The 230686-nt window shown below is 67.7% G+C and carries 202 protein-coding genes, 6 tRNA genes, 1 rRNA gene, 1 other RNA gene and 1 pseudogene (1 of these 211 cut by a window edge); 118 read left to right on the forward strand and 93 right to left on the reverse strand.

Annotated features, from left to right (window positions below; all coding sequences use genetic code 11):
* Nucleotides 1-100, forward strand: a 5S ribosomal RNA gene (rrf, locus tag HQ314_RS15270); the annotation flags it as partial.
* 108 nt (nt 101-208) lie between these two features.
* On the opposite strand, the gene HQ314_RS15275 is transcribed toward rrf, so the two are convergent.
* The 3 genes from HQ314_RS15275 to HQ314_RS15285 all read right to left on the reverse strand — a co-directional run bounded on the left by HQ314_RS15275 (nt 209) and on the right by HQ314_RS15285 (nt 3911).
* Nucleotides 209-733, reverse strand: coding sequence for a gluconokinase (locus HQ314_RS15275; protein ID WP_373428237.1), 525 nt, complete (start codon nt 731-733; stop codon nt 209-211).
* Nucleotide 734: 1 nt separating this feature from the next.
* The gene (locus tag HQ314_RS15280) at nt 735-2117 is read right to left on the reverse strand and encodes a GntP family permease (RefSeq protein WP_222650530.1); all 1383 of its coding nucleotides are present in this window, start codon (nt 2115-2117) and stop codon (nt 735-737) included.
* Between the two features lie 111 nt (nt 2118-2228).
* Nucleotides 2229-3911 (reverse strand): ABC-F family ATP-binding cassette domain-containing protein, encoded by a 1683-nt coding sequence (locus tag HQ314_RS15285; RefSeq protein WP_222633246.1) that lies wholly within the window; start codon nt 3909-3911, stop codon nt 2229-2231.
* Between the two features lie 94 nt (nt 3912-4005).
* Between HQ314_RS15285 and HQ314_RS15290 the strand changes: the two genes are divergently transcribed.
* A complete protein-coding gene (locus HQ314_RS15290) occupies nt 4006-4857 on the forward strand; it encodes a Cof-type HAD-IIB family hydrolase (protein ID WP_027507268.1) in 852 nt (283 codons plus the stop codon).
* A 10-nt stretch (nt 4858-4867) separates the two neighbouring features.
* On the opposite strand, the gene HQ314_RS15295 is transcribed toward HQ314_RS15290, so the two are convergent.
* Nucleotides 4868-6958, reverse strand: coding sequence for an N-acetylmuramoyl-L-alanine amidase (locus HQ314_RS15295; protein ID WP_222650531.1), 2091 nt, complete (start codon nt 6956-6958; stop codon nt 4868-4870).
* Nucleotides 6959-7181: 223 nt separating this feature from the next.
* On the opposite strand from HQ314_RS15295, the gene glf reads away from it, so the two are divergent.
* From glf to HQ314_RS15365, 14 genes are all read left to right on the forward strand, one after another.
* Entirely contained in the window at nt 7182-8381 is a 1200-nt protein-coding gene (gene glf, locus HQ314_RS15300) for a UDP-galactopyranose mutase (protein ID WP_308119433.1), read from the forward strand.
* Nucleotides 8378-10270 (forward strand): glycosyltransferase, encoded by a 1893-nt coding sequence (locus HQ314_RS15305; RefSeq protein WP_027507271.1) that lies wholly within the window; start codon nt 8378-8380, stop codon nt 10268-10270. Before glf ends, HQ314_RS15305 begins: the two co-directional genes overlap by 4 nt.
* Before the next feature lie 19 nt (nt 10271-10289).
* Complete coding sequence (locus tag HQ314_RS15310) at nt 10290-10835, forward strand: phosphatase PAP2 family protein (RefSeq protein WP_051613706.1); 546 nt, start codon at nt 10290-10292, stop codon at nt 10833-10835.
* Nucleotides 10832-11737: a decaprenyl-phosphate phosphoribosyltransferase gene (locus tag HQ314_RS15315; protein WP_027507272.1), complete on the forward strand. Its 906-nt coding sequence runs from the start codon at nt 10832-10834 to the stop codon at nt 11735-11737. The genes HQ314_RS15310 and HQ314_RS15315 overlap by 4 nt, the downstream gene beginning before the upstream one ends.
* A gap of 49 nt (nt 11738-11786) precedes the next feature.
* Nucleotides 11787-13607 carry a flagellar motor control protein ZomB gene (gene zomB, locus HQ314_RS15320; protein ID WP_308119466.1) on the forward strand — a complete coding sequence of 607 codons (1821 nt, stop codon included), beginning with the start codon at nt 11787-11789 and terminating at the stop codon, nt 13605-13607.
* Between the two features lie 398 nt (nt 13608-14005).
* Entirely contained in the window at nt 14006-14962 is a 957-nt protein-coding gene (locus HQ314_RS15325) for an alpha/beta hydrolase family protein (RefSeq protein WP_261770348.1), read from the forward strand.
* Between the two features lie 231 nt (nt 14963-15193).
* Nucleotides 15194-17053, forward strand: a complete 1860-nt coding sequence (locus tag HQ314_RS15330; protein ID WP_222650532.1) for an alpha/beta hydrolase-fold protein — start codon at nt 15194-15196, stop codon at nt 17051-17053.
* 177 nt (nt 17054-17230) lie between these two features.
* Nucleotides 17231-17740, forward strand: coding sequence for a DUF732 domain-containing protein (locus HQ314_RS15335; RefSeq protein ID WP_197027875.1), 510 nt, complete (start codon nt 17231-17233; stop codon nt 17738-17740).
* Nucleotides 17741-17750: 10 nt separating this feature from the next.
* A complete protein-coding gene (locus HQ314_RS15340) occupies nt 17751-18740 on the forward strand; it encodes a cutinase family protein (RefSeq protein ID WP_081821493.1) in 990 nt (329 codons plus the stop codon).
* A 113-nt stretch (nt 18741-18853) separates the two neighbouring features.
* Nucleotides 18854-19858, forward strand: a complete 1005-nt coding sequence (locus tag HQ314_RS15345; protein ID WP_027507278.1) for an LLM class F420-dependent oxidoreductase — start codon at nt 18854-18856, stop codon at nt 19856-19858.
* A gap of 196 nt (nt 19859-20054) precedes the next feature.
* Nucleotides 20055-21950 carry a long-chain-fatty-acid--AMP ligase FadD32 gene (gene fadD32 / locus HQ314_RS15350; RefSeq protein WP_027507279.1) on the forward strand — a complete coding sequence of 632 codons (1896 nt, stop codon included), beginning with the start codon at nt 20055-20057 and terminating at the stop codon, nt 21948-21950.
* 29 nt (nt 21951-21979) lie between these two features.
* Nucleotides 21980-27148, forward strand: coding sequence for a polyketide synthase Pks13 (pks13, locus tag HQ314_RS15355; RefSeq protein WP_374197840.1), 5169 nt, complete (start codon nt 21980-21982; stop codon nt 27146-27148).
* A complete protein-coding gene (locus tag HQ314_RS15360; protein WP_027507281.1) occupies nt 27145-28686 on the forward strand; it encodes an acyl-CoA carboxylase subunit beta in 1542 nt (513 codons plus the stop codon). The genes pks13 and HQ314_RS15360 overlap by 4 nt, the downstream gene beginning before the upstream one ends.
* 24 nt (nt 28687-28710) lie before the next feature.
* Nucleotides 28711-29973, forward strand: a complete 1263-nt coding sequence (locus HQ314_RS15365; protein ID WP_222650533.1) for a lipase family protein — start codon at nt 28711-28713, stop codon at nt 29971-29973.
* Nucleotides 29974-29983: 10 nt separating this feature from the next.
* Here HQ314_RS15365 and HQ314_RS15370 read toward each other — a convergent pair whose 3' ends face one another.
* From HQ314_RS15370 to HQ314_RS15395, 6 genes are read right to left on the reverse strand one after another with little or no spacing between them, the layout of a single operon-like run.
* On the reverse strand, nt 29984-33295 hold the full coding sequence (locus HQ314_RS15370) for an arabinosyltransferase domain-containing protein (RefSeq protein WP_222650534.1): 3312 nt from the start codon (nt 33293-33295) through the stop codon (nt 29984-29986).
* A 50-nt stretch (nt 33296-33345) separates the two neighbouring features.
* Complete coding sequence (locus tag HQ314_RS15375) at nt 33346-36615, reverse strand: arabinosyltransferase domain-containing protein (RefSeq protein WP_374197841.1); 3270 nt, start codon at nt 36613-36615, stop codon at nt 33346-33348.
* Nucleotides 36616-36662: 47 nt separating this feature from the next.
* On the reverse strand, nt 36663-38378 hold the full coding sequence (locus HQ314_RS15380; protein ID WP_222650535.1) for a 6-pyruvoyl-tetrahydropterin synthase-related protein: 1716 nt from the start codon (nt 38376-38378) through the stop codon (nt 36663-36665).
* Nucleotides 38375-40264: a galactan 5-O-arabinofuranosyltransferase gene (locus HQ314_RS15385; RefSeq protein WP_261781755.1), complete on the reverse strand. Its 1890-nt coding sequence runs from the start codon at nt 40262-40264 to the stop codon at nt 38375-38377. Before HQ314_RS15385 ends, HQ314_RS15380 begins: the two co-directional genes overlap by 4 nt.
* 8 nt (nt 40265-40272) lie before the next feature.
* Nucleotides 40273-41037, reverse strand: a complete 765-nt coding sequence (locus HQ314_RS15390) for a decaprenylphospho-beta-D-erythro-pentofuranosid-2-ulose 2-reductase (protein ID WP_027507284.1) — start codon at nt 41035-41037, stop codon at nt 40273-40275.
* On the reverse strand, nt 41034-42440 hold the full coding sequence (locus HQ314_RS15395) for an FAD-binding oxidoreductase (RefSeq protein ID WP_056443121.1): 1407 nt from the start codon (nt 42438-42440) through the stop codon (nt 41034-41036). Before HQ314_RS15395 ends, HQ314_RS15390 begins: the two co-directional genes overlap by 4 nt.
* Before the next feature lie 47 nt (nt 42441-42487).
* On the opposite strand from HQ314_RS15395, the gene HQ314_RS15400 reads away from it, so the two are divergent.
* Nucleotides 42488-42949, forward strand: coding sequence for a GtrA family protein (locus HQ314_RS15400; protein ID WP_082544389.1), 462 nt, complete (start codon nt 42488-42490; stop codon nt 42947-42949).
* On the opposite strand, the gene HQ314_RS15405 is transcribed toward HQ314_RS15400, so the two are convergent.
* Complete coding sequence (locus tag HQ314_RS15405) at nt 42946-43503, reverse strand: dTDP-4-dehydrorhamnose 3,5-epimerase family protein (protein WP_222650536.1); 558 nt, start codon at nt 43501-43503, stop codon at nt 42946-42948. The genes HQ314_RS15400 and HQ314_RS15405 overlap by 4 nt on opposite strands.
* Nucleotides 43500-44375, reverse strand: coding sequence for a glucose-1-phosphate thymidylyltransferase RfbA (gene rfbA, locus HQ314_RS15410; RefSeq protein WP_222650537.1), 876 nt, complete (start codon nt 44373-44375; stop codon nt 43500-43502). The genes HQ314_RS15405 and rfbA overlap by 4 nt, the downstream gene beginning before the upstream one ends.
* Nucleotides 44376-44432: 57 nt before the next feature.
* Here rfbA and rfbB point away from each other — a divergent pair, with 57 nt between their 5' ends.
* A complete protein-coding gene (rfbB, locus tag HQ314_RS15415; RefSeq protein WP_222650538.1) occupies nt 44433-45437 on the forward strand; it encodes a dTDP-glucose 4,6-dehydratase in 1005 nt (334 codons plus the stop codon).
* Here the strand turns inward: rfbB and HQ314_RS15420 are convergent, their stop codons facing one another.
* The 5 genes from HQ314_RS15420 to HQ314_RS15440 are packed head-to-tail and all read right to left on the reverse strand — an operon-like array spanning nt 45438 to nt 51004.
* Nucleotides 45438-46286 (reverse strand): glycosyltransferase, encoded by an 849-nt coding sequence (locus tag HQ314_RS15420; RefSeq protein ID WP_222650539.1) that lies wholly within the window; start codon nt 46284-46286, stop codon nt 45438-45440.
* A gap of 1 nt (nt 46287) precedes the next feature.
* Entirely contained in the window at nt 46288-46761 is a 474-nt protein-coding gene (locus tag HQ314_RS15425) for a GtrA family protein (RefSeq protein WP_231476428.1), read from the reverse strand.
* A gap of 60 nt (nt 46762-46821) precedes the next feature.
* Nucleotides 46822-47763: an NAD(P)-dependent oxidoreductase gene (locus HQ314_RS15430; protein WP_056443141.1), complete on the reverse strand. Its 942-nt coding sequence runs from the start codon at nt 47761-47763 to the stop codon at nt 46822-46824.
* Nucleotides 47760-48785 carry a glycosyltransferase gene (locus HQ314_RS15435; protein ID WP_056444213.1) on the reverse strand — a complete coding sequence of 342 codons (1026 nt, stop codon included), beginning with the start codon at nt 48783-48785 and terminating at the stop codon, nt 47760-47762. Before HQ314_RS15435 ends, HQ314_RS15430 begins: the two co-directional genes overlap by 4 nt.
* Before the next feature lie 38 nt (nt 48786-48823).
* Entirely contained in the window at nt 48824-51004 is a 2181-nt protein-coding gene (locus HQ314_RS15440; protein WP_222650540.1) for a YfhO family protein, read from the reverse strand.
* Nucleotides 51005-51190: 186 nt separating this feature from the next.
* On the opposite strand from HQ314_RS15440, the gene HQ314_RS15445 reads away from it, so the two are divergent.
* Entirely contained in the window at nt 51191-53053 is a 1863-nt protein-coding gene (locus HQ314_RS15445; protein ID WP_222650541.1) for a glycosyltransferase, read from the forward strand.
* On the opposite strand, the gene HQ314_RS15450 is transcribed toward HQ314_RS15445, so the two are convergent.
* From HQ314_RS15450 to HQ314_RS15470, 5 genes are read right to left on the reverse strand one after another with little or no spacing between them, the layout of a single operon-like run.
* On the reverse strand, nt 53046-53852 hold the full coding sequence (locus tag HQ314_RS15450) for a class I SAM-dependent methyltransferase (RefSeq protein ID WP_027506557.1): 807 nt from the start codon (nt 53850-53852) through the stop codon (nt 53046-53048). The genes HQ314_RS15445 and HQ314_RS15450 overlap by 8 nt on opposite strands.
* 39 nt (nt 53853-53891) lie before the next feature.
* Nucleotides 53892-54779, reverse strand: coding sequence for a glycosyltransferase (locus HQ314_RS15455; protein ID WP_056444218.1), 888 nt, complete (start codon nt 54777-54779; stop codon nt 53892-53894).
* The gene (locus tag HQ314_RS15460; RefSeq protein ID WP_056443150.1) at nt 54772-55596 is read right to left on the reverse strand and encodes an ABC transporter ATP-binding protein; all 825 of its coding nucleotides are present in this window, start codon (nt 55594-55596) and stop codon (nt 54772-54774) included. The genes HQ314_RS15455 and HQ314_RS15460 overlap by 8 nt, the downstream gene beginning before the upstream one ends.
* Before the next feature lie 15 nt (nt 55597-55611).
* Nucleotides 55612-56487 carry an ABC transporter permease gene (locus HQ314_RS15465; RefSeq protein ID WP_027506560.1) on the reverse strand — a complete coding sequence of 292 codons (876 nt, stop codon included), beginning with the start codon at nt 56485-56487 and terminating at the stop codon, nt 55612-55614.
* A 27-nt stretch (nt 56488-56514) separates the two neighbouring features.
* Nucleotides 56515-57126, reverse strand: a complete 612-nt coding sequence (locus HQ314_RS15470) for a bacterial proteasome activator family protein (RefSeq protein ID WP_051613544.1) — start codon at nt 57124-57126, stop codon at nt 56515-56517.
* A gap of 94 nt (nt 57127-57220) precedes the next feature.
* Here HQ314_RS15470 and HQ314_RS15475 point away from each other — a divergent pair, with 94 nt between their 5' ends.
* Nucleotides 57221-58423, forward strand: a complete 1203-nt coding sequence (locus HQ314_RS15475; protein ID WP_222647512.1) for a cysteine desulfurase-like protein — start codon at nt 57221-57223, stop codon at nt 58421-58423.
* Between the two features lie 10 nt (nt 58424-58433).
* Here the strand turns inward: HQ314_RS15475 and HQ314_RS15480 are convergent, their stop codons facing one another.
* Nucleotides 58434-59423 carry an NAD(P)H-quinone oxidoreductase gene (locus HQ314_RS15480; protein WP_222650542.1) on the reverse strand — a complete coding sequence of 330 codons (990 nt, stop codon included), beginning with the start codon at nt 59421-59423 and terminating at the stop codon, nt 58434-58436.
* A 57-nt stretch (nt 59424-59480) separates the two neighbouring features.
* Between HQ314_RS15480 and HQ314_RS15485 the strand changes: the two genes are divergently transcribed.
* Nucleotides 59481-62729 carry a BTAD domain-containing putative transcriptional regulator gene (locus tag HQ314_RS15485; protein ID WP_222650543.1) on the forward strand — a complete coding sequence of 1083 codons (3249 nt, stop codon included), beginning with the start codon at nt 59481-59483 and terminating at the stop codon, nt 62727-62729.
* Here the strand turns inward: HQ314_RS15485 and HQ314_RS15490 are convergent.
* The 3 genes from HQ314_RS15490 to mgrA form a co-directional block, all read right to left on the reverse strand.
* Nucleotides 62711-63538, reverse strand: a complete 828-nt coding sequence (locus tag HQ314_RS15490; protein WP_222650544.1) for an ABC transporter permease — start codon at nt 63536-63538, stop codon at nt 62711-62713. The two genes, HQ314_RS15485 and HQ314_RS15490, sit on opposite strands and share 19 nt — an antisense overlap.
* Entirely contained in the window at nt 63535-64503 is a 969-nt protein-coding gene (locus HQ314_RS15495) for a daunorubicin resistance protein DrrA family ABC transporter ATP-binding protein (protein ID WP_037186508.1), read from the reverse strand. Before HQ314_RS15495 ends, HQ314_RS15490 begins: the two co-directional genes overlap by 4 nt.
* A 63-nt stretch (nt 64504-64566) precedes the next feature.
* Nucleotides 64567-65613 carry an L-glyceraldehyde 3-phosphate reductase gene (mgrA, locus tag HQ314_RS15500; RefSeq protein WP_222650545.1) on the reverse strand — a complete coding sequence of 349 codons (1047 nt, stop codon included), beginning with the start codon at nt 65611-65613 and terminating at the stop codon, nt 64567-64569.
* A gap of 79 nt (nt 65614-65692) precedes the next feature.
* Here mgrA and HQ314_RS15505 point away from each other — a divergent pair, with 79 nt between their 5' ends.
* The 3 genes from HQ314_RS15505 to HQ314_RS15515 all read left to right on the forward strand — a co-directional run bounded on the left by HQ314_RS15505 (nt 65693) and on the right by HQ314_RS15515 (nt 67522).
* A complete protein-coding gene (locus tag HQ314_RS15505) occupies nt 65693-66868 on the forward strand; it encodes an alpha-hydroxy-acid oxidizing protein (RefSeq protein ID WP_308119437.1) in 1176 nt (391 codons plus the stop codon).
* A gap of 50 nt (nt 66869-66918) precedes the next feature.
* The gene (locus HQ314_RS15510; RefSeq protein ID WP_051613546.1) at nt 66919-67425 is read left to right on the forward strand and encodes a MarR family winged helix-turn-helix transcriptional regulator; all 507 of its coding nucleotides are present in this window, start codon (nt 66919-66921) and stop codon (nt 67423-67425) included.
* Between the two features lie 10 nt (nt 67426-67435).
* Nucleotides 67436-67522: transfer RNA gene (locus HQ314_RS15515), tRNA-Ser, on the forward strand.
* A 38-nt stretch (nt 67523-67560) separates the two neighbouring features.
* Here HQ314_RS15515 and HQ314_RS15520 read toward each other — a convergent pair.
* Entirely contained in the window at nt 67561-68703 is a 1143-nt protein-coding gene (locus HQ314_RS15520) for a tyrosine-type recombinase/integrase (protein ID WP_222650810.1), read from the reverse strand.
* The gene (locus tag HQ314_RS15525) at nt 68687-69370 is read right to left on the reverse strand and encodes a helix-turn-helix domain-containing protein (RefSeq protein WP_222650546.1); all 684 of its coding nucleotides are present in this window, start codon (nt 69368-69370) and stop codon (nt 68687-68689) included. Before HQ314_RS15525 ends, HQ314_RS15520 begins: the two co-directional genes overlap by 17 nt.
* 677 nt (nt 69371-70047) lie before the next feature.
* On the opposite strand from HQ314_RS15525, the gene HQ314_RS21870 reads away from it, so the two are divergent.
* Together HQ314_RS21870 and HQ314_RS15535 are read left to right on the forward strand one after the other, a co-directional pair.
* Complete coding sequence (locus HQ314_RS21870) at nt 70048-70869, forward strand: bifunctional DNA primase/polymerase (protein WP_374197842.1); 822 nt, start codon at nt 70048-70050, stop codon at nt 70867-70869.
* Nucleotides 70866-72428 carry an ATP-binding protein gene (locus HQ314_RS15535; protein WP_222650548.1) on the forward strand — a complete coding sequence of 521 codons (1563 nt, stop codon included), beginning with the start codon at nt 70866-70868 and terminating at the stop codon, nt 72426-72428. The genes HQ314_RS21870 and HQ314_RS15535 overlap by 4 nt, the downstream gene beginning before the upstream one ends.
* Before the next feature lie 82 nt (nt 72429-72510).
* Here HQ314_RS15535 and HQ314_RS15540 read toward each other — a convergent pair whose 3' ends face one another.
* From HQ314_RS15540 to HQ314_RS21775, 6 genes are all read right to left on the reverse strand, one after another.
* Complete coding sequence (locus HQ314_RS15540) at nt 72511-77439, reverse strand: DEAD/DEAH box helicase (RefSeq protein ID WP_222650549.1); 4929 nt, start codon at nt 77437-77439, stop codon at nt 72511-72513.
* Between the two features lie 447 nt (nt 77440-77886).
* Nucleotides 77887-78471 carry a recombinase family protein gene (locus HQ314_RS15545; RefSeq protein WP_222650550.1) on the reverse strand — a complete coding sequence of 195 codons (585 nt, stop codon included), beginning with the start codon at nt 78469-78471 and terminating at the stop codon, nt 77887-77889.
* Nucleotides 78472-79277: 806 nt separating this feature from the next.
* Nucleotides 79278-80222, reverse strand: coding sequence for a hypothetical protein (locus tag HQ314_RS15550; protein WP_222650551.1), 945 nt, complete (start codon nt 80220-80222; stop codon nt 79278-79280).
* Nucleotides 80219-80995 (reverse strand): hypothetical protein, encoded by a 777-nt coding sequence (locus tag HQ314_RS15555; RefSeq protein WP_222650552.1) that lies wholly within the window; start codon nt 80993-80995, stop codon nt 80219-80221. Before HQ314_RS15555 ends, HQ314_RS15550 begins: the two co-directional genes overlap by 4 nt.
* Before the next feature lie 122 nt (nt 80996-81117).
* On the reverse strand, nt 81118-81501 hold the full coding sequence (locus HQ314_RS21875) for a Panacea domain-containing protein (protein WP_374197847.1): 384 nt from the start codon (nt 81499-81501) through the stop codon (nt 81118-81120).
* Between the two features lie 128 nt (nt 81502-81629).
* Nucleotides 81630-82667 (reverse strand): protein NO VEIN domain-containing protein, encoded by a 1038-nt coding sequence (locus HQ314_RS21775; RefSeq protein ID WP_222650554.1) that lies wholly within the window; start codon nt 82665-82667, stop codon nt 81630-81632.
* Nucleotides 82668-82969: 302 nt separating this feature from the next.
* Between HQ314_RS21775 and HQ314_RS15570 the strand changes: the two genes are divergently transcribed.
* Entirely contained in the window at nt 82970-84307 is a 1338-nt protein-coding gene (locus tag HQ314_RS15570; protein ID WP_222650555.1) for a hypothetical protein, read from the forward strand.
* Nucleotides 84308-84579: 272 nt separating this feature from the next.
* Here HQ314_RS15570 and HQ314_RS15575 read toward each other — a convergent pair whose 3' ends face one another.
* Entirely contained in the window at nt 84580-85749 is a 1170-nt protein-coding gene (locus HQ314_RS15575; protein WP_261770345.1) for a CdaR family transcriptional regulator, read from the reverse strand.
* Nucleotides 85750-86380: 631 nt separating this feature from the next.
* Between HQ314_RS15575 and HQ314_RS15580 the strand changes: the two genes are divergently transcribed.
* Entirely contained in the window at nt 86381-87397 is a 1017-nt protein-coding gene (locus tag HQ314_RS15580) for an alpha/beta hydrolase family protein (RefSeq protein ID WP_222650556.1), read from the forward strand.
* Between the two features lie 248 nt (nt 87398-87645).
* Here HQ314_RS15580 and hisC read toward each other — a convergent pair whose 3' ends face one another.
* Complete coding sequence (hisC, locus tag HQ314_RS15585; RefSeq protein WP_222650557.1) at nt 87646-88719, reverse strand: histidinol-phosphate transaminase; 1074 nt, start codon at nt 88717-88719, stop codon at nt 87646-87648.
* A 92-nt stretch (nt 88720-88811) separates the two neighbouring features.
* Here hisC and HQ314_RS15590 point away from each other — a divergent pair, with 92 nt between their 5' ends.
* The 7 genes and pseudogenes from HQ314_RS15590 (at nt 88812) to HQ314_RS15620 (ending at nt 93299) form a co-directional block, all read left to right on the forward strand.
* Complete coding sequence (locus HQ314_RS15590) at nt 88812-89525, forward strand: dienelactone hydrolase family protein (RefSeq protein ID WP_027506573.1); 714 nt, start codon at nt 88812-88814, stop codon at nt 89523-89525.
* Between the two features lie 94 nt (nt 89526-89619).
* Nucleotides 89620-89709 (forward strand) — tRNA-Ser (locus HQ314_RS15595).
* Nucleotides 89710-89752: 43 nt separating this feature from the next.
* Nucleotides 89753-89828, forward strand: a tRNA-Arg gene (locus HQ314_RS15600).
* Between the two features lie 139 nt (nt 89829-89967).
* A pseudogene (locus HQ314_RS15605) lies at nt 89968-90737 on the forward strand (crotonase/enoyl-CoA hydratase family protein).
* A gap of 61 nt (nt 90738-90798) precedes the next feature.
* Nucleotides 90799-91110 (forward strand): DUF2834 domain-containing protein, encoded by a 312-nt coding sequence (locus tag HQ314_RS15610; RefSeq protein ID WP_222650811.1) that lies wholly within the window; start codon nt 90799-90801, stop codon nt 91108-91110.
* Between the two features lie 34 nt (nt 91111-91144).
* Entirely contained in the window at nt 91145-91783 is a 639-nt protein-coding gene (locus tag HQ314_RS15615; RefSeq protein ID WP_308119438.1) for a TetR/AcrR family transcriptional regulator, read from the forward strand.
* 145 nt (nt 91784-91928) lie between these two features.
* Nucleotides 91929-93299 (forward strand): lipase family protein, encoded by a 1371-nt coding sequence (locus HQ314_RS15620; RefSeq protein ID WP_222650558.1) that lies wholly within the window; start codon nt 91929-91931, stop codon nt 93297-93299.
* Between the two features lie 31 nt (nt 93300-93330).
* On the opposite strand, the gene HQ314_RS15625 is transcribed toward HQ314_RS15620, so the two are convergent.
* The 3 genes from HQ314_RS15625 to HQ314_RS15635 form a co-directional block, all read right to left on the reverse strand.
* The gene (locus HQ314_RS15625) at nt 93331-93963 is read right to left on the reverse strand and encodes a dihydrofolate reductase family protein (protein ID WP_222650559.1); all 633 of its coding nucleotides are present in this window, start codon (nt 93961-93963) and stop codon (nt 93331-93333) included.
* Nucleotides 93964-94042: 79 nt separating this feature from the next.
* Nucleotides 94043-94897 (reverse strand): LLM class flavin-dependent oxidoreductase, encoded by an 855-nt coding sequence (locus tag HQ314_RS15630; protein ID WP_222650560.1) that lies wholly within the window; start codon nt 94895-94897, stop codon nt 94043-94045.
* Nucleotides 94894-95850, reverse strand: a complete 957-nt coding sequence (locus HQ314_RS15635) for a YafY family protein (RefSeq protein WP_222650561.1) — start codon at nt 95848-95850, stop codon at nt 94894-94896. Before HQ314_RS15635 ends, HQ314_RS15630 begins: the two co-directional genes overlap by 4 nt.
* Before the next feature lie 110 nt (nt 95851-95960).
* On the opposite strand from HQ314_RS15635, the gene HQ314_RS15640 reads away from it, so the two are divergent.
* Nucleotides 95961-96371: a VOC family protein gene (locus tag HQ314_RS15640; protein WP_222626241.1), complete on the forward strand. Its 411-nt coding sequence runs from the start codon at nt 95961-95963 to the stop codon at nt 96369-96371.
* Here HQ314_RS15640 and HQ314_RS15645 read toward each other — a convergent pair.
* A complete protein-coding gene (locus HQ314_RS15645) occupies nt 96349-97242 on the reverse strand; it encodes an amidohydrolase family protein (RefSeq protein WP_308119439.1) in 894 nt (297 codons plus the stop codon). The genes HQ314_RS15640 and HQ314_RS15645 overlap by 23 nt on opposite strands.
* Before the next feature lie 85 nt (nt 97243-97327).
* On the opposite strand from HQ314_RS15645, the gene HQ314_RS15650 reads away from it, so the two are divergent.
* Nucleotides 97328-98179, forward strand: a complete 852-nt coding sequence (locus HQ314_RS15650) for an SDR family oxidoreductase (RefSeq protein WP_222626243.1) — start codon at nt 97328-97330, stop codon at nt 98177-98179.
* On the opposite strand, the gene HQ314_RS15655 is transcribed toward HQ314_RS15650, so the two are convergent.
* Nucleotides 98176-98787, reverse strand: a complete 612-nt coding sequence (locus HQ314_RS15655; RefSeq protein WP_222626244.1) for a TetR/AcrR family transcriptional regulator — start codon at nt 98785-98787, stop codon at nt 98176-98178. The two genes, HQ314_RS15650 and HQ314_RS15655, sit on opposite strands and share 4 nt — an antisense overlap.
* A gap of 44 nt (nt 98788-98831) precedes the next feature.
* Here HQ314_RS15655 and HQ314_RS15660 point away from each other — a divergent pair, with 44 nt between their 5' ends.
* From HQ314_RS15660 to HQ314_RS15670, 3 genes are read left to right on the forward strand one after another with little or no spacing between them, the layout of a single operon-like run.
* Nucleotides 98832-100385, forward strand: a complete 1554-nt coding sequence (locus HQ314_RS15660) for an acetyl-CoA acetyltransferase (protein ID WP_222650563.1) — start codon at nt 98832-98834, stop codon at nt 100383-100385.
* Nucleotides 100382-101179, forward strand: a complete 798-nt coding sequence (locus tag HQ314_RS15665) for an enoyl-CoA hydratase-related protein (RefSeq protein ID WP_222650564.1) — start codon at nt 100382-100384, stop codon at nt 101177-101179. Before HQ314_RS15660 ends, HQ314_RS15665 begins: the two co-directional genes overlap by 4 nt.
* Nucleotides 101164-101739, forward strand: a complete 576-nt coding sequence (locus HQ314_RS15670; protein WP_222650565.1) for a DUF6518 family protein — start codon at nt 101164-101166, stop codon at nt 101737-101739. Before HQ314_RS15665 ends, HQ314_RS15670 begins: the two co-directional genes overlap by 16 nt.
* Before the next feature lie 6 nt (nt 101740-101745).
* Here the strand turns inward: HQ314_RS15670 and HQ314_RS15675 are convergent, their stop codons facing one another.
* From HQ314_RS15675 to HQ314_RS15690, 4 genes are all read right to left on the reverse strand, one after another.
* Nucleotides 101746-102498, reverse strand: coding sequence for an NADPH-dependent F420 reductase (locus tag HQ314_RS15675; protein ID WP_222650566.1), 753 nt, complete (start codon nt 102496-102498; stop codon nt 101746-101748).
* 10 nt (nt 102499-102508) lie between these two features.
* Nucleotides 102509-103267, reverse strand: coding sequence for a molybdate ABC transporter substrate-binding protein (modA, locus tag HQ314_RS15680; protein ID WP_222626248.1), 759 nt, complete (start codon nt 103265-103267; stop codon nt 102509-102511).
* A 66-nt stretch (nt 103268-103333) separates the two neighbouring features.
* Nucleotides 103334-103873, reverse strand: coding sequence for a thioesterase family protein (locus HQ314_RS15685; RefSeq protein WP_051613550.1), 540 nt, complete (start codon nt 103871-103873; stop codon nt 103334-103336).
* Between the two features lie 37 nt (nt 103874-103910).
* Nucleotides 103911-104351, reverse strand: a complete 441-nt coding sequence (locus HQ314_RS15690) for a MarR family winged helix-turn-helix transcriptional regulator (RefSeq protein WP_027506590.1) — start codon at nt 104349-104351, stop codon at nt 103911-103913.
* Nucleotides 104352-104428: 77 nt separating this feature from the next.
* Here HQ314_RS15690 and HQ314_RS15695 point away from each other — a divergent pair, with 77 nt between their 5' ends.
* The gene (locus HQ314_RS15695; RefSeq protein WP_222650567.1) at nt 104429-105676 is read left to right on the forward strand and encodes a multidrug effflux MFS transporter; all 1248 of its coding nucleotides are present in this window, start codon (nt 104429-104431) and stop codon (nt 105674-105676) included.
* Here HQ314_RS15695 and HQ314_RS15700 read toward each other — a convergent pair.
* Together HQ314_RS15700 and HQ314_RS21780 are read right to left on the reverse strand one after the other, a co-directional pair.
* The gene (locus tag HQ314_RS15700) at nt 105660-107036 is read right to left on the reverse strand and encodes an ATP-binding protein (protein ID WP_222650568.1); all 1377 of its coding nucleotides are present in this window, start codon (nt 107034-107036) and stop codon (nt 105660-105662) included. The genes HQ314_RS15695 and HQ314_RS15700 overlap by 17 nt on opposite strands.
* On the reverse strand, nt 107033-107737 hold the full coding sequence (locus tag HQ314_RS21780) for a response regulator transcription factor (protein ID WP_027506592.1): 705 nt from the start codon (nt 107735-107737) through the stop codon (nt 107033-107035). Before HQ314_RS21780 ends, HQ314_RS15700 begins: the two co-directional genes overlap by 4 nt.
* Before the next feature lie 158 nt (nt 107738-107895).
* Here HQ314_RS21780 and HQ314_RS15710 point away from each other — a divergent pair, with 158 nt between their 5' ends.
* The 8 genes from HQ314_RS15710 to HQ314_RS15745 all read left to right on the forward strand — a co-directional run bounded on the left by HQ314_RS15710 (nt 107896) and on the right by HQ314_RS15745 (nt 112161).
* On the forward strand, nt 107896-108576 hold the full coding sequence (locus HQ314_RS15710; protein ID WP_222650569.1) for a hypothetical protein: 681 nt from the start codon (nt 107896-107898) through the stop codon (nt 108574-108576).
* Between the two features lie 534 nt (nt 108577-109110).
* Complete coding sequence (locus tag HQ314_RS15715) at nt 109111-109581, forward strand: MarR family winged helix-turn-helix transcriptional regulator (RefSeq protein WP_222650570.1); 471 nt, start codon at nt 109111-109113, stop codon at nt 109579-109581.
* Nucleotides 109578-109955 carry a DUF5313 family protein gene (locus tag HQ314_RS15720; RefSeq protein WP_204869587.1) on the forward strand — a complete coding sequence of 126 codons (378 nt, stop codon included), beginning with the start codon at nt 109578-109580 and terminating at the stop codon, nt 109953-109955. The genes HQ314_RS15715 and HQ314_RS15720 overlap by 4 nt, the downstream gene beginning before the upstream one ends.
* Nucleotides 109956-110000: 45 nt before the next feature.
* Nucleotides 110001-110354, forward strand: coding sequence for a YidH family protein (locus HQ314_RS15725; protein WP_231476430.1), 354 nt, complete (start codon nt 110001-110003; stop codon nt 110352-110354).
* A complete protein-coding gene (locus HQ314_RS15730; RefSeq protein WP_027506596.1) occupies nt 110351-110650 on the forward strand; it encodes a DUF202 domain-containing protein in 300 nt (99 codons plus the stop codon). Before HQ314_RS15725 ends, HQ314_RS15730 begins: the two co-directional genes overlap by 4 nt.
* 67 nt (nt 110651-110717) lie before the next feature.
* A complete protein-coding gene (locus tag HQ314_RS15735) occupies nt 110718-111407 on the forward strand; it encodes a ZIP family metal transporter (RefSeq protein ID WP_222650571.1) in 690 nt (229 codons plus the stop codon).
* A gap of 108 nt (nt 111408-111515) precedes the next feature.
* Nucleotides 111516-111686, forward strand: a complete 171-nt coding sequence (locus HQ314_RS15740) for a CsbD family protein (RefSeq protein ID WP_027506598.1) — start codon at nt 111516-111518, stop codon at nt 111684-111686.
* Between the two features lie 211 nt (nt 111687-111897).
* A complete protein-coding gene (locus tag HQ314_RS15745; protein WP_056443214.1) occupies nt 111898-112161 on the forward strand; it encodes a lipopolysaccharide assembly protein LapA domain-containing protein in 264 nt (87 codons plus the stop codon).
* Nucleotides 112162-112165: 4 nt separating this feature from the next.
* Here the strand turns inward: HQ314_RS15745 and HQ314_RS15750 are convergent, their stop codons facing one another.
* From HQ314_RS15750 to HQ314_RS15760, 3 genes are all read right to left on the reverse strand, one after another.
* Nucleotides 112166-114361, reverse strand: coding sequence for an EAL domain-containing protein (locus tag HQ314_RS15750; protein WP_222650572.1), 2196 nt, complete (start codon nt 114359-114361; stop codon nt 112166-112168).
* Nucleotides 114362-114482: 121 nt separating this feature from the next.
* On the reverse strand, nt 114483-115898 hold the full coding sequence (locus HQ314_RS15755; RefSeq protein WP_222650573.1) for an acyl-CoA desaturase: 1416 nt from the start codon (nt 115896-115898) through the stop codon (nt 114483-114485).
* Between the two features lie 38 nt (nt 115899-115936).
* A complete protein-coding gene (locus HQ314_RS15760) occupies nt 115937-117034 on the reverse strand; it encodes a ferredoxin reductase (RefSeq protein WP_082544393.1) in 1098 nt (365 codons plus the stop codon).
* 178 nt (nt 117035-117212) lie between these two features.
* Here HQ314_RS15760 and corA point away from each other — a divergent pair, with 178 nt between their 5' ends.
* Entirely contained in the window at nt 117213-118229 is a 1017-nt protein-coding gene (corA, locus tag HQ314_RS15765; RefSeq protein WP_222650574.1) for a magnesium/cobalt transporter CorA, read from the forward strand.
* Nucleotides 118230-118240: 11 nt separating this feature from the next.
* Here corA and HQ314_RS15770 read toward each other — a convergent pair whose 3' ends face one another.
* Nucleotides 118241-119383, reverse strand: a complete 1143-nt coding sequence (locus tag HQ314_RS15770) for an FAD-binding oxidoreductase (protein ID WP_222650575.1) — start codon at nt 119381-119383, stop codon at nt 118241-118243.
* Nucleotides 119384-119478: 95 nt separating this feature from the next.
* On the opposite strand from HQ314_RS15770, the gene HQ314_RS15775 reads away from it, so the two are divergent.
* Complete coding sequence (locus tag HQ314_RS15775; protein ID WP_222641252.1) at nt 119479-120003, forward strand: hypothetical protein; 525 nt, start codon at nt 119479-119481, stop codon at nt 120001-120003.
* A gap of 2 nt (nt 120004-120005) precedes the next feature.
* Here HQ314_RS15775 and HQ314_RS15780 read toward each other — a convergent pair whose 3' ends face one another.
* From HQ314_RS15780 to HQ314_RS15790, 3 genes are read right to left on the reverse strand one after another with little or no spacing between them, the layout of a single operon-like run.
* A complete protein-coding gene (locus HQ314_RS15780; protein ID WP_027506605.1) occupies nt 120006-120434 on the reverse strand; it encodes a very short patch repair endonuclease in 429 nt (142 codons plus the stop codon).
* The gene (locus HQ314_RS15785; protein WP_056443224.1) at nt 120431-121240 is read right to left on the reverse strand and encodes a hypothetical protein; all 810 of its coding nucleotides are present in this window, start codon (nt 121238-121240) and stop codon (nt 120431-120433) included. Before HQ314_RS15785 ends, HQ314_RS15780 begins: the two co-directional genes overlap by 4 nt.
* On the reverse strand, nt 121240-122400 hold the full coding sequence (locus HQ314_RS15790; protein ID WP_051613573.1) for a DNA cytosine methyltransferase: 1161 nt from the start codon (nt 122398-122400) through the stop codon (nt 121240-121242). Before HQ314_RS15790 ends, HQ314_RS15785 begins: the two co-directional genes overlap by 1 nt.
* Before the next feature lie 313 nt (nt 122401-122713).
* On the opposite strand from HQ314_RS15790, the gene HQ314_RS15795 reads away from it, so the two are divergent.
* Nucleotides 122714-123322 (forward strand): putative glycolipid-binding domain-containing protein, encoded by a 609-nt coding sequence (locus HQ314_RS15795; protein WP_285189678.1) that lies wholly within the window; start codon nt 122714-122716, stop codon nt 123320-123322.
* Between the two features lie 11 nt (nt 123323-123333).
* Here the strand turns inward: HQ314_RS15795 and HQ314_RS15800 are convergent, their stop codons facing one another.
* Complete coding sequence (locus HQ314_RS15800) at nt 123334-124293, reverse strand: prephenate dehydrogenase (protein WP_222650576.1); 960 nt, start codon at nt 124291-124293, stop codon at nt 123334-123336.
* A 121-nt stretch (nt 124294-124414) separates the two neighbouring features.
* On the opposite strand from HQ314_RS15800, the gene HQ314_RS15805 reads away from it, so the two are divergent.
* From HQ314_RS15805 to HQ314_RS15830, 6 genes are all read left to right on the forward strand, one after another.
* Nucleotides 124415-124972: a tRNA adenosine deaminase-associated protein gene (locus HQ314_RS15805; protein WP_027506608.1), complete on the forward strand. Its 558-nt coding sequence runs from the start codon at nt 124415-124417 to the stop codon at nt 124970-124972.
* Between the two features lie 32 nt (nt 124973-125004).
* Nucleotides 125005-125442: a nucleoside deaminase gene (locus HQ314_RS15810; protein ID WP_027506609.1), complete on the forward strand. Its 438-nt coding sequence runs from the start codon at nt 125005-125007 to the stop codon at nt 125440-125442.
* Between the two features lie 117 nt (nt 125443-125559).
* A complete protein-coding gene (locus HQ314_RS15815) occupies nt 125560-125757 on the forward strand; it encodes a CsbD family protein (protein ID WP_222633433.1) in 198 nt (65 codons plus the stop codon).
* A gap of 69 nt (nt 125758-125826) precedes the next feature.
* Nucleotides 125827-125917: transfer RNA gene (locus HQ314_RS15820), tRNA-Ser, on the forward strand.
* A gap of 67 nt (nt 125918-125984) precedes the next feature.
* Entirely contained in the window at nt 125985-127001 is a 1017-nt protein-coding gene (locus tag HQ314_RS15825; protein ID WP_261781758.1) for an aldo/keto reductase, read from the forward strand.
* A gap of 73 nt (nt 127002-127074) precedes the next feature.
* Complete coding sequence (locus HQ314_RS15830; protein WP_222650577.1) at nt 127075-127758, forward strand: YceI family protein; 684 nt, start codon at nt 127075-127077, stop codon at nt 127756-127758.
* On the opposite strand, the gene HQ314_RS15835 is transcribed toward HQ314_RS15830, so the two are convergent.
* Both HQ314_RS15835 and HQ314_RS15840 read right to left on the reverse strand, forming a co-directional pair.
* On the reverse strand, nt 127671-128654 hold the full coding sequence (locus HQ314_RS15835; protein ID WP_156380585.1) for a sterol desaturase family protein: 984 nt from the start codon (nt 128652-128654) through the stop codon (nt 127671-127673). The two genes, HQ314_RS15830 and HQ314_RS15835, sit on opposite strands and share 88 nt — an antisense overlap.
* Before the next feature lie 35 nt (nt 128655-128689).
* Complete coding sequence (locus tag HQ314_RS15840) at nt 128690-129751, reverse strand: fatty acid desaturase (protein ID WP_374197843.1); 1062 nt, start codon at nt 129749-129751, stop codon at nt 128690-128692.
* 351 nt (nt 129752-130102) lie between these two features.
* Between HQ314_RS15840 and HQ314_RS15845 the strand changes: the two genes are divergently transcribed.
* The 7 genes from HQ314_RS15845 to tgt all read left to right on the forward strand — a co-directional run bounded on the left by HQ314_RS15845 (nt 130103) and on the right by tgt (nt 138905).
* Complete coding sequence (locus tag HQ314_RS15845; protein WP_155957101.1) at nt 130103-130240, forward strand: hypothetical protein; 138 nt, start codon at nt 130103-130105, stop codon at nt 130238-130240.
* Between the two features lie 19 nt (nt 130241-130259).
* Nucleotides 130260-130841, forward strand: coding sequence for an antibiotic biosynthesis monooxygenase (locus HQ314_RS15850; RefSeq protein WP_027506614.1), 582 nt, complete (start codon nt 130260-130262; stop codon nt 130839-130841).
* Nucleotides 130842-130934: 93 nt separating this feature from the next.
* The gene (locus HQ314_RS21470; protein WP_051613574.1) at nt 130935-131573 is read left to right on the forward strand and encodes a TetR/AcrR family transcriptional regulator; all 639 of its coding nucleotides are present in this window, start codon (nt 130935-130937) and stop codon (nt 131571-131573) included.
* A 56-nt stretch (nt 131574-131629) separates the two neighbouring features.
* The gene (locus tag HQ314_RS15860) at nt 131630-133960 is read left to right on the forward strand and encodes an MMPL family transporter (RefSeq protein WP_222633292.1); all 2331 of its coding nucleotides are present in this window, start codon (nt 131630-131632) and stop codon (nt 133958-133960) included.
* Between the two features lie 66 nt (nt 133961-134026).
* Complete coding sequence (locus HQ314_RS15865) at nt 134027-135760, forward strand: ABC transporter ATP-binding protein (RefSeq protein ID WP_222650578.1); 1734 nt, start codon at nt 134027-134029, stop codon at nt 135758-135760.
* Entirely contained in the window at nt 135757-137691 is a 1935-nt protein-coding gene (locus tag HQ314_RS15870; RefSeq protein ID WP_222650579.1) for an ABC transporter ATP-binding protein, read from the forward strand. Before HQ314_RS15865 ends, HQ314_RS15870 begins: the two co-directional genes overlap by 4 nt.
* On the forward strand, nt 137688-138905 hold the full coding sequence (tgt, locus tag HQ314_RS15875; RefSeq protein WP_027506617.1) for a tRNA guanosine(34) transglycosylase Tgt: 1218 nt from the start codon (nt 137688-137690) through the stop codon (nt 138903-138905). Before HQ314_RS15870 ends, tgt begins: the two co-directional genes overlap by 4 nt.
* 88 nt (nt 138906-138993) lie before the next feature.
* Here the strand turns inward: tgt and HQ314_RS15880 are convergent, their stop codons facing one another.
* The 4 genes from HQ314_RS15880 to HQ314_RS15895 form a co-directional block, all read right to left on the reverse strand.
* Nucleotides 138994-139737, reverse strand: a complete 744-nt coding sequence (locus HQ314_RS15880; protein WP_027506618.1) for a queuosine precursor transporter — start codon at nt 139735-139737, stop codon at nt 138994-138996.
* A gap of 78 nt (nt 139738-139815) precedes the next feature.
* Complete coding sequence (locus HQ314_RS21785) at nt 139816-140580, reverse strand: RDD family protein (protein WP_308119440.1); 765 nt, start codon at nt 140578-140580, stop codon at nt 139816-139818.
* 56 nt (nt 140581-140636) lie between these two features.
* Nucleotides 140637-141527: a tRNA glutamyl-Q(34) synthetase GluQRS gene (gene gluQRS / locus HQ314_RS15890; protein ID WP_222650580.1), complete on the reverse strand. Its 891-nt coding sequence runs from the start codon at nt 141525-141527 to the stop codon at nt 140637-140639.
* Nucleotides 141524-142477, reverse strand: a complete 954-nt coding sequence (locus tag HQ314_RS15895; protein ID WP_261781760.1) for a LysR family transcriptional regulator — start codon at nt 142475-142477, stop codon at nt 141524-141526. Before HQ314_RS15895 ends, gluQRS begins: the two co-directional genes overlap by 4 nt.
* 128 nt (nt 142478-142605) lie before the next feature.
* Between HQ314_RS15895 and HQ314_RS15900 the strand changes: the two genes are divergently transcribed.
* A complete protein-coding gene (locus tag HQ314_RS15900) occupies nt 142606-143991 on the forward strand; it encodes an MFS transporter (protein WP_222638985.1) in 1386 nt (461 codons plus the stop codon).
* 60 nt (nt 143992-144051) lie between these two features.
* Here HQ314_RS15900 and HQ314_RS15905 read toward each other — a convergent pair whose 3' ends face one another.
* On the reverse strand, nt 144052-144954 hold the full coding sequence (locus HQ314_RS15905; RefSeq protein ID WP_027506623.1) for an alpha/beta fold hydrolase: 903 nt from the start codon (nt 144952-144954) through the stop codon (nt 144052-144054).
* A gap of 140 nt (nt 144955-145094) precedes the next feature.
* Complete coding sequence (locus HQ314_RS15910) at nt 145095-145634, reverse strand: hypothetical protein (protein WP_222650581.1); 540 nt, start codon at nt 145632-145634, stop codon at nt 145095-145097.
* A gap of 33 nt (nt 145635-145667) precedes the next feature.
* Between HQ314_RS15910 and HQ314_RS15915 the strand changes: the two genes are divergently transcribed.
* Both HQ314_RS15915 and HQ314_RS21480 read left to right on the forward strand, forming a co-directional pair.
* On the forward strand, nt 145668-146576 hold the full coding sequence (locus HQ314_RS15915) for a DUF2797 domain-containing protein (RefSeq protein WP_261770338.1): 909 nt from the start codon (nt 145668-145670) through the stop codon (nt 146574-146576).
* Between the two features lie 50 nt (nt 146577-146626).
* Nucleotides 146627-146761 carry a hypothetical protein gene (locus tag HQ314_RS21480; protein ID WP_261770337.1) on the forward strand — a complete coding sequence of 45 codons (135 nt, stop codon included), beginning with the start codon at nt 146627-146629 and terminating at the stop codon, nt 146759-146761.
* Between the two features lie 43 nt (nt 146762-146804).
* On the opposite strand, the gene HQ314_RS15920 is transcribed toward HQ314_RS21480, so the two are convergent.
* Nucleotides 146805-146889 (reverse strand) — tRNA-Ser (locus tag HQ314_RS15920).
* A gap of 82 nt (nt 146890-146971) precedes the next feature.
* Between HQ314_RS15920 and ffs the strand changes: the two genes are divergently transcribed.
* The 7 genes from ffs to HQ314_RS15955 all read left to right on the forward strand — a co-directional run bounded on the left by ffs (nt 146972) and on the right by HQ314_RS15955 (nt 155855).
* Nucleotides 146972-147066, forward strand: an RNA gene (gene ffs / locus HQ314_RS15925) — signal recognition particle sRNA small type.
* Nucleotides 147067-147107: 41 nt separating this feature from the next.
* Nucleotides 147108-148394, forward strand: coding sequence for an aminotransferase class I/II-fold pyridoxal phosphate-dependent enzyme (locus HQ314_RS15930; protein WP_222650582.1), 1287 nt, complete (start codon nt 147108-147110; stop codon nt 148392-148394).
* Between the two features lie 133 nt (nt 148395-148527).
* Nucleotides 148528-149433, forward strand: a complete 906-nt coding sequence (locus tag HQ314_RS15935) for a type IV toxin-antitoxin system AbiEi family antitoxin domain-containing protein (protein ID WP_222650583.1) — start codon at nt 148528-148530, stop codon at nt 149431-149433.
* 12 nt (nt 149434-149445) lie between these two features.
* Nucleotides 149446-150030 (forward strand): HhH-GPD-type base excision DNA repair protein, encoded by a 585-nt coding sequence (locus tag HQ314_RS15940; protein WP_222650584.1) that lies wholly within the window; start codon nt 149446-149448, stop codon nt 150028-150030.
* A gap of 46 nt (nt 150031-150076) precedes the next feature.
* Nucleotides 150077-152308, forward strand: coding sequence for a DNA polymerase III subunit gamma and tau (locus HQ314_RS15945; protein WP_222650585.1), 2232 nt, complete (start codon nt 150077-150079; stop codon nt 152306-152308).
* 176 nt (nt 152309-152484) lie between these two features.
* Nucleotides 152485-153696 carry an acetyl-CoA C-acetyltransferase gene (locus HQ314_RS15950; RefSeq protein ID WP_027506628.1) on the forward strand — a complete coding sequence of 404 codons (1212 nt, stop codon included), beginning with the start codon at nt 152485-152487 and terminating at the stop codon, nt 153694-153696.
* 8 nt (nt 153697-153704) lie between these two features.
* Nucleotides 153705-155855 carry a 3-hydroxyacyl-CoA dehydrogenase NAD-binding domain-containing protein gene (locus tag HQ314_RS15955; protein WP_222650586.1) on the forward strand — a complete coding sequence of 717 codons (2151 nt, stop codon included), beginning with the start codon at nt 153705-153707 and terminating at the stop codon, nt 155853-155855.
* Between the two features lie 50 nt (nt 155856-155905).
* Here HQ314_RS15955 and HQ314_RS15960 read toward each other — a convergent pair whose 3' ends face one another.
* On the reverse strand, nt 155906-157045 hold the full coding sequence (locus HQ314_RS15960; RefSeq protein WP_222650587.1) for a lipase family protein: 1140 nt from the start codon (nt 157043-157045) through the stop codon (nt 155906-155908).
* Nucleotides 157046-157153: 108 nt separating this feature from the next.
* On the opposite strand from HQ314_RS15960, the gene HQ314_RS15965 reads away from it, so the two are divergent.
* The gene (locus HQ314_RS15965; protein WP_027506631.1) at nt 157154-157342 is read left to right on the forward strand and encodes a hypothetical protein; all 189 of its coding nucleotides are present in this window, start codon (nt 157154-157156) and stop codon (nt 157340-157342) included.
* On the opposite strand, the gene fadD5 is transcribed toward HQ314_RS15965, so the two are convergent.
* The 3 genes from fadD5 to HQ314_RS15980 all read right to left on the reverse strand — a co-directional run bounded on the left by fadD5 (nt 157339) and on the right by HQ314_RS15980 (nt 161690).
* Nucleotides 157339-158874 (reverse strand): fatty-acid--CoA ligase FadD5, encoded by a 1536-nt coding sequence (gene fadD5 / locus HQ314_RS15970; protein ID WP_222650588.1) that lies wholly within the window; start codon nt 158872-158874, stop codon nt 157339-157341. The two genes, HQ314_RS15965 and fadD5, sit on opposite strands and share 4 nt — an antisense overlap.
* Nucleotides 158875-158961: 87 nt before the next feature.
* Nucleotides 158962-160281, reverse strand: coding sequence for a class I SAM-dependent methyltransferase (locus HQ314_RS15975; RefSeq protein WP_027506633.1), 1320 nt, complete (start codon nt 160279-160281; stop codon nt 158962-158964).
* Nucleotides 160278-161690, reverse strand: coding sequence for an FAD-binding oxidoreductase (locus tag HQ314_RS15980; RefSeq protein ID WP_222650815.1), 1413 nt, complete (start codon nt 161688-161690; stop codon nt 160278-160280). Before HQ314_RS15980 ends, HQ314_RS15975 begins: the two co-directional genes overlap by 4 nt.
* A gap of 228 nt (nt 161691-161918) precedes the next feature.
* On the opposite strand from HQ314_RS15980, the gene HQ314_RS15985 reads away from it, so the two are divergent.
* From HQ314_RS15985 to recR, 3 genes are read left to right on the forward strand one after another with little or no spacing between them, the layout of a single operon-like run.
* Nucleotides 161919-162353, forward strand: coding sequence for an SRPBCC family protein (locus HQ314_RS15985; RefSeq protein ID WP_027506635.1), 435 nt, complete (start codon nt 161919-161921; stop codon nt 162351-162353).
* Between the two features lie 58 nt (nt 162354-162411).
* Complete coding sequence (locus HQ314_RS15990; protein ID WP_204869622.1) at nt 162412-162750, forward strand: YbaB/EbfC family nucleoid-associated protein; 339 nt, start codon at nt 162412-162414, stop codon at nt 162748-162750.
* Nucleotides 162751-162766: 16 nt separating this feature from the next.
* Nucleotides 162767-163378: a recombination mediator RecR gene (gene recR / locus HQ314_RS15995; RefSeq protein WP_027506637.1), complete on the forward strand. Its 612-nt coding sequence runs from the start codon at nt 162767-162769 to the stop codon at nt 163376-163378.
* Here recR and HQ314_RS16000 read toward each other — a convergent pair.
* Nucleotides 163375-164043, reverse strand: coding sequence for a response regulator (locus HQ314_RS16000; protein WP_056444251.1), 669 nt, complete (start codon nt 164041-164043; stop codon nt 163375-163377). The genes recR and HQ314_RS16000 overlap by 4 nt on opposite strands.
* Nucleotides 164040-165716 carry an ATP-binding protein gene (locus tag HQ314_RS16005; protein ID WP_308119441.1) on the reverse strand — a complete coding sequence of 559 codons (1677 nt, stop codon included), beginning with the start codon at nt 165714-165716 and terminating at the stop codon, nt 164040-164042. The genes HQ314_RS16000 and HQ314_RS16005 overlap by 4 nt, the downstream gene beginning before the upstream one ends.
* Before the next feature lie 136 nt (nt 165717-165852).
* Here HQ314_RS16005 and HQ314_RS16010 point away from each other — a divergent pair, with 136 nt between their 5' ends.
* The 4 genes from HQ314_RS16010 to HQ314_RS16025 all read left to right on the forward strand — a co-directional run bounded on the left by HQ314_RS16010 (nt 165853) and on the right by HQ314_RS16025 (nt 169864).
* Nucleotides 165853-166839 carry a tripartite tricarboxylate transporter substrate binding protein gene (locus HQ314_RS16010; protein WP_222650817.1) on the forward strand — a complete coding sequence of 329 codons (987 nt, stop codon included), beginning with the start codon at nt 165853-165855 and terminating at the stop codon, nt 166837-166839.
* A gap of 88 nt (nt 166840-166927) precedes the next feature.
* Nucleotides 166928-168334 (forward strand): CitMHS family transporter, encoded by a 1407-nt coding sequence (locus HQ314_RS16015; protein WP_027506641.1) that lies wholly within the window; start codon nt 166928-166930, stop codon nt 168332-168334.
* A 31-nt stretch (nt 168335-168365) separates the two neighbouring features.
* Nucleotides 168366-168767, forward strand: a complete 402-nt coding sequence (locus HQ314_RS16020) for a universal stress protein (protein WP_056443269.1) — start codon at nt 168366-168368, stop codon at nt 168765-168767.
* A 20-nt stretch (nt 168768-168787) separates the two neighbouring features.
* Nucleotides 168788-169864 carry an AbrB family transcriptional regulator gene (locus HQ314_RS16025; RefSeq protein ID WP_308115831.1) on the forward strand — a complete coding sequence of 359 codons (1077 nt, stop codon included), beginning with the start codon at nt 168788-168790 and terminating at the stop codon, nt 169862-169864.
* Here HQ314_RS16025 and HQ314_RS16030 read toward each other — a convergent pair.
* Genes HQ314_RS16030 through HQ314_RS16045 form a run of 4 tightly spaced genes read right to left on the reverse strand, consistent with a single transcriptional unit; the run spans nt 169861 to nt 173781 of the window.
* Nucleotides 169861-170562 carry a type 1 glutamine amidotransferase gene (locus tag HQ314_RS16030; RefSeq protein WP_222647549.1) on the reverse strand — a complete coding sequence of 234 codons (702 nt, stop codon included), beginning with the start codon at nt 170560-170562 and terminating at the stop codon, nt 169861-169863. The two genes, HQ314_RS16025 and HQ314_RS16030, sit on opposite strands and share 4 nt — an antisense overlap.
* Nucleotides 170555-171841: a MurT ligase domain-containing protein gene (locus HQ314_RS16035; RefSeq protein WP_222650589.1), complete on the reverse strand. Its 1287-nt coding sequence runs from the start codon at nt 171839-171841 to the stop codon at nt 170555-170557. Before HQ314_RS16035 ends, HQ314_RS16030 begins: the two co-directional genes overlap by 8 nt.
* 30 nt (nt 171842-171871) lie before the next feature.
* The gene (locus HQ314_RS16040; protein ID WP_027506646.1) at nt 171872-172783 is read right to left on the reverse strand and encodes an iron-siderophore ABC transporter substrate-binding protein; all 912 of its coding nucleotides are present in this window, start codon (nt 172781-172783) and stop codon (nt 171872-171874) included.
* 38 nt (nt 172784-172821) lie between these two features.
* Complete coding sequence (locus tag HQ314_RS16045) at nt 172822-173781, reverse strand: EamA family transporter (protein WP_222638973.1); 960 nt, start codon at nt 173779-173781, stop codon at nt 172822-172824.
* Between the two features lie 72 nt (nt 173782-173853).
* Here HQ314_RS16045 and HQ314_RS16050 point away from each other — a divergent pair, with 72 nt between their 5' ends.
* Nucleotides 173854-174747 carry a LysR family transcriptional regulator gene (locus tag HQ314_RS16050; protein ID WP_222633309.1) on the forward strand — a complete coding sequence of 298 codons (894 nt, stop codon included), beginning with the start codon at nt 173854-173856 and terminating at the stop codon, nt 174745-174747.
* A gap of 48 nt (nt 174748-174795) precedes the next feature.
* On the opposite strand, the gene leuA is transcribed toward HQ314_RS16050, so the two are convergent.
* A complete protein-coding gene (gene leuA, locus HQ314_RS16055; RefSeq protein WP_027506649.1) occupies nt 174796-176616 on the reverse strand; it encodes a 2-isopropylmalate synthase in 1821 nt (606 codons plus the stop codon).
* 168 nt (nt 176617-176784) lie between these two features.
* Complete coding sequence (locus HQ314_RS21790) at nt 176785-178461, reverse strand: FUSC family protein (protein WP_222650590.1); 1677 nt, start codon at nt 178459-178461, stop codon at nt 176785-176787.
* 128 nt (nt 178462-178589) lie between these two features.
* Between HQ314_RS21790 and HQ314_RS16065 the strand changes: the two genes are divergently transcribed.
* Both HQ314_RS16065 and HQ314_RS16070 read left to right on the forward strand, forming a co-directional pair.
* A complete protein-coding gene (locus HQ314_RS16065; RefSeq protein WP_027506651.1) occupies nt 178590-179855 on the forward strand; it encodes an aspartate kinase in 1266 nt (421 codons plus the stop codon).
* A 7-nt stretch (nt 179856-179862) separates the two neighbouring features.
* On the forward strand, nt 179863-180906 hold the full coding sequence (locus HQ314_RS16070; RefSeq protein WP_027506652.1) for an aspartate-semialdehyde dehydrogenase: 1044 nt from the start codon (nt 179863-179865) through the stop codon (nt 180904-180906).
* A gap of 107 nt (nt 180907-181013) precedes the next feature.
* Here the strand turns inward: HQ314_RS16070 and HQ314_RS16075 are convergent, their stop codons facing one another.
* Both HQ314_RS16075 and HQ314_RS16080 read right to left on the reverse strand, forming a co-directional pair.
* Entirely contained in the window at nt 181014-181703 is a 690-nt protein-coding gene (locus tag HQ314_RS16075; protein WP_056443289.1) for a hypothetical protein, read from the reverse strand.
* Between the two features lie 291 nt (nt 181704-181994).
* Entirely contained in the window at nt 181995-182192 is a 198-nt protein-coding gene (locus tag HQ314_RS16080) for a PspC domain-containing protein (RefSeq protein WP_027506653.1), read from the reverse strand.
* Between the two features lie 183 nt (nt 182193-182375).
* Between HQ314_RS16080 and HQ314_RS16085 the strand changes: the two genes are divergently transcribed.
* From HQ314_RS16085 to HQ314_RS16100, 4 genes are all read left to right on the forward strand, one after another.
* Nucleotides 182376-183458 (forward strand): glycosyltransferase, encoded by a 1083-nt coding sequence (locus tag HQ314_RS16085; RefSeq protein WP_222650591.1) that lies wholly within the window; start codon nt 182376-182378, stop codon nt 183456-183458.
* A 69-nt stretch (nt 183459-183527) separates the two neighbouring features.
* Complete coding sequence (locus HQ314_RS16090; protein ID WP_222650592.1) at nt 183528-184139, forward strand: TetR/AcrR family transcriptional regulator; 612 nt, start codon at nt 183528-183530, stop codon at nt 184137-184139.
* 56 nt (nt 184140-184195) lie between these two features.
* Nucleotides 184196-185671, forward strand: a complete 1476-nt coding sequence (locus HQ314_RS16095) for an NAD(P)/FAD-dependent oxidoreductase (RefSeq protein WP_222650818.1) — start codon at nt 184196-184198, stop codon at nt 185669-185671.
* Nucleotides 185668-187374, forward strand: coding sequence for a GMC oxidoreductase (locus tag HQ314_RS16100; protein ID WP_222633313.1), 1707 nt, complete (start codon nt 185668-185670; stop codon nt 187372-187374). Before HQ314_RS16095 ends, HQ314_RS16100 begins: the two co-directional genes overlap by 4 nt.
* A gap of 72 nt (nt 187375-187446) precedes the next feature.
* Here the strand turns inward: HQ314_RS16100 and HQ314_RS16105 are convergent, their stop codons facing one another.
* On the reverse strand, nt 187447-188595 hold the full coding sequence (locus HQ314_RS16105) for a hypothetical protein (protein ID WP_222650593.1): 1149 nt from the start codon (nt 188593-188595) through the stop codon (nt 187447-187449).
* 200 nt (nt 188596-188795) lie between these two features.
* Here HQ314_RS16105 and HQ314_RS16110 point away from each other — a divergent pair, with 200 nt between their 5' ends.
* The 10 genes from HQ314_RS16110 to HQ314_RS16155 all read left to right on the forward strand — a co-directional run bounded on the left by HQ314_RS16110 (nt 188796) and on the right by HQ314_RS16155 (nt 199637).
* A complete protein-coding gene (locus tag HQ314_RS16110) occupies nt 188796-189881 on the forward strand; it encodes an SMP-30/gluconolactonase/LRE family protein (RefSeq protein WP_222650594.1) in 1086 nt (361 codons plus the stop codon).
* Nucleotides 189882-190042: 161 nt separating this feature from the next.
* Nucleotides 190043-191566, forward strand: coding sequence for a catalase (locus HQ314_RS16115; protein ID WP_222650595.1), 1524 nt, complete (start codon nt 190043-190045; stop codon nt 191564-191566).
* 340 nt (nt 191567-191906) lie between these two features.
* Nucleotides 191907-192578 carry a SipW-dependent-type signal peptide-containing protein gene (locus tag HQ314_RS16120; protein ID WP_222650596.1) on the forward strand — a complete coding sequence of 224 codons (672 nt, stop codon included), beginning with the start codon at nt 191907-191909 and terminating at the stop codon, nt 192576-192578.
* Nucleotides 192579-192686: 108 nt separating this feature from the next.
* The gene (locus HQ314_RS16125; protein WP_222650597.1) at nt 192687-193274 is read left to right on the forward strand and encodes a hypothetical protein; all 588 of its coding nucleotides are present in this window, start codon (nt 192687-192689) and stop codon (nt 193272-193274) included.
* Between the two features lie 48 nt (nt 193275-193322).
* Nucleotides 193323-193853: a signal peptidase I gene (locus tag HQ314_RS16130; RefSeq protein ID WP_222650598.1), complete on the forward strand. Its 531-nt coding sequence runs from the start codon at nt 193323-193325 to the stop codon at nt 193851-193853.
* The gene (locus tag HQ314_RS16135) at nt 193850-195304 is read left to right on the forward strand and encodes a hypothetical protein (RefSeq protein WP_222650599.1); all 1455 of its coding nucleotides are present in this window, start codon (nt 193850-193852) and stop codon (nt 195302-195304) included. The genes HQ314_RS16130 and HQ314_RS16135 overlap by 4 nt, the downstream gene beginning before the upstream one ends.
* Before the next feature lie 50 nt (nt 195305-195354).
* Nucleotides 195355-196020: an HAD family hydrolase gene (locus tag HQ314_RS16140; protein WP_222650600.1), complete on the forward strand. Its 666-nt coding sequence runs from the start codon at nt 195355-195357 to the stop codon at nt 196018-196020.
* Nucleotides 196017-197825 carry a glycoside hydrolase family 15 protein gene (locus tag HQ314_RS16145; protein WP_222650601.1) on the forward strand — a complete coding sequence of 603 codons (1809 nt, stop codon included), beginning with the start codon at nt 196017-196019 and terminating at the stop codon, nt 197823-197825. Before HQ314_RS16140 ends, HQ314_RS16145 begins: the two co-directional genes overlap by 4 nt.
* A gap of 6 nt (nt 197826-197831) precedes the next feature.
* The gene (locus HQ314_RS16150; protein WP_027506665.1) at nt 197832-198632 is read left to right on the forward strand and encodes an SDR family NAD(P)-dependent oxidoreductase; all 801 of its coding nucleotides are present in this window, start codon (nt 197832-197834) and stop codon (nt 198630-198632) included.
* A gap of 15 nt (nt 198633-198647) precedes the next feature.
* Nucleotides 198648-199637, forward strand: a complete 990-nt coding sequence (locus HQ314_RS16155) for an LLM class F420-dependent oxidoreductase (RefSeq protein WP_222650602.1) — start codon at nt 198648-198650, stop codon at nt 199635-199637.
* Between the two features lie 12 nt (nt 199638-199649).
* Here the strand turns inward: HQ314_RS16155 and HQ314_RS16160 are convergent, their stop codons facing one another.
* From HQ314_RS16160 to HQ314_RS16170, 3 genes are all read right to left on the reverse strand, one after another.
* Complete coding sequence (locus HQ314_RS16160) at nt 199650-201041, reverse strand: nucleobase:cation symporter-2 family protein (protein WP_082544397.1); 1392 nt, start codon at nt 201039-201041, stop codon at nt 199650-199652.
* Between the two features lie 78 nt (nt 201042-201119).
* Nucleotides 201120-201398, reverse strand: coding sequence for a hypothetical protein (locus tag HQ314_RS16165; protein WP_027506667.1), 279 nt, complete (start codon nt 201396-201398; stop codon nt 201120-201122).
* A 13-nt stretch (nt 201399-201411) separates the two neighbouring features.
* Nucleotides 201412-202974: a TPM domain-containing protein gene (locus HQ314_RS16170; RefSeq protein WP_027506668.1), complete on the reverse strand. Its 1563-nt coding sequence runs from the start codon at nt 202972-202974 to the stop codon at nt 201412-201414.
* A gap of 122 nt (nt 202975-203096) precedes the next feature.
* On the opposite strand from HQ314_RS16170, the gene HQ314_RS16175 reads away from it, so the two are divergent.
* Nucleotides 203097-203462, forward strand: coding sequence for a DUF1330 domain-containing protein (locus HQ314_RS16175; protein WP_222650603.1), 366 nt, complete (start codon nt 203097-203099; stop codon nt 203460-203462).
* A 69-nt stretch (nt 203463-203531) separates the two neighbouring features.
* On the opposite strand, the gene HQ314_RS16180 is transcribed toward HQ314_RS16175, so the two are convergent.
* Together HQ314_RS16180 and HQ314_RS16185 are read right to left on the reverse strand one after the other, a co-directional pair.
* Nucleotides 203532-203605, reverse strand: a tRNA-Pro gene (locus tag HQ314_RS16180).
* Nucleotides 203606-203641: 36 nt separating this feature from the next.
* Nucleotides 203642-204607, reverse strand: a complete 966-nt coding sequence (locus HQ314_RS16185; protein ID WP_222650819.1) for a metallophosphoesterase — start codon at nt 204605-204607, stop codon at nt 203642-203644.
* A 75-nt stretch (nt 204608-204682) separates the two neighbouring features.
* Between HQ314_RS16185 and HQ314_RS16190 the strand changes: the two genes are divergently transcribed.
* Complete coding sequence (locus tag HQ314_RS16190; RefSeq protein WP_222650604.1) at nt 204683-205156, forward strand: GatB/YqeY domain-containing protein; 474 nt, start codon at nt 204683-204685, stop codon at nt 205154-205156.
* 30 nt (nt 205157-205186) lie between these two features.
* Here HQ314_RS16190 and HQ314_RS16195 read toward each other — a convergent pair whose 3' ends face one another.
* Entirely contained in the window at nt 205187-207556 is a 2370-nt protein-coding gene (locus HQ314_RS16195) for a transglycosylase domain-containing protein (protein ID WP_027506680.1), read from the reverse strand.
* 285 nt (nt 207557-207841) lie between these two features.
* Between HQ314_RS16195 and HQ314_RS16200 the strand changes: the two genes are divergently transcribed.
* The 3 genes from HQ314_RS16200 (at nt 207842) to HQ314_RS16210 (ending at nt 210078) form a co-directional block, all read left to right on the forward strand.
* Nucleotides 207842-208165: a WhiB family transcriptional regulator gene (locus HQ314_RS16200; RefSeq protein ID WP_027506681.1), complete on the forward strand. Its 324-nt coding sequence runs from the start codon at nt 207842-207844 to the stop codon at nt 208163-208165.
* Between the two features lie 576 nt (nt 208166-208741).
* On the forward strand, nt 208742-209410 hold the full coding sequence (locus tag HQ314_RS16205; protein WP_056443346.1) for a hypothetical protein: 669 nt from the start codon (nt 208742-208744) through the stop codon (nt 209408-209410).
* Nucleotides 209411-209418: 8 nt separating this feature from the next.
* Entirely contained in the window at nt 209419-210078 is a 660-nt protein-coding gene (locus HQ314_RS16210; protein WP_222647564.1) for a S1 family peptidase, read from the forward strand.
* Nucleotides 210079-210088: 10 nt separating this feature from the next.
* Here the strand turns inward: HQ314_RS16210 and HQ314_RS16215 are convergent, their stop codons facing one another.
* Together HQ314_RS16215 and HQ314_RS16220 are read right to left on the reverse strand one after the other, a co-directional pair.
* Complete coding sequence (locus HQ314_RS16215) at nt 210089-211213, reverse strand: ArsA family ATPase (protein ID WP_056443351.1); 1125 nt, start codon at nt 211211-211213, stop codon at nt 210089-210091.
* Entirely contained in the window at nt 211210-212256 is a 1047-nt protein-coding gene (locus tag HQ314_RS16220; protein ID WP_307109624.1) for an ArsA-related P-loop ATPase, read from the reverse strand. Before HQ314_RS16220 ends, HQ314_RS16215 begins: the two co-directional genes overlap by 4 nt.
* Before the next feature lie 41 nt (nt 212257-212297).
* Here HQ314_RS16220 and HQ314_RS16225 point away from each other — a divergent pair, with 41 nt between their 5' ends.
* Both HQ314_RS16225 and HQ314_RS16230 read left to right on the forward strand, forming a co-directional pair.
* A complete protein-coding gene (locus HQ314_RS16225) occupies nt 212298-212462 on the forward strand; it encodes a hypothetical protein (protein ID WP_197027831.1) in 165 nt (54 codons plus the stop codon).
* A 1-nt stretch (nt 212463) separates the two neighbouring features.
* On the forward strand, nt 212464-212925 hold the full coding sequence (locus HQ314_RS16230; RefSeq protein WP_222650605.1) for a RidA family protein: 462 nt from the start codon (nt 212464-212466) through the stop codon (nt 212923-212925).
* A gap of 10 nt (nt 212926-212935) precedes the next feature.
* On the opposite strand, the gene HQ314_RS16235 is transcribed toward HQ314_RS16230, so the two are convergent.
* On the reverse strand, nt 212936-213820 hold the full coding sequence (locus tag HQ314_RS16235) for a Gfo/Idh/MocA family protein (RefSeq protein WP_222650606.1): 885 nt from the start codon (nt 213818-213820) through the stop codon (nt 212936-212938).
* Nucleotides 213821-213882: 62 nt separating this feature from the next.
* Between HQ314_RS16235 and HQ314_RS16240 the strand changes: the two genes are divergently transcribed.
* On the forward strand, nt 213883-214683 hold the full coding sequence (locus tag HQ314_RS16240) for an MBL fold metallo-hydrolase (RefSeq protein ID WP_056443358.1): 801 nt from the start codon (nt 213883-213885) through the stop codon (nt 214681-214683).
* Here HQ314_RS16240 and HQ314_RS16245 read toward each other — a convergent pair.
* Nucleotides 214680-215354: a Crp/Fnr family transcriptional regulator gene (locus tag HQ314_RS16245; protein WP_027506688.1), complete on the reverse strand. Its 675-nt coding sequence runs from the start codon at nt 215352-215354 to the stop codon at nt 214680-214682. The genes HQ314_RS16240 and HQ314_RS16245 overlap by 4 nt on opposite strands.
* 150 nt (nt 215355-215504) lie before the next feature.
* Nucleotides 215505-215777 (reverse strand): hypothetical protein, encoded by a 273-nt coding sequence (locus HQ314_RS16250; RefSeq protein ID WP_027506689.1) that lies wholly within the window; start codon nt 215775-215777, stop codon nt 215505-215507.
* A 184-nt stretch (nt 215778-215961) separates the two neighbouring features.
* On the opposite strand from HQ314_RS16250, the gene nth reads away from it, so the two are divergent.
* The 6 genes from nth (at nt 215962) to HQ314_RS16280 (ending at nt 221610) form a co-directional block, all read left to right on the forward strand.
* Nucleotides 215962-216648 (forward strand): endonuclease III, encoded by a 687-nt coding sequence (nth, locus tag HQ314_RS16255; RefSeq protein ID WP_222650820.1) that lies wholly within the window; start codon nt 215962-215964, stop codon nt 216646-216648.
* Entirely contained in the window at nt 216645-217310 is a 666-nt protein-coding gene (locus HQ314_RS16260; protein WP_056443364.1) for a TlpA disulfide reductase family protein, read from the forward strand. Before nth ends, HQ314_RS16260 begins: the two co-directional genes overlap by 4 nt.
* Nucleotides 217307-218002, forward strand: a complete 696-nt coding sequence (locus HQ314_RS16265; RefSeq protein ID WP_374197844.1) for a CoA pyrophosphatase — start codon at nt 217307-217309, stop codon at nt 218000-218002. Before HQ314_RS16260 ends, HQ314_RS16265 begins: the two co-directional genes overlap by 4 nt.
* Entirely contained in the window at nt 217999-219189 is a 1191-nt protein-coding gene (locus HQ314_RS16270) for a MarP family serine protease (protein ID WP_056443370.1), read from the forward strand. The genes HQ314_RS16265 and HQ314_RS16270 overlap by 4 nt, the downstream gene beginning before the upstream one ends.
* Before the next feature lie 251 nt (nt 219190-219440).
* Nucleotides 219441-220568, forward strand: a complete 1128-nt coding sequence (locus tag HQ314_RS21795; RefSeq protein WP_222650607.1) for a GGDEF domain-containing protein — start codon at nt 219441-219443, stop codon at nt 220566-220568.
* A 16-nt stretch (nt 220569-220584) separates the two neighbouring features.
* Nucleotides 220585-221610: an Rv1355c family protein gene (locus HQ314_RS16280; RefSeq protein WP_222650608.1), complete on the forward strand. Its 1026-nt coding sequence runs from the start codon at nt 220585-220587 to the stop codon at nt 221608-221610.
* Here HQ314_RS16280 and HQ314_RS16285 read toward each other — a convergent pair.
* Nucleotides 221598-222572, reverse strand: coding sequence for an alpha/beta hydrolase (locus HQ314_RS16285; protein ID WP_222638941.1), 975 nt, complete (start codon nt 222570-222572; stop codon nt 221598-221600). The two genes, HQ314_RS16280 and HQ314_RS16285, sit on opposite strands and share 13 nt — an antisense overlap.
* Nucleotides 222573-222596: 24 nt before the next feature.
* Nucleotides 222597-223127 (reverse strand): phage holin family protein, encoded by a 531-nt coding sequence (locus HQ314_RS16290; RefSeq protein ID WP_056443376.1) that lies wholly within the window; start codon nt 223125-223127, stop codon nt 222597-222599.
* A gap of 356 nt (nt 223128-223483) precedes the next feature.
* Here HQ314_RS16290 and HQ314_RS16295 point away from each other — a divergent pair, with 356 nt between their 5' ends.
* A complete protein-coding gene (locus tag HQ314_RS16295) occupies nt 223484-224776 on the forward strand; it encodes an MFS transporter (RefSeq protein ID WP_222628740.1) in 1293 nt (430 codons plus the stop codon).
* Between the two features lie 69 nt (nt 224777-224845).
* On the opposite strand, the gene acs is transcribed toward HQ314_RS16295, so the two are convergent.
* Nucleotides 224846-226813 (reverse strand): acetate--CoA ligase, encoded by a 1968-nt coding sequence (gene acs, locus HQ314_RS16300; RefSeq protein ID WP_222633336.1) that lies wholly within the window; start codon nt 226811-226813, stop codon nt 224846-224848.
* Nucleotides 226814-227242: 429 nt separating this feature from the next.
* Here acs and HQ314_RS16305 point away from each other — a divergent pair, with 429 nt between their 5' ends.
* The 3 genes from HQ314_RS16305 to HQ314_RS16315 form a co-directional block, all read left to right on the forward strand.
* The gene (locus HQ314_RS16305; protein WP_222650821.1) at nt 227243-228859 is read left to right on the forward strand and encodes an ABC transporter substrate-binding protein; all 1617 of its coding nucleotides are present in this window, start codon (nt 227243-227245) and stop codon (nt 228857-228859) included.
* An 86-nt stretch (nt 228860-228945) separates the two neighbouring features.
* Nucleotides 228946-229869, forward strand: a complete 924-nt coding sequence (locus tag HQ314_RS16310) for an ABC transporter permease (RefSeq protein ID WP_222650609.1) — start codon at nt 228946-228948, stop codon at nt 229867-229869.
* Between the two features lie 5 nt (nt 229870-229874).
* A protein-coding gene (locus HQ314_RS16315; RefSeq protein WP_222650610.1) for an ABC transporter permease crosses the window boundary here: on the forward strand, nt 229875-230686 show its 5' portion. It continues 115 nt past the right edge of the window; only the first 812 of its 927 coding nucleotides appear in the window; the start codon lies at nt 229875-229877; its stop codon lies beyond the right edge, outside the window.

The raw sequence follows: 230686 nt of genomic DNA on the forward strand, positions 1-230686 counted from the left end.
AGGGGAAACGCCCGGACCCATTCCGAACCCGGAAGCTAAGCCCTCCAGCGCCGATGGTACTGCACCCGACAGGGTGTGGGAGAGTAGGACACCGCCGAACAACCCTTCCCAGAAAGCCCCCCGACCACCGGTCGGGGGGCTTTCTGCATTCACGGGTCATGCACCGGCAGAAGGACTTTCGCCGTGCCCCCCGCCGGCCGGCATGGTGCTACCGGGAGGCGCCCACTGCCTTCATGGCAGCTGCGACCACCTTCTCGACGCCGTCGACATCCGGCACTCCCGCGCCGTGCTCGTCCGCCTGGAGGTCCTCGAGGGTGTCGAACTGCGACTGCAGCAGAGACGGGGGCATGAAGTGCTTCCTGCGCGACATGCGGTCGAGAAGCGTGTCGTAGTCCGCTTGCAGATGGACGAAGAACAGATCCGGGTAGCCCCCGCGCAGCCAGTCCCGGTACCGCCGCGTCAGGGCGGAACAGGCCGCCACCGACGTTCCACCCTCGTCTGCCACTCGTTCGATCTCACCTGCCACCGCGGCGAGCCACGGTCGACGGTCGTCGTCGTTCAGCGGGTGGCCTGCAGACATCTTGTCGATGTTCGCCTTGGGATGAAAAGTGTCGCCCTCGATGAAGGTGCTCCCCAGTGTCGTCGCCAGTGCGCTGCCGACGGTGGTCTTCCCGGTCCCCGACACACCCATCACGACGATGTGTCTCGGAATGCCGTCGGCGTGGTCCGTCACGTCAGAACACCACCCAGAGCAGTGAGGCGAGCGCGAAGACCGCGAGTCCCAATGTCGTTTCCATGACCGTCCAAGTCTTCAGAGTCGTCTTCTCGTCCATGCCGAAGAATCGGCTGACGAGCCAGAAACCCGAGTCGTTCACGTGCGAGAGCACGGTGGCTCCCGCAGCGATCGCGAACACGAGCAGTGCGATGTCGAAGTTACCCAACCCGAGCTCGACCACCTGAGCCGAGACCAGGCCGGCAGTGGTCGTCAGCGCCACCGTCGCGCTGCCCTGCGCGACGCGGAGAGCCGCCGCGATGAGGAACGCCTGCACGATCAACGAGAACCCGAGATCCGACAGTGACTCCGTCAGAGACGCACCGATGCCGCTGGCGCGAAGGACTCCGCCGAACATTCCGCCGGCGCCCGTGATGAGGATGATCGCGCACACCGGGCCCAGGGCGTCGTCCATGAGCGACGTGGCCTTGGAGACGGAGAACCGTCCGGGTGCCAGGACCACGAGCGACAGGAGCACCGTCAGCAGCAGAGCGACGGGTGTCTGCCCCAGGAGAATGAGTGCGTCCGCCCACCCGGCGTCCTCCGAGACGATTCCGGCGGTCTGCAGCGTCGAGACACCGGTGTTCAGGCAGATGAGTATCAGCGGGAACAGGAGCAGTCCGAGGACGGCCAGGAAGCGCGGTGGCGCGACGGGCGGAGCGTCGGGGTCGTCGGCTGCATCCGCGAACAGCGCGGCCGGGCTGGTGACGAACCGGCGACCCAGGCGCGTACCGACCAGGTAGGAACCGAGGAACCACGCGATGATCGCGACCGGGAGCCCGACGACGAGAGTGACGCCGATGTCTCCGCCCATGAGGTCCGCCGCTGCCACGGGTCCCGGGTGCGGCGGCACGATCGCATGCATGGCCGCGAAGGCGCCGGCTGTCGGCAGCGCGTAGAGCAGGACGGATCCGCCGAAGCGCCGCGCCACCGAGAAGATGATCGGCAGGAAGATGACGAGACCGGCGTCGAAGAAGATCGGGAACCCGAAGATCAAGGCGGCGACGCCGAGCGCGAAGGGAGCGCGTTTCTCACCGAAGCGTGCGATGAGGGTGTCCGCGAGAACCTGGGCCCCACCGGTCTTCTCGAGGAGTCGGCCGAGCATCACGCCCAGCGCGACGAGCAACGCGACGTTGCCGAGTGTCCCTCCGAAGCCCGAGAGGAGCGTGTCGGGTACGTCCGCGAGCGGGATGCCTGCGGCGACCGCCGTCACCATGCTGACCAGAACGAGCGACAGGAAGGCGTGGAGCTTCACCTTCATGATGAGGAAGAGCAGGACGGCCACGGCGATGGCCGCGACCGACAGCAGGTAGGCCGTTCCGTGTACCGGTTCCATGATGTCCACGCCGAGTCACCCTTTCGCGTGCCGAGATGTGTCCCGACACTAACGGCGCGACTCGCACGCACGGCGTTGCACGCGCCTCACCGTGTCCGAATCGTCACGTCCGGCGGGGTGTCATCGAGCGCGTGCCACGCGGCCCTCGTCCCACACCGGTTCACCCGACTCGTACACCCGACCGTCCGCCCCGAAGACGAGGAACCGGTCGAAACTCCGAGCGAACCATCGGTCGTGCGTCACCGTGACCACGGTTCCGTCGAACGCGACGATCGCGTCCTGCAGGGAGTCGGCCGACTCGAGGTCGAGGTTGTCGGTGGGTTCGTCGAGGAGAAGCATCGTGGCGCCGGACAGCTCCAACAGCAGGATCTGCAACCGTGCCTGCTGACCACCGGAGAGGTCGTCGTACCTCTGCTCCGCCTGGCGGGAGAGCCCGTAGCGGTCCAGTGCGCGGGACGCGGCCTCCCGTCCCATCCCGTCACGGTGCGAGGTCCCGCGGTGCAGGATGTCCAGCAATGTGTTGCCCTCGAGGTCGGGACGGGTGTGGGTCTGAGCGAACAGTCCCGGGCGGACCCGCGCACCGAGAGTGGCTGTGCCCGTGTGCGGTACGGGTGCCAGGTCGAGTTCGCCGACGGGAAGGTGCTCGAGGTCGGGATCGGTTCCGCCGGCAGCGAGCAGCCGCAGGAAGTGCGATTTGCCGGACCCGTTGGAGCCCAGTACGGCCACGCGGTCGCCGTACCAGATCTCCGTGTCGAAGGGCTGCATGAGTCCGGTCAACTCGAGTGACGTGCACACGAGTGCACGCTTCGCGGTCCGTCCTCCCGTGAGCCGTACAGCGACGTTCTGGCGGAGCGGCACCGCCTCGGGTGGGCCCGCCTCCTCGAACTTCGCGAGCCTCGTCCGGGCCGCCTGATAGCGCGAGGCCACACCGTCGTTGAACTTCGCCTTCTCGCGCAGCCGCAGTACGAGCGCCTGCAGTTTCACCCGCTCCTCGTCCCACCGCGCCTTCAACTCGTCGAGTCGCGCGTTCCGCTTCTCGCGTGCCTCGGTGTAGGTGGAGAAGCCGCCGCCGTGCACCCACGCCGAGGCGCCGTTGATCCCTGGCTCCAGTGTCACGATGCGAGTTGCGGCCGTGGACAACAACTCTCGGTCGTGGCTGATGAACAGTACCGACTTGTCCGACGCGGCGATGGTGCGCTCGAGCCACCGCTTGCCCGGCACGTCGAGGTAGTTGTCGGGCTCGTCGAGCAGCAGCAGCTGATCGTTGCCCGCGAACAGTGCCTCGAGCACGAGCCTCTTCTGCTCGCCGCCACTGAGCGTGGACGCGGCCCGCCATTTCGCGCGTTCGAACGAGGTGCCCATCGCGGCCATGGTGACCTCGTCCCAGAACGGCTCGAGGTCGTACCCACCGATGTCGCCCCAGTCGGACAGCGCCTGTGCGTAGGCCATCTGGGTCGCTTCGTCGTCGTGCTCGATCATCGCGTTCTCGGAGTCGTCCAGTCGCCGGGCGGCCGTACGGACGGGCTCCGCACACACGGACAGCAGGAGGTCACGCACCGTCGACTCGTCGCGCACCTGGCCGACGAACTGCCGCATCACCCCGAGCGTTCCGGAGCGCGTCACGCTCCCCTCGTCCGGCGGCACGTCACCGGCGACGATGCGGGTGATGGTGGTCTTGCCGGTGCCGTTGGGTCCGATCAGTGCGGTCTTGGCGCCGTCACCGACCCGGAAGGACACGCCGTCCAGCAGTTGGCGGCCGTCGGGCAGGAAGTAGTCGACGTCGGACAGTTCGAGATGGGACACAGGACGTCAGACTACGGCCGGTCGATCGCGTCCTCCACGCCATATTCGTGCGTCGCTGGAGACGTCGCGGAACCCCGTCGGGCAAACTTGACCGATGCAGCCCACACAGCGACCCGTCACTCCCGGCGAGACCGGACGGCCGCGGCTCGTCGCATCGGACGTCGACGGAACGCTCATCGACCACCACGAGCGCGTGACGGCTCGAACGAAGGCCGCGGTGCACGCCGTCGTGGCGGCCGGGGACACCTTCGTGCTGTCGACGGGTCGACCGCCGAGGTGGATCGGGCCCATCGTCGAGCAGCTGGGTCACGCGCCCATGGCCGTGTGCGCCAACGGCGCCGTGATCTACGACAGCGAGAACGACGTGGTCGTGTCGGCGCGGACGTTGAGCGTGACCGATCTGGCCGAGCTGGCCGCTCTTGCGGAGTCCCTCATCGCCGGGTGCGGCCTCGCGGTGGAGCGGGTCGGCCGCAGCGCGCACGACGCGGCGACGCCGCAGTTCGTGAGCTCCCCCGGCTACGAGCACGCGTGGCTCAACCCCGACAACACCGAGACGTCCTCGGAGGAGGTGCTGTCCGCCCCCGCCGTGAAATTGTTGATCCGGCAGTCGTCGATGACGAGCGGGGACATGGCGGCCGCGCTGACGTCCCATGTGGAGCACCTCGCCGACGTGACCTTCTCGACCGACAACGGGCTGATCGAACTGAGTCCGCCCGGGGTGTCGAAGGCGTCGGGACTGCTGGAGATCGCGCGCACTCTCGGCATCGACGCGTCCGAGATGATCGCCTTCGGAGACATGCCGAACGACGTGCCGATGCTGACGATGGTCGGCCACGGCGTCGCGATGGGCAATGCGCACCCTGCTGCGATCGCCGCGGCCGACGAGGTCACCACGAGCAACGCGGACGACGGCGTCGCCCGCGTGCTCGAACGGTGGTGGAGCTAGAGGAGAACGATCAGCCGACGGGCGCTGCCTCGGGAGCCGGGGCAGCCTCGGGGGCCGGTGCGGGAGCGTCCACCGGCGCGCCGGCGTTCATCTCCGCGGTGTACGTGTCGGTGAAGGTCTTCACGACCGTCGTCACGATGCCCGTGATCTCGTCGAACGAGAGCGACCCGTTCTCGAAGTCGGACTGCCATCCGTTCGGGATGCGGTACTCGTCGGACGTCGGCAGTCCGAGGGATCCGGACTCCGAGCCCATGGCGACGAACTGCTTGAAGATCTGGCCGAGCACCGAGACCACCTGGCCGGTGGGCGTCGTGTAGATCGATCCGTTGGCGAAGTCCGCGCGGGTCTGTCCCTCGGGTGCGGGGAGCAGTCCGGTCAGGGCGGCGCCGAGTCGACCCGACTCACCGCCCTCTGCGACCCACTTCTGCACGATCGGGTTCTGAACGCCCATCGCGAGGAGTTCGGACACGAGCCCGGTCAGCGTGTTGCCGGGTGCCGGTGACGACGCGTCGACACTCGGGGGAGCGGCGACGGGCGGCGCCACCAGGCCCTCGTCGGTCGAGGTCCCGGTACCGGGCTCCGCCGGTGTCGGGGTGCCGGTCCCGTTCAGGTTGGCTGCCGCGATGGACCGGATGTCGTCCATACGTGCGTAGGCGGCGTCGCCCGGGCACTCGGTGTTGCCGACGTCGCGGTGCGCGAAGATCACCGGGAGATCGATCGAGCGGCCCTGCTGGACGAACGTGTACTGCGTGCCCTCGGACGTCATCGTGGTGGTCCCCTTCGGGTCCAGGCCGGCCTTGCCGAGACGCCACCCGAGGAACTTGCCGGCAGCGTCGAGCGACTCCTGCGTCGGCTGCTCCGAGCTGTAGTCGCCCATCAGCGCGATGCCCATGGTGTTCTCGTTGAAGCCGCCCGCGTGCGCGCCCTCGACGTTGCGATCGAGGCCACCTGCGCGGCCCTCGAACACCTGGCCGTACTTGTCCACCAGCACGTTGTAACCGATGTCGCACCAGCCCAGTGTCTGCGCGTGGTACGCGTAGATCGCCCGGACGATGCCCGCGGACTCGTCCTTGCTGTAGTTGTTGCTGCCCGCGGTGTGGTGCACCGTGGCGCCGCCGAGAGAGTCGTCGTACGTGGGCGAACCGCAGCGCTTCGACTCGTCCGCTCCCCACTGGGCGCGGGTGATCACGGCGGGGCCGGAGCCGTCGACGGGGGTCGCGATGTCACTCAGCGTGCTGTCGGCCGCCGAGGTGCCGGGCGTGATGAGCACGGCGGTCGCGTCCGCGAGGGCGTTCGCGATCGGCTGGGCCCGTAGCGGGCGGGACGACGACGCCGGGACGTAGCCGAGCTCGGGTGCCGGCGCGAAGGGATCGGCCGCGTCGGGAGCGGGAGCCGCCTCGGGTGCCGGTGCCGCCTCGGGAGCGGGTGCCGGCGGCTCGACCGGGAAGGCCGGGTCGGCGGGGTTCAGCACGGCGCCGGCCGGGACGGTGGGGCTCAGCAGGAACTGGACGCGCTTGGTCAGGCCCACGTAGATGGGCTCCGTGCCGTTGGCGACGGCGGGCACGTCCGAATCGGTGCGACCGGTGTCGATGGACTGCGTCTCGTTCCACGGACCCCAGGAACCGTCGTCGAGCTGGGCACGCACACGGGCCACCGCAGAGCCGAGCTGGTCGGCCGTCAGCGCGACCATGCTGAAGGGGGTGTCCTGGGACACCTCCTTGACCACGGCGCCGTCCTGCGAGCCGTCCACCTCGGACGGCGCGGGGGCAGCCGGATCGGTGGGCGACGCGGCGGGCACCTCGGGAACCGTGAGTCCGGGGATGGACGGGATCTCGAAAGAGTCGGGCAGCGACAGATCGCGCAGCGACCCCAGGTCGATGTCCGGCAGATCCAGCCCGGTGAGTTCCTTCACGGGGATGACGATGTCGGGTGCGTTCGCGAGCGCCAGCTTGGCGATCTGCGTGGGAACGACGGTGGTCGTGTCGTTGGCCGCGCGCACTCCGGTGGTGCTGTCCCCGACGGCGTAGACCACGACAGGACTCGTGACCGCGAGTGCGGCGACGACACCCAGAATCAGTGACGGCTTCGGTCGACGGTGCAAGACGATTTCTCCCCTGGTAGACGTTGCCCCGCGATCACCGTCACATGTGACGGATGTGACTCATGTGATAGATGATGCGCAACAAGCGCCACACTAACCACAGAAACACCAACCATCAACCTCAAGTAGAGGGTTCGGCCAGGTGTTCGAACGATTCGCCCGTCGGGAGGGTCGACGTGCGGGTTGCGGGACGACTACACAGCGTCGGATACCCTGGTCACCCGTGACTGATACTTCGCGAGGACGGTACGACCTGATCGTCGTGGGGTCCGGTTTCTACGGCCTCACGATCGCCGAGCGGAGTGCCGCGGAACTGGGAAAACGAGTGCTCGTGCTCGACCGGCGCTCCCACATCGGAGGCAATGCCTACTCCGAACCCGAGCCCGGTACCGGCATCGAGATCCACAAGTACGGCGCCCACCTCTTCCACACGTCGAACGAGAAGGTGTGGGAGTACGTCACTCGCTTCACCGAGTTCACGGGCTACCAGCACCGCGTGTTCGCCCTGCACAAGGGCCAGGCGTACCAGTTCCCGATGGGCCTGGGCCTGGTGTCCCAGTTCTTCGGCCGCTACTTCACTCCCGCCGAGGCGCGCGCGCTCATCGAGGAGCAGTCCAGCGAGATCTCGGTCGAGGACGCCGCGAACCTCGAGGAGAAGGCCATCGCGCTGATCGGCCGCCCGCTGTACGAGGCGTTCGTCCGCGACTACACCGCCAAGCAGTGGCAGACCGATCCCAAGGATCTGCCCGCGGGCAACATCGCGCGGCTCCCGGTCCGCTACACCTTCGACAACCGCTACTTCAACGACACCCACGAGGGTCTGCCCGTCGACGGCTACACCGCGTGGCTCGAGAACATGGCGAAGAGTGACCTCATCGAGGTCCGGCTGGACACGGACTGGTTCGACGTCCGTGACGAACTCCGGGCCGAGAGCCCGGACGCGCCGATCGTCTACACGGGACCGCTGGACCGGTACTTCGACTACTCCGAGGGCGAACTGGGTTGGCGCACACTCGACTTCGAGACCGAGGTGCTCGACACCGGTGACTTCCAGGGCACCCCGGTGATGAACTACAACGATGCGGACGTGCCCTACACGCGCATCCACGAGTTCCGGCACTTCCATCCCGAGCGCGACTACCCCGCGGACAAGACGGTCATCATGCGCGAGTACTCCCGGTTCGCGGAGTCGGGAGACGAGCCGTACTACCCCATCAACACTCCCGACGACCGCGCGAAGCTGGCGGCCTACCGGGCCCGCGCCAAGCAGGAGACGGCCGAGAACTCCGTCCTGTTCGGCGGCCGACTGGGCACCTACCAGTACCTCGACATGCACATGGCCATCGCCAGTGCGCTCACCACGTTCGAGAACACGTTGCGCGCGCACCTCGAATCCGGTGCCCCACTGGGTGATTCGGCGTGAGCGAGGACCAGTTGCTGGGGCGGTCGCTGCTCCAACGCATCCTGCTCCCGCGCGCCGGTGAGCCGCTCGACGTCCGCACCCTGTACACGGACGAGGCCCGCACCAACCCGCGCCGCGCGCATTCGCTCTCTCGCACCTCGGTGTCCATCGGATCCGAGTCGGAGGTCTCCTTCGGCACGTACTTCAACGCGTTCCCGGCGAGCTACTGGCGACGGTGGAGCACGCTGGATTCCGTCGTCCTGCGGGTCGAGCTGATCGGCCACTGCCGCGTCGACGTCTACCGCTCGAAGGCGGACGGGTCCCGGATCCACGTCCAGGGCGGCGACACCGACGACGCGACGACGGTCGACGGCGACGTCACGACTCTCGAGTTCGTCGTCGAGCTCGGTCCCTTCGAGGACGGCGGATGGATCTGGTTCGACGTCACCACGGACACCGACGTCGAGGTGCGGTCCGCCGGGTGGTTCGCACCCGTCGACGCGCCCGGACGCGCGTCCGTGGCCATCGGCATCCCCACGTTCAACCGGCCGACGGACTGCGTGAAGGCGCTGACGGCGATCGCGTCCGATCCACTGGTCATGGCCGTCGTCGACGCCGTCATCGTGCCCGACCAGGGCACCCGCAAGGTGCGCGACGAGCCCGGATTCGACGACGCCGCGGCCGCGTTCGGCGATCTCCTCAGCATCCACGACCAGGCCAACCTCGGTGGATCCGGCGGATACAGCCGGATCATGTACGAGGCGCTCGAGAACACCGACGCCGAGCACATCCTCTTCATGGACGACGACATCGAGATCGAGCCCGACTCGATCCTGCGGGCGCTCGCCATGGCCCGCTTCGCGAAGGTGCCGACACTCGTCGGTGGCCAGATGCTCAACCTGCAGGCACGAAGTCACCTGCACGTGATGGGCGAGAAGATCGACACCGGCATCTTCATGTGGGGTGGCGCCCAGAACGTCGAGTACGACCACGACTTCGCCGAGAAGCCGCTCCGCGAGTCGACACTGCTGCACCGCCGGATCGACGTCGACTACAACGGCTGGTGGATGTGCCTCATCCCGCGGGTGGTCGCCGAGACGATCGGTCAGCCGCTGCCGCTGTTCATCAAGTGGGACGACGCCGAGTACGGACTGCGAGCCCGCGAGGCCGGGTTCCCCACGGTGACTCTGCCGGGGGCCGCGATCTGGCACATGGCGTGGAGCGACAAGGACGACGCCATCGACTGGCAGGCGTACTTCCACCTGCGCAACCGCCTCGTGGTGGCGGCGTTGCACTCCCCGGGTTCCGCCCGCGGCCTCGTGGTGAACACCGTCAAGGCCACGATGAAGCATCTGCTGTGCCTCGAGTACTCCACGGTCGCGATCCAGAACATGGCGATCCGCGACTTCCTCGCCGGCCCCGAGCACATCATGGACATCCTGCCGACGGCGCTCGCCGAGGTGCACCGGGTACGCAGGCAGTACCCCGACGCCGTGGTCGTCCCGTCGTCGACGTTGCTCCCGCCGGCCAGCGGCGCGGACGTTCCCGCCGTCGCCGAGCCGGTCGGCGCCGTGGCCAAGGTGTCCCGGCTGGCGAAGGGCCTGATCCACAACGCCCGAGGTGCGCAGCGGCAGCACCACGACCGTCCCCAGCTCAACGTGCCGACGCTCGATGCGCGCTGGTACCTGCTCTCGCAGGTCGACGGTGTCACCGTCACCACCGCCGACGGACGCGGCGTCGTGTACCGCAAGCGGGATCCGAAGATCGCCTCCGCGCTGCTCGGAGAGGCGCTCTCGCTGCGCCGCGAGCTGGCGTCGCGCTTCCCCGAGCTGTCCGACCGGTACCGTCGCGCCGTGCCCGAACTCACCAGCAAGGAGCGTTGGGAACGTGTCTTCTCCTATCCGAACTGACAACCTGGTTCGAACCGACCTGCGGGTCCTCACCGCGGTGCAGGGCAGCGTCGGATCACTGCCGGGCGCCGTGCGTGTCGCTCGGGGGATGTCGCACTTCGGTGAGCACGCCCTCGGGTGGATCGCCATCGGCGGTGTCGGTGCCGTGGTCGACTCGGCGCGGCGCGAGCAGTGGGCGTCGGTCGCGGTCGGTGCCGTCGGTGCGCACGCGGCGTCGATCGTCGTCAAGCGCATCTCGCGGCGTCGGCGCCCGACCCATCCGTCCGTGCGCGTCGGCGTCTCCACGCCCAGCCGGTTCAGCTTCCCGTCGTCGCACGCGACGTCCACCACGGCCGCGGCGCTGCTGATCGGCCGCGCGAGCGGTCTGCCCGTGGCACCGGTGCTGGTGCCCGCGATGCTGGTGTCGCGCCTGGTGCTCGGTGTTCACTACCCTTCCGACGTACTCGTGGGCTCCGCGCTCGGCGCGCTGTCCGCGGCGGCGACGGTGCGAGCCGAGAAGAACGCGGCGGTCCGATTCGGCCTGACCGGCGGAGACGCAGCGGCCACGACAGCAGGAGCAGCATGAGCGAGGAACCCGCCGTCGTCGGCGCGCCCCCGAAGAACCTGGCCACGGGCATCGTAAAGGCGGTGCGCCCGCGCCAGTGGGTCAAGAACGTGCTGGTCCTGGCGGCGCCCCTGGCTGCCGGCTCGGTCACCGAGAGCTCGGTGCTCCTGCCGGTCGCGCTCGCGTTCCTCGTCTTCTGCATGGCCGCGTCGGGCATCTATCTGGTCAACGACGCGATGGACGTCGAGGCGGACCGGGCGCACCCCACCAAGCGATTCCGTCCCATCGCGGCGGGTGTCCTCCCGGTCAACCTGGCCTTCGCGATGGCGGTGGTGCTGCTCGGCGGCGCGATCGGGCTCTCGTTCCTGGCCAACTGGAACCTCGCCGTGGTCATGGGCGTCTACATCGCGGTCCAGCTCGCGTACTGCTTCGGCCTGAAGCACCAGGCGGTGCTCGACATCTGCATCGTCTCGTCCGGCTTCCTGCTGCGCGCGATCGCGGGCGGCGTGGCGGCCGACATCCCGCTGTCGCAGTGGTTCCTGCTGATCATGGCCTTCGGATCGCTGTTCATGGCAGCCGGCAAGCGGTACGCCGAACTGCAGCTCGCCGAACGCACCGGCGCCAAGATCCGCAAGTCGCTGGAGAACTACACCACCACCTACCTGCGGTTCGTGTGGACGCTCAGCGCCACGGCCGTCGTCATCTGCTACGGACTGTGGGCCTTCGACCAGGACGCGAAGAACGGCAGTTCCCTCTTCGCGATCTCGATGGTTCCCTTCACTGTCGCTATCCTGCGGTACGCAGTGGACGTGGACGGTGGCGAAGCGGGCGAGCCCGAGGAGATCGCACTCGGGGACCGGGTGCTCCAGATGCTCGCCATCGTGTGGATCGGAGTGGTGGGTGTCGCTGTCTACCTCGCATGAGGAACTGACAGAACGTACCGGCGACGAGCAGTCGCGGGCCGAGGACCGGGTGGGAGCGCCCGGGTGGGCCCGAGCGACCGGCGTCGCCGGTATCGCCGTGGTCGCGGTGCTGACCTTCTGGGGCGCCTGGGACCGCCGTTGGATCGCGGACGACGGACTGATCGTGCTGCGCACGGTACGCAACCTCCTGGCCGGCAACGGGCCGGTGTTCAACGCGGGCGAGCGCGTCGAGACCAACACGAGCGCCGCCTGGACCTACGTCGTGTACGCCTTCTCGTGGCTCAGCGGTGTCCGCCTCGAGTACGTGGTGCTGACCATCGCCCTCGTGCTGACGACGGCGGCCGTCACGGTCGCGATGATCGGCACGGCACGCCTGTACGCCGGGCGCGCGGTGCTCGTGCTCCCCGCAGGAGCGCTCGTCTACATCGCCGCACCGCCGGCACGCGACTTCGCGACGTCCGGCCTCGAGTCGTGCCTGGTCATCTTCTGGATCGCGGTCCTGTGGTGGCTGATGCTCCGGTGGGCGGACCGGCGGGTGGAGAACCCGTCGACGGCACTCGTGCTCGTCATCGCGTTCTGGGGCGGACTGTCGCCCCTCGTCCGCCCGGAACTCGTCATCGTCGGCGGCCTCGCGCTCCTCATGCTCGTCGTCGCGACGTCGGGATGGATCCGCCGCGGAGCCGTCGTCGTGGTCGCCGGTCTGCTCCCGGTGGGCTACCAGATCTGGCGCATGGGCTACTACGCGCTGCCGTACCCGAACACCGCGGTGTCGAAGGACGCCGGCGGCGCCAAGTGGGCGCAGGGTTCGACGTATCTGTGGAACCTCGTGGGGCCCTACGCCCTGTGGGTGCCCGCGGTGCTGGTCGTCGTGGCCGCGGCACTGGCCGCCACCCGGATCGGGCCCGGTGCGGCTCGCCGTGGCGAGGCGCCGAGCGGTCTCGCCGGACTGGTCTCGCGGATCCGGACGCCGAGCGCCGTGGTGGTCTTCGCGCTCGTGTCGGGTCTGATCTCCACGGTGTACGCCGTGCGCGTGGGCGGCGACTTCATGCACGGCCGCACTCTGCTCCCCGCGCTGTTCCTGCTGCTGCTCCCGGTCGCCGTCGTGCCGATCCCGCTGCGGCGCGGGATCGTGGCGCTGGTGTCGTGCGTCGCGCTGTGGCTCGGCGTGGTCGTCTGGGCGGTCTTCGCGGCCACCACCACCGGCATGCCGCAGGGCACGACGGTCGGGCGTAGCGGCATCGTCGACGAGCGGGCCTTCTACTCCGAGAACACCGGCCACCGCCATCCGATCCTGGCCAGCGACTACCTGGACTACCCGCGCATGCGGGCAATGGTGCAGACCATCGAGAACACGCCGGACGGCGGTCTGTTGCTGCCGTCCGCGCAGTTCACCTACTGGGACGTGGTGCCGCCGCCCCTGCCGATTCCCGAGGGCGGCGACGAGCACGTCGTCTACTTCCTCAACTTGGGAATGACCAGCATGAACGTGGGGCTCGACGTCCGGGTGCTGGATCAGATGGGCCTGGCGTATCCGTTGGCGGCGCACACGGAACGGCTCGACAACGGCCGCATCGGACACGACAAGAACCTGTACACGGACTGGGTGGTCGCGGACACCGGAATGGTGGACGTGCATCCCTTCCTGCCGTTCTATCTGGACGAGGAATGGGTGGAGCAGGCGCAGGTCGCGTTGACCTGTCCGGAGACGCAGGAACTGCTGACGTCCTACCGTTCGGAGCTCACGCGGGCCCGATTCGTGCAGAACTTCAAGCACTCGTTGGATCTCGCGGGGTACCGATTCGACCGGGTGCCGAAGTACGAAATACAACGGTGTAATTTGGAGATGCCCCCGGAGCGGCCCGCATCGTGACGATGTGCGGCAAGTGAGATCCGCGTCACAGTGAGATCACCGGGTCATGGCGTTTCGGTGTCGTGAGTATTCCGATTTCGACGTCCCGGCTGGATTCCGGCATCTCGTTTGTGTAACGCTGTCTCCGTCGGCGGAGATATGTGTAGATGATGTGCGTCGACGTGCAGGATCGCCCGCGGGGCGATCGTGCGCGGAAGACGAGACCGATGGTTCAGGTTCCGAGGTCTTCCTCGGAGCGTGACCGGATATCGATCGACGAAGCGGTGCGGCCGTCCGGCTGCACGGAACTGTGAGAGGCCGAATGTATGCGTGACGGGTCCGTTACCGATGTCGCTGGTGACGACAGCGCTCTGCCGCGTAAGGCTTCACGCCTGCGCACCCCCCGAGTGGGCCGACGTATGCGTCAGGCCCTCGTCTCCGTCGTGATGGCCGCCGCCATCCCCCTCGGCCTCGCGGTCGTGGGCACCGGAGCCACTGCCAACGCCGAGATCCGTGCCGGATTCGACGTCTGGTCCGACTCGTCCATGGGTCCGATCAAGAGTCGCGTCTGGCGCGCCGCCGACGGCAACACGTCGAAGGTCGTGTACCTCCTCGACGGTCTCCGCGCGACGCCGGACATCAGCGGCTGGGAGCACGAGACCAATGCGGGCTCGTTCCTCTCGGACAACAACATCAACGTCGTCCAGCCGGTCGGCGGTGAGTCCAGCTTCTACACCGACTGGTACGCACCGTCGAACTTCAACGGCCAGCAGATCACGTACAAGTGGGAGACGTTCCTGACGCAGGATCTCCCCAACCGTCTCGCAGCGGGTGACCTCGGCTTCTCGCGTCAGAACAACGGCATCGTCGGTCTGTCGATGGGCGGCAGCGCTGCGCTGACGCTCGCCGCGTACCACCCGAACCAGTTCAGCTACGCCGGCTCGCTGTCCGGCTACCTGAACATCTCGGCGCCCGGCATGCGCGAGGCCATCCGCGTCGCGATGCTCGACGCCGGTCGCTACAACGTCGACAGCATGTGGGGACCGCCCTGGAACCCGGCGTGGCTCCGCAACGACCCGTTCGTCTTCGCGCCGCGTCTGCGTGACAACGGCACGCGTGTCTGGGTCTCGGCCGCCAGCGGCCTCCCGGGCAACTACGACCGTCCGGGCTCGCTGCTCGACTACTACAACACCGCCAACGGCATGGGCCTCGAGGCTCTGGCGCTCGCCAACAGCCGCGCGTTCCAGGTCCGCATGGCCTCGATCGGCGCCAACAACGTCACCTACAGCTTCCCCGCGCAGGGAACGCACCGGTGGGGTTACTGGTTCGATCAGATCGTGCAGATGATGCCCGACCTGAAGGCCAACATCGGCTGAGTCAGCTCGGTAGTCGACTGCCCCGGCCCTCGCTTCGGCGACGGTGTCCGGGGCTGTCGCATGTTCTGAGGCGACTCCAGTAACATTTGCACCACCAGTCACAGCGAGTCTCCCCGAGACCGTCGTCGTGACCGTGTAGAACAAGATCGGCGGCACTCTCGACGGACCGGACCTCTCCGGCACGCCGACGGCCCCGCACAGTCTGACGTTTCGAGGAAGCGAGTCCCACACATGCGAGTTCCGAACGGCCGGAGAGCGCGGATCCTGTCCGCCCTGGCGGTCACGCTGGTTCTTCCGCTCGCAGGGGGCCAGGCCGCCACGGCGGTCGCGTCTCCGGTCCACGCGGCACCGGTCCAGTCAGCGCCGCTGCGCGCGCAGGCGGATGCCGGCGCCACCGTGTCCGCGGTCGATTGGATCACCGACCGCCGTGTCGCGGTGTGGGTGAACTCGCCGTCCATGGGAGTCCCGATCCAGGTGCAGCTGCTGCTCGCGCGCGACTGGAACAAGAACCCGCAGGCCACGTTCCCGTCGGTGTGGATGCTCGACGGCATGCGCGCGACCGACACCGAGAACGGCTGGACCGCCGAGACCGATGCCGAGTCCTGGTTCGCCGACAAGAACGTCAACGTCGTGCTGCCCGTCGGCGGTCAGTCGAGCTTCTACTCCGACTGGGCCGAGCAGAACAACGGCCGGAACTACAAGTGGGAGACGTTCCTGACCAAGGAGCTCCCGCCCATTCTCGAGCGTGACTGGCGCTCCAACCAGACGCGCGCGGTCGCCGGTCTCTCCATGGGCGGCACCGCCGCGATGACGCTCTCGGCGCGGAACCCGGGCTTCTTCCGATTCGCCGGATCGTTCTCCGGCATCCTCAGCACCACGACGCTCGGCATGCCGCAGGCCATCGGGTACGCCATGCAGGACGCGGGCGGCTTCGACGCCGGTGCCATGTGGGGCGTGCCGTCGAGCGAGCTGTGGGCTCAGCACGACCCGTACGTTCTCGCGGAGAAGCTGAAGGGCATGAGCCTGTACGTCTCGAGCGGCAGCGGTACCGCCGGACCGTACGACCAGCAGTCCGACATCCCCGGCATCAGCACCAACTACGCCGGCATGGGTCTCGAGATCCTGTCGCGGCTCACGTCGCAGACGTTCGCGACCAAGCTCAACAAGCTCGGCATCCCGGCCTCGATCAACTACCGGCCGTCCGGAACCCACTCGTGGCAGTACTGGCAGTTCGAGCTCCGCCAGGCATGGCCGCAGATCGCCACCGCCCTCGGTGTCGAGGTGGACAAGCCCGCGTGCAGCGTCGGCGGGAACATCGGCGGCACCGCGAGCGCCAACGGATGGCTCGGCGACTGCCTCACCTCCGAGTACGACGTCGCGGGTGGGCGCGCACAGGACTTCCGGTTCGGTCGCATCTTCTCCTCCGACGGGGGCACGAACGTGGTCGCCGGTGCGATCGGTGGCGCGTACGCGGCCAACGGTGGTCCGGCCGGCGCGCTGGGCATGCCGCTGTCGGGTGAGCTCGGAACCCCGGACGGCCGTGGACGCTACAACTCGTTCCGCAACGGAATGGTCTACTGGACCCCGCAGACCGGTGCGCACGCAGTGCGCGGCGCGATCCTCGACGAGTGGGCCCGCCAGGGCTACGAGGGTGGGCCGCTGGGCTACCCGCTGCGCGACGAGGTGCAGACCCCGAACAAGCCGGGTGCGGTCCAGGGCTTCGAGATCGGTGCGATGTACTTCTCGCCCGACACCGGCACACACGCCGTGATGGGCAAGATCATGGAGAAGTACGGCCAGCTCGGGTGGGAGAACGGGGCACTCGGCTTCGCGAAGACCAACGAGGTCCCGGTCCGTGACGGCGGTCGTTTCACCGAGTTCCAGGGCGGCAACATCTACTGGTCGCCCGCGACCGGCGCGTGGTCCATCCTCAACGGCCAGATATTCGACGCGTGGAAGAGCGCCGGTTACGAGAACGGTCGCCTGGGATACGTCACCAGCGATCAGTTCGACATTCCCGGCGGTGTCCAGCAGAACTTCCAGAACGGCTTCGTGACGGTGCGGGACGGCGTCGTCCAGATCGTTCCCTGACCCGACACCGGGCGGTGCCGACACGGTGGGACTTCGCCTCGGCGGCCGGCCTCCGGCCTTCCCGCACACAGAGTCCTCTCAGACCGTGCCGGTACCGTCCGCTGTCAGTTGCCGTGCCCCGATGACAGTAAGGACGTTTTCGTGACCTCGAGGTTCGCCACCACCGTCGCTCCCGTGATGCTGGCCGTCGCGGCCGGCGCTCTGCTCACCGCGTGCGGCGGCGACGACTCCTCGGCCAGCAGCACGCCGTCCCTCACGTCGAGCGCCACCGCCGCTGCGACCACGACGGAGGCGCCGACCTCCACGTCCGCGTCCGCCACGTCGACCTCGCCTGGCGCGACCACGAGTCCGGGCGCGGCGGCGACCGCTCCCGACGAGGCGGAGCCGGTGCCCAGTGGCTTCCCCGGCCCGACCGAGGTGCCGATCGACGCACGTGGAACCGCGTTCCTCGACGCTCTGAAGTCCCGCGGCGTCACGGTGGCCGGCAACGGCGACATCGCCATCGGCACGGCGAGCTACATCTGCGCCGCCCAGTCCGAGGGTGTGGCGGACGACCAGGTCCTCACCTTCGTCACCGCGAACGTCGGTGCCGAGGCGTCGGCGTCCGGTGCGACCATCAGCGCCGAGGACGCGTCGCGGACCGCACAGACGTACGTCGACGTCGCGCGCTCGACGTACTGCGGATAGGCGGCGCCTCGTGACACGATCCGGTCGGCCCGGGCCGCCGCGTCGGCGTTCGGTGGCGCGCACACTGCTCGTCCTGCTCGCGGTCGCGCTCGTCGTCGTCCTCGTCCTGCTGTTGCTCTGGTACCTGCTCGCGGGTCGACTGACGACACCCGGTCCCGGTGAGCCGCAGGTTCCCGGCGCCGAGCCGCCCACCTCGCAGCCGGCGTCGTGCCCCGACGTGTTCGTGCTCTCGGTGCCGGGCACGTGGGAGTCGAACGCGGCGGACGATCCCTACGCTCCCACCGCGAACCCGATCTCGTTGATGCTGAACGTGACTCAGCCGCTGCAGCAGCAGTTCGGCCCCGAGCGCGCCGAGGTCTACACGGTTCCGTACGTCGCGCAGTTCTCGAATCCCATCGCGTTCCCGCCCGACGGCCAGGCCTCGTACAACGTCAGCCGGTCGGAGGGCGCCGCGAAGGCGAACGAGATCCTGGCGCAGCGGTCCTCGGAGTGCCCGCTCACGTCCTACGTGCTCGCAGGGTTCTCGCAGGGAGCAGTCATCGTCGGCGATCTCGCCGCGTCGATCGGCGCAGGGGCGGGTCCGGTTCCGGCGGAGCGAGTCCTCGGCGTCACCGTAATCGCGGACGGCCGACGCGACGGCACCAGCGCGCAGCAGATCGGCCCGCCGGTGGACGGCGTGGGCGCGGAGGTGGCTCTCGGCGGTCTCGACGTACCCGGAATCACCATGACCGGTGCCCGCCAGGGTGGGTTCGGTGCGCTCGCCGATCGGACCTTCTCGATCTGCGCTCCCGGCGACCTCATCTGCGCGGCGCCGCCCGAGGCGATGTCGCTCCGGAACATCCCGTCGTCGCTGACCGCACTGGCCGGTGCGGCGGGTAATCCGGTGCACGGCAACTACGCTCGGTACGTCGTCGACGACGCCGGCACCACCGCCACACAGTGGACGGCGAACTGGGCGGCGGGGCTCGTCGCGTCGGCTCCGACGCCTGCTCACAGCTGACGGAAGGTGCTGCGCGGGGCAACTTTGGTCTCGAGCCGGTAACGGTTAGAGTGGCGAGTCGGCTTCGACTCCGGCCACCGCACCTTCCCTCGACGCTGCAGGAGAGAAAATTCATGAGTTCTGCCGACGCCGCGGCCACCACTGCGCCACTGCGCACGTTCCGCTTCGCGGCAGGTGGTGAGGGCAACCCGGACGAGGGCGGCGCACGGCGTTTCGTGAAGTTGGCGCAGAAGGCGGAGGAGCTGGGTTTCGACAGCTTCATGATTCCCGACCACCTGGGCAACCAGGTCGGCCCCATCGCCGCGCTCGGCGCGCTGGCCGTCGCCACCGACAAGATCCGCCTCGGGACCGCAGTCCTCGCGAACGGTTTCCGTCACCCGGCGGTGCTGGCGAAGGACGCGACGACCATCGACCAGATCTCCGGCGGACGGCTCGAGCTGGGCATCGGTGCGGGCTGGCTCAAGGAGGAGTACGACAAGGCGGGCATCGCCTACGAGAGCCCCGGTGTGCGCATCGAGAAGCTCGACGAGTCGCTCACCATTCTCGACACCCTGATGCGTGGGCAGGAGTGCCACTTCCAGGGCAAGCACTACCAGGTGAACGGGTTGCAGGGCAGCCCGCGGCCGCGCCAGGGCCCCCGGCCTCCCATCGCCGTGGGCGGCGGCGGCCCGAAGATGCTCGCGATGGCAGCCAAGCACGCCGACATCATCTCCCTGGTCCCCAGCACCACGCGCGAGGGCAAGCTCAAGCTGTCCGAGATCACCATGGAGAAGAGCATCGAGCGTGTCGAGCTCATCCGCGCCGCTGCGGGCGACCGGTTCGCCGACATCGAGCTGAACTGGACCATCACGACCATCCTGATCTCGGACGATCGGGAGCAGACGGCGGAGATGGTCATCGGTGCGCTCGACAACGGCTTCCCGCCCAACATGGAAGTCGACACCCGTCTGACCGTCGAGCAGATCCTGGAGTCGCCGTACATCGCGATCGGGAGCTTCGAGGAGATCGCGGACCAGATCCGGAACGTGCGGGCCCGGACGACGATGTCGTACGTCGGTGTATTCCCGACGCAGATGGACGCCTTCGCTCCGGTCATTCCGCTGCTGGCGGGAGAATGACGGTCGTCGCTCGGCGGGTCTGTACCATGCTTGTGGTTCTCGCTGTCACGATCGGTGAGCGGGACCGGTGAGACTTACCGGTGAGTAAGATGACGACGCTCGAGAACGAGCGCGTGCATCCAGCAGACCGCGCCCACATCAGAACTGGGCGGTGTCGTGTAGCCGGCGGTGTCGCACTGCTTCGGAGGAGAGAATGATGAGTAACTCGTTCGACGATTTCGTCGACGACACCGGCAACATCGTGATCCGCGAGGATCTGACGCTGGTCCGCCACGTCGAGCAGAACGTCGCGGACAACGGCGACGACCTGGCCTACCGCTACGTGGACTACTCGCGGGAGCGCGACGGTGAGGTGCACGAGCTCACCTGGTCGCAGTTCGGTGCCCGTCTGCGCGCCGTGGCCGCGCGCCTGCAGCAGGTGACGTCGCCCGGTGACCGCGTGGCGATCCTCGCTCCGCAGGGCCTCGACTACGTCGTGGCGTTCTTCGGTGCCGTGTACGCGGGCACCATCGCGGTACCGCTCTTCGATCCGGACGAGCCCGGACACAGCGACCGCCTGCACGCCGTGCTCGACGACTGCTCGCCGTCGGCGATCCTCACCGCGACCAACTCGGCCGCCGGTGTACGCCAGTTCTTCCGCGCTCTTCCCGCAGCGCAGCGCCCCCGCATCATCGCGGTCGACGCCATCCCGGACAGCGTCGGCGCCACCTGGACCGAGCCGCCCACCGACATCGACGCGATCGCGTACCTGCAGTACACGTCCGGATCGACCCGCGTGCCGGCCGGTGTGGAGATCACGCACCGCGCCGTCGGCGTCAACGCCCTGCAGATGGTCGACGCGATCGAGCTGAACCACGACTCGCGCGGCGTCACGTGGCTGCCGCTGTTCCACGACATGGGCCTGCTCACGGTGATCCTGCCGGCGCTGGGCGGCAAGTACATCACCATCATGAGCCCGCGTGCCTTCGTGCAGCGGCCGTGGCGATGGATCAAGGAACTCGCCGCCGTGTCCGACGGTGCCGGCACATTCGCGGCCGCACCGAACTTCGCGTTCGAGCACGCGGCACAGCGCGGCCTGCCGAAGAACGGCGAGTCGCTGGACCTGTCCAACGTCATCGGCCTGATCAACGGCAGCGAGCCGGTCACCACCACGTCGATGAAGAAGTTCAACGACGCGTTCATGCCGTACGGACTGCCGAAGACGGCCATCAAGCCGTCGTACGGCATGGCGGAGGCGACACTGTTCGTCTCCTCCACCAAGCACTCGGACGAGGCCAAGGTCATCCACGTCGACCGCACGGAGCTCAACTCCGGACGTGTCGTCCAGGTCGCCGAGGGAACGCCCAACTCCATTCCGCAGGTGTCGTGCGGCTATGTCGCACGCAGCCAGTGGGCCGCCATCGTCGACGCCGACTCCGCGTCCGAGGTTCCCGACGGGCACGTCGGTGAGATCTGGCTGCACGGCGAGAACATCGGCAAGGGTTACTGGGGTCGGGAGAAGGAGACCTCGGAGACCTTCCACAACAAGCTGGTCTCGCGCCAGACGGAGAACAGCCACGCCGACGGTGCGGCCGAGGGCGCGAACTGGATGCGCACCGGCGATTTCGGTGTCTACGTGGACGGCGAGCTCTACATCACCGGTCGTGTGAAGGACCTGGTCATCGTCGACGGCCGCAATCACTACCCGCAGGACCTCGAGGCATCCGCCCAGGACGCGAGCACGGCCCTGCGCCCCGGTTTCGTGGCGGCCTTCGCCGTGCCCGCGAACCAGCTTCCCGACTTCGTCTTCGAGCACGGCGGCGCCGGACTCACCCGAGACCCGGGTGACTCGTCGGAGCAGCTGGTCATCGTGGCCGAGCGGGCGCCGGGCGCCGGCAAGGCGGATCCGCAGCCCATCGCGGACACCGTGCGTGCGGCGATCTCGACTCGCCACGGCGTGACGGCACGCGACATCCTCCTGGTTCCCGCCGGTTCGATCCCGCGTACGTCCAGCGGCAAGATCGCGCGTCGGGCCTGCAAGGCGGCGTACATCGAGGGCACGCTGCGTGGTGGCTACCAGCAGACGGCGTTCCCCGACAATCCCGAAGACTGATCACCCGACGCGGGTAGTTTGGCGAGCTGATGGCTGAAGAAGAGACAACGACGTCCGCACCGGAGCCGACAGGTGACGCCGGGGCCCCGCAGGCGGGCGACATGACCGTCGCGCAGCTGAGGGACTGGCTCCGCGCCTGGGTCGCCGAGGCCACCGGCAAGGACGTCTCGGAGATCTCCGACGACCGTCCGATGGAGGAGTTCGGTCTCGCGTCCCGCGACGCCGTCGCGCTGAGCGGCGACATCGAGGATCTGGTCGGCGTCACGCTGACGGCCACGGTCGCGTACCAGCACCCCACGATCGCCTCGCTCGCGACACGCATCATCGACGGGGAGCCCGAGTCGGAGAGCGGCACCACCGACGACGCGTTCTACCTGTCCGGCACCACCGACGACAGTCACGACATCGCCGTCGTGGGCGTGTCCACCCGCTTCCCGGGTGCCGGCCACACGCCGGACGAGATGTGGGACATGCTGTCCGGCGGACGCGACGGCATCACCGATCTGCCCGAGGGCCGGTGGTCCGAGTTCCTCGGCGACCGTGCCATCGCCGAGGCGGTGGAGAAGACGGTGACCCGCGGCGGGTACCTCGACGACGTCAAGACGTTCGACGCGGAGTTCTTCGCCATGTCGCCGCGCGAGGCGGCCAACGTCGACCCGCAGCAGCGCCTCGCGCTGGAGCTCACGTGGGAAGCGCTGGAGGACGCGCGGATTCCGGCCAACGAACTCAAGGGCACGCAGGTCGGCGTCTTCATCGGCACGTCGACCAACGACTACCAGATGATCGCCGTCAGCGATCCCGACCCGCACCCCTATGCACTGACCGGCACGTCGACCGCCGTCGTCGCGGGGCGCGTGTCCTACTTCTACGACTTCCGCGGGCCGTCCGTCGCGCTGGACACCGCGTGCTCGTCGTCCCTCGTCGCCGTGCACCAGGCGGTGCGCAGCCTCCGCACCGGTGAGTCGAGCCTGGCCCTGGCCGGCGGCGTGAACATGCTGCTCTCGCCCGCCGCGACGCTCGGATTCGGGCAGACCGGCGTGCTCGCACCCGACGGCCGCATCAAGGCGTTCTCGTCGGACGCCGACGGCATGATCCGCTCGGAGGGCGGCGGCCTGGTGGTGCTCAAGCGTCTCGAGGACGCCGAGCGCGACGGGGACACCGTGCTCGCGGTCATCGCGGGCAGCGCGGTCAACCAGGACGGTCGCTCGAACGGGCTGGCCGCGCCCAACCCGGACGCCCAGGCCGACGTCCTGCGGACCGCCTACCGCGACGCCCGCATCGTGCCCACCACCGTCGACTACATCGAGGCGCACGGCACCGGCACCATCCTCGGCGACCCCATCGAGGCCGATGCACTGGGTCGCGTCGTCGGCCGCGGACGCGACGCGGACAAGCCCGCGCTGCTCGGTTCCGCGAAGACGAACTTCGGCCACCTCGAGAGTGCCGCGGGCGCCGCGGGGCTCATCAAGGTGATCCTCGCGATGCGCGAGAACCAGGTGCCGCCGTCCCTGAACTACGCCGGACCCAACCCCTACATTCCGTTCGACGCGGCCAGGCTCCGCGTCGTCGACACCGCGACGGACTGGCCCCGGTACTCAGGCACCGCCATCGCCGGTGTCTCCGGCTTCGGTTTCGGCGGCACCAACGCGCACGTCGTGGTCCGCGAGTACGTTCCCGCCGCGTCGGCGCCGAGCGTTGCCGGCGCACCCGAGTTCGATTCGCCGGAGTTCGATTCGACAGCGGTCGATCCGGAAGCGCTGATCGGGGAGCCCGTGGGCGTTCCCGAGGAGACGCCGGCGGACATCGAGCGGGTACTCGCGGGTGTGTCGGCGTCTCCGGCCGAGTCCGAGGAGGCGCCGGAGCCGGGACCCGTTCTCCTCGCCGTGTCGGCGAGCATGCCGTCGCGCCGTCGTCGTGCGGCATCGGATCTGGCCGACTGGATCGAGTCCGAGGTCGGCAGCACCACGGACCTCGAGGCTCTCGGTCGGTCCCTCGCCCGTCGTAATCACGGGCGCTCCCGCGCCGTCGTGCTCGCCACGACGCGTGCCGAGGCCGTCGCCGGACTGCGCGCCGTCGCCGACAACAAGCCGGGCCCCGGCGTGTTCTCCGCCGACGCGCCCGCGTCCAACGGCCCGGTGTGGGTGTTCTCCGGCTTCGGTGCGCAGCACCGCAAGATGGCGAAGGACTTCTACGCGTCCGAGCCGCTGTTCGCCGCGGCGCTCGATCGCGTCGACGCCCTCATCGAGGACGAGTCCGGGTACTCGATCCGGGCGATCGTCTCGGACGACTCGCTCACGTACGACTTCGAGAACTCGCAGGTCGGGATCTTCGCGATCCAGGTGGCGCTCGTCGAGACGCTGCGTGCGTACGGCGCCGCGCCGACCGCGGTGGTGGGCCACTCGATGGGTGAGGTCGCCGCCGCGTACGCCGCCGGTGGTCTGAACCTCGAGGACGCGGTGCGCATCATCGTGGCGCGTTCGCGACTGCTCGGCGAGGGCCAGGAAGGTCTCGGCGACGCCGAGGCCGGCGCGATGGCGCTGGTGGAGTTCTCCGCGCAGGAGGTCGCCGACCTCACCGACCGCTTCCCCGGGGTGGAGCCCAGCGTGTACGCAGCGCCGACGCACACGACCGTGGGCGGACCGGCCGAGCCGGTGCGACAGCTGGTCGAGTACGCCGAGTCGCTCGGCAAGATGGGCCGCATCCTCGACGTGAAGGGCGCCGGACACACCTCGGCCGTCGATCCGTTGCTGGGCGAGCTCGCGGCCGAACTGATGGGCATCGAGCCCACCCCACTCGCCGTGTCGGTGTTCTCGTCGGTGGACAGGGAAGCGTTCTACCGCGCGGGTCACGAGCCGATCCACGGTGTCGAGTACTGGACCAAGGGCATGCGCCATCCCGTCTGGTTCACCCAGGCGGTCAAGCTGGCCGTGGATGCCGGCTACACCACCTTCGTGGAGTTGTCGCCCAATCCGGTGGCGCTGATGTCCGTCGCCGCCACGGCCTGGGCGACGGGTGTTCCGGACGCGACGCTGATCGCGACGCTCAAGCGCAAGGAGAGCGAGCCCGCGACGTTCCTCGCCGCACTCGCCGACCTCTACGTGCACGGCCATGCCGTGACGCTGTCGAGTCTGTTCGGGCCCGGCGAGTACGCGGAACCGCCACGCACCGCCTTCGTGCGCAAACACCACTGGATCGACGCCGCGGTGCATCTGGGCAGCGGCAGCGCCGGGGGCGCGCGAGTCGCGTTGCCCGACGGCCGCGTCGTCTGGGAGACACCGGTGGCCGGTGTGTCCGCCATCGGAGATCTGGTGTCGACACTCGCCGGCGAGGTGCTGGGCGACGTGACGGTCGGCGCCGTGGTCACGCAGCGCCCCGTGCCCACCACCGGTTCGCTCACCACCACGCTCACCCCGCATCCGGGCGGTGCGTCCCTCCAGGTGCACTGGAACGACGGCACCCTCTTCGTGCCGGTCGCCGACGCCGTGGTCACCGCGGCGGGCAGTGTCGGATCGCTGGCTCCCGCAGGCGATTCCGCCGCGGCGGCTCCGTTCGTGGAGGAGGAACCCGAGGTCGTCGACGACTTCGGCGATCGCTGGATCCCGAACGGGACACAGACGATGGAGGATCGTCTCGCGATCATCGTCGCCGAGTCGATGGGGTACGCGCCGGAGGATCTGCCGGCCGAGATCCCGTTGATCGAACTGGGTCTCGACTCACTGATGGCCGTGCGCATCAAGAACCGCGTGGAGTTCGAGTTCGACATCCCCCAGGTGCAGTTGCAGGCCGTGCGCGACGCCAGCCTGCGTGAGGTGGAGAAGTACCTCCGCTACGCGCTGGACAATCGCGAGGAGGTCGCGGCGCTCGCCGAGCAGCAGGAACGCGAGCGCACGGCCGAGCAGGCCGCCGATCAGACGCCCGAGCAGGAACCCCCTGTCGCACAGCCCGATCCGGTGATCGCCGAGCCCGAGACGGTGGTCGACGAGACCGTACCGGGATCCGACAGCGGCCAGGCGGGCCCGACCACGGCGACGGCGTTCGAGGCGCCCGTCGCCGACGCGGTGACCGACGTGGGCGACGCACAGTCGTTCGCGGAGGCGACCGGGACGGACGTCGCACCGCGTGACGCCGCGGAGCGCCTCACCTTCGCGACGTGGGCCGTCGTGACGGGGCAGTCCGCCAGGGGCATCTTCAATCCCCTTCCTGTGCTGGACGATCCGACGGCCGAGAAGCTCGCGGAGCGTCTGAGCGAGCGGTCGAAGGGCGAGATCACGTTCGACGACATCCTCGACTCGGAGACGATCGAGCAGCTCGCCGACGTGGTGCGGCCGTTCCTCGAGTCGGGCGACGTCACCGGACTGGTGCGCACGCTGCGCGCTCGCCCGGAGGGCTCCACCGCGGTGCCGGTGTTCGTCTTCCATCCCGCGGGCAGTTCGTGCGTCGTGTACGAGCCGCTGCTCAAGCGACTCCCGGCGGACACGCCGATGTACGGCTTCGAGCGCACGGAGGGACCGATCGAGGATCGCGCCCGCGAGTATCTGCCCCTGCTCCGGGAGATCCAGGGCGACGGGCCGTACGTGCTGATGGGCTGGTCCCTCGGCGGTGTGCTCTCGTACGCCGTCGCGACGATGCTCCGCGAGGAGGGCGCCGACGTGCGCTACGTCGGGCTCATCGACACCGTCATGCCGTACGAGCCGATCCCGGACACCGCGGAGGAGATCGAGCTCCGCTGGAAGCGCTACGCGCAGGTGGGCAAGAAGCTCTACAACGTCGACTACCCGCTGCCGTACGAGAAGCTGGCACAGGCCGACGACGACGGCCAGATCAAGATCATCATGGACATGGTCAAGATGAGCAGCGCCAAGATCCCCAGCGGCATCATCGAGCACCAGCGCACGTCCTGGTTGGACAACCGCGCGATCCAGACCGCCCGGCCCCAGCACTACGACGGGGACGTCACGCTCTACATGGCGGACAAGTACCACGACGACGCCATCGCGCTCGAGCCTCGACTCGGCAAGCGGGAGCCGCACGGCGGCTGGGCGCCGTTCGCACCGAATCTGGACATCGTGCACATCGGCGGTGACCACCTCGCGGTGATCGACGAGCCGTACATCCGCGCGATCGCCGCGGATCTGACGGGCAAGATGCGAGACATTTCGGCGTCGATCACGCCGGAGGGAAGCGAGTCGCACACGTGAGCACCACTGCCGCCAAGCTGGCCGAACTGCGCGAGAAGTTGGAGGTGGCGCGGGAACCCGCAGGGGACGTCGCCATCGCCAAGCGCGCGAAGAAGGGCATTCCGAGTGCGCGCGAGCGCATCGACATGCTGCTCGATCCGGGTTCCTTCGTCGAGATCGGCGCCCTCGTCCGCGCGCCCGGCAACCAGGACTCGCTGTACGGCGACGGCGTGGTCACCGGCCACGGCACGGTCGACGGCCGACCGATCGCCGTGTTCTCGCACGACCAGACCGTGTTCGGCGGCACCGTCGGCGAGATGTTCGGCCGCAAGGTCGCGCTCATCATGGAGTTCGCGGCGGACGTCGGTTGCCCGTGCGTCGGTATCAACGACTCGGGCGGCGCGCGTGTGCAGGACGCCGTCACGTCGCTGGCCTGGTACGCGGAGCTCGGTCGTCGGCAGGAACCGTTGTCCGGCATGTGCCCGCAGATCTCGGTGATCCTGGGCAAGTGCGCCGGCGGCGCCGTGTACGCGCCGATCAACACCGACATCATCGTGGCCACCGAAGAGGCCTACATGTTCGTCACCGGCCCGGACGTCATCAAGTCCGTCACCGGCGAGGACGTCAGCCTCCACGATCTCGGGAGTGCCCGGAAGCAGGCCGAGTACGGCAACGTGCACCACGTGGCTCAGGACGAGAAGGCAGCGTTCGAGTGGGTGCGCAAGTACCTGTCGTATCTGCCGTCGAACTGCCACGAGCAGCCGCCGGTCATCAACCCCGGTCTCGAGCCGACCATCACGGACGACGATCGTTCGTTGGACACCTTCATGCCGGACTCGGACAACGCCGGGTACGACATGCACGAGATCCTGCTGCGGATCTTCGACGACGGTGACTTCCACGAACTCACCGCACAGACCGCGTCCAACATCATCGTCGGGTTCGCCCGCGTCGACGGTCGTCCGGTGGGAGTGGTGGCCAACCAGCCGATGCACCTCAGCGGCGCGTTGGACGCGGCGAGCAGCGACAAGGCGTCTCATTTCATCAACATCTGCAACGCCTTCGAGATCCCGCTCGTGTTGGTCACGGACACACCGGGATTCCTGCCGGGGCTCGAGCAGGAGAAGATCGGCGTCATCAAGCGCGGTGGCCGGTTCATCTTCTCGTACGTGTGCGCATCGGTCCCCAAGGTCACCATCGTGATCCGCAAGTCGTACGGCGGCGGATACGCGGTGATGGGGTCGAAGCAGCTCGGCGCCGACATCAACTTCGCCTGGCCCACAGCACGTATCGCGGTGATGGGCGCGGAGGGTGCGGTGTCGATCATGGCGCGCAAGCAGCTGGCCGAGGCGGGCGACAACGCCCCGGCTATCCGTCAGGGATTCATCGACTTCTACAACGAGCACGTGGCGACGCCGTGGGTGGCCGCCGAGCGCGGTTACATCGACGCCGTGATCGAGCCGTCCACCACGCGTCTCGAGATTCGCAAGGCCCTGCACATCCTGCGCGACAAGGCGAAGGAACCGCGACCGAGAAAGCAGCATCTGTTCCCGATCTAGTTCCGCCGGGGCTATCGTGCTGCCATGAGACGGACCGTGGTCGTCCTGGCCTGCGTCGGAGCGGTCGTGGTGCTGGTGGTGGCCGCGGTGGTGGCGGTGGTGATCACGCGGTCGTCCACGACGTCTCGCGACGATGCGCGGTTCCAGGAGTCGATCGCGTCGTTCTACGAGTCACCGGACACGCCTGCCGCGCCGGGCGAGCTGATCCGCATCGAGCCGATCGACGATCTGGACGTGCCCGGCGGCACGGCCTACCGGATGCTCTACGGCACCCAGCGTCCCGACGGGTCGCCCGCCGTCTCGTCCGGAATGCTCATCGTGCCGACGGCACCGGCGCCGCCGGGTGGGCGTCCGGTTCTGGCGTGGTCTCACGGCACGCTCGGCTTCGGAGACGAGTGCACCCCGTCGCGGCGGTACCACCCGACGATGGAGGACACCCTGGACTTCACGAACTGGTTGCCGTCCGTGATGGAGCGCGGGTGGGTCGTCGCGGCGACGGACTACACGGGCCTCGGCACCGCCGGTGACACGTACTATCTCATCGCCCGCAGCGAGGCGCAGGACGTTCTGAACTCGGTGCGGGCGGCGCGCGATCACGCTCCGGCGCAAGCGAGTTCGGTGTACGCCACCTTCGGGCACTCGCAGGGCGGTCACGCGGCGATCGGCACGGCGATGTTCGCCGACTACGCGCCCGAGCTCCGGTCGGTGGGCGCGGCGGCGGCAGCGCCCGCGGCGCTGCTGGGTCCGCTGTTCTCCGAACAGTGGAACACGTTCGTGGCGTGGGGGATCGGGCCCAGCGTCGCGGTCTCGTGGCCGGTCGTGTATCCCGACCTGCCGCTCGAGGGGGTGCTCGGCGACGCGGCGATGTCGCGCTACCGGTCGCTGGCCGACGGGTGCATCACGGACGAACTGCCCGAACTGCTGCTCGAGCGCGCCGAGGGGGAGCAGTTCTTCGACTCCGACCCCATGCAGAACCCGGACTGGGCTGCCGCCGCAGCGGATCAGGCAATCGACCTCTCGCGCGTCGACGTACCCCTCTTCGTCGTCCAGAGCCTCGCCGACACGGTCGTCCTCCCGAACACGACGGCGCTGCTGGCCCGGACGGCCTGCACCGCACCGTCTCCCGAGTCCGACGTCGCCTGGATCGGCCAGGTGGCACACCAGGACACGGCGAAGGTCGGCGGCCTGGTGGCGGTCGACTGGTTGCAGGACCGCTTCGACGGCGTCCCCGCGCCGAACTCGTGCTCACACCCGTCGCCGATCGCGCCGGCGGAGCCCACGGGGTGACGAACGCCGTCTAGTAGACCCGCAGCGTCCCCGGCGACCACAGCCCGCTCCGGGTCTGCTCGGTGACCTCGACGGTCGCTGCGGACGCGCTCGGATCGAACCTGTCGTAGCGCTCGAGCGAACCCCAGTCGCGTCCCCAGTCGTGGTTCAGGTACGTCGGGACGGTGGTGGGTGTCGCCAGCATCTCGGTGAAGCCCAGCGGGCCACCGTTCTCCGCGGCCTGCCACGTGTCGGTGGACGAGACCGCCAACCCGCGATCGGGCAGGATGCGGAAGTTCGGCACCTCGGCGACGCCGTCGAGATGGTCGAACGGACGCTGGCACGGGAACTGCAACCCCACGGCCCAGTCCAGCAGGACGGGCTGCGTCGTGCCGATCTCCTCCTGCAGCGGGACGACCACGGGCACGCGGGGCGGCGTGAAGGCCAACCACTGGTCACCGGTGAGGTTGGGATCGTTGGCGACCACACGCACGGCATCCGCATCGGGGGAGAGCTCGTCGAGCGGGATGCGCAGGTTGCGCCACGACGGTGCCGGGCCGATGTCCTTGGGGAGGTAGTCGCCCTGGACCTGCACCGAGCCGTCCGGCTGCCGGATGCCGTACTCGACGCGGAGCGACTGACCGTACGTGTTCTCGCCGGTCTCCTGGTTCTCGGACCAGATGCGGCCGGCCGCACTGACCACCACCAGGGGCGCGTCGTCACTGCGTGCGGGGAGGCCGTACCAGCTCGACGTCGCGTAGGCCGGTGTCTGCACCCCGGTCTGGTACGAGCCGAGGACGGGTGTCGTGGCGGGGTCGAGCCCGAAGGGCAGGCGCGCGGTGGAGCCGTTGACGCCGGCGGCGCCGACACCACCCGCGGTACCGGAGGACTGGCCCTCCTCGAAGGACGCGCCCACGGACTGCTGGTCGGTGTTGCCCTGTCCGGGCTTGACCTCCACGGCGTCGGCACTGAGGTCGGTGGGGATGCCGTTGGGTGTGAAGCCGACGGGCTCGGCGCCGCCCAGTGGGCCCGTGGCAGTGTCCACCGGTCCCGGAAGTGGCGACAGCACACCGGCGTTCGGGTCGGACTCCACGAGGACATCCCCGGCCAGTCCGCAGCTGTTGCCGGCCAACGCCTGCACGTTGGAGCGACCGAGCGAGTAGGCGGGGTACTGCGAGACGGCACCCTTGAGGAGCGAGAGGATCTCGAACAGGACGAGCAACCCGGCCACCACGGTGAGCGGCGCGGCCGCGAACTTGCGGATGCGCCGCCCGCGTTCGGTTCCGGGCTTCGGTTGCGGCGCAGCGAATCCCTCGCGGAGATAGTGCCATGCCGCGAGTCCGACGGCGGCGAAGAACAGGATCAGCAGCACGGTGTTGGACTGGATCCCCTTGACCGAGACCACCTTGTCGAACCACGGCACGCCGTAACTCGAGACGTACCAGTACCCGTTGATGCCCGAGAACGACAGTGCGAGAACGAAGGCGAGACCGACGACGAAGACGGTGCGGTTGCGCCGCGACCGCAGTGCACTGGCCGAGACCGCGACGGCGGTGAGCGCCGCGAGCGAACCGGCGATGCCGGCGTACACCCCGAAGTGGTGGGTCCACTTCGTCGGGTTGAACATCATGAAGAAGATGGTGCCGAAGACGACACCGATGAGACGCCACGCCGGACCGGACGGGACGCCCGGGATCCGCTTGCGCCGCAGCAGGACGAACACCGTGGTGAAGAGGCACAGCAGCATGGTCAGGAAGGCGAAGCGGCGGGCGACCGATCCGTCGACCGTCTGGACGAAGAGGTAGTAGTACCGCAGGAAGTCGTTGTACCAGGGCAGGTTCGGACCGATGAGCGTGCGCACACGCGTCGACTCCTGGACCGCCGCGAAGGTCTGGTCCCCGTAGACGACGATGAGGACCAGCACGCCGGCACTGGCGATGGGTGCCAGCAGCGGCAGCGTCCCGACCATGCGGTGCCGTTTGACGACGATGCGCACCAGCGGCCGGATGCCCGTCAGGATCGCGGCGACACACATGAGGCCGGTGGGTGCGGCGGCGAGGGTGAAGGCGCCGATCAGCGCTGCCATGGCGGCGGGGAGCAGCCGTCCGGTCGCGATGGCGCGCTCGACGGAGCACCACGTGAGCAGGGCGCCGAGGGCCACGACGGGCTCGGGACGCAGCCCGTTGTTGTACGGCAGCCAGAAGGCGAGGAAGACCAGTCCGCCGGTCCAGACGGCGACCGAGTTGACGCGCACCGCGCGCCCGAGGCGCGGGACCACCTCGCGGCTGATGACCAGCCAGCACAGGATGCCGGCGATCAGCGCGGGCAGGCGCATCCAGGGGCTCGCCGTCGAGATCTTGGCGAACGCGGCCAGCACGTCGTAGTACCAGCCGAAGGGCGCCTCGGGGACGCCGAACCAGCGGAAGTAGTTGGCCATGTAGCCGGCGTTCTCGGAGACGCGGGCCATGGTGAGCAGGTACCCGTCGTCCGCGGTGTTGGCGCCGAAGAAGTGCCAGCCGGCGAGTGCGCCGACCACCACCGCGTCGATACCGGTGACCTTCCACCAGTGCGCGGGGAAGAAGCGGCGGTGGGTGCGGCCGTCGACACCGTCGAGCCTGGCCAGCGCACTCAGTGCGAGCGCCGTGCAGGCGATGGCGGCGGCCATGGCGAGCAGCTTGAGCACGGTGGGCGACGACGAGAAACGGGAGTCGACGGCGATCGACACGTCGAGGCCCGGGTACTGCGCGGCGCTGCCGGCGAGGTCGGAGTAGACGCCGACCACCTGGGGCCGCAGGTCGCCGCCGAGCTGACCCGCGCGGGGATTGCCCTGTGCGTCCACGAGCCCGTCGAACGACGCGGACGTGGCATCGATGGTGGACGTGAAGGTGATCGCCCCGCACGCGGCCGACTGCACCTCGGAGCGCGGGGCGGAGGCGATCACGACGTTGCGGTCGAGGACGTCGACCGTGTTCTCGCCGACGCGGACGAACATCGCGTTCAGCGCGGCGCCCTCGCCCTGCGGCGGCGCGGTGGAGAGGAGGATGCCGCCCGCGTCCGGCACGTCCGCGACGGCGCTGCAGGGGATGGAGACCGACATCGAGACCGGCACCTGGGACATCAGGGGTGCATCGACACTGTCGACGGTGCCGTCCTGCGGCCACTGGACGACGGCGTCGTCCTGCGTGACCGGAAGGAACGGGGTCAGAATCGCGAAGAGAACACCGAGAACCCCCGCCACCATCGCCACGAGGCGGGTGGTGCGGTACTGCTGTCGGACGTCCACCGAGCGATCCGGGCCGGCAGGTGTCGGCGCGGTCGGCGAAGAGGTGAGGGCGTCGGGCACGGCTCCCGATGTTATGCGACCGTGATCCGGTTGCTGCACCCGCTGGTTACTTACTGGTACTTGATGTGTCCGGGCGACCAGATGCCCGAACGCGACGACGTGGTCACGTCGGGTTCGACGGCCACCGCGTCCGGGTCGAGGGGCAGATAGCGCTCGAGGGATCCCCAGTCGCGACGGAGGTCGTCCGCCAGGTAGGTCGGTACCGTCTCCGCGCGCAGGACCAGTCCGGTCCAGCCCAGAGGGCCGCCGCCGACGGAGTCCTGCCAGGCGTTGGTCGACTCGGCACCGTTGCGGTCGGGCAGGATGCGCCACTCCGGCAGTTCGGCGACTCCGTAGCGGTGGTCGAACGGCCGCTGGCACGGGAACGCGAGTCCGACGGACCAGTCCAGCAGCACCGGGTCGGTGGACCCGACGACGTCGTTGAGAACAGTGGTCCGCGGTGCGCGCGGCGGGGTGACGGCGAGCCACTGGTCGCCCGCCAGATCCTCGTCGGAGGCGACGAGTCGCACAGCGTTCGCGGTCGGCGGGACCTGGTCGAGGGGGACCCGCAGGTTGCGCCACGACGGTTGCGGGCCGATGTCGATGGGTGCGACGCGTCCGAGGATCTCCTCGGCACCGTCCGCCCCGACCGTGGCGTACTCCACCTCGAGGCTCTGCCCCGGGGTGACGATGCCGTCGGTGTCGACCGAGCGGATACGACCCGCGGCAGTGACGGACAGGAAGTCTCGCTGCGCGGCGTCGGGCAGCGCGTACCAGCCGGACGTGAGGCTCGCCGGTGCGGCGTCACCGGAGCCGAAGCTGCCGAGCACCGGCGTGGTCGCGGGGTCCAGCCCGAACGGCAGCGCGATCCGCGAGCCGTTGACGCCGGTGCCGGCGGTGGTGCCGCCCCCGGTGCCCGCGCTGTTCGCGGTGGCCTGCTGATCGGTGTCCGAGGGGTCGACCGAGTTGGCTCCGCCCGTTGCACCCGAGCTCTCGCGATCAGCGCTCAGATCGCCGGCGACGCCGTTCGGGGTGAAGCCGACGCTGTCGGTCCCGGCGAGCGGGTCGGCGCCCGGCTCCGGGTTCAGCGGCTGGAGCATCGAGGCGTTCGGATCGGTCTCCACCAGGACGTCGCGTGCCAGGCCACACGATTGACCGAGGATCGAGTTCACGTTGGACCGGGCCACCGAGTACGCGGGGTACTGCGACGCCGCCCCTTTGAGCAGGGACAACACCTCGAACAGCACCACGAGGCCGGCCACGACGGTGAGCGAGGCCCCGCTGAAACGCCGGGTCCGCGCCGGCTCGGCGCCGACGTAGGGAGCGCGGAAGTGTTGCCATGCGGCGTACGCGAGCGTCAGCACGGTGAGCCCGAGCAGCAGCGTCGCGAAGCCCTTGCCGGCGATGGACGGGGGCTTGTCGAACCACGGCACGCCGTAGCTCGAGACGTACCACCACCCGTTGGACCCGGTGAACGCCAGCGCGGTGAGGAACAGGACGGCGGCCGTGAACAGAGTCCGGTTGCGCGGTGAACGCTCCGTCGCCGACATCACGGCGATGGCGGCGAGCGCGGCGAGAGACCCTGCGAGCCCGGCGTAGACGCCGAAGTGGTGCGTCCACTTGGTCGGCGTGAACATCATGAGGGCGAGGGCTCCGGCGACGATGCCGAGGATGCGGCGGGACGGACCGGTCGACGTTCCCGGGATCCGGCCGCCGCGACGCAGCATCACGACGAGACAGGTCACGAGGCACAGCAGCATCGCGAAGACGGCGAAGCGGCGGGCGAGCGATCCGTCGGGCGAGATGTTGAGCAGAGCGTCCCAGCGGTACCGCTCGTCGAACCACTTCACGTTGGGTCCGACCGCGGATCGGACACGGGTGGCCTCGAGGACGGAGGCGACGGTCTGGTCGGCGAACACGGCGAACAGCACCACGGTGCCCGCCGCGAGGATCGGGGCCAGCAGCGCGGGCAGTCCGACGGCGTGGCGCCGACGGACGACGATCTGGATGACCGGGCGCGCGCCGGCCAGCAGCGCGGCGATCGCGATGAGGCCGGTGGGTCCGGCAGCGAGGGAGAAGGCGGCGATCACCACGGCCACGGCCGCGGGCAGCAGGCGCCCGGTGGAGACCGCGCGCTCGATGGAGCACCAGGTGAGCAGAGCGCCGAGCGCGATGATCGGCTCGGGACGCAGGCCGTTGTCGTAGGGCAGCCAGAAGGCCAGGAAGACCAGACCGGCCGTCCACACGGCCACCGGTCGGGTGCGCACCGCGCGACCGAGGCGCGGGATGACCTCCCGAGAGATGACGAGCCAGCACAGGACGGCCGCGATCAGCGCGGGCAGGCGCATCCACGGGCTGGCGGTCGACACCTTGGCCAGTGCGGCCAGCATGTCGTAGTACGGCATGCCGAAGGGCGCCTCGGGCACGCCGAACCACCGGTAGTAGTTGGCCATGTATCCCGAGTGCTCGGAGACCCGCGCCATGTTGAGCAGATATCCGTCGTCCGAGGTGTTGGCGCCGATGACGTGCCACAGCAGCAGCGTCCCCACGACCACGGCATCCACGCCGGTGACCCGGAGCCAGTGCCGGGGGAAGAACCGCCGTGCGCGCCGGCCGTCGGCGTCGTCGAGCCGGTGCAGTGCGACCAGCGACGCGATGACCAGGAGCGACCCCAGCACGATCGCGAGCAGTTTCAGCGTCGACGGTGAGGAGGAGAACCGAGAGTCCACGTCGATGCGTACCGACATGTCGGCCGGTGCGGATCCGGTCAGGTCGCTGAACACCCCGACGGTCTGGGGTCGCACGTCGCCCGGGGCCGTGCCGGTGAGATCGCCGACCGCCGCGGTGGTGCTCTCCGGCGTCGAGGTGAGAGTGAGCGCATCGCAGCCGGCCACGGTGTCCGCGGGCACCGAGAGCAGCAGTTGGTCGCGCAGCACGACGGTGACGTCGCCGGCGTCGGTCCGTGTGACCACGAGGCCCACGCGCCGGGCATCCGGTGACTGCGGCGCGACGGTGGACAGCACCAGGCTGCCCGGCGTGGCGTCGGCGAGAACGGAACACGGGACGGTGGCCGACAGCGAGAGCGGGTTGTACGAGACGAGGGGCGTCTCGACGCTGGTGAACGAGCCGTCCTGCGGCCAGGTCACGGACGCGGCGTCCTGCTCGACGGGTAGGAGCGGGGTGAGGATCGCCAGAAGTGTGCCGAGCAGACCCGTGACGATCGCGACAATGCGCGTGATGGCGAACTGTCCCGACCGGCCTCCGGCCTTCCCGAAGGCGAATCGACTCGGTCTCGACGCCGGGGCCGGTGGTTCGGTCGTCGTCTCGGCGGTTGTCGGCACGCCACGATGCTAAGCGACGAGACCCGCCCCGCCAGAATCCGCGACCGTCAGCGGACGTCCCACACGTACGTGCCGTCGATCTCGGTGGCGGTGCGACCCAGCAGATCGTCGACGGTGTCGCGCAGTGCCTCCTGGTTCTCGGTCGGGGGCAGCATCACCACGTCGGCGTCCCAGAACGCGAGGTCCTCTCGCGCCGTGCGTCGCTGATCGTCGTTCAGTGTCGGGACGATGCCGGTGCGTCCCGCGGTGCCGAGCAGCTTCGCGGTGGGTCGATCGATCGCGCCGTACTTCGCCTCCCCGTCCGGTTGTCCGCTCGGTCCGACGAAGTAGCCACCGGCGATGCGGTACTCGAGCCCGGTGTCCACCTGCCAGCGCAGCGCTGCGGCGGTGCCGGGATTCGGGACCGGCACGGTGACGATCGATCCCGGGTCGTCGGTGTCGACGTACTCGCGCCACGTCCCGTCCGCCAGGAACGACGGGGTCTCTCCCCGGTCGGCCGTCGGCAGCGGTGTCGGTGCGAGGGGGACGAGTGCGACGGCGAGAGCGCCCGTCCACACCACGGCGACGCGGCGCGACGCGGGTGCGGTCAGGACGTGATCGGTGACCATCGCGATCAGCAGCGCCATGGCCGGCACCGCGGCCAGTACGAACCGGGTCTCGAGGACGGACTGCAGGAGCGGGATCCGGTCGAGGTACTCGCCGGGCAGGGCGATGCCGGTCTCCGTCCCGTCGACCACGAGGGCGACGCCCAGTGAGGCGACGCCGAGGATCAGGATCGACACGAAGGCGGCCACCGCGATCGGACGGCGGCGCAGCACCACGGCGGAGACCACGACGAGAAGCAGCAGCGGGATGCCGAAGTACGCGTTCTGCTCGGTGGGGTTCAGGGCGACGTCGTCCATCGGAAACGCTGCACCCCAGAGCGACTGGGGCGGGAACCGGACGAGTGACACCAGATCGTTCCCGGGCAGATTGTGGTCGAGGTAGCTGTAGTGCTGTCGCCCGCGGAACTGCCACCACAGGGGTACCGCGACGAGCACCGCTGTCAGCAGTGCGGCACCCAGCACGGGCAGGGCCGCGTGCCGGATCATGGGGACGAACCGGCGCGGCCGGAACACCCAGTACAGCACCGTGATCAGGGCGACGGCGACCGCGAAGACGAGGAGCGGCTCTTCGCCGAGCATCACCTGCCACGCCACCAGGAGACCCAGGACGACGGCGTGACGGCGACGGCGAGTGTCCTCCGCGTCGGCCATTCGGACGAGCAGATACAGGATGAACGGCAGCACTCCGAGCACGACGAAGTTGGGGTGGGCGTTGGCGTGCGAGATCATGCCCGGCGCGAACCCGCAGAGGAGCCCGCCGAGACCCGCGGCCGCACGTGACCGGATCACGGTGCGAGAGAACAGGAAGTACCACCCGTAAGCGGTGGTCGCCAGCCCGAGCGTCAGGGCGAGGGTGAACGTGGCCGCCGGTCCGAAGGCCAGAGTGATCGGTGTCAGAGGTACCGACAGGCCGAGCATCGCGGTGTTGGCCATCATGTTCACGCCGTCGGGCGCGTTCTGCAGGTCGGAGAAGAACGGGTTGTCGAGATGGGTGACCGAGCGGGCGGTCACGGCGAAGAACCACTCCCACATGGTCTGGTCCTGGCCGCTGAAACGGAGGTACTGCGACTGCAGGTGCTGCCACTGGTTGTGCAGCACCAGCACGGACAGCAGCGTGTAGACGGTGGCAGCGAGGAGGTCCGCTCGGCGGGCGGTCACGTGCGCACGACGAGGACGAACGGACCGATCTCGCGGATCTCGAACCGAGGGTCGTCGAACAGCGACTCGGGGTAGGAGACGGTGTAGCGGCGCACGTTCGGATCGTTGGGGTACACGTCCTCCGCGAGACGCAACGTGTAACCGTCGGCGCCGCGACGGAAGAGGAACGCGTCGGGGGCGCGCCACGGCAGGGCATCGAGGGCGGCGATCAGTTCGTCGCTGCTGCGCAGATCGCTCCACGACTCGATGGCGTCGGCGCGGGCGGCGAACTCGGCGAGCGGGTTCGCGTAGTGCGACGTCAGCCCCTGGAACCCGAAATACGGGTGGTACGCGAGGAACGTCGTGTCCGAGGTGAGCAACACCGTGTCGGTCCGCGGACCGGGCCGCGCCTCCTGGAGTGCCGCGTCGACCTCGCCGTAGTACGACACGGCGCTCGGTGGTCTCTGATCGGCACGGACTCCGTCGCCGTCGGTGTCCGTGTACGCCACCGTGATCTCGTTCTGCAGGACGTGGGGGATGTCCTGGGCGAAGGCGACGGCGCCGACGATCCCGACCGCGACGGAGACGGTTCGGACCCGGGGCGACTCACTCGCCACCAGGTACAGCGCCCGAGCGCCCTCCACGAAGCCGAACACGCCCGCGGCGCCGAGGATCAGCACCAGCACCGCCTCGAGTCGGAAGCCGAGCAGGGTGGTACCCGCGACAGTGGCGAGCATCGACAGCAGGCACCACCCGTAGACGGCGACGACGCCGAGACCCAGGGCCTGCGCACGGCGAGAATCACGGACTCGCACCACGATCCACAGAGTGCCGACGAGGCACAGGGCGCCCGTGAGGGTGAACTGCGCCATCGGGAAGGGCAGCTCGGACCCGGACTCCGGCAGGTAGTGCAGAGCGGTTCCGCTCTCCGCCGTGCTGCCCGTCAGCGACGCGAGCAGGTACGGCGCCCAGACGGTGAGCGCGAGCAGCCCGGAGATGCCTGCGATGACGACGAGGCGAAGTGCCGGGTCGAGCAGCACTGCGAGGGAACGGTTCTCCCGATAGCGCAGCACCGCCGCGACCACCGCCATGAGCACGACGGTGAAGGCCGCGATACCGAGATAGAGGGTGTAGACCGTCGCGGCGACACCGAGGAACAGGCCGGTGCCGACGACGGCTCCCCATCCTGCGCCGCGCGTCGACCCCGGGCGATGGAGTGCACCCCACGCCAGGATCAGCACGGGCGGGATCATGACTGCGATCGTGGCGCCGTACGCCTCGGGCGAACCGTAGGCCAGCATCAGGGCCGTCACGCCGAGCGCGACCAGTACTGCCAGGTCCGCCCGAACGAGACTGCGCCACAGCACGAGCGAGACCACGGCGGCGACGGCGAGGGACGCGATGGCGTAAGGCTTGTATGCCTCCCACCCGGCAATACCGAGCGCGTCCGCGACCCGGCCACCGACCCAGAACCACCCCGCGGGGTAGTACGGCGGGAGGTCGGCGTAGGTCATGTCGGCCAGTGCCGGCGAGTCGGTGAGGCGAGTGAGGTACTCGGTGCGGAACTCCTGATCCACCGAGATGCCGAACAGGTACAGCTTCGTGGCGGCCAGCGGCATGCCGAGTGTGACGGTGACGAATCCGCAGAGGCCGATCCACGACAGCAGGGTCGCGACACGGGGGGAGCGGCGCAGCCGGAGCATCACCACCGACGCGGCCAGCACCGCGAGAGCAGCCACCTGCCCGACCGTCGCGACGGCGCGAGTCACGTTGGAGGAGTTGAACGCCGGCCACTGCACCAGGGAGAAGGCGTACAGACCGACGGCCGCCACCGCGGCCGCGACGACTGCCGCGGCGACGGCCTCTGCGCTGGTACTCAGAGCCGTCCGCATGACTCTGTTCGGCATGGCCCTGCTCAGATGGGGAGTTTGCGGAAGATCGGACGCGGGACGTGCCGCAGCGCCATCATGACGAAGCGGAAGGGCCCCGGAGCCCACACCAGATCCTTGCCCTTGCGGGACGCGGACACGGCCAGTTTGGCGATGTCCTCCTTGTCCACCGTCAGCGGTGCTTCCTTGACGTGCGCGCTGAACTTGGTGCGCACCATGCCCGGACGGATGACGGTGACGCGAGGTCCGAACTCGCGCAGGGCTTCCCCGAGGCCGAGGTAGAACCCGTCGAGTCCGGCCTTGGTGGAGCCGTAGACGAAGTTGGAGCGGCGCACGCGCTCGCCCGCGACGGAGGACATGACGATGATGCGGCCGAAGGCCTGCGCCTTCATCTTCTCGCCGAGGAGCACACCCACCGACACCGACGCGGTGTAGTTGATGTTGGCCGTGAGCACGGCCTTGTTCTGGTCCTGCCACAGCAGTTCCGGATCGAAGTCCACCGCGAACGCCACGATCGCGACGTCGACGTCGCCCTTCGACCAGGCCTCGTCGATGACCTTCGGGTGCGACGCTGTGTCGAGCGCGTCGAAGTCGATGACCTCGACGGACTTGGCGCCCTTGGCCGTCAGCTGAGCGACGGCCGCGTCACGCAGGGGATCGTTGGGCAGCGCCGCGAGAATCACGCGAGCCGACGACGTCGAGAGGTACTCCTCGGTGATCGCGAGGCCGATCTCGCTCGTGCCACCCAGTACGAGAATGGTCTGCGGGTCGCCCACAGCATCGATCGTCACAGCAGTTCCAACCTTCTGGCCATATCCGAGGCGAAGACGCCTGTGGGGTCGACGGACCGCCGAACGGCGATCCACTCGTCGATGCGCGGGTACATCGCGTGGAACGTGTCCGCGGACGTCCGGGAGTCCTTGGCTGTGTAGAGCCGTCCGCCGAACTCGAGCACCCGCCGGTCGAGGTCCGCGACGAACGCGCCGAGACCCTCCTTGATCGGGAAGTCGACGCAGACGTTCCAGCCCTCGATCGGAAAGCTCAATGGCGCTTGGTTTCCCGGCCCGAAGAGCTTGAAGACGTTGAGGAACGAGTAGTGCCCCGAGCGCTGGATGTCGTGAATGATCTTCTTGAACTCGCCGACGGCCTGCGGCGGCACCACGAACTGGTACTGCAGGAATCCGGCCGGGCCGTAGGCCCTGTTCCACTCCCCGAACATGTCGAGCGGGTGATAGAACTGCGTCAAGTTCTGCACCTTGCCGCGGTAGGTACCCGACTTGCGGTACCAGAGCTCGCCGATGGGTCCGAACGTGTACTTGTTCGCGAGGCCGTTGGGGAACACGTCGGGGAAGGTCAGCAGCGGCTTCGCGCTGAAGCGCAGCGGATCCTTCTGCAGCTTCGCCGGCAGCTGGTCCAGGGTCGCGAGCGATCCGCGCGACAGCGCCGCACGTCCCAGCTTCGGCGGACCCGAGATGGCGTCGAACCAGGCGCTCGAGTAGTCGTATCGGCTCTCGCTGCCGTCGCTGTGGATCGCGATGGTCTCGTCGAGGCTCGCCGTCACGTCGCCGTCGGCGATGAAGTACGCGGTCTCGGTCGGCGTCATCTCGATGGTCGCCCGCAGGATGATGCCGGTCAGGCCGTTTCCGCCCACCGTGGCCCAGAACAGCGGCGCGTCGTCGCCGTCGGGCGTGATGTGGCGGACTGTGCCGTCCGCGAGCAGTAGCTCCATCGAGCGCACGTGATTGCCGAAGCTGCCGGCGCTGTGATGGTTCTTGCCGTGGATGTCACACCCGATGGCGCCGCCGATGGTCACCTGACGAGTGCCGGGGAGCACGGGGACCCACAACCCGAACGGCAGTGCCGCACGCATCAGCTGGTCCAGGCTCACTCCACCGTCCACATCGACGATGTGCGTCTCCGCGTCCATCGAGTGGATGCGGTTCAGTGCGCTCATGTCGACGACGAGCCCGCCGCCGTTCTGCGCGTTGTCACCGTACGAACGGCCGAGTCCGCGGGCGATGACGCCGCGCCGCAGATGGGACGGCTTGCTCTCGTTCTGCTCCGCGACCCGGAGGACGGCGGCGGCCACGATCTCGGGATCGGACGTGGTCAGCACCTGCGCCGTGGTGGGCGAGGTACGTGCCCACCCGGTGAGGGTGCGCGCACTGGTGGGTGGCAATTCGGTGATGGACATCGTTCGTCAGGTTACAGGCAGTGAGAGGGCCAGTACGCTGACGCTCTGTGTCATCAGACGATCACCAGCGCCTTCCTCTGCCCGTCGAGATCCCCGTCACGGAGAACACCGCCGACGACGCGCTGGATCTGCGGACCCAGATCGTCCGGTTCCTCGTCACCGGGGTGCTGTCGGCCGTCGTCGACTTCTCCATCACCATCGCGCTGCAGTACGGCCTGGACGTGCAGCTCTCGCTGGCCAAGGCCGCGGGATTCGTCGTGGGCACCACCGTCGCGTACCTGATCAACCGGCGTTGGACGTTCGCGGCACCGCCGTCGCGGGCGCGGTTCGTGGCCGTCGTCGTCCTGTACGCGGCGACGTTCGGTGTCCAGAACGTGCTGTACACGCTGTTCGGGCACCTGTGGCCCGAGACGATCCTCTACAGCGCCGCGGCGTTCGTCATCGCGCAGGGCACCGCGACGGTGATCAACTTCGTGGTCCAGCGAGCGGTGATCTTCAAGCTGCGCTAGGCCCAGTCCTTGAAGGCGGGTGCCGCGGCGTCCTTGTCGGAGAGTTGGTAGGTCAGGGGTGTGCCGTCGCGGCCGTGGGTGGGCCAGTCGATGGCGAGGTCGGGGTCGAGCGGGTGGATGTCGCGGTCCGCTCCGGGGGTGTACTCGAGGCTGCACAGGTACATCACCGTGGAGTGGTCCTCGAGGGAGAGGATCGCGTGCCCGAGCCCGACGGGCAGGTACACCGCGCGGCGGTCGACGTCGTCGATGAGCACCGAGTCCCAGGTGCCGTACGTCGGTGAGTCCTTGCGGAGGTCGACCACGACGTCGAGGAACGCGCCGCGGGTGCAGGTGACGTACTTGGCCTGCCCGGGTGGGTCGACGGTGACGTGAATCCCGCGGAGCGCACCGGCGGCGGAGACCGAGCAGTTGGCCTGCAGCAGTTCCAGGGGGTGCCCGACGGCGGCGGTGAAGGCGGAGTCCTTGTGCCATTCGAAGAACACCCCGCGGTCGTCGCCGAACTGGCGGGGAGTGAATTCGAACGCCCCGGGGACGCGCAGTTCGCGGAAGCTCACGGTCGGTGTCCTCTCTCGAGCAGGTCCAGCAGGTATGCCCCGTATCCGGACTTGAGCAGTGTCTGCGCGCGGGCGCGCAGGTCGTCGTCGGTGATGAACCCGCGTCGCCACGCCACCTCCTCGGGGGCGCCGATCTTGAGGCCTTGGCGCTGTTCGATGGTGCGCACGTAGTTGGAGGCGTCGAGGAGCGATTCGAAGGTGCCGGTGTCGAGCCACGCGGTGCCGCGGGGCAGCACCTGCACCTGCAGGGTCCCCGCCTCGAGGTAGTGGCGGTTGACGTCGGTGATCTCGTACTCCCCGCGAGCGGAGGGGGCGAGGTCGCGGGCGATGGCGATGACGTCGTTGTCGTAGAAGTACAGCCCCGGTACCGCGTAGTTCGACCGCGGGTGCGTCGGCTTCTCCTCCAAGGACAGGGCGGTGCCGCTCTCGTCGAATTCGATGACCCCGTACGCGGTGGGGTCGGAGACCTCGTAGGCGAACACCGCGCCGCCGTCGATGTCCCCGAACCGGCTCAGCTGCGTTCCCAGGCCGGGGCCGTAGAAGATGTTGTCCCCCAGCACCAGTGCGGCGCCCTCGGTGCCGATGTGCTCGGCGCCCAGCACGAACGCCTGCGCGAGGCCGTTGGGTTCGTGTTGCACCTTGTAGGTCAGCGAGATGCCGAACTGGGAGCCGTCACCGAGCAGCCGCTGGAACTGCTCGGCATCCTGCGTGGTGGTGATGATCAGGATGTCGCGGATCCCGGCGAGCATGAGCGTGGTCAGCGGGTAGTAGATCATCGGTTTGTCGTAGACGGGCACCAACTGCTTGCTCACGCCCTGAGTGATCGGATGCAGCCGCGACCCCGTGCCACCGGCCAGAATGATTCCTCGCATGATGGTCGAGTCTTTCAGACTGCGCTTCGCGCCGCTCTCCCACGTAAAGTGCCGCCCATGAGAATGCTCGTGACCGGCGGCGCCGGGTTCATCGGCGCGAACTTCGTGCACCTGACCGCCCGCACCCGCCCCGACATCGAGATCACCGTCCTCGACGCCCTCACCTACGCCGGCAACAAAGCCTCCCTCCAGCCTGTCGCCGACCGCATCACCTTCGTCCACGGCGACATCACCGACACCGCCCTCGTGAACCGCCTCGTCGCCGACACCGACCTCGTCGTCCACTTCGCCGCCGAATCCCACAACGACAACTCCCTCGGCGACCCCTGGCCGTTCGTCCACACCAACATCGTCGGCACCACCACCCTCCTCCAAGCCGTCCGCACCCACGACGTCCGCTACCACCACATCAGCACCGACGAGGTCTACGGCGACCTCGAACTCGACGACCCCGCCCGGTTCACCGAGAACACCCCCTACAACCCCTCCTCGCCGTACTCCTCCACCAAAGCCTCCAGCGACCTGCTGGTGCGAGCCTGGACCCGCTCCTTCGGCGTCCGCGCCACCATCTCCAACTGCTCCAACAACTACGGGCCCTACCAGCACGTCGAGAAGTTCATCCCCCGCCAGATCACCGGCGTCCTCACCGGCATCCGCCCCAAGCTCTACGGCGCCGGACTCAACGTCCGCGACTGGATCCACGTCGAGGACCACAACACCGCCGTCTGGACCATCATCGACAAGGGCGCCCTCGGCCAGACCTACCTCATCGGCGCCGACGGCGAGGTCGACAACCGCACCGTCGTCGAGACCATCCTCGAACTCTGCGGCCACGACAAGAACGACTTCGACTTCGTCACCGACCGCCCCGGCCACGACCTGCGCTACGCCATCGACAGCACCCGCCTGCGCACCGAACTCGGCTGGACACCCCGCTACTCCGACTTCCGCAGCGGACTCGCCGCCACCATCGACTGGTACCGCGACAACGAATCCTGGTGGGCGCCGCAGAAAGCCGCGACCGAAGCGGCCTACGCATCGGCCGGCGAACGGACGCTCTGATCAGACGGGTTCCGGCGGCTGGTGCGTGATGCGTCGCCGCAGCAGCACGTACACCGCGCGGCGAAGGAACGACGTCACGAGCGCGCGAGCATTACCGATACGAACGTCGTTCTCGGACAGCAGGTCCGGGTAGGCCGCGCGCAGTTTCCGATGGAATCCCGCGGCCTGCCCCGCCTGTTCCCGCGCCAGGCGCACGCTCCACTGCCCGGCATTGATGCGGAACGCCGCGAGCGACGAGCGGATGGCCACCACGTCACCTGTGAGTGCGACCTCCGTGAAGGTCGCCTGATCGATGAGGAACGGGTGGTCGTTGTCCCACCAGCCGATGTCGGCGAGGGCGTCTCGTCGCATCAGGACGCATCCCGGCTCACCGAAGATGTTGGAGCCGGCGAGCACCGCGGTGCGTGCGGCCGTGCGTCCGTCGACGAGGCCGGACAACTTTCCCAGTCCACGCGTGGCGATGATGGTCTTGCCGGCGGCGTCGACGAGCGTGCGTTGCGACGCCACCAGGACGGCCGACGGGTGCGCGTCGAACGCGGCGACCTGGTCGGCGATCGACGTCTCGGTGATCGTGTCGTCGCCGCACACGAGTTTGATCAGTTCGCCCGTGGCCAGTCGACTCACTCTGTCCCAGTTGCGTTTCGCTCCGCCGCCGGCCTCGGTGTGCTCGACGCGGATGCGATCGTCGTCGTAGCGGGCGATGACGTCGAGGGTGGAGTCGGTCGACGCGTGATCGGCGATCACCAGCTCGAAGTCTCGGTAGGTCTGACTCAGGATCGACTCGATGGTCTCGCCGATGAAGTCGGCGTTGTTGTACGCCGGGACCACGATCGACACGCGGGGTGCCATGTCAGGAACCTTTCACCGAGGACGAGCGCTTGAACGAGAAGTCGCGGTAGCCGAAGAAGCTGATGCAGGCGGTGAGCAACGTGATGACCAGCTGGGACGGGATGGGTGCGAATCCGAGTACCGAGACGGCGACGGTCATCGCGGCGAGGTTCACCGCGAAGGCCCCGGAGTTGACCACCACGAAGCGCCAGAAGTCGCGAAGCACGTGTCCCCGCACCCGGAAGACGAGGTAGCGATTCGTGCAGAAGGCAGTCAGCACGTTGCACAGGTAGCCGAGCACGATCGCGGCGTGATAACCGAGCGTGTCACCGATCGCGAGCTGCCAGACGATGAACCAGACGGTGCCGAGCACCGTGTTGAAGCCGCCCACCAGGAGAAAGACGAGTCCTTGGTTGCCCATCAGGCGGAGGAGCGGGCCGACCGGCTGCGCGTCCACGACGACACGGTCGTCGTCGGCAGGTTGATCGGCGGTCACCACGGCAGTGTCTCAGCAGCGTTCACCGTGGCACAAACTCGCGGACCCGCTCCGGGTTCGTCACCCGCGGTGGCCGGCGAGGAGCGAGGACCGGATGGACTCCAGCGTCGAGGCGATGCCGGCGGGCAGCGTGCGGTGAGTCCTGCGATCGATCTCGGGCCAGACGGTGGATCGAAGACGCAGGTCACGGCCCTGGAGCGAGGACAACGGGGAGGCGGCCTGGACGACGAGCGGTCGCCGACGGAAGACGGACCTGCACGCGCCGAGAATGGCGCCGATGGTGACGGCATTCCCCGAGGCGAAGATCTTGGTGACGGGCTCCGTGCGCTCCCGCGCGGCGACGTCCAGGGCGTCCGCCACCATCTCTGCCGCATCGGAGATGTAGAGGTAGTCGCGCAGGGTGTCGATGGGCACGTAGATCGAGATGGGTGATGCCAGCAGGTACCCGCGGCACAGGTGGGAGATGAGGCCCTGCGGCTTCGACAGGTTCTGTCCCGGTCCGTACAGGTTGGCGAAGCGGCCGACCACCACCGACGCATCGGTGCGTCGACCGAAGTCCACCGCTCTCTGCTCGGCGCGTAGCTTCGCGTGGCCGTACTCGCCCAGCGGCGCGACCGCGCTCGACTCGTCGTGCGGTGCGTCGGGCGTGCCCGCGTAAACCCCACCGGCGGACGACGCATGAAAGACGGTGACAGGCTCCGGCCTCGGGACCGCATACGACTCGAGCTGTGCCAACGCGTGCGCGAACAGGTCGTTCTCCCGGTCGAAGGCCGCGCGCGGCGTGCCGTTGACGCCTGCGCCCGCACACCACACGACATTGACGCGGCGTGCGTCGGAGGTGGCCACCGCTCGCGCGCGAGAGGTGATCACGGTGCGCGCCGCGTCCTCGTCGAGCCACGGGATCGTCTCGGTCACCACCCGGTGCCCACGACGGGCGAGTTCGGCGGAGACGGCCGAGCCGAGAAGTCCACCACTCCCGACGACCCAGGACAACGTCGTCACGAGAGGTCGGGGTTCTCGGCGTCCCGGTTCTCGGCGTCCGGGCTCGGGGACACCCGGTCGGCCCGACCCAGTGGCCCGGCAGCCGGATCGCCCACGATCAGATAGGGAGGCTTTCCCATCGCGGTCTTCACGTTGACGCCGACGTACTCGGCGACGACGCCGAGAGAGAACAGGGTGGCCCCGAATCCGAACAGCAGGACGACCATGGTGGACGCCCAGCCGCGGACCTCGGTGTCCGGGTCGAAGAACGTGTACACGACGAGGAGATAGGCGACCAGGACGAGACCGAGAACGGCGAACACCACCCCCAGCACGCTGACCAGACGCAAACCCTTGGTGCCGCTGGAGAGAACCATGCGCCAGAAGTGGGACAGCAGGGTCCGCAGGTTGTAGCCGGAACGCCGTCCCTGTTCCTCGCGCAGCGTCACCGGGCTGGTGGTCACACTGCCGGCGATCCACCCGAGTGCGACGTCGAGGTACGCCTCGGATCCGGCGTAGGCGGCCACCGACCGTCCGACCTCGCCCACGACCATGCGGAAGCTGCTGTACTGCACGGTGTTCTCACCGGCCAACGCCTTGGCGATGAGCCACTTCGAACCCTTGCTCGTCGCGTTGCGCCACAGTCCGTGCGGGGCGGCGTTGGTACCGCGGGCGTAGACGACCGAGGCCTGCTCGTCGAGTGCGGTGTCGAGAAGTCCGCCGATGTCGGCGGGATCGTGCTGCCCGTCCTCGTCCATCGTGACGATCCACTCGCCGCCACTCGAGGCCATGCCCGCGAGCGTCGCGGGGTGCTGCCCGAAGTTGCGACTGAGCCAGATTCCGCGGACGAACGAGTGACGGTCCGCCAGGTCTCGGATGACGGCCGCGGATCCGTCCGGGCCGTGGTCGAACACCAACAGGACCTCCTCGACCACCGCGAGTCGGCGACCGGGGGTCAGAAAGGGCCGGGTGAGGGTCTCGAGCTCGTCGGTCAACGGGCCGAGGGTCCTCTCACCCTGGTAGACGGGAACGATGACCGAGATCCGGTGCGGAAGCTGATCGTCAGTCACGAGAGCCGACCCTATAACGCTCGACGGCGTCGGGCGTCGAGCACCACCAAGCCGGCCAGCACGACCAATCCGCCACCCATGGACGCGAGGCCCAGTTTGAAGCCGGGTGGGCGGAACTTGATGGCCAGCTCAGCGTCCGTCGTCCCCGGCGGCACATCGACGTACAGGAATGTGTCCCCGAGTCCCCTGGTCTGCAGCGGTTCGCCGTTCAACGTCGCGGTGTACCCCGGCCACGCGAGCCGGGCGAAAATCACGCTGCCTCCCGCCTGAGACGTCACACGGAGGCTTTCGTCCACCGCGCTGGATGCAGTCGGCTCGACGTCCGCGTTCACGGTGGCTGACACCGTGCCTGATTGCGTCGAAACGTATCCGCCGGTGCGCTCGAGCACAGCCACCTGATCAGACTGCGGACGCGGGACGTCGACCCACTTCCACCCGGCCGGAACCGGCATCTGGCGCCACATGGGGTACTGGGCCTTCTGGACGACGACGCGATCTACCAGCATCAGATCAGCAGTTGTCTTACCTGTGTAGACGTCGGGGCGGAAGGTGTTGCGGTACGCATCGTCACACGTGGAACCGTCGAACTTCATGCACAGCAGGTCGCCGAAAGCTTCGTTGCCGACCGGGGTGTAAGCGCTCACGTAATTCAGGTCGAGGACCTTGGCGAAGTTGCCGTACACCTGAGCGCTCCAACGTTCGGCCGCCTCCGCTCTGCTACGGCCGGTATAGCCTCGGTCACCCAGCTGCAGGGTGGTTCCGGTCCAGTCCGGAAAGTTAGCTCTCGCTTCGCTCTGCGACGTTGGAAACTTCCATTGCCACAATAATTTCGGATAGTTGTTGACCTGATACAGCGCGATCGGGATGACACTGACCATCAAGACCACCGCGGTCGGGCGCAGACCCCATTTGCGGGTTGCTCCGATCAGCAGGACGCCGGCCAGTCCGACGAGCAGTGCAGACAGAAGATGTCTGCCCGCGAGTTGGGGCCCTGAAGACATAGCGCGGATAAACAGGACTCCGACGAGTATCGATGCAGCGATGAGCCGGCCGCGGAGGCCACGGAAGGTACCGTGACGGCTCACGAGGACAGTGACGATCACCAGCAGCGTGCAAGCAACGAACGGGAGCAGGCGCGCCGGCCAGCGAATCGGGCCGATCTCACTCGGACCTGCGGTGAACAGCAGTAGTGCACCCAGAAGGATGAGAGGGCCGCTCATCTCACGCAGGGTCTGGGGAACGCGTCGCCAGTCAACGAATGCGAGGACAGGCACGAGAAACCATGCGATGTACGTGACCGGGGCCATCGTGGTCTCGGTCGCCCACGACTCCATGCTGGTCACAGCGGTGGGTAGGCTTGCGCTGAGGCTTTCCGACCACGGTGCGACCAAGAAGTTATCGTTCAGCGTTCCCTGGGCACCGGATCGCCAGGTCACTCCTGATGTGAGAACTCCAGGCAGAAACGTGATGGCACCGCACATGGCGGCGGCTACGGAAACGGCTGCCAGTTTCATTACGGGAACGAGAAGACGCGCCCGAAGATATTCGCCGATCATGACCGAGCCTGCGACGACGCCAGCCATCAGTGCAGCGTGGACGTAGCCGACGCTGATGGCGAGATACAGGAATGCAAAGACAGGTATGGGACCGGAATCCCCGCGTACGTACCGGACGGCACTGGCCCACGCTTGAATGACCCAGGCCATCCCGATCAGCGAGGTCACCCACGAAGGCTGGTCGAAGAACAAGGTGAAGCCGCTGAACGGAACGGCTGCTCCTGCCACCGCAGCCCACATCGGTCGTGCACCGTAGGCGAGCGCCACCCGGAAGACACCCAGCGCGAGCACGACAGCGAAGCCGATTTTCACCAGCGCTGCGTACAGGGCTAGGTCATCGAAGGACGGCGCGATGACGTTGATGATCATCTGGACGGGATTCCAGAGCCCGCCCTGGCCTTCGACTGGATAGTTGCCCGCCATCCACTGAGTGGTGACGAGGGGGAGGAGTTGCCCCTCGCGCATCAAGCGTCCGAGTGCCAACCAGTTTCCTACAGCTCCGGACTCGGTGTCATCAAGGTAGAAGTACCGGTGGTCACTGATCAGGATGGCGAAGAACCCAACAAGGACGGTGGCGGCCGTTCCGAGTCCCCATATGCTCGTCTCGCGGCGGGAATGGATAGGCGCGGTGATCACACGCTCCTCGCTTCCGCCTGCGACCCGTCGGTCCGATTGTCGCCCTGACACGGCGTGCACACGCGCGAAGGGGCCGTTCGGATTGTTATCGTAGGTCACAGACCGGTCTCGAAGAAACAATGGGGTGCCCCGGGCTAGCCGTCTCAAACCTCAGCACCACGTCATCTCTCAGGAGTTTTCCACTTCATGTCTTCGACGCCCCGCACGATCGCCACCGACGCACTGACCCTCCAGCGCGGTGTGTTCCTCGGTCCCTCCACCAGAGTGAATCCCGATCTGTACGCCGTGATCGAGAAGGGCAGCGGGGATCGCAGGCGCCACGACATGACGCTCGCGAAGAACTCCTTCGCTCACACCAACACGTACTTCGGGCGCTTCGCGGCGTCCTACTGGCAGCGGTGGACCACGGTCGGCGCGGTCACGGCGTCTCTGCGCATCGCGACGAGCGGCCGTGTCCGAGTGCGACTGCTGGCCTCGGACATCGCCGGTCACCGCCGCATCGTGTCGGTGCAGGAGACGCGGAGCGACGCCGTGCTGACATTCGAGGCTCCGCTCGACAAGTTCGTCGACGGGGGTGCCCTCTGGCTGGAGTTCGAGACGTTCGGCGAGTCCGCCGTCGTCGACGGCCTCGAGTGGACCCACGCCACCACGGTGCCGAGACGTCCGGTGGCCATTGCCATCTGCACGTTCAACCGCGCCACGGACTGTGCGCACACGGTAGCCGCACTCGCGTCCGACGACGTGGTGTTGTCGCTGATCGACACCGTGCACGTCGTGGATCAGGGCACGGACCTCGTGCAGGATCAGCCGGAGTTCGCCGATGCGCGGGCGCGGATGGGCGACACCCTGGTGTACCTCCGGCAGCCCAATCTCGGTGGTGCGGGCGGCTTCACACGCGGACTGTACGAGGTGACCGCGTCTCGGAGCGGTGTCGACGTCATCCTCATGGACGACGACATCCTGTGTGAGCCGGAGACGGTGCTGCGTCTGAGCGCCTTCGCCAACGTCACGGCGCAGCCGACCCTGGTCGGTGCGCAGATGCTGTTCCTGCTCAATCCCGACTACCTCAACGTCGGCGCGGAGGAGGTGGACTTCCTGCACCTGCAGCACGGCCGCACCGTCGGAAAGGCGTTGTCCAACAAGAGCATGATCAAGAAGAACCAGGAGCGCCGGGTCGACGCCGGCTACAACGCCTGGTGGACGTGCCTGATCCCGTCCGAGGTCGTCGAGGAGATCGGTCTCCCGCTTCCCATGTTCTTCCAGTGGGACGACGTGGAGTACGGCGTGCGCGCCGGCCGTGCGGGCTTCCCGACCGTCACGCTGCCCAACGCGGCGGTGTGGCACGCCGACTTCTACTGGAAGGACTTCGACGACTGGGCGCGGTACTTCAGTACGCGTAACTCGCTGATCGTCGGGTCTCTGCACAGCGACCTGAACACGACGGTGTTGTCGCGAATGTTCCTGCGCCACATCGCCGAGTACGTCGTCGGAATGCAGTACGGCCTCGCACACACCACCTTGAAGGGTATCGAGGACTGGCTGTCGGGGCCGGACCATCTGACCGACGGCGGCATGGCGGCGATGGCTCGTATCCGAGCCGACCGCAAGGAGTACCCGGAGACGATCATGCACCCGGCGGCCACCGCGCCGGTGCCCTCCGCGGAGGTGCGGGTCTCGCGGGCGGGCGGGCAGCCGAGCGCGATGCGAGCGGTGTTGGCCAAGCGCGGTGTCGACCAGTTCCTCGGACGTACGATCGGCGGTCTCGTCGGCGTCACGCGCGAGGACGCCCACTGGTGGCACATCGCCAGGTTCGACCACGTCGTGGTCACCGACGCATCGCAGGGCGGCGTTCGAATCCGCAAGCGGGACAAAGCACGTGGGGTCGCGCTGATGGTGCGTGCCGTCAAGGTGATGCGGCGTCTGCGGCGGGAGGCTCCTGCTCTGCAGGAGCAGTACCGTGCGGCCGGTGCCGATCTCATCGCACGCGAGAACTGGGCCCGGCTCTACGGGATCGACGCCGACGCTCCGACCACCGAATCGGTCAGGTGAGCCGGACCGCCACCTGCTCGTTGTTGGACGTGTAGGCGAGGTACTCGAACGTCACCCCGGTGCGGTGGACGAACTCGGTCCACGCCTTGTACTCGTGCAGGGCCCAGCCGGGGAAGTTGAAGAACTCGTCGAACACGATGACGGTGCCCGGCACCAGTCGTGACTCGAGACGACGCAGGACGAAGTCGGTCGACGAGTACAGGTCGGCGTCGAGGTGCAGGAACGCGACCGGGCCGCGGTTCTTCGACAGGAACGGCCCGAGGGTCTGCTGGAACATGCCCTTCACCAGGTGCGCTCCTGGAACGTCCGGTAGAGCGTCCTGAGCGAAGGTCCCGGCCTCGAAGCCGGTGCGCCAGTCCTCCGGCAGGCCCTCGAAGGTGTCGAAGCCGGCGATGACTCCGACGTTGGCGGCGCGGCGCCACTCGTCGACGATGATCGCCAGCGTGGTCCCGGTGGCGACCCCGAACTCGAGTGCCATGCCGTCGATGGACACCGCACCCAGGGCGTGCCGCAACGTGAGGTCGGGACGGGTGAACGACGGCGTCCGCGGGAGGTGGTCCTCCACGAAGTCGGCACTCGAGGCGGTGGCCTCGAGGTCCGAGGCGAACGGGATGTCGCGGCGCATCCGGAACTCCAGCGTGGTGATGGATTCCTGGAGGTCGGCGATCGTCTTAGCCTGACCCGTGATCAGGTCTATCAGCTCACTGTGACGACGGTCGGCCTCGGGTGCCACGGCGTCCTGGACTGCCTGCACGACCTTGCCCCGCGCCGAGGCTCTGACGCGTCGACTCCACCGCATCACCCGCACCGTCCACTCGTCATGGGGACATACCGTAGTTCAGGGTTTGCGGAAGTACTCATCCCGGCCGAGCTTGCGCAGACGCAACCACTCGCGCAGGCCGCGGAGGTCCCGTCGTGTGACCACGAAGTACCACCCGAAGCGCACCCATTCCTGCGGGAGAAGCTTGCGCATGCCGGGTTGAGCCATCAGGTATCCGCGGTTGCGGTATGTGAAATAGCGCTTGGTGGCGTCGTCCGGATACTGCGTGTGCATCCGGCCGCCGAGGATCGGCTTGAACTCGTCGGCGCCGTTCGGATGCAGGTACGCGGTCTGCAGGCACGTGCCGAAAGCCAGCCCCGAGCGTGTGAGGCGACGGTGGATCTCGACCTCGTCGCCGCGGACGAAGAGCCGGAGGTCGGGGACACCGACGGCGTCGATCGCAGCGGCCGAGAACAACGCACCGTTGAACAACGACGCGTAGGACGGCAACAACTCCTCGTCACCGAGTTCGGACCGCCACCGTCGCCACGCGGTGCCGCGTCGCAGCGGGAACGCGAGGTGATCGGGATCGTCGATGTCGCACACGACGGGGGAGACCTCGTCGAGGCCGTGGCGCACCGCGCAGTCGAGGAGCGTGGCGAGGACGTCCGGCCCCTCCGGCCTGCCGTCGTCGTCGGCTAGCCACACCCGCTCGGCACCGAGGGACAGCGCGTGCAGCATCCCCAGCGCGAAGCCGCCGGCCCCACCGAGGTTGTGCTTGCTCCCGAGGTAGGTGGTCGGCACGGCCGCGCTCTCGACGAGCTCGCGGACCGCTGTCTCGTTCGCGTTGTCCACCACGATCAGATGGTCGAGCGGACGGGTCTGCGACGTCAGGACGGCGAGGGACTGGGCCAGTAGCTCGCGGCGCCGGTGGGTGACCACCACGCCGACGATGAACTCAGGCATGCGGATCGTGATCGGCCTGGCCACGATCCGCGGCCTCCAGCTCACGAATGACGTGCGCGACGTGGTCTCCCGCGTCGTCGCCCTCGTACGACCGCACGACCTCCTCGATACCGCCCTGCTGCCGCACGTGGCCGTGATCGATCCACATCGCCGAATCGCAGAGCTGGGCGAGGAACTCGTTGGAGTGCGAGGCGAAGACGAGGATGCCCGAGCGCTGCACGAGCTTCTGCAGACGAGTGCGCGCCTTCTTCATGAACTCGGCGTCGACTGCGCCGATGCCCTCGTCGAGCAGCAGGATCTCGGGGTCGATGCTCGTGACGACGCCCATGGCGATGCGCACGCGCATGCCCGTCGAGTAGGTGCGCAGCGGCATGTCGAGGTACTCGCCGAGCTCGGTGAAGTCGGCGATCTCGTCGATCTTCGACATCATCTGCTTGCGTGTCTGGCCGAGGAACAGGCCGCGGATGATGATGTTCTCGTAGCCGGAGATCTCCGGGTCCATGCCGACGCCCAGGTCGAAGACCGGCGCGACGCGACCCCGCACGACGGCACTGCCGCGGGTGGGTTCGTAGATGCCCGCCAGCAGGCGCAGGAGCGTCGACTTGCCCGCACCGTTGTGGCCGACCAGTCCGACGCGGTCGCCCTCCTTCAGTGAGAGCGTGATGTCGCGCAGCGCCTCCACGACGACGACGTCACTGCTGTTGCGTCCGATGGTGCCGCCGGCCTTGCCGAGGAACGCCTTCTTCAGCGACCGGGTCTTGGCGTCGAAGATGGGGAAGTCGACGCACGCGCCGTGCGTCTCGATGCTGACTGTCATGTGTGTCTCGTCCGATCAGACCCAGTAGGGCACGCGGGCCCGGAACGTACGCATCGCCACCATGGTGACGGCCAGGCCGACCACGGTGAACGCCAGCACGATGTACCAGTGGTACGCCTGCTGGTCCTCGCCGATCAGGGGCGCGCGCAGGATGTCGAGGTAGTGGAACAGCGGATTGATCTCCACCAGGCGCGCGCGGTCCGCCGCGGCCCCGCCCATCTTCTGCAGATTCGCCGTGGTCCACACGATCGGCGTCATGAAGAACAGCAGCGTGACGACGCTGCCGAGGATCGGGGCCAGGTCGCGATAGCGGGTGGCGATGATGCCGAAGAGCAGTGACACCCACACCATGTTGACGACGATCAGACCGAACGCCGGGATCGCCATGACGATGGTCCAGTGCAGCTCGGGACGGAACACCGCGAGCATGATCAGGTAGATCAGCATGTTGTGGCCGAGGAGCAGCACCTGGCGCCACACGAGCCGATAGATGTGCACGCTCAGTGCCGACGGCAGCTGCTTGATCAGGCCCTCGTTGGCCACGAAGACGTCGGCGCCCTCGAGGATCGACGCGCTGATGAGGTTCCAGATGATGAGCCCGACGGTGACGTGGGGCAGGAACGACTTCAGGTCGATGTCGAGGAGGACCGAGTACAGCAGACCCATCGCGACGGCCTGCACACCCGTGGCGATGGTGATCCAGAACGGGCCGATGACGGAACGCCGGTACCGCTGCTTGATGTCCTGCCATCCGAGGCTCAGCCACAGCTCACGCTGGGCGTAGCCCTGCCGGAGATCGCGGACGGCCCGGCGGAACGTCTGCGAATCGGACGCGGGTGCATCCCCGGAGTTCGAGTCCCCGGTGTTCGAGTCGATCGCTGGTGCTGCCACGACCGACGACCCTACAGACGAGAACCGTCAGAGGTACTGGCCGGTGCCCTGCCCGTGCTGGCCCTGACCGCCGCCGCCGATGGACACACCGGGCGGAAGTGCACCCTGGCGCATCTGCTCGAGCTGGGCGCGCGCCGCCATCTGCTGAGCGAAGAGTGCAGTCTGGATGCCGTGGAACAGTCCCTCCAGCCAGCCCACCAGCTGTGCCTGGGCGATGCGGAGCTCGGCGTCGGACGGCACCGCGTCCTCGCCGAAGGGCAACGCCAGGCGCTGGAGCTCGTCGCGCAACTCCGGCGCGAGTCCCTGCTCGAGCTCACGGATGGAGGAGGTGTGGATCTCCTTGAGGCGGGTGCGGCTGGCGTCGTCCAGCGGTGCCGCGCGCACCTCCTCGAGGAGCTGCTTGATCATGGTGCCGATGCGCATGACCTTGGCGGGTTGCTCGACCATGTCCGCCAGCGATTCCTGATCGTCGCCGTCCGACGAGTCGCCGGCCCCGGTGACGTTCGCGCGGGCCGCGGCGGCCGCCGCCTCGCGGGGACTGAGCGCGATCGGCTGCCCGTCCGGACCGATGACGACGACGTGGTCGGCGCTGTCGTCCGCGCGGCCGCCGTCCGAGTTCTGCTCGTGTGAAGACGTCATGTCTCCATCTTGACCCGGGTCGCTCACCAGGGTGGGGTCCGGGGCGTGCCCGTGCGTGCCCGCCCTGTCGCCGTCGGCGCCTAGAGTGTGCGGCATGACCTACGACGTCGCCCGCGTACGAGGGCTGTTTCCCTCGCTCGGCGACGGCTGGATCCACCTCGATCCGCAGCTGGGCATGCAGATCCCCGACCGGGTGGCCACGGCCGTGTCCACCACCTTCCGCGGGACCGCATCGACGCACATCGGTCGGCACCCCTACGCGCAGCGCAGCGCGAAGGTCGCCGACGACGCTCGGCAGGCCGTCGCAGATCTGGTCGGTGGAACCCCCGAGGGCGTGGTCCTCGGTCCGGACCACGGCATCCTCCTGACCGCTCTCGCGGAAGCCCTCAGCACGCGTCTCGGCCTCGGTACGGGCATCGTCCTGTCCCGGCTGGACGACGAGGCGAACGTGGCACCGTGGCTGCGCATCGCCAATCGGTACGGCGCCCAGGTGCAGTGGGCCGAGGTGGACATCGAGACGTGCGAGCTCCCCAGTTGGCAGTTCGGGGAACTCATCGCGGCGAACACTCGGCTCGTCGCGCTGACCGCGGCGTCGACGGTGGTGGGGTCGGCCCCCGACGTCCGTGTCGCCGCCGACCTCGTGCACGACGCCGGCGGGCTGCTGGTCGTCGACGCGGTGGGTGCGGCCCCCTACGCGGTGCTCGACATCGAGGAACTCCGGGCGGACGTCGTCGCCGTCAACGCCGCGGCCTGGGGTGGGCCTCGCGTCGGAGCGCTGGTGTTCCGAGACCCCGAGCTGCTCGACCGGTTGCCGTCGCAGGCGCTCGACACCGATGCGAAGGGTCCGGCGCGGCTCGAGGTCGCCGGTCTGCACTACTCACTGCTCGCGGGGATGACCGCGTCCGTCGACTGTCTCGCCGCCCTCGACGAGAACGCGAGCGGGACACGTCGACAGCGTCTCGAGATGTCCATCGGCTCGCTGCAGGACTATCAGGATCGGCTCTTCGCGTACCTGCAGGAACGTGTGGCGGCACTGCCGCACGTCATGGCCATCGGTCAGGCGTCCAGCCGCATCCCGTGCCTGAGCATCAGCGTGGACGGCGTCGACTCCGACAAGGTGGCGGCGCGACTGGCGGACAACAGGATCGACGTGGTCGGTGGCCTGCACGGCGGCAGCCGCCTGCTCGAGTCGCTGGGTGTCGCCGATGCCGGTGGCGCGATCACGGTGGGGCTGGCGCCGTACACGACGCGGCACGAGATCGACCAGCTCGTCACGGTTCTCGAGACGCTGACCTGACCCGCGCCCGTCAGCGGACGCGCAGGATCACCTTGCCCACCGTGGCGTGGTCGTCCAGCATGCGATGAGCCTGCGGTGCGTCCGACACCGGCACCTCCGCGTGCACGACGGGCACGACGGCACCGTCGGCGATCATCGGCCACACGTGCTCGCGCACCTGGCGCACGATGTCGGCCTTGCCGCCCGGGCCGGTGAGGGGGCGCGCCCGCAACCCGGCGCAGTGCACACTGCCGCGCTTGGCCATCAGCGCGCCGAAGTCGAACTCGGCCACCCGGCCGCCCTGCATGCCGATCGTGACCAGGCGGCCGTCCATCGCGAGCGCAGAGATGTTGGGAGAGAGGTACTTCGCGCCCATGTTGTCGAGAATGACGTCGGCTCCGTGCCCGTCCGTCGCGGACCGTAACTCCTCGGTGAAGTCCGAGGTCTTGTAGTCGATGAGGATGTCCGCGCCGAACGATCGGCAGATCTCGAGCTTCTCCGCCGAGCCGGCGGTCACCGCGACGCGCGCGCCGAGGGCCTTCGCCACCTGGATGGCGTGCGTGCCGATGCCGCTGCCACCGCCGTGGATCAACAACGTGTCCCCGGCGGACAAGCCGGCGTACATGACGACGTTGGACCACACCGTGCACGCGACCTCGGGCAGCGATGCGGCCACGTGCAGGTCGAGCCCGTCGGGAACGGGCAGCACCTGTCCGGCCGGCACCACCACCTGCTCGGCGTAGCCACCGCCCGCGAGCAGCGCGCAGACCCGGTCGCCGACCTTCCACGAGGTGACGTCCGCACCGACGTCGGCGATCACACCGGAGCACTCGAGCCCGAGGATGTCGGTGGCGCCGGATGGCGGCGGGTAGTTGCCCTGCCGTTGCTGCAGATCGGCGCGGTTGACGGCGGACGCCGCGATGGAGATCAGGACTTCTCCCGGCCCCGGTACGGGATCGGGTACCTCGCTCCAGACCATGACATCGGGGTCGCCGTATTCGGTCAGTGTGATCGCATGCACAGGGTCGATGGTATGCCGCGGGGCGTGAGTTGCGACGAGGTCATACCATTCGACTCGGTGACCGGACGAGACGATGCGAACGACGTGCGGCCCGGCATCGGACAACCGGTGGTGGGCCTGCTGGGTGACGTCCGCATCCGCGTCGGTACGCAGTTCTCGGGTGTGCCGGGTCTGCGAGCGCGGACACTGCTGGCGCTTCTCGCGATGACTCCCGGCAAGTTCGTCTCGGTGTCGACGATCATCGACGAACTCTGGCCCGACGGCGGACCGGAGTCGCCGAAGTCCGCCGTGCAGACCCAGGTCTCGCGTCTGCGGTCGGTGGCACCGATGATCGAGACAGGACCGGCCGGGTACCGCCTCTCACTCGATTCGAACGACGTCGACCTGTGGCGAGCCCAGATGCTCGCCGCGTCGGCATCGTCCCTGAAACCTGCGGAAGCACTCGACACGGTTGCCGACGCGGTCGCGCTGTGGCGAGGCGAGCCCGGAGGTGATCTGGGCGACAGCACCGTGGCGGCCGACGTCGCGAAGGCTGCGGCAGACATCCGCGACACGCTGGACTCGATCGCCGTGGCTGCGTCGTCGGATGTCGGTGACCACGCGTCCGCGATCGAGATCGCACGCCGACGCTGGCACCGCGACCGTGCCGACGAGACCGCGGCGTCGTCGATGATGAGTGCGCTGCACGCCGCGGGTCGCACGGCCGATGCGATCGCCGTGTTCGCCGAACTCCGTGAGCTGCTGGCAGATCGGTGGGGCATAGATCCGTCGCCGGTCGTCGCGGCACTGCATGCCGATCTGCTCGGCGCGACAGTTCCGGTCGAGCCGGTCGCGCTGTCGGGCTACCCGGTGGTGGGAGTCCGTCACGCCTCCACCGAGCTCGTGGGCCGGACGGACGACATCGCGGCGGTGGAGAGCCTGCTGTCGAGGGCGCGACTGGTGACCGTCACCGGTCCCGGCGGAAGTGGCAAGACGCGCCTGGCTCACGAGATCGGTCGTCGTGCGACACAACGGGTTCCGGTTGTCGTCGTCGAGTTGGCACCTCTGCGGAGTGGAGACGACGTGGTCGCCGCCATCAGTGGAACCCTGGGACTGAACGAGGCGGACGTCGTGATGGGGTCCTTGCCCATCGGTCCTGTCCATTCCGCGCGTGACCGGCTTCGGGACGCGCTGGCATCGCGTCCTCTGCTGATGATCCTGGACAACTGCGAACACGTGTCGACCGATGTGGCCGGCGTGGTGGACGAAGTGATCGGGGCGAGCGATCTGGTGCGCATCCTGACGACGTCTCGAACGCCGCTGGGTGTCGCTGCCGAGTCGATCTACCCCCTTCCGCCGTTGGTCGTCGATGCGGGCGGTTCACCGGCCACCGATCTGTTCATCGCCCGTGCGCGGGCGGTACGACCGACCGTCGTGATCGACCCGGACAGGATCGCACGGTTGTGCACCCGTCTCGACGGTCTGCCGTTGGCCATCGAATTGGCCGCGGCGCGTGCTCGGTCGATGAGCATCGAGGAGATCGACAACGCGGTGGCCGATCGATTCTCGTTGTTGCGCAGCAAGGATCGGACTCGACCGGAGCGGCATCGGACGCTGCATGCCGTCATCGACTGGAGTTGGCAACTGCTCGACGACGGTCAGCGCCGTGCGCTCCGACGGTTGTGCCGCTTTCCTGCCGGCATCACCTCGCATGCTGCGCGGGCGGTAGCCGAGTTCGAGCCGGGTGACCGCATCGACGACGCGGTGGACGGTCTGGTGGAGCACTCGTTGCTCACGGTGGACGAGTCGGACGGGATGAGATTCCACATGCTCGAGACCGTCCGCGAATTCGGCGAGGAGCACCTGGCACGCGACCCCGCCGAGCGCGACGCGGTCACCGACGCGATGGTCGCGTGGGCCTCGTCCGTCGCACGGCAGGCCCTCGAACTGCATCGGAACGGCAACCGCAACGCGGTCGTTCCGGCGATCGACGCCGAGCACGACAATCTGCTGGCAGTGCTCCGTATCGCGGCGGTCGAACAGCGCTGGTCCGACGTCTTCACGATCTTCCCCGCTCTTGCCTACCTGTGGTCTGTGCGGGGTGCGCACTCGGAAGTCGTCAATTGGTCGGTGCGCCTTCTCGATGCGACCGATGTCGATCCCCGCGGTGTCCCCGACGACATCGTCGTGTTCGCCTACGTCTTCATGGCGTCGCACCTGGGATACGGAGGCTCGCCCCGGCAGGCGGCCCGCGCGCGCACCGCGTTGCGACGCGTTCTGCGGGCCAGACCGGGAACATCTCCGGCCCTGCGGTTCCCGGCGATGCTGCTCCTGCACCGCGCCGACGGCACAGGGCTGGCGAGGGTGCTCGCGGAGGCGGTCAGATCTGCAGACCCGGAGATTCGAGGTACCGCGCTGATGTTGCGCGGATCGCTGCGGGAGAACCGCGGTGACCTGTACGGCGCGGAACGCGATCTTCGCGCCGCGGCGTCCATCTCGCACGATGCCGACGATCTGTGGGGCATGGCTCAGGCTGCTCAGTCACTGGGGAGTATCCACGGGCAGACCGGGAGGCACGAGCAGGCCGCCGAGTTCTATCTCCACGGGGCGCAGTTGCTCTGGCGCCTCCACGCGTACGAGGAGAGTGTTCAGACGCGGACCTTCGCCGCTGCGTCTCTCGTCGCCGCGGACCGCGTCGGTGACGGGTTGGCTCTGCTGTCGGATTTCGGGCACGGCGATCGCATCACCACGGGGCTTGCGGTGGTCGCGTCCGACGAGGCGATGAGGCATCAGACGCGAGCCACGGTTTTCGGAACTCGGGCCGAGGCGATGCTGCGTGGAGGAGATGTGTCCACCGGTCTGGCGCTGTATCGGGACGCCGCCGAGCAGTGCCGGTCGGGGTGGGACGACATCGGAGATCCGTACGCCGTGATGTTGGCCTGCGCCTGCGTGGATGCGCATGTGCTGCACGGCGATCATGGCAGGGTGGAGGATCTGGTTCGGTGGATCCGCACCCGCGTCTGCGCTCCCCGCAGTGCTCTGGCGCGAGGGGATCTTCCTCAGCTCGGTGCCGTGGCCTGCGCCGTGGGGTCGTATCTGATCGCCTGCGGGCGATCGCACGAAGGACCGATTCTTCTGGCCGCTGCGACGTCCGTCGCGGCGCGACAGGACTTCCCGTCGATGACGATCGACCTGCATCTGGGTCTGGCGCGCCGAGTGCTCGGCATCGACGCGGTGGAGACGGCCCTGCTGCGGCGGCCCCGCACCCGGGCCGCCGCAGCGGAGTCGATCCTGGCCGCGCTGACGGATCAGGCCTTACGCATGTAGGTGCGCACGGTGAGTGGAGCGACGACCAGAACGATGATCGCCGCGCCCAGCAGCGACCACACCACATGGATTCCGGCGTGGCCGGTTCCGGCGAGTTCGCGCACCGCGGTGACCACCTGGGAAACCGGGTTCACGTTCACGAAGGCCTGAAGCCATCCGGGCATGGTGTCCACCGGGACGAAGGCGTTCGACAGGAAGGTCAACGGGAAGAGGATCAACATCGACACGCCCTGCACGGCGGACGCCTTGCTCATCAGGACACCCATCAAGGCGAAGATCCAGCTGATCGACCATGCGCACACGATCACCAGGCCGCCGGCGAGCGCAACTCCTACCGCAGCGCCCTCGGGTCGGTAGCCCATGGCGAAACCTGTGGAGAACGTGATGACGGTGGCGATGACGTACCGGACGACGTCGGCGAGCAGTGCGCCCGCCAGCGGTGAGATACGTGCGATCGGAAGGGCTTTGAACCGGTCGAAGACGCCCTTGTCCATGTCCTCACGGAGTTGCGTGCCGGTGACGATCGACGTGGTGATGACCGTCTGGACCAGGATTCCGGGAATGATGACCGGCAGGTAGCTCGCGATGTCGCCGGAGATGGCACCGCCGAAGATGTAGGTGAACATCAAGGTGAAGACGACCGGAACGAAGACGACGTCGAACAGTTGCTCCGGGTTGTGCTTCAGCTTGAGCAGACCTCGATACGCCATCGTGACGGTGTGGCGAGCGGACATCGAGACGGAGATCCGCTCGACCGGGGCGTCGACGAAGCTGGGCGCCGAGGTGGGGCTGGTCAGGGTGGTGGTCATGCGGCGTTCTCCTCGGATGTGGCGGCCGCGGAGTCGGGCCGACCGGTGATGGACATGAAGACCTCGTCGAGGCTGGGTTTGGCGACGGTGATCTCGGCGACGTCGATCCCGATGTCCCGCAACGAGATCAGAATGTCCGGTGTCGCCGAGGCATCCTTCATTGGCGCCGTGACGCGGCCCGATCCGGTGGCCGCGGACGCGTCGAGACCGAGGCGGGTGCTGACCAGGACACGTGCCTCCTCGGTGCGTCCGGGGTCGGCGATCACCAGAGTCATCGTGGACGTTCCCACCGACGCCTTCAGACTGTCGGCCGTGCCGTCGGCGATGACGCGTCCCCGGTCGATGACGGCGATGCGGTCGCACAGCTGATCGGCCTCGTCGAGGTACTGGGTGGTCAGCAGGACCGTCGTGCCCTCGGACACGAGTCGGCGGATGGTGTCCCACATCTGTACGCGCGTGCGAGGGTCGAGGCCGGTGGTGGGTTCGTCCAGGAACAGCAGCGGAGGTGTCGAGATGAGGCTCGCGGCCAGGTCGAGTCGCCGCCGCATTCCTCCGGAGAAATTCTTCAACGGCTTCGACGCGGCCTCGGTGAGGGCGAACTCCTCGAGAAGGTCGTTCGCACGTCGTCGGCTCTCGGCACGGCCGAGGCCGAGCAGTCGGGAGAACACGACGAGATTCTCCGTTGCGGTGAGGTCTTCGTCGACCGACGCGTACTGGCCCGTCACGCCGACCAGGGAACGCACGGCCGTGGGCTCCGCGACGACGTCGTGGCCGAACACCCGTGCGCTGCCGCCGTCCGGGCGCAGCAGGGTGGCGAGCATGCGGACCGTGGTGGTCTTTCCCGCTCCGTTGGGTCCGAGAACTCCGTAGACCGCGCCGCGGGGAACGGTCAGGCTGACGCCGTCCACCGCGCGCTGTCGGCCGAAGTTCTTGACGAGGTTGTCTGCTTCGATGGCTGGTTGCATGCGCTCAGCGTGCACCGCTCCGCTGTCACGGCACTGTCGTGCCGGTGTCGTGCCGGTGTCGGATCAGATCCGTGACGGCTCTTCCCACAGGTTGATGCCGGACTCCTTGGCGTGCTCGTCGATGCGGCTCAGTTCGTCGTCGTCGAATAGGAGTTGCGCGAGTGCACCCACGTTGTCGTCGAGCTGCTCGACGGACGAGGCGCCGATCAGCACCGTCGTGACCCGCGGGTCCCGCAGCGCCCACGCCAACGACATCTGGGCGAGCGACTGCCCCCGCGCCGCGGCGATGTCGTTCAGCGCGTTCAGATGCCCGCGCATGTCCTCGGTCAGCCACTCGGGATCGAACGACTTCCCCTGTGCCGCGCGCGACTCGTCGGGGATGCCGCCGAGGTACTTGTCGGTCAGCATGCCCTGCGCGAGAGGGGAGAACGCGATCACGCCGACTCCCAGCTCGTCGACGGCCGGCAGTAGATCGGACTCGATCCAGCGATTGAGCATCGAGTAACTCGGCTGGTGGATCAGCAGTGGCACTCCCGCATCGGACAGCAGTGCCGCCATCTGGCGGGTGCGCGCCGCCGAGTACGAGCTGATGCCCACGTAGCGCGCCTTGCCCTGCTCGACGGCACTGACCAGCGCGCCCGCGGTCTCCTCGACGGGTGTGTCCTTGTCGGGGCGGTGGCTGTAGAAGACGTCGACGCTGTCGAGCCCCATGCGCTCGAGTGAGCGGTCCAGTGAGCTCAGCAGGTACTTGCGCGACCCGCCGAAGCCGTACGGGCCCGGCCACATGTCCCACCCCGCCTTCGTCGAGATGACCAGCTCGTCGCGGTACGGCCCGAAGTCCTCCCGCAGGATACGGCCGAAGTTGATCTCCGCGCTGCCGTACGGCGGCCCGTAGTTGTTGGCGAGATCGAAGTGGGTGATGCCGAGGTCGAACGCGCGACGGAGCACGGCCCGCTGCGTGGCGAGCGGTACGTCGTCACCGAAGTTGTGCCACAGCCCCAGCGAGATGGCGGGCAGCTTCAGTCCGCTCTCACCGGTACGGCGGTAGGGCATCGCGGTCGGGCGGTCGGTGTCGTAGCGGTCGGGGGAGGCGACATAGGGATCCGGCATGGCGCCATCCTGCCGGACATGTGACGCTCACCAGCGTGAAATCGTGTTGCCGGGCGTGCGCGTTCGCTAGCGTTTGCGTGTGAGCACTTTCGGCAACTTCCAGAACGAGATCTACCTGACCGGGCTCGGCGGCACGACCCCCGACCTGCCGATGACGGCCGACGGTCTCGAGGAGCGGGCGCGCGAGACGCTGTCCGCGGCCGCCTTCGCGTACATCGCCGGGAGTGCCTCCACGGAACGCACGGCGCGTGGGAACGTCGACGCGTTCGGCTCCCGCAGGATCGTTCCCCGGATGTGGCGCGGGGCCAGCGCACCGGACGCCCGCGACCTGTCGGTGACCGTGCTGGGGACCACCCTCGCCGCACCGGTGCTCACCGCGCCCATCGGCGTCCTCGGCATGGTGCACCCCGCGGCGGAACCCGCCGTCGGGTCGGCCGCCGCCGAGCTGGGGATCGGCTCGGTGCTGTCCACCGCGTCGTCCACCCCACTCGAGGACGTCGCGGCGGAGTCCGGCGAGAACTGGTGGTACCAGCTGTACTGGCCGTCGGACGACGGCGTCGCGGAGTCACTGGTGCGTCGTGCCACCGCGGCGGGAGCGAAGGTCATCGTCGTCACGGCGGACACCCCCGGCATCGGGTGGCGTCCGCGCGATCTCACGCTCGGTCATCTGCCCTTCCTCCGCGCCGAGGGCATCGCGAACTACCTGTCCGATCCGGTCTTTCGCTCACGCCTGGCGTCGCCTCCCGAGGAGAGTGCCGAGGCGCTGCAGATCGCGGTGCTCACCTGGGTCGGCATGTTCGGCAACCACACGCTCCGCCCGTCCGACGTCGCGCGGGTGCGTGAGTGGACGCATCTGCCCGTCGTGGTCAAGGGGATCCTGCACCCCGACGACGCCCGTGCCGTCGTCGACGCGGGTGCCGACGGCGTCGTCGTCTCCAATCACGGTGGGCGACAGGTGGACAACTCGATCGCCGCGCTCGACGCGCTCGAACCCGTCGCCGCGGCCGTCGGGGATCACGCGACCGTGTTGCTCGATTCCGGTGTCCGCTCCGGCGCCGACGTGGTGGTCGCGCTGGCCCTCGGCGCCGACGCGGTGTTCTACGGGCGGCCGTGGGTGTACGGCCTGGGACTCGGGGGCCGGGAGGGTGTCGTCCATGCGCTGCGGTGCCTGCTGGGCGACCTCGACATCACCATGGGACTGGCCGGGCTGTCGTCGGTCACCGAGGTGGACGGGTCGATTCTGTACCGGTCCTGAAGATGCGCAGGTCGGCACGCGCGGGGGTCACCGCGGTCTAGCCTTCCGTCATGGTCGTTCACAGTGCGCGTCCCGAGGAGTCACAGACCGCGGCCCCGCCGGTGGCCTGGTTGAACGAGGCGGAGGCCCGCGCGTGGCGCGCGTTCATCGATGCCGACTACCGCCTCATGGACACCCTGAACCGCGACCTGCACACGCGAGAAGGCCTGACCCTGGCCGAGTACCGCATCCTGGTGCGACTGAGCGAGGCTCCCGACGGTTCGCTGCGGATGAGCCTGCTCGCCGACGGCGTGCTCTCGTCGAGGAGTCGGCTCACGCACCAGATCCGCCGAATGCAGGAGCAGGGCTTGGTGGTTCGAGATACCTGCGACGAGGACGGGCGCGGTGTCCTGGCCGTCATCACGGACGACGGACGTGCCCGCCTGGCCGCAGCGGCACCGTCGCACGTCGCCGCGGTACGGCGATGCCTGATCGATCTGCTCACGGCCGACGAACTCGCGACGATGGCCGAGGTGTTCGAGAAGGTCGATCGACGACTGCTCGCGGGAGACCACTAGTATCGATCGCGGAAGCGTGGCAGAGCGGCCCAATGCACTCGCCTTGAAAGCGAGAGACGTGTGAAAGCGTCCGGGGGTTCAAATCCCTCCGCTTCCGCAACGAGTATTTGCTCTGAACTCACCGAAAGGTGCAGTTCAGGGCATTTTCTCTATCGGGATTGTGACCGTCGGTCTGCCGTCTGCCCATTCTTTGCCCACACTCTGCGATAAGGCCGCGTGATCCAGCGCCACTCCAACGGCATCGAGATCGTCGTCGAACAGGTCCGCGTATACGTCGAGCGTCATCGCCGCAGACGCGTGCCCGAGCATCCGCTGCAGCGCCTTCACGTTGACACCCGCGCTGATAGCCAGACTCGCTGCAGTGTGGCGCAGATCGTGCGGGGTGAGCCGAGGAACCGCAGACTTGGCCACGGCCCGTGTGAACCATCCTGTCGACGACACCGAGCGCCGCAGATAGTCTCCTCCGCGGCCCGGAAACACCAGGTCGTGAAGTCCCTTGCCCTCGCAGAGACGCGCCAGCTCTTCGACGAGAAAGCCAGGTACCGGTACGGCGCGGGACTTGTGGGACTTCGGGGTTCCAACGTGGATCTGCTGTTCGACCTGAACGGCGTTTTCGACAATGTTGAGACGTCGCCGCGGCAGATCAAGGTGGCGCACGCGAAGCCCGATCGCCTCACCCCACCGCACGCCGCAGTATGCAAGCACGAGGACCAGGACGCGATGCTGGCCGGCTGCAGCGGCGAGCTCGGCAACCTCGGCGTGAGAGAGGTAGACGTGTGCCTTGGGCTGCTTTCGAGGCAGGTTCTCGACGCCGCGTGCCGGGTTCTTCGCGAGCCGCTTCGATTTCACCGCCGAGTCGAGCACTCCGGCCAAGACGCCGTAAGCGCGGATGACGACCGTCGCACCCTTGCCGGAGCGCGTGAGGTCCGCAATCCATCGCTCGACGGAATCGAGGTCGATGTCAGTCAGTCGGGTCGTTCCCCAGCGAGGCTCGACATGAACACGCCAGGCTGTCTCGATCGACTTGAAAGTCGACGGCTTTACGTCGGACTGCTTGCGGTAGAGCCATACGCTGCCGATCTCGCTGACTGAGACGACGCCGAGCTTGTACGGGACATATTCACCGCGCATTTTCTCGACTTCGACCGTAGCGAGGAAGGCTTGAGCATCGCGTTTGGTCTTGAAGCCCCTCTTGTCCGTTTGCTTTCGGTCGGGCGTCCGGTATCGCACGCGGTAGCGCTTTCCGCCGGCAGTTGTGTAACTACCTATCGTCGCCACGGTCGAGAATTTCTTGTAGTTCCGACTGGAGCTGGCGGGTGATGCTGCCCCGACGCTGTGCGTTGGCTCCGTCGCCAGCACGCGCATCACGCTCCTGAGAGAAGCTTCGCCCCCACGTCACAGCACAAACTTCTGCAAGACCTCGTTTGGACAGGCCGAGTTTTTTACGCGCCCGTTCCTCCGCGCTTCCCGAGGCGGCGAGAATGGTAGCTGCGGTGGAGAGCCGCTGGATCGAGGCCTCGCGTTGCACGGTCCTCAACTGCGTGTTCCCTGCCTTGTTGGTGACCGGAACCCTCAGATCGCGCCTCATTACTGCATCTGAGACGTGCTGAGGCTCGACTGGTTTCCCGGCAAGCCAAGCTGATAGCAAGGATCCATCAACCGTCAGACGGTCGTTGAGCTCGACTGGCTCATTTGTCGTCAAAAGCGCTGCCACGGTGACGTCGTAGCACCCGGCTTCGGCCAGTGCCATGCACACTGCAATAAGGGTGGGTATGGATGGAGCTGCTCGACCCGCTTCGAAGTCCGCAACTCGCGATTCGCTCCAAGGCAGCCCGTGTTGCCTTGCGAACACTGCGAACTCGTCCAAGGTGATCTTGGCGGTTAGCCGGAAGGTCTTCGCGTTCTGGCCGATCAGACGCGAGAGCGCCGACTGCTTACTGCTCATACACCCAACCTACGTCAGTCGACGTAGGTTGACAACTGCTGCCAGATGACGCATAGTCTCAAGCATCGTCGAACGACGAAGCCTGAGGAGAAGCCATGGAGAATCGCACGCGGCTGGCAACGCCGCTGGAAGTTGCCGAGTTCTTGGGGTCCACTGTTGCAGGAATTGCGCAGATGCGGCATAGAGGAAACGGGCCCGACTTCATAAGAACCGGCAGTCGAAAAGTCATGTACCGATGGGAAGACGTGACCGGCTGGGTTGAGCGGCAACGCTTCTGTCGAACCGACCGCCCGTCTGGCGGGGCAGGTGTGCGCTGACGGGCTGTAACCGGGATTTTGACGGCTGTGGTGAGCAAGGTGCTTGCCTCGAACGCCCCCGCGCTGCTGCGTCAACAGCAGGTATCCGCGAGGGCCAGATCACCATCCGAGAGGAAAGATCACCGTGGTCAATATTAGACCAGAACAATCAGAATACATTCGCGCCGGCATCGAGCGAATTCGTCGGCTGCCGAGAAACCATCGATTTGTGCTTGCGGAGCTTGCTGAGAACTTGCCCAAGCCTGAGCATGCCTACGAGTCGGCACGCTTGGTAGGCGAGGCGCGCAACACGGGCCTGATTGTGCGTGTTGGTTATGGTCCAGCAAGAAGGCCGAAAGCGCCGCTCGCGCCCGCGAACGTATGGTGTCGCACGGGCAAGAATCTGATCGCTCAGTTCTCGTGAACTTGCTGCGGTCTAGCGCAATCGCGTACGCGTCCGGCGGTTTGCGTGTCTTCCCGCTTGCCCCGCGGTCGAAAGTGCCACTTCTTTCGAGTAGGGAAGGCGGAGCGGGTTTCCTGGATGCGACCGTCGAAGTACCGAAAGTCAGCGAATGGTGGACGCAAGTTCCGAACGCGAACATCGGTCTTCGACCGCCTGTGCGACCAGACGGCTGCAAGATTGTGGTGATTGATGTTGATGTCCAAAACGCAGGCCTGGTCACATGGCGTCGATTCCTCGAAACATACGGCCCGACTCCACCCACGCTTACTGCGCGCACTGGACAAGGGGGAGCGCATTTATGGTTCTGGGTTGACGGGAGCTGCAGATCCACTCTTGGGCCCGGTATCGATTGCAAGACCGGCGTCAATGGGTATGTAGTGGCCCCGCCCTCAAGGCACCCGTCTGGCAGAACCTACACGTGGATCTCAAACAATGTTGTCGCCTGGGCCCCACCTTGGCTTAACCGCCAAGTTGAGAAGCCAGCCAAATCCACTCGGGCCCGAAAACTTGATACCAGCAACGGTAGCTTCGGCAACTACGGCTTGGTGCAAACTGTTTTGAACGCTCGTGAAGGAGAACGAAACAACCTCCTTTTTTGGGCCGCGTGTCGCGCCCTCGAGACTGGTATGAGTCTGGAGTACGAAACATCGCCACTCTGTGGAGCCGCGCTCGCGATCGGACTGGGAGAGTCTGAAATCCGATCCGTCTTTCAATCTGCACGAAAGCGGCACGACCAATGACCGAAGACCAGACGGTTGACAATCCCGCGGATCTTTCTTGGAACGACTTGATCGAACTGCCGCCCAGACGCCCCGACGACGATGGACAAACAAACGAATCCCCAAGTTTGCCCGCCGCTAACAGCGTTTCAATCGCAGCGCTATTAGTGGCCATGGCACTCGATCAGTACGAGCTCGGACGCACCCCTGCGGATAGCCCCTACGTACGGCCATTAGGCGGGCATGTAGTCCGGCAGATGAGGGGCGGCACCACCGGCTTGCGGTCGCATCTCGCGAAGGTCTACTTCCAACGTCAGCGGAAGATCGCACCCTCAGCGGCTCTGACCGATGCGATCGCTACTTTGGAGGGCCTGGCAGGGGACGCCCCTGTTCGAGAGGTCCATCTCAGGATCGCGGAGCACGATGAAGCGATCTACCTGGACGTGGGGGACGCCGACGAGTCCGTGATAGTCATCCAAGGCGGTACGTGGACACGCACAAGCGGAGATATCCCAGTCCTTTTCCGTCGGACCTCCCTGTCTGCCCCCTTCGTAGACCCTTGTGTTGGTGGTGAGTTAGACCTGCTCTGGGAGTCGGTTAACGTTGCGGTCGAAGATCGACCGCTGGTCATCGCTTTTCTAATCTCCGCACTGATTCAACCAGATGTCCCAAAGCCGATCCTTGCATTGTTCGCTGAACAAGGGTCAGGAAAGTCGACGGCGACGCGCAAGATTGTGGACCTGATCGACCCATCACCTGTCCCATTGAAGAAGACTCCGAGAGACGCCGAAACCTGGACACTGATGGCATCGGCCTCCTGGGTAGTAGCGCTGGATAATTTGTCGAAGGTGCCGGAGTGGCTATCGGACTCGCTGTGCCGAGCATCAACTGGCGACGGCGACGTGAAGCGCACGCTGTACACAGACGACGGGTTGTCCATCGTCAAGTTCAATCGCTGCGTTATTGCGAACGGTATTGATGTCGGGGCTCATCGAGGCGATCTCGCGGAGCGCCTCATAAATGCCGAGTTGCTTCGCATCCCCAGTTGTCAGAGACGAAGCGAAAAAGACTTGAACGACACTTGGGAGATCACGAAGCCCATTATCTTTGGTGCGCTTCTTGATCTCGCAGCCAAAGTCCACCTACATCTGCCCAGTGTTGCACTGGTCAGTCACCCCCGGATGGCTGACTTCGCTCAGGTACTTGCGGCTGTAGACAGCATCTGCGGAACGGAGGGTCTCGAAAGATATCTTGGCAAAGCCGCCCTGTCTGCCCAGGACACACTATCGGCGGATCCGTTCATTGAGCGGATCCTGTTGACGATCACGGCAACATTCAGCGGTGGTGCCACGGAGTTGCTGCGTCGCTGCCAGCCTGAAGAGATTTCGTGGCGGCAGCCGCTCGTTTGGCCGAAAAATTCGAGAGCGGTGACTGGCATCCTCAGGCGAAACGCGCCTGCAATGAGATCACTCGGTTGGGGTGTTGAAGACGATGGAGGAAAAAATCGCGACGGAATCGCCAAATGGACGCTCACGCCACCGGTTGAAGCTGAGCGAACGCCACCGATCCGCTCGAACTAAGTCAGTAGGTGTGCCCCGTGTGCCCCGTCCAAGATGTAACTGACCCTTACGCGGGGAACACGGGGCTCATATTCACACTTTGTCATGCGTCGAGCTCACCAACGATGCGAACCGTGTTCACTGCCACTGTTGTCACCCGTTTGATAAGTCCGACGATATAGGTGGGGTCATCGTGCTCATCGCACCAATCGTTGGGGTCGTTGACAATGCCCGACGCTCCGTCGGTCTTGACTTGGTAACGGTCGATGATCCACGCGAGAGCGGAGCGCGACCCGAGCATGTAGTCCTCCGCTTCAGCGGGGATGCCCGTGATGGTTACCTTTGGGTTGTAGACGATGGCAGTATGATCGGCCTTGCCGCGCCACTTCATCTTCTGCACGCGCCAAGTATCACGGTCGGAGGCGTCAACGCCGGCCTTTACCTCCACCGTCAAGGGGTACGGCTCGGCAGTCTCGTAATCTTTGTGGAGATTTGCGAGTCGGCGTCCGGCTTCGGCGAGCTTATTGAACCGCTCGACGGTGTCCGGGGTTGAAACATGCGGAAGCATCTTTTTTAGATCGCCAGCGTAGGTCTCCCGATAGCTTGGGACGTGGAGCTGGCCGTAGACAAATAAGAAGATTCGATCCTTGGTGACCGTGTGGCCAAGCTGGTTGCGATACAGGGTCAGGATTTCGTCGGTGATGTTGTCGACGCGTCGATACCCGTACTCGTCGACCTTGGCATCATCTTCTGATGAAGCGAATTCGAGTTCCTGGCCGTTGTCGGACTGAACCTGCTCATATGTCCAGCGTGGGAAGAACTGCCCTCCTTGACCGAAAAAATTTACATCGGGGATGGAGGTGAGCATGAGACCACAAAATGGTGATGCTGTGCCGCCGACGTTGAGCTGAATACCAATATTGGTGTGGTTGGCTGTCGGGAACACCGACGGTATCTGCGACCGCTCATGGTTCAGGTAGCGGTCGAAGTAACACCACTGTGAATTCATCGGTCGGTAACTGCCGACCCGGACACCTGTTGGATCGAACTCGACCCGTCTCCCCCTGGCGAGATGGGTCCGGAGACTGCGTGACCACTTTATGCGGGAACCATCAGCGGCGGATGACGTTTCGGCTAGCCAGTTGGTGACCGTAGCCTCCGTCGGGCGCATTATCGAACGCTCTGCGCAGTAGGTCTGGAACGGTGCTAGTTGGTCGTTGTAGTTCGCGATCAGACCTGTCGCGGAGTCGAGCAAGGTCTTGCGTGAGCTGTTGTACACCCAGGCGTCGCGAGAAGTCTCAAGGCCACGGGAGAACGCCCTGAAGATTCGTGGCTGGCTGGCGTTGCGGTCGCGTGAACCGATCACGGGCCACGACCCAAACTCTTCGTCTCGTTGACTCGTCCAGTCACCATGCTTGTTCGGTCTGATGTCCTGCCACTCGATATTGTCGATACGGACGCTGTCGACGATGCGAAGCTTTTCCTCGCGGCTGAGGTAGTCGCCAATGTCGCGGTAGTAAATCTCGCAAGGTCCGGTGCGGGTGGCGTCTTTGACACCCACCAGGATCGCCACGGTCGAGCGACTGCCCGCACCGAACACCTTCCCTCCTTCCCGCCGCGACAGTTCACCCGAGGTTCGTTGGTTGCCTCGAAGGTTGTAGACGTACAACTTTGCGTATTCGTCGGCGAAGGACAGCCTGACACCGGCGGCGGTGTTGCCGTCGATCCAGCCGCCGTTGGAGACGAAGGCGACGATGCCGCTATCACCGACTCGGTCAGTTGCCCAACGGAAGGCGCGGTAGTAAGAGTCATAGAGGCTGTTTTTGTTGGTGCCCTTCGAGCGGGCGACGTAGGTCTTCTCCAGGCGACTGTCAAGTGTGGGGTACTTGATGTTGGCGTTGAGGTCGTTAGCGCTGGTCTGCCCGACCGAGTAAGGCGGGTTGCCGACGATGACGTTGATCGGCATCGCCAGCTGCTTCTCGATGCGCGAGTTGTTCTGCGGAAACATGATGGCGTCCATCGTGTCGCCGTCTTCAGTGATCTGGAATGTGTCCGCCAGAATAATGCCCTCGAATGGGACGTACTGCCCCTCTACGCCATCAGGGGTCGTTAGCGCGTGGAACGTCGACTCGATGTTGACCGCCGCTATGTAATACGCGAGCAGCATGATCTCGTTGGCGTGCAGCTCACCGGCGTACTTGCGCACCAAATCGCCCGGCAGGATCAACCCGGACTGCATCAACCGGGTGATGAACGTGCCAGTGCCGGTGAACGGGTCGAGGATGTGAACGCCCTCGTCGGTGAGGCCGCGCCCGAAGCTCTCGTTCGATACATGGTCAGCGGTGCGGAGAATGAAGTCGACGATCTCCGTCGGGGTGTAGACGATGCCCAGCGCCTCGGACTGCTTCCGGAACGCGATCCGGAAGAATCGCTCGTACAGTTCGGCGATCACCTGTTGCTTGCCTTCGGCCGAGTTCACTTCGGAGGCACGTACTCGCACGGAGGCGTAGAACTTCTCCAAGCTCGACGCCTCAGCTTCAAGACCGGAATCATCGAGGGCATCGACCATCGACTGCATGACGATCGACACCGGGTTGTGGTCGGCGAAGTCGTGACCGGCGAACAGGGCGTCGAACACCGGTTTGGTGATCAGGTGCTGGCTGAGCATGCTGATGGCGTCGTCGCGGGAGATGGAGTCGTTCAGGTTGTCTCGCAACCCGGTGAGGAATTTCTCGAACTGCGCAGCGACGTCAGCCGAAGCGCCATCGAGTAATGCGTTGATGCGGGTGATCTGCGCGTTGGCAATCTCAGCGACGTCCCCTGCCCACTGCTCCCAATAGACGCGAGTGCCGACCTTGTCGACGATCTTCGCGACAATCGCTTCCTGCCACTCCGAGAGCGAGAACAGCGCCATCTGGGTCGCCATCTCACCGCTGGTTTTGTCAGCGTCACCAGTTGGCTGGTCGGCGGGGGTCGTGCCGTCCGAGATCGACTCGTCGCCATCGCGTGTGGGCCCGATGTGCCCGCCCAACAGCCGGTCGGTGCCTTTGCCAGTCTTTTTTGGGGCGTTGGCGTTGAGGGCGATGGAGTTGACCATGGCGTTGAAGCGGTCGTCGTGAGCACGTAAAGCGTTGAGGACCTGCCAGACGACCTTGAAGCGCTGATTGTTCGAGAGGGCCTCCGATGGGGAGACTCCGGCGGGGACGGCGACGGGCAGAATGATGTATCCGTAGTGCTTGCCCTCGGATTTGCGCATCACACGTCCGACTGACTGCACCACGTCCACGACGGAGTTGCGGGGGTTAAGGAACATCACCGCGTCCAGCGCGGGGACATCGACACCTTCGGAGAGGCACCGGGCGTTGCTGAGGATGCGGCATTCGCCTTCGGGGATCGGTGCCTTGAGCCAGGAAAGTTGTTCGTTGCGTTGCAGTGCGTTGAAGGTGCCGTCGACGTGATGGACCGTGCAGGTCAGCTCTCGGTTGGTGGAATCGATGTGCTCACCGTCGTTTTCGGTGTCGTCGAGCAGTTCGCGGTAGGCGTCGACGACGGCAGGAAAGACCTCGGCGATCTGCTTGGATGCTGCGATGTCTTTGGCGAACGCCACGGCGCGCTTCATCGGGAGCTCACCAGGAGTGAATCCGTCGCCGTCGGTGGTGCGTCCGGCGCGTTTGGCGAGACCGTTCCAGCAGCCGACGATCTTGGAGGCGTCGTCGAGTCGGAGTTCGCTGAAGTTTCCGGCGAGCTGTTTCTGCATCGGTGAGGCGATGAGTTCCTCGTCGACGGTGAGAACGATGACCTTGTAGTCGGTGAGCAGGCCGCGCTCGACGGCATCGCCAAAGGAAAGACGATGGAACTCGGGGCCGTACGTTCCTTCGTCGTCCATCGACGTCAGCTCAGCAGAGTGTTCCTCGGCCTTGTCGCGCACCTTCTCATCGAAGATGCGGGGTGTCGCGGTCATGTAGAGCCGGCGGTCGGCTTTGAGGAACTCGGCGTCGTGCACCTTGACGAAGTTCGAGTCGTCGTCGCCGAACAAGGTGACTCCGGTGGTGCGGTGTGCTTCGTCGCAGATCACCAGATCGAACGGGTCGACGCCTAGCCCCTGAGCTGCTGCAACCGCAGGCAGGGATTGGTAGGTGGTGAACACGACCGTCAGACCCTTGGCGCGCTTGCGGTGCGCCATCTCCGACGCGAGCGTGGCTGGATCGGTGGTGACAGGGATCGCCACGTCGTGAACGTTGAAGTCCTCGGCAGACCGAGAGACCTTGTTGTCCGAGCACACTGCGAAAGCTCGAAGGGGAAGTTGGGTCTGCGCGGTCCACTCCCGCAACGTCTGGGACAGCAGCGAGATAGAGGGGACCGCGAACAGGATGCGTGCGTGCCCGCCGGTTTCCGATGCAGTCTGTTCGGCGACCTTGAGGGCCGTGAATGTCTTGCCCGTCCCGCACGCCATGATCAACTTACCGCGGTCGTTGCCCGCGGAGTAGCCAGCGAATACAGCATCTATTGCGTCCTGCTGGTGCTGCCTGGGATCGTGGCGTTTCGCTTCACTGAGGTTGATCGTCAGATCGCCCTGTGGCCATGCGATGTCCCAGTCGATCGGTGACTCGGCGATTTCGGCTAGACCGATGCGTTGCACTGGGATTTGCTGGTTCTCTAGCGCCGCCTCTGCGTTCGTACCCCATCTGTCGGTGGTTGAGATGATCACACGATTCGTGAACGGCTTTTTCCCGGATGCAGTGAAGAATGAGTCGATGTCGCCCTTCGCGAGCATGTGGGTGGGTTCGTAAAACTTGCACTGCACGGCAGTTAGATCGCCGGTGTCGCGGTTGCGGGCAACGAGGTCGATGCCAGTGTCGGGCTTCCCGGCGCGGTCGGGCCAGTCCATCCACCGCCAAACCTGGTCGTACTCCTGGCTGAGCAGGGGATCGAGCTGGAAGTAACGAACCATCAGCCGCTCAAACTTGGTACCGCGCTCTGAATTTGAGGGGGCCGTTCTGAATGCATCGATGACCTCGTGCACTGAACCCACGTCGACTCCAATCCGTTAACGCTGACATCTGGTGGTGGCCATCCTGCCTCCAGCGGCGCGGGAGGAGGCCGGCGGCTACCGCCTTCCCTGATCGACTCATGGTGAGCGGCAGTTCGATCGTGCTGCAGAACTTATGCACCCCGGCCCCATCCTTCTCGGAGCCGAGGCGCAGCGACGCTGGTCGACGTACGCGAGATCGCCAAGCGTGCCCAGGTCGTTCGTAGCAGGGTGCCGCGTACGGGAGTTAAGGACGAACTCCAGGGCACCGTCTACGGGTACACCCGCGGGCCTGCCTGTGAGGCCCAGATAGCGCTGAAACGCCTGTTCGGTGGGCACGCCCATCCAGAAGCAACCCGACAAATGTTCGACAACTGCCCGACAAGAGCTTGTGACGATGCGCCTACGAAGGCCCGACTCGCCAATCTGTATTGGGACGCATCCTGGATGCTAAGTCGGGCGGAGTTGTTCGCCTGTCGTTTGGCCGGCTGCGAGATGCCTATACAGCGTGGTCCGGCTTACACCCACGACCCCCGCGATCTCCTTCAGGTCCAGTCCATCCGCACGCATTTTTTTCACTTGCTTCAGCTTGGCGGGCGTGAGCTTGGGTGGTCGCCCTCCAGTCCGCCCGCGTTCGCGAGCAGCTTTCAGCCCGATGTTGGTTCGTTCGCGGATGAGGTTGCGCTCGAACTCTGCGAGTGCACCGAAGATCGAGAAGATCAGTCTGCCGCCGGGGGTGGTCGTGTCTATTGACTCGGTGAGGGACCTAAAGCCCACACCTCGTTGCTCAAGGATGTCCACAGTTTCGAGTAGATGGGGAAGTGAGCGTCCTAAGCGGTCAAGCCGCCACACCGCAAGGGTGTCACCAGGGCGAAGAGCGTCGAGGAGGGCATCGAGCTGTGGGCGAGCGGTCGTTGCTCCGCTCGCGACGTCGGTCCACACGCGGTAACAACCAGCGTCACGCAGTGCGTCCTCTTGACCTGCAGTCGTTTGCTCGGATGTGGATACGCGTGCGTACCCGAGGGTCTCGGCCATGACTGCCATGTTACAGAACTCATCTCGTCCCAGTATTATGAAACGCGAGAAATGAACATGAGTTTTGGGACTTGGTCGCAGCAGGTGGGGAAAGCTTCCGCGGCCTGGCAGGCCGATGTACCGAAAACGGTCGTTTTTGAAACATCCGTTTGGATGCGAAACCCTTGGCCCGGCTTGCATCAGGAGTCGTCCAGGTGTCCATGTTTGCGCGGGTGGACGGCTGTGGTGGAGCAACTTAAGCCCCGCAAGCGGGTAAAATCTACTCAGCGAGGAACCGCGGCGCGGTGCGGTAACGCTTTATTTCGCCTGAGCTGGAGCGCACAGTGGTACGGACGTCCGGTCCGACATCTTCGGCTTACCGCAGGGCGTGACGCATAGCCCCTACCTCCTGGACGGAACAGCGACATCGAAGCATCGCGCCGGAGGAGGACCATCTTGCGGCGCGTGTGACGACTTCGGCGCTTCTGGGCGCTTGACCTGCAAGTTCAGTGTGGTGTTCAGTGCAAGGGCTCCTGCTCCACTTTGCATAAGTTCTAAAACGGCGCTACCATCGGGATGTCTGCCGAGCAAGCCCGCCTTTGGACGTGCGACGTGGATATGAAGTACGGCTCAGTCCGTGACTTCGCCCCCGAAGTCGCTGACGACTGATGGAGAGCTAGATCGAGCAGGGGAAAGCTCCAAACAACATACTTAATCCCCGAAAGCTACCTCCGGCCCATGGGCGATCACCGTCAGATCAACGACTTCTTGGGACGTAAGACTCGATCGTTTGGCTATGCCTCGCCTTTATTGGCGAGGCATTGCTGCTATCTGCGGCCTTTGCGACCCTTCCGCCGGTGCGAAGGCGTTCTAGGTTCCCTCTGAGTTGTGCCAACGAGGGTGCCGTCGTACACCTTCTTGCCTGCACCCGCGCTCGGACGGATGAAGGCGTTCGGATGAATGTTGACGTAGTTCATCACTCCCTCCCATCGTTCCCACCCGTTCGCTAGCGTCTTCCTGCCTGCCTTCAGCTGAACATCCCAGTGAAAACCGAGAGGTAAGGTCGTCCCGGCAACGTGGAGCAACTCCCGTGTGTGCATCGCCTTGGCAATGCCCCACTCTTTCCCCTGCTTATCGGTCCACGGACGCGTATGAACAGCTTTGAAGTCGCTGATCTCTGGGTCTCCTAGGCAACCGAAGCGGTCGAGCCCCGCGAAACAGACGGACGGCAGCAGCCGCGGCTCGTCTGCCCAAGAGCGCAGAACCGGGGGCTTTTGCCACCAGGTGAGACCGTTGTCGATCGCTTGCGCAGCCTCGGCGGCCTTCGTGACCAGCTGGAAGGATGCTTTCTGGCTTACGTAGTGCTCAAGTGGCTGGCTACCTTTTCGTGTTGGTCGCTCACTTGGGTCGTTCTGGACACGGACGCCTCCAGTCGCGAGGACGATTGTGCGACGCCGGTGCACGGTCCGGTACAGCCTTTTGACGTCGCAAGCCTTGAGAACCGTGATGCTATGTTCGCCCTGAGGGTTCTTGAGTTCACCGACGACCTCGGTCGCGGGACTAAGCCCTCGTTCGTCAATCTCAGCGCGCAGTGCCTGTACTGTCTTGAGCTGCGCCTGAGATGGGTCGGGCACCCTCACCAGCCAAATTGAGAGCGGCCAGTCGACGTCGCTCGGACTGTCACCATCTCGGTATCCCGCAGCCAGAGGCGGGTCCTTGTCAATGTCGTCCTCGGGCGCAGTGTCAGCTGGCAAGTTTGCCCGCGCCATCACCGCAGGTGCGCTCGCGAAACGGCGGACGCGGGTAACTGCAAGGCCTTGAGTTCGTCCTCAGTCATCGCTCGCACGACATCAAGCACCAACGCCAACAGGCTGCTCGCGTCTTTGCCCACAGAGGGAGGTTCCGTGACGACAAGTGTGCGGCTCGGCCTTCGACCTGAGAGGTTGGTGACGAATAGATCATCTGGGGGGTTCAGGTCAGGGGATTTTTCAAACCAAACCGTTAGGTGATCAACCACAAGCCGCTTGAGCTCGATGGCCCACTCTGCTCGCTTAGCCGGCAGGGCCTTGATCGATCCGCGAGCGTCAGTTATCCACCTTGCGGTTTCCTCGGGTGTGAGGAAAGTGTCGCCGAAACGCTTCCGTGCTTCGTTTAGTTCCTCTCGGGTTATCTGTGGAATCCGGATGCCATCCGCGGGTGGGGAATCCGACTCCGACCTGACTGCTTTTCCACCGAGCCACCAGTAACCGCCGGGCCTCGTATAGTCCAACGCGGCTCGCCAGAGGTCCTCTCGAACCTGCAAGTGTTCGAGCTCCGTATTTGAAGAGGGTCTGTGACGGGCCACGCGAGCGCTGCTTTCTGACGGTGCGCTTGCTGAAGGCGGCGTGACAAGTTTGACGGTAAAGGGCGCTCTTGTTCCCTCTAAGGTGACGAGATCATCGAGCGACCGAATCAACGAGTTGAATGAACCGAAGCCGTAGGTACTTTCGCTAAATTCTCGATCGGTCAACATCAGCAAGGTGTTCTTCAGTACGGCTGTGGTCATCGAGTCTCCCGACCGACCCTGGCTTGCTGCAAAGGCGAAAGCGCTCTTTATGAGCGCCGGCAACGGTTGCACGTCAGTAGTCGCGGCTACGTGCGGGTCCCTGGCGGGGAGCGGTTGGCCGGTCAAGGCGTAGTCCGCGGAATCGACCGGTAGTAGTCACGCATCAGAGAGGGTGAGATCTGGGCGTCGCTCCGTTCTCCCGCTTTGGATGTACCTCTCGCGAGTCTCCAGGGGTCTTCTCGATGTGTCTGGTCACTCAAGACGCGTGCGGAAAGTGGCCCGTAAGCTTCAACAACGGTCTTGACTACCGCAGATTCGCTGGCAGTCAGCTTGCGCGAGTCTCCGAGGGGCCAGTCTGCGACCTCGAACTGGCCCCGGTGATGACGATAGAGGGACACGGTAACCGGCCCATTTGCCCAGGCCTCGATATGATCGTCGAAGAGCGCTCGATTCGTCCAAGCGAGATGCCAAGCTTGCGAGTAGTAGACGAGCTTCTGCAGCTTCATTGTGCTCACAGGGCGGCCATGAAACTCAAGGACTGTAGCGGCTACATCATGCACTTTTGCCACGTTACGATCCCTCCTCTTCGTTCCGCGAAGCGTACATACCCTCCTATCAGGGAGCCGCAACCTCCCTAGCCAATCGGTCTAAGTAGTGGTGCAGGCACGGCATGGCGGAACCGAATCGGCTTGAGATCGGTATCGGCGGGTGCCCACCCATCGATAACCATGGCGGTCCCGGATGTGGTGACCACGTCGTCGCCGCTTCGGTGCCAGGTAATACCGCTGACCACGAAGAGGTCGGTGGGCTGGAAGGTTCGGGCATGATCCACCTCGCCATGTGTCAACTCGACACTGGCGGCAGGTCCCGTGGACCCTTTCACCTCGACGTGACGCTCGATGGGCAGGTCGCCAGTGCCCACAAGGAGGAGGTCGAAGGGCTTTGACGATCCAACGTCCTTATATAGATAGCCCAACGACGAATAGTGCTGGATAGCCTGAGTCACTGCTTGCATCTCGATAGCCCGCCGGACCTTGGGGTCCGAGATGTAGCCCGCTTCACGCGCCTGACGCCTGTCGGATCGCGTTGTCGCTGAAGTTTCTGTGTGCTCGTCGGTATCTGCGCCTGAACCATCGTCGTTTAGCTTTGCAGCAAGCAGCTCGGGCAAAGCATCGAATAGAGCCGCCGGAAACTTGGTGAGGTAGCCTCCCTGCTTCGGCCTTAGAGTCCCGTTCTCAAAAAAAGCGAACGGGAAGTAGACAAGTCCGGCGACACTTGCCTGCAATGCGGTATCCACCGCCTGAACGCTGCTCAGTCGACTGTTTAGATCATCGATCGTGACGGTCGTGTTGAACTGGGTGTAGTCACGGAGGAGCGCTTCGCGACCGGTGGTTGCACTGTTATCGTTATAGACGAGATTCTCGACGTCGTATGGAACCCCATCGACCTTCGACCACCCTGCGAATTGAGATGGGTGTCCGTCACGCTCGGTTGTCCAATGCAGGACCACGTCGCCGTCTTGAACGTGATTTACAAGCTCCCAATATGGGGCCGCTGCCCCATTCTTGTTCCTAAACGGCGCTCTGATGCCGTCGCCGAAATCGTGCCTCCGAATCGTCTCCATCCAGTAACGCTCGGCTGGTCTTGAGGTCCACCACTCGTTGATCGCCACTAGGCAACCATCGCACGCAGGTTTCGCGTCTGGAGCGCGCCACACTGGCAGCGCGTGCAATCTAAGACCATCGGCTGTCGCTCGCGTTCGGTAACTCGACTCAGGCCAGATGGTACAACAGTTCGCAGTCGGATCTACCGAACAGCCATGCTGCGCTCGGCAGCAACACCCTTACCATGCGTCCCACATCCGCAGCACACGTCTCGGTGCCGAGCCGTCCTGCTTGCCGTTGGATATGCTGGCCCGCATCATTCGCCTGTTCAGGGGGGTCCGCCGTGGCAAGGGATGAATCAATACTCTGCGTGTTCAAGGACTCGTTGGGTGACACCCCTGCCGGTCTACTCAAGCGGGACAACGCAAGGTTCGGTTCGAAAGAGATCGAGTCGGTTCGTGAGATTTATTCTCAGTGGCGAGCGGTCCCACAAGATTTTGCACCTGCGAATGACGAGCTGTGGCCGCTGATAAGCCACCACCAGGATGTCAGCAGTGGTGGCGCAGTCCTGCGGGGGTATGGCACCAAGAAGCATAAATTCGCCCCAACGCCGGTAGCGGCGAAAGACGAGCTCGCTGAATTAGTGATGCACTTGGTCGCGTGTACTGGGGTCGTATTCGCCGACCCCTTACGCCGCTTGTTCTACGACGACTTAGATAGACCGCAGGCGCGGGTCGAAATTGACGTCTTCACAGGGGTGGTCGAACACCTCGCCATGATCGAGGAGCCGATACGCCGGGGAGCGGTTCACGTGTCGAACGTGCATCCGACATTGGAGAGCTCCGATCGCCAAATCTGGCTTGAGCCGTTCGGACTCGGTCCCTCGCTATCTACGCTCCTGAAGCTTATCGAGGTCGGCTACGGGTTGCCGGAAATCTCGCGTGCACGTGCGCAGGCGTACGCCGACGATTGTGCGGCCCTCCTGAGAGTTTGCGGCATTAGACCGATGGATTTGCCGGCGGGTGTCAACAATCCTTTAGTTGCCATCGAGCTGTTTGGGCGGGCCCTCATGGAGGTGTCATGGCAACTGGCGAACGTCACAGAATCCACAGCGGACCTCTACCTGGCGAACGCGCTCGAACGTCGAATTTTTGAGGTGCTGGTCGAAGACTGCGGAGACCAGTACGAGGCCCTCCAGGTCGGCGGACGGCGTGAACCCGGCCGTCGTCATCTCAAGATGCTCGCTTCGACCGGGCTACCACTGTTCGAGCCAACCAGGCTGAGTATGACTGACGTTCTGGATGTCCGCTCCGACAGCACGTTCACGGGCTGGCGCAGTGAGCTGTCGAAGGCGATGGACACCTATCAAAACGCGTTGCTGGCCGGCGCAAGATCCCAAGACGCGTCGGCGCAGTTTGCCGAGCACATCCGAAGCGCTGGTCTATCGCTGGCACGCGATGCAAAGAAGTCTTCGTTCAAGACCGCCCTTGCAGCGGCGACCGTTCCAATGTCTGTTGGGCTCGCATCGTCCACCGCAATGGGGATCGCAAACAACTCGCAGACTATTGCGTTGGGCGCGGCAGTCGCAGGCGTCAGCACAGCAGCGGTAACTCTGGGCAGCTACCTGCGGGGCAGGCCATCAAGGGCGGACGCCGCTAGGGGTCGATTCATTGCAGCGTTCGACCTCGACGCCGCGAGAAGCACGTGATGCTGCATGCTCCAGTTAGACCGCCAGAACACATGCGGACACCAAGGTTTTGGTGGCTGCTCTTGTTGCCCACGTTTTGCCCACAATCAGTGGGCATCGAGTGGGATTGATAGAGAGCTGTCGTCACGTTAACTGCCTGCTCAGCCGGAGGTTGTTCCGCTGAGCAGGTGGTGCAAGAAGGGTTCAAATCCCTCCGCTTCCGCCAGTGCGATGTGATCGACGACGAACGCCCCCTCCGTCCGGAGGGGGCGTTCGTGTCGGTCGGTGCCGCGTTACTTCTGCTTCGCGGCGGCGAGTCCGCGGGCCACGATGGCGGCCTGCAGGTAGCGCAGTCCCGAGGGCACGCTGGGATCGATGCCGGTGAGCTGGCCGATGCGCTTGAGGCGGTAGTCGACGGTGTTGGCGTGCACGAACAGGTGCCGCGCGGTGCGCTGGCGGTTGAGTTCGTGACCGATGTACGACGTCAGCGTGTCGAGCAGCTCGGGCGCGTCGTCGAGGGGCTTCAGAGCGCGGAGCAGCTGCTCCCGGCCGCGGCCCGGACGGGTGAGCTGGTACTCGAGCACCAGGTCCTCGGTGCGGTACATCCCGGCCGGTCGGCCGAGTTGCCGTGTGAGCGAGAGCAGTTCGTAGACGTGCTCGGCAGCACCGGGGATGTCCTCGCGCTCGGCCGACGTCATCGTGGCGGTGATCGGGATCTCGCCGGCGCGGGAGAGTCGCTCGACGAGGGTGTCCACCCACTCGCGTTCGCGTGGTGCGGGCAGGAGCACGGTGCCGCCGTCGGTGCTGAGCAGGGCCAGCGGCGACTTGCCGCACATGGTCGCGAGTTCCGCCTGGATGCGGCGCAGCTTGCGCCGTGCGGACACGGTGCGATCGACGACGGGGTTCGCCTCGTCGGGATGCTGCGGGAAGTGCAGCGCGATGACGAGGTACTCGTCGGCGAGGTCGATGCCGCACTGCTGCGCGGTGGACAGGGCGTTCTGCCCGCCGCTGAGCAACGTGGTCACCAGAGTGTGCGTGGCGGTGTGGTGCTCGGACGCGACGGAGCGGTACTCCTCCACGTACGCCATGGACACCTCGGTGGTGACGGCCTCGAGGAGGCTCACCAGGACGAGCGAGTTGTCGGTGACGTTCTCGATGTTCTGCGCCTTGGCGTCACGGCTGACGAGAGTGAGACCGAAGCGGAATCCGTCGTGATAGGCGCGCAGGATCGAGCGCAGCGGCACCCCCTCGCGAGCCCAGCGAGCGGCCGCGTCGTGGACGTTGGCGAGGTCCTTGTCCGACGGCGTCTTGCCCGATTCGAGCATGCGGACGGCGAGACCCAGGCACTTGACGGTGACCTCGGTGACGTCGCCGTGCAGGAGCTCGCCGGGGAGCGTTCCGCAGGGGGTGTTGGCCTGGAAGTGATCGACCAGATGACGCGCCACCCCTCGCAGATCGCTCATCGCCAGAGAGTTTGTGCGGGTGCCGGCGATCAGGCCCGCTTCCATGTGTCCCGGAAGCGGCTTCGGAGCTGTCTTCGGTGTGGTCATCGATCCCCCCATGACTGTGTAGTTCATGTCAGTCGTGCATGTTCTCGGGGTACCGTAACAATCATTAACGGGTCCCGAGATTGTTTCGAGATACCTATTCGAGAGCCACGGTATGCGCTCAGGCCCACTGCGGTGTCTGTTCCCGTTGTCAGGCCAACCGCTGTGACCTGCGATGACACCCCTGCATGACGCCTGTTGAGGCAAAACAAGTCGCGTTTTCACCTAGTTCCATCTTGCTTTCACACAATTGACGGTGACCCACTTCATGAAATGTCACACACGTGGGTGATGCCTCGGAGTCCGGTTCGCGTGTCGTCCACCGTCTCGCGGTACGCTTTCGGCACGGTTCCCGGTCTCGGTGTCCTCGTCGCCGGTTCTTGTGACCGCAGACAGGACGTCGGGCAGTCCTTTGGACCTGAAGGTGGCGTACCTACCGGCAAGTAAGTTGGTACGCGTTCCCCCGGGCGCGCGGGACGTTCCGCGCGTCGTGTCTCTCTGTTCACCGGTGGCTCCACGCGAGCCACATCGGACGAAAGGTCTGTCGATGCGACGTCCCGCTCTGCTCGCCGCGGGGTGCCTCACCGCGCTGACGCTTCTCGGCTCCGCGCCGGTGGCGGGTGCGCAGCCGGGCGTTCCGACGCCGGCCGTGGACGCGTCGTCACCCACTCGCGTCGTCTCGGTGACCATGGCGACCGATCGCCGGGCCGTCATGTCGGTGTTCTCCTCGTCGATGAACCGCGAGATCCAGGTGCAGGTGTTGCTGCCCGCCGATCGATCGGTACCGCGTCCGTCGCTGTACATGCTGGACGGGGTCAGTGCGGGCGAGGAGTCCGGCTACACGGAGAGCACGTGGACGCAGAAGACGGACGCGGTCTCGTTCTTCTCGGACAAGGCCGCCAACATCGTCCTTCCCGTCGGGGGACGCGGTGCCTACTACGCCGACTGGGCCCAGCCCGATCCCGTGCTCGGAGTCAACAAGTGGGAGACGTTCCTGACGTCGGAACTGCCCCCGTTGATCGATGCCCGCTTCGACGGCAACGGCGTCAACGCGCTGATGGGTCTGTCGATGGGCGCACAGGGCGCGATGAACCTGCTGACCAAGCATCCCGATCTGTACACGGGCATCGCCGGATTCAGCGGTTGCTACGACAACCGCTCCAACGAGACGAAGAACGCGGTGCGTGCCACCGTCGGGTCCACCGGAGGCGACGCCACCAACATGTGGGGCACGAACGCGGATCCGCTGTGGGCCGAGAACGATCCGAGTACCCGCGTCGAGACGCTCCGCGGCAAGCAGGTGTACCTGTCGACGGGCAACGGATTCCCCGGACCGTACGAGGCGGGTGGCGGTTTCGGTGAGGAGATCATCGACGCGCTGACCGTGGGCGGCCCCCTCGAGGCCGCCGCGAACATCTGCACCACCGGCTTCGCCGACACGCTGCGCGCGGCGGGTGTCCCGGCGACCATCGTGTTCAAGCCGTACGGCACGCACTCCTGGCGCTACTGGCAGGACGAGATGCACAACTCGTGGCCCGTCGTGGCCGGGGCGCTCGGCCTGTAGCTATCAGGGGCGTACACCCTCTCCGTCGACCGCACACCCTCTCCCGCCGGCTGCGGAGGGTGTGCGCCTCACGCAAGGGGTGTGCACAGTCTCTGGTGCTCCGCCGTGAAGATCTTTCGGCGTGTGCCCGAGTGCTGCGCGTCGACCCGCCCGGTTGTCGGGGGCGTACACCCGCTCCGTCGACCGCACACCCTCTCCCGCCGGCTGCGGAGGGTGTGCGCCTCACGCACCGCGTGCGCACACGGGTCCTATCGCGAGGCCGTGGCCCCGGCGAACTGCTCGGCAGCCGACGCGGCGAACGCGAGGAACGCATCGTTCTCGTGTGGGTCGCCCACGGTCACGCGTACGCCGTCGTCCCCGTACGCCCGCACGATGACACCGGCCTCGGTGGACGCTGCGGAGAAGTCTCCCGACTCCGCCCCCAGCGGGATCCACACGAAGTTCGCGGACGACTCGGGCACCTGGAACCCCATGTCGCGCAACGAGTCACGGAGGCGCGACCGCTCGGCCGTCACGACTGCCGTACGTGCGAGGAGTTCGTCCGAGGCCGCGAGCGACGCGACGGCGCCACTCTGCGCGACACTGCTCACGCTGAACGCGGTGTGCACCTTCTTCATCGACGTGATGATCGACGGTGCTCCGACGGCGTACCCCACCCGCAGTCCGGCGAGGCCGTAGGCCTTCGAGAACGTCCGCAGCACCACCACGTTGGGCCGGGTTCGTCCGATCTCCACGCCGTCGATCGCGCGGTCGGTGTACTCGAAGTAGGCCTCGTCCAGCACCACGACGATGTGGTCGGGGATCGCGTCGAGGAACCGTTCGAGGTCGGCGGGGTCCACCACGGTGCCCGTCGGGTTGTTCGGGTTGCACACGAACATGAGACGGGTCTTGTCCGTCACCGCTGCGGCCATCGCGTCGAGGTCGTGCACGTCGTCGTGAGTGAGCGGCACACGCACGGCGGTGGCGCCGGCGACGAGCGTGACGATGGGGTAGGCCTCGAACGAGCGCCAGCCGAAGACGACCTCGTCCCCGGCGTTGCAGGTGACCTGGACCAGCTCCTGGCACAGCGCGACCGATCCGCAGCCGACGGCGACGGTGGTGGCCGGGACGTCGAGGAAGTCCGCGAGCGCCTCGACCAGGACTGTCGACTGGTTGTCGGGATAGCGGTTCACTCCGGCCGCCGCCTCGGCGATGGCCTCGCGAACGCTGGGCAGCGGGCCGGCCGTGGTCTCGTTGCTGGCGAGTTTGATCGCGCCCGGGAACGAGCGACCGGGCAGGTAACCGGGGATGGCATCGAGGTCGGGGCGCGTGCGTGGGGTCACGATCACCGATTATGCGCGGCGGTCGGACACAGTGTGGTCGCGGCTCTCGCTCGACCCTCGCTTTCGCCATTGTGTGCCATTACCGTGGAGCCATGTCGGGTCTCATCGAGGACACTGCGCCCATCCGCCCCCGCGACGAGGGTGCGGACACCGCCACGCTCGATCGCGTGCCGCTCACCGCGTTCGAGCCGGACAGCAGGGCTCGCGGCGGCATCGTGGTGTTGCACGAGGCGCGCGAGCTCCCGCAGGCCCTGCTCGAGTTCATGCGGTCCCTCGCCGCCGACGGCTGGTTGGTCGCGGCGCCGCACCTGTTCCACCGGGCGGCGGGCGACGACGAGGTGTTCGGCACGCCGTTGTTCGAGGACTTCGACGCCACCGTCGACTGGCTGCAGAGCCGAGGCGTCCCGACCGACTGCATCGGCGTCATCGGATTCGACGACGCCGGAACCGCAGCCGCCCTGGTGGCCACCGATCGAGCCATCGGTGCGGCGGTGAGTGTCGCGGCTCCCGGCATCGTCGAGGCGCTGACCACGGATGCGCTCGCTCTCGTCGACGCGGCGGCATCCCTCAAGGCGCCCTGGCTCGGTCTCTACGGACGCGACGACGTCCGCACTCCCGTGGAGCACGTGGAGCAGTTGCAGGAGGCCGTGTCGAAGGCGTCCGTCGCCACGCTCGTCGTCAGTTACGCCGGTGTCGAGCATCGTGCGGACGAGGAATCCGCCGTGTCGGAGGAGTCGGCCGGCGAGGAGGCGATCGTCGACGCCCAACGTCGCATCTTCGACTGGTTCGACAGTCATCTCCGATAAGACCGCCCCACCAGCCGTTTTGCGTCTACTCCGGCGCGTGTGTAATCTTCCTTCTCGGCGGTTCGCAAGGACCGGTGCCCTCGAAAGAGGTCCAGGAGGCGTGCCAGAGCGGCCGAATGGGAGTCACTGCTAATGACTTGACCCTTCACCGGGTCCGGAGGTTCAAATCCTCTCGCCTCCGCCACTTTCGACTTCGGTCGGAGGACAACTGAACAGCACCACAGCATGCGCCCGTAGCTCAACGGATAGAGCACCTGACTACGGATCAGGAGGTTAGGGGTTCGAATCCCTTCGGGCGCACCACAGAGAGCCGGTACCAGGATCATCCTGGTGCCGGCTTTCTGCATGTACGGGTCCGGCACCTCTGTGTACTATGCGATGGAACATATAACCGGGTTCCGGCCCGCCACAGGGGGAGTGTGTCGTGACCGAGTTTCAGACCATCACTGTCGAACCGCGTGGGCACGTCCTGCACATCGGGCTGAACAGGCCGTCGAAGCGGAACTCCTTCACCACCGACATGATCCGCGAGCTGTCGACGGCCTACGGAATGGTGGAGGAGGACGACGACCTCCGTGCCGGCGTGCTGTTCGCCCACGGTGAGCACTTCACCGCCGGTCTCGATCTCGTGGACGTCGCCCAGCACCTGACGGGCGATCGCCTGCCGTTCGCCGAGGGTGGGCGAGATCCGTGGCGCCTCGACGGGACGTGGACCACTCCGGTGGTGACGGCGGTGCACGGCTGGTGCATGACGCTCGGCATCGAATTGCTGCTGGCGTCCGACATCCGGGTCGCCGCAGCCGGAACTCGTTTCTCCCAGATGGAAGTTCAGCGCGGTATCTATCCCTTCGGCGGGGCGACCCTGCGCTTCCCTCGCGAGACCGGCTGGGGGAACGCGATGCGGTGGATGCTCACCGGCGACGAGTTCGACGCCGAGGAGGCTCATCGCATCGGGCTCGTGCAGGAGGTCTGCGCGGATCCCGCGGCGACGATCGAGCGCGCGATCGAGCTCGCTCACCGCATCGCGGAGACCGCTGCGCCACTCGGTGTGCGGGCCACGCTCGAGTCCGCGCATCGCAGCCTGATCGAGGGGGACGCGGCCGCGGCTGCGCAGCTGCTCCCCGAATCCGGGCACTGTTCTCGACGTCCGATGCGGCCGAGGGGATGCTGTCGTTCGTCGAGAGACGGCAGGCCACCTTCACCGGCAGGTGATACTCATCAGATCCACACCACGAACGGAGCATCGGTGACGACGTCGGACGAACGCAGACTCATGGCCCTCGCGGCAGTGGCGGGTGTCGCGCAGAACGCGATCGCCCTGCCCTACGTCCGGAAGCACGGGACACGATCCGCCGCCGACTTCTTCGTCGGGAAGATCTGGTCCACCGTGCCCGGACGGTTCGCGATGGTGGATCTGATCCTGGTGGTGATCGCCTTCCACGTCTGGGCGTTGCCGGAGGCGCGGCGACTCGGCATCGTCCGGTGGTGGCTGGTCACGGTGCTCCTCACCTTCGGCGTGGGCATCGGCTCCGCCATCCCGTTCTTCCTCGCCGTGCGCGCGCGGACGGTCCGTGTCGCGGGCTGACGATCGACGAGAGCCTCTTGGATAGGGTTCTCGCGTGGCAGAGGACGTGGATCGCGTCTACGGCGGACGGTCGATGACGGATCGACGTGCCGACCGGCGACGACGGTTCCTGCAGGCCGGCATCGAGGTGATCGGCGACAAGGGGTACGCCGCGACGTCCGTCGCCGACATCTGCTCGGCCGCGGGTCTGGCACGCAGCCAGTTCTACAGCGAGTTCGCCAATCGCGAGACGCTGCTCGTCGCCGTGTACGACCTCGTGCAGGACGATGCCCTCGCCGCGGTCGTCGCCGCGCTCGCCGACGCGACGGACCGCACCCGACGAGCGCTCGTCGTCGCCGCGATGACCGCGCTGATCGACTCGTTGGGACGGGACCCACGTCGGGCACGCATCTCGTACCTCGAGATGGTCGGGGTGAGTGACGACGTCGAGCAGCACCGCAGCAGGCGCCGCGCGACCTGGGCCGAGTTCATCGAGGCGACGCTCCGTGCCGAGATCGGCGCCGACTTCGTCCCGCCGGGCGGTCACCGGCTCGCTGCCACCGCCTTCCTCGGGGCGCTCACCGAGTTGGTGTCGGACTGGTCGCGCACCCCGCCGCCCCGGCCACGCGTGGACGGGATCGTCCAGACGATGATCGCCGTCCTCGGCGCGTTCGTTCCTGACCTCGATCGATAGCGGGGATTGTTATCCAGCCCACAACGCTCTACAGTCCTGATCACAATCATGGACACGCGTGTCCAACATGTTGGATGTGCTGAACACTGTTGCCGGGCGCACATGCGACTGCTGTCGAGGCTCGGCGCGAGAAAGAGTGAGATCGATGTCCGCTCGTCGGTTCCGTCCTTCGTACGCACTTGCGGTGGTGGTGGCCGCCGTGGCGGTGTCCGCGACGGTGGTCACGCCCGTGTCCGCGGCGCCCACCTTCCCTGCGATCCCTGAGTTCGACACCGACTTCTACCTGCCGCCCGACGCCGTGGTCGCCGCCGCCGCACCGGGAGAGATCATCGCCGCGCGTCCCGTGGACCTGGCCACGCTGAATCTGATCCCGACGCAGGTCGACGCCTGGCAGTTGTCGTACCGGTCGAACAACGGCCGGGGCGAGCCGATCCCGGCGGTGACCACCGTCATCACCCCGCGCGGCGCCGCCTCGGCTCCGCGTCCGCTGCTCTCGGTGCAGATGGCCGAGGACTCACTGGCCGCGTACTGCGCGCCGTCGTACGTCATGCGCCAGGGTGCGATCCCGTGGCCTCTGACGGGTGCCGTGACGTCCGGCGTGCAGTTCCTCGAAGTGCAGGCAGCGCTGGCCCAGGGCTGGGCGGTGTCGGTTCCGGACCATCAGGGGCCGAACAACGCGTTCGCCGCCGGGCCGGTCGCCGGACGCATCACGCTCGACGGCATCCGGGCGGCGGAGAGTTTCGCTCCGATGGGACTGTCCGGGGTGGACACGAAGGTCGGGATGAGCGGCTACTCGGGCGGAGCGATCGCCACCGGACACGCCGCCGAACTCGCCGGGACCTACGCCCCGGAGCTGAGCATCGTCGGCGCCACGGAGGGCGGCACCCCCGCCGAGCTCGCCGCCCTGGTGAACAACGCGAACAACGCGCTCGGATCCGGCATCGTTGCGGCCGGCATCATCGGCGCCAGCCGTGAGGACCCCGACTTGGCGCGATTCGTGGACGAACACATCGATCCCGCGGGTCGGGCCCTCTTCGCGGCCAAGGACAACCTGTGCGTGGGGTACACCTCTGCCCTGCTGCCGTTCCTGAACCTGAAGGGTTTCCTGCGGACCGAGGGGGATCCGTTGGAGCAGCCGGTGGTGAAGAAGTCCCTGGACGCGCTGAACCTCGGTGGCACGACGCCGACCATGCCGGTCTACGTCTACCACTCGAACCCGGACTGGTTGGTTCCCGTCGGGCCGGTGAACGGGATGGTCGACGCGTACTGCAGTCGGCCCGGAGCGAACGTCACCTACACCCGCGACCACTTCAGCGAACACCTGTCGCTGGAGGTGATCGCGTTCCCGAGTGCCGTTCTGTGGATGCGTGATCGGTTCGCCGGTGTACCTGTGGAGCCCGGTTGCCGTACCGCCGACGTCGGGTCCATGGCACTGGACGAGCGCACCTATCCCGTCTGGGTCGATGCTGTGGGCGAGATCGTCGCGGGTCTGTTCGGGAAGCCGATCGGGGGATGAGGCACCTCGTGTGACGCCCGCGACGGGCCGGTCAGAGTCCCCGGTCCGGAGCGCCCATGTCACCGGTCGTCGGCGTGCCGTCCGCCAGCGCGTACTGCAGGAACACGGTGCCACCGGGGCTCGCCTGCGGTGGGGCCACGAGGGCGAGGCTCGTCGGCAGAGCGCCGGTGTCGAACACCGTCTTTCCGACACCCAGCACGATGGGGTGCAGCCACAGGTCGAGGCGGTCGAACAACCGCTCCCGCAGCAGCGTCTGCACCAGGTCCAGACTGCCCACGACCTTGATGTCCTGATGCCGCTCTCGGATCTCGCGCACTGCGGTCGGTAGATCCGGGCCCAGTACCGAGGATCCGGCCCAGTCGAGCGTGCGCGGATCGCGCGAGGCGACGTACTTGGGAATCCCGTTGAAGAGACTCGCGATGCCGTCGTCCGGTCCGCCCTGCTGGTGCGGCCAGTACGACGCGAAGATGTCGTACGTCCGTCGCCCGAGCAGTAGCGCATCGGTGCCGCGGTAGGCCGCATCGATCTGCGCGCCGGTGATGTCGTCGATCAGCGGCGCCTGCCAGCCGCCGAACGGGAACCCGTCCGGGTCCTCGTCGGGTCCGCCGGGAGCTTGCCCGACGAGGTCGAGCGTCGCGAACATCTCGATGGTGATCGTTCCCATGGCGTCACTCCTCGGTCGTGTGTGACGAGATGGACCACCGAGCGGTTCGGAAGTCATCGCGGAGGGCTGTGGCGACCGGCTACCGGAGTGCTGCAGCCGTCTGACCGAGCACCTCGATCAACCCCTCGAGATCGGGCTCGTCGTCGGTGGGGTGGGCGACGACCGTCGTGATGCCGAGGTGCCCCAGGCGGGCGACCTCGTCCGCCACCTCCGCCGCGCCGCCCGTGACCGCGAGCCCGCTCGCATCGGATTTGCACCAGCGCGCGACCTCGTCGCGAATGCGGTTGTCCGCGCCGGCGCCCACCGCCACCAGTCGAGGCGCGATGACGCGGTGGTCGGCGGAGCGCCGCGCTGCGCTCACCTCGGCACACGAGGCGGCCAGCTCGTCGTCCGACATCGCGGCCGCGAACAAGGTGCCGTCCGAGTGGGATGCCGCGTAGCGCAGCGTCTTCGGACCGGTACCGCCGAGAAAGAACGGTTCGTCGGGCGCCGGCCACTGCAGCTGCACGGCATCGAGGGTGACGTACCGGCCGTCGACGGTGACCTCCTCCCCGCGCAGCAGCGCCTGTAGAGCGGTCGAGTACTCGTCCAGCAGCGTCATCGGAGACGCGACGCGGGCGCCGACCTGCCCCATCCAGTGCTGCACGCCGTGTCCGGCACCGGCGAGGAACCGGCCGGGGAACAGTCGATGCAGCGACGCGACCTCCATGGCGCACAGGGCGACGTTGCGCAGCGGCGCGGGCATGAGTCCCAGGCCGACCTGGATGCGCTCGGTGCTCGCCAGCACTGTGGCCGCGGTCGTCAGCCCACCGTGGCTGAAACAGTCCTCCCACAGCCAGAACTCGTGGAGTCCCGCCTTTTCCGCGGCGCGTGCGGCCGCGATGAGCCGGGCAGGGTCGTGGGCGGGGGTGAACACGATGCCGAGTCTCGTCACGAGTCAGTCGTAGCAGATCGAGCGCCCGCCGTGGGCGCGTCGGTTCGTTCGGGGCCGAGACGTGCCGCGACCGTGGCCATCGCCGTCACGAGACCGGGCGGGGCGACGTCCTCGAGGTCTGCGTCGAACCGTGCGAGGGACGCGGCCACGGCGACCCACGACCACGAGCCGACCGTCACGCGGCACCGCTCTGCGTCGACGTGTTCCACTACCTCGTCCGACTCGGTGAGGAACGGCCGCAGCGCCTCGGCCGGCAGGCGGACGACCGCCTCGCCGACGCAGGGCCAGGTACCCGTCTCCGATCCGCCCGGGACGGGCCGCGGTGTGAAGCGTCTGCCGGTCGGTGGGCGCAGCTCCATGCGATCGAGTCGGAAGATGCGCCAGTCGTCGCGCGCCAGATCCCATGCCACCAGGTACCACCGCGCCCGCGCGGTCACGACGCCGTATGGCTCGACGTGTCGCGACGAGGGTTCGGACGAGGGGGATGTGTATGCGAACCGCAGTGCCTCGGTGCCGACCGCACCGGCGACCGCCAGCAGTGTTCGGCTGTCGACCATAGGCGCGGACTCGGGCGGAGGCGTCGTCGCCACGCGGTCGAGTCTGTGGCGCAACCTGCTCGGGAGCACCTGACGCACGGTGGCGAGAGCTCGGGCGGCAGGCTCGGCCACGTCCACGCCGAGTGACGTGGCACCGCCGAGGGCGACGGCGAGTGCCACCGCCTGGTCGTCGTCGAAGAGCAGAGGCGGAAGGTCGGCGCCCGCGTCCAGGCGATAGCCCCCGTCGGGCCCCTTCGCGGACGACACCGCGTACCCCAGCTCGCGGAGCCGGTCGACGTCCCTCCGGACGGTGCGCGGACTCACCTCGAGTCGCCGAGCCAGTTCCTCGCCCGGCCAGTCCCGTCGGTGCTGCAGCAACGACAGCAGCGTGAGCATGCGGGACGAGGGTGCGGGCATGCCGCCGATACTGCCCGAAGTAGCGGACAGAAACTGGCCGCTTCGACCGACACAGTGGGTCCGCAGGCGGTGATCACCGCCCGCGAGAGACCACCCATGAGGAGAACCCCATGACCGTGACCAGCACCCTGCATCTGAACTTCGACGGCGACGCGCGCGCCGCGCTCGAGTACTACCACTCGGTGTTCGGCGGCGATCTCGTCGTGGTCCCGTACGGCGACACGAGCCCAGATCAGGCCGACCAGGTGGTGTGGGGCCAGGTCTCCTCGCCGGACGGCTTCCACGTGATGGCCTACGACGTGCAGCACGACCTCGTGCGGGACGCGGGCCGCAACGCCTTCTACTTCTCGTTGCGCAGCACCGACACCGACGCGATCACCGGCTACTGGACGGCGCTCGCCGCGGGGTCGACCGTCGAGGTGGAACTCGGTCCGTCGGTGTTCTCCCCGCTGTACGGCAAACTCACCGACCGCTTCGGTGTCGTCTGGATCATCGATGTCATGGTGCCGTACGGCGGCTGAACCGTGCCCAGTTGTCGTGCAGCACAGCGCGGGACCAGTCGTCACCGAGTCCGAGGCCGACCACGCTCTCGACCGCGTGCGCGTACGAGTAGGGGATGTTGGGGAAGTCGCTGCCGAACACGATCTTGTCCTGCAGGTCGCGCAGGCGCGGCAACGCCGATCGCGGGTAGGGCGCGAGCTGTTCGGTGAAATCGGTGAACACCATCGTGGTGTCGAGCCCGACGTTGTCGAACGTCTCGGCCAGGGTGAGGAAGTCCTCGTACTCGGGCATGCCCATGTGTGCGATCAGCAGGGTGAGTGTCGGAAAGCGGTGCAGTAGTGCGCGGATCGGGTCCGGTCCGGTGTGGCGACCGGGTTCGGGTCCCGATCCGCAGTGGATGACGACGGGTACGGCGGCGTCGTCGAGAACCGCCCACACGTCGTCCAGGTACGGATCGTGGACGTCGATGTCGCCCACCTGCACATGGCATTTCATCACTCCGACCCCGTCCTCGACGGCGGTGCGGACGTACCGAGCAGCGTCCGGTTCGGGATGAAAGGTGGCGGTGCGTACACAGTCGGGTGTCCGGTCCGCGAACTCCGCGGCCCACCCGTTCAACCACTCCGCCATGCCGGGCTTGTGCGGGTACAGCAGGGACGTGAACGTCCCTACCCGGTACCTGCGCAGCAGGTCGGTGCGTTCGTCCTCGTCCACGCGGTACTCGATCGGCCACGCGGTACCGAGGCGGTCGTCCACGGAGTCGAAGTAGTTCCACACCTTGGCCAGAACGCTGTGCGGCATGAAATGCGTGTGCACGTCCACCAGTGACTCGAGGCGGAGGTCGTCGAGCACTCGGTGGACCCGGCGGATGTCGTCGTCACGGTTCTGCACGGGATCGATCCTCGCATCGCCGGCGCGCCCGCGACGGCACTCCGGACCCTTGACTTTGCGGACACTGCGTGTCTGTAATAAGACGATGACGGGATCACTGCAGGGACGAGTCATCGCCATCACCGGTGGCGCACGGGGAATCGGCCTCGCGACGGCGCGCGCGCTGGTCGCCGCCGGCGCCAGGGTGGCGATCGGAGACGTGGACGCGGACGCCCTCGCCGCCGGGGCCGAGTCCGCGCGGGTGCACCTGCACGGAGCACTGGACGTCACGGACCCGGCGTCCTTCGACGCCTTCCTCGACCGCGTCGAGCGTGAGCTGGGCCCGGTCGACGTCCTGGTCAACAACGCCGGGATCATGCCGGTCGGGGCTCTGACGGACGAGCCGGACGCGGTGGCACGCCGAATCATGGACGTGAACGTGCACGGCGTCATCATCGGCACCAAGTCGGCGCTGCACCGCATGGTGCCGAGACGGCGCGGACACGTCGTCTCCATCGCCTCGATGGCGGGTGAGACGGTGGCGCCAGGCCTGGCCACCTACTGCGCCAGCAAGTCTGCGGTCATCGCGTTCACCGAGGCGGCGAGGGTGGAGTACCGATCCTCGGGCGTCGAGTTCTCCCTGGTCCTGCCGTGGTTCGTCAACACCGAACTCACGGCGGGAACGAGAGACGTGCCCTTCATGAAGAAGGCCGAACCCGAGGACATCGCGCAGGCGGTGGTCCGGCTCGTCGAGAAGCCGCGACCCAAGGTGCGCATCCCGGCCTCGGCCGGCGCGATCGTCGTCAGCCAGCGCTTCATGCCGCGCCGACTCGGTGAGTTCGTCAGTCGCCGTTTCGGATCCGAGCAGATCTTCCTCGGCGACGTGGACGCGGAACGGCGTCGCGCGTACGAGGACAGGGCGCGCGGGCAGTCGTCCGCTCCCGAGTCGACGCGCTAGCGGCGCACGCTCGCCAGCACCGCGTCGACCAGTCCGTCGATGTACGTGTCGTCCGCGGTGGCGGCGGACGGCGCCTCGGTCGCATCGTGTGCGAACAACACTCGGCTCAGAACGGCGCCCGTGAGCATCTCGAGCAGCAGTGTGGTCCGCACGTGTTCCGGTAACTCGCCGCGGGACACGGCGCGGCGGACGATGTCTCGGGTCGCGACGAATCTGCTCGTGCTGATGGTGGCGGTCAGCGCCTCGAGGAGATCGGGATACACGCGGGCGTCGAGGGCCACGCGTACGGCGATGAGCCCCGAGGAGTCTCGGTAGCCCCGCAGGAGTTGACGAGCCAGTTCCGTGAGATCGCCTGTCAGGGTGCCGGTGTCGATGGGGTCGACGAGGGGGAGCACGGTCTCCAGAGCCCCGGTGAGGAGTGCCTCCTTGGTGGGCCACCGACGGTAGATCGCCGCGCGGCCCACGCCACCGCTCTTGGCGACGGCATCGATGGTGAATCCCGCCCACCCGGTGCGCCAGTACACGTCCACGACGGCGTCGTACACCCGCGATTCCATGGCGGGGTCGCGTGGCCGCCCCCGTCGCGCCGTGCCGTCGGTCGACTCCATGCCATCAGATTACAGACAACTGGTGTCTGTAATAAGGTGATCCCATGTCACAGGAAGCAGACCGCATCCCGGTCGTCATGGGCGTGGGCGATGTCGTGTCCGGCAGCGCCGGCGCTGCGGCCGACCCCGTGGAGCCGATGGAGCTCGTGCTGCGCGCGGTCCGTGCTGCGCTCGACGACAGCGGAACGTCGGCGCTCGGCGCCGCGGTGGACGCGATCCACGCCGTGCGCACGACGAGCTGGAACTACGACGATCTCCCGGCTCTGATCGCAGCACGGCTGGGGGCGTCCGCGCCGACGCGGTCCACCAGCACCATCGGCGGTCACCACCCCGCGCGCCTGATGGACCGAGTGGGGCACGACATCGCCGCCGGTCGCAGCTCCGTGGCACTCGTCGTCGGCGGCGAGACGCAGGCATCCGTGCGAGCACTGACGAAAGCCGGAACGGATCCCGTCGAGCTCGGCTGGGCCGTCGCACCGGGCGGCCCGCCGACCTTCGCACCGGACGACCTCGGCAGCGCCGAGATGCAGCGAGCGGGCATCCTCGCCCCCGTCCAGATCTATCCGCTGTTCGACCGCGCTCGGGCCGACCGTCTCGGTCTGCGACCCAGCGAGTCACTGACGGCGTCGGCAGAGCTGTACTCGCGGTTCTCCGCTGTCGCGGCGCGACATCCGGTCGCGTGGAGTCCGGTCGAGCGGTCGCCCGACGACATCGCCGGCGTGGACGCGTCGAACCGCGCGGTGTCCGACTGCTATCCCCTCGCCATGAACGCCATGCCGTTCGTCGACCAGGCCGCCGCGGTGCTGGTGTGTTCGCTGGCGGCAGCGCGCGCGGCCGGGGTGGACGAGGACCGCATCGTGTACCTGTGGGGCGGCGCCGGTGCGTCCGATGCCCCGGACATCATGGCGCGCAGCACCTTCGATCATTCACCGGCGCTCCGAGCGGCGGTGCGCACCACCCTCGCCGCGGCGGGTGTCGCGGGTGCCGATCTCACCTTCGTCGATGCCTACAGCTGCTTTCCCGTCGTCCCTCTCCTGTTGATGGACGAGCTGGGACTGTCGTCGGATGCCACTCCCACGGTCCTGGGCGGCCACTCGTTCTTCGGTGGGCCGCTCAGCAGCTACTCGTTGCACGCGGTCGCGGAATCGACTCGGCTGCTGCGACAGTCCCGCGGCGGACGCGCTCCGGCGATCGCGATGGTGCATGCGAACGGCGGCTACCTCACCCACCAGCACACCGTCCTGTTGTCGACCGATCCGCACGAGGCCGGATACGTCGGGAACCCCGATGCGGTGACCGTGTCGGCGACAGCGGTACCCGTGACGCACGGCCACAGCGGTCGCGCGACCCTCGAGACGGCGACTGTCATGTTCGGGCGCGGCGGGGAACCGGTACAGGCGCTCGTCATCGCCCGCACACCCGAGGGTGACCGCATCGCCGGTCGTACCGGGGCGGACGCCGCGGCGGCGCTTCATCGAGTGGTCACCGACCGCGACGTCTCACCGGTCGGCCTCACGATCGACGTGGTGGACGAGGGCGGGAACCTGGACATCACCCTCGACTCGATCACGGCGAACGGCAGGGGAGTACGGGCATGAGCGATCAGGACGTGGTTCTCACGGAACGGCGCGGACACGTGCTGCTGGTGACGTTGAACCGCCCCGCCGCGGCCAACAGCGTGAACGCAGAGGTGCACACCCTGCTGGGCGAGGCGTGGGAACTGGCGGACGGCGACGAGTCGATCCGTGCCGTCGTCCTCACGGCGGCGGGCTCCGGCACCTTCTGCGGCGGAGCCGATCTGAAGGCACTCGGCACGCGGGGTCCCGACGGCGTGACCCCTCCGGAGACGGCACACTGGGGCTTCGCCGGCGTCACCAGGCACCCGATCTCCACGCCGATCGTCGTCGCGGTCACCGGGAACGCACTCGGCGGTGGGACCGAGATCGCACTGTCCGGTGATGTCGTGATCGCCTCCACCACTGCACGATTCGGGCTTCCCGAGGTGCATCGCGGGCTGATCGCGGGAGCGGGCGGACTCTTCCGGCTGGTCGACGCGATCCCGCGAGCGATCGCGATGGAACTGATCCTCACCGGTGAGCCCATGAGTGCGGACGACGCGGCGCGGTGGGGACTCGTCAATCGTGTGGTGGAACCGGACGCCGTTCTCGACACGGCGCTTCGGTTGGCGGAGACCATCGCGGCGGGAGCGCCTCTCGCGATCCGCGCCAGCAAGGTCATCGCCCGGGGCATCGTCGACGGGCGCATCCCGTCCGAAGCGGCCGCATGGGAGGAGACCGACCGCGCGCTCGCGCAGTTGTCCACGTCCTCCGACACGGTCGAGGGGATCATGGCGTTCATGGAGAAGCGCGAACCCCGGTGGACGGGGCGCTGATCGGCGCACGACGTCTCGTCGCGGCGGCCGCGCTCGGGTCCGCTGCGGGTGTGGCCCTCGTGGTTTTGTTCACCATCGTGCCGCCGCCGTGGGATGCGCTCGTGAACACGAGTGCGCTGTGGGGCTTGGTGCCGTTCGCGGTGGCGGCCCGGTCCCCGCACGGACGCGGTGTGGCAGTCGGAGTCGCGTCGATGCTCGCGCTCGTCCTGGTGTGGATCCTGCTGTCGCCGAACGTGATCCCTGCGCGGGAAGTGCTGGTCTTCGTCCTCGTCGGACTCGGTGCGGGGGCGGTGTGCGGCGCAGCCGGTGCTGCTGTCGGGCGTGACCGCCGTGTGAGCGGGACGGTGGTCGTGGCGGGGATCGTGCTCGGTGAGGCCGTGTACGGGACCGTCGTGGTCGGCGGTCCGCACTGGTTCGTGGAAGCCGCGCTGGCGGGCATCCTCGTGCCGGCGTGTTGCCGCACCGCGGCGACACGAGTCCGTGCGGGACTCGGTGCCGCCGCGGTGGCGGGTGCGCTGTTCGGCGCCTACTGGGCCTACGACGCGGTGCTCACCACCTGAGGGGTGTCAGGCCTTCCACTCCGCGGTGCGTTCCGGGGTCGCCTGCGCCAGCGCATCGACCGTCGCGTCGACTCCGAAGTCCTTGCCGTACACGGGTGTACCCGGCTGCTGGCGCCAGGAGTCGGCCAACGATCCGGCGTCGACGACGTCGAAGCCGATCTCGTCGATGACGGCGGACACGATCTTCTTGGCGTCGGCATCGTCGCCGGCGATCGGCAGCGCGATGCGGCCCTCGGTGCCGGCCGGGACGCCCTTGTTCAGGAGGTGCTTCCACCAGATTCCGTTGAATGCCTTCACGACCGGCTCGCCCAGCAGTTCCGAGACCCACACGCTCTCCGGTGTGCCGTCCTCGATCGCGTCGATCTTGCCGTCCCGCTGCTGCGGGTAGTAGTTGTTCGTCTCGATCACCGGAGCACCGGGCTTGCGGGCCGAGAGGATGCCGGACGCGAGGTCCGGCGTGTTCTTCTGCGGGATGCTGACGATGACGAGATCCGCGTCGGTCGCGGCGTCCTTCGCCCAGACCGCGGTGGCGCCGGTCTCGGACGCCAGATCCGCGAGGGTCTCCGGATCCCGAGAGTTGGCGACGGCAACCTCGTGGCCCACGGCGCGCAGCCGTCGGGTCAGGGTTCCGCCGATGTCGCCTGCTCCGATGATGCCGATCTTCACGTGCTTCTCCTTCGGTCGTGCAACGAACGTCTCGTTCGGCCAACCCCGTCCGCGTGGGAATGATTCCCTCGTGGCGGCGGATCCTCGGCGCACCGGCGGTCTCTCAGGGCGCGCCGAACCCGGCGTCGGCCAGCACCTTCCGTCCGTCGGGACCGGAGACGAAGTCGACGAAGGCGCTCGCGATGTCCGGTGCGCCGGAGTCGGCCAGTGCGGCGATGGGATAGGAGTTCACCGCGCCCGACGCCTCCGGGAACGGCACGGTGACGACGGCGTCACCGGCGCCGGCCGCGTCGGTGACGTAGACCAGGCCGGCATCGGCCTGACCGGACGTGACCTTGCCCAGAACGTCCGTCACGGACGATTCCTCGCTGGCAGGGGTGAGGCTCACCCCGGCGGCCGTCTCGATCTTCTCGGTGGCGGCACCGCACGGAACCTGCGGCGCGCACACGACGACCGTGGCCCCGGACGTCGCCAGGTCCGAGAACGAGCCGATCCCGGCGGGGTTGCCCGGCGGAGTGACGATCGTCAGAGTGTTGGTCGCGAACGTGACCGGGTCACCGTCGATCAACTCGGCGTCCCGTGCCTTGTCCATGGTGATCGTGTCCGCCGAGGCCAGAACGTCCCCGGGCGCACCCTGCGACAACTGGGACACCAGATCGGACGACCCCGCGAACGTGAACGTCACGGTGGTACCCGGGCGGGTCTGCTCGAACTGCTCACCCAGCTCGGTGAACGACGCCTTCAGCGACGCGGCAGCGAACACGGTGATGCCGTCTTCGGCCGGTCCGGGCGAGGAGCACCCCGTGAGCGACAGTGCCACCACCGCCGCGCACCCCAGCACTGCGATCCTCGTCGTGACCATGTCGGCTCCTTTCGCCGCAGATGCGGTTCGAAGGAGACCATATAGGAGCATGCGCGCCCGGAGGGGTCAGACGTCCTCGAATGCGGCGACCACGAGATGCTGAGTGCGTCGGCCGAGCGGAATCTCTGCGTCCGGGCGGCGAAGTGGGGCTGCATCGCCGTCGAACAGGGCGACGATGTCGTCGGTCGGTACCGAGGATCCGCTGTCGTCGAGGAACCTGAGGGCGACGATCGCGGTCGCGTGGACACGTCCGTCGACGTCGAAGATCTGTTCGAGATAGGCGTTCTTCGCGTCGACACCGAGGAAGCGGGTGGACACCGAGAACTTCGTCCACAGGGTGAGGGAGCGGACGTACGTGATGGTCTGTGACGCGACGACGGGATGCCACCCGCGTCCACGCAGGGCTCGCCACAGGCCACCGCGCACGAACATGTCGACTCGGCCCGCGTCGAGGACGGACAGGTATCGACCGTTGTTCATGTGCATCAGCACGTCCAGATCGGACGGTGCGACGCGGAACCACGTACGGGTCGGGTCGACCCGTACCGGCCCGCGTCCCGTGCGCCACGGCGCCATCTGTCGGAGCAGGCGGAGCGACATCAGCATGGCGTCACTATGACGGTTCGGTCGCCCCGCGGAGTCGTCAGGGTTCGGTCGGCATGGACGTGAGGTGCGCGAGGAGCGGCGCGGCACGGGTGAGCAGAGCCGCATCCTCCGCTGACATGGCCGCGAGTCGGCGTCCGACGGCGTCGATCCACACGTCGTCGATCATCTCACCGTGTCGACGTGCCGTGGCGGTGGAATGCAGCCGACTCGACCGTCTGTCACCGGGATCGGTGTCCCGCGCGAGCAGCCCCTTGTCGATCAGACGTCGCACCGTCGTGCTGACGTTGCTGCTATGCAGGCCCAGCATGCGGGCGACGTCCGAGACGGTGGTCCCTTCGTGGCTGACCACCACACGCAGAACCTCGAGTTCGGAATGGGGGAGGGCGGGCAGTCCGGACTGTCGTTCGCCGAATCGGCGCAGCGACCACACGAGAGCCCGCACCTCGCGGGCGATGTCGATCACATCGGACTCGCTCACTGGACTTCCAGACGCCATGACTGACATTCTACTCATGTGAGTATGTATAAAGTTATATCCAATACGGAGGCCACCCGATGAGCGTCGACACTCGGTCCGGCGACACCGTCGACTCGACCGCCGCGCGGCCGGTGGCGTCCGGCGTGATCGCGATGCTGGCGCTCCTTGCCGCCGTCGCGCCCCTGTCCATCGACATGTATCTGCCGGCATTCCCCCGCATGGCCGAGGAGTTCGGTGTCAGCGCCACGGCGATCCAGCTGACCCTCACGACGTTTCTCGTCGGTCTCGCGATCGGCAACCTGGTGATCGGGCCGCTGTCCGACCGCTTCGGTCGACGCCCCTTGCTCCTCGTGGGCACTTTCGTGTCCATCATCGCGACCATCCTGTGCGCGTGGTCTCCGACGGTCGAGTGGCTCACCGTGTTCCGGTTCTTCCAGGGCTTCACCGGCGCCGCCGGCGTCGTTCTCTCCCGCGCCGTCATCAGTGACCGTGCACGCGGCGCGGCGGCCGCCAAACTGTTCAGCCTCCTCGTGCTCGTCAACGGAGTCGCTCCCGTCATCGCCCCGCTGCTCGGCGGTGCGGTCATCGGTCTGACAGGGTGGCGCGGCGTCTTCTGGGTGCTCGCCGGTGTGTCCGTCCTGATGTTCGTGGGTGTGCTCGCACTCCTGCCGGAGAGTCATCCCGCCGAGCTCCGCAGCACGGGCGGACTCTCCACCATGACCGCGGACGCACGGGAGGTGCTGTTCAACAAGCGATTCCTGGGCTATGCGGGCGCGTTCGCCTTCGGCTTCGGCGTCATGTTCGCCTACATCTCCGCATCGCCCTTCGTGCTGCAGGAGGTGCACGGGCTCTCGACCACGTGGTACTCCATCGCCTTCACGGCCAACGCACTCGGCATCGTCGTCACCAGTGGTGCCAACGCCAAGCTCGTCGACCGCGTCCGTCCGGAAGCGCTGTTGCGCATCGGTCTCGTCTCGATGGTCGCGTTCTCGGCACTGCTCGTCGTCGACGCGGTGGTCGGGCCCTACCTGTGGGCGACCCTGGTACTGCTGTGGTTCGCCGTCGCCAGCCTGGGTCTGGTGATCGCCAACGCGACGACTCTCGCACTGGGAGAGGCGCGCCGGGCCGCGGGCACGGGATCGGCCGTCATGGGCGCGGCCCAGTTCGGCCTCGCCGCGGTCATCTCGCCGCTGGTGGGACTCGGCGGCGAAGGCACCGCGGTGCCGATGGCCGTCACCATGCTCGTCAGCGCGATCATCGGCCTCGGCGGGGTGGTGCTCGGAACCCGTTCCCCCACAGAGCAGTCGGTCACCGAGGCACACTGAGGACGAAGGCGGTGCCGTCGTACACGACGTCGCCGCCGTGGGCCCGCGCGTAGGTTCGGGCGATGGTGAGGCCGAGTCCCGATCCCTCCGAGGTGCGAGCGCTGTCCAGCCGCACCATCCGGTCGAAGATCCGCTCGCGATCCTGAGCGCCGATGCCCGGTCCTTCGTCGGACACCCGGATCGTCGCGGTGGTACCGGCGTCGCGCACGTCGACGGTGACGACGCCGTCCGGCGGTCCGTGGCGCAACGCGTTGTCGGCGAGGTTGGCCAGGATTCGAGCGAGTCGTGCGGCGTCGACCGGCGCGACCACGCTCTCGCCGGTCACCACGACGGTCGAGTCCGGTGCGAGCAGCCGCGCCCGGTCGGCGTCGGCACGGGCCAGAGCGAGAAGGTCGTGGTCATGCCGATCCAACTCCACGTCGTCGTCGGTGCGCGCCGACATCAGCAGATCGTCGATCAGCCGGGATGCGCGGCGTGATTCACGAATCATCGACGCCAGCAGTCGTTCCCGCACGTCGCGCTCGGTGTCGACGCCGCCCCGCAGCAGCGTCTCGGCGGCGGCGGAGATCCCGGCGACCGGCGTTCTCAGATCGTGAGCAGCATCGTCGACGAACTGCCGTGTGCGATCGGCGGTGGCACGCTCGCGCGCCTCGGCTCCTTCGAGCTCGTCGAGCATCTCGTCGAATGCCGTTGCGGTCTCACCCAGCTCGGTGTCCGACCGGGTGGGAGCGAGTCGATCACCGCGATTACCCCGGGTGATCGAGCGGGCCAGTGCCGTCATGCTGCGCAACGGTCGGAGCGATGCGCCGACGACCACCGCCATGAGCAGTGCCGCCACCGCCGACGCGACGAGCACCAACGGAATCAGCACCACGAGCAGCTGCCGCTGCACCGCGTCGATCGAGGACGTGTCGACGGCGACCGTGAGAACCGATCCGTCGGTCAGGGTCGTCGTCGAGACCCGCGTCGGCCTCGTCTCCTCCGGGCCCGGTGGGGGTCCCGGCGGGGGACCGTCTCCCGGCGTCGTCGGGGGGCGTAGTGCGGGTGGCGGTGTCGTCGCTCGGAGCGCGAGGTCGCCGACGATACGGCCGTCCGTCGTCACCAGTTGCGCCGCCACGTTCTCTCCCTGTGTGGCGGAGACGATCTCGGTGGGATCGGCACCGTTGTCCAGCAGTTGCTGCGCGGTGGCGGTGCGGCCGGCGAGGCTGTCTCCCGCCGAGGCCTCGAGCTGGCGTTGCAGCAACACCGTCGTCGCCACGACGATGCCGACGAGCAGGACGAGCACCACCGACATCACCGACACCAGCAATCGCAGGCGCAGAGATCCGGTGCGGAGACCGCGACGGGGTGGGGTCGTCATGCCGTCGGACTCACGGTGTCGGCGGCCAACACGTAGCCGATGCCGCGCCGAGTGTGGAGGATGCGCGGGCCGAATTCCTCGAGCTTGCGACGCAGCGCGCTGATGTGGACCTCGACGAGGTTCTCGTCGTATGCGTCGTACCCCCACACCTGCGTCAGGATCTGGGTCTTGGACACCGTTCGCCCGCGCTGAGCGGCGAGGTAGGACAACAGCTTCCACTCCGTGGCCGTCAGGTTGAGGGCGTTGCCGCCCCGACTGGCGTCGCCCGATTCGGTGTCCACCGACACGTCTCCGCACTCGATCGAGGTGGCGACCGCGCCGTGTCGTCGGAGCACCGCGGTGACGCGGGCGAGGAGCTCCGCCATCGCGAACGGTTTCACCAGATAGTCGTCTGCACCGGCGGTGAGCCCGGTGACGCGGTCGGACACCGAGTCGCGCGCCGTGAGCATCAGCACCGCCGCGTCGCTGCTGCGGCGCGCGACCCGCAGGAGCTCGAGTCCGTCCCGGCCGGGAAGCATGATGTCCAGGACCACGAGGTGGGGTCGATGGTTCGCGAGCGCGGCCTCGAACGCGGAACCGTCCGCGTCGGACCGGACGTCGGCACCCAGGTCCGCGATCGCGGTGGACACTGACAGCCGCAACGTCTCGTTGTCCTCGATCACGAGGATTCTCGGGGTCGCTGCGGGTCGCCGTTCGGTCACGACACCACTATGCGGGTCCCGAGCTGAAGACTTGCTGAAGACGAGGCCCTGATCGCCGCGACTTCAGGCAGGCTTCAGGTCCACGATCGAGTGTCGACCTCACGAACGGCGCCGCCCGGTGCCGACGAGAGATGAGGACGACAATGTCGACAAGAGTCATGCGTGTCAGGACAGGCCGACTGATCGCCGGAGCAGTGCTCGCCGGTGGGCTGCTCCTCGGAGCGGTGGGAACCGCGTCCGCCGACGGCCCGGGCGAGGCGCCCCCGGTCTCCGAGAGCGCGGCGCCCGACGCCTCGGCGCCCGCACCCGACGCTGCGGCACCCGACGCCGGTGCGACGTGCGCGACGCCTCCGGCTCCGCCGGAGGATGCTCCCACTCCGCCTGAGGGTGCACCGACTCCGCCTGAGGGTGCACCGACTCCGCCCGAGGGTGCTCCGACTCCGCCTGCTGCGGGTGAGGATGCTCCCACTCCGCCCGAGGGTGCTCCGGCTGCCCCCGAGGGTGCTCCCACTCCGCCTGCTGCGGGTGAGGATGCTCCGACTCCGCCCGAGGGTGCACCGGCTGCCCCCGAGGGTGCTCCCACTCCGCCTGCTGCGGGTGAGGATGCTCCGACTCCTCCCGAGGGCGCCCCGACCCCGCCTGAGGGTGCACCGGCTGCCCCCAAGGGCGCGCCGGCTCCGCCTGCGCCCGGTTGCGGTCCTGACGGTGGCCCGGCGGGCCCCGGCCATGGTGGTCCGGCCGGTCACGGGCCTGCAGGTAAGGGTCCGGGCGCAGCGCCGGGCGCTCCGGCGCCCGAGGGTGCTCCCGCACCGGCCGAGTGCGAGGCCCCCACACCCTGATCGTCTCGCGTGGTGTCGGCACGCGTTGCCGGCACCACGCGCACGGGTTCCAGCGCCGTGCACCCCGTACAGCCGGCCGGAGCGGGTGTTCACCTGCAGGAAGGGGTGCACATCGCCCGGTGCCCAACCCGTTCGCCCGAATCGTGGACTTCTGCCATCGCTCTGCCGGGGGGCGTCCACGATCACCGCCGTCCTTCGACCCGCACGGGTTCCAGCGCCATGCACCCCGTCCAACCGGCCGCAGTGGATGTTCACCTGCAGGAAGGGGTGCACATCGCCGGTGCCCGGCACCACCAGCCCGAATCGTGGCCTCCCTCTCGGGGGCTGCGCGTCCGCGATCAGCGCCGCACCCGCACAGGCCCCAGCGCCGTGCACCCCGTTCAACCGGCCGGAGTGGATGTTCACCTGCAGTAAGGGGTGCACATCGCCTATCGCATCGCCCACAGCGCCGACCCCCCGACCGGCAGCACCCCGCCCTGCCAACCGTGAGCCATCGAACAGTACGTACTCTCACTATCAGTGTACGATGGACCCGTGACCACCGCCGACCCCCTCGCGCTCGACCGTCAGGTGTGTTTCGCCCTGGCCGTCACCAACCGCGCGGTGCTCTCGGTCTACCGGCCGATTCTCGAACCGCTCGGACTGACGCACCCGCAGTACCTCGTCATGCTCGCCCTCTGGGAGCGGGCACCGATGTCGGCGGGGGAGATCGCGTCGGCTCTGCAACTCGAACCCGCCTCGCTGACGCCGCTGCTCAAGCGGCTCGACGCCGACGGTCTGCTGACCCGGCGCCGGAGCGACACCGACGAGCGCAGGCTGGTGATCGACCTGACCGACGAGGGTCGAAAGTTGCGAGGTTCGGCGGAGTCCATACCGGGCACCGTCATCGAATCTCTGGGTGTCGACGTGAGCGTGCTCGAACAACTCCACGCGGTGCTCACCCGGATCAACACCGCGGCCATCGCGGCCGGTGCACTGTCGACCGAGCGGAGGAGCACACGATGAGCAGGACTCGCCCGGGGCCGCTGCAGTGGATCGGTTATTCGTTCGGCCGCACGTTGCCCCTGTCCATGCAGGCCTGGGTGCGTGAGGACCTGATCGGTGATCGTGCGGTTCCGCGTCATCTGCTGCGCAGCATGGTGCCGTTTCTCCCCATCTTCGCGGCGTTCCTGCTGTTCCCCGGTGAGTTGTGGCTGCGCGGCGCGATGATCCTGCTGGCGGTACTTCTCGCGCTGTTCTACGCCGCCGCGTACATGGAACCCAACCGTCGACGTCGTCTCAAAGCGCACGGGTTGTCGCCGGACCTGCAGAACCCGAAGAAGGTCGCGCGGGACGAGGCGGAACGCCGCGCCTACGAGCGCTGGCACCCCAACCGCTGACACCCGCTGTGGCCCTGCGGGCCGTCGCCGACGAGAGTGGGTGCCGTGCGACTGTGGCCGACCGGACTGCGCGACGGCAGTGACCCCGATCCGAGATTCACGCTCGCGAACGAGCGGACGTTCCTGGCGTGGATCAGGACGTCACTCGGCCTCGTGGCCACGGCCGCGGCACTCGAGGCGTTCGGTGGGGATCTGCTGCCTCCGTGGCTGAGAACCACCCTCGTGCTGGGGCTGCTCACTCTCGCGGCGGTGCTGGCCGTCGGGTCGTTCGTGCGCTGGATCCGTATCGAGACGGCCATGCGCCGGCGGGCGTCACTGCCCCTACCCGCTGCGGCGGCGCTGCTCGCGGGGGGTCTGGTGATCGCCGTGGTGGCGTTCGCGGTGGGGCTGTACCTGTGACGGAGGCACCGGGCCTGCAGGCCGAGCGCACCACGCTCGCTCGGGTGCGGACCGCACTGACCATGGCGGTCACGGCTCTGATCGTCGCTCGTGCGGTGCGAGATCATCCGCCGCTCGTCGCGATCGCGGTGCTGTGCGCTGCGCTTCCGATGGTGTCGGTCGTGTTCTCGACGAGGACCCATTCCCGACTCGTCGACGGCATGGACCGGGACGTGCTCCCCGGTGCCGCAGGCCGGCTCGTCGTCCTGCCCGTCGTCGTCGTCCTGCTGGCAGTGGTCACCGCGCTGGGTCTGTGAGAGCAGGTCGTCGGATGACTCGACGACGCGGACCGGGGTACTCCCCGCCGGTGACGAGACGATCGAGATGCTGACCGCCGCCCTGTACGGCATCGGCACGGCGCTTCCCCTGGTGATCGGTGCGGCGATCGGGCTGCGGTGGACACTGCCGAAGCGGGTGTTGGCCGGTCTCATGGCCTTCGGTGCCGGGACGATGATCGCCGCCGTGTCGTCGGAACTGTTCGAGCCGGCGTTCCGTCAGGCCGGCATCCTCGTCGCGGGCGCGGCGCTGTTCCTGGGCGCGGGTGTGTACGTCGTGGCCAGCCATCTGATCGAGAACAAGCTCGGGCCCGCAGCGATCGGGTGGGCACTGATGCTCGGCACGATCCTCGACGGAGTCCCGGAGAACACCGCGCTGGGTGTCTCCCTGACGTCCGGTGGCGGGCTGGTGCTGCTGGTGGCGGTCGCGGTGGGCAACGTTCCGGAGGCTGTCGGTGGTGCATCGTTGATGCGGGACCGACACGACTTCTCCGCGGCTCGGGCGATGACCCTGTGGACGGCCACGGCGGTCGTGCTCGTGGTGGTCACCGTACTGGGCCACAAGTTGTCCGACGCCGTCCCGGAGGTCGGCATCTCGACGGTCCAGGCGTTCGCGGGCGGTGCCACTCTCGCCGTGCTCGCGGACTCCCTGATGCCCGAGGCCTACAAGGACGGCGGATGGTGGGTGGGCATGTCCACCGCGCTCGGCTTTCTCGTGGCGTTCGCACTCGGCGGATAGCTGTGACCGGGATCACTCTGCATGGACGTGCGCTTTCCGCGCCGGGCCTCGACTCACCTTTCAGAACGCGATGGTCACCCGCCGTCGCTCCGAACGAAAGGGTTCATCATGGGAATCGTCGACAAGGCAAAGAACGCAGCAGAAGACGCCATCGGCAAGGCCAAGGAAGTTGTCGGTGACGCCACCAACAACAAGGACCTCGAGGCCGAGGGCAAGAAGGACCAGGGTTCCGCCGGCGTGAAGAAGGTCGGCGAGAACGTCAAGGACACCTTCAAGTAAGACTGCACCACTCCACACCCGGGCGGCGCCGGACCCTCAGCGGGTCCATCGCCGCCCGTGGTGTGTCCGGACACTGTCGGGTTCGACGCACACCTCGCTCGAACCGACCGAACGGACATGTTTCTTCCGCGGGTCCGCGGACCATCACTCCTTCGAGCATCCGCTCACTCGATCGCCGGCCAGGACCGGCGACATCGCGAAAGGCACCACCATGACCGACACCACCACCCACGCACACACCGGACGTCGCCGTGCCGGAGGCTTCGTCTCGAAGCTGTCTCTCCTGATCGCGCTGCTCCTCACGATCGCACTGGTGATCTTCATCCTGCAGAACACCGTGCACACGACCATCAACTTCATCGGGTGGAACTTCGATCTGGCACAGGGTGTCGCACTCCTCGGTGCCGCCGTCGTCGGTGCCGTCATCGCCTGGACAATCTCGGGCGCGGTCCGGGTCCGACGCGCCGTCAAGTAGCGCGTCACCGCGGCGATCGGACATCCTCTCGTAGGAGTTGTTCGATCGCCGCAGCGGGCATCGGGCGCGCCAGATGGAAGCCCTGTGCGAGGCGACCGCCGCATGCGCGATACGCCTCGGCCTGCTCGGCGGTCTCGATGCCTTCACCCACCACGTCCACTCCGAATGCAGTGCCCAACAACACGATCGCGGCCACGATGGCGTGTGGTCTCGCACCGGGTAGCGCGTTGACGTACGACCCGTCGATCTTGAGACAGTCGAAGATCGGATAACGGTCCAGATACGCGATGCTGCTGTGTCCGGTTCCCAGATCGTCGAGTGCGAACGACACCCCCATCGCGTGCAGCGCCTCGAGAGTGGTGGCCACGCGGGCGTTCTCCTTCACCCACACGGTCTCGGTGATCTCCAACCCGAGGCGCGTCGCCGGCAGGCCGGTCGCGTCGAGAGTGCGTCGGACCGACTGCACGAAGTCCGGATCGTTGAGCTGGTGGGCGCTCACGTTCACGCGTACCGAGACGTCCTCGGGCCAGCGCACCGCATCCGTGCACGCGGTCTGCAGTGCCCACAGGCCGAGGTGTCCGACCACGCCGGTGCGCTCCGCCACCGCGACGAACTCACGAGGCGAGACGCTGCCGAGTGTCGGATGATCCCAGCGAGCCAAGGCCTCGGCGGCGACGACGGCGCCCGTCACGAGGTCGACGATCGGCTGGTAGACGAGCCGCAGTTCGCCGTCCACGAGAGATCGTCGGAGATCTGCGGCGAGTCGGAACACGCGATCGGCCTCGTAGCGATCGCGCACGTCGTACACGTCCGTGGTCCCGGGAGCCGTGCCCTTGGCGCGGTACATGGCCAGATCCGCGCGGCGCACCATCTCCTGCGCGGAGGGCACATCGTCACCGGCCACGGCGATTCCGATGCTCGCACTGAACGGGATGGGCTGATCGCTCTGCGGATCGACGGTGGCCAGCGCTGTCGAGATGCGCACCGCCCGGCTCCGCGCGTCGGCCTCGTCCACCACGTGGTCGCACACGACGAGAAATTCGTCGCCGCCCAGCCTCGCCACCGTGTCGCCGACCGCCACCGTGCGCTCGAGCTTGCGCGCCAAGGTGATCAGCGCCGCGTCTCCACTCACGTGTCCGAGGCTGTCGTTGACGGTCTTGAAGTCGTCCAGGTCGGCCAGCAGGACCGCGACGGTGGTCTCGCTGTCCGCGGCGCGAGCCACGGCCTCGTCGATACGTCGGTACGCGAGCGCTCGATTGGCCAGACCGGTGAGCGGATCGTGGAGTGATCGGTACCGCAGTTCGTTCTCGAGCTCGATACGCCGGATCGCCGCGACCAGGATGTCCGTGGCCGTCCGCAGGAACGTCACGTCCCGATCCGTGTACTCCCGCGGAGCCGCGCTGTGCACGGCCAGCACCCCGGGCCGAGGCGTGGAGTCGAACGGGACGCAGACGGTGCTGAGCAGTCCGCGCGAGCGCATCGTCGTGGTGTCGAATCGCGACTCGGTCCGCGCGTCGGAACAGATGACCACCGTGCCGGAGGAGAGGGCGAGGCCCGGAGCCGAGCGGGTACCGGTTCCGAACACCTCGGGCCGCTCGCTCACCCCGCTGTAGGCGACGACGCGCAACGCGGTGCGGGTGTCGTCGAGGCGTGCGATCGACGCGCACTCCGTATCCATCAACGACGAGGCGGCGCTGGTCGTCGCGTCCAGAATGGTCGTCAGATCACCGTCGACCGCGAGCCGCCCCAACAGGCCGACAGCACTCTGCTCGCGAGCCCGGTGGGCGGCCGATTCCAGGACGTCGGTGAGGGCGCTCTCGTGACCGGTTCGCAGCCGTCGATCACGCATGATCGACGCGATCACCGGCTCGTCGCGCTCACCCGCGGGAACCAGGAACGTCGAGATGGAGACCGGTACGGGTTCTCCGGTGTCGAGCCGCCGGAGTTCGCCGACACCCTGCCAGTGGCCGGTGGTGTGCAGCGATCGTTCCACGTCGGGCGCAGCGAGCAGACCGACGTCGGAGAAGAAGTTCGCCGTGGTCAGGCGGAGCACGGCGTCGAGTGACGGTGCGCCGACGAGCGCGAGGCCCGCCGGGTTCAGGTGGAGGATGCGGCCGTCCCGTGCGGACAGGGACACCAGCTCGGGCGCGTTCTCGAACACACCCGTCAGAAGGGCGGGGTCCAGGCCGTCGAGCGTCACGAACGACCTCCGAAATGGGAAACGACCGGCGTCTCCGGCCCGATTCACTCGGGTATCCAGAGAACGCCGGTCGACACCACTCGTTCGTCAGATCAGTGCTGCCGTCACCGGCAGCGCGTCGTCACTCCCCGCGCGGAGGGAGCTTCGCCTCGACGCCGCCACCGTTGTGCTCGGGGCCCGAGTCGGGGTGACCTGCCGGCACGCGGTTGCGGAAACGAGCCGCCTCGCTGGGCTTCGACGAGGAACCCCCGACGCGCTCGCCGCGATACGGTCCGGGCTTCGGGGCCATCTTGCCGCCGGGGAAGGCGAGCCGAATGATGGTGCGCTGCACCGATCCCCACTGCTTCATCAAGGGGCCCGAGTTGTACGGAAGCTGGTAGCGCTCGCAGATGTCCTTGATCTTCGGCGCGACTTCCTTGTACCGGGTGCTGGGCATGTCCGGGTACAGGTGGTGCTCGACCTGGTAACTGAGGTTGCCACTCATCAGGTGGAACAGCGACGAGCCCTCGATGTTGGCCGCTCCGACGAGCTGGCGGACGTACCAGCCGCCGCGGGTCTCGTTCTCGGTCTCTTCCTTGCTGAACGTGTACGCCTGGTCCGGGAAGTGACCGCAGAAGATGATGCCGTGCGACCACAGGTTGCGGATGATGTTGGCGACGAAGTCCGCCGTCACCGTGGCGACGAAGGTGCGTTCGATGCCGGCACCGTGCTTGTCCAGAACCTTGGCCACGGAGTTGGTCGCCTTCGACGAGCTCAGCGAGCGCAACCGCGCACCCAGCTTCGACTTGCCGGCGCCCGAGACGCGTCCACCCGAGACGACCTGCACCGCGCCGTAGGCGAGCGCACTGACCGCGGGCCAGCCGATGTAGTCCTTGACGATCTGACGGCGCGCCTTGGTCCCGATACCGCGCAGATCAGTGAGCAGGTCCTTCATGGGCTTCTCGCCCTTGCGGATGGCCTCGATGTCGAGGTCGTGGAGCGCGACGCCCCACTCGAAGAAGGCCATCAGCAGCAGGTTGTAGAACGGCTGCGCGAGGTAGACGGGCGACCACGGCTGGTTCGGGTCGATCCGCATGATCTCGTAGCCGAGATCCTTGTCCTTGCCGCGGATGTTGGTGTACGTGTGGTGCACGTAGTTGTGCGAGTGCTTCCAGGCCTCGGCGGTGGACGCGGTGTCCCAGTCCCACACCGACGAGTGGATGTCCGGATCGTTCATCCAGTCCCACTGGCCGTGCATGACGTTGTGGCCGATCTCCATGTTCTCGAGAATCTTGGCCACACCCAGGCAGGCCGTTCCGGCCATCCAGGCGGTGCGGCTCTTGGAGCCGAAGAGGATCACGCGCCCCGCGACAGCGAGCTGGCGCTGCGCCGCGATGACCGTGGTGATGTAGTTGCGATCGCGCTCACCGAGGTCGGCGTAGACCTCGTCGTGAATGGCGTCGAATTCCTTGGCAAGCTGTTCGATGGTCTCTTCGCTGAGATGTGCGAGCGGACTCTCGATGGACACTTCGGTCTTTTTCCCGGTGTCGATGCTCATGACGAACCCTCCCTGTTACTGCATGTGAATCGGTCTCGTCAGAGATCGATTTCGATATCTCCCTCGGCGGTGTTCACGCAGATGCGTACCGCCTGCCCCGTAGGCTCGGAGACTTCCCCATTACGTAGATCTCTCAAACGTCCCTTCTTCAGGGTTCCGGTGCAGGTGTGGCAGATGCCGATCCTGCAACCGAACTTGAGATCCAGCCCCGCTTCCTCCCCGGCCGCGAGAATGGGTGTGCCTCCGTCGCATTCGACGTCGGTGTCGCTACGGATGAAGCGGACCGTGCCGCCCTCTCCTTCTTCGTCACCGCCACCGATGACGGGTTGGAAACTTTCGTAGTGGAATTTCTCCGGGTCACCCTCGGATTTCCAGTAGTCGCGCAGATCGTCCAACAGGTCGCCGGGACCGGAGCAGAATGCCTCGCGCTCACGCCAGTCGGGGCACAACTCGTCCAGATCGGTGGCTTTCATTCGACCTCGCTCCTCGGTCACCCGAAGGTCGAGACGCAGCGACGAGTGCTTGCGATCGAGGCGCTCGAGGGTCTCGGAGAACATCGTCTGGTCGCGACTGTGCACGGAGTGGATGACCACGACGTCGTGCATGGCGTCGAGGTGGTCGAGTTCGCGCAACATGCTCATGATCGGTGTGATGCCACTGCCCGCGCTGATGTAGAGCAGTTTGGCGGGCACGGGATCGGGGAGGGTGAAGACTCCCTCGATCTCGCTCAGTCGCACGATGTCGCCCGGCTTGATCCCTTGCACCAGGAACGGGGACACCGTGCCCTCGGGAACCAGCTTGGGGCTGACGGAGATCAGGCCGTGGTCGCCGTGCGGGTCGGAGGTGATCGAGTAGGCGCGCCAGTGATAGCGGCCGTCGATGACCACGCCCAGTCGGAGGTACTGGCCGGGCTGGTGCCCACCCCAGTCGTACCCGGGCCTGATGAACACCGACACCGCGTCGGTGCCTTCCCTCTCGACCCGGTCGACCTTCCCGCGGAGCTCCTGGGTGGTCCACAACGGATTGATCATCTCAAAGTAGTCGTCCGGCCTCAGCGGGTTCGACAGATGTTTGAATGCCTTGAGCATGGTTCGGCGGAGTACCGAAACCTGGGGTCGTGCGCCGCGTTCTGCCACAGGTCACACGCTATCGCCACGGCGCGGATCCGCGTCCGTAAACGGACGATTGTGGACAGAAACGAGTCCGTTTCGCTTCCGTCGTCGCGGTGGACGAAGATTCGTGTCCGAGGTTTGGATGCGAGCGTCCTGGTAGCCGCCCGACGGGCGGCGGACGTGCGACGACGAGGGGTGAACTGTGCCGATCGTGGACAACGCCGTGTACGTGCACGGGGCGCGTACCGACGAGCCGGAGAGTCTGGATCGCACGTACGAGCTCCTGCGGGCGTGCGGCGGCATGGCGTGGATCGGGCTGTATCGTCCCGACAAGGCCGAGATCGACTCGGTGGCAACCGAATTCGGGCTGCACCGATTGGCGGTCGAGGATGCCGTCCAAGCGCACCAGCGGCCCAAGCTCGAACGCTACGGCGATCAGTTGTTCGTCGTCCTGCACCCCGCGCGCTACATCGACGAGACCGAGAAGGTGGAGTTCGGCGAGCTCCACGTGTTCTGCGGTCCCGATTTCGTCGTCACCATCCGCCATGCCGAGTCACCCGACCTGGGCGTGGTCCGTAAACGGCTCGAAGGTGCGCCGAAGCTGCTCGAACTGGGAACCGAGGCCGTGCTGTACGCGATCCTCGACCAGGTGGTCGACGAGTACGAACCGGTCGTCGCCGGTCTGGAGAACGACATCGACGAGATCGACGACCAGCTGTTCACCGGCGACCCGGACGTCTCCCGTCGCATCTACGAGCTCTCCCGCGAGGTGATCGAGTTCCAGCGCGCGACCCACCCGCTGGTGTCGATGATCGAGGCCCTCGGCCGCGGCTCGGAGAAGTACAACGTGGACATCGAGCTGCGGCGCAACCTGCGCGACGTGCTCGACCACGCGATCCGCATCACCGAGCGCGTCGACTCGTTCCGCGCCAACCTGCAGAACGCCCTGTCGGTGCACACCACCCTGGTGGGTCAGCGGCAGAACGACGAGATGCGTGCGATGACCCAGGTGAGTCTGGAACAGAACGAGCAGGTCAAGCGGATCTCGTCCTGGGGCGCCATCCTCTTCGCGCCGACTCTCATCGCCGGCATCTACGGCATGAACTTCGAGCACATGCCGGAGCTGAGCTGGACGTTCGGCTATCCGGCGGCTGTCAGCGCGATGCTGGCCGCGTCGTGCGTGCTGTACATCGTGTTCCGGAGACAGAAGTGGCTCTAGCCCCGTGCGGCTCAGCGCAGCCGGCCCGGCGCCAGGTCCTCCGCGGTGACGCCCCGGTCGGTCACATCGGCCGGTAGCGCCTCGCCGCGGACCAGCGCCGCACCGACGCGCGCCAGTGCCGCGCACGTCTGGATGCCGTACCCACCCTGACCCGCGCACCAGAAGAAGCCCTCCACGCTCGGGTCGAACCCCACCACCGGTGTGCGATCGGCGACGAAAGAGCGCAGACCGGCCCACGACGACCGGACACGGCGGCTCGTCACCACGGTCGCCTCCGTGATCTCGTCCAGGGCGCGGGCGATCTCGAGATCGTCGGGCTTCGCGTCACCGGGCGGGCACGGTGTCTCGTCGGCAGGGGAACAGAGCAGACGGACAACCTCCGGCTTGATGTAGAACGACTCGTCCATGTCGCTGATCAGCGGGTGGTGGGTGTCGGCGATCTCGGGCGGCGCGTCCATCACGGCGATGGTGCGTCGTCGCGGCTGCAGGCCGATCCTCGGTACGCCTGCGAGGTCGGCCATGTCGTCCGCCCAGGCACCCGCCGCGTTCACCACCACCGTGGCGACGAGAGTGTCGCCGGTCGAGAGATCGACCCGCCACTGCTCGCCGACTCGGTCGATCGCGACGACCCGCGCCCCGGTGCGAACGGTGCATCCGCGTCGGCGTGCTCCGCGCAGGAAGCCCTGGTGCAGCGCGTCGACGTCCATGTCGAGTGCGCCCGGTTCGACGATGGCCGCCTCGACTGCCGCAGGCCGCAGGAGGGGCGCCCGGTCCACCGCCTCGGCGGTCTCGAGCAGGCGGGCATCGGGAGACAGCGTCCGCAGAGTCGTGAACATCTCCGCGAGAGCGTCGCCCCGGCCCGGACGTGCGAACTGCACGAAGGGGCGTGGAGTCATGACCGTTCCGCGCACCATGTCCGGCGGGTCCACGAGGAAGGCTCTGCTCGCCGTCGTCAGGCCACGGATGACGTGGTTGCCGTAGGTCTCGAGGAACATGGCGGCCGACCGTCCGGTCGAGTGCATCGCCAGGGTCGACTCCCCTTCGAGGAGACACACGGTCCGATCGGACGAGAGTTCCCAGGCGAGCGAGGCACCCGCGATTCCGCCGCCGATCACCAGTACGTCGAGGGCTCGAGAGGCGGCATCGGTGGTCATGGCGGTCGAGGGTAGGCGGCCCGTGTGGAAATCGGGCGCCAGGGGTACCCCGTCCCGCGCGCAACCGTGCGCGCACTCGAACATCGGGAGCCGTCATGAACACAGCTGTCTGGATCGTCATCGCGGTCGTGGTGGTGTTGCTGCTCGTCGCCGTCGGCGTCGCACTGTCGAAGAAGGCGAAGCAGAAGCGCGTCGAGCAGGCCGGTGAGATCCGGGAGCGGGCCGCCGAGCGCAGCGCGGAGGTGGAGCGGTCGGAGGCGCTGGCGCAGAAGTCGGAGGCCGACGCCCGTCGTGCGCAGGCCGAGGCGGACGCCGCGGCAGCGGAGGCCCGCATCGCGCAGCAGCGCGCGCAGGAGCACCAGGGCACTGCCGCTACCGGGCGTGACGAACTGGACCGTGAGTGGGAGCGGGCGAACAAGCTGGACCCGACCGTCCACGACGACGGCACCCCGCGTCGACAGGACGCGAACGCGGCACAGCAGAACCAGAATCCCGCAGACCGGAACGTCACGGACCGGAACGTCACGGACCGGAACGTCACGGACCGCACCACCGGTCTCGGACACGCCGATGCGCCTGTCGTCGGCCCGCACGACACTCCGGGACGCCACGAGCGCTGACGTCAGTCGCCGGGGCGCACTGCCTCGGTGACCCGCTCCGCTGCCACGGCTGGATCCTCGTGCTCCCAGATGCGCACGACGGTCCAGCCGGCCTCGTCCAGTCGACGATCCGTGTCGCGGTCCCGAGCGACGTTGGCAGCCAACTTGTCCGCCCACCACTGGGCGTTGTTGCGCGGGTGGGTGGCGTGCTCCGGGCAGCTGTGCCAGAAGCATCCGTCGACGTACACCGCGACTCGGCGACGCGGGAACACCACGTCGGCCCGTCGTCGCATGCCCTTCAGTGGGGCCTTGTCGACGAAGTACCGCAGTCCCGCTCGGTGCAGTTCCTTCCGCAAGGCCACCTCGGGCTTGGTGTCACGCCGCTTCTGTTTCTTGAACCGGGCACTGGTCGCGGCGTCCGTCGGCGGCGTCGCCCGAGCGTCGGGCGTCATTCGTCGTCGTCGATCTCGGACCAGCTGGGGGCGAACCTGTTGCGCCGCTCCACTTCCGAGTGCACCACCTCGACGAACTCCTCGAACGAGAGTGTGGTGCGGTCCGACGGACGGCCGTTGCGCGGCGGCGCGTCGTCGACGTCGAAGAAGCGCACCTCACCCCTGTACGGACCGTCCGGCTCGTAGAGACCGATGAACACCTTCTCGAACAGGTCGTAGCGCGTGTCCTCGGCCCCGAGGTCGACCCACGCTCGGCCCGGCATGCCGACGACGGGGCGCTTGCCGCGGCCCGACCGCTTGGACAGCGTCGTGACGTGGTGCGCGAACGAACTCTTGCCGATGTCGCTGCTCTTCGCGGGATCGCCGTCCTCGCACGTCGACCAGGGCTCGAACATCACGGCGACGAGCACGCTGTACGGCTGGCGCTGGTGCAGCACCATCGCCTCACCCCGCAGTTCGTGGTCGTTGCGCACGATGTTCTTGGTCCAGCGGCCGAGCCGACCGGACGTGGGGCTGTAGTCCTGGAAGCTGTAGGTCTTCACGGACACGCAGAGGATGAGGCCGAGCGTCGGATCGAGTGCCTTGACGTCGAGCCGCTTGCGTCCCTTCGCGACGTCCACCTGCGCTTCCTGGCCCAGGCCGTGCGCGTCGGGCGTGATGGACGGATACCGAGGCCTCAACGCATCGGCGACCACCTGCGCGAGGTTGTTGGACAGGCGCTGCGCGTAGTTCTTCTTCTCCCCGCGGTCGGCATCGGGCGCGGGACGGTCGCCGGCGAAGTCGAGTGCGAACGTCAACGGGAACATCAGGCCACGCGAACGGGTTCGGGGACGACGGGATCGTCGGTCATCCGGTGCAGGTGCGACTCGACCGTGTCGAGGAAGCCGGGGGCGAAGCGCAGCCGACCCGAGCGTGCGCGCTTGAGGAACCCGGCAGTGGCCCTGGCGGACAACAACTTCGACTCCTCCAGGAATCCGCTCAGATCCTCGTAGGGGTGCTGGACCGGCCAGGTGCTCGCGGGTACCCCGAACGCGCGACGGTCACGGCCCCACGCGGCCGACGGCCAGCTCTGGCCGGGTACGAGCTCGGTGTCGGACCCCTCGTCGTAGGGAGTGCGGGTGGCCAGCTGCTCACCGACCCACGTCGCCATGCGCACGCTCACGGCGTTGCCGACGAGCTTCCACCGGTGCCCGGCCCGGACACCCGGGGACTCGACGGCGGGGGCCGTCCACCCGGCGTCGAAACCCTGCAGCCGTTCGGCGTCCGAGATGCCCGGGGTGACCAGCTCGCCGGACGGGAGCCGGACGGCCGGGGGACTGGCGATGCCGAGAGTCGATCCGCCCTTGAGCGTGGGCACCGCGTTGATCGCCCAGCCCAGGCCGCGCACCCCCTCGGTCCAGTAGAAGCCGCACGGGAGGACGTCGGCGTCGCCGGCCTCGGGGATGCCCGCGTCGGGTCCGAAGAGCACCTCACGCGGGTCGTCCGTACGTGAGGCGAGCATGACGACGCGCTGACGCCGCTGGGGCAGGCCGAACGAGCGAGCGTCGACGACGCGATACGCCCACATGTAACCGAGATCCTCGAGCGCATGCGTGATGTGCCGCATCGCCGCGCCGCGGCCGAGCTGCAACATGAAGGGCACGTTCTCGATCAGCAGCCACCGGGGACCACGTTTGCGGGCGACGAGTCGGAAGACCTCGTCGACCAGACCCGATCGCGCGCCCGTGATGCCCGCCGTGCGACCGGCCTGTGAGAGGTCCTGGCACGGGAAACCGGCTGCGACCAGCTCTGTTCCGGCGGGGAGCGCCCGCAGCGTCGCGACGTCGGTGTGCAGCGGCACGTCGGGAAAGCGCGAGCGCAGCACCGCCCCCGCGCCGGCGTCGATCTCGCAGAGCTGAGTGGTGGACCATCCGCTGCGCGCCAGGCCCAGCTCCAGACCGCCGATGCCGGCGAACAGGCCGACCATGGCACCCTGGCTGGACACGCGTACCCCCGCTCACCGTCGTGTGCGACGGCGGCTCCGGACACCGACGTCGATCTCGAGTGAGGCTACTCGAGAACACCGACACGGCGTCCGACCGAGAGGGCGACACCGCTGTGAGCAGCGCCCGTAGACGGGGGCGTGGTGCGCCGACTCACGCCCACTGTCGACGAAAACCCTGCTCGTGACCGTTTCATCTCGCGAGAACGGGGCACTCGAACGTTGACGGGGACGCGGATTCACAGGCAATTCGCCCGGCTCCGGTACTTGTCGTGCTCGTGTGATCTACCGTGAACGCGTGACCACACCCACCGCCGATTCCCTGTCGTCCGCCGACGTGACGGGCTCGTCGTGGCCGGCCATCCTGACGTGGCGCGCGCACAGCGCCCCGCGTATGGAGTCGGTGCGCGTCCAGCTCAACGGCAAGCGGATCAAGGCCGCCGGCCGGATCATCGGCGGCGAGTGCGACGAACACCCGGCGTTCTCCGCGTCGTACGACCTGGTCACGGACGAATCGGGAGTGACCAAGCGGTTGTCCGTGCGCGCGGCCGTCGCCTCGGGGGAGAAGCAGGTCTCCATCAGTCGCGACTCCGAGGGCTACTGGCTCGTCGACGACGGGTCACCGACCCGCAGCTCGTTCGGCGGTGCGCTCGACGTCGAGCTGGTGTGGAGCCCCTTCTTCAACACGCTTGCCATCCGTCGTCTCGGCCTGCAGACGAACCCGTCCGATCATCAGGTGCCCGTCGTGTACGTCGGTCTGCCGGTCCTCACCGCCCGCGCGGAGACACTCTCCTACAGCCGCGGTCCGCACGAGTTCGAGGTGGTCTCGCCCGTCGGGACGTCGGCCGTGAGCGTCGACTCGGACGGGTTCGTCGCCGACTACCGGGGACTCGCCGAGCGCATCTGACGGGCCGACCGTCACGCCCGCCGGGGCAGCCGCTGGACCACACCGCCGCGGCGACCGGCGTCGACGAGGTCGCCCTGCCAGGCGGGCGAGCCGACGACGACGTCGGTGATCTCCCACCACTGCAACTGCTCGTCGTAGCGCGACCGCGCCGCATGGCCCGCGGACACCAGTGTCTCGGTCGACGCGTCGGCGACGAGAGCGTCCCTGGCGCTGTGCAACGCGGCGAGCGCCTCGTCGAGCGCGTCGACCAGGGCGGGCGCGTTGGCATCACACATCGCGCTGACCAGGGCTGGAGCTGTTCCTGCCACACGGGTGCCGTCGCGGAACGAGCCGGCTGCCAGCCGCAACGTGAGCTCCCCGCCCTGCGCGCCCACCGCGGCGAGTGCTTCCGCCAGCAGATGCGGGAGATGGGACACGCGGGCGACGGCGCGATCGTGGTCGTCGGCTCGGGCCGGGACGACGACGGATCCGGAGGACAGTGCGAGATCGGCGACCGCGAGCCAGGCGTCGGGATCGGTGCCGTCGTCCACGGTGACGACCCAGACCGCGTTGCGGAAGAGATCGACGTCGGCCGCGAGCCACCCCGAGGCGGATGTGCCGGCCATGGGATGTCCGCCGACGAACCGAGCGCCGAGTCCGGCACGTGCGACCGCGGCCGCCATCTCCGCCTTCACACTGACGACGTCCGTGAGCACGCAGTGCGGCGCGTGCGCGGCCACCGATTCCAGGACGGTGTCGACCGCCGGCATGGGCACCGCGACGACGACGAGAGCGTCCTCCTCGGCGGCACGCTGGAGGGCGGAGGCGATGTCCGCCGTGACGTCATACCCGTCGGCGCGAGCGGCGTCCACGGCACCGGTCGATCGGTTCCAACCCCATGCCGGGCGACCCGAGTCGACCACGGCGCGCAGTAACGAGCCGCCGATGAGGCCGAGGCCCAGGACGCAGACGGGACGGTCGGGTGTGTTCACCGGGGGAAGATTTCCACATCGGCACCGTCCGCCGGGTGCACGACACCGAAATCTCCCGCTGTTTCACCTGAACAGGGAGGTCTGCACGCCGGGGCGACGGTGTGGGACTACGGTTGCGCGCATGGCTGCACAGCGCGGAGGCAGTACCTCGTCCCAGGGTCGAGGTGACAACCGCTCCGACGACTACGACGATCTCGAGGGGTTCGCCATCGCGGTCGTCCGCGAGGAGGGCACGTGGACGTGCCGGCCGTTGTCCGCGGACGCCCTGACGAGTCTCAGTGCCGCCGAGACCGAGCTTCGTGAACTCCGCAGTGCCGGTGCGGTGTTCGGGCTCCTCGATGTCGACGACGAGTTCTTCGTCGTGCTGCGTCCGGCACCGTCGGGCACGCGGGTCCTGCTGTCGGACGCTACCGCGGCGATCGACTACGACATCGCGGCCGACGTCCTGGACCGACTGAACGTCGATGTGCCCGATCTGGATCCGGACGAGCTCGACGACGTCGAGCCGTGGGACGAGGGCGATCTGGATCTGCTGAGCGACATGGGTCTTCCCGAGCCGGTCCTCGGCGTCATCCTGGCCGAGTCCGACCTCTACCCCGACGAGCAGCTCGGCATGATTGCCGCGCGACTGGGATTCGCCGCGGAGTTCGCCGCGGTGCTCGACAAGCTGCCTCGCTGACCGTGGTGCCTCTCCACCTGCGTGACGTCTGGATGCGTCGCGCTCTGGAGGTCGCCCGCACCACGCCGGCGGGCGACGTTCCCGTGGGTGCCGTCGTCGTGAACGCCGACGGTGACGAGATCGCGTCCGCGGTCAACGAACGCGAACGCCGCGGGGACCCGACCGCCCACGCGGAGGTGCTCGCGCTCCGCGCCGCCGCCGAACGGCACGGGGACGGCTGGCGACTCACCGGATGCACTCTCGTCGTCACGCTGGAGCCCTGCACGATGTGTGCGGGCGCGGCGGTGCTCTCGCGAGTCGACGGGCTGCTGTTCGGGGCCTGGGAACCGAAGACGGGCGCCGTCGGCTCGCTGTGGGACGTGGTGCGGGATCGGCGTCTGACGCATCGACCGGAGGTGGTCGGCGGCGTCCTCGAGAGCGACGCGGCCGGTCTGGTTCGGGACTTCTTTCGAACCGCGAACGACGTTTGACGCGATCCGTCGACGGGGTATTACTGCCCGGTAGGACACCAGGCGCGACGTTGCGTCGCCCGCCCCGCCGAAACGGAGGGGTGGATGACATGTTCTTCCGCTTCGAAGGAGCACCACATGGGTCTCGACGACAAGATCGGCAACAAGGCAGAAGACCTCAAGGGCAAGGGCAAGGAAGCTGCGGGCGATGCCACCGGCGACCAGGACCTGAAGGCCGAAGGCCAGGGCGATCAGACTTCCGCCGCGTTCAAGGACGGCGCGGAGAAGGTCAAGGATGCAGCGTCCAACATCAAGGACAAGCTCACCGGCCACTGAGCCACCCGCATTGTGACTCCTGACGTCGCGATTTCGGATCCGCGCCACCCATCCGGTAACGTATCCGCCGGTGGCGTGTCCGAGCGGCCTAAGGAGCACGCCTCGAAAGCGTGTGACGGGTAACCCCCGTCCGAGGGTTCAAATCCCTCCGCCACCGCCATGAGCCCCCCACCTGCCTCGGCAGCTGGGGGGCTTTGTCGTTCACCAACTTCGGGTACACCGACGAGATGAGAAACATGAACGCGATGGAGAACCGCACCCTGGGACGCACCGACCGGCAGGTGTCGTGCGTCGGACTCGGCACCTGGCAGTTGGGAGCCGACTGGGGCGACGTGTCCGAGGAGGACGCCGTGGCGGTGCTCGACGCCGCCGTGGACAGCGGCATCACCTTCTTCGACACGGCCGACGTGTACGGCGACGGGCGCAGTGAGCGGGTGATCGGCGGATTCCTGGCCGATCGCGGCCTGCGGGACACCGTCACCGTGGCGACCAAGATGGGTCGACGCGTCGACCAGGTGCCGGAGAACTACACGCTCGCGAACTTCCGCACGTGGGTGGACCGGTCGCGCGGCAACCTCGGTGTCGACACCCTGGAACTGGTGCAGCTGCACTGCCCGCCCTCTGCCGTGTACGGCGACGACCAGGTGTTCGATGCCCTCGACACCCTCGTCGAGGAGCAGGCGATCGCGCACTACGGCGTCAGCGTGGAGACGGTCGCGGAGGCGCTCGAGGCGATCCGCCGACCGAACGTGGCCACCGTGCAGATCATCGTCAACGCCTTCCGGCTCAAGCCCGTCGACGAGGTGCTGTCCGTCGCCGCCGATGCCGGAGTCGGCATCATCGCGCGGGTGCCGCTGGCATCGGGCCTGCTCTCGGGGAAGTACGACGAGTCGACGACGTTCCCCGAGAACGATCACCGCAACTTCAACCGCAACGGTGAGGCCTTCGACGTCGGCGAGACGTTCTCGGGCGTTCCGTTCGACACGGGCCTTGCGGCGGCTCGTGACTTCTCCGCCCTGGTCGCGGACGCGGCTCCGGAGGGTACGACGCCCGCCGCCGCCGCCATCGCGTGGTTGTGGCAGCACCCGCAGATCTCGACGGTCATCCCGGGAGCCCGCAACGTGGACCAGGCTCGTGCCAACGCCGAGGCGGGGCGCGTCGCGCTTCTCGGCGCCGAGTTCGATGCCGGCGTGCAGAGCATCTACGACCGCTACCTCCGGGACGTCGTTCACTCGACGTGGTGACGGAAGCTTTTCACAGGGGATTCCCAGGCCGCAGCGGTGGCCGCACGTTGAAGCGACAACTAAAGTTCGTCCCATGAAGAAGAAATGGTGGATCGCCGGAGCCGTGGTCGTCGTCCTGGCGATCGTGGCGCTCGTCGTCGGACCGCGCATCTACTTGTCGATCGAGAGCAGCGATCCGGCGGCGTCGGTGTCCACCTCCGGTGCCGAGGCGGCGACGGGCGATCTGGACGGTGAGTGGACCGTCACGCCCGGTGACGCAGCGAACCCGACGTCGGCCGGGTACACCGTCGCCGAGGTGCTCAACGGCACCGACGTCACGGTCGTCGGCACCACGCCGGACGTCTCGGGAAGCGCCACGATCGCGAACCAGCAGCTCACCGCCGGTGAGATCGTGGTGCGCACCGAGACCATCACCACCGACAGCGATCGGCGCGACAACCAGTTCCGCGGCAACATCTTCGATGTCGCGAACAACCCCACCGCCACGTTCACGGTGACGTCGCCGGTGGACCTGTCCACCGTGCCCACCGACGGCACCACGGCGACCGTCACCCTCGACGGCACGCTGACCCTCAAGGGCCAGACGCGCGACGTGAGCGTCGAGACGCAGGTGCTCCGGTCGGGCGAGACCATCGTCGCCTCGGGCAACATTCCCGCGACGTGGACCGACTACGGCATCGAGCCGCCGTCGCTGGGCTTCGTGACCGTGGATCCGACCGGGTCCGTCGATTTCCTGGTGACGCTCGGGAAGGCCTGACCCTCGGGCGTCCAGCCGGGTGGTCCGAAGACGTAGCCGAGTTTTTGACGCAGAGTCGCCGCCGTCCGCACGTCCCGTGCGATGGCGGCGTACTCGTGTGTCTGGAGCTTCAGGATGTCGAACGTCTGCACCGGAGTCGTCAGCCCGTAGTGCGGTCGGAACGTCTCGTCGGCGTAGGTCCCGAACAGGCGGTCCCACACGATGAGGATGCCGGCGTAGTTCTTGTCCAGGTACTCCTTGTCGCGGCCGTGATGCACGCGGTGGTGCGACGGCGTGTTGAAGACGAACTCGAACCAGCGCGGCATCCGGTCGATGCGCTCGGTGTGCACCCAGAACTGGTAGACCAGGTTGATCGCGAACCCGGTGAACACCATCCAGGGCGGGACGCCGAGCAGGGGCAGCGGCAACCACATCAGGATCTCGCCGCTGTTGTTCCACTTCTGCCGTAGTGCGGTGCTGAAATTGAAGTACTCGCTCGAGTGGTGCGCCTGATGCGTGGCCCACACGATGCGCGTGCGGTGCGCGATGCGGTGATACCAGTAGAAGAGGACGTCGACGCCGAGCAGCAGGATCACCCACGTGTACCACTGGTCCGAGGGCAGCTGCCACGGTGCGACATACGCGAAGATCAGCGAATAGCCCAGCAGCGCCAGGGTTTTCCATGCGGTGGTGGTGGCGATGGACACCAGCCCCATCGCGATGCTGGCCCGGGCGTCGGCGCGGAGGTAGCTTCCACGGGCCGGTCGGCCGGGTTCGTCCTCGGTCTCGTCGCCGTGGCTCTCGAGGACGATCGCTGCGGTCCACTCGAGCGCGAGCAGAACGAGGAATGCCGGCACCGCGAGGGCGACCGGGTCGCGGAGCGCGGTCGGCAGACTGTTCCAGAGATCGGCGATCACCCGCCGCAGTCTACGTGACCGCGGTCACACCGAGTTCAGGCGCGGTACTCGCGTACCAGCGGGCAGTCGAAGGGGTTGCGCTTCGACAGTCCCACCTGGTTGAGGTAGCGGACGACGATGCCGTAGGACTTCACGAGCGACGTCTCGGTGTAGGTCACCCCGTGCTTGGCGCAGTGCTCGCGCACCATGGGCCGCACCTTCTTGAGGTTCGGCCGCGGCATGCTGGGGAACAGGTGATGCTCGATCTGATAGTTGAGGCCGCCCATCATGAAGTCGGTGACGGGGCCGCCGTCGACGTTGCGCGACATGAGGACCTGGCGGCGGAGGAAGTCGATCTTCGCATTGGCCGGAACCAGCGGCATCCCCTTGTGGTTGGGCGCGAACGAGCCGCCCAGCAGAACGCCGAAGACGGCGAGGTGCACGAGGATGAAGCCGACCGCGAGCCCCGCCGGCATCGCGAGGAACGGCAGTGCGAACCCGATGGTGAGCCTCAGCGCGATGAGCGACAGCTCCAGCTTGCGGTGCTTGATCTCCTTGGAGCCGATCAGCGTGCGCACGCTGGCGACGTGGAGTGCGGCGCCTTCGAGGGTGAGCAGCGGGAAGAAGAGCCAGCCCTGGCGGCGGGTGAACGCGCCGTAGAAGCCGGTGCGCTGCGCGACGTACTCGGGGACGAAGGCGATGGGCCCGTTCCCGATGTCGGGATCCTTGCCGATCTGGTTCGGCGCGTTGTGGTGCTTGCTGTGCTTGCCCTGCCACCAGTGCAGCGAGAGTCCTGCGAAGGTGCCGGACAGGATGCGGGCCGTCCACTCGTTCCACTTCGCCGAGTCGAACATCTGGCGGTGGGCGCCGTCGTGACCGAGGAAGCCGAACTGCGTGCTCACGACGGCGAGGGCGACGGCGAGCGCGAGCTGCCACCACGAGTCGCCCAGGAGGAACGCACCGACCCAGACGGCGACGAAGGCCGCCACGGTGCCGATGATGCGGGACCAGTAGAAACCGCGGCGGCGGGACATCAGCCCCGAGGCGCGCACGGCGACGGACAGCTCGGTGTACGAACTGACGAATCGATCTCTGGGGCGTTCGGCGGTGACGGACACTGGTGCCTCTGTTCTGTGGACGGTCTGGCCACGGTGGCTGTCGGTCGTTCTGGCAGTCGATGCAGTGGTGAGAACCGCGGAGAGGGCGGGAAGTGCTCAGGTCACGCCTCTGTCACAAGTGTGACACAGGCAGGGCACGGCGTCGACAGTCCGAGAGTGTCGGTCGTCTTCTCTCAGTGCATCCACAGACGACGGTCGACGTGGCCGGGCGTGGTCGTACCGCGCCAGGTCGGCGCCGTGGCGTAGTGTTCGGATCACGAGCACGCCGCGGTTCTCACCGGCGCCTCGTTCTCCCCCTCGTGACGGACGACTCGTTCTCCTCACCACCGAACTACTGATGAAGGGGTTTCCATGGAACCCGAACTGATCTTTCTCGCACCCGTCACCGCCGACGCGGAGCCCGTCGAGGCTCCCGCGACGTCCGCTGCCAGGGACGTCGTCAACGCGGCGCCGCCCGTCTACACCCAGCTGTTCTCCGAGAAGAACTGACTCCTCTCGATCGCCTGACATGACTGAACCCCGGGACGACCGGTCCACGTCCACGAGTACCGCGGTCACGACCTCGGTGGCGCGGCGCATCACGCCCGGCCGTGAGCAGGACTTCGTGGCCTGGACCGATGCCGGAATCAGTGTGCTGCGCACGTTCGACGGGTTCCTGGGCGGCGGGTGGCTGCGCTCCTCGACCGATCCGTACGAGTACTACGTGCTCTACCGATTCGATTCGGACGCTCATCTGCAGGAGTGGCTCTCGTCGCCCTTCCGGCGTGCCTGGGTCGCGCGTGGTGTGGGTGTGGCGGACGACCATGTGACGCATCGCCTCACCGGGGTCGAAGGGTGGTTCGAGCCACAGTCGACGCTCACCGACGCGGTCCGCGTCGTGGGCGCTCCGCCGCCTCGGTGGAAGCAGGCCATCGTCATCTGGTCGGCGTTCTTCCCCCTGTCTCTTCTGCTCAACACCCTTGTCTCCGAGTACCTCTCGCTGGGTCTTGTACTCCGGACCCTGCTCGTCACCCTCGTGAGCACACCCCTCATGGTGTACGTCCTGCTGCCGTTCATCACCGCCCGTGTGAAGCGCTGGCTCACTCCCTGACGGTTCGAAACACCGCGCGAGCGTGGTGAGCGTCACAAAAGTGCACACCACTGCAAACTTGCCGAGCCGTGCAAGTTCCGTACTGTGGGATTCGTGAGTTCCGGACTACGCGACCGCAAGAAGGCGGAGACCCGTGCAGCGCTCAGTGCTGCCGCGATCCGTCTCGGGCGGCAACAGGGTTTCGACACCGTGACCGCCGAGGCGATCGCCCGCGACGCGGGGGTGTCGACGCGCACGTTCCACAACTACTTCTCCAGCAAGGAAGAAGCGGCGCTGTACTACCTCGAGCAGGCAGCGTTCGAGTGGGTGGACCTGATCGAACACCGTCCGCAGGACGAGGACTTCTGGGACACGGTGCGCGCCATCGTCTTCGAGATCGTCGACGATCCCGAGCGCGAGTTGACCGAGACTGTCGCGGTCGCGCGGTTCGTCGAGGAGTCGCCGGCTCTGCTGGCGAAGAAGCTCGAGTTCGACCGCTCGCTCTCCGCGGCGTTCAAGAAGGCCGTGGCCCGGCGCACCGGGCTCGATCCCGATCGGGACCTGTACCCCTCGTTGGTCCAGGCCGCGGTGGGCGCCACCGTCAGCGCCGCACTCGGATTCTTCGCCGAGGCATCCGAGAAGGGCTCCACCACAGCAGAATCCGCCGGCGAGGTGGTCCGCCTCGCCATGCAACAACTCGAACGGGGCTTCCGAGCGCCGCTCACCGGTTCCACCCCGCTCCCGCCCGACTGATCGCGCGTCCGTCCGTCACCCGCAGTACGACACCCCCCCGAACGAGGAGAACTCTCATGGCCACCTTCCTGTATCGCATAGGGCGGTTCTCGTACCGTCGGAAAGGCATCGTGCTGCCGATCTGGCTCGCCATCCTGGTGTTGGCCGGTATCGGCGCGGCCACGTTGTCCGGCCCGACGAGCACGTCGTTCTCCATCCCGGGAACCCCCGCCCAGGCTGCGCTGGATCTGCAGAAGGAGCGCTTCGGAGGCGGCGAGGATCCGCTCACGTCGGCGTCCGCGCAGTACGTGTTCCAGGCACCCGCGGGCACCACGCTCGACTCGCCCGAGAACACGGCGGCCATCGACGGCGTCATCGCGAACATTCGCGGCATCGCCGCCGTGAAGGACACGGCCAAGGCCGATCCCGCGGCCGGACCGGTGCCCGAGGGTGCCATGCCGCTCCTCGATCCGATCGCCGGCAACCAGGCGATCGTCGATCAGTACGCGGAGGCCGGTCTCGCGCCGGACGTCGCGGCCGCGAACGCCGCGGCCGTGTCGCCGCTCTCACCGGACAAGACCATCGGCATCCTCGACGTGCCCATCACCGGCACCGTCACCGATGTCACGGCCGAGATCCGCACCGAGCTGACCGACGCCGCCCAGCCCGCCCGTGACGCAGGGCTCACCGTCGAGATCGGTGGCAGCGCCATGCAGGCCGCCGAGCCGCCCGGCGGCACCGCCGAGCTGATCGGCCTGGCCGTCGCCGCCGTCGTCCTCGTCGTCATGTTCGGATCGCTCGTCGCCGCCGGACTGCCGCTCATCACGGCCATCGTCGGCATCGGCGTCACCAGTCTGACCATCACCACCGCGTCGGGCTTCGCCGAGCTCACCCAGTTCACGCCGATTCTCGCCATCATGATCGGCCTGGCCGTCGCCATCGACTACTCGCTGTTCATCGTCGCCCGGTTCCGTAACGAGCTGAGCGAGACGGACGACCGTGAGGAAGCCGCGGCACGCGCCGTGGGAACCGCTGGCAGCGCCGTCGTCTTCGCCGGCACCACGGTGCTCATCGCGCTCGTGGCACTGCGCGTCGTCGGCATCCCGTTCCTGTCCCAGATGGGTCTGGCCGCCGGCTTCGGTGTCTTCGTCGCCGTCCTCGTCGCGCTGACCATGCTGCCCGCCGTCCTCGGACTCTTCGGCGCGAAGGCGTTCGCCGGCAAGATCCGCACCGTGCCGGACCCCGAGCACGACGACAAGCCGACCAACGGCTTGCGATGGGTGCGCATGGTGATCAAGCGTCCCGCACTGGTGCTCATCGTCGGTGTCGTGATCCTCGGTGTCATCGCCGGTCCCATGACGTCGCTGCGTCTGGCGCTTCCGTCGGTGGCCACCGCCGAACCGGGTACCCCCGCTCGTGAGGCGTACGACCTGGTCGACCAGGGCTTCGGCCCGGGACGCAACGGTCAGCTGCTGATGGTCGTGGACGCGAGCAACGTCCCCGAGGCCGATCGGACGGCGGCCTTCCAGGCCGTCGTCGACAGGGCGGCGGCGGAACCCGACGTGACCAACGCACAGCAGGCCGGGCTCAACCCGGCGGGCGACACCGCCCTGGTGTCGGTGACTCCCAAGAGCTCACCGATCAGCGAGGACACGCAGAACCTGGTGACCGCGCTGCGCGACGCCCGGGGTGGTCTGGAATCCGAGTACGGCGTCACCTACGGCGTCACCGGCCAGACGGCGCTCGAGATCGATGTGTCGGATCGGCTCCAGAAGGCCCTGATCCCGTACCTCGCAGTCGTCGTCGGATTGGCATTCCTGCTGCTCATGGTGGTGTTCCGATCGATCCTGGTGCCGCTGACGGCGACGCTCGGCTTCCTGCTCAGCGTGCTCGCCACCTTCGGTGCCACCGTCTTCATCTTCCAGGAAGGTGGACTGGGACTGATCTCCAACCCGCAGCCCATCGTGAGCTTCATGCCGATCTTCCTGATCGGTGTGGTCTTCGGACTCGCGATGGACTACCAGGTCTTCCTGGTGTCCCGGATGAGGGAGGCGTACGTCCACGGGGCGACCGCGAGCGATGCCATCGTCACGGGCTTCAAGTACGGCGCCCGCGTCGTCGCTGCCGCGGCGGTCATCATGATCTCGGTGTTCGCGGCGTTCATGCTGGAACCGGACTCGTTCATCAAGTCCATCGGTTTCGCTCTCGCGGCCGCCGTGTTCTTCGACGCCTTCATCGTCCGCATGATCCTGATCCCCGCGGTCATGGCGCTGCTCGGCGACAAGGCCTGGTACCTGCCGAAGTGGCTGGACAAGATTCTGCCGAACGTGGACATCGAAGGTGAGAAACTCGTCCGCAGGACGGACGAGACCGCACCGGCGACCCAGCAGCCGGCGAACCGGAGCTGAGTCGATGAACTGCACCCACCACGCCTGTCGTCCGACGGGTCCTGTCGAGAAGGAAGGATGCACGACGTGTTGATCTCACTTCTCCGCCGGTATCTGGCGCCGTACCGCGGCGCGCTGACAGGCGTGGTGGTGCTGCAGTTCGTGGCCACCGTGGCCTCGCTGTACCTGCCCAGCCTCAACGCCGACATCATCGACAACGGCGTGACGACCGGCGACACCGGCTACATCCTGTCGACCGGCTCGATCATGCTGGCCGTCTCCGCCGTGCAGATCGCGTGCTCGATCGGCGGCGTCTACTTCGGAGCACGCGCCGCCATGGCGGCCGGCCGCGACATCCGCGGGGCGCTCCTCGACCGCGTCGGCACTTTCTCGGCGCGCGAGGTCGGGACGTTCGGCGCTCCGTCGCTCATCACCCGCAACACGAACGATGTTCAGCAGGTGCAGATGGTGGTTCTGATGGGCTGCACCATCCTGGTGATGGCGCCCATCATGTGCGTCGGCGGCATCGTCATGGCTCTGCGCGAGGACTTCGGACTGTCGTGGCTCCTCGGTATCGCCGTTCCTGCGCTGGCGCTGAGCATGGGCTTCGTCGTGGTCCGCATGGTTCCGGCATTCAAGGTCATGCAGAAGCGCATCGACACGGTCAACCGCGTTCTGCGCGAGCAGATCACGGGCATCCGCGTGGTGCGCGCCTTCGTGCGCGAGCCGTACGAGGTGGAGCGTTTCGACGACGCGAACACCGCCCTCACCGCCACCGCACTGCAGGTCGGTCGTCTGGTGGCGCTCATGTTCCCGGTGGTCATGCTCATCAGCAACGTCACCAGCGTCGCGGTGATCTGGTTCGGCGGTCACGCCGTCGACGAGGGACGCATGGAGATCGGATCGCTGACGGCCCTGCTGAGCTACATCATGCAGATCCTGATGTCGGTGATCATGGCGTCGTTCATCGCGATGATGATCCCGCGCGCCAGCGTGTGTGCCGAGCGCATCACCGAGGTGCTCGACACGAATTCGTCCGTCGTGCCCTCCGCGAAGCCCGTCGTCTTCGCCTCGGCGCCGTCGACGGTGGAATTCGACAAGGCCGCCTTCGCGTATCCCGCGGCCGATCACCCGGTGCTCTGCGACGTGTCGTTCCGGGCGACGGCCGGAACCACCACGGCCGTGATCGGCAGCACCGGCTCGGGCAAGACGACGCTGATCAACCTGATCCCGCGTCTCATCGACACGACCGACGGAGTGGTGCGCGTGGGCGGAACCGATGTGCGAGAACTCGATCCGGAGGCGCTGCGAGCGGAGATCGGACTGATCCCCCAGCGGCCCTTCCTGTTCTCCGGCACCATCGCCTCCAATCTTCGCTACGGCAAGGAGGACGCCACGGAGGCCGAGATGTGGGACGCACTCGAGGTGGCGCAGGCCGCCGACTTCGTCCGCGAGATGCCCGAGGGTCTCGAGACCCCCGTCGCCCAGGGCGGCACCACCGTCTCCGGTGGGCAGCGTCAGCGACTGGCCATCGCCCGCGCCATCATCCGGCGGCCGAGCATCTACGTCTTCGACGACGCGTTCTCCGCTCTCGACCTGACGACGGACGCGAATCTCCGAGCGGCCCTGCGCCCCATCACACGTGACGCCTGCGTCATCGTCGTCGCGCAGCGGGTGTCCACCATCCGCGACGCGGACAGCATCGTGGTGCTCGACGACGGCAGGATGGTCGGCCTCGGTACGCACGACGAGCTGCTCGAGACGTGTCCCACCTATGCCGAGATCGTCGACTCGCAGCGCACCGCAGCGGGTGTCGCATGACGCGGCCCGGCGGTCCTCCCGGTCCCGGTGCTCCCGGCACGAAGGCGATGAGCTTCGGACCGTCCGTCAGGCGGCTACTGCGCCGGCTACTTCCGCAGCGCATGCTGCTCACGGTGGTCCTCGTGTTCGCCGTCGCCAGCGTCGTTCTCACCGTTCTCGCCCCGAACATCCTGGGCCGAGCCACCAACCTCATCTTCGACGGCATCGTCGGCCGTTCGCTCGACCCCTCGTTGTCCAAGAAGCAGGTCGTCGACGGTCTCCGCGCCTCGGGTGAGGGCACACGCGCCGACATGGTGTCGAGCATGGACGTCGTCCCCGGTCGGGGAGTCGACTTCGACGCCGTCGGCAAGGTCCTGGTCCTCGTCCTGATCCTCTACATCGGGTCCGCACTGCTGTCCTGGGTGCAGGGCTACATCCTGAACATCGCGCTGCAACGCGTCATCAAGCGTCTGCGTACCGACGTCGAGAACAAGATCCACCGGTTGCCGTTGCGCTACTTCGACTCCCACAAGCGCGGCGACGTGCTCTCGCGAGTCACCAACGACATCGACAACGTCTCGCAGAGCCTGCAGCAGACACTCAGCCAGCTCGTGGTCTCGGTGCTCACGGTCTTCGGCATCCTGGGCATGATGCTGTGGATCTCGCCGCTGCTCGCACTGGTCGCGATCCTGACGGTGCCGCTGTCGATCGTGGTGACGGCGATGATCGCCAAGCGCTCGCAGCCGCACTTCATCGCGCAGTGGAAGCAGACCGGCGCGCTCAACGCACAGGTCGAGGAGGCCTACACCGGCCACGAGCTGGTCAAGGCCTACGGCCGCCAGCACGAGACGGCGCGGGTGTTCCACGAGAGCAACGAGGAGCTGTACCAGGCGAGCTTCCGGGCACAGTTCATCTCCGGAATCGTCATGCCCGCCATCATGTTCCTGGGCAACCTCAACTACGTCGCCATCGCCGTGGTGGGCGGACTGCGCGTCGCGTCCGGCACGCTGAGCCTGGGCGAGGTGCAGGCCTTCATCCAGTACTCCCGCCAGTTCACGCAGCCGCTCACACAGATCGGCTCGATGGTCAACCTGCTCCAGTCGGGTGTCGCCTCCGCGGAGCGCATCTTCGAGATCCTCGACGCCGAGGAGGAGGGCGCCGATCCGTCGGCACCCGTCACCCCCACCACGCGCAGTGGACGCGTCGAGTTCCGGGACGTGTCGTTCCGCTACGAACCGGAGCGTCCGCTCATCGACGGGCTGTCCTTCGTGGCGGAGCCCGGCCAGATGGTCGCGATCGTCGGCCCCACCGGTGCCGGCAAGACGACGCTCGTGAACCTCGTGATGCGGTTCTACGACATCGATTCCGGCTCGATCACGCTCGACGGTGTGGACACGCGTGACATGACGCGGGCGACGCTGCGATCGCGCACCGGCATGGTGCTGCAGGACACCTGGCTGTTCGGCGGCAGCATCCGCGACAACATCGCGTACGGCAACAGTGGCGCCACCGAGGAGTCGATCATGGAGGCGGCGCGGGTGAGTTACGTCGACCGTTTCGTGCACTCGCTGCCCGACGGGTACGACACCGTCATCGACGAGGAGGGCAGCAACGTCAGTGCGGGCGAGAAGCAGTTGATCACCATCGCGCGCGCGTTCCTCGCCGACCCGGCCGTGCTGATCCTCGACGAGGCCACCAGCTCCGTCGACACCCGTACCGAGCTGCTGGTGCAGAAGGCCACCGCGGCCCTGCGCAGCGATCGCACGAGTTTCGTGATCGCGCACCGCCTCTCCACGATCCGCGACGCCGATCTGATCCTGGTGATGGAGAACGGGTCCATCGTGGAGAAGGGCACGCACGACGAGCTCATCGCGGCGCGCGGCGCCTACCACCGTCTCAGTGCGTCCGGCCTGCAGGAGCAGCAGTTGGCGTCTGGTTCGATGGGGGCATGACCGACCTCTTCACAGTCGAGACCCGTATCGAGGACCATCTCGGTCGAACCGGCACCCTGCGGACGCCGCACGGCGACATCGAGACCCCCGCGTTCATCGCCGTCGGCACCAAGGCCACCGTGAAGGCGGTGCTGCCGGAGTCGATGAAAGAGCTGGGCGCACAGGCGGTCCTGGCGAACGCCTACCACCTGTACCTGCAGCCGGGGCCCGACATCGTGGACGAGGCCGGGGGACTCGGCACGTTCATGAACTGGGACGGCCCGACGTTCACCGACAGCGGCGGGTTCCAGGTGATGTCGCTCGGCGTCGGGTTCAAGAAGGTCATCTCGATGGACGCCACTCGGGTGGAGTCTGACGACGTCATCGCCGAGGGCAAGGAGCGCCTCGCGCACGTCGACGACGACGGCGTGACGTTCAAGTCCCACCTCGACGGATCGCGGCACCGCTTCACTCCCGAGGTGTCGATGCAGATCCAGCACCAGCTCGGCGCGGACATCATGTTCGCGTTCGACGAGCTGACCACGTTGATGAACACCCGTGCGTACCAGGAACAGTCGCTGGACCGTACGCAGGCGTGGGCGGTGCGGTGCATCGCCGAGCACGAGCGCCTCACGGCCGAGCGCGCCGACAAGCCGTACCAGGCGCTGTTCGGTGTGGTGCAGGGTGCGCAGTACGAGGACCTTCGTCGGAAGGCGGCACACGATCTCGAGACCATCGTCGGCGAGACCGGGCGCGGATTCGACGGCTACGGCATCGGCGGCGCTCTGGAGAAGCAGAACCTCGGCACCATCGTCCGCTGGGTGAACGAGGAACTGCCCGAACACAAACCGCGCCACATGCTCGGGATCAGCGAGCCGGACGACTTCTTCGTCGCCATCGAGAACGGTGCCGACACGTTCGACTGCGTGAATCCGTCACGCGTGGCCCGGAACGCGGCGATCTACACACCGGACGGGCGCTTCAACATCAACACCGCGCGGTTCCGTCGGGACTTCACGCCGATCGACGAGGAGTGCGACTGCTACACCTGCGCGCACTACACGCGGGCGTACATGCATCACCTGTTCAAGGCCAAGGAGATGCTGGCCTCGACCCTCGCCACCATTCACAACGAGCGGTTCACCGTGCGGCTGGTGGACGACATCCGCGCCTCCATCCGCGACGGGCGGTTCCAGGAGTTCAAGAAGGACACGCTGGCGCGCTTCTATTCCTGAGCCGCAACTCCCCGCGAGTACGTCAATAGTGTCGTGATGTCGTGCTCGACAGCGACAGTATCGACGTACTCGCGGGGCAGGGGTGGGGTCAGTCCGGGGAGTAGGTCGGCTCGCGCTTCTTGATGTACGCGATGACGGCGTAGGTGATCGGGAGCACGAGCACCTCGACAAGGGTCTTCCACAGGAAGCCGACGATGACGTAGTTCACGAAGTCGGCGCCCGTCGTGATGCCGATGACGCCGGCCGCGATGCTGCAGAAGATCAGGGTGTCGAAGAACTCGCCGACCACTGTCGACCCGATGAGGCGGGCCCACAGGTGCTTCTCCTTGGTGCGTTCCTTGATCTTCACCAGCACGATGGAGTTCAACAGCTGTCCGACGGTGTAACCGGCGAGACCGGCGAGGACCAGGCGCGGCACGACGCCGACGACGGTCTCGAGTGCGGCCTGGTTCTCGTAGAACGACGCGGCGGGGAGTTCGATGGCGATCCAGAAGCAGACCGATGTGAGCAGGAGAGAGCCGAAGCCCAGGTAGATGGCGCGGCGCGTCGCCTTGAGCCCGTACACCTCGCTGAGCACATCGCCGAGGATGTACGCGAGGGGGAAGAGGAAGAACGCGCCGTCGGTGTTGATGGGGAGAATCTGGAAGGGCCCGAGCGAGACGTCGGACGCGGCGAAGAAGGCGACACCCTTGCTGGCGGCCACGTTCGAGATCAGCAGTGTCGCGACGAAGAGCGCGACGATGGCGGGGTAGAAGCCACGGCTGATGTGGGCGAACGAGGCCTGTCCAGACGGAGTGTCGCCGTCGGTGGCGGTGGAGTTGGTTGCAGTCACCGGTCGATCCAAGCACCGAGACGACGACGGGCGCGAATCCCCGAAGGGATCCGCGCCCGATGTCGGTGTGTGCGGAGGCTACTTCTTGACCACCTGGGTGCCACCGGCGAACTGATCGTGCTTGCCCTGCTTGGTGGGGCTCGAGTTGACCGTGACGGCGATGACGATCACGGCGATGAACGCGAGCAGACTACCGAGGAACGGGATGATGTTGAGCAGCGTGAACGCGTTGCGGATCGCGGACTGCTGCAGCGTCGGCCGCGGCGTGCCGGCGGGACCGTGCACCTGGAGTCCGAGGATCTTCTTGCCGAGTGTCGCGCCCTGGCTGACCTCGAGGCCGACGAAGTACGCGAACGTCAGGACGCCGGAGAAGAGTCCGGTGACGAGGATGTTGTCGGTCGCACCGAAGATCGCGGCGAGGATCAGCGCGACGATGCCGACGATGATCCCGTCGATGATGCGCGCGCCCAGTCGAATGCCGAGCCCACCGGGCTGACCGCCGCCGGGCACTCCACCGAAGTTCGAGCCACCGTAGTTGGTGGTGTTGTCGAACTGCGGGGGCGTCGGGTAGCCACCCTGCTGGGGGTAGCCGCCCTGCTGGGGGTAGCCACCCTGCTGTGGCGGGACGTTGCCCTGCGGCGGCGGGTAGTTGCCCTGCGAGGGCGGGGGGTAACTGCCCTGCGAGGGCGGCGGGTAGGACCCCTGCGACGGGGGCGGGTAGGAACCCTGCTGCGGCGGCGGGTAGCTGCCGGGGTTCTGCGGATCCTTGCTCGGGTCGAAACCGCCTGTGGTCATGATGTCCTTCTCGTACGGGTTGACGTGTCGGAGTCTTCTCGCGGCCACCTTACGTCCGTTACGCCCCGACCGGTGTGCGATGTTCCGTTGCAACGGGGTCTCGATCAGTGACCGAGCACGAACCACGGCTCCCTCGGGAGCAGGTCCAGGGACCAGTGCGAGGCCAGGTCGGACAGCGATTCGTGCGTGCGCTCGGACGGAACCCCGATCGACGACGCGATCTCGGCGCGGACGTCGGACACGGTCTGCCCGGCGGCGAGTCGGTCGCGCAGGGTGACGGCGCCGTCCCGCTTGGCGAGGCGCTTGCCCGTCGGTCCGAGAGCGAGCGGGACGTGCACGTACTCCGGGATCTGCACGCCGAGCAGACCGGCGAGGTAGGCCTGACGCGGCGCCGACGCGAGCAGGTCGTCCGCGCGAATCACCTGGTCGACGCTCTGGAACCCGTCGTCGACGACGACGGCGAGGTTGTAGGCGGGAACGCCGTCCGTGCGCTGGAGGACGAGGTCGTCGACCACGCCCGTGAACTCGCCGACGAGGGCGTCGGTCACGGTGAACGACCGCGTGTCCGAACGCAACCGCAGCGCGGCGCGTCGGCCCTCGGCGCGGCGGGACGCGCGTTGCGCCTCGGTGAGATTCCGGCAGGTTCCGGGGTACGCACCCTCGGGAGCGTGCGGTGCGGACGCGGCCTGCTGGATCTCGCGGCGGGTGCAGAAACACTCGTAGACACGGCCGTCGGCGGCGAGGGAGGCGATGGCCGCGGCATAGGACTCTCGGCGATCCGATTGCCGCACCACCGGCCCGTCGACGGTGATGCCGACGGCGGCGAGATCGTCGAGCTGACGGTGCTCGGCGCCCGGTCGCACGCGATCGAGGTCCTCGACGCGCAGGACGAATCCGCGTCCGGTTCCGCGGGCGAGGAGCCACGCGAGCACAGCCGTGCGGAGGTTCCCGATGTGGAGGTCGCCGGAGGGGCTCGGTGCGAAGCGGCCGTTCACTCGCCGCGACCCATGAGCTCGTCCCGTCGGGACGCGACCTCCGTCCGCAGCGCGTCGACCACCACCCCGACCTCGGGGCGGCGCAGCGTCTCGCCGCGCACGACCAGCCAGTAGGCCAGGGTGACCGACACCTCCGAGCGCAGGATGCGCACGAGATCGCGGTGCCGGTCGGCCATGAAGCACGGCAGCAGGCCGATACCGGCGCCCGCCCGCGTGGCCTCGACGTGCACGAAGACGTTGGTCGAGCTCACCGAACTCCGCATCACCGGGACGTCCGACGACGGGGGAGCGTCGCCGACGGCGACGGAGCGCGCGAGATCGAGGTCGTCGACGTGGAGCATCGACTCGACGAAGTAGACGAGGGGATGGCCGGCGAGGTCGAGTCGGGTGGTGATGGTGTCGTGGTCCTCGAGGTACTCCGGAGTGGCGTACAGACCGAGGCAGTACTCGCCGAGGTGCACGGCCTCGGCGCGGTGCACCTGAGGCGTGCCGACGACGATCTCGATGTCCATTCCCGACCGTTGTTGCGAGGCGCGTCGCGTCGCGGCGACCAGTTCCACGGACACCTCGGGGTGCCGTTCCTGCACACTGACGGCGGCCGGCGCCGCGATGTAAGCGCTGAATCCGTCGGTCGCGGAGATGCGGACGACACCGCGCAGCGACGCACCGCCCGGGTCCACCAGGCCGCGCACCACGCTGTCGACCGTCTCGGCCGCGGCGAGTGCGTGTCGGCCCAGGTCGGTGAGTTCCCAGCCGCCCGAGGTGCGGACGAGTACCCGACCACCGAGTGATTTCTCCAGTGAGGCGATGCGGCGCGACACCGTCGTGTGATTGACACCGAGGCTGTCTGCGGCGGCGGTGAAGCGGCCGCTGCGCCCGACGGCGAGGAGGACGAGAAGATCGTCCGCGCTGGGCGGCGTGTGCGCCGAGGAGCGTCCGGACGAGGTCATGTGTGCATCTTTGCAGTTCGGTCGTGCGCGCGCGGCCATTGTGCGGCGCGGTGATCTGCGTCGATACTCGACTCGGCGTGTGCCGTGGGTCACTGTCCCGGCACCGGAGACTCAGCAAGGAGAATGTCATGTCGGTTGTCGACAGGGTGGATCGCGACGAGGAACCGTCGGGTCTGCGGAAGGTGGTCGCCGCATCCATGGCGGGCACCGTGGTCGAGTGGTACGAGTTCTTCCTCTACGGCACGGCGGCGACGCTCGTGTTCAGCAAGATCATGTTCGCGGAGGGAACCAGCGAACTCGACGCCATCCTGGCGGCCTTCGTCACGTACGCGGTCGGCTTCGTCGCACGACCGCTCGGTGGCATCGTCTTCGGTCACTTCGGTGACAAGTACGGACGTAAGAAGCTCCTGCAGTTCTCGCTGGTGCTGGTCGGCGCCGCCACCTTCCTCATGGGCTGCCTGCCGACGTTCAACCAGATCGGGTACTGGGCGCCGGCACTTCTGGTGACGCTGCGCTTCATCCAGGGCTTCGCGGTGGGCGGTGAGTGGGGCGGCGCAGTGCTTCTCGTCGCCGAGCACAGCCCCAACAAGAGCCGCGGCTTCTGGGCCAGTTGGCCGCAGGCCGGTGTCCCCGGCGGCAACCTGCTCGCGACGGTCGTCCTGTTGGTGCTCACCACCGTGCTCTCGGAGGACGCGTTCCTCAGCTGGGGCTGGCGTGTCGCGTTCTGGCTGTCCGCCGTCATCGTCTTCGTCGGCTACTACGTCCGCACCAAGGTCACCGACGCACCCATCTTCGTCGAGGCGCAGAAGCAGGCCGAGGTCATCAAGGCCGCGTCGTACGGCGTCTTCGAGGTCGTGAAGCGTTACCCGCGTGGCGTGTTCACCGCGATGGGCCTGCGCTTCGGCGAGAACGTCATGTACTACCTGGTGGTCACCTTCTCCATCACCTACCTCAAGGTCGAGGTGGGAACCGACACCAGCACCATCCTGTGGTGGATGCTCATCGCGCACGCCGTGCACTTCGCGGTGATCCCGTTGGTCGGTCGCCTGGCGGACACCGTCGGACGCCGTCCGGTGTACCTCGTCGGTGCGGTCACCGCCGGCACGTGGGGCTTCTTCGCCTTCCCCATGATGAACAGCGGCCACAACGTCGTCATCATGCTGGCGATCATCATCGGACTGGTGTTCCACGCCTTCATGTACGCCACCCAGCCGGCGATCATGTCCGAGATGTTCCCCACGCGTATGCGGTATTCCGGTGTGTCCCTGGGCTATCAGGTGACGTCGATCGTCGCCGGGTCGCTCGCGCCGATCATCGCGGTGAAGCTGCTGGACGTCTACGGCTCGTCCGTGCCGATCGCCTGGTACCTCGCCGGCTCCGCGCTCATCACGCTGATCGCCGTCGTGGTGGCTCGTGAGACCAAGGGCATCGCGCTCGAGAGCATAGACATCGCCGACGCGAAGAACCTGGCCACCGAGGCCGAGCTCGCGAAGGCCGGTATCCCGACGAAGTAGGCACGCACACAGCATCGCGCCCTCTCCCGCATGACGGGAGAGGGCGCGTTCGTGTGTGTGTCAGGCCTCGGCGACGAGGTGCGGACGCGAGGCACCGGCCTCGCAGTCACGCATGAACTCGGTGAAGATGCGGTCGAAGCGGTCGGGATTGTCGAGATGCGGGAAATGCCCTGCCCTCTCGAAGATCTCGACGCGGCCGTGCGGCAACTCGGCCCGAGCGTTCTCGGTGTGCGAGTTGGGGATGATGCTGTCGCGCGCACCCCAGACCAGCATCGCCTGGATGTTGGGGAAGTTGGCGAAGTGCGGTGTCGCACTGATGGTCTGACCGCGGAAGCTGATGACGGAGCGGGCGGTCGCGAGGAACGCGCGGCGGGTGCCGGCGTCCTGGACCGACCCGAAGCTGCGCCACGCCTCGGAGGAACTGGCGCTCATCAGGGGGAGTCCCAGCTTGTCGAGCCGATCGATCGCGAGATCGGTGAGGCCCCGCACGGTGCGGTTCGCCATCAGCGGGAGAACGAATTCGCTGCCCGGCAGGGTGGCCGCACGCAGGAGCGGGCTCACCTCGGGGCCGAGTCCGCCGCTGGCGATGAGCACCATGCGCTCGACCAACTCGGGGAACAGGTACAGCGTCTGCATCGCGATGCCACCGCCGAGCGAGTGGCCCACGAACGTCGCCGACGTGATGTCCAGGCTGTGCAGCAGGTCGCGCACCGTCGCGGCGTGGGAACTGATGGAGTAGTCCCCGGCGGGCTTGTCCGATTCACCGTGGCCGAACAGGTCCGGCACGATGACGCGGTACCGCTGCGACAGGGTGTCGATCTGCGGTTCCCAGTTGTGATGGGAGCCCAGCAGCCCGTGGATCAGGATGACCGCGGGGCCGTGTCCGATGTCCAGGTACTTCAGTTCGTTGCCGTGCAGACTGAGTGTCTGCATGTCCGGCTGTGCGGTATCGAGTGCCGCCATGGGAGATCCCTCCGTTGTACTACCGCTCCAGTGTGCACGCTGGTGGGCGGCGGGGAGCCGTTCCGCGAGCATGTGATCCCAGACATTCACTGCCCGGCGGCGGTGTCGGTCACAAGAGGTTTCGGTGGCGAACGACGCGATCAGTGCGTCAGATACACCTTCACCGCCACGACGATCGCGGCCAGCACTGCGGTGGCGATACCGGCCAGGACCAGGCGAAACGACAGTCCGCGGCCGCGCAGACGCTCGGCGACCACCGGGATCGACGCGATACGCAACGTCACCAGACCACCCGCGAGCCCCTGCGCGAGTGCGCCGGGCAGGATCTCGAGCCACGCCAGCGCCAGCAGCAACGACGGCGCGACGCCCGAGGAGGCGATCGGCAGCGAGTCCCGCAACTCCTCGCGCCAGTCGACGGTGTCGTCGTCGACGGTGCCGGCCGCGACGGCGTCCGCGAAGATGTGGGCGAGGAAGGTGGTGAGCGTGGTGCCGATCACCAACAACGCCGCCGTACCGTTCGCGATGGACGACGGACTGGCGGCGACCACCACGGTCATCACCAGCACGTTTCCGTAAACGTAGGCCGAGAGACGTCGGGTGGCGCGGTGCGGGGGCAGCACGCCGGCCCTGCGCGTCGTCACTCGGCGGTAGAGGGATCCGACGGGTCCGGGTGTGCTCATCCCGGGAATGCTGCCAGGTGGAGAGGAGTCGCGATGGCCCTGGTCGTGCGCGGTGTCGGGTGGCCACGCGGGGAGCCGCTGCTCGGAGTCACCGACACGGACACCGGCGAGGTGACGTCCCGGCCGGTGCTGTCGTCCGCACTGCGATACCGCGCGCTCGACGCGCCGGGTGTGCTCTGGTGCATCGGTCGCCGCGCCGAGGACGGCCGTCCCGTGGCCTGCCCGAACGGTGCGCGCGCCACCTCCGGGGTGCACTGCGACGCCTGTGTCGCGGCGGATCCGTACCGGTTCGTCCACATAGTCCACCGGCAGGACTTCCTGTCGAAGGGGCTCGAGAGCGTCGTGATGCAACCGCACTGGCTCTACGTCGCGACCTTCGCCGACGGGACGGACAAGGTGGGAACGGCGGCGGATCCTCGGAAATGGGGACGGCTCACCGAGCAGGGCGCTGTGGTCGGACGCTACGTCGCACGGGCGGTCGACGGACGCGTGGTGCGGCACCTCGAGGACGCGATGACCGACACTGCCGGTCTGCGCCAGGCCGTGCGCGCCGCAGCCAAGGCGGCGGGGTTGACCCGCCCGATCGACCTCGCCCGCCTCGACCGATCGAACGCCGACGCGGCGACACTGGCGCGCGAGGTGCTCGCCGACCTCGGTCCCGACTTCTCCGACGACGACTTCCGTGTCGTCGACGAGCAGTGGGAGCCGCCCGCGGGCCGAGAGGCGGCCTTCACGGGTCGGCGCACGGCCTATCCGCTGGACACTGCCGTCGGTGCGCACGGCCTGACCGTGCAGTGGTGCATCGGTTCCGCCGTCGGCGCGACGGTGGCGGAGGATCCGGATGCCGTCTACGTCGCCGACCTGGCCCGACTGCGGGGCCGCCGCATCGAGTGGGGCGAGTTCGACACCGCGCTGCCCGCCATGCAGGAAGCACTGTTCTGAGTTTGTCCCCGGCCGCCGCGTGGCATTCGTGAGCCATGCCGACCTATCGAGTGAGAGACACCAGCGACGACTCCATCCTGGCCACCGCCGAGCACGAGGACGTGTCGACGGCCGAGGCGTGGGCGGCCGGCGTCGTGGAAGGGCTCGACCCGGCTCCCGTGACCTGGGTGCTGGACAGAGAGTGAGAACGAAGAAGACCCCCGTGCAGTGCACGGGGGTCTTTCTCTGCGGAGGATAGGGGATTTGAACCCCTGAGGGCGTTAACCCAACCCGCGTTCCAGGCGAGCGCCATAGGCCACTAGGCGAATCCTCCGTCGGCTACCTTACCGGCGACACCCCCGTTGAGACGAATCGGGTCGGTTCGGTGGTGCGCGGGGGATGTGGCTAGACTCGTCCACGGATCCCGCGCGGCGCGCATCCTGTGAACTCCCCCAGGGCCGGAAGGCAGCAAGGGTCAACGGGCTCTGCCGGGTGCGCGGGGTCCCCTTAACTTCCCGCCACGCGCAGTCGCCTCGAAAGGCCCTCCTCGCCATGACCGGCCAAGCTCAACTCGGACTGATGAACCCCGACGAGATGGCCGCGGAGCACGAGAAGCGCACCGCCGAGTACGAGGCACTGGTCGCACGCGGACTCTCGCTGGACCTCACCCGCGGCAAGCCGTCACCCGAGCAGCTCGATCTCGCGGCCGGCCTGCTCACCCTGCCCGGTGAGGACTACCGGGACGGCAAGGGCACCGACTGCCGCAACTACGGCGGACTGCAGGGTCTGCCCGAGCTGCGCGCCATCTTCGGTGAGCTACTGAACATCCCGGCCGCGAACCTGATCGCGGGAAACAACGCGAGCCTCGAGATCATGCACGACCTCGTGGTGTGGGGGCTGCTGCACGGCACCGTCGACTCGGTGCGTCCGTGGTCGGCCGAACCCGTCGTCCGCTTCCTGTGCCCGAGCCCCGGTTACGACCGGCACTTCGCCATCACCGAGAGCTACGGCATCGAGATGATCCCGGTGACGATGAACGAGGACGGCCCCGACGTCGCCGAGGTCGAGCGGCTGGTCTCGGGCGATCCGCAGATCAAGGGCATGTGGTGCGTGCCGAACTACGCGAACCCCACGGGCGCGGTGTACTCGGAGGAGGTCACCCGCGCTCTCGCGACGATGCCCACCGCGGCCGCCGACTATCGGCTGTTCTGGGACAACGCCTACGCGGTACATCCGCTGGCAGACGAGTTCCCGCCCGCGTACGACGTGCTGAGCCTGGCAGCGGATGCCGGTCACCCGAACCGTCCGTACGTCTTCGCGTCCACGTCGAAGATCACCTACGCCGGTGCCGGCGTCAGCTTCCTCGGTTCGTCGTCGGCGAACCTCGACTGGTACCTGGGCCACTACGGCAAGAAGAGCATCGGCCCCGACAAGCTCAATCAGCTCCGCCACCTGCGCTTCTTCGGTGATGCCGACGGTGTGCGCGCACACATGGCGAAGCATCGCGAGATCCTCGCGCCGAAGTTCGCGATGGTCCAGGAAATCCTCGACGACAGGCTCGGTGCCTCGAAGGTCGCATCGTGGACCGAGCCCGACGGTGGCTACTTCGTCAGCCTGGACGTGCTCGACGGCACCGCAGCGCGCACCATCTCCCTGGCGAAGGACGCCGGCATCGCCCTCACCGGCGCCGGCTCCGCCTTCCCGTACAAGCGCGATCCCGACGACCGGAACATCCGCCTCGCCCCCAGCTTCCCGTCCACCGACGAGTTGTCCGCGGCGATGGACGGCGTGGCCACCTGCGTGCTGCTGGCCGCGACGGAGAAGCTGCTCGGGTCGTAGTTCGGTCGGGTTCTCACACCGATTCCGGCAGGTTTCACCGGCTGCAACCCCTGTGAGTTGCGGAAACCGGTGACGGTTCGACGCCTGTGGATGGCCATGAGCAGCATTCCTGGATCTCGGCCACGATCGTCACATGAGCGACGAGGGCGGAGCCGCAGAACTGATCCGGCGCGCGGATCTTCTCGGCCGAGGTGTGTCCGACGCCGAGATCCGCAGTGCACGCAGGTCCGGGTCCATCGTGGCCGTGCGGCGGGGGTGTTTCGTCGACAAGCGGCGTTTCACCGACTCCGCGCCGGAGGCTCGACACCTTCTCGCAGCCCGGGCAGCCCTGGCCGCAGGCGGACCGGGTCTCACGCTCAGCCACGAGTCGGCCGCGCTGGCGTGGGGCATGTCGTTGTGGCAGGGACCGCCACCGCTGGTGCACCTGACGGTCGACAGGCCGACCGGCGGACGTGTCGACGCGGTACGGCACCTCCACACGCATCCACTCGCCGATGTGGACGTGGTGATGCGTGACGGTGCGAGAGTGACCTCCGCGGCGCGGACCGTAGCGGATCTTGCGTGCGCCTCGAGCTTCGAAGCCGCTGTGTGCGTTGGCGATTCGGCGCTGGCATGCACTCCGACATCGATCGACGACATCACCGAGGCCATCCGCGGGTGTGGCCGTCGGCGCGGCGTCGCGGGCGCTCGACGTGCCGCCGCATTCTTGGACGGTCGTAGCGAGAGCGTCGGCGAATCGCGCAGTCGGGTGTACCTCGATCGGCACGGGCTCCCCGCGCCCGAGCTGCAGATCGAGATCGTGATCGACGGGCGCACGTATCGGCCGGACTTCCTGTGGGAGGACCAGCGCGTGCTCGGTGAGTTCGACGGGATGGTGAAGTACACCGGTGGGGGCGAGGCGACCGAGAGCGTGATGGTCGCCGAGAAGCTCCGGGAGGACGCTCTGCGTGCCGCCGGGTGGATCGTCGTGCGGTGGACGTGGGCGGACCTCGTCGACGGTCGGCTGGCGCAGCGCATTCGTGCTGCGCTGTCCGCGTGAAAGAATGACGCCATGGCCACGACGCTGAACCTGGTGGGGGATCCCGACGCCGACGCCCTGCTCGCCTCCGACCCGCTCGCGCTGCTGATCGGGATGTTGCTCGATCAGCAGGTACCGATGGAGTCGGCGTTCGCCGGTCCGAAGAAGCTGGTGGATCGCATCGGGTCGCTCGACGTCCGCGCGATCGCCGAGATGCCGGAGGACGACTTCCTCGCGATCTGCTCCACCCCACCCGCGGTGCACCGGTTCCCCGGGTCGATGGGCAAGCGGATCCAGTCGATGTGCTCGTACATCGTCGACGAGTGGGACGGCCGCGCCGACGCCATCTGGACGGACGGCGACCCGGACGGCAGAGAAGTGCTGAAGCGACTGAAGGCGCTGCCCGGGTACGGCGATCAGAAGGCGCGCATCTTCCTGGCTCTGCTGGGCAAGCAGATGGGTGTGGAGCCGGCCGGGTGGCGCGACGCCGCCGGATCGTACGGCGACGACGGCTCCCGACGATCCATCGCCGACGTGGTCGACGCGACCAGTCTGGGCGAGGTGCGCGAGTTCAAGAAGGCGGCCAAGCGGGCCGCCAAGGAGAGCGCAGGATCGTAGGTTCCCGCCGACCGTTCTGTCGGTCGACGTCGGTACTCTCTCTCGCGTGGCCCTGTACCGGAAGTACCGTCCAGCGACGTTCGCGGAAGTGGTCGGGCAGGAGCATGTCACCGAGCCTCTGTCCGTCGCACTGGACTCGAAGCGCATCAATCACGCCTACCTCTTCTCCGGCCCTCGCGGGTGTGGCAAGACGTCGTCCGCACGCATCCTGGCGCGGTCGCTCAACTGCGTCCAGGGTCCGACGTCGACGCCGTGCGGAGTGTGCGGCTCGTGTGTCGCGCTCGCTCCCGGCGGCCCGGGCAACCTCGACGTCATCGAGCTCGACGCGGCCAGCCACGGCGGCGTGGACGACACCCGTGAGCTGCGTGACCGCGCGTTCTACGCGCCTGCGGAATCGCGCTACCGCGTCTTCATCGTGGACGAGGCCCACATGGTCACGACGGCGGGCTTCAATGCGCTGCTCAAGATCGTGGAGGAGCCGCCCGAGCACCTGATCTTCGTGTTCGCGACCACGGAGCCGGAGAAGGTGCTGCCGACCATCCGCAGCCGCACCCATCACTACCCCTTCCGGTTGCTGCCTCCGCTCGCCATGCGCGGTCTGATGGAGCGCATCTGTGCGGAGGAGAAGGTCACCGTGCAGGATGCGGTGTACCCGTTGGTCATTCGTGCCGGTGGTGGCTCCCCGCGCGACACCCTCAGCGTGCTGGACCAGCTGCTCGCCGGTGCAGGTGACGAGGGTGTGCAGTACACCCGCGCACTCACTCTGCTCGGCGTCACCGACGTCGCGCTGATCGACGAGGCCGTCGACGCACTGGCCGCCCGGGACGGTGCCGCTCTGTTCGGCACCGTCGAGAAGGTCATGGACGCGGGCCACGATCCCCGCCGGTTCGCGGTGGACCTGCTCGATCGGCTGCGCGACCTCATCCTCATGCGTGCAGTCCCCGATGCGGGGGAGCGCGGACTCGTCGACGCCCCCGCCGACATGCTCGAGCGGATGCGCGACGAGGCGGAGCGCATCGGCCCGGCCACGCTGGCCCGATTCGCGGAGACGGTGCACGCCGGACTCGGTGAGATGCGCGGCGCCACGGCTCCCCGGCTGTTGCTGGAGGTCATGTGTGCGCGGATGCTGCTGCCGGCGGCGTCCGATGCGGAAAGTGCTGTGCTGCAACGGTTGGAGCGACTCGAACGGCGCCTCGACGTGACCCTGCCCGCAGGCGAGGCCGCTGCGGTCGAGGCCGAACATCAGCACGACCGCCTCGAGGCGGCGGCGCAGCAGCAGACGTACCGCCGTCCGTCCGAGCGGGCGGCCGAGCCGGCCGCCGCTCCCGCGCCCGTCGTCGACGCCCCCGCAGCCAGAGTCGCTGCACCGGAACCGGTCACACCCGAACCTGCGCGCCCCGAACCTGCGCGCCCCGAACCTGCGCGCCCCGAACCGGCCGCAGCGCAGCCGCCCGCAGCGCAGCCGGCCACCCCTGAGCCCGAGCCGACCCCTGAACCCGAGCCGACCCCCGTAGCCGTGGAACCCCCGGCCGCCGAACCGACGACACCCGAGCCCGCCGAGAGGGCACCCGAGCCGGCAGAGACCGCCCCCGAGACAGCACCCGAGCCCGCCGCGCCGAGTCCCGCCGCGGCGGAGGGTCCGGATGCCGCGGACGTGCGCGCCGTCTGGTCCGAGGTGCGGACGAAGGTGCGGGAGCGCAGCCGCACCGTCGAGGTGATGCTCTCGGGCGCCACCGTGAAGTCCGTCGGGGACGGGGCGATCGTGTTGGCTCACGACTCGGTACCGCTGGCCAAGAGGCTGGTCGAGCCCCGCAACGCCGAGGTCATCAAGGACGCGCTGCGTGACGTCTTCGGCGTCGAGTGGACCGTGGTCTGCGAGGCGGGCGACGGCACCGCCCGGTCGGCGGCACCGGCGCCGGCATCCGCCCCGGCCGAGCGCCCGGCGTCCACCGGCCCTCGGTTCTCGCGCCCGAGCAGGTCGGCGCCCACCCCGGAGCCGGCACGGCCGGCGCAGTCCGGCAGCGCCCCGGCGCGGTCGACGCCCTCGCGCCCGTCCGACGACGACATCCCCCCGCCGCCCGAGGAGCCCGACTATCCGGACGACCCGGGTCCCTCGCCGTACGACGGTCCACCTCCCCCGGAGAGCCCGGAGGAGCAGGAAGAGCTCATGAAGCAGGCGAAGGAGCCGGTCGATCCGTCGACGCGTCGCGATCCGGACGAGGTCGCGCTCGAGCTGCTGCAGTCCGAGCTGGGTGCCACCCCGCTGAAAGACGTCTGACCTGCTGCTGACGGTGTGAAACACCGGCAGGAGTGTCACAGTGCGCGCTCGTTTCGGTCCTTTCGGCAGCGCGGCTCCATGCCTAGGATGAATGGCGTCGAGGTCTGTCCTCGTGGGCGCCGGTGTCTCCAGTGCACCGTGCTGCCCGAGTCTCACGTCGGAAGGAACTGTGTTCAGTGACCACAGAGGCATACATCTACGAAGCCATCAGAACACCGCGAGGTAAGGGCAAGAACGGGTCGCTGCACTCGGTCAAGCCGATCTCGCTGGTCACCGGGTTGATCGACGAGCTCCGCCGTCGTTTCCCCGACATGGACGAGGATCGCATCTCCGATCTGATCCTGGGCGTCGTCTCGCCCGTGGGAGATCAGGGTGCCGACATCGCCCGTACCGCGGTGCTCGCCGCGAAGATGCCCGACACGGTCGGCGGCTTCCAGCTCAACCGTTTCTGCGCGTCCGGCCTCGAAGCCGTCAACCTCGCCGCGCAGAAGGTGCGGTCGGGCTGGGACGAGCTCGTCATCGCCGGTGGCGTGGAGTCGATGTCCCGCGTTCCCATGGGATCGGACGGCGGCGCGTGGGCCATGGACCCGCAGACCAACTACGACACCTACTTCGCCCCCCAGGGCATCGGCGCCGACCTCATCGCGACGATCGAGGGCTTCACCCGTGAGGACGTCGACGCGTACGCCGCGCAGTCCCAGGAGCGCGCTGCAGCCGCATGGTCGGGTGGCTACTTCACCAAGTCCGTCGTGCCGGTCACGGACCAGAACGGTCTGCTGATCCTCGACAGTGACGAGCACATGCGCCCCGGCACCACCGTCGAGTCGCTCGGCAAGCTCAAGCCGGCCTTCGAGGGCATCGCCGCGATGGGCGGGTTCGACGACGTCGCGCTGCAGAAGTACCACTGGATCGAGAAGATCGATCACGTCCACACCGGCGGTAACTCGTCGGGCATCGTCGACGGTGCGGCCCTGGTCGTCGTCGGCAGCGAGGACGCCGGCAAGTCGATGGGCATGACGCCGCGCGCTCGCGTCGTCGCGACCGCCACCAGCGGCGCCGACACCACCATCATGCTGACCGGGCCGACGCCCGCGTCGAAGAAGGTGCTGGCCGCGGCCGGCCTGACGGTCGACGACATCGACCTGTTCGAGCTGAACGAGGCATTCGCCTCCGTGGTCCTGCGCTTCCAGCGCGACCTGAAGATCCCGGGCGAGAAGCTCAACGTCAACGGTGGCGCCATCGCGATGGGCCACCCCCTCGGTGCCACGGGCGCCATGATCACCGGCACCGTGCTCGACGAGCTCGAGCGTCGGAACGGCCGCTACGCACTGATCACCCTGTGCATCGGCGGCGGCATGGGCGTGGCCACCATCATCGAGCGAGTCTGAGGAACAGCATGAGTGACAACATGATTCAGTGGGACCAGGATGCCGACGGCATCGTCACCCTGACGATGGACGACCCGAACCAGGGCGCCAACACGATGAACGAGCTCTACAAGACCTCGATGGGCGCCACGGTCGACCGCCTCGAGGCCGAGAAGGACTCCATCACCGGTGTCGTCGTCACCTCGGCGAAGAAGACCTTCTTCGCCGGTGGCGATCTCAAGAACATGATCAAGGCCGGCCCCGCCGACGCCCAGCAGATCTTCGACGAGGTGCAGACGGTCAAGTCGCAGCTGCGTCGGCTCGAGACGCTCGGCAAGCCTGTCGTGTCCGCGATCAACGGCGCCGCACTCGGTGGCGGCCTGGAGATCACGCTGGCGACGCACCACCGCATCGTCGCGGACGTTCCCGGTGTCCAGCTCGGCCTGCCCGAGGTGTCGCTGGGCCTGCTGCCCGGCGGCGGCGGCGTCACCCGCATCACCCGCATGATGGGTATCCAGAACGGCTTCATGTCGGTGCTGTCCCAGGGCACGCGATTCCGCCCGGCCAAGGCGCTCGACCTCGGTCTGGTGCATGAGGTCGTCGGCAGCGTCGAGGAACTCGTTCCCGCTGCGAAGGCATGGATCAAGGCCAACCCCGAGGGCGGCGTCGCCCCGTGGGACGTCAAGGGCTACAAGATCCCCGGCGGCACGCCTTCCAATCCCAAGCTCGCGCAGATCCTTCCGGCGTTCCCGTCGAACCTGCGCAAGCAGATCAAGGGCGCGCCGATGCCGGCACCGCTCGCGATCCTGTCCGCCGCGGTGGAGGGTGCGCAGGTCGACTTCGACAACGCGTCCACCATCGAGTCGCGCTACTTCACGTCGCTCGTCACCGGCCAGGTGTCGAAGAACATGATCCAGGCATTCTTCTTCGACCTGCAGGCGATCAATGCCGGCAAGTCCCGCCCGGACGGCTACGAGAAGACGCAGTTCACCAAGGTCGCCGTGCTCGGCGCCGGCATGATGGGCGCGGGCATCGCCTACGTCTGTGCCAAGGCCGGAATCGACGTGGTGCTCAAGGACGTCGAGCAGGTGTCCGCGGACAAGGGCAAGGCGTACTCCGAGGCCATCGAGGCCAAGGCGCTCTCACGCGGCAAGACCACGCAGGAGAAGTCGGACGCGCTGCTGGCGCGTATCCACCCGACGGCCGATCCGAAGGACGTCGAGGGTGCAGACCTCGTCATCGAGGCGGTCTTCGAGTCGCAGGACCTCAAGCACAAGGTCTTCCAGGAGATCGAGGACCTCGTCGCTCCCGATTCGCTGCTCGGCTCGAACACCTCGACGCTTCCCATCACCGGTCTCGCGACGGGTGTGAAGCGCCAGGAAGACTTCATCGGTATTCACTTCTTCTCGCCCGTCGACAAGATGCCGCTGGTCGAGATCATCCGTGGCGACAAGACCTCGGATGCCGCTCTGGCCAGAGCATTCGACCTCGTGCAGGCCATCAAGAAGACCCCGATCGTCGTCAACGACAGCCGTGGCTTCTTCACCTCGCGCGTGATCGGCACCTTCATCAACGAGGCCATCGCCATGCTGGGCGAGGGCGTCGAGCCCGCGACCATCGAGCAGGCCGGTCTGCAGGCGGGCTACCCGGCGCCGCCGTTGCAGCTCTCCGACGAGCTGACGCTGACGCTGATGCAGAAGATCCGCAAGGAGACCTACGACGCGATCGTCGCAGCCGGCGGAACTCCTCCCGAGGATGCCGCGGGCGCGGTCATCGACAAGATGGTCGACGAGTTCGAGCGTCCGTCGAAGGCCAAGGGTGCCGGCTTCTACGAGTACGTCGACGGCAAGCGCACCGGCCTCTGGTCGGGTCTTCGTGACGCCTTCAAGTCGGGTACCTCGGAGTCGTCGTTCGAGGACCTCAAGGAGCGCATGCTCTTCATCGAGGCGATCGAGACGCAGAAGTGCTTCGACGAGGGCGTGCTGAACACGACGGCCGACGCCAACATCGGCTCGATTTTCGGTATCGGCTTCCCGGCGTGGACCGGTGGCGTGCACCAGTACGTCGTCGGCTACGAGGCCGCGGACGGCTCGATCGGCAAGGAGGCGTTCGTCGCCCGTGCCGAGGAGCTGGCCAAGCAGTACGGCGAGCGGTTCACTCCGCCTGCGTCTCTGCGCTAGTCACGAGTACACGACAGCCCCGCACCTCCTGGTGTGGGGCTGTCGTCGTCTCAGCTCAGGACGCGCGCGGCGAAGTCGAGTGATGCGGGCATGGAGGCCATCAGGGTGCCGATGTGATCGGGCGTCGGAAAGGTGACCAGCTGGAAGTCCGTACCGGCAGCGGTCATCCGGGCCGTGTGGACGAACATGAGCGGAGCCGGAACTGTCTGATCGGAGAGGCTCTGAGTCACGAGGAGCGGCCGGTCGTAGCCACTGACGGGGACGGCCTGCATCTGCTCGAGCACGGGGGCCAGCGGCGTCAACGGGCGCGTGAGGAGCTCCCCGAACTGGGCCGGGTGCGCCGAGCGATAGTCGCGGAACTCGGTGCCGCACAGCGTGGTCGCAGCGTCGAGATACTCGACGCCCTTCGGCGTCAGGTACTGCCGGACGTCGAGTTCCGGACGCTGGTCCGCCAGTCCGGCGAGGGTGTAGAAGACGTAGCCGAGAAAGCCGCTGGGGACGACCGGCGGGAGAACCGGACCGACCAGCGGGAGCACGGTGTCGAGCCCCGTCGGGCCGGCCACGGACACGGCGCCGCGGAAGTCGAGGTCCGGTGCGCGGGTGGATGCCGCTGCGGCGGTGAAGAAGGACGTGTTGCCGCCCTGGGACAGGCCGGTGGTGATCCATTCCGGCGAGAGCCGATCGCTGAGCATCGTGTGTGCTGCGCGGACGATGTCGATCGCGTTGGCACCGGCGGCGGGTCCGTCCAGATAGGCGTGCACACCCGGAGTCCCCATGCCCGCGTAGTCGGTGGCCACCACGGCGTGGCCGGCGGCCAGCCACGCCTCGATCGCCGGACGCTCGTACTGCGCGGTGCCCGTCGCCGACGGTGCACACGAGTCGGCGACACCGGTGGTGCCGTGGGCGTAGGACACGACCGGCCATCCGTCGGCGGGAGCATCGCCTGTCGGCACGAACACCGTGCCCGTCGACTCCCCGGCCTGCTCGGCCGTCCGCAGCGTGGAGTAGCGCACCACATAGCTCTCCGCGGCGCCGGCGGGTGCCAGCGCGGGATCGAGCGCGGTGCTGGAGAGCACCGTGCCCGCGGCCGTCTCGGCGGACGCGGGAGCAGGGACGAGAAGGACGGACGACGCGAGTGCGACGCACGCGACGAGGACCGGTGGACAGAATCGTCGGGGAAGAGAAGTCACGGACAGCAGTCCATCATGTCGAGCGGCGTCCGTGGTGTGTCCCGTCGCGACGATGTGTCTCGTCACGAGAACGGGCCCGACGCGGCATCAGGGGACTAGGTTCGACACGTGAAGACTCCCGTTGTCACCGTCATCGGTGCCGTGATCGCCGTCATGGGCCTGCTGTTCAGCCTCCAGGGATTCGGGGTGATCGGTGGCAGTGCGATGAGCAACACGACCACCTGGTCGATCCTCGGCCCCGTCATCCTGATCGTCGGAGTGGCGATCGTGGTGGTGAGCAGGCGCCGAGGGGTCTAGTCGGAGAAACGCCTGCGCAGGTCGACCTTCACGACCTTGCCGCCGGCGTTGCGGGGGAGCGCCTCCACCAGCACCAGGTGGCGCGGGTGCTTGTAGTGCGCGAGGCGTCCGTCCAGCCAGCCGACGAGGTCGGGAAGCGTGAGGTCCGGCTCGTCGGTGCCGCGCTGCGCGACGACGGCGACGGGCACCTCACCCCAGCGGTCGTCCGGGCGGCCTATCACTGCTGCTTCGAGGATTCGGGGGTGGGAGAACAGCACGTTCTCGACCTCGGCGCAGTAGATGTTCTCGCCGCCGGAGATGATCATGTCCTTCTTGCGGTCGACGACGAAGACGAAGCCCTCCTCGTCCTGACGCACCAGGTCGCCGGAATGGAACCAGCCGCCGTGGAACGCGTCCGACGTGGCGGCAGGGTTCTCCCAGTACCCGTGCATCAGCGTCGGCCCGCGATAGACGATCTCGCCGATGTCACCTCGCGGGACGTCGACCATGTCGTCGTCGACGACCCGAGCCTCCACCGTGGCGACGACGCGTCCCACGGACCCGAGTTTGCGGAGTGCGTCGCCGCCGTCGAGGACGCAGGTGATCGGCGACATCTCGGTCTGACCGAAGACGGCCACGGTGAGGGCGTCGGGGAAGGTCTGCGACATCGCCCGCAGGACGGTGTCCGACGCCGGCGCCGCACCCCACGAGATCACTCGCAGCGACAACGTCCTGGGGCGGCGCGCCTGTTCCGCGCAGACCGCCTGCCACTGCACCGGCACGAGGAACAGGGTGGTCACCGCCTCGGCCTCGAGGACGTCGAGCAACGCGGCCGGATCGAACGCACCGACGGGGTGGACGACGGTCGGGATGCCGAGCTTGAGGCTGGGGGCGATGCTGCCCAGGGCGGCGATGTGGAACATCGGTGACGCACAGAAGTTGATCTCGTCGACTCCGTACATCTGCAGGGCGCGAATGCAGGTCAGCGCCTGAGCCTGCATGTTGGAATGAGACAGCACAGCACCTTTGGGGCGGCCGGTCGTTCCCGAGGTGTACATGATCAGAGCCGGTGCGTCGTCCGGGACGTCGGTGTCCGGCGCGGGCGCGCCCTCGCGGATCAGAGCCTCGTAGGTGTCCCCGTCTCCGCCCACCACGATCGAGTCCGCGACGCCCACCGCCGCGGCGAGCGGCACCAGAGCGTCCTCCACGACGATGAGGCCGGCGCCGCTGTTCTGCGCGAGGTAGGTGATCTCCGGGGCGCTCATCCGAAAGTTGACGGGCACGGCGATCGCACCGACGGCATTGATGGCGAGCACCGATTCGATGTACTCGGGCCGGTTGAGCATGAGGATCAGCACCCGGTCCCCGGCCGTCACGCCACGGTGGGCCAACCCGCCGGCGAGTGCGTCGACACGATCGCAGAGGCCGCGCCAGGTGTGCGTCGTCCCACCGAACCGCAGCGCCACGCCCGCGGGATTCATCAGTGCGTGTCGACGTACCTGGTTGTTCCAGTTGTCCCGCCGTGCGCGTCCGGGCTGCGACTGATCCGCCATCTCGGGTGTCCTCTCGTGGAGTCGCACCCACTCGGGTGTCGACAGTCCCCGTGATTCGACACCCGAGACAGCGTCCGTGTCAGTGGATCAGCCGATCCACCAGGGCCGCAACGGAAGACCCGCGTCGTTGTTCTCGTCGAGCTTGACGGCGAGTACCTGGTGCAGCTGGACCACGTTGCGCTCGAAGCCCAGGCGTGAGCCCGCCATGTAGAGGCCCCACACGCGCGCGGTGCCCTCACCGACCTCCGCGACGCAGGCGTCCCAGTTGTCGACGAGGTTGCGGCACCAGTCCCGGAGCGTCATCGCGTAGTGCTCGCGCAGGTTCTCCTCGTGACGCACTTCGAGGCCCACGTCCTGCATCTCGGTGATGATGCGGCCGGATCCCGTCAGCTCGCCGTCGGGGAAGACGTAGCGGTCGATGAAGCCGCCGGCCCGCGCCGACGAGCGGTTGTCCGGGCGGGTGATGCAGTGGTTCAGGACGCGGCCACCCGGGCGCAGCTTGCCCTTGATGAACTCGAAGTACGCCGGGTAGTTCGAGACGCCGATGTGCTCGGTGAGGCCGATCGACGACACGGCGTCGAAGTCGCCCTCGACGATGTCGCGGTAGTCGCTGTGACGCACCTCCGCGAGATCGCTCAGACCGTCGGCGGCGATGGCGTTCTGCGCCCACTCTGCCTGCTCGCGCGAGAGCGTGGCGCCGATGACGTGGACGCCGCGACGGGCCGCGTAGCGCACCATCGAGCCCCAGCCACAACCGATGTCGAGCAGTCGGTCGCCCGCCTTCAGGTTCAGCTTCTCGAACACCAGGCGGTACTTGTTCTCCTGCGCCTCCTCGAGCGACGCCTCGAGAGTCGGGTAGGCGGCGCAGGTGTAGGTCATCGACGGGCCGAGCACGTACTCGTAGAACGTGTTCGACACGTCGTAGTGGTGGTGGATGCTCTCGGCGTCCCGAGTCTTGCTGTGCCGCAACCCCTCGGCGATACGACGCCAGCGTGGGAGGGACTCCTGGGGCGGGGGAGCGATGGGACGCAGCAACTCCCATCCGAGAGACCGGGTGACGGTCGCCAGTGCGCGCGCGGACGGACGTTTGAAGTGCAGGTCGTCGCCCAGCATCCGGAGCACGTCGTACGGGTCACCCGGGTGGGCGCCCTCGATCTCCAGATCGCCCGAGACGTAGGCGCGAGCCATGCCCAGGTCGCCGGGGGCGGTCGCGAGGTAGGTGGTGCCGCGGGGTGAGGTGAGCCTGAGCCCGTACTCGGAATCCTCGGCACCGGCCGTACTGCCGTCGTACGCCGAGAATCGAACGGGCAGATCACCTTCGGTGAACTGCTCGAGAATCTCGGCGATGGAGAGTTTGGGGGAACCGCCGGACAGGCCGGGGTTCCGTTGATCCTTGAATGTCGTCATCGACGATGCACCGCCTTCGAATACAGATCCAACAACCGCGAATCGGGGTCGTACTTCTCTTTGAGTCGGCGGTAACCGTCACCGCCGTAGAGGGCATCGAACTCGGCCCTGTCGTAGAACGAGTCCGAGTAGAGGGACTTGTGACCGTCGAACTCGGTCACCTTCTTCTCGATCCGACGGTTGGCTGCCCCGTCGGGTTCACCGGGGACCACGGGCACCGACGACCAGAAGCCGACGTTGACGTAGGTGCGGTGAGGTTCGAGCGGATAGAGGGGCCACCCGCGTACTCCTGCGTCGGAGTCCTGCGCGTCGGCGTACCCGTCGGGTTCGCGAAGTCGCAAGGGACACAGCCACAACGGCTCGATCGGGATCTCGTCGAGGAACCACGAGACGAACGCGGCCGTGTTCTCGATCGGCACCTCGATGTCCTGCACGACGCGCTCGCGGATCGGGTTGCCCTTGCGCTTCTCGAGACGGTCGGCGATGTCGTACTTCTGGTCGAGCGCGATCAGCTTCCAGTAGAAGCTGCTGCGCAGGTACTTCTTCGGCCAGAGACGTCGGATGCGCGGGTTCTGCGCACCGAAGGCGCGCGAGCACCAGAACCAGTCGGTGTCCCACCGCCACAGGTAGTCGCGCACCGTCAGGCGGTCCGTTCGCGGTGCGGTGCCGTCGTGCTGGATGGACCGGTAGAAGATCGCCGAGTCGGTGTAGTCGCTCACCGGTCCCGGCTCGTCGGTCTGCCGGCCCAGGGTCAGATAGGCCTCGGTCCCGGAGAACACCACCCCGTCGAGGTAGTCGACGCGGTCACCCTCGTACTCCCGCTCCGCGACGATGCGCGCCATGACCGTCTGCACCGACTCGAGGTCGTGGAACCGGACGTGGCGCAGGGCGACGTAGGGAAGGACGGGCTCGAGTTCGATGCGCAACCGTGTCGAGTAGCCGAGGGTGCCGTAGGAGTTGGGGAACCCTCGGAAGAGGTCGCCGTACTCGTTGTCGGGAGTGGCCGTGACGACGTCACCCGATCCGGCGAGAATGTCGATCTCGAGGACGGACTCGTGCGGAAGGCCGCTGCGGAACGACGTCGACTCGATGCCGAGGCCGGTGACCGCGCCGCCGAGCGTGATGGTCTTGAGCTGCGGCACCACCAGGGGAGCGAGCCCGTACGCCAGGGTGGCGTCGACGAGGTCCTCGTAGGTGCACATTCCCTGCACGTCGGCGGTCATGGCGTCGGGGTCGACCGAGATGACGCCTCCCAACCCGGAGACGTCGAGTCCGGGGGCGGAGTTCTTCGGCCTGGCCCGGAAGAGGTTGGAGGTCTTCTTCGCCAGGCGGACGGTCGCGTCCCGAGGAATGGCACGGTAACTGGCCAGAAGCCGTTCCACACCCGCCCGATGTCCCGCTTGTCCGATCTCGTGCGGACGGTTGCCGCCCCCGCCGGGTTCCCGCGCTCCCCCGAGCGCCGCATCGACTGTCTGAGCCACGCGAGAACGCTATACGGAGGTTGTTCGCAACGCTATGGAAGGTGCCTCCCGACGAGGAAACTTCACACGATCGTTGCGCTCGATTCGCCCGGGCGTGGACGTGAAACAATGAATGTCACCGTCCGTCCCACCCCGACATCAGGAGTTCTCCCCGTCATGGCCAAGGTCAGCGCGAGCAGTTCCCTCACCATCAGTGCGGCTCCCGACAAGGTCCTCGCGGCACTGTCCGACTACGAGACGGTGCGTCCGCGCATCCTGCCCGAGCAGTACCGCGACTTCGCGGTCGTCGAGGGTGGCCAGGGCGACGGCACCGTCGCTCGCTGGGTCCTGCAGGCGACCGAGAAGCGCTCGCGGAACGTGCTCGCGACCGTGTCGGTGTCCGGCGCGACCGTCACGGAGAAGGACGCCAACTCGTCGATGGTGACCACGTACCTCGTCGCCCCGAGCGGTAGCGGGTCGTCGGTCACCACCACCACGGAGTGGACGGGCGCCGGCGGTGTCGGCGGCTTCTTCGAGAAGACGTTCGCGCCCCTCGGACTGAAGAAGATTCAGGCGCAGCTCCTGCAGAACCTCTCGCGCCAGGTGGAGTGAGGCACGCGGCTACGCTCGACCGACACGATCTCGTCACCACTTCGGAAGGACACCCGCCGTGCAACCCGGTGAACAGCCCGACATGTCCCAGCTGCTGCAGCAGGCCCAGCAGATGCAGCAGCAGTTGATGGCAGCCCAGGCGGAGATCGCCGCGACGGAGGTCACCGGCCGCGCCGGCAACGGTCTCGTCGTGGCGACGGTGAAGGGCAGCGGCGAGGTGGTCGGTCTGACCATCGACCCCAAGGTCGTGGATCCCGACGACGTCGAGACCCTGCAGGACCTGATCATCGGTGCGATCGCCGACGCGTCCCGCGCCGCGGGTGAGGTCGCGTCGCAGAAGCTCGGTCCCCTCGCCGGCCTGGGCGGCGGCGGACTCCCCGGCCTGCCCGGCTTCTAGAACCGGGTCGAGAAGCGTGTACGAAGGTCCGGTCCAGGATCTGATCGACGAGCTGGGCAAACTTCCCGGTGTCGGACCGAAGAGCGCGCAGCGCATCGCCTTTCATCTGTTGGGGGTCGAGGCGCCCGAGATCGACCGCCTGCAGAAGGCGTTGCAGCGCGTCCGCGACGGGGTGCAGTTCTGCATCGTCTGCGGCACCGTCTCCGACAAGGAACTGTGCCGCATCTGTGCGGACCCGCGCCGCGATCGGACGAAGATCTGCGTCGTCGAGGAGCCCAAGGACGTGCAGGCCGTCGAACGCACCCGCGAGTTCAAGGGCAGATACCACGTGCTGGGCGGCGCGCTGGATCCGCTGAGCGGGGTCGGTCCCGATCAGCTGCGCATCCGGGAGTTGCTCACCCGTATCGGCAATCAGGAGGACGGCGTCGACGTCTCCGAGGTGATCATCGCGACCGACCCCAACACCGAGGGGGAGGCGACGGCCACCTACCTGCTGCGCATGATGCGTGATTTCCCCGGCCTGTCCGTCACCCGGCTGGCCTCCGGACTGCCCATGGGCGGCGACCTCGAGTTCGCGGACGAGCTCACGTTGGGCCGTGCGCTGTCCGGCCGCAACGTGATGAATTAGCGCTCGAGCCGATAGAGGCGCTCGGGTCGCCCCACGTTGCCGTAGTCGAGCGAGACGGTCACCCGGTCGACGTCGCTGAGGTACTCCAGGTAGCGGCGAGCGCTCGACCGCGACATCCCGGTCCTCTCGGCCATCGTGCTCGCCGAGGTCTCGCCGGGATTCTCCCGCAGTTGGTGCTCGACCATGGCCAGCGTCTCGGCGCTCAGGCCCTTGGGGAGCCGCGTCGCGGTCCCGCGCACGCCGAACGCCTTGTCGACGGCGTCCTGCTCCGCCTCGTCGATCGCGGCCAGCGACTCCCGTGTGCGGCGGTAGTGCTCGAGGCGCTCCTGCAGTGCCTGGAACTTGAACGGCTTGATCAGGTAGTGCACGGCGCCCGCGCGCAGTGCCTTGCGCACCGATTCGGCCTCGCGCTCGCTGGTGATCACCAGGACGTCGAGGTCGGGGATGATCTCCCGGAACGGGCCGATGAGATCGAGCCCGGTGACGCCGGGCAGATGGACGTCCAGCAGCACCAGATCGGGACGGGTGGACTCCACCTTCTCCAGCGCTTCCTGCGCCGTGTGCGCCACCCCGCACACCTCGAATCCGGCCACCTTGGTGACGAAACCGGTGTGCACCCGCGCGACCATGAAGTCGTCGTCCACCACCAGCACCCTGAGTGTCATCGCGTCCTCCCCCCGGATCCGGTGACGGCCCGGAAGACCGTCCACCGCGTACCGTCCTCGACTCTGTCACTCACGCCGACCTCACCGCCGCGTCGGCGGCACACGACACGTACGAGGGCGAGGCCGAAACCGTGCCCGTCGAGCGACGTCCCCTTGGTGCTCCACCCCTGCTCGAACACGCGATCCGCATCCTCCGTGCCGATTCCGGGGCCGTTGTCGGCCACCTCGACCTCGATCCCGTCCGCGTCCGCGACGATCCGGACGCGCACCACCGCGTCCACCGACTGCCCCTCGAGGACTGCGTCCACAGCCTGATTCTCGAGGACTGCGTCCACAGCGTTGTCGACGAGGTTGCCGACGACGGTGCAGAGGTCTCGGGAGGCATCGTCGTCGAGTCGCGGGAGATGTGAGGCATCGTCGAGTGCCACGGTCACCGAGCGGGCCGCGGCGGCGCCGATCTTGGCGATGAGCAGCGCCGCGACCCCGAGATCGTCGATGCGGTCGGTCACGGTGGACGTGAGGCGCTCACGATGCTCGGTGATGCCGTCGACGTACCGCTCCACCTCGTCGTACTCACCGAGCTGGACCAGTCCCGAGATGGTGTGCAGCTGGTTGTCGAACTCGTGGATGTGCTCCCGCAGTGCCGTCGAGCTGGTGCGGCTGATGTCGAGTTTGCTCTGGACCTCGCTCAGTTCGGTGCGGTCACGGAACGTGGTCACCGTGGCCACCTTCCGTCCCGACGCCTCGATCGGCACCGTGTTGAAGACGAGGATGCGATCTCCGGTGAGGACGAGCTGGTCGCCGTCGTCGCTCGGGTGACGCAGGACGTCGAGGACCCGGTCGTCGAGTCCGAGCTCCTCCACCCGCCGGCCCACACCGTCCTCGTCGAGGCCGAGCATGTCGTGTGCGCTGCGACTCAGCAGCACCACCCGACCCGACGGATCCAGCGCCACCACGGCCTCCTTGAGGCCCTCGAGCATCGCCTGCCGCTGGCGCACCAGGTCGACGATCTCCCCGGCCTCCATTCCCATGGTCTGCCGCTTGACGCGTCGGGCCAGCAGGATCGACCCGACGGCGCCCAGAACGGAGGCCACGGCAAGGTAGATGACGAGGTCCGGGGTCGCCTGCGCGAGGCGCTCCCACACCGACGGGTACTCGCGGCCGACGATCGCCACACCGACGATGCGGCCGTCGGCATCGAGCACCGGGACCTGTGACTGCACGGACGCGTCGGGGGACACCGCGGTGTTGGCGCTCGTCTCGGCGAGACCGGTCCAGGATCGGCCCGTCCGCGCGCCCGCTCCCTCGGCCGCCGATTCCTGTCCCACCCGCGACGGGTCGGTCGCGACGACGATGATGCCGTCGGGGTCGGTCAGTTGCGCGTAGTCCAGACCCGAGACGGCCCGCACCGACTCGACTGCACCCTGCAGCGCCGTACGAATGCGGGGCTGGGCGGAGGCGAGCAGTTGTCGCACGGTGGGACTCGCGGCGAGGTTCTCGGCAGCCGACTGGACGCGCAGACCCTGTTCGCGCTGGAAGGTCGCCGACGCCTGGGCCAGCGACAACCCGCTGATGACGACGAGCACCGCGACGATGATGAGAAGCTGCAGTGCGAGCAGTTGCGACGAGAGGGTGCGGCGTGTTCCGAAGATGCGCAGTCGCCGCCCGATCACGAGGTGAACCGTACCGCCGGGCGCGCGCGGAATTCGTGCATCTGCGTGCGTTACGGACGCTCACAATGAACACAATCCCGTTTGTGCACCAAAGGGTGACCACAGTCACAGGATCCGACACAGTGAGACCGTGCCCATGAACCGACGCCTCCGCATCAGCGCTCTCGCAGCGTTGCTCGCGGTGCTCTGCACGGCGACCGCGTGCAGTGCGGGGGTGTCGGCCATGGTGACCGGGGCGGAGGAGCCGGGACTTCGTGTCATCGCTCCGTCGGTCGCCGGTGGCGGTTACGACCTGACCGCTCGCAGTCTGGCCCGAGGTTGGGCCGCGGAGGGCGTCGTGGTGGACGACGTCCTTGTACTACCCGGATCGGGTGGTGTCGTGGGACTCAATCGTCTCGCTCTCGAACAGGGCAACGATCGACTCCTGCTGGTGATGGGGCTGGGTCTGGTGGGCGCACTGTCCACCACCCCGTCCGATCACGAGATCGCGGACGTCACCCCGATCGCCCGACTCGTCACCGAACCCGAGGTCGTCCTGGTGCCGGCAGCATCCCCGCTGCGGACTCTGGCCGATCTCACGAACGCCTGGCGACAGGATCCCGCGGCTCTGCAGTTCGCCGGCGGCTCCGCGGAGGGTGGGCCGGACGGGTTGTTCCGGACGCAGCTCGCCCGCACCGTCGGTGTCGACCCGCGAGCATCCGAGTACCGCGTCTTCGACGGCGGCGGCGAGTTGCTGCCGGCCCTGTTGACCGGCGAGGTCGACGTCGCCACCACCGGCGTCAGCGAATATCTGGACCAGATCGCGTCCGGTACGGTCCGGGCGCTCGCCGTCTCGAGCTCCGAGCGCGTCGACGGCATCGACGCGCCCACTCTGCGGGAGCAGGGAGTCGACCTCGACTTCGACAACTGGCGCGGCATCCTCGCCCCGCCGGGACTGCCACCGGAGCGCGTCGACCGCCTGATCGCCGACGTCACAGCACTGGTCGGGTCGCCGCTCTGGCAGGAGATCCTGGCGCAGAACGGGTGGCGGGACGCGCTGCTCACCGGAGACGACTTCGCGTCGTTCCTCCGCGAGCAGGCCGACCTGGTCCGCTCGACCATCGATCCACCCACCGTCGGCTGACGCCGCACACCTCCGTACTGCGCCACACCTGTGCCCGCAGCCTGCCTCGACACACCCTGCACTATTCGAACAACGAGGAGTAGTAACCATGTTGGTGATACTCGGCTTCCTCATGGTTGCCGCTTTCATGTTCCTGATCCTGACCAAACGAGCGACCCCGGTGGTCGCCCTGATCCTGGTCCCGGTCATCTTCGGCCTGTTCGCCGGCGCCGGGCTCGGCATCGGCGACATGATCACGGACGGCATCAAGTCGCTCGCCCCCACGGCAGCGCTGCTGTTCTTCGCGATCATCTTCTTCGGCATCATGATCGACGTGGGTCTGTTCGACCCGCTGGTGCGCGGCATCCTCCGCCTGGTGCGCAACGATCCGATGAAGCTGGTCGTCGGCACCGCGGTGCTCGCCATGGTCGTGTCCCTCGACGGTGACGGCTCCACCACGTTCATCATCGTGACGTCCGCGCTGCTGCCGCTCTACCTGAAACTCGGTGTCTCACCGGTCATCCTGACGGTCGTCGCCGGCCTCGCCAACGGCACCATGAACATCATCCCGTGGGGTGGCCCGACCGTTCGCGCCGCGTCCGCACTGGGCATCTCGCCCTCCGACGTCTTCATCCCGATGGTCCCGTCGATGATCGCCGGCCTGATCATCGTGCTGCTCTTCTCGATCCACCTCGGCCTCATGGAGCGTCGCCGCCTCGGCTCGCTGATCTACGACACGGAGCTGGTGGGCGCCGGCGTCGGCACCGACGGCACCGGAACCGGAAACGGCAAGACCCGTCGCAGTACCGGAAGCGCCGACATCACCACCGGCGACGACGAGAACGACGGCAAGGCCGGCCAGTTCATCGACGGCCTGGACCCCAACCGCGACACTCTGCGTCCGAAGCTGCTGTGGTTCAACGCGATCCTGACCGTCACGCTGCTCGTGATCCTGGTCATGGACATCCTCCCCATCCCGGTGCTGTTCATGATCGCCGCCTCCATCGCGCTCACGTTCAACTTCCCGAAGGTCAAGGAGCAGGGCGAGGCCATCGCTCGGCACTCCGCCTCGATCGTCTCCGTCGTCGCCATGGTGCTCGCAGCTGCCGTCCTCACCGGCGTGTTCTCCGGTACCGGAATGGTCGAGGCCATGGCCGAGTGGCTCCTCGGCGTCATCCCCGACGCGATGGGTCCGTTCCTGGCCGTCATCACCGGAATCCTGTCGATCCCGTTGACGTTCTTCATGACCAACGACGCCTTCTACTTCGGCATCCTTCCGGTCCTCACCGAGACCGCCGCCCAGTACGGCATCGAGCCGGTCGAGATGGCCCGCGCCTCCATCACCGGACAGCCGGTGCACCTGCAGAGTCCGCTGGTTCCCGCCATCCTGCTGCTGGTCACCCTGGCCGGCGTCTCGCTCGCCGACCATCACCGCAAGGTTCTGTGGCGCGCGACCGTCGTGTCCCTCACCATGCTCGCCGTGGGTGTTCTCCTCGGCCAGATCCCCTTCGGCTGATCAGCATCCACGAGAGAGAGGAGTCACCGACATGAGTGTCGCCGTCGTGCACAACAGTTCCGAGGAAGGCCGCAAGGCACTCGGATCGGCAGTCCAGCAGGCCCGGTCCGCAGGAACCGAACTGGTCGTCCTCCACGCCTTCTCCGGATCCGCGGATCCCTCCTCGGAGGCGAAGGAGACCACCGCGGTCGAGGACTCGATCCGCGCGTCGCTCGCCGCGCTCGGAGAGTCCGAGGCGCAGTGGACTCTCGCTGCGGCCCAGCCCGATCCGGACGCGACCACCACACTGCTCGCGCTCATCGACAAGGCGGACGCCGAGTTGCTGGTCGTCGGGTCGCGGCATCGGTCGGCCGTCGGCAAGTTCCTGATGGGACAGGCCGTCCAGCGCCTGCTTCTCGAAACACCGGTACCGGTGCTGCTCGTCAAGTCGTGAGCGGAGTTCGTACCGTCGCTGTGAGCGCCACCCGCTGGGTGGCGCTCACAGCCGTGTCCGTGGCCGGATGGTTCGCGCTCGACGCCGTCGGACTGACGGCGCCGTCGTTGTTCGCGGCACTGGTGGTGGCGGTGGTCTTCGCCCTCACCGGACTGGGGCCGCGCGCCGTCCCGCGCGCGGGATCCATGGCGGCGCAGGGAACGTTGGCCGTCACCATCGGTCTCATGGTGGATGTCGAGACGCTGAGTGCGCTGGGGGACAACTGGTTTCCTGCGGTCGCCATCGGGATCGCGACGCTCGTCGTCAGCGCCGGCTGCGGTGCACTGCTCGCATTGAACAAGGACGTCACCGCGGCCACCGGGATGCTGGCGCTGATCGCGGGCGGGGCCACCGGTCTCGTCGCGACAGCGAGAGAGCTCGGCGGCGACGAACGTGTGGTCGCGGTGGTGCAGTACCTGCGGGTGGCACTGGTGGTGGTGACCATGCCTCTGGTGGTCACGTTCGTGTTCCACGCCGACACCCACTCGGTCGCGGCGGCCGCACCCGACGAGAATGCGCTGCCGTGGTGGGTGGGTCTGCTGTTCCTGCTCGGCGCTGTTCTCGTCGGCATCGCGGTGGGGCGGCTCGCGCGGCTTCCCGCACCGGCCACGCTGGGTCCGCTGATGGTGTCCGGCGCCTGCGCGCTGCTGGGCTGGCCCGTGGGCATCGAGGTTCCCATGATCGTGCTGCCACTCGCGTTCCTGGTCATCGGATGGCAAGCGGGACTGGCGTTCACGATGTCGAGCATGCGCCTGATCGGCCGACTCTTCCCCTACGCGTTCGCGCTGGTGCTCGGCATCGGCGTGATCTGTGCGCTGCTCGGATGGGCGCTGTCCGCGTGGACCGGGACCAGCCTGCTCACCGGCTACCTGGCGACGACCCCCGGCGGGTTGGCGGCAGTGCTCGCGGTGTCCGCGTCCACCGGGTCCGACGTCACGTTCGTGGCGTGCGTGCAGCTCATCCGGCTGGTTTCGATGCTCGTGGCGGCACCGCTCATCGCCCAGCTCCTGATGCGCCGGGCGGCGCGGAGGCCGGCCGAGGATCCGGTCTCGGTCTAGCGGCGCAGACGCTCGGTGCGCAGCTGCTCGACGTCGGCCAGGTGCAGCGGCTCGAGGGAGTGACCCAGAGCTGTCTCGAGCAGATGGTCCGCCAGTTCGGGATTGCGGGCCAGCGCCGGTCCGTGCATGTAGGTGCCGATCACCGAGCCCTGCACGACGCCCTCGTTGCCGTCGCCGACACCGTTGCCGATGCCGTGCTCGACGCGCGCGAACGGTGCGGCATCGGGACCGAGAGTCGTACCGCCGCGGTGGTTCTCGAAGCCGGTCAGCGTCTGGGTCAAGCGGTCGGACACCGGGCGGGTGATGACCTCACCGATCGATCGGGTCTCCTGCGGCGCCGTGGTGACGTTCAGCATCGAGACACCGTCGACGCGTTCGCCGGAGCTCGTCTCGTACCACTCGCCCAGCACCTGGATCGCCGCGCAGATGGCGAGCACCGGTGCACCGCGCTCGGCGGCGCGCTGCAGTCCGGGGTAGCGCGCGAGGTGCTTCGTCGCGAGTCGCTGCGCCGAGTCCTCCGCTCCGCCGAGCACGTAGACGTCGAGGGACTCGGGCACCGGATCGGCGAGGGTGATCGACACGATCTCGGCGTCGAGTCCGCGCATCAGCATGCGCTGGCGCAGGACGAGCGCGTTGCCGCTGTCGCCGTACGTGCCCATGACGTCGGGCAGGACGAGCCCGATACGAAAATCAGACACTGGGTGCCTCCTTCGCGGTCTCGCGCGCCAGCGCCCGGCCGAGGTCACGGAAGGCCGTGTAGTTCGCCAGGACCTCCACGCGCCCGGGTGGGCAGGAGGCGATGGCCCGCAACGGGTTCGGCACCACGGTGTGGTCGGCTCCGGCGTACGTCAGGCGAACTCCCAGGTCGGTCGCACGTTCACCGGCCGCCACCACCGTGGTGTTCTCGAAGTGCTCGAACCGCACGTCCCACAGCCACGACAGGTCCTCGCCGTCGGGCACCTGGCCGTTGACGGCGATCACCAGGCCGTCGGCGGCCGGGTCGATCATCGACAGTGCTTCCTGCCATCCGGCGGGGTTCTTGGCCAGCAGCATGCGCACGGTGTGGGATCCGTACTGGATCGAGCTGTAGCGGCCCGCCACCTCGTCGACCGCGGACACCGCGGCGACGGCCTGCGCGGGATCGGCGCCCATCGTGACCGCGGCAGCGACGGCCTGCGCCGCGTTTCCGCGGTTGGCCCGGCCGGGCAGCGTCAAACTCATGGGGAGCACGAGACCGTCGGGGCCGTACAGGTTCTCGTCGTCGAGCCACCACTGCGGCTCCGGCCGCGAGAACTCGCGCCCGCCCTCCAACAGACCTGTGCTGCGCCAGTGCGTGCCGTTCCACTCGATGGGTTCCCCGGTGCGGGGGCAGCTGACCGAGTCGCCGACCCACCCGCCGCCGGCGGCCACCCACACGGTCCGCGGAGCGTCGTACGCCGCGGACGTCATCAGCACGTCGTCGCAGTTGGCGACGACGACGGTGTCGGGATGGGCGACGATGCCCGCGCGGAGCTTGCGCTCGATCATGTTGATCTCGCCGACGCGGTCGAGCTGATCACGGCTGAGGTTCAACAACACCAGAACCTCGGGGTTCACGGCGTCGCACACGTGCGGGACGTGCAGCTCGTCGACCTCGAGGGCCGCCAGCGGCGCGGTGCGCCGTGAGTTCAGCGCGGCGACGATGCCCGCGTCCATGTTGGCGCCGTCGGCCTGCGTCGCCACCTCGCCCAGGGTCGCGAGCGCCGCCGCGGTCATCCGGGTGGTGGTCGACTTGCCGTTGGTACCGGTGATGACGGCCGTGCGTCGATTCGCGCCCAGGCGCGACATGAGGGCCGGGTCGATCTTCAGCGCGACGAGACCGCCGATCATCGATCCCTTGCCGCGACCGGCCTTCTGCGAGGCCCACGCGGCCGCGGAGGCCGCCGACAGTGCCAGGCGTCCGCGGGCTCCGAGGTGCCGTCTGCTGCTGTCGATCATGGTGTCCGATCCTCCCACACGGGAAGGAACTCAGGACGCCCCGAGGATCCGTTCGATGTCGTCGAGCACGGCCTGTCCGCCGCGAGGTCCCACGCCGGTGATCCAGTACGACTGGTCGACGAGGTGCGGATTCGGGAACGCCGTCGTGTTCGACGTGACGGACGTGGGCATCGACGCCGGATCGTCCGGTGTCGCCGACGTCACGACCACGAGATCGGCGCGGGCCTCCGTCGCCAGTTCGGGGGAGACGTCGACACTGATCTCGTTCGACCACTCCGGGCGGGGCGGCGTGGTGAACCCGGCGCACTCGAGGGTGCTGCCCGCGAAGGACAGCGGTCCGTAGAGCGTGAGCTCCTCGTTGCGTGGCCGGATGAGCTGCGCCGTCGACCCGGCGGTGTCGAACCTGTCGGCGATCTCGTCGCACCGCGCGTCGTACTCGCCCAGCAACGGCTCCGCGTCACGTCCGAGGGCGCGCCCGACGAGGCGGACGTTGTCCTGCCACGGGTCGCTCTGCGACGCCATGAACACCGTCGGAGCGATCGCGGACAACCGCTCGTACAGCTCCGAGTGGCGCGTCTCCGTTCCCAGGATCAGGTCCGGCTGCAGAGCCGCGATGGCCTCGACGCGAGGCTCCGCGACGGTGCCGACGGTCTCGATGCGCGACGCCTCGTCGCCCAGATACGGGGGCACCCCCGTCGCCTCGCTCAGCACCGACGTGCCCACCGGAACGACGCCGAGCGCGACACTCGTGTCGAGCTGGACGGGTTCGAGAGTGACGACTCGCAACGGCGACGAGGGCACCTCCGTGTCCCCGCGCGCATGGGTCACGGTCCGGGTGCTGTCCGCGGCGTCCTCGGCTGTCGCATCGGTCGAACACGCCGAGGCCACGAGGGCCGTCGCGGCGAGCAGGGTCGCCAGGACAGTACTTCTTCTTCCGAACACGCTTGCCGAGCCTCCGTCACAGTGATGGTGAGGGGACCCTAACCGACGGTGGCTCCGGACGGGGGAGTCACGATCCGGGGCTCGGTCGGTGTGGTCGTCGCGGATCGCGGCGAGCGGCTCAGACCCCACGTGCAGCCGCCGATCACGACGGCCGCACCGACGAGGGAGAGGACGCTCGGCGTCTCGTCGAGCACGAGCCAGGACGCACCGATGCCGACGACCGGGACCAGCAACGAGAACGGCGCGACGACGCCGGCGGGGTAGCGGCTGATCAGGACGGTCCACAGTCCCGAGCCGGCGATCGTGCCGATGAGCACGATGTAGGCGAGCCCGATCAACCCGGAGAACTGCCCGGCCGACACCACGTCGCCGATGGCGGTCCATCCCGTGGTCGGACCCTCGACGACGGCCGACAACGCGAACATCGGCAGCGGGGGAACCACCGTCATCCACAGCATGAGTCGCATCGGCTCGACGGGAACGCCGGAGGCCGGTCGAGATGCTCGTGTCGCCAGTCGGTTTCCGAGATTGCCGAAGGCCCAGCTGAGGCCTGCCAGCAGCGTCAGCAGCACGGGCAGGAGGGTGGCGTTGTGGGCGCGATCCCACCCGATCAGAATCATGCCCCCGACGGCGATGCCGATCCCGATCCACTGGCGCGGCCCGACCTTCTCCCGCAGCAGCAGCGCGCCGAGAACGACGGTGAACGGCGCCGACGACTGGAGCACCAGCGAGGCCAGGCCGGTGGGCATGCCGGCGTTCATCGCGGCGAAGAGGAACGCGAACTGCAGCAGGCCGAAACCCGTGCCGTACAGCAGGAGCCAGCGCACCGGCACGGTCGGTCGGCGGACGAAGAGGACGACCGGAACGGCGATCACCGCGAACCGCAGGGCAGCGAAGAAGAACGGCGGGAACTGGTCGAGCCCGGCGCGGATGGCGAGGAAGTTCAGTCCCCAGACCACCACGACGATCAGTCCGAGCAGGCGGTCGCGAGTGGTCATGACCTCGAGTGTTCCGGGTGCGACTGCTAAGAACAATCGAATTGTGGTGACCAGTAGCTGTAGCGTTGCTACATGAACGTCGACCGGTTGCGCGTCCTGCGGGCGCTGGCAGATCGCGGCACGGTCGCCGCGGCCGCCGACGCGCTGTCGATGACACCGTCCGCGGTGTCGCAGCAGCTCAAGGTGTTGGCGAGGGAGGCGGGAGTCGCCCTGCTCGAACCCGACGGGCGCCGCGTGCGGCTCACCGCGGCGGGACGCGCGCTGCTTCCTCACGCCGACGACGTGCTCGCCGCCCTCGACCGGGCGTCGGAGGAGATGGCGTCGTACCGCGGCAGCGCACGCGGAACCGTTCGACTGGCGCTCTTCCCCTCGGGCGCCGCACTGTTGCTGCCGGGGGTTCTGGACCGGCTCACCGAGGCGGGTGTGGATGTCGACGCCCGGGACGAGGACGTGCCCGCGTCGGCCGTGCCGGCGTTGCTCGCGGACTACGACGTGGTGCTGACGCATCGGGACGAGCGCGCACCGAGCATCGCGTCCGAGCGGGTGGAGGTGCGTTCGCTGATGCGCGAGCCCATCGACCTGGTGCTGCCGCCGGGGCACCCGCTGGCGGAGCGTGATGCCGTCGACATCGAGGATCTGGCAGACGAGCGGTGGATCAGTGTCCGCGGAGGGTTCCCGGTGGACGACGTGCTGCTCTCCATCGCGACGGTCACCGGGGTGGCGCCGCGAGTGAATCTGCGGATCAACGACTTCCGGCTCATGGAGGAACTGGTGGCCCACGGCCACGGGATCGCGCTGATGCCGCGCCACGCCTCGACGCACCCGGGTGTCACGCAGCGCCGGTTGGCCGGGGTGCGCGCGGCCCGCATCTACGACCTGGCGACACGACCCCGCGCCGCGGAGCGTCCGGCCGTGCGGGCCGTGGTGGACGCGTTCGCGGCGCGGGTCGCGGAGGTCACTGCGTGACCCGTGCGCCTTTTGCGTATTCCTGGATGCGCAGAAGGCGCACGAGGGCTACGCCCCGGATCGTGCCGCCCGGTTCACGGCCGAGACCACGGCGCGCAGTGATGCCGTGGTGATGGAGGTGGCGATACCGACACCCCACACGATGGTCTCGCCGCCGCCGGGCAGCCGCACGGCCGCCTCGACGTAGGCCGCGGCCTGGGCGTCGTCGCCGGCGGACATGGCGTGCTCGGAGTAGTCGAGGACGCTGACGTCGTACCCGATGGAGCCCAGCGCGTCGACGAAGGCGGCGAGTGGACCGTTGCCGTCGCCCGTGATCTCCTGCTCGGCGCCGTCGACCTTGACGATCGCGGAGATCGAGTCGATTCCGCCGTCCTCCTCGGCCGCGGTGACGCGCTGCCGGATGCGCTCGAGGGGAACGATCGGGGCCAGGTACTCCTCGGAGAACACGTCCCACATGGCCTTGGGCGACACTTCGCCGCCCTCGCCGTCGGTGACGCGCTGCACGGCCGAGGAGAACTCGATCTGCAGTCGGCGCGGCAGCACCAGACCGTGGTCCGACTTCATGATGTAAGCGACGCCGCCCTTGCCGGACTGCGAGTTGACGCGGATCACGGCCTCGTACGTGCGGCCGACGTCCTTGGGGTCGACGGGCAGGTACGGAACCTGCCACAGCACGTCGTCGACGTCCTGATCCTGTTCGTCCGCAGACACTTTCATCGCGTCGAGGCCCTTGTTCACGGCGTCCTGGTGGCTGCCGGAGAACGCGGTGTAGACCAGGTCGCCGCCGTACGGGTGGCGCTCGTGGACGGGCAGCTGGTTGCAGTACTCGACGGTGCGCCGGATCTCGTCGATGTTGGAGAAGTCGATCTGCGGGTCGACTCCGCGAGTGAAGAGATTGAGGCCCAGCGTGACCAGGCAGACGTTGCCGGTGCGCTCACCGTTGCCGAAGAGGCAGCCCTCGATGCGGTCGGCGCCGGCCTGGTAGCCCAGTTCGGCTGCGGCGACGCCGGTCCCGCGGTCGTTGTGCGGGTGCAGGCTCAGCACGATCGAGTCGCGACGTTCGAGATTGCGGTGCATCCACTCGATGGAGTCGGCGTAGACGTTGGGGGTCGCCATCTCGACGGTCGCGGGCAGGTTCAAGATCATCGGGTTCTCCGGTGTGGGAGCGATGATCTCGGTGACCGCGTCACAGACCTTCTTGGCGTACTCGAGCTCCGTGCCGGTGTAGGACTCGGGCGAGTACTCGTAGCGCCAGTGCGTGTCGGGGAACTTCGTCGCCTCCTCGAGCACCTTGCGGGCACCGTCGGTCGCGATCTTCTCGATGGCGTCGCGGTCCGCGCGGAAGACCACGCGGCGCTGCAGGATCGACGTGGAGTTGTAGAAGTGGACGATGACGCTGCGGGCGCCCTCGCACGCGACGAACGTGCGCTCGATCAGTTCCGGTCGGCACTGGGTGAGCACCTGGATGGTGACGTCGTCGGGAATCGCACCGTCCTCGATGATCTCGCGGACGAAGTCGAAGTCGGTCTGGCTCGCGGACGGGAAACCGACCTCGATCTCCTTGTAGCCCATACGAACCAGCAGTTCGAACATGCGGCGCTTGCGCGCGGGGCTCATCGGGTCGATGAGTGCCTGGTTGCCGTCACGCAGGTCCACGGCGCACCACTGGGGTGCGCGATCGATGACCTTGTCCGGCCAGGTGCGGTCGGGGAGGGTGAGCGGTTCGACCTCCTCGGCGAACGACCGGTACCGGAACGTCGGCATCGACGAGTTCTTCTGGGTGTTCCACGAGGGCTGATCGGCGGGCGCAGGCTTGGTGGGGGTGGTGACCGTGCGTGAGCCGGATACGAAAGCGTCGGCGGGTGACATCGATGATCTCCGTTGTGAGGAAGGGGACGACCGGCGCCGAAAAGACCCGCGACAGGGAGCCGGTCTGTGAATCAGACCCCGTCGCGGCGACGAAGGAGGAGGGCGAACCCGGCGCCGAACATGCGGGTCACCCTACTCCGTCGCCCGCGCGGACGACACCGGCACGTCTCACGGGCGCGGTGCCACGTCCGCCCACCGCTCCGGTTCCGCCAGCATGGCGCCGTCTGCGGTGCGCCAGCAGGCGGACAGGAGGTCGTACCCGGCCGCGTCGACTCGCAGGTGCGACTCCCACCTCGCCGACGTCCACTCCCGGTCGTCGCTGACGGCGTGCTCGGCGGCGAAGGCGGCCCCGACGAGCTCGAACTGCACGTCTCGCCGCGCGGTCATGGCGTCCGGATGGGTGGGTGTCACGGTGCGCAGCAGATCCGCCGTCCGGCGACAGGCGTCGAGAACGCGCCCGTCGCACCACAGCAGGCACCGCCGATGAGCGTGACGAGCGACCACCCACATCGACGCCAGCGCGCACACCACACCGATGCACGTCTCGACGAGACGTTCGGTCGCGAGCGGCCACGCCTGCGCACCCGGATGGGACGCGCCGCCGATGAGCAGCGCCAGGGGCGTGATGAACATGACGGCGATGCCGTAGTTCCGAGCGATGACCAGTTCGATGAGGAACTGCAGTGCCATCAGCAGCAGGACCAGCACGAACCCGCTCGGTGACAGTGAGAAGACGATGGCGAAGAGCACCACTCCGACGGCCGTGCCCACCAGGCGGTGCAGGGCGCGGACGGTACCTCGTGGTCGGTCGAGGCCCTGTTGCAGCACGAGGACCGCGCCGATGACAGCCCAGTCGGGCCGCCCGAGCCCGGCGACGACGGCGATCGCGCCCGAGGCCGCGGATGCGCAGAAGACGCGGAGCGCCGTGGTGGTGGCGTGGGAATCGACGTGCAGGGCCCGGAGCAGCCGGAACCTGATCGTCGGGCGCGACATCGGGACGGAGGGCGTGTGATCCGGAGTGACGTGCACGGTGTCCGACGCGTGCTCGGGATCGAGCGGTGCGTCGCCGATGATGCGCGCGAAGTCGAGGTGGACTCTCCGTAGTCGCAGGACCAGCGGATCGTCGATCCGGCGAGCCGGTATCCCGGCGTCGTGCAGCGCGGCCCAGGCGCGATCGACCGCGACGGCGGCGCGGTGCCGGGCACCGACCGCGGGATCGCCCGCGGTGCGCGCCTCACCAAAGACGGTCACGCTCCGCTCGGCGGCCGCCACGGCGTCACGTTCCGGTTTCGACGCGTCGCGCAGCGCCGGTGCCATCGACACGACCAGGGCCCACAGCGCTCCGAGCGCGACGCAGGCGGAGTTGACCCACGCCGTCACCCCGCTCTGCGGGACGATGGTGGCGATCGCGCAGGTCAGGACGAAGAAGAAGGCACCGGGCGGTCCGAGACGGAGCGCATCCACCACGAAGGTCGCGACGGTGCCCAGGACGGTGAGCACCACGACGACGAGGACGGCGCCCACCACGGAGTTCCGCGGGTCGGCGTACTGGCCCACGAGGCCGCCGACAGTGGCGGACAGCACGAGTGCGAGACCGGCCCACAGGACGACCGACCAGCGGGACCGGAACGGCCGGCCCTCGCCGTAGACGACGGCGAATCCGCCTGCCGCGGTCAGCAGGGCCTCGGTGGGAAAACCGAGCGCGAGCAGCGCGAGTGCCGGAACACCGAACGCGAGCGCGGCGCGGAGGCCGCCGGGCCAGCGCGGCCCCACCGACGGCACCGCGACGAAGAGTCGTCGGCGCCGAGGACGAGGCGGTAGAGCGGACGGGTCCGGGGCTGTCACCACCTGATGGTAGGCACGCGATTCCCCCCGGACCCCCGCAGGTCGGTAGGCTGCTGACCGTTCCGGCGGCACCCGTCGCACCAGTGGATGTCCAGCGGGACGTTCTCGACTCGGGAGGTAGCACCAGCGTGGCACTCGTCGTTCAGAAGTACGGAGGATCCTCGGTGGCGACCGCCGAGCGGATCCGGCGCGTCGCTGAACGGATCGTCGAGACCAAGCGCAAGGGCCACGACGTGGTCGTGGTCGTCTCCGCGATGGGAGACACCACCGACGAACTGCTCGACCTCGCGCAGCAGGTGTGCCCCGCCCCGCCCGCGCGCGAGATGGACATGCTGCTCACGTCGGGCGAACGCATCTCCAACGCGCTCGTCGCCATGGCCATCCACTCCCTCGGCGCCGAGGCCCGATCCTTCACGGGATCGCAGGCCGGCGTCGTCACCACCAGCGTGCACGGCAACGCCAAGATCATCGACGTGACGCCCGGGCGCGTCCGCGACGCACTCGACGAGGGCTCGATCGTCCTCGTCGCCGGTTTCCAGGGCGTCAGCCAGGACAGCAAGGACGTGACGACGCTCGGGCGAGGTGGGTCGGACACCACCGCCGTCGCGCTCGCCGCCGCGCTGAACGCCGACGTCTGCGAGATCTACACCGACGTCGACGGCATCTTCACCGCCGACCCACGGATCGTTCCCGACGCCCGTCACCTCGAGAAGGTTTCTTTCGAGGAGATGCTCGAGATGGCGGCGTGCGGCGCCAAGGTCCTGATGCTGCGGTGCGTGGAATACGCCCGCCGCTACAACGTTCCCGTCCACGTCCGCTCGTCGTACACCACCAAGCCAGGGACCATCGTGTCCGGATCCATGGAGGACATTCCAGTGGAAGAAGCCATTCTGACCGGTGTCGCGCACGACCGGAGCGAAGCGAAGGTCACGGTCGTCGGCCTGTCCGATCAGCCGGGCTTCGCCGCCAAGGTCTTCCGGGCCGTCGCGGACGCCGAGATCAACATCGACATGGTGCTGCAGAACGTCTCGCGCATCGACACCGGCAAGACCGACATCACGTTCACGTGCCCCAAGGCCGACGGACCCACCGCGGTGGAGAAGCTGACCAAGCTGCAGGGCGAGATCGGCTTCACCAAGGTGCTCTACGACGACCACATCGGCAAGGTCTCGCTCATCGGCGCCGGCATGAAGTCGCACCCGGGCGTCACCGCGACGTTCTGTGAAGCGCTCGCCGACGCGGGCATCAACATCGACCTCATCAGCACCTCGGAGATCCGTATCTCCGTGCTGACCAAGGACTCCGAGCTCGACGAGGCCGTGCGCGTGCTGCACGCCGCCTTCGGCCTCGGCGGCGACGAGATCGCCGTCGTGCACGGCGGAACCGGAAGGTAGGAGCACCATGACCACGAATTCCACCGGCCTCCACATCGGAGTCGTCGGCGCGACCGGCCAGGTCGGCGCCGTCATGCGAACCTTGTTGGCGGAGCGTAAGTTTCCCGTCGCCTCGATCCGTTTCTTCGCGTCCGCCCGGTCCGCCGGCAAGACCCTGCCGTGGGGCGACGGCGAGATCACCGTGGAGGACGCGTCCACCGCGGATCCCACCGGGCTCGACATCGCGCTGTTCTCGGCCGGCGCCACCATGTCCCGCGAGCAGGCGCCGCGCTTCGCCGCCGCCGGCGTCACCGTCATCGACAACTCCTCCGCGTGGCGCAAGGATCCCGACGTCCCGCTCGTGGTCAGCGAGGTTAACCCCGAGGCGACGAAGAATCTCGTCAAGGGCATCATCGCGAACCCCAACTGCACCACCATGGCGGCGATGCCGGTGCTCAAGGTGCTGCACGACGAGGCCGGGCTGCAGCGGCTCATCGTCTCGAGCTATCAGGCCGTGTCCGGCAGCGGTCTCGCCGGTGTCGAGGAACTGGCGACGCAGGCGCGTGCCGTGGTGGCCGACGCCGAGAAGCTGGTGCACGACGGCAGCGCCGTCGCGTACCCCGATCCGACGGTCTACACCGCGCCGATCGCGTTCAACGTCCTGCCGCTCGCGGGCTCTCTCGTCGACGACGGAAGCGGCGAGACGGACGAGGACCAGAAGCTGCGCAACGAGTCCCGCAAAATCCTGGGTCTGCCGGACCTGCTGGTGAGCGGCACGTGCGTCCGCGTTCCCGTGTTCACCGGCCACTCGCTGTCGATCAACGCGGAGTTCGCGAACCCGCTGTCCGTGGAACGGGCGACGGAACTGTTGTCGTCGGCTCCCGGCGTGCGCGTGGTGGCCGTGCCGACGCCTCTGCAGGCGGCCGGCGCCGACGAGTCGCTCGTCGGACGCATCCGGCAGGATCCCGGTGTGCCGGACGGTCGCGGACTCGCGCTGTTCGTGTCCGGCGACAACCTGCGCAAGGGTGCTGCCCTCAACACGATTCAGATCGCCGAACTCTTCGTTCGGTAGTGCGGGAAGGCCGGAGGCCGGTCGGGTTCGGCGGGACGGCGGGAAGGCCGGAGGCCGGTCGGATCAGGCGGGAAGGCCGGAGGCCGGTCGGATTCGGTCCCGCGCGCTCAGCTCTCGAGGGCGCGCAGGGTGCGGTGCGTGTCGCGTGACGGCACGTACCCACCCAGGATCGAACTCCAGGTCCACAGGCGTCCGTCGAGTCGGTAGCGCCCGTGGGGGAGACCGGCGTCGAGCGCTGTCGCCTCGCCGCTGACCACGGCCGAGAGCATCACGCTCTCGTCGACGACACCGACCACCATCGCATCGACCGTGGACACCGGCTCGTCGGCATCGCGGCCCGACGAGTCGACCAGCGGCTCCATGACCGCCTCGGTGCCCTCGGGAGCGTGGAGGAAGCCGGAGTCGTGCGAGCACCCGTCGGCCTGACACTGTTCGAATCCGGCGATCACCTCGAGCCGCTCGATCAGTGGCCACAGGTCCTGCGAATGCCAGCGGGACAGTCCGCTCTCGCCGCCGTAGGCCTCGCTCCAGGACGCGAACACGGCGGTGAACTCCTCGACCACCGGTCCGTGCCGGTACCAGCAGCGGGGGATGCGCTCGGTCAGCTCGTAGCGGTCACGCAGCCACCACACCCAGTCGGTCACCTCGTCCCACAGGCGGGCGGCGTCGTCGGTGTCGAGATAGCGCCACGTGTAGCGACCGCGGGCGCGATCGGGACCGGGGAGAGTGCCCGGACGAGGTCGAGCGCCGCGGCCCGAAGGATCACCGTGGTGCGGGAAACCGCCGTGGTAAGACATCGTGTCCTTGCCGGCCGCGCGCCAGGGTGGTGGCGAACAGCCTGCTCGAGAGTGGCCGTGTGGTGCCGGGCGCCCCGGGGCTCGAACGCCTCGCACTTCGACGTGAGCGCACGGTGGACGAGGTGACGACACCGCACGTGCGACGAATCGACTTCGACAGTAGGTGCAGGTCAGTCGTGCCGCAAGTAGACCCTGTCCAACCGTTGGTCAAAGATATTGTCGGTGATCGGAATACGAACCCGCCACGGGAACGGCGCCCGATGTGCACTCACTCTCGAACTGATCGAACGATCAGTAGGACGACTTGGGGATCGCGATCCACAGGACCAGGTAGATCACGAACTGCGGTCCCGGAAGGATGCACGAGAGGACGAACAGCAGGCGCACGAGTCCTGCGCTCAGACCGAAGCGCTCGGCGAGACCGCCGCACACTCCGGCGATGAGCTTGCTCTGACGTGAACGGGTGAGCCTGCGGGCCGGGCTGGTCATCGTGGGACCTCTTCTTCGTCGGTGACGTGTCGTCGCGGGTCGGACACCACGGCAACGTGCGGCGCCGGTGCCGGGTTCCCGTGCCGCCGTCGTGCGACGACGGTGAATGCTCGACGTGAGTGTTCGTGCGACGTTCTCGGCGCGGTCCTCGTCCGTACACGGCTCACCTCGACACTGGGCCGCATGCGCATCGTGCAGGTGGCCAACTTCTACGGACCTCGTTCGGGCGGTCTGCGGACGGCCGTGGACCAACTCGGAGCCGGCTATGTCGCTCGCGGCCACGAGGTGACGGTCATCGTGCCCGGCGACGTCCACTCCGAGACGATGTCTGCCACCGGGGTGCATCGCATCACCGTCCCGTCCACCCGGCTCCCGATGACCGGTGGCTACCGGGTGGCGAGGCCGTCCGTGACGGCCGATGTCGCGGCGAGTCTGCGACCGGACGTGCTCGAGATCTCGGACCGTCTGACCCTGCGTGGCCTCGGAACGTGGGCGCGCCACAGAGGGATTCGCAGCGTGATGATCTCCCACGAGAGGCTGGACCGACTGCTCGGACAGGTGTTGCCCGTCCCGGTGGCGCGCGCGGCGGCGGACGTCGCCAACAGGCGATCCGTCCTCGGTCACGACGCGGTGGTGTGCACCACCGCGTTCGCGCAGGAGGAGTTCGACCGGATCGGCGCAGGCGCACACCGCATCGCACTCGGGGTGGACCTCGAGTTGTTCCACCCGTCGCGTCGCCATCGCAACGAGGGACGGATGATCCGGCTCGTGCACTGTGGACGGCTGTCGGTGGAGAAGCACGCCGAGCGGAGCGTCGACGCCCTGGCACACCTGCGCCGCGAGGGCATCGACGCACGCCTGGTGGTGGTGGGCGACGGTCCGCGGCGGTCCGCGCTCGAGCGGCGCGCCGAGGGTCTGCCCGTGCACTTCGCCGGGTTCGTCTCAGACCGCGAGCGCGTCGCGCGGTTGCTCGCCGAGGCGGACGTCGCGGTCGCTCCCGGACCGCACGAGACGTTCGGGCTGGCGGCCCTGGAGGCACTGGCGTCGGGCACACCCGCGGTGGTGTCGGGAACGTCCGCGCTGGCCGAGATCGTCACCCCGGACTGCGGCGCAGCAGTGGCCAATCGCTCTCGCGACTTCGCCGAGGGCATCGCCGCGACCCTGGCGCTCCCCTCGGGCGGACGGCCGACGGCCAGGGCGAGGGCGGAGCAGTACGGCTGGCCGACGGCGGTGGAATCGATGCTCGAGGTCCTGTCCGGGCGGTGACGGTCGGCCCGCCCTGAACTCCGGCTAACTCACTTACATTCAGTCTGGACTGTTTGTAAGAAAGCCGATATGGTCGCAGATGTGACCGAGACCACCGCCGTGACCGAGCCGGTGGCCCAGCCCGCCCGCCGGACGCAGGCCGAGCGCACCGCCGGCACGCGGGCCAAGCTTCTCGACGCCGCCATCGACACGTTGGTGGACGTCGGATACTCCCGCGCCAGCACTCAGGAGATCGCACGTCGGGCCGGTGTGTCCCGCGGTGCTCAGCTCCACCACTTCCCGACGAAGGAAGCGCTCGTCGTGGCGGCCGTCGAGCGGCTCGTCGAGCGACGCCTCGACGAGCTGGTCGGGGTCCACCGCGGTGGGCCCGTCGGCCCGGCGCTCCTGCTCGACGCCTTCTCCGGCCCGTTGTTCAACGCGGCGCTCGAACTGTGGGTCGCCGCCCGCACGGATGCGGCACTGCACGCCGCGGTGGAACCACTCGAGCGTCGAGTGACCGAGGTGTTGCAGGAAGGCGGCCGAGAGCTCTACGGGGACAGCATGTCTCCCGCTGCCTTCGACCTGAGTATCGAACTCGCACGAGGGATGGCCGTGTCGGCCATCTTCCGAACCCCCGAGGAGGAACACGCGATGCGTGCACGATTGTTGCCGGAGTGGGAGCGGGCGGTGACGGAGCTGTGACGACCACACTGCCCGCGCACGTCGATGTTCTCGTCGTCGGATCGGGATTCGCCGGTATGGGTGTGACGGCGCGGGTGCTCCGCGAGGACCCGTCCGCCGACGTGCTCGTGATCGAGCGTGCCGACGACGTCGGTGGGACCTGGCGCGACAACACGTATCCCGGTGTCGCGTGCGATGTTCCGACGTCGCTGTACTCGTTCTCCTTCGCCCCGCACTCCGACTGGAGCCACACCTTCGCTCGTGGACCGGAGATCCATCGGTACCTGCGCGGGGTGGCCGACGACTTCGGGATACGAGACCGTCTCGTCACGGGTTGCGCGCTGCTCGGGGCGCAGTGGGACGAGGAACGCTGCGTCTGGGACGTCACCACGGAGAAGGGTGATCTGACCTGCCGAGTGTTGGTCGCGGCCACGGGAACGCTCTCGACGCCGAAGCTGCCCGCTGTGCCGGGCCTCGACACATTCGCCGGCCACACCTTCCACTCCGCGACGTGGGACCACGACTACGACCTGCGCGGCAAGCGTGTCGCCGTCGTGGGCACCGGTGCGTCGGCCATCCAGTTCGTTCCCGAGATCGCCCCGGTCACGTCGCAACTGCACGTCTTCCAGCGCACCCCGGCGTGGGTGATCCCGCGCATGGACCGCACGCGCGGTCCGATCGAGCGATGGTTCTACCGCCGCGCGCCGTGGACACTCGAGGCGCAGCGCGGTGCGATCTACGCCTACCGCGAGATGTACGTCGAGATGATGGCCAAGCGGCCCAAGCTTCTGTCGATCGCGCACACGATAGCCACGGGTTTCCTCCGACTGAAGGTGCGCGACGGCGGACTCCGGAAGCGCCTCACGCCGGGCTACACCATCGGCTGCAAGCGCATGCTGTTGTCCAACGACTGGTACGACACGTTGCAGCGACCGGACGTCGAACTGGTGGACAGCGGTCTGGCCTCGATCACGCCGACAGGTGTGGTGGACGCCGTGGGACGCGAGCGCGAGGTCGACGCCATCGTCTTCGGTACCGGCTTCACCCCCACCGAGCCGCCCGTCGCACATCTGTTGCGCGGCAGCGACGGTCGAACTCTCGCCGAGCGGTGGGGCGGCAGCCCGCGCGCCTACCGAGGTACGACGATGGCCGGCTTCCCGAATCTCTTCCTCATGTACGGGCCGAACACCAACCTGGGACACAGCTCGATCGTCTACATGCTCGAGTCCCAGTCGGCGTACGTCGAATCCGCTCTGCGCGAGATGACGCGTCGCAGCGTCGATGCCGTCGACGTGAGTCCGTCCGCGGTCGACGAGTGGAACGCGTCTCTCGACGCCGACCTGGCCGGCACGGTGTGGAACACCGGTGGGTGTTCGAGTTGGTACCTGGACGCGAGTGGACGGAACTCGGCCATGTGGCCGACCTTCACGTGGAAGTTCCGCAAGGCGACCGCCGCGTTCGACATCGAGAACTACCGCACGATGCGGGCGCGCGGAGGGCCGGACGTCGGCCGAACTGTGGGAAGTACACCGTCGGAGAAGGCAGCAATATGAAGAACACCTACGACGTCATCGTCGTCGGATCGGGTTTCGGCGGCAGCGTCTCCGCCCTGCGTCTGACCGAGAAGGGATACCGAGTCGGTGTCCTGGAATCCGGTCGTCGTTTCGAGGACGACGAGCTGCCCAAGACGAGCTGGCGACTGCGGAAGTATCTGTGGGCGCCCATGATCGGGTGCTACGGACTGCAGCGGATCCACCTGCTCCCCAATGTCCTGGTGATGGCCGGAGCCGGTGTCGGCGGCGGATCGCTGAACTACGCGAACACTCTGTACCAGCCCCCGAGCCGCTTCTTCGAGGATCCGCAGTGGGGTGACATCACCGACTGGGAAGCGGAGATGACGCCGTACTACAAGCAGGCGCGTCGGATGCTGGGCGTCGAGGACAACCCGACCATCACCCCCGCGGACAAGGTCATGCGCGACATCGCCGAGGAGATGGGCGTCGGTGACACGTTCAGCACCACACCGGTCGGCGTGTTCTTCGGTCAGCCGGGGCAGAAGGGTCGCGACGTCCCGGACCCGTTCTTCGGTGGCGTCGGACCCACCCGGACAGGCTGCACCGAGTGCGGTGCGTGCATGACGGGCTGCCGTGTCGGCGCCAAGAACACCCTGGTGAAGAACTACCTCTACCTCGCCGAGAAGGCCGGTGCCATGGTGCATCCGCTGACCACGGTCACCTCGGTGCGTCCCCGCGAGGGCGGTGGATACGAGGTGCGGACGCGTCGCACCGGTGCGAAGCTGCGGCGCAAGGAGACCGTGATGACGGCCGACCACGTCGTCTTCGCCGCCGGCACCTACGGGACCCAGAAGTTGATGCTGGCGATGAAGGAGACCGGAGATCTGCCCCACCTGTCGGACAAGCTCGGGTCCGTGGTGCGCACCAACTCCGAAGCGGTGCTGGCCGCGACGGCGCGTGACCGGCAGATCGACTACACGGAGGGCGTGGCGATCACCTCGTCGTTCCACCCCAACGATCACACGCACATCGAGCCGGTGCGATACGGCAAGGGCAGCAACGCCATCGGACTGTTGCAGACCGTTCTCAGTGACGGCGGCGGCAGGCTGCCGCGACCGCTGAAGACGCTGGGCGTCGCGCTGCGCCACCCGGCCGCCACCGTGCGCAGCCTGTCGGTGAAGAACTGGTCGGAACGCACCGTCATCGCGCTCGTCATGCAGACCGACGACAACTCGCTGGAACTCGGTTCCAGGAAAGGTCGATTCGGTCGGCGTCTGACCTCTCGCCCGGGAGGTGGCAGCCCGCCGCCGAAGTGGATTCCGGAGGGGCACATCGCGATCAGGAAGGCCGCGGACAAGATCGGCGGCGACCCGGGTGGCTCGTTCGCGGACGTGTTCGACATTCCCATGACCGCGCACTTCCTCGGTGGTTGTGTCATCGGTGCGACGCCGGAACGGGGCGTCATCGACGCGTACCACCGGGTGTTCGGGCACGAGGGTCTGCACGTCGTCGACGGATCGGCCGTGAGCGCGAACCTCGGCGTCAATCCGTCGCTCACCATCACCGCCCAGGCTGAGCGGGCGATGGCCCTGTGGCCGAACAAGGGAGAAAACGATCAGCGTCCGCCGGTCGGCACAGGGTACGAACCCCTCGCCCCGGTCCGCCCCGTCGCTCCCGTGGTTCCCGCCGAAGCACCCGGCGCACTGCGACTCCCGCTCACCGTGGTGGGTCGGAACCGCTGAGTCGCGCGGGCTCGACCCCGAGACGACACAGGCCCCGACCTCCTCGCGGAGATCGGGGCCTGTCCCGTTCGGTCACTTGCCGGAGATGGGTCCCAGCAGCGAGGTGGTCCAGATCGCCGAGTTGGCGGACCCTGCCGGGTCACCGGCCGGCACCAGTCCGTTGATGGTCACCTGTCCGCCGGCCAGTCCGCGTGCGGGGTTCGGCGGGAGGGTGAGGCCGCAACTCTGCTGCACGTCGGCGATGCCGGGCAGCGAGTTCTGGCGGCACTGACCGCGTCCCTCGACCGTCAGCGGGCCACCGGGCAGGTTGTCGTACGTGACGGTCAGGGCAGCACCGAATTCGGGCTGCGTCGTCGGGGAGTAGCAGACACGCGCCGTCGCGGCCGTGATCTCGCTGGGCGAGGTCGAGGCCGCGCCCGTGGCCGGATCCACACTCGCCGCGTGCAGTTCGGTGGTGCGCTCGCCTCCCGCACAGGACGGCGACGATCCCACCGATCGGGAGTTCACCTCGCGTGTCACGTTGTAGGCGATCGGGCCCGTCGGCTGCGGGATTCCGGCGGGCGGAGCCGAATCGACGGGCGCGGTGCCCTCGCCGAGCGAGTACAGCGTCCACACCGATCCGGTGCGTCCACCGGGCAGACGCAACGGGTTGGCCACCGAGTTGCTGGTGGCGACACCGGCGCTCACACCGGACGCGTTGGGCTGGATGCGGAGAACGCAGTCGACGGCGCCGCGTCCGGGCGATCCGGGGTAGAGCTCGAAGCCGCACGGTCCGCGCATGTCGAGACGGCCGAGGCCGGGAGCGTCGAGAGTGCCCCACTGGTCGAGGATCTGGGTTCCGTCGAGCCCCAGCCCGTCGCACACATAGATAGGTCCGACGTTGCGCGCCGTCTCGGCGGTCAGCACGCCGGACGCGGGGTCCGACTGGAACGTGTACATACGGGCGTCGAGACGTTCGACGAGGAGGTACTGGGCCGGAACGCCGTACTGGGCGTTGCACCGCGCGGTGTCCTCGGCAGTCGGCCGATTGCCGCTGTCCACCGTGCGGAAGACGTGGAACTGGCCGGGGCCGTCGCTGATCGATCCGAGAAGGGTCGACGGTGCCACCGGTCCCGGGTCGGCCGAGGCGGTGCCCGTGAAGGAGGCGACCGCGGTGACGGCCGCAGCGGCGACGAGTCCCGCCCGCCGCAGAAGACCGGATCTGCTCGAACGACTGTGCATTGTTGTATTCCCCCCAGAACTGCTGCCATCTCGACGACCGAAGAGTGCCACACGAATCCCCCATCTCCGACATGTGTGTGACCTGGCACAATGCCCGCTACGCGGCCCTGGACGAGTGGACACGAGGGGACGGTCGGACTGACCGTAGTGTCCACCGGAGCAGCACAGTGCTGCGCAATTCGTGCCGGGGGGCTCCTGACGTGTCGACGTTCTCTCTGACCAGAGTCATGGTCACCGTGGTGGCAGTGGCCGCCATGACCGTGTTCGGGAGTGCCACGGGGAGTGCGGATCCCGCCGTACAACCGTCGCCGGCGCCCGGTGGCGCACGAACGTTCTCCGAGCTTCCGCTGCCCGGACAGCCGGAGGGCATCGCCGTCGATCCGTCCGACGGCAGCGTGTGGACGGGATCGAATCGGCCCCGATCGACGGGAACGGTCTGGCATCACGACGGATCCGGTGCACTGATCGGCACCTACGATCTCGTGGGGCATTCCCCGGACGCCGAGCACGGGGTCAACGGCATCGCGCTGGACGGCGCGGGCCGGGTGTACGCGCTCGACTGGTCGGGTGCGCGTGCGGTACGACTCGATCCTGCATCGGGAGCCCAGTCGGTCTACGCGACGTTCCCCGATCTGCCGTCCTGTGGTCGGGGGATCGTCCCGTGCGAGCCGAGCCCTGTCGATCGACCCGCGTGGCCCAACTACCCGGTGTTCGACGCGGCGGGCAATCTGTACGTGAGCGATCTGAACCAGGCCACCATCTGGAAGGTGCCCGCCGGCGGCGGTGAGGCTCGGATCTGGTACCAGAGTCCAGATTTCGTGTCGCTGTACAGCGTCAACGGCATGCAGTTCGACGCGCAGGGCCGCCTCGTCTTCGTGGTCACGATCTCCCTGACAGCGGACCCGTCGATCTTCCGCGGGAAGCTGTTCCGCCTCGGCGTCGACGGGAACGGTGGTCCGGGTACTCGCGAGGAGATCGCCACGACGTCACAGGGTGACGGCATCGCCATCGGGGAGTCGGGCCGCGTCTACGTGGCGGTCGCGAACCCGATCATCAACGACGTCGAGATCGTGGAGCCCGGACGTGGCGTCGTCGGCGCGCTCCCGTCCCCCGAAGCGAGGTCGGCGCTGGCGGTGCCTCTCGTCACTCCCGCATCGTTGGCCTTCCGCGGCACGTCGGTGTTGGCGACCAACCATTCCCAGTACGCGATCGACCCCCGCGAGTGGTCGATCCAGGAGTTGGGCGTGGGGGAGCGGGGACTGCCCCTCCTGTACCCGACGCCCTGACACCACGAACGTAACTGGACTGATTCCAGAAAAGGGGTCATACTGGAACGGATCGACATTCTGCGTGTGCGCGAGTCGATGCCCGGGTATGCGGGTACGACGGACGTTCTGCGTCACACCGCGACGCTTCGCGTTTGCCACGAACAGGAGGCACTGGACTCATGACACAGCCGAGGCCCACGACCAACAACGCCGGTATCCCGGTTCCCAGCGACGAGCACTCCCTCACTGCGGGTGCGCAGGGACCGATCCTGCTGCACGATCACTACCTCATCGAGAAGATGGCGCAGTTCAACCGTGAGCGGGTCCCGGAGCGTGTGGTGCACGCCAAGGGTGCAGGCGCCTTCGGCACGTTCGAGGTCACCGGTGACATCTCGCAGTACACGCGGGCGGCGGTGTTCCAGCCCGGCGCGAAGACCGAGATGCTGGCGCGCTTCTCCACCGTCGCGGGCGAGCAGGGCAGCCCCGACACGTGGCGCGACCCCCGCGGTTTCGCGCTGAAGTTCTACACCACCGAAGGCAACTGGGACATGGTCGGCAACAACACGCCGGTGTTCTTCGTGCGCGATCCGTTGAAGTTCCAGGACTTCATCCGCAGCCAGAAGCGCATGCCCGACTCCGGTCTCCGAGACAACAACATGCAGTGGGACTTCTGGACCCTGTCGCCCGAGTCGGCACACCAGGTGACCTGGCTGATGGGTGACCGCGGAATCCCGAAGTCGTTCCGCCACATGGACGGTTTCGGTTCGCACACCTACCAGTTCATCGCTGCCGACGGCACCAAGTCGTGGGTCAAGTTCCACTTCAAGACGGATCAGGGCATCGACTACCTGACACAGGACAAGGCCGACGAGCTGGCGGGCACGTCGCCCGATCATCATCGTCAGGACCTGTTCGGATCGATCAGCAACGGCGACTTCCCGAGCTGGACCGTCAAGGTGCAGATCATGCCGTACGACGATGCCGAGACGTACAGGTACAACCCGTTCGATCTGACCAAGGTCTGGTCGCAGAAGGACTACCCGTTGATCGAGGTCGGCACGATGACCTTGAACAAGAACCCGGAGAACTTCCACGCCCAGATCGAGCAGAGCTCGTTCGAGCCGTCCAACCTCGTTCCGGGCATCGGTGCGAGCCCGGACAAGATGTTGCTCGGACGCATCTTCAGCTACGCGGACGCGCACCGGTACCGCATCGGCACCAATTACGCGCAGCTGCCGGTCAATCGGGCGAAGGCGGAGATCAACTCCTACTCCAAGGAGGGTGCGATGAACATCCACTACAACTCCGCGGAGACGCCCGTGTACGCCCCGAACTCGTACGGTGGTCCCGCCGCCGACACGAACGCGTACGGCGACGACGGTGCCTGGGACTTCGAGCCCCGATTCGTGCGCACCGGGTACGTGCAGCATCCCGAGGACGGCGACTTCGTCCAGGCCGGCATTCTCGTGCGCGAGATCATGGACGACGACGCCCGCGAGCGTCTCGTGGGCAACATCGTCGGCCACGCGCTCAACGGTGTCACCGAGCCTGTGCTGCAGCGGGTGTTCCAGTACTGGAGCAACGTCGACCCCGAGATCGGCAAGAAGGTCGAGGAGGGTGTGCGCTCCGGACAGGGCGAGACCGCCCCCACGACCGGCGCCGGCGCGGTGGACGACCCGGCCGACGAGGCCGCGAAGGTCTGATCCGCTCCGATTCTCGACGCCGCCCGTCGCACCCTCAGCGGGTTCGGCGGGCGTTGCCGTGTGTGATGTAGATCACGTTTGAAACGTGTGGTCAGAATTCTCTGCCGGCTCGCTGCTTCGGGCACCGAAGCGGCGGTGGCAACGCCGACAGGCTCACGTCCCGGCCCGGTTCATCGAACGGCCTCGTCGTATCGCCCCGATCGGTCTGTGTTACCTCGAGTACCTATCAATGGTTCGCGGAAATTGAAGAACGTTCGGTATGTGCGGTTTCGAGAATAGATCTACAGTTCGCTCGCAGCCATTGCGGTAATGGCTCGTCGAAGCGAAACGGGGACCTGCCATGACCACCGATCTCACCGTCGAGACAGAGCGTGACCAGCGCGATGTCCGTCGCCGCAAGGTTAGAGCGCTCCTCGCGGGTGGGCTGGTTCTCGGCGTCGGAGCGGCGGTGACATTGGCTGCATGGAGCGACAACGTGTTCGGCACCGCGCAGTTCACAGCGGAGAACTGGAACGTGCAGGGTGACTTCTCGGCCGCCGGCAGTGGGGCGTGGCAGGAATACAACACCGCCGAGACTGCGGGCACTTTCAACTACACGACGGGCTTCTCCGCGCTGAGCCCCGGCACGACGGTGTACGCGCCGGTTGCCCTGCGCGTCGGCTTGGGAACCAGTGCAGGCGGCGCATACGACGCGGCCGTGACCCTCCGAGGGGCCACGCCGACGACTGGGGCGCTGACACCCCTTCTCACCTATCAGGTCGTCAGCGGCGTCACCGCGGCGAACTGCGCGGCCGGAACGATCACCGGAGGCGCGAGTGTCGTCCCCGTCGGCAGTGCCCTCGGCACGGGAAGCGCCTCCAAGGCCATCACGCTGCCGAAGACCGGCACCGCTCTTCCTCTGTGCTTCGCCGTGACCCTGCCTGCGACCGTGAGCGCGGACCAGGCGGCCGGTAAGACCACCAATTCGGTCACCTGGCAGTTCCAGGCCGAGGCCGTGGTGCCGACGCCGTAATCGGCTGCTCCTCGTCACCCCATGTCTCGTCACGCACCATCTCGGCACACTGCGGCGGAACCGCGGACGCACGACGCCGTCGTCGGACGACGGGCTCGGCTCGGTGCCGTGATCGGTCTGGTCGTAGGACTCGCCGTCGCGGCACTCTCGGCCACCGACGTCGCGGCGTCGTGGACCGACCGGGTCCTGGGCGGATCGGCATTCAGCACAACACCGTTCGGCTTCGAGTCGGCGACGCTCGGGGCGCCCTTCGCGACCCACTCGGAGGCCGCGCCTGCCGTGCTCTCTCTGCTTCCGGCTGCGCCGCTGCTCCCGGGTCAGTCGGTCTACGGCGCGATCTCGTTGCGTTCGGTTGCCGGGTCGCCGGCGGTGGCCGTGACCGTCGACGGCACGGCGTCGGTGCCCTCGGGCCTCGCATCGTTGTTGCAGTACGCAGTCGTTCGATCGCCCACGTGTGACAGCACCTCGTTCGCCTCGACGGCATCGTTCGTCGTCGGCTCGGTCACGGGCGGTGTCCCGTTGTCCGCCGATTCGGCGAGCGGGGCCGTCGTACTCCCGGCAGGATCGCCGACGACCACGGGAACCGTTGTGCCTCTGTGCTTCAGGATGACGCTGCCCGACACCCTCGCGGTGTGGACCGCCGGGGCCGCGTCGTCGACCCTTCGGGCAACGTGGACCTTCCTCGGTACCGCCTGAGTCCACGTGTCCGATCACCCCTTCGCGCCACCAGAAAGTGCTCACACCATGTCGACTCGTCACGCAGCGCCCCCTCGGCGTCGTTCGGCCTTCTCCCGCCTGGGTGACGCCGTTCTCAACGTTCTCGCGCTCGGCGGTGTCGTCTGCATCGTGTTGGTGGTTCTGTCGTTCACCCTGAACATCTCGTTGATCATGTTCAAGACGGGATCGATGGCACCGACGATGCCGACGGGGTCACTCGCGGTGGTGCGGGAGGTACCTGCGGACTCCGTCGTTCCCGGGGATGTCGTGACGATCGCACGGGTCGGCGAGCTGCCTGTCACGCACCGTGTGGTCGAGACCTCGCCCGGCCGCGACGGCGCAACGTTCCTCGAGCTGAAGGGCGATGCCAACGAGTACGAAGATCCGGCCGGATACAACGTCACCGAGGTGCGCAAGGTGCTGTGGTCGGTGCCCGGCCTCGCGAAGGTGGTGGTGTGGTTCTCTAGTCCCCTGGTTCTGGCGCTTCTGACCCTCTCGATGGCGGCTCTCGTCGTGGCGATGTTCTGGCCGAGAACGCCGAAGCGGCCGGTACCGTGAGCCGCCCGCGCTCGGTGGCACTGGTCCTGATCGCTGCTGTGCTGACGGTCGTGTCGGTGGTCTCGAACACGGATGGCACCGTTGCCGCCTGGCAGGGGCGGGACCACGCAGCGGCCACCGTGTCGATCGGATCATGGCCCAGCGCCGGAAGCGCGTACGCGGAGATCGGACGCGTCGGTTCAGCGTCGGGTCTCGCATTCGATCTGCTCGCGGGCGGAACGAACCCGCCGTGGCCCGGACCGGCAGCGACGCGTTCGCAAGCGGCTCCGGGAACAGTCACCAGCACCACGGCCGGGCCGTACAGCAGCGCCGGGGTACTCGGGTTGGCCAACGAGCTGACTTCGCGAGGCGCTGCTCCGGGAACACCGATTCAAGGCTCGTCGTGCGCGGCCTACGGATGGGCGCCGAACACGCCGGCACCGTGCACGACGGTCCCGTCGCAGAGAGTGAACGCGCGCGCAACTCTGTCGTCCTACACGCTGTACGCGTCACTGCTGTCGCTTCTCGGCCTGGGGTCGACAGACGTGGTCTCGGTGCCGTCGCCTGTGACATCGGCCGCATCCTGTGACCTGACCACCTCCGGGCCGACCTACACGGCAACCCCTCCGAGTGCGGCAAACGTGACGACGCTGAACCCTCGGGGTTCGATCACCGTTCGAGGCGGAAACGCCGTCGCGATTCCGCCTGCGGGCGGCACGGTGTCGTTCGATTTCCCCCAGAGCGGGTCCACCGTCGTGGTGCCTGGCGTGTCGGGAACACTTCGCAGTGTCGTCGACAACTCGTCGTCTGCGCGCTCGAGCCTCGTGCTGGAGAACGGCCGGATCCTGAGGCTGGGACTGCTCGGGGGCATCCTTCTCGACATCAGGTTCACCCTGGTGCTGGTCGACGCGGCGTGCGGAGGCGGACCGACCGGGCCCGTGTCGATCACCGCCGCATCTGCGCGAGTAGCCGCAGCGGAACCACCGGCTGCGACGACACCGGTCACGACGACACCGGTCACGACGACACCGGTCACGACGACAGCGGCCGCGACGACAGCGGCCGCGACGACAGCGGCCGCGACGACACCGGTCACGACGACCAGCGCTCAGCCGTCGGCGTCCTCGGTGGTGTCACCGACCGACGCGACGACGATTCCTGCATCGTCGAGCACCGCCGCAACGACCACGACGTCTCCGGCGCCGACCACCACCACCACCACTCCCGCTGCAGCCTCCGCCACGGTGTTCTCCGGGGCGGGGCCCATCACGTCGATCACGACATCCGACGGGCTCGAATGCTCCGTCGGTCCTGATGCGGTCACCTTCACGTGTTCGGACGGCAGCACCCTCGTCTTCACTCCGGTGGCGCTGTCGCCACCTGGCATCGCCGCTGCCACGACCGACGGGCTCTGGTCGCCGAGGACGCTCACGGGGGAGACGGTGCCGGTGGAGGCGGCCACCCGGTCGTGACGCTGCCCTCCCGCCGTTTGTCGTCCCCCACCCCCGGGTAGTCGAGGAGGGTGACTTCTCCCGCCGTTCTGTTCGACATCGACGGCACGCTCGTCGATTCGAACTACGCCCATGTCCACGCCTGGGCTCGTGCCTTCTCCGACGCCGGTATCGCTGTGGACTCGTGGCGGATTCACCGCTCGATCGGCATGGACGGCGCGAAGCTGCTCTCGTCGTTGGCGGGTGACGCACCCGAGGACGCGGCGGAACGCGCGAAGGAACTACACACGCAGTACTACGAGGAGATGTCCTCCCTGCTGTCGCCGCTGCCCGGTGCGCTCGACCTGCTCGGCGCGGTAGCAGACCGCGGGCTGCAGGTGGTGCTGGCCACCTCGGCACCGGAGAACGAACTCGCGATCCTTCGCGGACTTCTCGGGGTCGAGGAGATCGTCTCGGAGTTGACGTCGTCGGATGACGTCGAGACGGCGAAGCCGGAGCCGCGCATCGTCGACATCGCGCTGGACCGTGCCGGCGTCGGTGTCGAGCGCGCCGTCTTCGTCGGGGATTCCGTGTGGGACGTGAAGGCATCCGTCACAGCGGGCGTCCCGTGTATCGGAGTGCGCAGTGGCGGCGTCTCGAGTGCCGAGTTGACCGAGGCCGGCGCCACCGCGGTGTACGACGATCCTGCAGACCTGTTGGCGCACATCGACAGTTCGATGATCGCGCGCCTCGAATGAGAGAGAACGGCTACGCACCGATCGAGAACTACGCGGCGATCGGCGACGGCCGCACCGTCGCGCTCATCGCGGACGACGGGCGCATCGACTGGTTTCCCGTTCCCAATCTCGACACCGCGCCGGTGTTCGCGGCACTGCTCGACGCCGAGTCCGGCGGCCACATCTCGATGTGCCCGGCGGAGGACTTCACGACCACGCGTCGGTACGCCGACGGCACCAATGTCCTGGTCACGACGTTCACCACCGAGTCGGGCGTCGTGAACGTCACGGACTCACTGAACACCGGTGTGGCGGGACGCCTTCCGTGGACCGAGCTCGCACGGCGCGTCGAGGGCGTCGAGGGCAGTGTCGACATGGAGTGGTCCGTCGCTCCGGGGACGTGTCTGGGAACGGCGTCGCCGTGGTCGTACGAGACGGTGCACGGTACGGTGCTGCGCGTCGACGGTGTCACTCTGGGCGTGCGTACTCTCAATGCCGACGACATCGAGCTCGAATCTCGCTCCATCAGTGGTCGATTCACCACCGAGGTCGGTTCGCGCTCCCTCGTGGCCGTGGTCGGTACCGAGGTGGAACCGTTGTATCTCCCGGTGCCGGAGGACGTCGATTCGGGCATCGACCGAACGATAGCCAACTGGCAGATGTGGTCCGAGGAGTTCCGGTACGAGGGCCCCTGGCACGACGAGGTGCACCGTAGCGCCCTCGCATTGAAGCTACTGCTGTACAGCCCGTCCGGTGCCATCGCGGCAGCGGCGACGACCTCGCTGCCGGAGCGGTGGGCCGGTGCCAAGAACTGGGACTACCGCTACGCGTGGGTGCGTGACACCGCGTACACGATCAAGGCGCTGATCCGCTTCGGTCTGCGCGAGGAGGTCCACGCCGCGGTGGCGTGGCTGCTGCGCATCATCCGCAGCAACGAGCAGATCACGCAGGTGTTCTACACCCTGAACGGCGAGATCCCGGGCGGCTCGACATATCCCGACGTGCCGGGGTGGCGCGGCGTCGGTCCGGTGATCAACGGAAACGAGGCGGCAACTCAGTTGCAGCAGGGGATCTTCGGTGACCTGTTCGACATCGTGTCCCTCTACGTCGACGCGGGCAACGTACTCGATGCGCCCACCGGTCGACTTCTCGCGGAGATCGCCGACACGACGTGTGACATCTGGCGCCGCAAGGACGCCGGGATGTGGGAGCTGCCCACGATCCGGCACTACACATCCTCCAAGATGGGCTGCTGGCACGCGCTCGACCGCGCGGTGCACCTCTCCGAGCAGGGCATGATTCCCGGCATCGCGGACAGGTGGGTGACCGAGCGCGACCACATCGCCCAGTGGATCGACGACAACTGCTGGTCCGAGTCGCGCGGCGCCTACGTCTGGTACCCGGGCACGGATGAACTCGACGCCTCCGTGTTGCTGCACGCGGGCAGTCGGTGCGTCGACGACGAGCGGATGTCGAGGACCGTCGACGCTCTGCGCGACGAACTCGGTTCCGGCGACCACCTCTACCGCTACTCCGGCATGCAGATGGTCGAGGGTACGTTCGTCGCCTGCTCGTTCTGGGTCGTCGGCGCCCTCGCCAAGCTCGGCCGCGACACCGAGGCCACCGCACTCATGGATCGACTGGTCACCAGCGGCAACGACGTCGGCCTCTTCGCCGAGATGATCGATCCCGACCGGTCGGCGGAGGACGAACCGTCGACCTTTCTGGGCAACTTCCCGCAGGGGCTCTCCCATCTCGCTCTCATCAACGCTGCGCTCACGCTCGCCAGCGGCCACGACCACACGACCTCCAACACAGGAAAGTAGGACCACATGGACCTCGGAATCACGGGCAGAACTGCTGTCGTCACCGGCGCGGACTCGGGAATCGGGTGGTGCACGGCGCAGATGCTGCTCGACGAGGGTGTCCGGGTCTTCGTCACGGACAAGGACCAGGACAAGCTGGCCGCCGGCGCTGCCGAGCTCACCGGACCGGAGGGTGCCGTCACGGCGTTCGCCGCGGACGTGACGAAGCCCGCCGACGTCGAGGCGATGCACGCGAAGGCGGTCGAGGCGCTCGGCACCGTGGACATCCTGGTGCAGAGCGCCGGCATCACCGGCGCACAGGGCATGTTCCACGAGATCGACGACGACGGGTGGTCGACGACGATCGAGGTCGACCTTCTCGGGCCGGTGCGCGTCGTGCGCGCCTTCCTTCCCGAACTCCGCGCGGGCGGATGGGGACGCATCGTGTTGCTCGCGTCCGAGGACGCGGAGCAGCCCTACATCGACGAGCTGCCCTATTGCGCGGCCAAGGCCGGCATCCTGTCGCTGGTCAAGGGACTGTCGAAGACGTATGCGTCCGAGGGTGTCCTGGTGAACGCGGTGTCTCCGGCCTTCATCCACACCCCGATGACGGACGCGATGATGGACAAGCGAGCCGACGAGCGTGGCACCGACCGCGACGAGGCCATCGAGAGCTTCCTGAAGGAGGACCGGCCGTTCATGGAACTCGGCCGACGGGGTACCCCGGAGGAAGTGGCGTCGGTGATCACGTTCCTGTGCTCGGAGCGCGCCAGCTTCGTCAACGGCTCGAACTACCGCGTCGACTCCGGTTCCGTCGCGACCATCTAGAGAGGACCCACGCCCATGACACGTTTCGGCTACACCCTCATGACCGAGCAGAGCGGACCGAAGCAGCTCGTCGACTACGCCGTGAAGGCGGAGGACGCCGGGTTCGACTTCGAGGTGTCCAGCGATCACTACTCACCCTGGTTGTCGTCACAGGGACACGCGTCCTACGCCTGGACGATGCTCGGCGCGGTGGCGCAGGCGACGTCCCGAGTCGGCCTCTACACGTACGTGACCTGCCCCATCATCAGGTACCACCCGGCGATCGTCGCGCAGAAGGCGGCAACGCTGCAGATCCTCGCCGACGGCCGTTTCACGCTGGGCCTGGGAAGCGGCGAGAACCTGAACGAGCACGTCGTCGGCGAGGGTTGGCCCTCGGTGGACAAGCGTCAGGACATGTTCGAGGAAGCGGTCAAGATCATCCGGCAACTTCAGTCGGGTGAACTGATCACGTGGCAGGGCGAGCACTACCGCGTCGACTCGGCGCGCCTGTGGGACACCCCCGAACACCCGCTCGAGATCGGCATCGCGGTCTCGGGGTCGAAGTCGATCGAACGGTTCGCGCCGCTCGGCGACCACATGATCTCGACGGAGCCGAAGTCCGAGCTGGTCGAGGGCTGGGACAAGGCCAGGCACATCGGCACGGGCCTGAACCGGGAGTCGAAGAAGGTCGGTCAGATCCCCATCTGCTGGGGTCCGGACGAGAAGGCGGCCACCGAGCTCGCGCACGACCAGTTCCGCTGGTTCGCGGGTGGGTGGGCTGTGAACGCGGACCTGCCGACGACGGCCGGCTTCGCGGGTGCGACACAGTTCGTCCGGCCGGAGGACGTGGCCGGAACCATCCCCTGCGGACCGGATCTCGATGCGATCGTCGAGAAGGTGGCGCCCTACTGGGAGGCCGGTTTCACCGACATCGCACTCGTGCAGGTCGGCGACGAGACCCAGGAGCGCTTCCTTGCCGAGGCCGCCGGGCCACTGCTCGAGAAGCTCCGCGCAGCGTCGTCCTGACCGACGGATCGATCAGAGCGCCGGTCCACGCACAGCGTCGTGGGCCGGCGGATCCGTGTCGGTGGACAGCTTGTCGCGCAACGACTCCGAATTCAGCAGCATGTTCAGGACCACCGCGCACAGCGCACCCGCGCTGATGCCGGAGTGGAAGATGGTCTGGAACCAGTCGGGGAACCGGTCGTAGAGGTCCGGCGACACCGTGGGCAACAGTCCGACGCCCACCGCGACGGCGACCACCAGGATGTTCGTGTTGTTGAACGACACCTGCGCGAGCGTGCGGACGCCACTCGCGGCCACCATGCCGAACAGTGCGATGCCCGCGCCACCGAGCACGGGAAGCGGCACACCCTCCACCACGGCACCGAGTTTCGGCAGCAACCCCAGCAGGATGAGGATGCCGCCGGCGAACGTGGCCACATGGCGGGTCTTGACGCCCGTGATCGCCACCAGCCCCACGTTCTGCGCGAACGCCGTGTACGGGAACGTGTTGAAGATGCCACCGAGCATCGTCGACAGGCCGTCGGCGCGCAGACCGTCGGCCAGACGGCGAGGCGGAACCTTCTTGTCGACGATCTCGCCGACAGCGATGATGTCGCCCGTGGTCTCGGTCATGATGACCAGCGCGACGATGCACATGGTGATGATCGCGCTGACCTCGAACGTCGGGAATCCGAAGTGGAAGGGCGTAGTCACGCCGACCCAGTCCTGTTCCCGCACACCACTGAAGTCGGTCATGCCCAGCGGGATCGCGATGACGGTGCCGGCGACGAGTCCGAGCAGGATGCTCAGTCGCTTGGCGGCCGGGGGAGCAAACCGTTCGATCAGCAGGATGATCAGCAACGTGAGTGCGCCCATCCCGATGTACTTCGGATCACCGAAGTCCTCGGATCCCGTTCCGCCGCCGAACCATCCGGCCGCCACCGGCATCAGCGACAGGCCGATGATCAGGATGACCGTGCCCGTGACCAGAGGCGGGAACAGGTGGAGCAGCTTCGCGAACACCGGCGCCAGCGCCATCATGAACACGCCGGACGCGATCACGGAACCGTAGATGGCGGTGACGCCGTACTGCGAGCCGATGGCGATCATCGGTGTCACCGCGGCGAAGGTGCAGCCCTGCATCAACGGTAGTCGTACCCCGAAGCGCCAGAACCCGACCGCCTGGATCAGTGTCGCGATCCCGGCGACGAACAGGTCGGCCGTGATGAGGTACGGCAGGTCGCTCGACTGCAGTTCCCCCGCGGCGACCAGGGCGCTGCCGACGATGAGAGGGACGGCGACCGCGCCCGCGTACATCGCGAGCACGTGCTGCAGGCCGAGTGGAGCCAGCACCGACAGCGGGGGAATGTGGTCGACCGGATGCGTGCCCGCCCGACCGCGAGTGAACCTCGACAACGACACCATGGGACACAGTGTCGGCCCTGCCCGTGTCGTTCGTCGGTCTTCTCGGTTTCCGCGCCGTTACGGCGGCAGCCCATCGGCTCAGAGCGTGGTGGCGGCGAAGGACACGAAGACGACGAACAGTGCGGCGCCGCCCAGCGCGGCTCCGATCATCGCCTCGCGGCCGTTGGTGGCCGTGCCGTCCTCGTCCCGGCCGATACCGACCCATCCGCACACCACCGCGAGGATGCCGGTGGGCACCGCGACGATGTCACCCACGAAGGGCACGAACGCGCAGACCAGCGCGACGATGCCCGCTACCAGCGCGCTGCTGCCCGCGCCGTTGCGATACGCGGGACGTGATGACGGAGTGTCGGTCACACCCGGAATGGTCTCAGGTGCTCCCCGCGGCGCCGCCACCGCCACCCGCGCCGGCCCCGGACACCGTGCCGGCGCTGCTGTTGGTCGAGGTGAACACCGAGGAGAAGACGACCCAGTTCAGCAGTGCCGGGTCCGAGGCGTGCAGTGATCCGGACGGTGAGGCGAAGGCACGCAGCGTCGTTCCGCCGTCCGCGTCCGTGGCCGCCTCGAGGCGCTTCGTGAACGTGGAGCCGAGCCCCAGCGCGACGATGTCGGGCAGTGCGTCGTCCAGATCGAGCGAGGAGTCGTCGTCCTTTCCCGACTGCTTCAACCCGTCACGGTAGGCCTCCCAGGGACGAGCGGCGTCGAGACCGGCAGCCGAGAATCGCGAGTAGGCGACCGTCATGACGAGGCCGGCGATCAGCAGGATCCCGCCGGGAATCGCGGCGACCAGCATGATCGGGGCCCCGGAAGCAGCGACCACGCCTGCGCCCACCATGACTGCACCGCCGAGAAGTGCCAGTCCGACCAGACCCCAGCGTGGTCCGGCCGTGCCGTGGCGCACCCACCCGTTCGCCTCGAGGTGCGCGTCGACGACGGCCTTCGTCGCGCCGTGACCCTGCGCGAGCTTCGTGAGCGCGGCGCTGTCCACCACGTCGCCCTCGGCCTTCTCGGACAGCATGGTCCAGACGGCGTCCTGCACGTCGCCGCGTACCTTGCCGCGGTCGAGCAGTCGGACTCGGAGCGTGTCCTTGCCACGTTTCTTCGACCCGGAACCCGGCTCGGACTCGAGAGCCACTGCGTCGGCCGCCGCGAGCGCCAGCAGCGTGGCCGGCACCGCACTCGCCTGCGCGCTCCGATGGACCAGAGCCGTGACGATCGCGGGATCGGTGGTGTGATCGGGTCGGTAGGTCGTCGGAGGCTGCGCCGACACCGTGGGCCGCGAACGGCGACGGTAGATCTGCGCCGCGCCCGCGGAGCCGACCAGCACGACGGCGAGACCGGTCCACGGGAGCCACGTCGACCCCGGCCCGGCGGCGAACTCGTCGAGCGCCGTCACCGGTGGCCCGACCAGGATGGAGGACTCGAGCCGGTCGATGCCGTTCGTCAGACTGCCCGCGACGTCACCGTCGCGCAGCGGCGGCACCAGGGCGTCCTCGATGATCGCTTCCTGCTCGTCGCGGGGAACATTGCCGTCGTCGAAGGTGGAACCGAGGAAGATCCCGGCCCGAGCCTCGTCGTCGGTACCGGGCTCGCGGTTGATCAGGATGGCACCGGCGACGTCCTGATCGACGTCCGCCGTCGACACCCACGCCTGCTGGAGTGCCTCCACCTGATCGAGGGTGTCGTCCGAGTCGGCGTCCAGTTCGCGGACGTACGCGACGACGTCGGCCCCGGTCTCGGCGCGCAGCGCGTCGAGTCGCTGCTCCAGCGCCTCGACGTCGGCCGGACCCAGCGAGTCCCCGGTGCGGTCGTACACGCGTTGACCGACCGTGAGCCCGTCGAACTGTGTATCACCGGAGCTGTCGGAGCAACCGGCGAGACCGAGCACTGCTGTCGCCGCGATGAACGCGACCGCGAACCGGAACCGTGTCATGCCGTCATGATAGGCAGACTCCACGGTTCGGTATCGCCGGTCGTGATCGGCTGCCGGCGGCACCGTCCGTCCGGCAACATAATTCGGCTGTTCCGACGGCGAGTGTCTCTCATACTGGAGCCATGGCCATCGATCCTCGTGGAAGAGACCTGAAGCGTTTCCTGGAAGACGATCCCGGGGGACCGGTGGTGATGCTCAACCTCCTCCGCTTCGCGGAGGGTGGTCGGGACTCGTACGCGGACTACGCGCGGGAGCTCGACGAGACCTTTCTCCCCCGCCACGGGGGCGAGGTCCTGTTCGCGGGCGACGGCTCGACAACGCTCGTCGCGGAGACCGGACAGAGCTGGGACGCGGTGCTTCTCGTCCTCTATCCCTCGCGAACGGCATTCAGCGAGATGGTGGCCGATCCGGAGTATCAGAAGGTGACGGAGCTCCGCACGACTGCGCTGCAGGAAGCGGTTCTGCAGGCCACTGTCCCCTGGCCCTGACCCCGACATGACGGAAGGCCCTGTACCGGCATCCCGGTGCAGGGCCTTCCGTCATGTCTCAACCACGAGTCGGGGTGGCGGGATTCGAACCCACGACCTCTTCGTCCCGAACGAAGCGCGCTACCAAGCTGCGCCACACCCCGTGGCCGTTCACTCCCCGTCAGGGCAGCTCTGCAACTCTATCGCACCATGGCTTCGGAACGCGAAACGCCCTGTTCGGGTGAGGTCCTGGGCGGACGCTTCGCCGGAACGAGGGTGATCAGGGTGGCCTCGGGACGGCAGCAGAAGCGGTACGGCGCATACGGCGACGTCCCGAGTCCGGCCGAGACGTGCAGTCGGGTGTGGGCACCCCAGCGCGAGGGTCCCTTGACGCGAGAGCGGTCGAGCTCGCAGTTGGTCACCAGTGCGCCGTAGAACGGGAGGCACAGTTGGCCGCCGTGGGTGTGTCCCGCGAGCACCAGGTCGTATCCGTCCGCCGCGAAGCGATCGAGCACGCGCGGTTCGGGAGAGTGGGTGATGCCGATGCTCACGTCGGCGATGGAGTTCGGCGCGCCGGCGATGGTGTCGTAGCGATCACGCTTCAGGTGCGGATCGTCCACCCCGGCCGTCGCGATCCGGACGCCGGACACCTCGAGCTCGCGGCGGACGTGGGTGACGTCCATCCACCCGCGCTCGGTGAAGGCCGCCCGCAGGTCCTGCCACGGCAGCGGGTTCCCGAACACCTTCTTGTGATTCTTCGAGAAGTACTTCAGGGGGTTCTTGGGCACGGGCGCGAAGTAGTCGTTCGAGCCGAACACGAACAGCCCTGGCCGACCGAGGAGCGACCCGAGCGACTGCACCACGGCCGGCACCGACCGCTGGTGGGACAGGTTGTCGCCGGTGTTCACGACGAGATCGGGTTCGAGCCGATCGAGCTCACGCACCCAGTTCTGCTTGAGTTTCTGGTCCGGCATCATGTGCAGGTCGCTGATGTGCAGGACACGCAGCGTCGACGACCCCGGGGCGAGCACCGGCATGGTGGTCTCCCGCAGCGCGAAGGCGTTCCGCTCGATGGCCGTGGCGTAGGTCAACCCCACCGCCGCCGATCCCGCGGCGAGAGCCGCGATCCCTCCGGGAGTGGCGAGAGAACGCGCGGCCGACTGCAGACTCGGAAGCGAGTGCGCCGAGCGACGGGGGAACGCTGATGTACCGGACACCTCGTCGACAGTACCGTTTCCGACATGGCCGAGAACTGTGACATGGAAAAGCGCCTGCGGGCGGATCTGACGACATCGATGAAGGCGAAGGACAAGCTCCGGACGGCGACGCTGCGAATGCTGCTGTCGGCGGTACAGACCGAGAAGGTGTCGGGCAAGGAAGCGCACGAGCTCACCGACGAGGACGTGCTGCGCGTGCTGGCCAAGGAATCGAAGAAGCGCGGCGAGTCCGCCGAGATCTACACCCAGAACGGGCGCGGTGAACTCGCCGCCACCGAGCGTGCCGAGGCGCAGATCATCGACGAGTACCTGCCGACGCCGCTGACCGACGCCGAACTGGCCGACGTCGCCGACACGGCCATCGCGCAGGTGGCCGAGGAACTCGGTGAGCGCCCGGCGATGCGACAGATGGGACAGGTCATGAAGGCCGCCACGGCGAACGCCGCCGGCAAGGCCGACGGCTCCCGCATCTCGGCCGCGGTCAAGGCTCGGCTGTAGGGCACTCGCCGCCGCACGGCACTGCCGCAGCTAGCGCGGCGGTGCCGTCAGCCCGGGGATCGCCGGCAGGGTGACCCCGGGCGGCAACGCCGGGAGCTGGATCCCCGGCGCGGGTGCCGCCGGTGCCGCCCGGACGGACCCGTCGCTGATGTAGATCGTGACCGTCGATCCCGGAATGGCGGAACCCGAGGGTGACGTGCTGACCACGGTGCCCCGACCCTCCGACGACGCGGTGGTCGCCACCTGCACGCGGAACCCTGCGGCCTGCAACTGCGAGGTCGCGGAGTTCTGCGTCAGGCCCGTGACGTCGGGAACCTGGCCGTTGGCCGATCCGCGCACGTACTTCTGGTCGACGGCCGGGAGTCCGACGTCGCCGAAATTCGTGGCCACCGGATCCATCGCGTCGTACCAGGTCCGTGCAGGCTCGTTACCGCCGAACAGGTTGCCCGAACCACACGGGCGCAGGGGGAACGAGCAGATCTCGCTGGGAGTCGGGGAATCGCCGTAGGTGTAGGCGGCGGCGGCGTACCGGTTCGTGAATCCGAGGAATCCCGAGGACCGGTGCGATTCCGTGGTGCCGGTCTTGCCGGACATCGGCAGCGACCAGCCCACCGAGCTCGCGGCGGACGCCGACGTGCCGCCGGGCTGATCGTCCTTGCTCATCGCGTTGGCCAGTGTGTTCGCCAGTCCCGGCTCCACGACCTGCTCGCACGCCTGCTGCGTGACGGGGATCTGCTTGCCGCTGCGATCGAAGACGCTGTCGATCGGGTTGGGCGGGCACCACTTGCCGCCGGACGCGAGGGTCGCGGCCACGTTGGACAGTTCCAGCGGATTGACGTAGGTCGGTCCGAGCGTGAAGGAGCCGAGGTTCGCCTCCTTCTGGTAGTCGGCGAGGCTCTGGTCGGTGCCCTGGCCGGCTGTGCCGGGCAGCGTGTACGAGCGCAGGCCCAGGCGGACGGCCATGTCGACCGTCGGGGTGACGCCGACCGACTCGATCAGCTTCACGAAGGCGGTGTTGGGGGACTGTGCCAGCGCGTCGGTCACCGAGAGTGACTGCGGGTAGTTGCCGGCGTTGGTCACGCAGTACGTCGAGGGAGGGCACCCGCGCGCACCGCCGTCGCCGAGTCCCTTGACCTCGACGCGGTTGGGCACCTGCAGGACCGCGGACGTGCCGAGGCCCTTCTCCATCGCGGCGGCGGTGGTGAAGATCTTGAAGATCGACCCGGCACCGCTGCCCACCAGGGAGTACGGCTGCGGCTGGACGGTCTCGTTGGCGTCGCCGTTCAGGCCGTAGCGCCGCGACGACCCCATCGCGAGGATGCGGTGCGAGTCCTGCCCCGGCGCTATGACGTTCATGACCGTCGCGACACCGTCGAGATCCGGGCTGCTGTTCCCGGACAGGGCGGCGCTCGTGGAGGACTGCACGGCCGGGTCGAGAGTGGTCTTGATCAGATAGCCGCCCTTGTCCACCTGGTCCTTGCTGATGCCGGCGTCGGCCAGGTACTGCAGCGCGTAGTCACAGAAGAAGCCACGATCACCGGCGGCGATGCAGCCGCGCGGCAACTGGTTGGGCTCCGGCAGCACGCCCAGCGGCTCGGCCTTGGCGGCCTCGATCTCCGCCGCGCGGTCCGGGATGTTCTGGATCATCGTGTCGAGAACGGTGTTCCGTCGCGCCATCACGCCGTCGTAGTTGGTGTACGGGTTGAGGGCGGAGCTGGACTGCACCATGCCCGCGAGCATTGCCGCCTGCGTCAGGCTCAGCTGGCTCGCGTCGATGCCGAAGTACGTCTGTGCCGCGTCCTGGATGCCGTAGGACGAGTTACCGAACGGCACCAGGTTGAGGTAGCGCGTGAGGATCTCGTCCTTGGTCAGCTGCTTGTCCAGCGTCAGCGCCATGCGGATCTCGCGGATCTTGCGCGCGGGAGTGGTCTCGATGGCGGCGCGGCGTTCGGCGTCCGTCTTGGCTACGACGAGCAGTTGGTAGTTCTTCACGTACTGCTGATCGAGGGTGGACGCGCCCTGCTCCACCTGTCCGCTGGTGGTGTTGGTCAGGAAGGCGCGCACCGTGCCCTGCCAGTCGACGCCCTCGTGCTCGGCGAACCGGCGGTCCTCGATGGAGACGATGGCGAGCTTCATCTCGTTGGAGATGCGGTCGCTCGGCACCTCGAAGCGTCGTTGCTCGTAGAGCCACGCGATGGGGTTGCCCGCGGAGTCCACCATCGTGGACACGGCGGGCACCGTTCCCTCGACGAGTTCCGCGGAGACGTTGTCCACGGTGTCGGCGGCGCGGTTGGACGCGAATCCGAACCCGCCGGCGAGCGGGAACATGACTCCGGCGAGCAGCGCGCCGGCCAGGGCGGAGCACCCGGCGAGTTTGGCGACAGTCTTGGCGATCGGCACGAACAACAGAGTACGTGGCTCCTCCGGGACACAGCCCGTACCGGACATGTGGACGGCTGACCTGCTCCGATGTGACCGATCGCACGGGCGTACCAGAAAAGTGATCCCCCACCTTGCTTCCCGCGCGGCCTTTCCCCTACATTGATGGACACGATGTGATTCAGATAACAATCACATCAGTTAGTGGGGTGCTCCTCAGTTCGCTGTGCAGCGTGAGCTGCGTCGGCGGGTGGGACGCCCGGAACGCCAGGGAAACGGTGTTCGCCGACGGTAAGGGGTCAACGAATGCACACAGGAACGCCGAATGCAGCGCTCGACATCGGGGAAGCCGAAGCGCGCATCGCATGGGTATCGCAGGCGCGATGCCGGGGAGTGGATCCCGATCAACTGTTCGTCCGCGGCGCCGCGCAGCGCAAGGCCGCAACGATCTGCCGTCACTGCCCCGTGCTCATGCAGTGCGGAGCGGACGCCCTCGACAACCGTGTCGAGTTCGGCGTCTGGGGCGGCATGACAGAGCGTCAGCGCCGGGCCCTGATCAAGCAGCACCCCGAGGTGGACTCCTGGGCCGAGTTCTTCGAGACCCAGCGTCACCACCAGTCGGCCGTCTGACCCACGCCGCCGCCGGGCGACCGGCCACGGTTCCTGTGATCTCCCACCGCGATGTCCGATTCGCGGTGGGAGATCTCTCGTCGCACCGCATGAACTCTTCGTGAACGCCCGACGACGCGTCGGGACCCGTCCGGGGCGCGGGGTGTCTGTCACGCCCGCCCGTGTCGATCGACCACACGCGACAGCGCGGACGAATCGGACCTCCATCGAGTCTGTGTGCGTCACAACGGAATCGGTCGTATCGGAAGAAGCGTGACGCACGGTCGCTCGGCTGCCGCGCCCGCGCGGGAAGGCTTTCCACGCTCTGACCTGCGCCGTCGTCGACGCGGACCGTGGGGGCGCCCGCTCGCCTGCCGCCGCGCCGGTCGTGCCCGGCACCGAATCGGACCCGGCGTTCGGTGCCCCGGCCGCGCCCGGTCCGTGTGTCGGCCCGTCCCTCGCGGTTCGCTTTCCGTTGTCTCGCACGTCGATTGACACCGTCTCACCGTGACCGTTGAATCCTGCTCGGCACTCGCCGCTTGACGGATCCGACGATCAGCGCGGATTCGCTCCCACTGCGAAAAGGACTCGACGGGCATGAAGATGAACAAGATCGCGGTTGTCGCCGCGATGACGATCGTGTCGCTGGGCACCGCCTCCGCGACCGCGTACGCCGATCCGGCACCCGCCGCTGCTCCCGAGGTGCACTGGAACGCCGTGGCCGCGGGCACCGGGCTGCTCGTGACCACCGACTCGGGAACCCTGAGCAACGAGAACAACCACCTGGTCATCCGCGACGACTCGGGTGTCGTCGTCGATTCGGTGCCGCTGGCTCTCGCCGTCGACGGACTGGCGCATCCCGTGTCCGCTCAGGTCGAGGGCAACACCGCGACCCTCGCGGTCGACGCCGCTGCGCCCGCCGCGCCGGTCTACGACATTCCGGGCCTGAACCAGGTGGACCTGCCCGCCGCGGTCGCCGGCGTCAAGGACAACCTGTCGCTCACCGCCACGGTCGGTGGATTCCTCGGTGCCGCAACCGGTCTCGTCGGCGGCTGCCTCCTCGGTGCGGCCGCGGCCGGCGTCGTCTCCGCTCCCGTCGCGCTCCTCTTCGGTGCGGGCCCGATCGCCGGATGCATCGGTGGCGCCCTGCTGCTCGGCGCCGGTGGATCGCTCGCCGGTACCGCCATCGGTGGTCTCGGTTCCGCCGTGGCCAATGCGCAGCAGTTCGTCACGCTGCTCGAGGCGCCGCCCGCAGTGAAGAAGTAGTCACACCGATGCGAGTACTTCTGGTCGGTCTCGCCGTCCTCTGCTCGCTCGTTCTCGGCGGCGGGGCTCAGGCCTCCGCCGCCGAGCGCGTGGAGCTGGGCGGGGGTTCCGGGCTGGTCCTGACGCAGGACGGACGAGAGACACTGTGCAGTCTCACCGTGATCGGTGCGGACACCGCCGGGCGCACCATCGGGCTCACCGCAGGCCACTGCGGGCGGGTCGGCGACACCGTGGCGAGCGAGAGCGACTCCGCCGCAGGAGATGTGGGCTCCGTTGTCGCGGTTCTGCCCGCGTACGACACGGCGATCATCGAGTTCGACGCGGAGCGGGTGGCCCCGGTGGCCTCCGTCGGCAGCACCACCATCACGGCTGTCGGGGATCCCGCACGGCTGGCCGAGACCGTGTGCAAGCAGGGTCGTACGACCGGTGCGACGTGTGGAGTCTCCTACGGTGACATCCTGAACTCCCAGCAGGTGTTCGCCCAGGTGTGCGTGAACGCCGGGGACTCCGGTGCGCCGGTGGTGCGGGGAACGTCCGTGGTCGGCATGGTGAACGCCTACCTCGTGGCACCCTGCATCGGCCCCGCCGTCGTCACCGACCTGGTGTCGATCCTGCGTGCGATCGACGAGAGCGGCGGCCCCGGCGCGGGCCTGCGGCTCACCGCCTGAGCGCAGAGGCTCAGGCGGTGCCGGTCAGCTGATCGGCGACGGCACGCAGTGCGTCGAGATCGGACACCTCGAACGGCAGCGAGGGCACCCCCACGACGGGAACACGGGGGTGAGCGGCGGTGAAACGACGCAGCAGTCCGATCTCGCGCTTCGCGGTGACGGCCCGATGCGCGTGCACGCGAAGCACTCCCGCGGCCAGAGCGGCATCGGGGGTGCCTTCGGCGTCCAACTGGTCGGCGGCCGTGACGGCGTGGTCGGACGGCAGCGAACTCAGCGTCGGGTGCGTGCGGTTGAGCACCAGTCCGGCCAACGGCATGCCGTCCTCGGACAGGCGGGTGACGAAGAAGGATGCCTCCCGCAGCGCGTCGGGCTCCGCGGCCGCGACGACGACGAAATGGGTTCCGTCCTGACGCAGCAGGTCGTACGTGTGGCGCGCACGTTCGCGGAAGCCACCGAACATCGAGTCCAGCGACTGCACGAAAGCGGAAGCGTCGGAGAGCATCTGGCTGCCGACGATGGACGAGACGCCGCGCATCGCGAGACCCACGGCGCCGGTGACCACTCGGCCCAGCCCGCGACCCGGGGCCATCAGCAGCTTGATCATGCGACCGTCGAGGAACGACCCCAGACGCTGTGGGGCGTCGAGGAAGTCCAGCGCGTTGCGCGACGGCGGCGTGTCCACGACCACGAGATCCCAGTCACCGCTGGCGGCGAGCTGCCCCAGCTTCTCCATCGCCATGTACTCCTGCGTCCCCGAGAAGGACGACGCCACAGTCTGATAGAAGGAATTGTTCAGGATCTGCTGTGCCTTCTCCGGCGTCGAGTGCTCCATCACCATCTCGTCGAACGTCCGACGCATGTTGAGCATCATCGCGTGCAGTTCGCCGGTGGCGCCGGGCCCGAGGGCGACCGGCTGCGGAGTGTTGTCCAGCTCGCCGACGCCGAGAGCCTGGGCCAGGCGCCGTGCGGGATCGATCGTCAGCACGACTACCCGGCGCCCGTTCTCGGCTGCCCGCAACGCCATCGACGCCGCGGTGGTGGTCTTGCCGACACCGCCGGAGCCGCAGCACACGACGATCCGCGACGACGGATCGGTCAGGATGGACCCGATGTCGAGAGTGGGAACGGTGCTCATCGCACTCCCTGTTCCGTGAGGTGGTGGGCGAGCTCGTACAGTCCGCCGAGGTCCATGCCGTCGGCCAGAGCCGGGAGCGTCAGGCGCGGCACCGCGAGGTCACCGAGACGCTGTTCGCTCTCGCGCTGGGCCGCGAGCCTCGACGCGTGCTCGATGGACTCGGTCAGCAGGCCGGCGAAGTCGTCCTCCGACAGCGTGATTCCGGCATCGGCGAGTTTCTTCTCGATCGCGGCGGCGTCGAGGTTCCCGGAGGCCGCCTCGGCGAGCGCCTCCGCCGGAAGGAACGACTCCTCGGTGCGGTTGACGACCACGGTGCCCAGTCGGAGATCGGCCGCTGCGAGTTCCGCAGCAGCATCGGCGGTCTCCTGCACCGGCAGCGCCTCGAGCAGCGTCACCAGGTGCACCAGTGTCTGCTCGGAGTGGAGCAGCTTCACCACACCCTCGCTCTGCGATCGCACCGGGCCGGTCTTGGCGAGGTCGCGCATCGCCGTCGTCACGTCCAGGAAGCTCCCGATCCGCCCCGTCGGCGGCGAGTCGACGACGATCTCGTCGTAGAGCAGCCGACCGTTCTTCTCGGTGCGGACCGCACGCTCCTTCACCTTGCCGGTGAGGAGTACGTCGCGCAGACCGGGGGCGATGGTGGTGGCGAACTCGATGGCTCCCACCCGCCGCATCGCCCGGCCGGCGAAGCCGAGGTTGTAGAACATGTCGAGGTACTCGAGGAACGCGGTCTCGATGTCGATGGCCAGCGCGTACACCTCACCACCGCCGTCGGCGGAGGCCACCTTGGTGTCCACCGGGCTCAGCGGGGGGACGTCGAAGAGCTGGGCGATGCCCTGGCGTCCCTCGACCTCGACCAGTAGAACCTTGCGCCCACCTGCGGCGAGGGCCAGGGCGAGCGCGGCGGCGACGGTGCTCTTGCCCGTCCCACCCTTGCCCGAGACGAAGTGCAGTCGAGCGCGGTCCGCTTCGGGCGGCCATCCTCGCTCCGCCTGGGGGGACGATCCGGTGGGGTGCGACGTCGCACCTGCTGTCTCCGACACGTCCTCGACCTTACTGACCCGGTGCGCTATAGGCTCCTGCCATGAGCGCATCGACGACGTGGGAATACTTCACCGCACCCCTGCTGATCCACAACACCAAGGCCATCCTCGACAACTTCGGTGCCGACGGCTGGGAGCTGGTCACGGTCATGCCCGGCCCCACCGGCGAGAACCTGGTCGCCTACTTCAAGCGCCCGAAGAGCTGACATGGGTGTGACGGAGAAGCTCGGCGAGCTCGGGCTGACCCTTCCGCCCGTCGTGCCGCCGGTCGCGTCCTATGTTCCCGCGGTGCGGTCGGGAGACCACGTCTTCACCTCGGGTCAGCTGCCCATGGTGGACGGCGCGCTGACCGCCACCGGCAAGGTCGGGGCCGAGGTGTCGGCCGAGGACGCGACCGCCGCCGCCCGCGTCTGTGCGTTGAACGCACTGGCCGCGATCGACGCCCTGGTCGGCATCGACTCCGTGGTCCGCATCGTCAAGGTCGTCGGATTCGTCGCGTCGGCACCGGGATTCACCGGTCAGCCCGGCGTGATCAACGGTGCGTCGAACCTGCTCGGTGAGCTGTTCGGCGACGCCGGTATCCACGCTCGGTCGGCTGTCGGAGTCGCCGAGCTGCCCCTGGGCGCAGCCGTCGAGGTGGAGATGATCGTCGAGGTCGCACCCGCCTGACGGGTGCGCGTCACCGACCGCTCGCCACGAGGGTCCGGCACTGCTCGATGACGCGCTGCAGAGCGAGTCCGCGTTGTGCCGAGCACTCGTGGCGGGTGCCGGTCCGGACGGACTCCAGGAACTCGTCGAGCAGTACCGCGTAACACCGGTCGGGTGGCGTGGTGCGGTCCGACAACTCGACCAGGCCGCCCGGTCCGCTCGCGCCGACCCGCAGCACCGACGGGCGCACAGGCGTCCGCATGGACAGCGTCACCAGGCTCGTCCGGACTCCGGCGGTGCTCCCGTGCTGCAGAGCCAGCGACCACGTGTCGGACGCGTCGTCACGCCTCGCCCACGCCACGGACTCGACCGGTCCGAGCACCTCCATCGCGAGATCGAGAACGTGCGGGCCGACGTCCATGAGGGCGCCGCCCTCCTGCCGCCACGTCGAGTCGGCGTACTCGCCGCCGAGCAGGGCGCCGGACAGCCAGGTCGCCGTCACGGTCGCGACCTCCGTGTCGCGCACGGCGTCGAGGAATGCTCGGGTCTCGGGTGCGAAGCGACGCGTCAGCGTGACCATCGACGAGACCCCGGCCTCGTCGATCGCGGCCACGAGAGTGGCCGCATCCGCCGCGGAACCGGCGATCGGCTTGTCCAACAACACATGTCGACCCGCGGCAGCCGCCCGACGGGCGAGATCGAACTGCACCTCGGGGGGTACCGCGAACGCGACGGCGTCGACGGAGTCGATCAGTGCATCGACGTCGTCGACGTACGGCACCTCGGGAGCCGTCTGTGCCGCGGCGTCGGGACGGCGGGCCCAGATGCCGGCGAACTCGATGTCGGGATGCGCGGTGAGTGCGGGTGCCGCGGCCTGACGAGCCCAGGGTCCGGCACCGATCAGACCGATTCTCATGGTGCGAGCCTAGGTTCTGTCCCGGTCTGCACCGAACCTGCGTCGGCTGGCACAGTGGTCGCATGGCGGAGAAGGATCCCACGGCATCGGAGAAGCACCCCGCGTACGGACGGCTGCGGCGCGTGACGTCGACCGCGTCCGTCCTCCTGGCCGAGAACCCCGGGAAGATGACGCTGGACGGCACGAACACGTGGATTCTGCGAGCCCCGGGGCACGAGCAGTGCATCGTGGTCGATCCGGGCCCGCGCTCCCGGTCGCACGTCGACCGCATCGCGGCGCAGGGACGCGTGGCGCTGATCCTGATCACCCACCGCCATCACGATCACACCGGCGGTATCGCCCGGCTGCACCGGTCGACGTCCGCGCCGGTGCGCGCGGTCACGTCCACGTACCTCCGAGGTGACGCCGCGCCGCTGGTGGACGGCGAGGTCATCGCGGCCGCCGGGGTGGAACTCACCGTCGCGGCGACACCGGGCCACACCGCCGATTCCGTCAGCCTGGTCCTCGACGACGCGGTGCTGACCGGGGACACCATCCTCGGTGCCGGATCGACCGTCCTGGACGGGAAGGACGGGGATCTCGGTGACTACCTGGCCTCACTCGACCGACTGGAGCAACTCGGTGAGGGACGCGTCGCGCTGCCCGGTCACGGGCCGGACCAGCCCGACACCGCGGTGCTCGCCCGCGCCTACCGGGCCCATCGCGAACAGAGACTCGACCAGGTGCGGGCAGCGCTCGATGTCCTCGGACCCGACGCCACCCCTCTGAAGGTGGTGCGTCACGTCTACGCGGACGTCGACAAGAAGCTGTGGCCCGCGGCGCGGATGTCGGTCAAGGCCCAGCTGACGTATCTGCGCGGTTAGCGTGCGCGCCGGGCGAGTCGCTCGGAGTCGGAGATGAGCACGCTCTTGCCCTCGAGGCGGAGCCAGCCGCGGTGCGCGAAGTCGGCGAGCGCCTTGTTCACGGTCTCGCGAGAGGCGCCGACGAGCTGAGCGATCTCCTCCTGCGTGAGGTCGTGGACGACGCGCAACGAGCCGGCCTCCTGGGTGCCGAAACGCTGTGCGAGCTGCAGCAGTGCCTTGGCGACGCGGCCGGGAACATCGGTGAAGATGAGGTCGGCCAGGCTGTTGTTGGTACGACGCAACCGGCGGGCGAGCACCCGGAGCAGCTGCTCGGCGATCTCGGGGCGCTGATCGATCCAGGCCTTCAGGGCGTCGCGATCCATGCTCACCGCGCGCACCTCGGTGACCGTGGTGGCGGTGGAGGTGCGGGGGCCGGGATCGAAGATCGAGAGCTCACCGAACATGTCGGACGGACCCATGATGGTCAGGAGGTTCTCGCGACCGTCGGGGGAGCGGCGGCCGAGCTTCACCTTGCCGCTGACGATGATGTACAGCCGATCGCCGGGCTCACCCTCGTTGAAGACCACGTGGCCACGCGGGAAATCGACCGGTTGCAGCTGCTTGGTCAGCGCCGACACCGCAGACGGCTCGACCCCCTGGAAGATGCCGGCTCGTGCCAGTACCTCGTCCACGTGTACTCCCTTGCCCTGAAAGATCGGCAGATCTACGAATGTGTCGTCTTCATGTGTCCGGTCGGAGTCTACGTCGCCGGGCGGCCACAGGAGTGATCACAGCCACCCTCGACGCGTCGGCGTCGGACCGGGGGCCGTGTCGGCGGGTGCTCAGCTGGCGCGGCGTGCCCTGTCGTCGAGAAGAGCGACGTCCTCCTCCATGACGTCGCCACCGCGGCGACGTCGGGTGCGGAACCGTGCGAGGGCGTTCGGGAAGCCTTCCGCGGCCAGGGTGGCGACCTCGGCAGAACTGGCGGCGTCCAGGAATTCCTGAACCTCCTGCTCGCGGACTCCTGCGCGGTTCAGCCGCGCCTCGAAGCGCTCCATGGCGAGGGCGAACAGCATCAGCAAGACCGGGAACAGAACCACAGCGAGTGCTTGCATACCGAGGAGTAAACACTGTCGACGTCTCGAAAAGAACACGGCGGGGTCACCGGTGCGGACACGACCGGAGCGTGCTGTCGGGGGCGTTCCGTAGAGTCGTGGCGTGCAGAAATCAGCCGCCGGTCCCTCTCACGTGGGCAAACGAGACGAGTCCGCCCTCGCGCTCACGCGCCGGGCACGCCGGATGAATCGCAACCTCGGCGTGGTCTTTCCGCACGTCTACTGCGAGTTGGACTTCACCACCCCGCTCGAGCTCGCGGTGGCCACCATCCTCTCCGCGCAGTGCACCGACAAGAGGGTCAACGAGACCACGCCGGCACTCTTCGCGAAGTACCGGTCGGCGCGCGACTACGCGGAGGCCGACCGGACGGAGCTCGAGGAGTACATCCGGTCCACCGGCTTCTACCGCAACAAGGCCAACTCCCTCATCGGGCTTGGCCGCGAGCTCCTCGAGCGGTACGACGGTGAGGTTCCCGCCTCGCTGAAGGAGCTGGTGACGCTGCCCGGTATCGGGCGCAAGACGGCCAACGTGGTTCTGGGCAATGCGTTCGACATTCCCGGCATCACCGTCGACACCCACTTCGGCCGACTCGTCCGCCGCTGGGCCTGGACCGAGGAGGAGGATCCGGTCAAGGTCGAGCACGCCATCGGTGCGCTGATCCCGCGCAAGGAGTGGACGATCCTGTCCCACCGCGTGATCTTCCACGGCCGCCGCGTGTGCCATTCGCGGACGCCGGCGTGCGGTGTCTGCCTGCTGGCGAAGGACTGCCCGTCGTACGGGCTGGGGCCGACCGACCCCGTCAAGGCCGCGGGTTTGGTGAAGGGGCCGGAGACGGACCACATCCTCGCCCTGGCCGGCATCGAGACGTGAGCAGGTCGTCCGCGGCGAGGTGGAGCCTGGCCGCGCTCGTGGTGGTCGTCGCCCTCATCGTCGCCATCTGGCCGCGCGGGGACGATCCGACGGGACCGGCGAGCTTCGCCGACTACCGCGACACTTTCGGCGCGGCGCCCACCGACGACGCGACGGACACGGAGCTGGCCCCCTTGCGCACCGAGGCCGCGCTCGCCGCGTGCCCCGTGCCGGCGGCCGGCGCCCCGGCGCCCGCCGGCCCACTGGCGGGTCTGCGCACCACCTGCCTGGCCGACGGAGCGCCGGTCGATCTCGGTGCGGCCGTCGCCGGCACACCGACTCTGCTCAACCTGTGGGCCTACTGGTGCGGCCCGTGCGCGGAGGAACTGCCGTATCTGCAGCAGTACGCCGAGCGTGCGGGCGGTGCCGTTACCGTGGTGACGGTGCACGAGGATCCCCGCCAGGGCAACGCCCTGACCCGACTGGCCGACTACGGCGTCCGACTACCCGGCGTGCAGGATCCGTCCGCTGCCGTCGCCGCTGCCGTCGGAGCTCCGGCCGTGTTGCCCGTCAGCGTGCTGCTCGCCGCCGACGGATCCGTCGCCGCGGTTCTCCCGCAGCCGTTCCGCTCCGTCGACGAGATCGCGGACGCCGTGCGCACCCACCTCGGAGTCTCGGCGTGACGGATCCCACGGGCACGCCGCCGTGGCTGTCCCGTCTGGCCGCCGTGCACACCGTGCGCGACGACGCGAGCAACCCGGTGATCGCCCGCCACGCACCGGACGGGGCGACGGGCAGACCGGCCGCGGTGCTGGTGCTCTTCGGCGGGCGGCCCGACGCGGCGGAGTTGCCCACCGACGCCACCGTGCTCCTGACCCAACGCGCGTCCTCGCTGCGGCAACATCGCGGTCAGGTCGCCTTTCCCGGCGGCGCAGCCGATCCCGGCGACGACGGACCCGTCGGCACCGCTCTGCGCGAGGCGCAGGAGGAGACCGGGGTGGACCCGGACGGCGTGGAGCCGCTCACGGTGCTCGACTCCATCTTCGTGCCCCCGTCGGGCTTCGAGGTGACACCGGTGATCGCGTACTGGCGCGTCCCGAGCGAGGTGTCCGTCGTGGACACCGCCGAGACGGAGCGTGTCGTCGCCGTGCCGCTCACCGATCTTCTCGATCCGGTCAACAGATTCGTGGTGCGCCACCCCCTCGGTTATCGGGGCCCGGCGTTCGCAGTGGGAGGAATGCTCGTGTGGGGTTTCACGGCCGGGGTGCTGTCCGGCGTCCTCGAGACGGCGGGCTGGGGTGCCCCCTGGGACACCGAGGACGTCCGGGACCTCGAGACGTCGCTCGCCGCCGTCGGTGAGGAGTTGCACCCGTGACGGGATCGACCTGGCTCGACATCGGTGTGGCACTGGTGGCGTTGCTCGCCGCGTCGTCGGGGTGGCGGCAGGGCGCGGTCGCGTCCGCCTTCGCCTTCTTCGGTGTCGTCCTCGGTGCCGTCGCCGGCATCCTGCTCGCACCGCGCGTCCTCGACCACGTCGAGGAGGGGCGGATGCGCGTGCTCGTCGGCGTCGCCCTCATCGTCGTCATGGTGATCGTCGGCGAGATCGCGGGCATGGTGTTGGGACGAGCGTTGCGCAGCGGGATCCACAGCCCGGCGGCGCGCTCGGTGGACAGCGTCATCGGTGCCGGTCTGCAGGCGGTGGCCGTGCTCGTCGCGGCCTGGTTGCTGGCCGTCCCGCTCACCGCGGCGTCGCAACCGCAGATCGCCGCGGCCGTGCGCGGATCGTCGATCCTCGGCGCCGTGGACGACGTGGCGCCCGAGTGGGTCCGCGAGATCCCCAACGAGTTCTCGGCTCTGCTCGACACGTCGGGTCTCCCCGACGTCATCGGCCCCTTCGGCCGCACTCCCGTGGCCGAGGTCGGTCCGCCGGATCCCAGCGTGCTGGCGTCGCCGATCGCGGCGGACCTCCAGGACAGCGTGCTGCGGATCCGCGGTATCGCCGAGAGCTGCCAGAAGGCGCTCGAGGGCTCCGGTTTCGTCATCGGGCCGGGCCGTGTCATCACCAACGCGCACGTCGTCGCCGGCACCTCGTCGGTGGCCGTCGACACCGCGGACGGCCCGCTCGACGCGGAGGTCGTCCTGTTCGATCCCGCCGTCGACATCGCGGTACTGAACGTGCCGGATCTGACCGCCGACGTCCTGCCGTTCGCGACGGGGCGTGCGGAATCGGGAACCGACGCGGTGGTGCTCGGGTATCCCGGCGGTGGCCCGTACACGGCATCGTCCGCGCGGGTGCGCGAGACACTGAACCTCACCGGGCCGAACATCTACCGCACCGGGACGGTGGACCGGGAGGTCTACACCGTGCGCGGATCGATCCGTCAGGGCAATTCCGGCGGACCGCTGGTGGCCACCGACGGCACGGTTCTCGGCGTCGTCTTCGGCGCCGCCGTCGACAACTCCGATACCGGATTCGTGTTGACCGCAGCAGAAGTCGCCGACGAGGTGGCAACGGGGCTGCAGAACGGGCAACCTGCCGGTACGGGATCCTGCGTCGGGTGAGGATGCATCGGCTGTCACGCCGAGGAGCGCCCGCACCGCGTACCGTGATCACGAAGGTGGCGTGGAGACGACGTACTCCGCGTCCCCGGCTCGACGGGGGGAGCATCGATGGGGGTACGTCGACGCCGTGACGTGGCGATCACGACACGGGTTGTTCGAGGGGCGCGCGACGTGTGTCCGATTGGTCCGACGGTTCCCGGGGAATCATCCGACGGTCTGCGGCGCGCGGACACGGGATGTGACGGGTGACGGTGACGACGGGAGACGAGGCGAGGATGGGCCGCCGCGGCGGTCGGCAGCTGACGGCGGCCGGCAACTACTTCGACACGCGGTCGAAGGCGGTCATGGCAAGTGCCTCGGGGGCGCTGCCCCTGCTCGTCATCGCGATTCTCCAGCCCACGTTCCTACGGCCGGGCACGCTGCCGCTCCTGGCCGTCATCGTGGCGTTCACCGTGGTCACCGTGGGCATCACCCTGCGTGCCGGTCGTCTGTCCGACCGGCAGTTCACGGTGCTGGGGTCGGGTGGCATGGTCGGCGTCGCCATCTCCGCCTATCTGATCGCCGATCCGTCGGGGTCCCGCGCGGTCACGGCGATGCTGGCGGTCGTGCCCGCCATCGCGGCGTCCGGATCGCCGCCCAAGGTCACGATCTCGCTCACCGGCGCCGCGGTGATCATGGCGACGGCACTGAGCATCAACGGCTCCGAGGGCGCGGTGCGGTTCGTCGCGGCCGGCGCCGCGGTCACCACCGTGGTGGTGCCGGCGGTGTTGATCGCCACCATGCGCAGCTCGCTCGAATCGGTGACAGCCCGCCTCGAGACCCTGGCGAACACCGATCCGCTCACCGGCCTGCTCAACCGCCGCGGCATGTTGCCGCGGGTGAGCGCCATGCTCGCGGAGGCATCGGAGAAGTCCGACGCCATCGTCGTCTCGCTCGTCGACGTCGATCACTTCAAGTCCGTCAACGACACTCGCGGTCACGCGGCCGGTGACGTCGTGCTCACCACGGTCGCCGAGGCGATCGCCGCCTACGTTCCCGAGGACGCGGTGGTCGCCCGGCTGGGCGGGGAGGAGTTCCTGGTGCTCGGCCTCAGCAAGTCCGTCGCGGGGCTCGAGGAGAAGGTGCTCGAGAGCGTCCGCTCCGCGTGCGACGTCACCGTCAGCATCGGAGTGGCGCAGGCGAACGTGGTGTTCGACGAGAGGGGTGGCAACGACGTCGAGGCCACCCTCGACCGACTGACCTACGCGGCCGACCGCGCGCTGTACGCGGCGAAGACGGCGGGCCGCGATCGAGTGGCGTTCGCGATGGAGGACGTCGTCCGGTGGTCACCGACCCTGACGCCGTTGCAGCGCCGCGACAAGACGGAACCCCTCCCGTGACGGCAGAGGAGTGAGCATGAGCGAGCACCGCGTCCTGGATCCGACCGACCTCGGCGATCACGAGGTTCTCGATCGACTGATGTCCGAGATCGGGGACGACGCGATCCTGGACACCACCGCCGAGCAGCTCCAGTCGCTCGACGCACTGCTGCCCACTCCGTCGTCCGAGCTGCTGGACGAGCCGACCCGGTGGGTGCACTACCCCTGGCGTCGCTCGCTCGTGCGGGTGCTCGGTCCGCGCGGGTTCCGGTTGCTGCGCCTGGACCGGAACCGCAACAAGATCACCGTGGGCGAGCAGGATGCTGCGCGGCGCCTGCGCGTCGGCGTCGTGGGTCTGAGCGTCGGCCACGCGGTGGCGCACACCCTCGCTCTCGAAGGGCTGTGCGGCGAGCTCCGGTTGGCCGACTTCGACGATCTGGACCTGTCGAACCTCAACCGTGTGCCCGCGTCGGTGTTCGACCTCGGCGTCAACAAGGCGGTGCTGGCGGCTCGCCGCATCGCCGAACTGGATCCGTACCTCGAGGTGACGACGTTCCCGACCGGGATCGACGAGGCGACCACGGACGCCTTCCTCGCCGACCTCGACATCGTCGTCGAGGAGTGCGACTCGATCGACGCGAAGGTGTTGGTGCGGCAGGAGTGCCGTCGCCGCGGGATTCCCGTGATCATGGAAACCAGCGACGGGGGCGTGCTCGACATCGAGCGCTACGACCTCGAGCCCGACCGACCGTACTTCCACGGTTTGCTCGGCGACGTCGACGCCGCGGCGGTCGCGGGGATGACGCCGCGGGAGAAGGCGCCACTGGCGGGGCGCATCCTCGAGATGGAGCGCATCACGCCGCGCATGGCGGCATCGTTGCCGGACATCGGTACGACGTTGTCGACGTGGCCGCAGTTGGGGAGTGACGTGGCGCTGGGCGGCGCGTCGGTGGCCGCTGTGGTGCGGTTGTTCGGGCGCGGGACACCGCCTCCGTCGGGACGCGTCCGTGTCGGTCTCGAGGCGATCATCGAGAGCACCCTCGTCGACCCCTACAGGGGCTGACCGCTCGCTCGAAGATGGCGCAGCAGAACGTCGGTGACCTCGTCCGGGCGTTCCTGGTGCACATAGTGCCCCGATCCCGTCACGCGATGCTCCACGAGCTGCGGTGCCCAGTGGGAGTCGCGGCGCGCCGTTGTCGGCAGGACGTACGGGTCGGCAGATCCCAGGATCTGCAGCGCCGGTAGATCGACGGTCCGGTCGATCGCGGCGCGGAAGCGGCGACCGTCGGAACGGAACTGGCTGCGGAACGCCCAGCGCTGATACTCCAACGTGCTGTGTGCGACACCGGGGATGCGGACGGCCGACCGCATCCTCGACACGACGTCGCCGAACTCCGTGGACGACTGCCACTGCGCGGACGACCGGGCACGGACGAGTCGCTCCACCTCGGCACCGTCGTCGGCGACGAGCGTCTTTTCGGGTGCGAGCGGAACCTGGTAGCGCAGGAACGACGGCAGCAGCGCCGCGCGTTGCGCCGAGTCCCGGATCGCGGCCCGTCGCAACGAGATCGGATGCGGTGAGGCGAGCAGCGAGATCGAGCGAACAGCGCGAGGGTGCAGCGCTGCGGTCGCCCAGCACACGAGTCCGCCGTCGGCGTGCCCGACGAGATCCGCCTCGGAGTGTCCGAGCGCGCGAACGAGGCCGGAGATGTCACCGGCGAGGGTCCAGCCGTCGTAGCCGCGAGGCGGCTTGTCGCTGTCGCCGTAGCCCCGCAGATCCACTGCCACGGCGTGATAGCCGGCGGCGCCGAGAGCGGTCAGCTGGTGGCGCCACGACCACCAGAGGTCGGCGAAGCCGTGGACGAGAACGACCAGCGGCGCCGGCCGACTCGGATCAGGGCGTCCCGGGTCGGCGGACGCCGAGGTGTCCGCCTCGGCAATGTGGAACCGGATGCCGTTGGCGCGGATGTCGCGGTGCTGCCACGGGCCGGGATATCGGACGGTCGACGGGTCGGGTGCGGCCACTGTCGTCGGTACGCGGGCGCGGTGTCAGCGCGAGAGCGGGGCGCGCACGTCGAGCGCGTCCAGCTGCTTCTTCGGCGATGCGCCGTCGCCCTGGCCCGGCAGCACCGAGGAGGCCGCCTTCAGCGAGTCGATGGTCTTCTCGGGCTTGCGCAGCTTCTTCACCCGGAGGTAGCCGAGGAACGCGAGCAGCGCCGTGATGACCACCATGATCAGGAAGACGATGAGGAACGCGAGCCACCGCGTGACCCACACGTTGAGCAGCTCGGCGAGGAAGAAGAAGAAGAAGAACGAGCTGAAGATCAGGACCGCGAGCGCGAGGATGAAGAGGACGCTGCCCTGCAGTCCCTTCTTGATCTCGCCGGTCACCTCGGCCTTGGCCAGTTCGACCTCGGCGCGGACCAACGTGGAGACCTGTGTCGTCGCGTCCTTGACCAGGGTGCCGATGCTGGCCGTGGCGGGGTTGCTGCGACTGTCGACGTCCGTCAGCGGGATCGAGGAGATACTGGCCGGAGCGGTCGTCCGACCGCTCGTGTCGGTGCCTCGGCTGCTGCTCACGTGCAAGTCCCTTCGAAGATGTTCGTCGCGCTCGACAGTGATCGTCCGGCGATACCGGCCAACCTTATGTCCTTACCCGTTCGGGGCTCACACTATCGCCGCCGGACGGGGCCGGTCCCGCCGGACGTCGGTCTCCGCGTGGTGAGCACTCACGAACCGAGTGGCCGGTATCGGCCCTCACGTCACGATGCGTCGGGTAACTTCCTGCTGACGAACCCGCCTCCCAACAGGAGAAACCCGTGACAAGCACTTCCGCGGACCGCGTTCCGAACCCCGACGGTTCGAACATCGCCGGTCCGGACTCCGATCTCGATGCAGTGGACGGCGTACCTCGCAGTCGCATCGTGATCGCCTCGATGGTCGGAACCTCCATCGAGTTCTTCGACTTCTACATCTATGCCACCGCCGCCGTCCTCGTCTTCCCCCGGCTGTTCTTCCCCGCGGGCAACGACACGACGGCCCTGCTCGCGTCGTTCGCGACGTTCGGCCTCGCCTTCGTCGCGCGGCCCATCGGTTCGGTGCTGTTCGGACACTTCGGTGACCGCATCGGCCGGAAGGCGACCCTGGTCGGGTCACTGCTCACCATGGGCGTCGCGACCTTCCTCATCGGACTGCTGCCGACGTACGACAGCGTGGGCATCATCGCCCCGATGTTGTTGGCGCTCATGCGTTTCACGCAGGGTGTCGGCCTGGGCGGCGAGTGGTCGGGCGCTGCACTGCTCGCCACCGAGACCGCCAAGGAGGGCAAGCGGGCCTGGGCCGCGATGTGGCCGCAGCTCGGTGCCCCCATCGGCTTCCTGATGGCCAACGGGATCTTCCTCATCCTGACGTTGTCGATGGACTACGACTCCAAGACGTCCGGATCGGACCACGCCTTCCTCACGTGGGGATGGCGTGTGCCCTTCCTGCTGAGCGCGATCATGGTGATCATCGGCCTCTACGTGCGACTCAAGCTCGAGGAGACACCGGTGTTCAAGCGCGCCGTGGCCAACGGCCAGCGCGTCAAGACGCCGGTGGCGGAGGTCTTCAAGACCAGCTGGCGTCCGCTGATCCTCGGCACGTTCGTCATGCTCGCGACGTACACGCTGTTCTACGTCATGACGACGTGGGTGGTCAGCTACGGCACCGGCAAGGTGGTCGATCACAGCGGTGTCGCCGTGACCATCGCCTACACGGACTTCCTGGGCCTGCAGCTCATCTCGGTGTTGTTCTTCGCCGCGTTCGTCCCGGTCTCCGGCTGGCTCGCGGATCGGTTCGGCCGCCGCATCACACTGATCGTCATCACGACCGCGATCATCCTGTTCGGCCTGTCGTTCAAGTGGTTCGCTGCTCCCGAGTCCGCCACCGAGAGCCGCATGCTGCTGTTCATGTGCGTCGGCCTGGCGCTGATGGGTCTGACCTTCGGACCGATGAGTGCTGTTCTGCCGGAGCTGTTCCCGACCAACGTGCGCTACACCGGATCGGGTATCTCCTACAACACGGCCAGCATCCTGGGAGCGGCCGTGGCGCCGTTCATCGCGACCTGGCTGGTGAACTCCTACGGCGTCGCGTGGGTGGGCGTGTACCTGGCCGTCGCCGCGGCACTGACGCTGTTCGCACTCGTCGTCATGAAGGAGACGCGCGGACGCGATCTCGACACCGTGTCCTGACGGACTGCCGACAGCAGAGAGGGGCTCGTGCACTCGGTGCACGAGCCCCTCTCTCTGCGTGACGCGTGGTTACTTCTGGCCGGCCTTGGCGATCGCGTCGAAGACGGCGGGATCGACGAGGGTCGAGGTGTCGCCCAGATCCCGGCCCTCGGCGACGTCGCGGAGCAGGCGGCGCATGATCTTTCCGCTGCGCGTCTTGGGGAGCTCCGGGACCACCGTGATCTGTCGCGGCTTGGCGATCGGCGAGATCTCCTTCGACACCTGAGCCTTCAGCTCGGTGATCAGCGCGTCGCCGGTGTTCTCGATGCCCTCGCGCAGGATGACGAAGGCGACGATGCCCTGGCCGGTGGTCTCGTCCGCCGCGCCCACGACGGCTGCCTCGGCGACACCGGGGTGGGTCACCAGAGCCGACTCCACCTCGGAGGTGGAGATGCGGTGACCGGAGACGTTCATGACGTCGTCGACGCGTCCGAGGACCCAGAGGTCGCCGTCGTCGTCGAAGCGCGCACCGTCACCGGCGAAGTACCAACCCTCGGTGGCGTAGCGGGACCAGTAGGTGTCCTTGTAGCGCTCCATGTCGCCCCAGATGCCACGCAGCATCGACGGCCACGGCTCGTCGAGTACGAGGTACCCGTTGCCGCCGGGCCCGAGCATCTTCGCGTCGTCGTCCACGATGGCGGCCGAGATGCCGGGGAGCGGTGTCTGGGCCGATCCCGGCTTGGTGGCGGTGACGCCGGGCAGCGGCGAGACCATGATCGCGCCGGTCTCGGTCTGCCACCAGGTGTCGACGATCGGAGCGCTGCCGGCGCCGATGACGTCGCGGAACCAGCGCCACGCCTCGGGGTTGATGGGTTCGCCGACGCTGCCGAGCAGGCGGATCGAGGAGAGGTCGTGTGCGTCGGGGATCTGTCGTCCCCACTTCATGAACGTGCGCACGAGCGTGGGCGCCGTGTAGTAGATGGTGACGCCGTACTTCTCGACGATGTTCCAGTGCCGGTGCTCGTCGGGAGAGTTGGGCGTGCCCTCGTAGACCACCTGCGTGGCGCCGTTGGCCAGCGGGCCGTAGACGATGTAGCTGTGCCCGGTGACCCAGCCGATGTCGGCCGTGCACCAGTAGACGTCCTTGCCCTGCTTGTGGTCGAAGACGTAGTGGTGCGTGTAGGCGGTCTGCGTCAGGTAGCCGCCGGAGGTGTGGATGATGCCCTTCGGCTTACCGGTGGTTCCCGAGGTGTAGAGGATGAAGAGTGGGTGCTCGGAGTCGAACGCCTGCGCCTCGTGCTCGGGGGAGGCGGATCCGACGGTGTCGTGCCACCAGAGGTCGCGGCCCTCGGTCCACTGCACGTCGATGTCGGTGCGCTTGACCACCAGGACGTGCTCGATCGACGCGGCGCCGTCCACGGCCTCGTCGACCGAGTCCTTGAGCGGCGCGGCCTTGCCGCGGCGCCACTGGCCGTCGGTGGTGACGACGAGCTTGGCCTCGGCGTCGTCGATGCGCGAGCGCAGTGCGGAGGACGAGAAGCCTGCGAAGACGACGCTGTGGGTCAGTCCGAGGCGGGCGCACGCGAGCATCGAGACGATGGCCTCGGGGACCATGGGCATGTAGATGGCGACGCGGTCACCCGAGACGAGCCCGAGATCGGTGAAGGCGTTCGCGGCGCGGCTGACCTCGGCGAGGAGGTCGGAGTAGGTGATCTCGCGGCTGTCCCCGGGCTCGCCCTCCCAGTGGATCGCCACCTGGTCGCCGCGGCCCTCGACCACGTGCCGGTCGACGCAGTTGTAGGCGACGTTCAGTTCACCGCCGACGAACCACTTCGCGACGGGGGCGTCCGACCAGTCGAGCACCTGCTCGAACGGCGTGTGCCAGTGCAACCGGTTCGCCTGCTCGGCCCAGAACGCGAGGCGATCGTCCTTCGCCGCCTGGTAGAGCTCGGATCCGGCGTTGGCCTGCGCGACGAAGTCGTCACTCGGGGGATAGGACACCGGGTGCTCCGATTCCGTGTCCCTGGTCGCGCCGTCGTCGGTCACGGTCTCGGTCATCGTGGTACCTGGCCCCTCTCGGAAGAACTGGTGTGTCGGTTCGGTGTGTCGCGACTGTGAGGGTAGTCACGTGTGACCGGCGCCGCACCGTTGCAGAGGGCTGCGACCCGGGACGTGCGGCGAGAGGTGCGTTCTGCGCGACGGGCGGTGTGCAGCAGCGATGGATGGTGACGAGACACCAAAATCACCTCTCATCAGGCTGTCTGACCGGTGAGGTCCAGTCCTGTCAGGTTACGTCCGTATTTCGGGGCGGACCCGGGTCGTTCCGATTTCGGGGGAGTGCACGACAGACCTTTGTGAGTGTGTCTAAAGTCAAGCAAATATCCGGGTCACGCCGGTCATCGCCCGTGGCCCACCCGACACCCGCGGACCACCCGCGGACGGTGCGTGCAGTCGACCCTGTTCGTGCCGGATTCGATGGAGGACATGTTGAGAGTCAAGAAGACGATCGCGGTGGTCTCGGTGGCCATCGCCGCCGTGGGCATGCTCGCGGCGTGTGGTGGCGGGGGTGGGTCCTCGAGCGCCGAGGGCACCTACAGCCTGTACATCGGCCAGCCCGAGAACCCGCTCGTTCCCGGTAACACCACCGAGAGCGAAGGCAACCAGGTCCTCAAGGCCCTGTTCAGCCCGCTGGTGACCTACAACGACGAGACCAGCGAGGTCGAGTACGACGGCGTCGCCGAGTCGGTCGAGTCGGACGATCAGAAGAACTGGACCATCAAGCTCAAGCCGGACTGGACGTTCCACGACGGCACGCCCGTCGACGCGAAGTCCTACGTCGACGCGTGGAACTACACCGCGCTGAGCACCAACGCCTTCGGTGCCTCGTACTTCTTCGAGAACGTCGTCGGCTACGACGACCTGCAGGCGGCGGACGGTGCGGAGCCTTCCGCGACCGCGATGTCCGGCCTGGAAGCGGTCGACGACAGCACCATTCGCGTGGAGCTCAAGGAGCCGTTCGCGATCTACCCGGTGACGCTGGGCTACAGCGCGTTCTCGCCGCTGCCCGAAGCGTTCTTCACCGATCCCGACGCCTTCGGTCGTCGTCCCATCGGCAACGGCCCGTTCAAGGCCGACGAGGACTTCGTCGAGGGCCAGGGCATCACCCTGACCAAGTACGACGATTACAAGGGCCCGGACGCAGCACAGTCGCAGGGCGTGCAGTTCAAGGTCTACACGGAGCTGAGCACCGGCTACACCGACGTTCAGGCCGGCGGCCTCGACATCATGCTGGATCTGCCGTCGGACGCCTGGGCCACTGCCCGCGATCAGTTCGGTGACCGGTACGGCGAACGCGCTCGCCCGGACATCACGTCACTCGGATTCCCCACGTACGACCCGCGCTTCTCGGATCCCCGTGTGCGTGAGGCGTTCTCGATGGCGATCGACCGTAAGGCCATCACCGAGGCCATCTTCACCAACACCCGCACGCCGGCCACCTCCTTCGGTTCGCCTGTCGTCGACGGTTACCGGGACGACGCCTGCGGCGCCAAGTGCGAGCTGAATGTCGATCAGGCCAATGCGCTGCTCGATCAGGCCGGCTTCGACCGGTCGCAGCCCGTCGACCTGTGGTTCAACGCCGGTGCGGCACACGACACCTGGATGACCGCCATCGGCAACCAGCTGCGCACCAACCTGGGTGTCGACTACGTGCTCCGTGGCGATCTGCAGTTCGCGCAGTATCTTCCGCTGCAGGACTCGAAGGGCATGACCGGTCCGTTCCGTTCGGGCTGGATCATGGACTACCCGTCGCTGTACAACTTCCTGTCGCCGCTGTACAGCATTCCGGCCACGCCGCCTGCCGGCTCGAACTACGTGTTCTACAACAACCCGGACTTCGACGCGGCACTCTCCGCGGGCAACAATGCGGCGAGTACGGACGAGGCGACGACGGAGTACCAGCGGGCCGAGGACATCCTCATCCGCGACATGCCGGCCACTCCGCTCTTCTACGGTCTGAATCAGGCCGTGTGGAGCGAGCGGGTCGACAACGTCAAGATCGACCTGTTCGGTGACATCGAGGTCGCGGACGTCACGGTCAGCTGACCTCTCTCTCGACTCGGTGGGGCGCCGTGCAGACGCAGGGCGCCCCACCGACGCGTGAACCGTGAGACCCCGAAGAGGAGAACCCAGTGGGTCGCTTCATCACGCGCCGATTGCTGTTGACCATCCCGGTCCTGATCGGCGCCTCGTTCCTGATCTTCGCGATGGTGTACGCCCTTCCGGGCGATCCCATCCGCGCGCTCGCGGGTGACCGCCCGCTCGCCCCGGCCGTCGTCGCGCAGTTGCGTGCGCAGTACAACCTCGACGATCCGTTCCTGGTGCAGTACGCCAAATATGTCGGCGGGCTGCTGCAGGGCGACTTCGGCACCGACTTCGCCGGGCGCCCGGTGCTCGACACCATCTCCCAGCGTCTTCCGGTGACGGTGCGGCTGACCATCGTGGCCATCGTCTTCGAGGCCGTCATCGGCATCGCGGCCGGTGTGCTCTCCGGTCTGCGCCGCAACTCGTTCTTCGACAACCTCGTGCTGGTGTCGACGACGCTGCTGGTGTCGGTTCCCGTGTTCGTCTTCGGCTTCGTCGCCCAGTACCTGCTCGGTTACAAGCTGGACCTGTTCCCCATCGCGGGCATCAACGACGGGTGGTACAGCTACCTGCTGCCCGGCCTGGTCCTGGCGTCGTTGTCCATGGCCTACGTCGCGCGACTCACGCGCTCTGCGGTGTCGGAGTCCATGGCGGCCGACTACATCCGCACCGCGCGTGCCAAGGGCGTGGGCTACCGGCGCATCGTCCTGCGTCACGCGCTGCGCAACAGCATGATTCCCGTCGTGACGTTCATCGGCGCGGACATCGGCTCCTTGCTGGGCGGCGCCATCGTCACCGAGTCGGTGTTCAACCTGCCGGGCCTCGGACGTGCGATCTTCGACGCCGTGCAGAGGCAGGAAGGCGCGGTGGTCGTCGGCATCGTCACGCTGATGGTCTTCTTCTACATCTTCTTCAACCTCGTCGTGGACGTGCTCTACGCGCTCCTCGACCCCCGAATCCGATACGAGTAGGCGCTATGACCAACGATGCACAGCATCTCGCCGCCGAGGGCGAGCCGGGCAACGTCGTGACCGGTGAGGCACAGGAACTGGTCGGCCAGGCCAGTCTCTGGGGCAACGCGTGGAAGAAGCTGCGCCGCAGCGTCTTCTTCTGGTTCGGTGCCGTCATCACGGGGGTCCTCGTCCTGATGGCCGTCGTGCCCCAGCTGTTCGCGCGCGGCATCGATCCGCGTGCGTGCACCTTGTCGGACACCCGGCTCTCTCCGAGCTCCGAGCACTGGTTCGGAACGGACCTGCAGGGATGCGACTACTACGCCAACGTCATCTACGGCGCCCGCATCTCGCTGACCATCGGACTGCTCGCCGTCATCGGCGTGCTGATCATCGGCGTCCTGATCGGCGCGCTCGCCGGGTACTTCGGCGGCGTGCTCGACAGCCTGCTCGCCCGCTTCACCGACATCTTCTTCGGCATCCCGCTCCTGCTCGGCGCGCTGGTCCTGCTCACCGTCACCAGTGAGCGGACCGTCACCACGGTGGCGCTGGCCCTCATCGCCTTCGGGTGGATGACGGCCATGCGACTGGTCCGCTCGTCGGTCATCTCGATCAAGCAGAGCGAGTACGTGCAGGCCGCACAGGCACTGGGCGCGAGTACGTTCCGCATCCTGGTCCGCCACATCCTGCCCAACGCCCTCGCACCCGTGCTCGTGTACGCGACCATCGCCGTCGGCACGTTCATCGCGGCCGAGGCCACGCTGTCCTACCTGGGTATCGGGCTGCAGTTGCCGGCGATCTCGTGGGGCCTGCAGATCAACCTCGGCCAGAACTACAT

This window comes from Rhodococcus sp. BP-332 (assembly GCF_019836065.1).
In the GTDB taxonomy this organism is placed as follows: Bacteria; Actinomycetota; Actinomycetes; order Mycobacteriales; family Mycobacteriaceae; genus Rhodococcoides.

Bases quoted from the DNA above. Each gene is read 5' to 3' on its own strand.
- HQ314_RS15870 (WP_222650579.1), top strand. From the start codon at position 135,757: ATGACGCGGCCCGGCGGTCCTCCCGGTCCCGGTGCTCCCGGCACGAAG.
- HQ314_RS15640 (WP_222626241.1), top strand. From the start codon at position 95,961: ATGACCGTGACCAGCACCCTGCATCTGAACTTCGACGGCGACGCGCGC.
- pks13 (WP_374197840.1), top strand. From the start codon at position 21,980: ATGGCTGAAGAAGAGACAACGACGTCCGCACCGGAGCCGACAGGTGAC.
- HQ314_RS16215 (WP_056443351.1), bottom strand. From the start codon at position 211,213: ATGAGCACCGTTCCCACTCTCGACATCGGGTCCATCCTGACCGATCCG.
- HQ314_RS15830 (WP_222650577.1), top strand. From the start codon at position 127,075: ATGAAGAAGAAATGGTGGATCGCCGGAGCCGTGGTCGTCGTCCTGGCG.
- HQ314_RS15510 (WP_051613546.1), top strand. From the start codon at position 66,919: ATGGTCGTTCACAGTGCGCGTCCCGAGGAGTCACAGACCGCGGCCCCG.
- HQ314_RS15735 (WP_222650571.1), top strand. From the start codon at position 110,718: ATGCTGACCGCCGCCCTGTACGGCATCGGCACGGCGCTTCCCCTGGTG.
- HQ314_RS16175 (WP_222650603.1), top strand. From the start codon at position 203,097: ATGGCCATCGATCCTCGTGGAAGAGACCTGAAGCGTTTCCTGGAAGAC.
- HQ314_RS16100 (WP_222633313.1), top strand. From the start codon at position 185,668: ATGAAGAACACCTACGACGTCATCGTCGTCGGATCGGGTTTCGGCGGC.
- HQ314_RS16280 (WP_222650608.1), top strand. From the start codon at position 220,585: ATGAGCGAGCACCGCGTCCTGGATCCGACCGACCTCGGCGATCACGAG.
- HQ314_RS15775 (WP_222641252.1), top strand. From the start codon at position 119,479: ATGAACACAGCTGTCTGGATCGTCATCGCGGTCGTGGTGGTGTTGCTG.
- nth (WP_222650820.1), top strand. From the start codon at position 215,962: ATGAATCGCAACCTCGGCGTGGTCTTTCCGCACGTCTACTGCGAGTTG.
- HQ314_RS15545 (WP_222650550.1), bottom strand. From the start codon at position 78,471: ATGGCCGAGACCCTCGGGTACGCACGCGTATCCACATCCGAGCAAACG.
- rfbA (WP_222650537.1), bottom strand. From the start codon at position 44,375: ATGCGAGGAATCATTCTGGCCGGTGGCACGGGGTCGCGGCTGCATCCG.
- HQ314_RS15780 (WP_027506605.1), bottom strand. From the start codon at position 120,434: ATGACGCCCGACGCTCGGGCGACGCCGCCGACGGACGCCGCGACCAGT.
- HQ314_RS15555 (WP_222650552.1), bottom strand. From the start codon at position 80,995: ATGACCACAGCCGTACTGAAGAACACCTTGCTGATGTTGACCGATCGA.
- HQ314_RS15710 (WP_222650569.1), top strand. From the start codon at position 107,896: ATGCGTGTCAGGACAGGCCGACTGATCGCCGGAGCAGTGCTCGCCGGT.
- HQ314_RS15930 (WP_222650582.1), top strand. From the start codon at position 147,108: ATGACCGGCCAAGCTCAACTCGGACTGATGAACCCCGACGAGATGGCC.
- HQ314_RS15985 (WP_027506635.1), top strand. From the start codon at position 161,919: ATGGCCAAGGTCAGCGCGAGCAGTTCCCTCACCATCAGTGCGGCTCCC.
- HQ314_RS15395 (WP_056443121.1), bottom strand. From the start codon at position 42,440: ATGTCCATCACCGAATTGCCACCCACCAGTGCGCGCACCCTCACCGGG.
- HQ314_RS16150 (WP_027506665.1), top strand. From the start codon at position 197,832: ATGGACCTCGGAATCACGGGCAGAACTGCTGTCGTCACCGGCGCGGAC.
- HQ314_RS15660 (WP_222650563.1), top strand. From the start codon at position 98,832: ATGTCACAGGAAGCAGACCGCATCCCGGTCGTCATGGGCGTGGGCGAT.
- HQ314_RS15455 (WP_056444218.1), bottom strand. From the start codon at position 54,779: ATGCCTGAGTTCATCGTCGGCGTGGTGGTCACCCACCGGCGCCGCGAG.
- HQ314_RS15955 (WP_222650586.1), top strand. From the start codon at position 153,705: ATGAGTGACAACATGATTCAGTGGGACCAGGATGCCGACGGCATCGTC.
- HQ314_RS16000 (WP_056444251.1), bottom strand. From the start codon at position 164,043: ATGACACTCAGGGTGCTGGTGGTGGACGACGACTTCATGGTCGCGCGG.
- HQ314_RS16240 (WP_056443358.1), top strand. From the start codon at position 213,883: ATGGCGGAGAAGGATCCCACGGCATCGGAGAAGCACCCCGCGTACGGA.
- HQ314_RS15845 (WP_155957101.1), top strand. From the start codon at position 130,103: ATGGAACCCGAACTGATCTTTCTCGCACCCGTCACCGCCGACGCGGAG.
- HQ314_RS15635 (WP_222650561.1), bottom strand. From the start codon at position 95,850: ATGCCCGCACCCTCGTCCCGCATGCTCACGCTGCTGTCGTTGCTGCAG.
- HQ314_RS16225 (WP_197027831.1), top strand. From the start codon at position 212,298: ATGAGCGCATCGACGACGTGGGAATACTTCACCGCACCCCTGCTGATC.
- HQ314_RS15810 (WP_027506609.1), top strand. From the start codon at position 125,005: ATGCGTCGCGCTCTGGAGGTCGCCCGCACCACGCCGGCGGGCGACGTT.
- HQ314_RS15450 (WP_027506557.1), bottom strand. From the start codon at position 53,852: ATGCGGTGGAGTCGACGCGTCAGAGCCTCGGCGCGGGGCAAGGTCGTG.
- HQ314_RS15720 (WP_204869587.1), top strand. From the start codon at position 109,578: ATGAGCAGGACTCGCCCGGGGCCGCTGCAGTGGATCGGTTATTCGTTC.
- HQ314_RS15365 (WP_222650533.1), top strand. From the start codon at position 28,711: ATGAGACGGACCGTGGTCGTCCTGGCCTGCGTCGGAGCGGTCGTGGTG.
- HQ314_RS15580 (WP_222650556.1), top strand. From the start codon at position 86,381: ATGCGACGTCCCGCTCTGCTCGCCGCGGGGTGCCTCACCGCGCTGACG.
- HQ314_RS16210 (WP_222647564.1), top strand. From the start codon at position 209,419: ATGCGAGTACTTCTGGTCGGTCTCGCCGTCCTCTGCTCGCTCGTTCTC.
- HQ314_RS15695 (WP_222650567.1), top strand. From the start codon at position 104,429: ATGAGCGTCGACACTCGGTCCGGCGACACCGTCGACTCGACCGCCGCG.
- HQ314_RS15770 (WP_222650575.1), bottom strand. From the start codon at position 119,383: ATGACCACCGATGCCGCCTCTCGAGCCCTCGACGTACTGGTGATCGGC.
- HQ314_RS15755 (WP_222650573.1), bottom strand. From the start codon at position 115,898: ATGAGCATCGACACCGGGAAAAAGACCGAAGTGTCCATCGAGAGTCCG.
- HQ314_RS15620 (WP_222650558.1), top strand. From the start codon at position 91,929: ATGTCCGCTCGTCGGTTCCGTCCTTCGTACGCACTTGCGGTGGTGGTG.
- HQ314_RS15590 (WP_027506573.1), top strand. From the start codon at position 88,812: ATGTCGGGTCTCATCGAGGACACTGCGCCCATCCGCCCCCGCGACGAG.
- HQ314_RS15420 (WP_222650539.1), bottom strand. From the start codon at position 46,286: ATGGCACCCCGCGTGTCGATCGTGGTCCCGGCGTACAACAACGCCGAC.
- HQ314_RS15475 (WP_222647512.1), top strand. From the start codon at position 57,221: ATGACCTACGACGTCGCCCGCGTACGAGGGCTGTTTCCCTCGCTCGGC.
- HQ314_RS15345 (WP_027507278.1), top strand. From the start codon at position 18,854: ATGAGTTCTGCCGACGCCGCGGCCACCACTGCGCCACTGCGCACGTTC.
- HQ314_RS16250 (WP_027506689.1), bottom strand. From the start codon at position 215,777: ATGCAAGCACTCGCTGTGGTTCTGTTCCCGGTCTTGCTGATGCTGTTC.
- HQ314_RS15975 (WP_027506633.1), bottom strand. From the start codon at position 160,281: ATGACGACATTCAAGGATCAACGGAACCCCGGCCTGTCCGGCGGTTCC.
- HQ314_RS16015 (WP_027506641.1), top strand. From the start codon at position 166,928: ATGTTGGTGATACTCGGCTTCCTCATGGTTGCCGCTTTCATGTTCCTG.
- HQ314_RS15495 (WP_037186508.1), bottom strand. From the start codon at position 64,503: ATGCAACCAGCCATCGAAGCAGACAACCTCGTCAAGAACTTCGGCCGA.
- HQ314_RS21875 (WP_374197847.1), bottom strand. From the start codon at position 81,501: ATGAAGCTGCAGAAGCTCGTCTACTACTCGCAAGCTTGGCATCTCGCT.
- HQ314_RS16020 (WP_056443269.1), top strand. From the start codon at position 168,366: ATGAGTGTCGCCGTCGTGCACAACAGTTCCGAGGAAGGCCGCAAGGCA.
- HQ314_RS15805 (WP_027506608.1), top strand. From the start codon at position 124,415: ATGGCTGCACAGCGCGGAGGCAGTACCTCGTCCCAGGGTCGAGGTGAC.
- HQ314_RS15860 (WP_222633292.1), top strand. From the start codon at position 131,630: ATGGCCACCTTCCTGTATCGCATAGGGCGGTTCTCGTACCGTCGGAAA.
- HQ314_RS16095 (WP_222650818.1), top strand. From the start codon at position 184,196: ATGGGTGTGACGGCGCGGGTGCTCCGCGAGGACCCGTCCGCCGACGTG.
- HQ314_RS15850 (WP_027506614.1), top strand. From the start codon at position 130,260: ATGACTGAACCCCGGGACGACCGGTCCACGTCCACGAGTACCGCGGTC.
- HQ314_RS16295 (WP_222628740.1), top strand. From the start codon at position 223,484: ATGGTCGGAACCTCCATCGAGTTCTTCGACTTCTACATCTATGCCACC.
- HQ314_RS15685 (WP_051613550.1), bottom strand. From the start codon at position 103,873: ATGCTGATGTCGCTCCGCCTGCTCCGACAGATGGCGCCGTGGCGCACG.
- HQ314_RS15445 (WP_222650541.1), top strand. From the start codon at position 51,191: ATGTCTTCGACGCCCCGCACGATCGCCACCGACGCACTGACCCTCCAG.
- tgt (WP_027506617.1), top strand. From the start codon at position 137,688: ATGACCGACCTCTTCACAGTCGAGACCCGTATCGAGGACCATCTCGGT.
- leuA (WP_027506649.1), bottom strand. From the start codon at position 176,616: ATGTCACCCGCCGACGCTTTCGTATCCGGCTCACGCACGGTCACCACC.
- HQ314_RS15335 (WP_197027875.1), top strand. From the start codon at position 17,231: ATGCTGGCCGTCGCGGCCGGCGCTCTGCTCACCGCGTGCGGCGGCGAC.
- HQ314_RS15895 (WP_261781760.1), bottom strand. From the start codon at position 142,477: ATGACCTCGTCCGGACGCTCCTCGGCGCACACGCCGCCCAGCGCGGAC.
- HQ314_RS16105 (WP_222650593.1), bottom strand. From the start codon at position 188,595: ATGCACAGTCGTTCGAGCAGATCCGGTCTTCTGCGGCGGGCGGGACTC.
- HQ314_RS16200 (WP_027506681.1), top strand. From the start codon at position 207,842: ATGCACACAGGAACGCCGAATGCAGCGCTCGACATCGGGGAAGCCGAA.
- HQ314_RS15460 (WP_056443150.1), bottom strand. From the start codon at position 55,596: ATGACAGTCAGCATCGAGACGCACGGCGCGTGCGTCGACTTCCCCATC.
- HQ314_RS16075 (WP_056443289.1), bottom strand. From the start codon at position 181,703: ATGTCTTACCACGGCGGTTTCCCGCACCACGGTGATCCTTCGGGCCGC.
- HQ314_RS16090 (WP_222650592.1), top strand. From the start codon at position 183,528: ATGGTCGCAGATGTGACCGAGACCACCGCCGTGACCGAGCCGGTGGCC.
- HQ314_RS15745 (WP_056443214.1), top strand. From the start codon at position 111,898: ATGACCGACACCACCACCCACGCACACACCGGACGTCGCCGTGCCGGA.
- HQ314_RS15655 (WP_222626244.1), bottom strand. From the start codon at position 98,787: ATGGAGTCGACCGACGGCACGGCGCGACGGGGGCGGCCACGCGACCCC.
- HQ314_RS15470 (WP_051613544.1), bottom strand. From the start codon at position 57,126: ATGACGTCTTCACACGAGCAGAACTCGGACGGCGGCCGCGCGGACGAC.
- HQ314_RS15575 (WP_261770345.1), bottom strand. From the start codon at position 85,749: ATGAGCGATCTGCGAGGGGTGGCGCGTCATCTGGTCGATCACTTCCAG.
- HQ314_RS16035 (WP_222650589.1), bottom strand. From the start codon at position 171,841: ATGATCGACAGCAGCAGACGGCACCTCGGAGCCCGCGGACGCCTGGCA.
- HQ314_RS15490 (WP_222650544.1), bottom strand. From the start codon at position 63,538: ATGACCACCACCCTGACCAGCCCCACCTCGGCGCCCAGCTTCGTCGAC.
- HQ314_RS15330 (WP_222650532.1), top strand. From the start codon at position 15,194: ATGCGAGTTCCGAACGGCCGGAGAGCGCGGATCCTGTCCGCCCTGGCG.
- HQ314_RS16145 (WP_222650601.1), top strand. From the start codon at position 196,017: ATGAGAGAGAACGGCTACGCACCGATCGAGAACTACGCGGCGATCGGC.
- HQ314_RS15325 (WP_261770348.1), top strand. From the start codon at position 14,006: ATGCGTCAGGCCCTCGTCTCCGTCGTGATGGCCGCCGCCATCCCCCTC.
- HQ314_RS15935 (WP_222650583.1), top strand. From the start codon at position 148,528: ATGAGCGACGAGGGCGGAGCCGCAGAACTGATCCGGCGCGCGGATCTT.
- HQ314_RS16045 (WP_222638973.1), bottom strand. From the start codon at position 173,781: ATGACCACTCGCGACCGCCTGCTCGGACTGATCGTCGTGGTGGTCTGG.
- HQ314_RS15940 (WP_222650584.1), top strand. From the start codon at position 149,446: ATGGCCACGACGCTGAACCTGGTGGGGGATCCCGACGCCGACGCCCTG.
- HQ314_RS16170 (WP_027506668.1), bottom strand. From the start codon at position 202,974: ATGACACGGTTCCGGTTCGCGGTCGCGTTCATCGCGGCGACAGCAGTG.
- HQ314_RS21870 (WP_374197842.1), top strand. From the start codon at position 70,048: ATGGTGTCGCACGGGCAAGAATCTGATCGCTCAGTTCTCGTGAACTTG.
- HQ314_RS15910 (WP_222650581.1), bottom strand. From the start codon at position 145,634: ATGAGCACACCCGGACCCGTCGGATCCCTCTACCGCCGAGTGACGACG.
- HQ314_RS15625 (WP_222650559.1), bottom strand. From the start codon at position 93,963: ATGGGAACGATCACCATCGAGATGTTCGCGACGCTCGACCTCGTCGGG.
- HQ314_RS15825 (WP_261781758.1), top strand. From the start codon at position 125,985: ATGAGAAACATGAACGCGATGGAGAACCGCACCCTGGGACGCACCGAC.
- HQ314_RS15385 (WP_261781755.1), bottom strand. From the start codon at position 40,264: ATGCCGAACAGAGTCATGCGGACGGCTCTGAGTACCAGCGCAGAGGCC.
- HQ314_RS15790 (WP_051613573.1), bottom strand. From the start codon at position 122,400: ATGGTCGGCCTGTTCGCCGGCATCGGCGGTCTGGAGCTGGGCCTGGCG.
- mgrA (WP_222650545.1), bottom strand. From the start codon at position 65,613: ATGCCGGATCCCTATGTCGCCTCCCCCGACCGCTACGACACCGACCGC.
- HQ314_RS15525 (WP_222650546.1), bottom strand. From the start codon at position 69,370: ATGAGCAGTAAGCAGTCGGCGCTCTCGCGTCTGATCGGCCAGAACGCG.
- HQ314_RS16115 (WP_222650595.1), top strand. From the start codon at position 190,043: ATGACACAGCCGAGGCCCACGACCAACAACGCCGGTATCCCGGTTCCC.
- HQ314_RS15535 (WP_222650548.1), top strand. From the start codon at position 70,866: ATGACCGAAGACCAGACGGTTGACAATCCCGCGGATCTTTCTTGGAAC.
- rfbB (WP_222650538.1), top strand. From the start codon at position 44,433: ATGAGAATGCTCGTGACCGGCGGCGCCGGGTTCATCGGCGCGAACTTC.
- HQ314_RS16235 (WP_222650606.1), bottom strand. From the start codon at position 213,820: ATGAGAATCGGTCTGATCGGTGCCGGACCCTGGGCTCGTCAGGCCGCG.
- modA (WP_222626248.1), bottom strand. From the start codon at position 103,267: ATGGTCACGACGAGGATCGCAGTGCTGGGGTGCGCGGCGGTGGTGGCA.
- HQ314_RS15315 (WP_027507272.1), top strand. From the start codon at position 10,832: ATGAGCGAGGAACCCGCCGTCGTCGGCGCGCCCCCGAAGAACCTGGCC.
- acs (WP_222633336.1), bottom strand. From the start codon at position 226,813: ATGACCGAGACCGTGACCGACGACGGCGCGACCAGGGACACGGAATCG.
- fadD5 (WP_222650588.1), bottom strand. From the start codon at position 158,874: ATGGCGGATCAGTCGCAGCCCGGACGCGCACGGCGGGACAACTGGAAC.
- HQ314_RS15900 (WP_222638985.1), top strand. From the start codon at position 142,606: ATGTCGGTTGTCGACAGGGTGGATCGCGACGAGGAACCGTCGGGTCTG.
- HQ314_RS15815 (WP_222633433.1), top strand. From the start codon at position 125,560: ATGGGTCTCGACGACAAGATCGGCAACAAGGCAGAAGACCTCAAGGGC.
- HQ314_RS16230 (WP_222650605.1), top strand. From the start codon at position 212,464: ATGGGTGTGACGGAGAAGCTCGGCGAGCTCGGGCTGACCCTTCCGCCC.
- fadD32 (WP_027507279.1), top strand. From the start codon at position 20,055: ATGAGTAACTCGTTCGACGATTTCGTCGACGACACCGGCAACATCGTG.
- HQ314_RS15915 (WP_261770338.1), top strand. From the start codon at position 145,668: ATGGCCCTGGTCGTGCGCGGTGTCGGGTGGCCACGCGGGGAGCCGCTG.
- HQ314_RS16070 (WP_027506652.1), top strand. From the start codon at position 179,863: ATGACCACGAATTCCACCGGCCTCCACATCGGAGTCGTCGGCGCGACC.
- HQ314_RS16190 (WP_222650604.1), top strand. From the start codon at position 204,683: ATGGCCGAGAACTGTGACATGGAAAAGCGCCTGCGGGCGGATCTGACG.
- HQ314_RS16080 (WP_027506653.1), bottom strand. From the start codon at position 182,192: ATGACCAGCCCGGCCCGCAGGCTCACCCGTTCACGTCAGAGCAAGCTC.
- HQ314_RS16050 (WP_222633309.1), top strand. From the start codon at position 173,854: ATGAACGTCGACCGGTTGCGCGTCCTGCGGGCGCTGGCAGATCGCGGC.
- HQ314_RS16120 (WP_222650596.1), top strand. From the start codon at position 191,907: ATGACCACCGATCTCACCGTCGAGACAGAGCGTGACCAGCGCGATGTC.
- HQ314_RS15740 (WP_027506598.1), top strand. From the start codon at position 111,516: ATGGGAATCGTCGACAAGGCAAAGAACGCAGCAGAAGACGCCATCGGC.
- HQ314_RS15785 (WP_056443224.1), bottom strand. From the start codon at position 121,240: ATGTTCCCGTTGACGTTCGCACTCGACTTCGCCGGCGACCGTCCCGCG.
- HQ314_RS16155 (WP_222650602.1), top strand. From the start codon at position 198,648: ATGACACGTTTCGGCTACACCCTCATGACCGAGCAGAGCGGACCGAAG.
- HQ314_RS16160 (WP_082544397.1), bottom strand. From the start codon at position 201,041: ATGGTGTCGTTGTCGAGGTTCACTCGCGGTCGGGCGGGCACGCATCCG.
- HQ314_RS15905 (WP_027506623.1), bottom strand. From the start codon at position 144,954: ATGGCGGCACTCGATACCGCACAGCCGGACATGCAGACACTCAGTCTG.
- HQ314_RS15290 (WP_027507268.1), top strand. From the start codon at position 4,006: ATGCAGCCCACACAGCGACCCGTCACTCCCGGCGAGACCGGACGGCCG.
- HQ314_RS16130 (WP_222650598.1), top strand. From the start codon at position 193,323: ATGTCGACTCGTCACGCAGCGCCCCCTCGGCGTCGTTCGGCCTTCTCC.
- HQ314_RS15665 (WP_222650564.1), top strand. From the start codon at position 100,382: ATGAGCGATCAGGACGTGGTTCTCACGGAACGGCGCGGACACGTGCTG.
- HQ314_RS16010 (WP_222650817.1), top strand. From the start codon at position 165,853: ATGAACCGACGCCTCCGCATCAGCGCTCTCGCAGCGTTGCTCGCGGTG.
- HQ314_RS15650 (WP_222626243.1), top strand. From the start codon at position 97,328: ATGACGGGATCACTGCAGGGACGAGTCATCGCCATCACCGGTGGCGCA.
- HQ314_RS16205 (WP_056443346.1), top strand. From the start codon at position 208,742: ATGAAGATGAACAAGATCGCGGTTGTCGCCGCGATGACGATCGTGTCG.
- HQ314_RS15700 (WP_222650568.1), bottom strand. From the start codon at position 107,036: ATGACGACCCCACCCCGTCGCGGTCTCCGCACCGGATCTCTGCGCCTG.
- HQ314_RS15610 (WP_222650811.1), top strand. From the start codon at position 90,799: ATGGCCCTCGCGGCAGTGGCGGGTGTCGCGCAGAACGCGATCGCCCTG.
- HQ314_RS16085 (WP_222650591.1), top strand. From the start codon at position 182,376: ATGCGCATCGTGCAGGTGGCCAACTTCTACGGACCTCGTTCGGGCGGT.